Here is a 230,686-nt window from a genome sequence, read left to right on the forward strand (position 1 = left end):
TGTCGATGGCTGGCGCGTCGAGGCGGTGGGAGCCTATTTTGCCTTCGTGCGCCATCCCTTTGGCGGCACATCTTCTGTGACGGTGGCCGAGCGCCTTGCGAAGTCGCTCGGCATTGTCACATTGCCGGGCGTCTTCTTCGGTGAAGGACAGGAAGCCTTTCTGCGTTTTGCCTTTGCCAATGCCGATGTGGCGGGCATTGAGGCCACGGGAGCCCGTCTGCCGCGCCTACGGCTTTGATTCCCATAACAGTTCCAGCAGCTCTTCCAATGCCTGCGAAACCCCACACAATTGGTGGCGCGGAGCATTGATACAAACCTGTAACATTACTGTCATATGAATGTAATATAGAGCGCGTAGACGGCTACTGACGCTAATCGTCATAGGCTTTTTACAACAGGAGCTGCTGCTCATGAACAAGATGATTTCCTCGACCGCGGCGCTGGCCATTGCTGCCGTTCTGTCGGTTTCCGCTGCCCAAGCGCGCGATCAGATTCAGGTTGCCGGTTCCTCGACCGTGCTGCCTTACGCAAAGATCGTCGCTGAAACCTTCGGCGAAACCTTCCCGAACTTCAAGACGCCGGTTGTTGAATCGGGCGGTTCGGGCGCAGGTATCAAGGAATTCTGCAAGGGCGTCGGTGAAAACACCATCGATATTGCCAATGCATCGCGCGCCATGAAGGACACGGAACTGAAGTCTTGCGTCGACGCTGGCGTCAAGGACGTTCAAGAAGTGCGCTTCGGTTATGACGGCATCGTATTCGCGACCGACGCTAAGGGTCCGGATTGGAAGCTGAAGCCGGAAGACGTCTACAAGGCTCTGGCCGCCAAGGTTGTTGTCGACGGCAAGCTGGTCGACAATCCAAACACCAAGTGGAACCAGGTCAACCCGAACCTGCCGGATTGGGACATTGCTGCCTACATCCCGGGCGAAAAGCACGGTACCCGTGAAGTTTTCGAAGAAAAGGTTCTGGCTGACGGCTGCAAGCACTCGGGCGCTCTGGACGAAATCAAGAAGGCCGGTCTCGACGACAAGGCTGCCGCTTCGGCCTGTATCGCAGTTCGCAAGGACGGCAAGGCTGTCGACATCGACGGCGACTATGCTGAAACGCTGGCTCGCATCGACTCCAACAAGACCGGCGTTGGCGTTTTCGGCCTCTATTTCTACGAAAACAACGCTGACAAGCTGAAGGTTGCGACTGTCAACGACATCACGCCGTCGGCTGCAACCGTTGCTTCGGGTGAATATCCGGTTTCGCGCCCGCTGTTCTTCTACGTGAAGAAGGCTCACCTCGGCGTCGTTCCGGGCCTCAAGGAATATGTTGATTTCTTCCTGAACGATCAGATGATCGGTCCTGACGGCCCGCTCGCTGAATACGGTCTGGTTCCGGCTCCGGATGCAGAGCGTGAAGCACAGCGCGCTGCCTTCACCGACGGCAAGACGATGGCTGCAAAGTAAGACTAAAACTGTGGAACGCGGGGATGAAACCTCCCCGCGTTCTTCTCCTTTCGCGCCATTCTAATATGACAGGCGCAATCGCGCGGAACCGACAGTCTGGTCATAGGGGTCATGTCTTTGTCGTTTCGCATTTTTCAGGGCAACCGGGGAAATTGAATGTCCTTCTTTCTGGTTCTCGTTAGCGTCATTGCAATCGGGTTAGTCGGCTTCTTTATCGGCCGTCAGCGCGCCGTTGCACTGGACAAAGCGCAGCCTGTCGCGACCCAAGGTTCTGGTCAGGGTTCGACGGCCGAGAAAATGCATTCCCGCCCGCATTATCATGGCTGGTGGGTTTTCCTCGTTTCTGCATTGCCTGCAGTTCTGTTTCTTGCGGTCTGGGCTATCGGAGCGTCCGTCTATCTCGATCACAGCGCCTCCTCACGACTGCCCGATGCGGTCGAGGGTGGTTCCTATACCAATCGCAGCCTTCAGCTCGGTATGGTGCGCGGTCTCGCCAACGGTCTAGAACGCCTGACGCCGGCGGAGCTGGAAAGCTTCCCATCCACTTATCAGGATGCGCGCACGGTTCTCGGCAACAAGGGCGTGGCTCTCGCAACTGAGGGCCAGGACTTTATGGTGCCCATCGCCCTCTATCTGAAGAAGGCGACGGACCTGACACACACAATCGGTGCCGCCGTGGCGCTGGTCATTGCCGTTGCCGGTTTGATTTTCGGTCTCTCCACGATCAACCGCCGCATGCGCGCCCGCAACAATGTCGAGCGCATCGTGCTGTGGGGGCTGATCGCCGCATCCGGTATCGCTATTCTGACGACCATCGGCATCATCTGCTCGATGCTGTTCCAGACGATCAGCTTCTTTCAGGCTGTTTCCCCTTGGGACTTCTTCTTCGGTACGGTCTGGGATCCGCGCTTTGCCGCTGCCGGTTCCGGTGGCGAAACGGGCCAGTTCGGTCTGATCCCGCTTCTGGCCGGTACGCTCTATATCGCGCTGGTCGCGATGCTGTTCGCGGTTCCGGTTGGCCTGTTCGCCGCCATCTACATGGCCGAATATGCCTCGCCGCGCGTGCGCACGGTGGTCAAGCCGGTGCTGGAGCTTCTGGCCGGTATTCCAAGTATCGTCTACGGCTTCTTCGCCCTTGTGACGGTCGGCCCGTTCCTGCGTGACCTTTCTGCCGCGATAGCGGGTGGTCAAGGCTTCATCATGGCGCAGAGCGTTCTGACAGCCGGTCTCGTCATGGGCGTGATGCTCATTCCTTTCGTGTCGTCGCTCTCCGACGACATCATCACCGCCGTTCCGCGTACGCTGCGCGACGGCTCGCTCGGTCTTGGCGCAACCCGCTCCGAAACCGTCAAGCGCGTTGTCCTGCCAGCGGCACTGCCGGGCATTGTCGGCGCACTTCTGATGACAGCCTCACGCGCCATCGGCGAAACCATGATCGTGGTTCTGGCGGCAGGTGTTGCGGCACGTATCAATATCAATCCATTCGACGCGATGACCACCATTACGGTGAAAATCGTCAACCAGCTGACCGGCGATCTTGAGTTCAACTCGCCGCAGACGCTGGTTGCCTTTGCGCTCGGCATCACGCTTTTCGTCCTGACGCTGATCATGAACATCTTTGCGCTGCACATCGTGCGCAAGTACCGGGAGCAGTACGAATAATGACCGATACGACCTTCAACGCAAGCGGCGCGGTTTCTGCAAAGCCGGTGCGCCGCGATATCGGGCTCAAGCGCCGCTATGCTGCCGAACGCCGCTTCCGCCTCTATGGCATTGCTGCAATCTCGATTGGCGTGTTCTTCCTCTGCGCGCTGCTGTTCTCGGTTTTCTCCAAGGGCTATACCGCCTTCTGGCAGACGACGCTTTACCTGCCGGTCAAGCTTGAGGCGCAGGTGATCGATCCGGGCAACAAGCGCGCGACTGATCCGAATGTGCTGATCACGGCGAACTATCCGCTTCTGGTGCGCAACGCTCTGGCTGAAAAGCTCGGCGTGTCGCCCACGGACCGTCCGGCCATGCGCGATCTCGGTCGCTTCTATTCGGACGGCGTGCGCATTCAGCTTCGCCAGATGGTGATGGACAATCCGTCGCTCATCGGCACGACGCAGACCGTTCCGGTTCTGGCTGGCGCAGACATCGATTCCGCCTTCAAGGGGCAGATCGACCTGACTGTGCCTGAAACGAGCCGCAAGGTTTCCGACCGTCAGGTCGGCTGGATGAAGACGCTTTCGGAAGAAGGCGTCATGAAGGAAGCCTTCAATACCGGCCTCTTCACCTATGGCGCATCGAGCCGCCCGGAAACATCCGGTCTCGGTGTGGCGCTGGTCGGTTCTCTTTATATGATGCTGATCGTGCTGGGTCTGGCTCTGCCTATTGGTGTCGCCGCATCGATCTATCTGGAAGAGTTCGCCAAGAAGAACCGCTGGACCGATATGATCGAGGTGAACATCAACAACCTCGCAGCCGTGCCGTCCATCGTGTTCGGTCTGTTGGGTCTGGCAGTTTTCGTCAACTTCTTCGGCCTGCCGCGTTCGGCTTCGCTGGTCGGCGGTTTGGTGCTAACGCTGATGACGCTGCCGACGATCATTATCGCAACGCGCGCCGCATTGCGCGCCGTGCCGCCATCGATCCGCGCCGCGGCGCTCGGTCTCGGCGCTTCCAAGACGCAGATGGTTTTCCATCACGTCCTGCCGCTTGCCGCACCCGGCATTCTGACGGGCACCATCATCGGGCTTGCCCATGCGCTCGGTGAAACCGCTCCGCTTCTGCTGATCGGTATGGTGGCCTTCGTGGCGGATGTTCCGTCGACCCCGATGGAACCCGCGACCGCTTTGCCTGTCCAGATCTATATGTGGGCCAATGAAGCAGAACGCGCCTTTGTGGAACGCACGTCCGGCGCTATCATCGTCCTGCTTCTGTTTCTGGCCGTGATGAACATTGCAGCAATCATTCTGCGCCGCCGGTTCGAGCGCCGCTGGTAAACGGGAGTCGAAGCTATGAACTTGATGACAGAACGTACTCTCGAGAAAGCCGTAGGAGAAAAGATGAACGCCAACGCCAGTTCCGTAAAGATGCGCGGCGACAAGGTTTGCGTATTCTATGGTGAGAAGCAGGCTCTTTTCGACGTCAATCTGGATGTTCCGGAAAAGATGGTGACGGCGCTGATCGGTCCTTCCGGCTGCGGCAAGTCGACATTCCTTCGCTCGCTCAACCGCATGAACGACACGATTGAAGGTTGCCGCATCGGTGGCAAGATCACCCTCGACAATGAGGATATCTACGATCCGAAGATCGATGTGGTGGAACTGCGTGCCCGTGTCGGCATGGTGTTCCAGAAGCCGAACCCGTTCCCGAAGACGATCTACGAGAACGTGGCTTACGGCCCGCGCATTCACGGTCTGGCCCGCTCCAAGACTGATCTTGAAGAAATTGTCGTGACGAGCCTTCAGAAGGCCAGCCTGTTCGAGGAAGTGAAGGATCGCCTTCACGATGCGGGAACGGGTCTTTCCGGTGGTCAGCAGCAGCGCCTGTGCATTGCACGTGCGATTGCGGTCAGCCCGGAAGTCATTCTGATGGACGAACCTTGCTCGGCGCTCGATCCGATTGCTACCGCAAAGGTGGAAGAGCTGATCGACGAACTGCGCCAGAACTACACGATCGTCATCGTCACCCACTCTATGCAGCAGGCGGCCCGCGTTTCGCAGCGCACCGCCATGTTCCATCTCGGCAATCTGGTCGAAGTGGGCGACACGGAAACGATGTTCACTGCGCCGACCGAAAAGCGCACGCAGGACTACATCACCGGACGCTTTGGCTAACAAACTGGGGCAGGGGACAAGCCTCCCTTGCCCGCGGACTGCGCTAGCAAAAACAGAAGTGCGGCTTCCCCGCAATTTATATTACGAGGTCTACCATGCCGTCTCAGCATACCGTTCGTTCCTACGATGAGGAACTGAAGTTTCTCACCCACAAGATCGCCGAAATGGGCGGACATGCGGAACGTATGGTCGAACAGTCGGTCGCCGCTATCGTCAATGCGGACAACGCCCTTGCCCAGCGCGTCATTTCAGACGACCTGATCCTGGACGCCAGCGAACGCGAAATCGACGACAAGGCCGTGATGATCATCGCCAAGCGTCAGCCGATGGCTGTCGATCTGCGCGAGATTATCGGTTCGATCCGCATCTCCGCCGATCTGGAGCGCGTTGGCGATCTGGGCAAGAACATTGCCAAGCGCGTTGCCGCCGTTTCGGAGTCCCGCCAGCCGGTCAAGCTCTATCGCGGTCTTGAAACCCTGGCCGAACTGGCGCTGACCCAGCTCAAGGACGTGCTCGACGCCTATGCGTCGCGCTCGGTGCAGCAGATCAATATCGTGCGTGATCGCGATGATGAGATCGACGCCATGTACACCTCGCTGTTCCGCGAGCTGCTCACCTATATGATGGAAGATCCGCGCAATATTTCGGCCTGCACGCATCTTCTGTTCTGCGCCAAGAATATCGAGCGCATCGGCGACCATGCGACCAACATCGCGGAAACCGTCTATTACATCGTGACCGGCCTGCAGATGCCTGCCGAACGACCGAAAGAAGACCTGAGCCACGGCATTGTCGTGGATGAGGCACGCAAGCCCTGAGTAAGCGCTGCGTTTGGAGCACATCAGGACGGCTTTGCCGAAAGGTGCTCCAAATGCGGTGGAGAATGAGTGAATAGCGCGGCGGCACGCGGTCGATAGGGGGACGTGTATCTTCCGCTCGCCGGATTTTAATAGGGAATATTGGATGTCACAGGTACCCAAAATCGCTGTGGTGGAAGACGAAGAAGCGCTGAGCGTTCTGCTGCGCTACAATCTTGAGGCCGAAGGCTATCAGGTGGATACGATGCTACGCGGCGACGAGGCTGAAATCGCGCTGCGCGAGAACGTACCGGATCTTCTCATCCTCGATTGGATGCTTCCTGGCGTATCCGGCATCGAATTGTGCCGCCGTCTGCGCCAGTGGCCGGAGACGGAACGTTTGCCGGTCATCATGCTGACCGCCCGCGGTGAGGAAAGCGAACGCGTTCGCGGCTTGAGCGTCGGCGCCGACGATTACGTGGTGAAGCCGTTCTCGACCCCTGAGCTTCTGGCCCGCGTCAAGGCCATGCTGCGCCGCGCTAATCCAAGCCTGCTGTCGCATGTGCTGAAGGTGGGCGATCTGGTGCTCGACCGCCAGCAGCATCGCGTTTACCGCAAGGAAAAGGAAGTCCGTCTTGGACCGACGGAGTTCCGTTTGCTCGAATATTTCATGATGTCGCCGGGCCGCGTTTTTTCGCGCAGCCAGCTTCTCGATGGTGTCTGGGGACCGGACATCTATGTCGATGATCGCACTGTCGACGTCCATGTCGGACGCCTGCGCAAGGCTATCAACTTGGGTCGCGCGCTTGATCCGATCCGCACGGTACGCGGCGCCGGTTATTCTTTCGGCTGATCGAACTTTAATAAAAACTGCTCTTTGAGCCCGTCTTTCGGGACCGAAAGGCGGGCTCGATCACTTTTGGCCGTGCCCGTTTTGCCAGTTGCCTGCGCCACCCGATTCGGCCAGATGAGGCGCTGAAAAGGCCTAAAATGGCCGATCTCACGGAATGTTACGCATCTTGCATCAAAGTTGAAGGAACCGGCGCAGGACTTGCTAAAACAGTTACGCCGCAGATTTTCCCAATCGGATGAAGCAAGATATATCAAAATTTTACAGCAGTTGCGAATTAAGGCAGCGATGTGGCCTGTATTGCGGAACTATCATTTCCATCAAATCAAAGGTTTATCTCTTTTCTGTAGGTTCATTAAGAAACTATTAATAGTTTTGAATGGTTTGTGAGGGCAATTACGCTCATGATTCGGGTTTCATTTGTGGCCGTTTCGATGGTTTCAGCAATTTCGGAATTTGACCCATTGCCTTTTTTTGGCCTAAAAATTCCAAAACCTTGAAGAAGACGAGCGACGGCAGGTTGTTTGATTTTTGATCTTCGCCTGCTTTGACTTGCACCGCAGCTAGACCCGTACTGGTCATTATTGGCCTTCGGATCGACTGCTTCAGTTAAGGGTCCTGAATATGAGACTGAGCCGTTGACGCGCGCTGGTAATTGGAAGCTGCCTGTATTGGCAGGACTGCTCGTAGCGCCCTTCGTAGTGACGGGCTGCACGACGACCGGCACCACAGCCAAGACTGAGAAGACGGCGGCCGCAAGCCACGTCAAGTCGGTTAACGGCGTCAAGACCTATACCTACACGGCGAAGGACAAGGAGTGCCTTGAGCGCGCAATGTTCTTCGAATCGAATCGTTCCAGCCCTGATGGTCTGATGGCCGTTGGTACGGTCGTCATGAACCGCCTCGCATCGGGCCGTTATCCGGATACGATTTGTGGCGTTGTCGGTCAGAAGAACCAGTTTGCACCAGGCGTTCTCAGCCGCAGGATGGAATCGGGCAAGCTGCCCGACGTTCAGGCTGCTGCTGACGCCGTGCTAAAGGGCCAGCGCCATCCGAAGCTGAAGAACGCCATGTTCTTCCACACGGCTGGTCTGTCATTCCCGTATAACAACATGCATTACGTGCTGGTTGCCGGTGGTAATTCTTTCTACGAGAAGCGCAATCGCGACGGCTCGTTGCAGAACCCGGTGCCGCAGGAGCCATACAATCTGGCTCTCGCCTATTCGCCGCAGTCGCCATCCACGCCGCAAGATCCGTCTTATGACGTAACGCTGCCGCAGGCCGGTCCAGTGCCGGAAGCAGCGCCCACCGTACAGGTTGCGCTGGCGGATGCCGCAAAGATGGAAACCTCTATACGGGGCAGCGGCCTTGGTCCGCAGGCACGTGGCAATCGGCTCTCGCACCAGAATGGCATAGCGACAGCACAGGTACAGCCACAGATTCAGCAGGTCGCGTCCTACCAGCCGCAATTCGATACGTCGGCCCCTGCAAGCCAGCCGCAAACGCTCGGCTATGCTGCGGCAGACCAAAAGCAGGCCGATGCAATCGGCGCGCTGCTTCTGTCGCAGGATCGTCCAGAAACGCCTCTATAAGTTGATTTAAACAGCTTCGGTGCGGGCTGATCTTTTCGATTGGCCCGCATTTTTCATTTGAGCCCCGCAATCTGCCGCAATTAGCGGGGGCGAACCACGACCGGACGATAGATCGGCTGATAGAGCATGATTGGCCGGTCGTAAAAATCGACGCGGTTCTCCCAGGCGCGGCGATCTGCGCGGCGGTCGAGATCGAGACGCATCAGGCAATTGGCAAATGCTTCGGTCTGCGGCTTGAACCCATAGCCCCGGCAGGTCCGTTCATCGGCAGCGCGGCGCTCTTCCGGTGTCATGGTGACACAACCGGCCAGCAGGCCTGCAAGTCCCAATAATACAAGCGCTTTCGTGTTCATTCTCTTTGCTTTCCATATTGCTGACCGCAGTATCCAGTATAGACCATATCCTGAAAAGAACGTGGTTTAATTGCGCCATCTGATAAACTGGCGGCGAGTGTACAGAAGTGATTCTTTCATGACGCCCCCTTTCTCGAGGGAGGCGCTTTCGCATCAAAGAGGTCCGCAGCCCATGGCTCACGATATGCAAAATCCCGTCATCGATCCGGTAAAGCTCGAACGTCTGGCTGAAGTGGCCGTCCGCGTCGGCCTGCAATTGCGCGAGGGGCAAGATCTGATCATCACGGCGCCTGTTGTTGCCTTGCCGCTGGTTCGACTGATTGCCAAACATGCCTATAAGGCGGGCGCGGGTCTGGTGACGCCGTTCTTCGCCGATGATCAGATTGCACTGGCTCGCTATGAAAATGCGCCGGATGCAAGCTTCGACCGTGCTTCGACCTGGCTTTATGAGGGCATGGCCAAGGCTTATTCCGAAGGTGCGGCGCGTCTGGCGATTGCTGCCGACAATCCGATGCTTCTGTCCAGCCAGGACGCCGCCAAGGTCTCGCGCGCCAATCGCGCCAACTCCAAAGCCTATCAGCCAGCGCTGGAAAAGATCGCCGGTTTCGACATCAACTGGAACATCGTTTCCTATCCGAATGCGGCATGGGCGCAGCTCATGTTCCCGAATGAGCCGGAAGAGGTGGCGACCCGCAAGCTGGCGGAGGCCATCTTCGCCGCTTCGCGTGTGGATGTCGAAGATCCGATTGGCGCGTGGGCTGCGCATAATGCAGCACTTCGCACCCGCACACGCTTTCTGAACGGCAAGGCCTATAGCGCCCTGAACTTCAAGGGGCCGGGCACGGATCTGACCGTTGGGCTTGCAGACGGCCACGAGTGGCACGGCGGCGCATCGACCGCCAAGAACGGCATTACCTGCAATCCGAATATTCCGACGGAAGAGGTTTTCACCACGCCGCATGCATTGCGTGTCGATGGCTATGTCGCCAGCACCAAGCCGCTCTCGCATCAGGGCACGCTGATCGAAAACATCGCAGTGCGTTTCGAGGCGGGCCGTATCGTCGAAGCCAAGGCGACCCGCGGCGAAGAAGTGCTGTCGAAAGTGCTTGATACGGATGAAGGCGCGCGCAGGCTGGGTGAAGTGGCGCTGGTGCCGCATTCCTCGCCAATCTCGCAAAGCGGCCTCTTGTTCTACAACACGCTCTTCGATGAAAATGCGGCGAGCCATATCGCGCTTGGCCAGTGCTATTCCAAGTGCTTCATCGACGGGGCCAAGCTGACGCCCGAACAGATCAAGGCGCAGGGCGGCAATTCCAGCCTCATCCATATCGACTGGATGATCGGTTCCGGTGAAATCGATGTCGACGGCATCAAGCCCGATGGCAGCCGCGAGCCGGTGATGCGTCGCGGCGAATGGGCCAGCTAAGAGCTGGCTAGCAGAAATTGAAAAGGCCGGGATTTTTCCCGGCCTTTTGTTTGACTGTTTGAGGGTAAGCCTCAGTTCTTTTCCTGCACATGGGCTTCGAGGAACCAAAGCGCCTTGTCCAGCGAGCGTGATGCGGCGGTGAAAATATCCGCCGTGTTGTCGTCGCCCGCTTCGTCCGAATCCTTGATCGATTTGCGCAGCAGGTTGGCGACATCGCCATAGCGCTCGATCAGTGCGCCCAGATGGTCGTGAACCGCATAAATATCGGTCGGATAAGGCTTCAGTTTCGTGTCCTTCACGACGATCTGCGATGTGCCATAGGCGGTGCCGCCGAGCTGAACCGCACGTTCTGCAATCGTGTCGACATGATCGTCGAGTTCGGTCCTGAAACCGTCGAGCATTTCGTGCACTGCGATAAATTGCGGGCCCTTGAGGTTCCAATGCGCCTGCTTGGTGATCAGCGCAAGATCGATGGTCGCAGCCAGATTTTCATTCAACAGCGCGATCATGGTCGTCTTGGTATTGGAAGGAAGATCGTTGCGGGTTGCATGCGTCGACTTATTGGACATTTTATCCTCATATCCTTTGCACAATCAGGCGCGAGCGATTGGCCAGCTCGCAGCGATTGGGGAAATCGCCAGCGTGGGGGCGGTCGAAAGGACGCACAAACGGCACCGTCAAATCTGTAAAAGGCCCGTATTGCAGCAAAACTTGCTGTTGCAAAGGCAACAACAAGACCTTCCCGCACCCGGCGAGATAACGCCTGCCGGGGGATTTTGTTCCGCAGGAAATGCCGAAAATTGCAAGCACCGCTGCGCGTTGACAATGATTTGGTATCAGCTTCGTCACGGTTAGACTTGTCGCGGGGCCAATTCTCATTTACCCGGAAGTGCATGAAGATACTCGCCCTTGATACCGCCGCTTCCTATTGCGCCGCAGCCGTCTACGACGCTGACGGTGATGTCGTTCTCGCTCAGGTCAGCGAGAATATCGGCAAGGGGCATGCGGAAGTGCTGATGGATTATGTCGGGCGCGCGTTGGCAGAAGCAGGCGTCGCGATAAAAGACATCGACCGTGTGGCGGTAAACATCGGCCCCGGTTCTTTCACGGGCGTTCGCATCGGTGTTTCGGCGGCGCGCGGTTTTGCACTGGCGCTCAAGTGTCCGTCGATTGGCGTCACGACATTCGAGGCGCTGGCTGAAGAGACGCTTGCACAAGTGCCGGGCAAGCCGGTGACAATCCTGCTCGACGCGCATCGCGGCGAGATTTATGCGCAGACATTCGACGCCAATGGCGCTGCCCTGTCCAAGCCATCGGTTCTGTCGCGGGAAGAAGCGGAAGCTTTTGCAGGCAATGCGCCCCTCGAAACCGTACTGGCCGGATCGGCAGCACGATCAATCAACGAGGCTTTGGGTGACAAGTTTGCGCTCGGTCCCGTCGAACCGACCGCTGCTATTGCCACTTTCGCCCGTCTGGCAGCCACGCGCACACCCGGTGATGCGCCGAAGCCGCTTTATATGCGTGGCCCAGATGCCAAGCCGCAAGTTGGGTTTGCATTGCCACGCAGGCAGGCCGGAGAATAGCCGATGATGGGCTTGCCATTCGGTCGCTTCGGACGCCGACAGGTTTCAGTGGAAGCGCTCAGCGCGCAGGACAGTCATGCGATCCAGCGCATTCATGCTGTTGCCTTTCATCATGGCTGGAGTTCTGACGATTTCCGCTCGCTGATCGCGCAGGATACGGTTTTCGGCTTTGTCGCCCGTGCGCAAGGCAAGCCCAATGACGCCTGCGGCTTCGTGCTGGCGCGGCTGGTGGCCGGTGAGGCGGAAATCCTCACCATCGCGGTTTCTCGCGATGTGCAGCGGCAGGGTGTCGGTCGCGCGCTGATGGATGCGGTGTTGCGCTATCTCTATCAGGAACGGGCGGAAACGCTGTTTCTTGAAGTCGATGAAGCCAATATCGCTGCGCAGGCGTTGTATCGGCGTCTCGGGTTCCAGAAAGTCGGCGATCGTCCGGCCTATTACGAAACCGCCAATGGACGCTCGGCAGCGCTCGTTCTGCGGCGCGATCTGAAGAGACCGCAATGATCGGCGCGATCCGGGTCTTTCTCGTTCTCGCGGCCATGGTCATGCTGAGCCTGTCGCTGATCCCGGTCCAGTATGTGTTTCTCAAGCTCAAAAACGGTTGGAAACGCAGCCTGCCCAACACGTTCCACCGCATGATTGCGCGGCTGTTCGGCTTTCGGGTGCGCACAGTTGGCGAAATGCATCGCGGTCGCCCGTTGTTGCTGGTCGCCAATCATACGTCGTGGAGCGATATTGTTGTTTTGTCCTCGGTCGGGCAGGTGTCCTTTATCGCCAAGTCAGAGGTGCGCAACTGGCCGATTTTCGGCATGTTCGCTGTTCTGCAGCGGACTGTTTTTGTCGAGCGCGAGCGGCGCGGCAAAACCGGCGAACAAACGTCAGAAATTGCGACACGGATGAGCGAGGGAGATGCGATGGTGCTGTTTCCCGAAGGCACGACATCCGATGGCAATCGGGTCTTGCCGTTCAAGACCGCACTTTTCGGCGCAGCCCATGCGGCGATCAAGGAAGCCGGTGTGCCGGAAGTGCTGGTCCAGCCGGTCGCCATTGCCTATACCGGCGTGCATGGCATGGCCATGGGGCGTTACTTTCGCCCGATTGCATCCTGGCCGGGTGATGTCGAGCTAATGCCGCATCTGAAAGGCATCCTGCGCGAAGGCGCTATCGATGTTGAAATCCGCTTCGGCGAGCCGATGGTTGTCACGGCGGCGACAGACCGCAAGATGCTGGCTCGCACCATGGAAGGCCGGGTGAGGGCGCTTCTGCAAAGTGCTCTTCTGGGGCGCGAGATTGCCGACGATTAGTGCGCGGCTTTGCGCTCGAAAATGCGAAAGCGAAAAAGCCGATCAGTTTGTCACCTTCCAATGCGGCGACAAAAGCTGTAGATAGCCCCGCATGAGCGAAAACATCACCGATATTGTGCCAGCGGCAGAACACGCCGATACGCGTCCAAATGCACGCAAGGTTTTTGTCAAAACCTATGGCTGCCAGATGAATGTGTATGACAGCCAGCGCATGGCCGACAGCCTTGCAGCGGAAGGCTATGTCGCGACCGATACGCCGGACGATGCCGATCTGGTGCTGCTGAACACCTGCCATATTCGCGAAAAGGCGTCGGAGAAGCTCTATTCTGCGTTGGGACGCTTGCGCAAGATGAAGGACGCGCGCGAAGCCAACGGCAAGGAACTGACCATCGGCGTTGCTGGCTGCGTGGCGCAAGCTGAAGGACATGAAATTCTGCGCCGTGCGCCGAATGTCGATCTGGTGATTGGACCGCAGACCTATCACCGCCTGCCCAATGCGCTGGCGCGCGTTCGGGGCGGCGAAAAGGTTGTAGAGACTGAATATGCGCTTGAAGACAAATTCGAGCATCTGCCGTCGCCGAAACGTGAAGAAACCCGCAAGCGCGGCGTTTCCGCTTTCCTGACGGTGCAGGAAGGTTGCGACAAGTTCTGCACCTTCTGCGTGGTGCCTTATACGCGCGGTTCGGAAGTCTCGCGCAGCGTCAGGCAGATCGTGGCGGAAGCTGAACGCCTCGCCGATAGCGGTGTGCGCGAACTGACCCTGCTCGGCCAGAACGTCAATGCCTGGCATGGCGAGGGCGACGATGGCCGCGAATGGGGGCTGGGCGAATTGCTGTTCCGCCTCGCCCGCATTCCGGGCGTGGCGCGCCTGCGTTACACGACCAGCCATCCGCGCGATATGGATGACAGTTTGATCGCTGCCCATCGCGACCTGCGCCAGCTGATGCCTTATCTGCATCTGCCGGTACAGTCCGGCTCGGACCGTATTCTCAAGGCGATGAACCGCCGTCACAAGGCGGACGAATATCGACGTCTTATCGAGCGCATCCGTGAGGTGCGCCCGGATATGGCGCTGTCGGGCGATTTTATCGTCGGCTTCCCCGGCGAAACCGATCAGGATTTCGAGGACACGATGCAGCTCGTGCGCGACGTCAATTACGCGCAGGCCTATTCGTTCAAATATTCGCCGCGTCCCGGCACACCCGGCGCAGATCTGTCCGATCATGTGGAAGAAGCGGTGAAGGATGAGCGCCTTCAGCGCTTGCAGGCTTTGCTGTCAGAGCAGCAATATGCGTTCCAGGAATCCATGATCGGTCGCGAGATGGACGTGCTGTTGGAAAAGCCCGGTCGTCAGGCGGGGCAGATGGTGGGACGTTCGCCCTGGCTCCTCCCGGTGATCATCGATGACAACAATGATCAGGTCGGCGAAATTATTCATGTGAAAATCACCTCCACTGGGACCAATAGCCTTATTGCGCAAAAACTGGCGTGAAGGCATGATACCGTTCAGGCAGATGTTTCGGCGCTTGAGTCTCGCGCCGATAATCCTGTCGGGCCGATGATCCCGTCGGAACTGTGATTGCAATGCGTGAACTCTTGAGGAGATACGGTTGAGCGCCACGGAAAAGCTGAGACCTGCCAAGCCAACCACTCTAACGCAAAAAAGCCCGACTACCGGGGCCTCGGATATGGCCCATATCGTGCTCACTTTCGAGAACAACCGCCTGGCCAGTGCGCTTTACGGTCAGTTCGACGAAAATCTGGCACGTATCGAGCAAAAACTCGGTGTCGATGTTCGCTCCAAGGGCAACCAACTCTCGATCCGGGGCGAACCAACCGCGACCGAACAGGCGCGCCGCACGCTCGATCATCTTTATGAAACCGTGCAGAAAGGTCATGAACTGACGGCATCGGATGTCGATGGCGCCTTGCGCATGGCCATTGCGGCTGATGATCAGCTGGATCTGCCGACGATGGAAAACAAGGGCAAGCTATCCGCCGCCCAGATTTCCACGCGCAAGAAGACGATCTTCGCGCGCACGCCGACACAGGACGCCTATATGCGGGCGCTCGACCGTTCCGAACTGGTGTTCGGTGTCGGTCCCGCCGGTACGGGCAAAACCTATCTGGCCGTCGCCCACGCAGCCATGCTGCTGGAACGCGGTCTGGTGGAGCGGATCATCCTTTCCCGCCCGGCTGTTGAAGCGGGTGAGCGCCTGGGCTTTCTGCCGGGTGACATGAAGGAAAAGGTCGATCCCTACCTGCGACCGCTCTATGACGCGCTTTACGACATGATGCCCGCCGACAAGGTCGAGCGTGCTATCACTGCAGGCGTCATTGAAATCGCGCCGCTGGCCTTCATGCGCGGGCGCACGCTGGCCCATTCGGCAGTCATTCTCGATGAAGCGCAGAACACGACATCCATGCAGATGAAAATGTTCCTGACGCGTCTTGGTGAAGGATCGCGGATGATCGTGACGGGCGATCCAAGCCAGATCGATCTTCCACCCGGTCAGAAATCCGGGCTTGTCGAAGCGCTTCGCGTGCTGGACGATGTGGAAAGCGTCATCAAGGTGCGGTTCACCCAGAAAGACGTGGTGCGGCATCCGCTGGTGGCGGCAATCGTCAACGCCTATGACCGCGATGCCAAAACGCATGTCCAGCAGCCGGTTCGTCCGGAATAGGGGCCAAGGACTTGTAATTGGTCGTCAGAATGACGATCTAAAAAAATGCTGTCTGCCTTTTTGGGGCAGACGGCTTTCGAACAACTGAAAGGACGAAGCGGCTTGCTGTCAGGGGAAGCCGCCGCAGAACGTGTCAGACAACGCGATCCATATCGATATAACGATCGAAGCCGGCAGCTGGCCGGATGAAACAACACTTGAAGGACTTGTCAGAAAGTCTGTCGAGGCAGCATGGGCCAATCTTGGCCTCAAGGATGCCGACAGCGAATTGAGCGTCGTCTTCACCGACGATGCGTCCATTCAGGAGCTGAACGCCGAATGGCGCGGCAAGGACAAGCCTACCAATGTGTTGTCGTTTCCTGCTTTTCCGGTCAAGGCCGGTGCGCAGCCGGGGCCGATGTTGGGCGACATCGTCATCGCTCGCGAAACCGTAGAGCGTGAAGCGGTTGAAGAAGACAAACCTCTCGACCACCACCTCTCACACCTTGTCGTGCATGGATTCCTGCATCTTTTGGGATACGATCATGAAACCGACGAGGAAGCTGAGGAAATGGAGCACCGTGAGCGCGAAATTCTTCATGCTATTGCCATCCCCGACCCTTATGCTGTATCCGAAGAGACCATTAACAACGATTGACCATGGCTGATCAAACCTCACAACCTCCGTCCGCTGGCGAGAATCGCAGCGAGACCCAAGACGCCGAAGGGCAAAGTACGCAGCGGCCTGTGGCGGCCGAAAAGCGCTCCCTTCTGTCGAATATTTTCCCTTTCATCCGCTCGCGACAGCAATCTTCCTTGCGTGAAGATTTGGCCGATGCCTTGTCGAGTACGACGAGCGAACAGGATTCTGCATTCTCGCCCGAAGAAAAGGCGATGCTGCACAACATCCTGCGCCTGCGTGAAATCCGCGTCGAAGACGTTATGATTCCGCGTGCGGATGTCGAGGCGGTGGAAATTTCCACGCCGCTCTGGGAAGTGCTGGAACTCTTCGAGGAATCCGGTCACTCCCGTATGCCGGTCTATGCCGAAACGCTGGATGATCCGCGCGGAATGATCCATATTCGCGATGTTCTGAATTTCATCACGCGTCAGGCGCGCCAGAAAACGCGCCGCCGCACGACGGCTAAGACGCCTGCTGCGGCAACGCCGCCGAAATTCGATATGAGCCGCATCGATCTCACCAAGACGATTGGCGAGCTTAACCTCATGCGCAAGGTGCTGTTCGTGCCGCCGTCGATGATGGCAAGCGGCCTGATGGCCCGTATGCAGGCAACCCATATTCAGATGGCGCTGGTCATCGACGAATATGGCGGCACCGATGGTCTTGTTTCGCTGGAAGACATCGTCGAAATGGTTGTCGGCGATATTGAAGACGAGCATGACGACGAAGAAATCATGATCGCCGAGGAAGCCGATGGCGTATTCGTCGTCGACGCGCGCGCTGATCTGGACGAATTTGCCGCAAAGATTGGCCCCTCTTTCGAGGTGGGCGAACATGGCGAGGATGTTGACACGGTCGGCGGCCTGATATTCTCGGTTCTTGGCCGGATTCCCGTCCGTGGTGAGGTCGTGCAGGCCGTGCCGGGCTATGAATTCCATGTGCTCGAAGTTGATCCGCGCCGCGTGAAGAAGGTGCGCATTGTGCCGCTTTCCGCTGCCGACCGCCGCAGGCAGCAGCGCGCTGTCGTCACCACCAAGCCTGAAGAGCAGTCACCGGCCACGGCCGAAGACGCTGAAACCTTCAAAGAGGCCTGATGATCGAAAGGCTTGCGGGCAGGATCATTCTTTCTAGCGGCTGGCGTCGTGCGCTGGCCGCTTTTTTGAGTGGCGCCTTTGCGACACTGACCCAGCCGCCTTTCGATCTCTTCATTGCCGGGTTTGTTTCCTTCCCGATCCTCGTCTGGCTGATCGACGGCGCTTTGGCGCGCGCCGATGCTGGTCCGATCCGTCGCGTTCTGCCCGCGGCAATAGTCGGCTGGTGGTTCGGTTTCGGTTATTTCGTCTCCGGCCTCTGGTGGATCGGCACGGCTCTTCTGGTCGATGCAGACCAGTTTGCCTGGGCCCTGCCGCTGGCGGTTTTGGGCCTGCCTGCCTTTCTGGCGATTTTCTACGCCTTCGCGACCTTGGTTGCGCGCATCTTTTGGTCCGACGGGTTAGGACGTATTTTCGCGCTCGCTTTTGGTTTTGCGCTTGCGGAATGGCTGCGTACGTTCCTGCTGACCGGTTTTCCGTGGAACGCTATCGGTTATGCGGCCATGCCGGTGCCGGTGTTGATGCAGTCGGTCGCCGTGGTTGGCCTTGTCGGCATGAGCGCGTTGGCTGCGTTCATTTTTGCGTCGCCCGCATTGCTGATCGGTGGACGTTTGGCAAAGAGCGGTATCGTTCTGGCCATTCTTCTGACCGCAGCCCATGTCGGCTTTGGCGTGTGGACCCTGTCGCATGCGCCCGCCATCGGTGATGAGAAGGGCACGGTCAATATCCGCATCGTACAGCCTTCCATCGCGCAAAGCCTGAAATGGGACAATGCCGAACGCCGCTCGATCTTCGACAAGCTGATTGCGCTGACGGCGGAAGCACCCGCGGACGGCAAGCCGAAGCCTGATGTCGTCATATGGCCCGAAACTGCGGTGCCGTATATTCTGACATCGACGCCGGAAGCTCTGGCGCAAATCGGCACTACATTGCAGGACGGTCAGGTCCTGTTGACTGGCGCTGTGCGTGAGGAGAAGGCGGCGGGCAATGGCGAGCCGCGTTATTATAATTCCATCTACACGATCAATGACCGGGGCGAGATTACGGATGCCGCCGACAAGGTGCATCTTGTTCCATTCGGCGAATATCTGCCTTTTGAAAGCTTTCTCCGTGGTCTTGGACTTCAGGAAGTGGTCGAAATGCCGGGCGGCTTTACCGCCGGTTCCTCGCGGCGTCTTTTGAACGTCAAGCCAGGCCAGTCTTTTTTGCCGCTTATCTGCTACGAAGCCATTTTCCCGGACGAACTCGGTTTTTCGGGCTCGCAGGCCGGTACGCCCAATGCCATCGTCAATGTTACGAATGACGCCTGGTATGGCGACACGCCGGGGCCTTACCAGCATTTCAGGCAGGCGCAGGTTCGTGCAGTGGAGCAGGGCTTGCCGCTGGTCCGTGCAGCGAATAACGGCCTTTCGGCGGTAACGGATTCCTACGGTCGAATCACTGAAGGTCTTGCGCTGGATGTCGTCGGGGTGGTGGATGCTTCCCTACCGTCAGCTCGTGCCCCATTTTGGGGCACTGCCCCCGGATCGAAACAGACGATATCGATCCTGTTAACCTTACTCTTTGTCAACGCAGCTTTCAGGGTGTCATTCCGTAGGCGTTTTCATTGACACGGCAATTTTGTTAAGATGTTATACCGGCGCGGTGACGGTTCCCACGTGCGAAATCGTGCGAAGCTCGTCAGACTACCTCCCACAACGTGGTGTTATCCCTGTTCAGATGAACAGTACATGAATGAAAGCTCGCAGCCGCGAGGAGTGACAGCTGTATGATTGAGAATAAAAAGAAGCCCAACCCAATCGACGTACATGTCGGCAGCCGCATTCGTCTTCGCCGCAACATGCTGGGCCTCAGTCAGGAAAAGCTCGGCGAGAATCTGGGCATCACGTTTCAGCAGATTCAAAAATATGAGAAGGGCACCAATCGCGTCGGCGCCAGCCGCCTTCAGGCGATCTCTGCCATTCTCAACGTTCCGGTTTCCTTTTTCTTTGAAGACGCACCGGGATCGAACCCTGCCGGTCAGGAAGGTTTTGCGGAAGACAATGAAGCAACCTATGTGGTCGATTTCCTGAATTCCAACGAAGGCGTTCAGCTCACCCGCGCGTTCACGAAGATTTCAGATCCGAAAGTGCGCCGGAAAATCATCGATCTGGTGAAGTCGCTCGCAGCAGACGCCGAGTAAGCTATCCGCTGTTATACCCTGCATTTCGGCGGTTTATGCGCCTTTTTCCCCTTTTGACGTAGGTTTCGCGGCCTTGGGAATGAATTTTTCTGGCTGCGCCCCGTCGCGATACGAAAATGCATTGACGGTTTGATCCTAACTTCGCTAACACTTTGACGCGCCCGGAAAGTTCCGGGCGCTACTGTGTTTCCTAGGCGGAGATGTTCTCCGTTGGATTTTCAAGAGGGGTTACCCGTGTCGCGCAGTTCTTATCTCTTCACCAGCGAATCTGTGTCTGAAGGACACCCGGACAAGGTTTGCGACCGCATCTCCGATGAAATCGTCGACATGATCTACAAGGAAGCCCGCCGCACCGGCGTGGATCCGTGGTCTGTCCGTGTTGCCTGCGAAACGCTTGCCACCACCAATCGCGTGGTGATTGCCGGCGAAGTCCGCGTACCGGAGACTTTCCTGAAGAAGAACAAGGACGGTTCGATCGCCAAGGATGCCGCTGGCCATCCGCTGATCAATCCTGCCCGCTTCCGTTCGGCAGCGCGCAAGGCGATCCGCGAAATCGGCTACGAACAGGACGGCTTTCACTGGAAGACGGTGAAGATCGACGTACTTCTGCATCCGCAGTCTGCCGATATCGCACAGGGCGTGGACAATGCTGCCGACCGTCAGGGCGAAGAAGGTGCTGGCGATCAGGGTATCATGTTTGGCTATGCCTGCCGCGAAACCCCGGATCTGATGCCTGCCCCGATCTATTACTCGCATAAGATTCTCGAAAAGCTGTCCGAAGCACGCCATAAGGGCGAAGGCGATGCGGGCAAGCTTGGCCCGGACGCCAAGAGCCAGGTTACGGTGCGTTACGAAAACGGCAAGGCTGCCGAAGTCACGCAGATCGTGCTCTCGACGCAGCATCTGGATGCCAGCTGGGATTCCAAGAAGGTTCGCTCGGTTGTCGAGCCTTATATCCGTGATGCGCTGGGCGAGCTGCCGATTGCAACCACCTGCAACTGGTACATCAACCCGACCGGCAAATTCGTCATTGGTGGCCCGGACGGCGACGCAGGCCTGACGGGTCGCAAGATCATCGTCGACACTTACGGCGGTGCGGCTCCCCATGGCGGCGGCGCATTCTCCGGCAAGGACACGACCAAGGTCGACCGTTCAGCTGCTTATGCTGCGCGTTATCTCGCCAAGAATGTCGTGGCGGCTAATCTTGCCGACCGCTGCACGATCCAGCTTTCCTACGCCATCGGCGTTGCACAGCCGCTTTCGGTCTATGTCGATCTGCACGGGACGGGCAAGGTTGCTGAAGCCGCTGTTGAAGACGCGCTGCGTGAAGTGATGGACCTTTCGCCAACCGGTATCCGCAAGCATCTCGACCTCAACAAACCGATCTATGCCAAGACCTCGTCTTATGGTCACTTCGGCCGTAAGCCGGGCCGTGACGGTTCCTTCTCCTGGGAGAAGACCGACCTCACCAAGGCGTTGAAGGCATCTGTCGCTTAAATCTTGGAGCGTTGTGCGTCCTTTTGGGCGTACAACGAGACCAAAAGTTGCATCACAGATCGCTTGGCGTTATGTGTCCGGGAAAATTTCAGAGAGCGCGATTTCAAATCGCGCTCTCTGTTTGTGTTGTTAAGCTGCATTTTGCAGGCCGACGGATAGAACATGACCGAAGAAACCCATCCTCTACGCGGTGCCGGAAACTTTTTTGGCCGTCGTCACGGCAAGCCGTTGCGCAGCCATCAGCGGAACCTGTTCGAGGAGCTGCTGCCCGAGCTGAAGATCGACCTCGCCAAGCCTGCCCCACAGGATCTGCGCGCGCTGTTCCCCATCGCGGCGGACGCCGTGCGCATGGAAATCGGCTTTGGCGGCGGCGAACATCTGCATCATGAAACGGGCCGCTATCCGCAGACGGGTTTCATCGGCGTCGAGCCTTTCGTCAACGGCATGGCCAAGATGCTGGCGGCGCTCGATCAGGAGCCGCGTCCCAACATGCGGCTTTACGATGAAGACGCGACGGCGGTTCTCGACTGGCTGCCAGATGCCTCTTTGTCCGGTATCGACCTGTTTTATCCTGACCCATGGCACAAGCGTCGCCACTGGAAGCGCCGTTTTGTCAGCGATGCCAATCTGGATCGCTTCGCCCGCGTTTTGAAACCCGGCGCGAAATTCCGCTTCGCTTCGGATATCGAGCATTACGTGAACTGGACGCTACAGCATTGCCGCCGTCACGATGCGTTCGACTGGCAGGCGGAAGGACCGTCGGACTGGAACGACGCCTATGAAGGCTGGCCGGGCACGCGTTATGAGGCCAAGGCCTTCCGCGAGGGCCGCAAGGCTGCCTATCTGACATTTATCCGACGTTGAATTTCATCACGGAAGCGGGACTTGAAAAAATCCGCTTCCGCTGGTATATAACTCTCAAATTCTTGGTCGAACGAACAAGAGTGGGTCCGTCCGGTCCCGCTCTTTTTTGTTACTTAGACCCAGGAAATAGAGGTTTTTCGACCCCTTTGAGAGGTTTAGAGTTGACGGAACAGGTTCAGGCAAACGAAGCAGAGACGCCGGAAGTGGCTGTGGATGAGCGCATCATTCGCGAAACGGGCATCGATGCGAAAGTGGCAGGCATTATTGAGCCGGTGCTCAATACGCTGGGCTATCGTCTTGTGCGCGTGCGTCTTTCCGGTCTCAACGGCCAGACCTTGCAGATCATGGCCGAACGTCCCGACGGCACGATGACGGTCGACGATTGCGAGCTGGTCAGCCGCACTGTCGCGCCGGTGCTCGATGTCGAAGACCCGATCAGCGGCAAGTATCATCTGGAAGTCTCGTCACCGGGCATCGACCGTCCGCTGGTGCGCAAGTCGGATTTCGCCGATTGGGCAGGCCATATTGCCAAGGTGGAAACCTCGATCGTGCATGAAGGCCGCAAGAAATTCCGCGGTCGTATCGTGCTGGGCGATGCCGAGACAGTCGTGATCGAAAGCGATCAGGTGTCTTACGGCAACGAACCGGTCGTGCGCATTCCCTTCGACGTGATTTCGGATGCGCGTCTGGTCCTGACCGACGATCTGATCCGCGATGCACTGCGCAAGGACAAGGCCCTTCGCGAAGGCCGCATCCCCGGAGACGATCTGGGCGATGCGCCGGAAGAAGCGACGACAGAAGATACGGCTGAAGAGAAATAAGCCGACGAAACAAGTTTCAGGCATTCGGCGCAAGGAGAAGCCGGGTGCGACACCAAGGAGAGACCTATGGCAGTCAGTGCTAACAGGCTGGAGCTTCTGCAGATCGCCGATGCGGTCGCACGCGAGAAGTCGATTGACCGCGAGATCGTTCTTGCGGCCATGGCCGATGCGATCCAGAAGGCAGCGCGTTCGCGTTATGGTCAGGAAAGCAACATCCGCGCCGACATCAATGCGAAGTCCGGCGAGATCAAGCTTCAGCGTCTGCTCGAAGTGGTCGAGAATGTCGAAGACTACGCCACGCAGATTTCGCTGTTCACCGCACGTGACCGCAACCCGGATGCGCAGATTGGCGACTTCATCGCTGATCAGCTGCCGCCGATGGATTTCGGCCGTATCGCTGCCCAGTCGGCCAAGCAGGTTATCGTGCAGAAAGTGCGCGAAGCCGAGCGCGACCGCCAGTATGACGAATACAAGGATCGCGTTGGCGAAATCGTCAACGGCACCGTGAAGCGCGTCGAATACGGCAATGTGATCGTCGATCTGGGTCGTGGCGAAGCCATCGTGCGCCGTGACGAACTGATCCCGCGTGAAGCCTTCCGTTATGGCGACCGTATCCGCGCCTATGTTTACGACGTGCGCCGTGAACAGCGTGGCCCGCAGATTTTCCTGTCGCGCACCCATCCGCAGTTCATGGCGAAGCTCTTCACCATGGAAGTGCCGGAAATCTATGACGGCATTATCGAGATCAAGTCGGTAGCCCGTGATCCGGGTTCGCGCGCCAAGATCGCCGTTGTTTCGCGCGATGCGTCCATCGATCCGGTCGGCGCCTGCGTTGGTATGCGCGGTTCGCGTGTTCAGGCTGTTGTTGCCGAACTTCAGGGCGAAAAGATCGACATCATTCCGTGGTCGCCGGATGCGGCTTCCTTCATCGTCAACGCGCTTCAGCCTGCTGAAGTTGCCAAGGTTGTTCTCGATGAAGATGCGGAACGTATTGAAGTTGTCGTCCCGAATGACCAACTATCACTAGCGATCGGTCGTCGCGGCCAGAATGTCCGCCTCGCATCGCAGCTCACCGGTTGGGACATCGACATTCTGACGGAGGACGAAGAGTCCGAACGTCGTCAGAAGGAATTCACCGAGCGTTCGAACCTGTTCATGGAAGCCCTCGACGTCGACGAAATGGTCGGTCAGGTTCTTGCTTCCGAAGGCTTCGCCTCGATTGAAGAACTGGCTTATGTCGAGCCGGGTGAAATTGCATCCATCGATGGTTTCGATGACGATACGGCTTCTGAAATCCAGCAGCGTGCTCGTGAATATCTGGATCGCCTCGAAGGTGAACTGGATGCTCGCCGCAAGGAACTGGGCGTCGAAGACGAACTTCGCGAATTGCCGAACCTGACGACCGCCATGCTGGTTGCTGTCGGTGAAGACGGCGTGAAGTCGATCGAAGACTTTGCCGGTTACGCTGTCGATGACCTCGTCGGCTGGCGTGAGCGCAAGGATGGCGACACCGTCACCCATAGCGGCATTCTCTCGTCCTTCGATGTTTCGCGCGTCGATGCCGAACAGATGATCCTGACTGCCCGCCTCAAGGCTGGCTGGATCACGGAAGAAGAGCTTGCAGCCGCCGCTCAGGAAGAAGCCGAAGCGGAAGTCGATGCTGAAGCCGGTGAAGAAGAAGCTGCTTCGTAAGAAGCGCTGAGAAGTTCTGGGGCCGCACGGGTTCTTACGTCTGAAGCAATTCAGGAGTAAGCTGTGCGGCTCCAACAATTGATGTGATGCCGAAAACGGGTCTCATTTACCGGATTCGGTAAGGCAGATCGGCTTTCAGTGGGCTTTCCGCGACGTTTCGGGTTGTGGCGAGGCCCCGGCTCTGGTACAGCGCCACGCGTTGCGTTTGATATGTCGGGTGGGGTGTCAAACTGCCTGATTTGAGAACAAAGCGGCGGAAGCGTTGCCAGTTTTGAAGTTGAGTACAAGTCCGTATATGGCAGAGCGGGAGTTTGCGTGGAGCAGGATATGAATGACAGAACCTGTATCGTCACGCGCGAAAGCGGTTCTGCCGATGACATGATCCGCTTCGTTGCAGGGCCAGACGGTTCCGTTGTGCCGGACTTGAAAAGAAACCTGCCGGGCAGGGGATGCTGGGTGAAAGCCGAGCGCCGTCTGGTGGATGAGGCGATCAAGCGCAAGCTTTTTGCGCGGGCGCTGAAGGAAGGCGTGAAGCCGCAGGACGATCTTGGCGCGCTGGTTGACCAGCTGCTGACAAAATCCGCCCTTGGCAGTCTGGCTTTGGCTCGCAAGGCCGGTGCTGTGGTGACGGGGTCGACTAAGGTCGATCAGGCGATCCGCACGGGCACTGCCGCCATGGTATTGCATGCGAAGGAAGCCGCAGCCGATGGCGTGCGCAAGCTCGATCAGGCCCGGCGCGCCGTGGTGCATCTCGACGGTCCCGAAATCCCTGCCTTCACCCTTTTTACGGGAGAAGAAATGGATTTGGCATTTGGGGGCGGAAATGTGATACATGCAGCCGTGCTTGAAGGAAAGGCGGCTGTCGGGTTCGTAAAGCGGGCGCAATTGCTGCATCGCTATCGCGGTGAAAGCGCAACGGATTCGAATTAGAGCGTAATCTTGCCGAGGCTGGCAGGCCTCATACCGGATTATGCGTTGAGTGGATGACTGGAGCATTATCCAACCCGACTGGGTCGCGTTGGATAATGCTCGAGTAGAGCGGCCGGAGCCGCGAAGGAAACGGAACGTAATGAGCGATAACACAAACGACGACAAGACGCTGGGCGTCACCCCCAAGAAGACCCTGACCATGAAGCGGCCAGGCGTTGAGCAGAGCACCGTGCGCCAGAATTTCAGCCACGGCCGCACCAAGGCTGTCGTCGTTGAAACCAAGAAGCGCAAGTTCTCACGGCCAGACGACAAGCCGGAAGTGGAAGCAGCGGCTCCCAAGCCTGTTGTAGCCGCTCCTGCTGCGCCGACGCCGCAGCCGAAGGCACCGGCAGCACCAGCTGCTGCTGCTCCGGTAGCGAAGCCGCATGTCGCGCAGCAACAGCAGCGCCCCGTGCAGCAGCGTCCCAACCAGCAGGCACCGCGTCCGCGCCCGACCGATCGCTCCGGCATGGTGCTGAACACGCTGTCGCGCTCCGAAATGGACGCACGCCGCCGCGCGCTCGAAGAAGCGCAGGTGCGTGAAGTCGAAGAACGCGCGCGTGCCGTCGAAGACGCCAAGCGCCGCGCCGAAGAAGATGCACGCCGCGCCAAGGAGCGTGAAGAATCCGCACGCCGTCAGGCCGAGGAAGAAGCACGCCTCAAGGCTGAAGCCGAAGCGCGGCGCAAGGCCGAGGAAGAAGCTGCCAAGCGTGTTCCTCAGCCGGAAGCACGTGGCGAGCAGCGCACCGAGCGTCCTGAACGCCGCGACGATTCGCGTGGCGCACCGCAGGGCAATCGTCCGCAGCACGCTGGCCGTCCGCAGCAGGGCAATCGCCCGCAGTCGGGTGCACCGCGTCCGGCGCCGTCGCTTGCAGAAGCCGCTCCCGGACCGGGCAAGCCGCTCCCGCAGAGCCAGCTTCGCAGGCCTGGACAGTCCGGCGATGATGATGATCGTCGTGGCAGCAGCCCAACCGCTGCTCGTCGTGGCACGCCCGCCAAGCCGGACGCTCGCGCCCCGAAGGTGGTCAAGACCGAAGACGATCGCCGTCGTGGCAAGCTGACGATCTCCAGCAATCTGGAAGACGAAGGTCGTTCGCGTTCGCTGTCGGCCATGCGTCGCCGTCAGGAAAAGTTCAAGCGTTCGCAGATGCAGGAAACCCGCGAGAAAATCTCTCGCGAAGTGACCGTGCCTGAAACCATCACGCTTCAGGAACTCGCACAGCGTATGACCGAGCGTTCGGTCGATATCATCAAGTACCTGATGAAACAGGGCCAGATGATGAAGCCGGGCGACGTGATTGATGCCGATATGGCGCAGCTGATTGCTGAAGAATTCGGCCACACCGTCAAGCGCGTTGCGGAATCGGACGTTGAAGAAGGTATCTTTGACGTTGCGGACGATCAGGCCGCACTGGTTTCGCGTCCTCCGGTCGTGACCATCATGGGTCACGTCGACCACGGCAAGACGTCGCTTCTCGATGCGATCCGTCACGCCAACGTGGTGTCGGGCGAAGCCGGTGGTATCACCCAGCATATCGGTGCTTATCAGGTCGAACAGAACGGCCAGAAGATCACCTTCATCGATACGCCGGGCCACGCCGCCTTTACCGCAATGCGTGCCCGTGGCGCGCAGGCGACCGACATCGCCATTCTGGTGGTTGCCGCCGACGACAGCGTGATGCCGCAGACGATTGAATCGATCAACCATGCCAAGGCGGCTGGTGTTCCGATCATCGTTGCGATCAACAAGATCGACAAGCCATCTGCCGATCCGCAGAAGGTTCGTACTGCCCTGCTGCAGCACGATGTCTTCGTGGAATCGATGGGCGGTGAAGTGCTCGACGTCGAAGTGTCGGCCAAGAACAAGATCAACCTCGACAAGCTGCTTGAAGCAGTTCTGTTGCAGGCTGAAATCCTTGATCTCAAGGCAGATCCGAAGCGTACGGCTGAAGGCGTTGTCATTGAAGCCCAGCTTGATCGTGGCCGTGGTTCGGTCGCAACCGTTCTGGTTCAGAAGGGTACGCTGCATCCGGGCGATATTATCGCTGCTGGTAACGAATGGGGCCGCGTGCGCGCTCTGGTCAACGACCGTGGCGAACACGTCAAGGAAGCAGGACCTGCAATGCCGGTTGAAGTCCTTGGTCTCCAGGGTACGCCGCAGGCAGGCGATCGCTTCGCAGTTGTTGCCAACGAAGCCAAGGCTCGTGAAATTGCTGATTATCGCCAGCGCCTTGCTCGCGATAAGGCTGTTGCCCGTCAGACTGGTCAGCGCGGCTCGCTTGAGCAGATGATGAGCCAGCTTCAGGTGAATGGCTTGAAGGAATTCCCGCTCGTCATCAAGGGTGACGTGCAGGGTTCGGTCGAAGCAATCATTACGGCTCTCGACAAGCTCGGCACCGACGAAGTGCGTGCACGCATCGTCCATTCGGGCGCAGGCGGTATCACGGAAAGCGACGTGTCGCTGGCCGAAGCCTCCAACGCAGCAATCATCGGCTTCAACGTTCGTGCCAACAAGCAGGCGCGCGACGCTGCCGAACAGCAGGGCACTGAAATCCGCTACTACAACATCATCTACGATCTGATCGAAGATGTGAAAGCAGCGATGTCGGGTCTTCTGTCGCCAGAACGCCGTGAAACCTTCATCGGTAATGCTGAGATTCTCGAAGTCTTCAACATCACCAAGGTTGGTAAGGTTGCCGGTTGCCGTGTTATCGACGGCAAGGTCGAACGTGGTGCAGGCGTTCGCCTCATCCGCGACAACGTGGTTATCCACGAAGGCAAGCTCAAGACGCTCAAGCGCTTCAAGGACGAAGTGCAGGAAGTGCCGATGGGCCAGGAATGCGGTATGGCGTTCGAAAACTACGACGACATTCGCGCAGGCGACACGATCGAAGCGTTCCGCGTCGAACATATTACGCGCACGCTCTAACAACTACGTGCCGGATCGCCCGACATGGGCGGTCCGGCTTTTTATTGCCCGGTTCCGAGGGTCTGACTCCCATCTGAATTGTGGTAAGTTACGCCCATAATTTTCAAGTCATGCGGTCGGACGGTCTGAGAGACTGGACGCCGGTTGATGGCTGTTTATCGAGGATATAGCTATGGCACGTTCTCCGGACCCAAAAGGCTCAGGCGGCCTTTCGCAGCGCCAGCTTCGCGTTGGCGAACAGGTGCGCCACGCATTGGCGCAATTGCTCCAGCGCGGTGAAATCCGTGACGATCTGATCGAGCGTACTGTCATTTCCGTTTCGGAAGTGCGCATGTCGCCTGATCTCAAGATCGCTACCTGTTTCATTATGCCGCTTGGCAATGTTGATCCGCAATCCATCGTCAAGGCATTGGCAGCAAACGCGAAATTCATTCGCGGCCGCATGGCGCCGGTCCTTGGCCAGATGAAATACATGCCGGAGTTCCGCTTCCGCTCCGACACGAGTTTCGACAATTTTTCGAAGATCGACGCCCTTCTGCGTTCGCCGGAAGTGGCGCGTGATCTTTCGCATGACGATGAAGACGCCGGCGAGGATAAAACCTCCCGCAATGGAGACGAATAAAGCATGGCAAGACGGGGTAAGAAAAAAGGCCGTCCGGTTTCCGGTTGGGTTATTTTCGACAAGCCGAAAGGTATGGGATCGACCGAAGCGGTCTCGAAGATTAAGTGGCTGTTCAACGCCGAGAAGGCCGGCCATGCCGGTACGCTCGACCCGCTCGCATCCGGCATGCTGCCGATTGCTCTGGGTGAAGCCACCAAGACCGTGCCTTATGTCATGGACGGAACCAAGGTTTATCGTTTCACGGTGACCTGGGGCGAAGAACGTTCGACCGACGATCTTGAAGGTCAGGCGACCAAGACCTCTGACAAGCGCCCGTCGCGTGAAGACGTCGAAGCCCTGTTGCCAAACTATACCGGCCTCATCTCGCAGATTCCGCCGCAGTTCTCCGCCATCAAGATCGACGGCGAACGCGCCTATGATCTCGCCCGCGAAGGCGAAACGGTCGAGATTCCGGCGCGCGAAGTCGAAATTGATCGTCTGGAGATTGTCGAATTCCACGACGACAACCGCACGTCATTCGAAGTTGAATGCTCCAAGGGCACCTATGTGCGCTCGCTGGCGCGCGATATGGGCCGCGATCTTGGTTGCTTCGGCCATATTTCCGAACTGCGCCGCATCGAAGTCGCTCCGTTCACGGAAGAAGATTTCGTCACGCTGACAGAACTGGAAGCCGTCTGGCCGCCACTGCCGCCGAAGGACGAGGATGGCAACGTGGTCGAAACTGCGCCGCGCCGCGATTTTTCCGGCCTCGACGCTCTGGTGATCGATACGGGCGCAGCACTCGACTGCCTGCCGCAGATTCCGCTGACCGACGAACAGGCGCAGCGTGTTCGCCTCGGCAATCCGGTTATCCTGCGTGGCCGCGATGCCCCGCTGGAAGCCGATGAAGCCTGTGTCACAGCGCGCGGAAAGCTGCTCGCCATCGGCTATATCGAGCATGGTCAGTTCAAGCCGAAGCGTGTTTTCACGGCTAACTAAAAAGTCTTCGCAATTGCCGGGGCATATTTGATGCTGGCATTCTTGCCGTTTTTGCACTATATGCCCCATCAGCGATCATGCAGAAATGCAGATCAGATCGTGTAAGTTGGCCCGCGCTGGACGACATCCCGGCCTGGGCGTCTGTTTTTCCTCTCATCAAGAAAGGGTTTACGATGTCGATTACTGCTGAGCGTAAGCAAGCACTTATCAAGGAATACGCCACCAAGGAAGGTGACACCGGTTCTCCTGAAGTTCAGGTTGCCGTTCTTTCCGAGCGTATCGCCAACCTCACCGAACACTTCAAGGGCCACAAGAATGACAATCATTCGCGTCGCGGCCTTCTGAAGCTGGTTTCGCAGCGCCGTCGTCTTCTTGACTATGTCAAGGGCGTGGACGCAGCGCGCTACCAGGCGCTGATCGGCCGTCTCGGCCTGCGCCGCTAACGGTAAATCGGGCGACGTCACAAGCGTCGCCCGTTTGATTTGAGCATTCTGAGGAAGAGCGGATAGCCGCTTTCCAAAAGAGAATGCGAGAGTATCGGGCGAATGCCCACTGGCATGAGACGGCGCACAAGGTGCATTCCGTCATGCCGATGACGAGCCATAAGGCTCATGACCTGGACCAGTCATGGGGCAGGATTGCAGGTAGTTCGGCGGGTATGATCCCAAAAGTTGCAGACTTTTCGGATGAGAGGATACCCGGGACAAGTATGATCCCGAAAAGTGGGAACCGGTTTTCGGGATCATACTATCAAGCTGAGCTTCCCGTTGTCTTGCCCGTGGCCTGTCCGCCAACCCGGGAGATGCCTTAGCGCTTTGCGCGGCGTCTCCATATGAGGACAAGATATGTTCAATACCCACAAAGTGGAAATCGAATGGGGCGGTCGTCCGCTCACGCTCGAAACCGGCAAGATCGCCCGTCAGGCTGACGGCGCTGTTCTGGCAACCTATGGCGAAACCGTCGTTCTGGCGACTGTCGTTTCTGCCAAGGAACCAAAGCCGGGTCAGGATTTCTTCCCGCTGACTGTCAACTATCAGGAAAAGACCTACGCTGCCGGCAAGATCCCGGGCGGTTTCTTCAAGCGTGAAGGTCGTCCGAGCGAAAACGAAACCCTCGTTTCGCGCCTGATCGACCGCCCGATCCGTCCGCTCTTCGTTGATGGCTACAAGAACGACACGCAGGTTGTTCTGACCGTTGTTCAGCACGACCTCGAAAACAACCCCGACGTTCTGTCGATGGTTGCAGCTTCCGCAGCACTGACCATTTCCGGCGTTCCTTTCATGGGCCCGATCGGCGGCGCGCGCGTTGGCTACATCAACGGCGAATATGTTCTGAACCCGAATATCGACGAAATGCCGGAATCGAAGCTCGATCTGGTTGTTGCCGGTACTGCCGACGCAGTGCTGATGGTTGAATCGGAAGCACAGGAACTTTCCGAAGAAGTCATGCTCGGCGCCGTTGTTTTCGGCCAGAAGGGCTTCCAGCCGGTAATCGATGCGATTATCAAGCTCGCTGAAGTTGCTGCCAAGGAACCACGTGATTTCCAGCCGGAAGATCTGTCGGACCTCGAAGCCAAGATGCTGGCCGTTGTCGAAGGCGACCTGCGCGACGCTTACAAGATCACCGAAAAGCAGGCTCGTTACGTTGCTGTTGACGCCGCAAAGGCCAAGGCGAAGGCTCACTTCTTCCCTGAAGGCGTTGAAGAGCCGGAAATGTCGCCTGAGCAGTTCGCGACCATTTTCAAGCATCTGCAGGCCAAGATCGTTCGCTGGAACATTCTGGACACTGGCAGCCGCATTGATGGCCGCGACCTGAAAACCGTTCGCGCAATCGTTTCGGAAGTTGGCCTTCTGCCGCGCACCCACGGCTCGGCGCTGTTCACCCGCGGTGAAACGCAGGCAATCGTTGTTGCCACGCTCGGCACCGGCGAAGACGAACAGATGATCGATTCTCTGACCGGTACGTACAAAGAATCCTTCATGCTGCATTACAACTTCCCGCCATACTCGGTCGGTGAAACGGGTCGTATGGGTTCGCCAGGCCGTCGTGAAGTTGGTCATGGCAAGCTCGCATGGCGCGCTATCCACCCGATGCTGCCTGCTGCCGACCAGTTCCCTTACACGATCCGTTCGGTTTCCGAGATCACCGAATCCAACGGTTCGTCCTCGATGGCGACTGTTTGCGGCACCTCGCTGGCTCTGATGGACGCAGGCGTTCCGCTTGCACGTCCGGTTGCCGGTATCGCCATGGGTCTGATCAAGGAAGGCGACCGTTATGCTGTTCTTTCCGATATCCTCGGCGACGAAGATCACCTCGGCGACATGGACTTCAAGGTAGCCGGTACTGATAACGGCATCACCGCACTTCAGATGGACATCAAGATCGACGGTATCACCGAAGAGATCATGAAGGTCGCTTTGGAACAGGCCAAGGGCGGTCGCGTTCACATTCTCGGCGAAATGGCGAAGGCTCTGTCCACGTCGCGTGAAGAACTCGGCGAATTCGCTCCGCGCATCGAAGTGATGAACATTCCGACCGACAAGATCCGTGATGTTATCGGTTCGGGCGGCAAGGTCATCCGCGAAATCGTGGAAAAGACCGGCGCCAAGATCAACATCGAAGACGACGGCACGGTGAAGATCGCTTCGTCGAACGGCAAGGAAATCGAAGCCGCCAAGAAGTGGATCCACTCGATTGTTGCTGAGCCGGAAGTCGGCGAAATCTACGAAGGTACGGTCGTCAAGACCGCTGACTTCGGCGCTTTCGTAAACTTCTTCGGCCCGCGTGACGGCCTGGTTCACATCTCGCAGCTCGCTTCTGACCGCGTTGCCAAGACCACCGATGTGGTCAAGGAAGGCCAGAAGGTCTGGGTCAAGCTCATGGGCTTCGACGAACGCGGCAAGGTTCGCCTGTCGATGAAGGTCGTCGATCAGGAAACCGGCAAGGAAGTTGCCCAGGAAAAGAAGGCAGAAGCAGACGCTGAATAAGCTTTGCATCTTCTTTGAAATCGAAAAGCGCGCCTCTGGGCGCGCTTTTTTGTTGTTTCACGGTATTGAACGGTGTCGCGCGGCCTTTTCCGATGCGATCTTGCGGGGTAAAGAACGATCATGATGACACCGGCACAGAAAACACTTTTCCTTCCCTTCGAGCAGGGCATTCTCGATATGCCCGAAGAGGGGCAATCCTTTCTCGCTTGCGGCCTTTCCGCCGACCGGCTCCTCGACCCGGAATGGAAAGAGGTTCTGACTTGCCTGCAGCCATGGCGTCCCGATTTTCTGGCGCTCGGCAAGGAAGGCTTTCGTGCAGAGCCGAGATTGACCACAGAGAGCCGTTTTGACGGCGGGCTACTTCTGCTCGGAAAACACCGTGGACGCAACGAGGCGTGGTTCTCCGAGCTTCTGGCGCGTGTTCAGCCCGGCGGGTGGATTGTCGTCTGCGGTGAGAAGAAGCTCGGTGTCGATAGTTTCCGCAAATGGGTGGGCAATATCGCAGAAATCAGCGACCGCATGTCCAAGAACCACGCCGTCTCGTTCTGGCTTCAGCGTCCCGCCGATCTGGATGATGATTTCATCGCCGCTCTGCGCCCTCTCGAAAGTGCAATCGACGATGTGTTCCGCACGGAACCGGGCATGTTCTCGCATGGTGCCATCGACAAGGGCTCGGCGCTGCTGGTGCCGCATATGGAAAAGATCGTGTTCGGCAATGTTGCGGATTTTGGCGCGGGCTGGGGCTATCTCGCCGCGCAGAGCCTGAAATATGCCGACCGTCTCAAGTCCATCGATCTGTTCGAGGCAGATTACGAGGCGCTGGAGGCTGCGCGCGGCAATCTGGAGCGTCTGGGCGCGTCAGTGCCAATTTCATTCAACTGGTTTGATATTACCAGTGAGAAGGTGACCGGTATCTACGACACGGTCATCATGAACCCGCCATTCCACGAAGGGCGCGTGACCGATGTTTCGCTTGGCCAGAGCTTCATCTCGGCGGCGGCGTCGCGCCTGAAGCCCGGCGGACGCCTGCTGATGGTCGCCAACCGGCAACTGCCTTATGAGGTGACGCTCAAGGGGCTGTTCAAGTCGGTGACGACACTGGAAGAAGCAGACGGGTTCAAAATCTTCGATGCGAAGAAGTGAAACAAAAAAGCCGCCCCGAAGGGCGGCTTTTTTAATTCCGAAATACTTAGAGCGGTTCCGTTTAATATGGAAACGCGGAGCCGCTCTATCTATTTATTTTTACGCATTATCCTACGCAAAACCGCTACGCACTTTTGCTGGAAATGCTCTATTCGCCGCGTTCGGCGTCAGAGCTTTTCAGCTCTTCCAGTGTCGGCATCGAAACGATGTTGTAGCCTGAATCCACATAATGGACTTCGCCGGTCACGCCGCTCGACAGGTCGGACAGCAGATAGACAGCCGATTTACCCACATCGTCGATATCGACGGTGCGGCGCAGCGGAGAATTGCGGCGCTGATAGCTGAAGATCGCGCGTGCATCGCCGATGCCTGCACCAGCCAGCGTGCGCACCGGGCCAGCCGAAATGGCGTTGACGCGGATGCCCTGCGGGCCGTAATCGGCAGCCAGATAGCGAACCATGGCTTCCAGAGCCGCCTTGGCAACACCCATGACATTGTAATTCGGGATGGTACGGGTGGAGCCGCCATAGGTCAGCGTCAGGATCGAGCCGCCGTCCTTCATGAGCTTTTCGGCGCGCTGTGCCATTTCCGTGAAGGAGTAGGCGGAAATCACCATGGTCCGGCTGAAATTATCGCGCGTGGTGACGTCTGCGTAACGGCCCTTCAGTTCGGTCTTGTCGGAAAAACCGATGGCGTGAACGATGAAATCGAGCTTGCCCCACTTCTTCTCGATCTCGGCAAAAACCGCGTCGACCGTTGCAATGTCTTCAACATCGCAAGGCAGGACGAGGTCAGAGCCGACCTGCTCAGCCAGCGGCTTCACGCGCTTGCCCAGCGCATCGCCCTGATAGGTGAAAGCCAGTTCTGCACCCTGTGCGGCGAGTTGCTTCGAGATGCCCCATGCCAGAGAATGATTATTCGCGACCCCCATGATGAGGCCGCGTTTTCCTTGCATCAAACCTTCCATATTCCCCTCTCCCTCAGCTCTGGTAGCGCTGGAAAACCAGCGTCGCATTGGTGCCGCCAAACCCGAAGGAGTTGGAGAGCACGGTATTGAGCTGAGCATTATCGATGCGCTTGCGGACGATAGGCATGTCCGCGAAGGCAGGGTCCAATTCTTCGATATGCGCGCTTTCGCAAATGAAATTGTTGTGCATCATCAAAAGCGAATAGATCGCTTCCTGCACGCCCGTTGCGCCTAGCGAATGGCCGGTCAGCGACTTGGTCGCGGCAATTGGCGGGCAGGCGTCGCCCGAGCCGAACACCTGACGGATAGCGTCGATTTCCGGCGCATCGCCAGCAGGCGTCGAGGTCGCGTGCGGGTTGATGTAGTCGATCTTGGTCTTGACGGTCGAAAGCGCCATCTTCATGCAGCGGATCGCGCCTTCACCGGACGGTGCGACCATGTCGTAGCCGTCGGAAGTTGCGCCATAGCCGACGATTTCGCCGTAGATCTTTGCGCCGCGCGCAAGCGCGGTTTCGAGGTCTTCCAGCACCAGAACACCGGCGCCGCCTGCAATCACGAAGCCGTCGCGATTCTTGTCATAGGCGCGCGATGCAGTGGCAGGCGTGTCGTTATATTTCGTCGCCATCGCGCCCATGGCGTCGAACAGCACCGAAAGCGTCCAGTCGAGATCTTCGCAGCCGCCCGCAAACATGCGGTCCTGCTTGCCATACTGGATCATCTCGAACGCATTGCCAATGCAATGGTTGGATGTCGCGCAGGCCGACGAGATCGAATAATTGATGCCCTTGATCTTGAAGAAGGTCGCCAGCGTCGCAGATGCCGTGGAGCTCATGGCTTTCGGCACAGCAAATGGACCAACGCGCTTCGGGCCCTTTTCACGGGTGATGTCAGCGGAATCAACGATGGTGCGGGTCGAAGGACCGCCCGAACCCATGATGATGCCGGTACGGTCGTTGGAGACTTCGTCGTCCGAAAGACCTGCATCGGCGATCGCCTGATCCATGGCGATGTGATTCCAGGCCGTGCCGCGACCGTGGAAGCGCATGGCGCGACGGTCCACGAGGGATTCGACATCGATTTTCGGAGCGCCGTGCACCTGGCAGCGGAAACCCAGTTCGGCATATTCTTCCGCGCGCGAGATGCCGGATTTGGCTTCGCGCAGCGAGGCCGTCACCTCTTCGGTGTTGTTGCCAATCGAGGATACGATCCCCATACCCGTTACGACCACACGCCGCATCGCGTTCTCCTTTACACCCTTGCTCGTCGAGCGGCAGTCGATTGGGTCAGGACTGCCTCGTCGCCGTTACATAGGTGCGATCTTCGCATGTTTTGAGCGCGGCCGCATGAAAACTGTTCATTTTTTTGCCGTCGCGCCCGTGAATGATGGTGAATTCAGGCGATGTTTAAGCGTCGCCGTCCTTTGAAAGGCCGACACGCAGATCGGTGGCCTTGTAGATCACTTCGCCATCGGCCTTGAGCCAGCCATCGGCGGTGCCGAGCACGAGACGTCCGCGCATGACGCGCTTGAAGTCGATGCCATATTCGAGAAGCTTGGTGTGCGGGCGCACCATGCCCTTGAATTTCACTTCGCCGGTCGAAAGCGCCATGCCGCGACCCGGTTCACCGAGCCAGCCAAGGAAGAAGCCGGTCAGCTGCCACATGCCGTCGAGGCCGAGACAGCCCGGCATGATCGGGTTGCCCTGGAAATGGCACGGGAAATACCAGTCATCGGGGCGCACGTCGTATTCGGCGCGGATGTAGCCCTTGCCGAACTCGCCGCCGGTTTCGGAAATATCGGTGATGCGGTGCACCATCAGCATTGGTGGCAGGGGAAGCTGGGCATTGCCGGGGCCGAACATCTCGCCGCGCCCGCAGCTGAGGAGTTCTTCATACCCGTAGCTTGATTTCTGTTCTGCCATTTCGCCTCCCTTGAGGTTTATTCGATATCGGCCAGCAATCCGGCCCGGTTGTCATTTGGAACGGTTTTAGCGCAAACGCCCAAACCGCTCTATCTCTTTCTGGTCGTCAAGTCGGAACACCCCTATCACAGACTGGTTCCCGTACAAAACCTTAGCGACCATAAAAATATGCAATGGATTTTCCCGAAAAAACGGGCAAACTCCAAGCCTATTGATACTTATTTCGCAACGGCATATATCAATGTCAGTATGCAATGGGCAACAGCCCGTTCAATCTTTGACGAATTTGCTACAAGCTTGTAACGGAACCAACGGTGAATATGCAGTCTACACATACCCACTCGACGGTCTCTATGGAAGAACGGCTCCGCGATGCAGGCCTGCGTCCGACGCGCCAGCGTGTTGCGCTTGCGAGCATGATCTTTGCGCAAGGCGATCGCCACCTGTCCGCTGAAGACCTCCACGAACAGGCGGTCATGGCCGATGTGCCGGTGTCTCTTGCCACCGTTTACAACACATTGCACCAGTTCACGGAAGCCGGAATGCTGCGCATCATCGCGGTGGAAGGCTCCAAGACCTATTTCGACACCAATATTTCGGACCATCAGCACTTCTTCCTCGAAGGGGAAAATGTTGTGTTCGATATTCCGCATGGCGAGCGTGGTCAGCCAACCGTCGCCAACATGCCGGACGCGCCGGAAGGCATGGAAATCGTCAATGTCGATATTATCGTCCGCCTTCGTCGCAAGACGCAGTAAGGGATTGATCCTTAAACGGTTTTGAGAAAGCGGCTTCGGCCGCTTTTTTGTTAGCTGCCACAAAGTTCTTGCCAGAATGATGAAAAACGGCTTGAATAAAACGGTTCCGAAACAATCCTTTGCTTGCAGGATAACGGATGCCGGTAGAGTTGAAGCCGATACAGGCGCTGACATTGTTGAAGACCCTGTCGCTGGGGCAGGTGCGCGATGAGATGCCCGATCTTACGACGCGGCAGACAGCTATTCTTCTGACGATCTATCTGGAGCCGCCGCCGCATACGGTGCGCGGGCTTGCGGCAAAACTGGATGTCACGAAGCCGGTGATCACCCGCGCCCTCGATACGATGGGCGCGCTGGACCTTCTATCCCGTCATCGTGATGAAAAAGACCGGCGAAATGTGCTAGTTAAGAGGACAGTCGCCGGTGCGCTTTATGTTGAACGACTGGGCGATCTGGTGATCGCCAAAGCCAGAGAGTTACCTTTATGAGTGTCCGCCAATGAGTCTCAATGTGACCACGCTCGACCGCCGCCTCAATGCCTATCGCGCCGATCTCGCTGATGAGCGGCTGACCGACAAGGTGGACGCTGCCCGCTTTATAGCCGGAACCGAGATGCAGGTGACCGCGCCGGTCGTGGATTTGCGCAGCGAACCGCGTCCCGACAGCGGACCCCAGACACAGATCATTTATGGCGACACGGTGCGCGTCTTCGAGGAAATGGACGGCTGGTGCTGGGTGCAGGCCGAACGTGACGGCTATACGGGCTATGTCTCGGCCTCATTCATCGAGAAACCGCGGGGCGAGGCCACGCATATGGTCATCGTGCCGCGAACCTTTGTCTATCCCGGATCGGATTTGCGCTTCCCGCATACGCAGGCGCTGTCGCTCGGCTCTCGCGTGCGGATCGTTGGTTCGGCTGAAACGCGCGGCACCCAATATGCGGTGCTGGAAAGCGGCGAGGCGATGATCGCAAGCCATCTTGCGCCTATCGGGCAACACGCCACGGATTATGTGGCAGTGGCGGAAACGCTGCTGCACACGCCGTATCTGTGGGGCGGCACGTCGGGCTTCGGCATCGATTGCTCCGGTCTCGTGCAGCTTTCCATGTGGGTGGCTGGCCGCAAGGTTCTGCGTGATTCCGACATGCAGCAGAATGCACTGGGCACGGTTCTGGAGCCGAATGCGGATTATTCCAATCTCCAGCGCGGTGATCTTGTGTTCTGGAAGGGGCATGTCGCGATCTGTGCTTCGCCCGACATGCTGATCCATGCCAGCGGCCACACCATGACGGTGACGCTGGAACCGTTGCAGGATGCGATCAAGCGCATCGCTTATCTTTACGATCTGCCGACGCTGATCCGCAGACCCTGATTGCGCTGTAAATGCTTTAGAGCGCATCCCGAAAAGTGTGAAACGGTTTTCGGAAAAGATGCGCGTTAAAACAAAGAATTAGAGCGCCGATCTGATTCAATCAGATCGAAACGCGCTCTAAACAGGTCCATGAAAGGTCGGGCCGATGACGGGAAACAGGATATTTCAGAGTGCAGGCTTCGTGGCCGTGGTGCTTGGTCTTGCTGTTCTCATCCCTTCAGCGGTGTCGTCCGAAAGGATAGCGCGCGTGACCATTCCCGCTTCGCCTGCTGCCTTTGCCGAGGTCAACGGTATCGAAATGTATTACCGGATCGTCGGCAAGGGGCCGCCGATCCTGCTGGTGCCGGGCGGTCTCTCCGACCAACACGTCTGGGACGCGCAATTGCCGATCCTGGCCCGTCATCATACGGTAATCGTTGCTGACAGTCGCGGGCAGGGACGCTCGACCCGCACCGACGAACCGCTCACTTACGGCCTGATGGCTGACGACTATGTGGCGCTGCTCGATTTCCTGCATATCGACAAGGTCGATCTGGTTGGCTGGAGCGATGGCGGTATTATCGGGCTGGATATCGCCATGCGATACCCTGAGCGGTTGAAGAGCCTTTTCGCGCAGGCTGCCAATGTCACGCCGGAGGGCAATACCGGCTATATCGAGGCGCGGGCCGAGGGACGCCCGATCCCTGAGCTTCGCCATTACGAAAGCATCGACAAGGAAATTCACGCGCTTTGGGCGAATGAGCCGAACTATACCGATGAAGATCTGTCACAGATCGCCGTGCGTACGGCCATTGTGATCGGCGATCACGATACGGCCATCACGCGGGAACATACGGAATTCATCGCCAGCCAGATTCCCGGTGCCGAACTGATTATCCTGCCTGATTCCGGCCATGGCGTGCCGGTGGAAAATCCCCGGCTTTACGCTCACACGGTCCTGAAATTCATCGATGGAAAAACGAACAGCCGAATTTAAACCCGATTGGGAAGAACCCTGTCCGGCGTCCGGTGCCCGTCGACGAAGGCCTTGATATTGATGATGACCTTGTCGCCCATATCGATGCGGCCTTCAATCGTGGCGGAGCCCATATGCGGCAGCAGCACGACCTTGCCCTTTTCCGCAAGTGCCAGCAGGCGCGGATTGACGGCTGGTTCGTTCTCGAACACGTCCAGTCCCGCACCGGCGATCCGGCCTTGCTCAATCAGATCGATCAGGGCGTTTTCATCGATGATCTGACCGCGCGCCGTATTGACCAGATAGGCCGTCGGCTGCATCAGCGCGATGCGACGGGCTGATAGCAGGTGAAATGTTGCGGGCGTTGAAGGGCAATTGACCGAGATAATGTCCATGCGGGCCAGCATCTGGTCGAGGCTGTCCCAATAGGTCGCTTCCAGCTCTTCCTCAACCTGCGGGCTGACGCGCTTACGATTGTGATAATGGATCGACAGGCCGAAAGCTTTGGCGCGGCGAGCAACGGCGGTTCCGATGCGCCCCATGCCGACGATGCCGAGGCGCTTGCCCCAGATGCGCCGTCCGAGCATCCATGTCGGCGACCAGCCCGGCCATTTGCCGTCGCGCTCGTTGAGCACATTCGCGCCTTCAACGAGGCGGCGTGGTGCCGAAAGCAGCAGCGCCAGCGTCATATCGGCTGTATCTTCGGTCAGGACATTGGGCGTATTGGTCACGGTGATGCCGCGCTTTGCGGCTGCTGCGACATCGATATTGTCGACGCCATTGCCGAAATTGGCGATCAGCTTGAGATTGGGTCCGGCTTGCTCGATGGCGGCAGCGTCGATCACATCCGTGATGCAAGGCACAAGAACATCAGCTTCCTTTAGCGCGGCGATGATTTCCGGCTGGCTCATACGGTGATCGTCTATGTTGAGACGTGCATCGAACAGTTCCCGCATTCGGGTTTCCACCGGGTCCGGCAGTTTTCTCGTAAGAACGACCAGCGGCTTCTTTTTGTTCGACATCTCCACCCCGTTTTTTGAGCCTGTTTCCGGGCAAACTTATATGCTGAAGCTTCATGTTGAGACCTCCTTAACCAAGAAGGCGCAATATGGGATATTGCTTCGGCTGCTCATCTCTATCAAGGCGGCGGGGCAAAGACAAAGAAAAACAGGACCGATAAACAAGACGGTCACGATGCCGGGCAGCCTCTGCTGTTTTACGCTTCCGCTGAAGGCATGGTCGTCTTGGGTTAAGAACAGGACGGCGAGAGGCGCAGTTGAATAGAGTACTTCCCCAAAGGTTTTTGGCTGAGAGCATGTCGGTAAAGCGCCTTCTCATGGCCTTTGCGGCTTGTCTGGCGCTCCTGTTCGTGGCGATGCCGACCAGTGCGAACGCAGCCGAAACCGAAGGCGCGAATGGCACGGCGACAGGCGCCAGCGGTCTACCTGTGCCGCGCTTCGTCAGCCTCAAGCCGGCACGCGTTAATCTGCGCATCGGCCCGGGGCGCGACTATCCGGTGTCGTGGCTGTTCATGAAGTCGGGGCTGCCGGTCGAGATCATTCAGGAATATGACAATTGGCGGCGCATCCGCGACGCTGACGGCACGGAAGGCTGGGTCTACCAGTCGCTTCTGTCCGGCAAGCGCACCGCGATCACCGCGCCTTGGTTGAAGAACGACAAGAGCAAGATGATCACCATGCGCCGCGATGCCAACGATACGGCGGCTGTCGCCGCCGATATCGAGCCGGGTGTCGTCGGCACTGTGCGCCAGTGCACTGGCCAGTGGTGCCGTATGGATGTCAGCGGCGTGCGCGGCTGGATCAGACAGTCCGACCTGTGGGGTGTGTATCCCGGCGAAGTTTTCGATTGATCACGACAGTTGCATTCTTCGTGATGCCGGACTGCAAAGAGCAATTTGTCTGCGTTCCGGTGCTCACGTACGTTGAAGTAAGCTCCGCTCCGGTACTCGAAAATCACTCTTTTCGCCACGGCCTGACGAATTTGCAACTGTGGTGATAACCCGCGGACTTATTATTTCCCGTATTTTTCCTTGAGCAGCAGGTAGAGCGCACGGATGGCCTGCGCTTCACCGCCGACCGGCGAAGCTGGCTTTTCCACCGGCACCCAGCCGAAAATATCGAAATGCACGTGCGCCTTTGCCTTTTCGACAAAACGGCTGAGGAACAATGCCGCCGTCACCGCTCCGGCAAAACCGTCCGTGGTGACATTGTTTATGTCAGCAATGCGTGACGACAGTTTCTGCGCATAGGGCTGCCAGAGCGGCAAGCGCCAGAGCGGATCGGCAGTTTCCTCGGCCTTGACGGCGATGGCTTCGGCCAAGGTGTCATCATGCGTGAAAAATGGCGGCAGGTCCGGGCCAAGCGCCACACGCGCAGCACCAGTCAGGGTCGCCATGTCGATCAGCAGTTCCGGCTCTTCCTCGTCGGCCAATGCCAGAGCATCGGCCAGCACCAGTCTGCCCTCGGCGTCCGTATTGCCGATTTCGACGGTCAATCCCTTGCGGCTTTGCAGCACGTCGCCCGGGCGGAAGGCATTGCCGGCAATCGAATTCTCGACCGCCGGGATCAGTACGCGCAGCCGCACCGGCAGCTTTGCGTCCATGATGATGGAGGCAAGGCCGAGCACGTTGGCCGCACCGCCCATATCCTTTTTCATGAGCAGCATGCCGCTTGCGGGCTTGATGTCGAGACCGCCCGTATCGAAGCAGACACCCTTGCCAACCAGCGTGACTTTCGGATGACTTTCCTTGCCCCACGTCATGTCGATCAGACGTGGTGCAATCGCTCCGGCACGCCCGACGGCGTGAATCATCGGGAAGTTTCGTTCGAGAAGCGTGCTTCCCTGCGTGACGCTGATTTCCGCTTTATGCTCGGTTGCCAGTGCGCGTGCGGCGTTTTCCAGCGCGTCGGGGCCCATGTCATTGGTCGGCGTGTTGATCAGATCGCGCGTGAGCGTCACCGCAGCCGCGATGCGCTTCGTCTCGGCTTCATCGACGCCATCCGGTAAAGCGAGGCGGATTGTTTTGCCATTCGCCTTGCGGTAGCGCGTAAAATTATAGCCGCCCATCAGGAAGGCGAGCGCCGCCAGCCCGGCATCGTCGCCAGCGTTTTCGAAATGCCAGTCACCTCCCGGCAGGCTGCGCGCGAGCTTACCGGCAAGCAGCTGCGACTGGCCGCCCTTGATGCCGTCACCAATGCCGAACAGAGCGCCGGAGATGGCGCCGTCCGGTCCCGGCAGAACCAGAACCTTGCCCGCTTCACCGTCGAAATCATGGGCTTTGGCCCAGGCGACAGCGTGGGCCGGAAGCGTGTTCTCTTCCAGCTGTCCCTTTTTCGTAAACCAGATTGGACGGCTTTGTTCCGACTTTTGGGCAATGATTTCGACAGACATGGCACTCTTTCTCATCAAGGCAGTTTGGGCTCATCAAGGCAGCTTTGAAAACAGATAGAACGCTTCGCCCCGTTTGGAAACAGGCACATTCAGGGCTTGTTAACCAATCATTAGGGTTAACGGATTATTGATGAAGGAGAAATCGGGCTTGAGGGGCTGGGGCATTCGGTGTGCAATGTCCGGCCGCATATGGAGGCGGGATGCTCAACTTGGGGTTAATGGGCGGCGCTGGTTTCCGCCTTGGCGTGGCTTCTGTCCTTTCAGCGCTCGTCCTCACCGGCTGCAATACGGTGGACCGCACCACGACAGGTTCGGTGAGACGGGTCGAAACCGCCGCCACTTTCGATCACATGAACGACACGCAGCTTGCCGCAATGGCGGGCCGTCTCGGCGCGCAATATGAGCGCAATCCCAAGGACCGTGGCACCGCGCTCAATTATGCCAGCGCCTTGACCCGTCTGGGGCGCAACGATCAGGCTCTCGCCGTCATGCGCGCGCTGGTCATCAGCTATCCGAAGGATCAGCAGGTTCTCGCCGCCTATGGCAAGGCGCTTGCCGGTGCCGGTCAGTTTGACACCGCGCTCGATGCGATCCGCCGCGCACAGGATCCGGCCTATCCGGACTGGAAACTCGTATCCGCCGAAGGCGCTATTCTCGACCAGATGGGCAACCGCGATCAGGCCCGCGCCATGTATCAAAAGGCGCTGCAGATCAAGCCGGGCGAGCCATCGATCCTTTCCAATATGGGCATGTCCTATCTTCTGGCCGGTGATTCCAAGACGGCGGAAAACTATTTCCGTCAGGCGTCTGTTCTACCCGGAGCGGACAGCCGCGTGCGTCAGAATCTGGCGCTGTCGGTTGGTCTGCAGGGTCGCTTTCAGGAAGCTGAAACGATTGCCGCACAGGAGCTTTCGCCGCAGCAGGCCAAAGCCAACACGGATTATCTGCGCTCCATGCTGGCGCAGCAGAATTCCTGGAACATGCTCAAGGATAAGCCCAAGGGCTGATACGAGAACCGCATTCTTCGCGCCAGCCTTTCTTGGTCGGCGGATCAGTGTCCGCCGAACAGTCCGCCCTGTGCGGAAATCTGGATGAAGGCCGGGCCGAGAATGACGATGAACAGCACCGGCAGGAAAAACACGATCATCGGCACGGTGAGTTTCGGCGGCAGGGCTGCCGCTTTCTTTTCCGCCTCCAGCATACGCAGATCACGGCTTTCCTGAGAAAGTGTGCGAAGCGCCTGCGACACCGGCGTGCCGTAGCGCTCTGCCTGAATGAGCGCCTGCGAAACCGATTTCACCTGATCGACGCCGGTGCGGATGGCCAGATTGTCATAAGCCTGACGCCGTTCAGGCAGAAATGACAGTTCCGCATTGGTGAGCATCAGTTCCTCGGCCAGTTCCACCGATTGGATGCCGATTTCGTCGGCCACCTTGCGAAAGGCTGCTTCGACGGACATGCCGGATTCCACGCAGATCAGCATCAGGTCCAGCGCATCAGGCCAGGCGCGGCGGATAGACTGCTTGCGTTTGGCAGCCTTGTTGGAAACGTAGAGGTTCGGCGCATAGAACCCGGCATAACCGGCGATAATGCAGACCAGAAGCCTGACAAGGAAAGAGTGGTCCGGCATATTGCCGAGCACGAAGATGTAAAAGGCAGCCAGCGTCATTGCGCCGAAAGGCAGCACAAAGCGCATGAACAGGAAGATGTTGAGCGGGTTTTGCCCACGAAAACCGGCGGTTCTAAGCGCGGCGATTGTCTTGTCGTCTGCCAGCGCCTTTTTCAGATCGAGCCTTTCAACAAAGTCGCGAATACCCTGCTTTTGCTGATGCCGCAGGCTGTTGCGCCGGTCGCTTTCCGATGCCAGCCGGGCGCGTTCGCGAGACCGGATCGCCTCGCGTTCAGTGGCAACCGACTTCATACGCGATTTCAGTATGCTGGTGCTCAGTATCGGCATCAGAACCGTGACGAGGGCCGCGAAAACCGCAATGGTGATCAGCATGGCGATCAGGAACTGCGGGTCGGTCAGTTTTTCAGTGAGGTGAGAAAACATGGTCTGCGCCTCACATATCGAAATTGATCATGTTCTTCATGATGAAGATGCCGGTGGCCATCAGAACGGCGGCGATGCCGAGTAGCATATGGCCGGTCGATGAGGTGAAAAGCAGCGTCATATATTGTGGGCTGGTCAGATAGACGAGCACCATGACGATAAGCGGTAACGCGCCGATAATGGCTGCGGAGGCCTTCGCTTCCATGGAAAGCGCGTTGACCTTCGCCTTCATCTTCTTGCGGTCACGCAGCACTTTGGACAGATTGTTCAGCGCTTCCGAAAGATTGCCGCCAGCCTGAGATTGAATCTGGATCACGATGGCGAAGAAATTGGTTTCAGGGCACGGCATGCTGTCGGGCATTTTGCCAACAGCTTCCGGTATCGACAGACCCATCTGCTGGGCTTCGACGACCTTCTTGAACTCAGCCTTGACCGGTTCCAGCGCTTCGCTGGCAATGAGGCGCAGCCCGTCATTGAGCGGTAGACCGGCCCGCGTCGCGCGGACAATGACATCAAGTGCGTTTGGAAATTCTTCAAGAAACTTCTTCAAGCGACGCTTGCGCTTCTGCAGTACGAACCAGCGGGGCAGGCCGAAGAAACAGGCAATCGCAATGCCGGGCAGGAGCAGAAGCGGAAGGCCGAAGATAAAGCCGATCAGGATTCCGACAAACGCCGTTACGCCTGAATAGATATAGAACTGGCGCAGCGTAATGCTCAGTCCCGCCTGCGTCAGCATGATGCGCAGCGGTGGGTATTTCTGATTCTTTTCGCGCTGTTTCTGCCGTGCTTCAAGATCCTTGATATTGTCCTGCAACAGCTTGCGGCGCTTCTGAATATCGTTGTTTTTGTCGCGTTCGCTGCGGGTGACGCTGCGTTCGGCATAGTTGCGCACGGTTTCCAGTCGTCGCGAGGCAGGATCCTTGCTGGCCAGCCGGTCGTAAAACAACACATAAGCGAGCGCGGCACAGGCGACCACCGCCAGAAGAATGAAAATCAGAATACTGACGGGTGAGGCGGTCATCAGTCGATGCTCTCCATACTGTCGAGGACGGAGGCGAGGCGGCTGTCTTCATTATAGTAGCGGGCCCGGTCCCAGAAAGCCGGACGACCAATACCGGTTGAGCTGTGCGTGCCGAGAATACGGCCGGACGCATCCTCGCCCTTGATGTCGTAAAGCATCAGATCCTGGGTGATGATGACGTCGCCTTCCAGTCCCACAACTTCCGTTACATGGGTGATGCGGCGCGAACCATCGCGCAGGCGCGCCGCCTGAATGATGATATCGATAGAGTTGACCAGAATTTCGCGCACAGTCTTCTGCGGCAGCGTATAACCGCCCATGGCGATCATGGCTTCCATGCGGCTCAGGCATTCACGCGGGCTGTTGGAGTGGATTGTGCCCATCGAACCGTCATGTCCGGTATTCATGGCCTGCAACAAGTCGAACACTTCCGGTCCGCGCACTTCGCCGACGATGATTCGTTCAGGCCGCATACGCAGGCAGTTCTTGACCAGATCGCGCATGGTCACTTCGCCTTCCCCTTCCAGATTGGGCGGGCGGGTTTCAAGGCGCACGACATGCGGCTGCTGCAATTGCAGTTCGGCGGAATCTTCGCAGGTGATGATGCGTTCGTGCGTGTCGATATAGCGGGTAAGGCAGTTCAACAGCGTGGTTTTGCCGGAACCCGTACCGCCGGAAATGATGACATTGCAGCGCACGCGGCTGATGATCTGCAACAATTCCGCACCGGCATTGGAGATCGCGCCGAAGCGTACCAGCTGGTCGAGCGTCAGCTTGTCCTTGCGGAATTTACGAATGGTCAGTGTCGGGCCATCGAGCGACAGCGGCGACGCGATGACGTTGACGCGCGAACCGTCCGGCAGGCGCGCATCGCAGATCGGGCTCGATTCGTCGACGCGTCTGCCGACCTGACTGACGATGCGCTGGCAGATATTGAGAAGCTGCTGGTTGTCGCGAAAACGAATCCCCGTTTCCTGCACCATACCGTCGACTTCGATATAGGTACGGCGCGAGCCGTTGACCATGATATCGGCAATGTCGTCGCGGGCGAGCAAAGGCTCCAGCGGGCCATAACCCAGAACGTCGTTGCAAATGTCGTCGAGCAGTTCTTCCTGCTCGGCAATGGACATGACGAAATTCTTGATCGCAATGATATCATTGACGATATCGCGGATTTCTTCGCGCGCCGTATCTGGCGCCATGCGCGAAAGCTGCGACAGGTCGATTGTATCAATCAGCGCCGAAAAGACCTGCGCCTTGGTGTCGTAATAGCCTTCGTTCTTTTCGCGCCCGCTGCTTGGCGGTGTAGATGGTCTGGCAGGTGTGTTTGGAACAGCGGCCTGCATGCGGGACGGCTGAACGGGCTCCGTGCGCTGTACAGGCTGAGGCGCAATTGCTTTCGCAACGCTGCTGTCCTGTTTGCTTCCTGATTCGTTGCCTCTTTTGCCGAACATGATTTTCCGCCGTTACTTCGTCTTGCGCGCGAATTTGCCCAAAAGACCGGAGATGCCATTCTTCTTGCGCGGCTGGACATCCGCCCGTCCCGTCAGCACATGCGCGATATGTGTAATCGTTGCAGAAACCGGGCTTTCAGGACTGGTTTCGGCGATCATGCGCCCGGTATTGGCGGCATTCCCGAAAAGCTGCGGTTCAAATTCGATAGCCGCAATCGGATCGATGCCGAGCGGTTCGGAAAAATCCAACAGCGCGATTTCCGGGCGTTTCGGAACCCCGACCTGATTGAGCACCAGATGCGGCTTCAGATCGTTGGGTCGCAGTTGTGCCAGCGTATCGAGCAGGTTCTTTGTATTGCGCAGATTGGCGAGATCTGGCGCAGCCACGATCACCACTTCATCCGCCCGCATCAATGTGGTGCGGGTCCAGCCGTTCCAGCCATGCGCCAGATCGAGAACGATCAGCGGCGAGGTGCGCTGGGCAACATCGATGATTTCAGAGAACGCATCCTCCTGAAAGTCGAAGGTGCGCTCCAGACTGGAGGGCGCGGCAAGAATCGAGAGATGTTCGCCATATTGCACCAGCAGGCGGTCGAGATAGACCTCGTCAACGCGTTCAGGAGAAAACACGGCGTCGGCGATGCCGAGCGTCGGGTCCTGATCGAAATTGATGTTGGCCGTGCCGAACGGCAGATCCATATCGGCGAGAACCACATCGTGCCGGAACAGATGCGAGATCGACCAGGCGACATTATGGGCGATGGTCGACGCGCCGACACCGCCCTTCGCGCCGATAAAGGCGATGGAGCGTCCAAGCGGCTCGGCACCCGGATCGAGAAAGATCGACGAGACGATGGCGAGCACATCGGCCAGCGAAACCGGCGCCACAATATATTCCGAAACGCCGCGGCGCAGCAATTCGCGATAGAGCCAGACCTCGTTGGAATGCCCGACGACAAGCACCTTGGAACCCGGGTCACAGACTTCCGACAGGCGCTGGAGTTCATCGAGCAGAACATTCGGTTCCGACGACGATTCGACGATAATCAGATTGGGCGTTGAAGCCGTCTGATAAAAGTCGATTGCGGCCTCGATGCCGCCCGGCGAGACTTTCAGATGGGTCTTGGCCATGCGCCGGTCGTTGCCGGCGCGCTCGATGGGAATGGCGACGCTTTCATTTTCACAAAAGGCCTGGATGGAGATGCGCGGAATCGGCCGCACATTCTCCAGCATGATCGGCGCGCGATGTTCGGCAATGTCGTTGCCGTTTTCCTGTTCGAAGGCGATATCTGTCATGGCGCCCTCTTAATAGTTTGCCTGTTCGCTGCGGGATTCCTTCCAATTATCCGTCCGCGCAGGCGACATCTTCGTGTAGCCCTGAGTGCCATTGAGGCGTTGTACTGTGCGATCGGAATCGATTGGCGAGGAGGCGCGCGGTCCCAGAAGATCGGCAGGATTTGCGACCTGAGCTGCGAGATTGTTCTGCGATGCGCAACCGAAATTGGCGTAATGCTTGTTTTCAGGCGTGGTCGCGATATCGTCCGGCCAGCGTCCGCAAGGCGTCGTACCCGCCGTCATCGCATAATAGCTGATGCGGATCGGCGCTGCGGCATCCGGCGATGAAACCGGATAGTTTTCAATGGCGATGTTGGTCTGCTTTACGCCACCTTTGCGCAACGCGGTCGCGACTTCTGTGCTTAACCGATAGGCCGCGGCCTGATTGGGCGCTCCAGCAGGAACAAGCACATAGACCATGCCCGAACCCTTGTAGCGGTAGTTGGCGACCGCGCTCTCGATGATGCCGCGCTGCATGGTGTTTAGCCGGCTATCGGCGCTGCCGACCGGAATGTCCGTCACCTGCTCGCGCTCGGCAATCGTAATGGGATGATTGGTGCGGTAATCGTCTGGCAATGCGCCGACGGTCACATGCTGCCGGTTGGCGCAACCGGCCAGAAGAGCGACCGACAGGACCAGCAAAGCTGGCGTGATGGGAACTCTGTTGCCCCGAATTGTCATACCCGTTTCCCCGCTCATTTGTAGATATACCCGACAACACCGTTGTAACGGCCGGGCGGCAGCTTGGTCTCCATCGTTCCGTAAACGCGGTTGACCTTGCCGAGAATGTAACCTGCGCCATCGCTGGCCGGATTGAGATTGTCGTCAGGACGCGCAAGCGCCTGCCGCGCCACCGGGCGAGCGAGATAAGGCGTCACGATGACGACCAGCTCGGATTCGTTGCGGATGAAGTCCTTGCTGCGGAACAGTGCGCCGAGGACGGGAATCTTGGTGAGGCCCGGAAAGCCGGAAACCGACTGGCGCACTTCATCGCGGATAAGGCCGCCGATCATCATCGAACCGCCCGATGGCAGCTCCACCGTGGTGTCCGCCACGCGTTTGCGCAGCGACAGAATGCTCGCGCCGAGGCCATCTGCCTGAGTGGTCGACGTTGAACCTTCTGTTGTGGGTTCTGACACTGATGTTCTGATCTTCAGACTGATGCGACCCGGCCCGAGCACCACCGGCATGAACTCCAGTCCGATGCCATAATTGATCTTGGCCAGCTGGTTGGTGCGCTTGCCATCGTCATCATAGGTCACGCTATTGATGACGTTAAACTCGCCGCCCACATTGAATGCAGCTTTTTCGCCGGAAATCGCAGTCAGCGTCGGTTCAGCCAGCGTCTTCATGACGCCTGCTGTTTCCATCGCGCGCAGATAGGCAGAGAAATTGCTGGTCGCCAGTCCAAAGCCCGTATTTGACAAGGTCTCGCCAATGGCTCCGGGCAGGCTTTCTGAAATGCCGCCATAAGAGATGCCATTGCTGGTCCCGCTGCCGGTCATATTGACGCCGAGCTGCTTCATGACGTTACGGCTGACTTCGGCAACGGTCACTTTCAGTGTGACCTGATCTTCACCGACAATGGTCAGCATGTTGACGATAGCGCTGGCGCGACGACCTCTGTCGGGATTGTCGATTGCAACGCCGCCACCATCGGTCGGAGCCGAAGCGGTGGATGTGTATTGGCCGGTCGTTGCTTCACCGCCGGTCACGAAAAGGCCTGCAAGCTTTGCGGCTTGTGCCGAATCCTGCGGTGTCTGTACTGAACCGGTCAAAACGACGTTGTCGTTGATCAGTTCGACCCGGATATCCGAGCCCGGAATGAGACGTTTCAATTGTGCCGAGAGACTGCTGACATCGCGCTCGATTGCGATATCGATGGAAGCGATCTGTTCGCCATTCGCCCCGAAGACGAAGATATTTGTCTGTCCGACCTGCTTGCCGAACAGATAGATGCGACGCGATGTACGTGTGACAGCATCCGCGACCGATGGATTGGAAACGAGGACGTCATAGGCGTCCTGCGGCAGATCCAGAATAATCGATTTGTTGAGGCCGAGACTGATCTGCTGGGCGCGGCCCTGCGTGCCGACCTTGACGATGCCGCCAGCCGCCATGGCAGGCGCGTCGAGGAAGGGCTGCGCTGCAAGCGCTAGGCTTGCGGCTACGAGAGCGGATTTGGTCCAATACGGGCGCACGCGTTTTCCCTGTCTCATGAGCGCGGTCCTACTTCTATAATGCTGCCGGACTTGATGACCTTGACCGTTCCGCTGTGCGTCGGCGAGGAAACCAGATAGTCGGCTTGCTTGATGTCCTTGTCTTCGGCGTCGTGCATGGATCGCAGCGCCAGTGTCAGCCGATCCGCCATCTGCTGGGCGACGGTGATGATTTCCGCCTGATTGGGCGTCAGTTCCAGTGTCGCTGTCTGGCCGACCATGACCTTGCGGCCTTGTTCGTCTTCCTGAATCGTCTGGTCGATGGCGAGTACACGCACATTTTGCAGCACGGTTTCGGTCGTGAAAGGCGCAATGGACGTGCTGCCCGCATTGTCCGGCTTGCGCCGCGTCATGATGACGTCGACAAAATCATTGGGCAGGATAAAGCCGCCAGCCGAGCTTTCGGCATTGATCTGGGTTGCAACCGCGCGCATGCCGGGCGGCAGGATCGATGACAGGAAGCTTTGTCCCGGTCCGATCAGCTTCACCTTGCGAATGGGTTCGCCGGGAAAGAGTTGCAGCCTGACGGTTGCACCATTCAACTGGCTGATGGCATCCGGTTCACTGGTACGGGTTATGTAGCCATCGGATATTGCTTCCTTCGGCCATGATTGCCAGCGCATCTGCGAGGTCAGTTCCGCACCGACGCCGAGATTTTCCGTGGCGACAAGCACTTCTTCCAGCTGGATTTGTGGGGTCTCGGGCGCAACCACGACGGGTGCCGGCGGCGGAGCCGCCAGATTCATGGCGATATAGCCCGCACCGCCAGCAGCGATAACGGCTACTCCCAGAATGAGCAGACGAGCTGATTTCATGATGTGCCCCGTGCAAGTCCCCACGTCCGAACGACGTGTTCCAAAATTGCACCGGCAATCGTGTAATTATGGTTAATATAATCTTATTCGTATTAAGAAATATAAGTTCCGCAGGGCAATTCATTGCCGGTTATCATGCGGGAGCGAACAAAATTGACTGAATTGACTGGCCAACAGGCGAAAGCGGATAACTCCACAGACCGGCGGCACCCAAAGCAATCCCATAAGGAATCCCGACATCCTTGCGCGACAAGCGTTCCAGAAAGACATAGCGATCCGCATAGACCGGGCGCGGCATCAGGCGGTATAGAATGATGAGAAGCGTGAGAACGCCGCCAAGGATGGAGAACTTGAGGACATAGTCCGCGAGGCCGGGATTGAAGCCGAACCACAGCGTCGTTGCGGCAATCATTTTTGCATCGCCGCCGCCCATTGTCCGCAGGCAGAAAAGCAGGAAAGTGATGCCGAGCATCAGCACGCCAGCCAGCACATGCCAGCCGTAATCCGCAAGCGAAAGACCGGAAAACGGTGCGAGAATGAGGAAACCTGCGGCGAGGCCAATTGAAACCCGGTTGCGAATGGTCATCGACAGCAGATCGGTGATCATGGCCGAGACCATCGCCGCCACGAAAATCGCCGTCATCAGCGCCGCTATGACCATCAAAGCCCCCCCGATAGAGTCTCGTTGCCGATTATTGACCGTTCGTCGCGTTCTGGACGCTTGTGGCAACGGAGTCGAATTTTTTGCCGACACTACCGGCCATGAGCGCTACGCCACTGATGATTGCGATAGAAACCAGCGTGCCGATCAGCGCATATTCAATCGCTGTGGAACCGGCCCGGTTCTTCAAAAAACGCGTCATCAACGTCGGCATTGCACGCTCCTTCGCCTCTCCGAAAACGGCTGCCCCTGGAATGGCCGTTATCAAATTCGGATGGCTGAAGCATAATCGGCAGGCATTGTAGGCCCCTTAACAATCAGGGTTAATGAAGCGTTGTTTTGTAATTAACATCTCTGACACCCAGGGCGCATCAATCCTGCCGGTGACTTAATGGTTCTTTCACCAATCCTCTTCATTATTTGCTAGGCATATTACGGGGGTCGTAGAGTGGTGCGTCGGTTTTTCTCTTCGAACAAGTTGCGGAAGGCATTTGTCCTGGCAGCGATAGTACTGTCTTCAGCCGGAATTCAGACCGCGCATGCGGAAGAATATATCAAGCTGGAAACAAGTCGGGCGCGTATCCTTCGTCTGGCCCGCCCCGCCGACACGGTGGTGATCGGCAATCCAGCCATCGCGGATGCGGTTGTTCAGGATTCCCAGACCATCGTATTGACCGGCAAGGATTTTGGCGTGACCAACATCGTTGTCATGGACAAGCAGGGTGAGCCGATCATCGACCGGGAACTCGTCGTCTCCAGCAATGGTCGGGGTACAACGCGCGTCTACCGTCGGGCCGAGGTTCAGACACTGTCCTGCACGCCTTATTGCGAAAAGGCTTCGACCAAGATCGGCGACGATAAATAAGAGACCTCGCTAAAATCCCGCATTTGCCGTTAATACTCTTTCAGGTTGTCCTGATGTATTCATGCGCCATGTTTTAAACCGGCAGGTTTTGGGTGGGGCATGACATTCAAGGATTCCCGTCAGGATAGGCGTGGAGAAGAACGAACGTGGCTATGCGCTGCCTTTCGACGCTTGCGGCTGTTTGGTTTGGCGCGTGAAGGCGCAACCGCAATCGAGTTCACGCTTCTCTTCATTCCGTTCCTCATCATCGTCTTTTCGACCATCGAAACAGGCATGAATTTCACGGCCCGACAGGTGTTGTGGAACGCGACGCAAAACGTCGCGCGCCAGATCCAGACCGGACAGGTCAGGGGAAGCGATCTTACGCAGACCAAGATCCAGACCATGTTGTGCGATCAGATCCAGTTCATGGTGAAGACCGGCTGCGAGGGCCTGACGTTCAATCTTGGCACCTATTCCGGCTTTTCCACGGTACCGACCACTGGCATTCTGTCCGCCGATGGCGATCTTACGCGCACCGGCATCAGCGGCACCAACGGCACCTCGACCATCAACCAGCTCAATGTGCTCTATCGCTGGCCGGTTCTGACCAACATTCTCTATCTGACCGACAGTGCTGATGCGAAACGCGGCACCATGCCGTTGTTTTCCACGCTGACATGGCAGAACGAGCCGTTTCCCAATTGACGACGAATATCGGGTTGCGGCCCGGACTGGACCCATATCGCCATGCGAACAGCATCATTCCGGTTGTTGAGACAATTTCTGCGTGACAGGCGCGGGGTCAGTGCAGTTGAGTTCGCGCTGATCGCTCCTGTCTTGCTCCTGATTTATCTGGGTTCCACCGATCTTGCGGATGGTCTCGACGTCAACAAGAAGGTTTCGCGATCGGCAAGCAGCCTTGCCGATCTGGTCACGCGCCAGATATCGGTTTCGGCTGCCGATATCGACGATATGTTCGCCATCGGCAACACATCGCTGCTGCCTTATCGCCGGACGAACCCGAAAATCAGAATAACGGCGCTGAAAGTCACCAAGGCACAGTCGTCGAGCACCTATACTGTGACGGTGGACTGGTCACGCGCGAATGTTACCAACTTCGCCGCTGTGGCTGGGAGCAAAGGGGACCTTCCTGCGGCGCTTATCGCGACCGACGCCTATTTTATCAAGGTCGATGTGCAGCTTGATTATAAGCCGCTTAACTCGTGGATCTCGACCAGCATTCCCATGAGCGAGACCTATTACCTCTCCCCACGCTATACCAACAGCATCCCCTGCAGCGGGTGCTGACACCGTCTTTCACGTCTCCCCCTTGGCAATAAGGGCAAAACCCAACATATAAGGGGAAAGGCCAGACCGGCCCCTTCAGGATTTGCTTTCAATGCCAGAATTGCCAGAGGTAGAAACCGTTCGTCGCGGCTTACAGCCCTTCATGGAAGGCGCAACCATCAACAAGGTCGATCAGAACAGGCCCGATCTGCGTTTTCCCTTCCCGGAGCGTTTTGTCCAGCGTCTGACGGGGCATCGGATTGAGGAGCTCGGTCGCCGTGCGAAATATCTGACGCTTCATCTCGATGACGGTCTTTCCATCATCAGCCACCTTGGCATGTCCGGTTCGTTTCGCATCGAGGCCGATGATGGTGCAGACACACCCGGCCAGTTCCATCACGAGCGATCAAAGAACAGCGTCCATGACCATGTGGTGTTTCATCTGTCGCGCCCCGGTGGTTCGGGCGCGCGCATCATCTATAATGATCCGCGCCGTTTCGGCTTCATGCTGTTTGCGGAAAAAGGTGCGCTTGATACGCATCCGTTTTTGAGCAACCTCGGTATCGAGCCCACTGGCAATCTTCTGTCGGGGGCGATACTGGCGGAGTTGTTTGAGGGGCGGCGGACGCCGCTCAAGGCAGCGCTTCTCGATCAACGGCTGATAGCCGGTCTCGGCAATATCTATGTCTGCGAGGCTCTGTGGCGTTCCGGCCTGTCGCCCATGCGAGCAGCAGGCGCCGTGGCGGGTGATGCGGCGCTTATGGAACGCCTAGCCAGCGATATCCGTACGGTGATTGCCGAGGCCATTGCGGCGGGCGGATCGAGCCTGCGCGATTACATTCAGGCTGACGGAGCGCTTGGCTATTTCCAGCATTCCTTCTCGGTCTATGGCCGGGAAGGGGAGCCTTGCCGTAACCCGGCCTGCAATGGCGTGGTGGAGCGTGCAGTACAGGCAGGCCGTTCGACGTTTTTCTGTGCCTCCTGCCAGACATAGGACCTTGCCAAACGGGGATGGCCGGTCCACCTTGCCGCCCGGAAATTGAAGCTGTCATGGTATCGGCCTTATATGGGCCTGAATCCGATGGCGAGCCTGATGAAGGAGGAGCAGAATTCCATGGCTTATGAAACGATCATCGTCGAGACGCGCGGCAATGTCGGACTTATCCGCCTCAATCGCCCGCAGGCGCTTAATGCGCTCAATAGCGGTGTGCTCAATGATCTGACGGATGCGCTAGCGATCTTCGATGCTGACGACAAAATCGGCGCCGTGGTGCTGACCGGTTCGGAAAAGGCTTTTGCTGCGGGCGCCGACATCAAGGAAATGCAGTCGATCGATTTCGTCGACGCCTATCTGCAGGATATGTTCGCCGACTGGCAGAAGGTGGATCGCACGCGCAAGCCGATCATTGCTGCGGTGTCGGGCTATGCGCTGGGCGGCGGATGCGAGCTTGCCATGATGTGCGACTTCATCATTGCGGGCAGCAACGCCAAGTTCGGCCAGCCGGAAATTACGCTCGGCGTCATTCCGGGTATGGGCGGCTCGCAGCGCCTGACCCGTTTCGTCGGCAAGTCGAAGGCCATGGATATGTGCCTGACCGGACGCATGATGGATGCGGCGGAAGCCGAGCGCTCGGGTCTCGTTTCGCGTGTCGTGGAGCCGGAAGTCCTGCTGGAAGAAGCCCTGAAGGCTGCAGAGCGCATCGCGTCCTTCTCGCGTCCCTCGGTCCTGATGGCCAAGGAAGCGGTAAACCGCACCTACGAAATGACCTTGAGCGAAGGGCTGCGCTATGAGCGCCGTCTGTTCCATTCGCTTTTTGCAACGGAAGACCAGAAGGAAGGCATGGCGGCATTCGTCGACAAGCGCACGCCATCCTTCAAGAATCGATAAGACGGACAGCGTTTCGGGCGGCGGTTGCCGCTGCCCGATGCGACATGAGGGCTGGATGAAGGCTGGTTTGGAGGGCTGAAAGGCCCGCGCGCAGGCGCAAAACCGGCTTTTTGATTGATAGTCGCGGCAGAATCCTCGTTGACGTGAGGGCAAAGCTGATCTATAAGCCCGCCACGGATCGGCGGCCACCCGGGATTTCAAGGGATTTCGGCTGCCCTAGAGGTTTTGTGCCCGGTGGTTTAAGCCCCTGGCTAGCTGACAGAAAAAGAGAGGCATTTATGGCCAATACTCCTTCGGCCAAGAAGGCAGTGCGCAAGATCGCTGCCCGCACCGAAATCAACAAGTCGCGCCGCTCGCGCGTTCGTACATTCATGCGCAAGCTGGAAGACGCTCTTCTGAGCGGCGACAAGCAGGCTGCGGAAGTCGCATTCAAGGCTGCTGAGCCTGAACTGATGCGCTCCGTCACCAAGGGCGTGATGCACAAGAACACTGCTGCTCGTAAGGTGTCTCGCCTTGCCAAGCGCGTGAAGGCACTCAACGCCTAATTATTGCCTATTTTTATAAGCAAGTTCTGAAACCCGGCTCATTGTTAGCCGGGTTTTCTTTTTTTCAGGCTTCTGACAGGTTTCTGCTCAATGTGTGGTCGCAATTTTTTCGCATATTTTTCAATGTGAAGAGGCAAGTTTACGAGGTTTCAGAAAGTAATGGCTGGGTAATTTTCGACTGTAATTTCAATCATTTGCGTAACTTTTGACGGAGTTATCCACAGGGGTCCGATGGGACTCGGAAGGCCGTTTGAGTCAAGCAGATTTTTAAAATTTATTTTTCAGGCGGAACAGATCAGGACCATCTAATTTGACCACGTAGAAAACACATTGAATCCAAAGGCGTTAATTCGCTGGCGTCCGATTCCCTGTCTGTTGCACCACCCCATGCAAGGGGTTTCATGAAAAAAAACTGGCAATCCTAGGCTTGCTCTTTACGGCGGGCCTTCGCTAAAGTCAGGTCATCAAGAGGGGTGGGCCACCGGCCCGGAGTTAGCGCTAATTGCTGTCGAATGTCAGCGTGGATGTTGAATCCGCGGGCGCTATTTTCTGGTCTCAAAGGTCCTCTTTCTTTCGGGTGATTGCTTATCATTCAATAACCGGGCCATTAACTGGCCATTAACCGGAAAGTCGTTTTGGACAGATGGCGGGCAATTGAGTGGTTGTCGTGGAAGGGGTTCCGGGCAATCAGCCTTCGGTGAACAGTTGTATGAGTCGTTCGCGGGTAACCGGAAAGGAGTATTTCGGTTCGGGACCTGTCGGGTCCGATTGAGTTTGTGTTTGGCCCGAATGTTGCGGGCCTGAGTGTATAAGTGAGTACCGCCGGCGTTGAAGGACGACAGATCCGGAACGACGAGCTGGAAAAAATGACAAGCGCTGGAAAATGGCGCGTACGAATGTGAAGGCAGGCGAGACGATGGCAATGACGAGCGGCAAGGCGACGGCAACGATGGGTGATGATACACATGCGAACCGTATCCATGGATCTTCTGCTACCGGAAATGACAAGAGCCTGACGAACATGGACGCTGCAGTCAGCGAAGAGGCTTTCGAGCGCCTTACGGCAAAGCTGAAAGCCCGTGTGGGCAGCGAAATCTATTCGAGCTGGTTCGGCCGGTTGAAACTTGACGATATTTCCAAGAGCATTGTGCGTCTGTCGGTTCCGACCGCTTTCCTGCGCTCCTGGATCAACAATCATTATTCCGAACTCCTGACCGAACTCTGGCAGGAAGAAAACGCCCAGATCCTGAAGGTCGAAGTCGTGGTGCGCGGCATGAACCGCGTGGTTCGCAGCGCGGCGCCCGCAGAAACGACGGAATCGGCTGAAGCCAAGCCTGTCGTGGCTCCACGCGAAAAGATGATGTTTCCGGTCGGCCAGTCCTTTGCCGGTCAGCATATCGGCGACAAGCGCGGCTCCGCCGTGGTCGCAGAATCAGCTGCCGCTTCGGGTTCGGTTCTCGGTTCGCCGCTTGATCCGCGCTATACGTTCGACAGCTTTGTTGATGGTGCATCGAATCGTGTGGCGCTTGCCGCAGCCCGCACCATTGCGGAAGCCGGTTCCAGCGCCGTGCGTTTCAACCCGCTTTTCATTCATGCATCGGTCGGCCTCGGCAAGACGCATCTTCTTCAGGCCATTGCAGCCGCAGCGCTGCAGCGCCAGGAAAAGGCCCGCGTCGTTTATCTGACCGCTGAATATTTCATGTGGCGCTTTGCGACCGCTATCCGGGACAACAATGCGCTTTCCTTTAAGGAACAGCTGCGCGACATCGACCTTCTGGTCATCGATGACATGCAGTTCCTGCAGGGCAAGTCCATTCAGCACGAATTCTGCCATCTGCTGAACACGCTGCTCGACAGCGCCAAGCAGGTCGTTGTTGCCGCTGACCGTGCACCGTCGGAACTGGAATCGCTCGACGTTCGCGTCCGCTCGCGTCTTCAGGGCGGTGTTGCACTCGAAGTGGCCGCACCGGATTACGACATGCGCGTTGAAATGCTGCGCCGTCGTCTGAACACGGCACAGGTTGAAGATCCGAGCCTCAACATTGGCGACGAGATTCTCTCGCATGTCGCCCGCACCGTCACCGGATCGGGTCGCGAGCTGGAAGGCGCTTTCAACCAGCTTCTGTTCCGCCAGTCCTTCGAGCCGAATCTGTCGATCGACCGCGTGGACGAACTGCTCGGCCATCTGACCCGTGCGGGTGAGCCGAAGCGCATCCGCATTGAGGAAATCCAGCGCATCGTAGCGCGCCATTACAATGTTTCGAAGCAGGATCTGCTCTCGAATCGTCGTACCCGCACCATCGTGAAGCCACGTCAGGTGGCGATGTATCTCGCCAAGATGATGACGCCGCGCTCACTGCCGGAAATTGGCCGTCGCTTTGGCGGACGCGATCATACGACCGTGCTGCATGCCGTGCGCAAGATCGAAGACCTAGTCGGAGCCGACACCAAGCTGGCACAGGAGCTGGAACTTCTGAAGCGTCTTATCAACGATCAGGCTGCCTGATAACGAAGCTTCCCCGCTATCAAGAGCGGTTATCAACAAAAAGCCCGGGCCCTGTCGCATTACGACACGGCGCGGGCTTGCTTTTCTCCTTAAAAATCTGCCACTTTAACGGACCTTTCTGGCGTCTTTGGCGCCTTACCGACGAGGGCCGCTGCCCGTCAGATGCAAGCGCCCTTGTCCTAGCGAGCGAGTGCGTTTGAACATGCGTGTTACCCTAGAGCGATCGAACCTTCTCAAATCTCTCAACCACGTCCACCGCGTCGTGGAGCGTCGCAACACGATTCCGATTCTGTCGAACGTGCTTTTGCAGGCTGAAGGCGCGAGCCTTGCCCTCAAGGCGACCGACCTCGACCTCGAAGTGAACGAAGCAACCGCCGCCATGGTCGAGCAGGCGGGCGCGACGACGGTCCCGGCGCATCTGCTCTACGATATCGTGCGCAAGCTGCCCGATGGCGCGGAAGTCATGCTGTCCACCAATCCGGATGGCGGCTCCATGTCGGTTATTTCCGGCAAGTCGTCCTTCCGCCTCCAGTGCCTGCCGCAGTCGGATTTCCCGGAACTGACGGCCGGATCCTTCACCCATTCCTTCCGCATCGAAGCGCAGGCGCTGAAGCGCCTTATCGACCGCACCCAGTTTGCGATCTCGACGGAAGAAACCCGCTATTATCTGAACGGCATCTACTTCCATGCCATTGAAAGCGACGGCGCTTTGAAGCTGCGCGCTGTGGCGACCGACGGTCACCGTCTGGCCCGCGCCGAACTGGAAGCGCCGTCCGGTACGGAAGGCATGCCGGGCATTATCATTCCGCGCAAGACGGTTGCCGAACTGCAAAAGCTGGTCGATACGCCTGATGTGGTGGCAACGGTGGAACTATCGGATGCCAAGATCCGCTTCACGGTCGGCTCGGTGGTGCTCACCTCCAAGCTCATTGATGGCACCTTCCCGGATTACCAGCGCGTCATTCCATCCGGCAATGACAAGAAGCTCACTATCGGGCGTCAAGAATTTGCCGCTTCCGTCGATCGTGTTTCGACCATTTCGAGCGAGCGTGGCCGTGCGGTCAAGCTTTCCATCGCCGATGGCCAGCTGACGCTGACGGTCAACAATCCCGATTCGGGCAGTGCCACGGACGAGCTGGCAGCGGATTATGATTCCGATCCGCTGGATATCGGCTTCAACTCCAAATATCTGCTCGACATCACCAGCCAGCTTTCAGGCTCGGATGCTGTCTTCATGCTGGCCGATGCCGGTTCGCCGACACTGGTGCGCGACACCGGCGACGAAGATGTGCTTTACGTCCTGATGCCGATGCGCGTCTAGGGCTGGGATATTTCGACTCTGGCGGCTTGCAAATGGCGTGATTTTTCGCTTCCGGTGCTCATGTACTTTACGTACATTGCGCTCCGGTTCTCAAATCCCACCATTTTCGGCACACCATAGCCAAAATCTCGACAGCACCGGCATCTCGCTGGAAGAGGCCTCTCAAAGAACCCGATTGTGGATATAAAAGACCCTATAGTGAGCCGCCCCGACCGGGTTTCGGTCCGGCGGCTTAAATTGACTGATTTCCGCAATTATGCGGAACTCTCGCTGCCGCTTGGCCCCGGCCATGTGGTGCTGACGGGCGAGAACGGGTCGGGCAAGACCAATCTCATCGAAGCGCTTTCCTTTCTGTCGCCTGGGCGCGGCCTTCGACGCGCCTCCTATGACGATGTAGCGCGAACAGTCGCGCATGACGGTTTCGCCATCCACGCAGCGCTGGATTGCATGATCTACGGTGAAGCCGAAATCGGCACCGGAACTGCGGGCGGCGGAGAAGGCGGGCGCAAGGTTCGTATCAACGGCGTTGCGGCCTCTGGTGATGAGCTGCTCGATTATGCGCGCATCCTCTGGGTTGTTCCCTCCATGGACGGGCTTTTCACCGGAGGGGCGTCGGACCGGAGGCGTTTCCTCGACCGCATGGTCCTCGCCATCGATACCGGGCACGGCAAGCGTGTTCTCGATTATGAAAAGGCCATGCGCAGCCGCAACCGACTGCTCAGCGAAGGCAATAATGACGACCGTTGGCTTGATGCCATCGAGAGCCAGATGGCCGAGCTTGGCACCGCCATTGCCGCAGCGCGGGCGGAAGCCATGCGGCTGATCGCGGCCATGATCGAACGGTTGCCAGCAGAAGGTCCTTTTCCGAAGGCGGATTGTTTTCTGGAAGGCTCGCTGGAACAACGGATCGGCGTGGAAGCGGCGCTCGATCTGGAAGAGGATTTCCGACGCACCCTGCGCGACGGGCGGATCCGGGATCGCGCGGCAGGCCGCACGCTTGAAGGACCGCACCGCACCGATCTCATCGTGCAGCATAGGCCGAAAGCCATGCCTGCGGCCCTGTGCTCGACCGGCGAGCAGAAGGCGCTGCTCATCGGTCTTATCCTGGCCCATGCGCGCCTGACGGGCGAATTGTCCGGCATGGCCCCGATTCTCCTTCTGGACGAAATCGCCGCGCATCTCGATTCGGGCCGCCGAACAGCCTTGTTCGGCATTCTCGATGATCTTGGCGGACAGGCGTTCATGACCGGCACCGACAGGGCGCTGTTCGATACGCTTGGCGGCGATGCGCAGTTTTTCAGTGTTGCAGGCGGCGTTCTCACCAAGAGCTAAATTATCCGCTGACAGCATGATCGCGGAGGCATATGTTGGCCATCATGAATGCACCATCCAGACCATTTTCGTCCGAAGAACTTGAACGCTATGCGCGCCATATCGTGCTGCCGGAAGTTGGCGGCCCGGGCCAGCAGAAGCTGAAGGCAGCCCGCATATTGGTTGTCGGCGCGGGTGGTCTCGGCGCGCCCGTGCTGCAATATCTGGCGGCTGCGGGTGTCGGGACGCTTGGCATCGTCGATGACGATACGGTTTCGCTGTCCAATCTCCAGCGACAGGTCATCCACGACACCGAAAGCGTCGGTCAGGAGAAGGTTGAGAGCGCGCGAAACGCCATTGCGCGTATCAATCCGCATGTGACGGTCGAAGGCCATTCTCTGCGCCTCAATGCTGACAATGCCGAAGCGCTGATTGCCGCTTACGATGTGATCGTCGATGGCTCCGACAATTTTACAACGCGCTATGTGCTGGCGGATACGGCAGCAAAGGTCGGGCGGCCGCTGGTGACCGGCGCGATGGGCCGTTTTGATGGCACGGTGACAGTGCTGATGCCCTATCTGACCGGACCAGACGGAACACCAAATCCCTCCTATCGCGATCTCTTCCCGGAAGCACCGCCGCCGGGAACTGTCCCCACCTGTGCGGAGGCGGGCGTGCTGGGCGTGCTGCCGGGCGTGATCGGCAGCTTGCAGGCGATGGAGGTGATCAAGCTCGTCACCGGTATCGGCGAACCGCTGGTCGGTCGCTTGCTGCTCTATAACGCGCTGAATGTCCGTTTTGAGACCATTCGCTACAAGGCGCGTACGCCCAAATGACCACGCTCCGGATTGTGGCCATCAATCAGGATTTCGCCCGCTGGGACGAGCTTCTGAACCTCATCCGCGACAGCTTTGCCTATATGGACGGCGTGATTGATCCGCCGTCTTCCGCGCATCTTCTGACTGCGGAAGGACTGAAACAAAAGGCCGGGGAAGAGATCGGCTTTGCAGCCCTGATTGGCGTAGAACTGGTGGGCTGCGTTTTCATCAAGGAAAGAAGCGACAGCTTCTATCTCGGCAAGCTTGCCGTCGCGTCCGCCTTCGAGGGACAGGGAATCGCTCGCGTCCTGATGCAGCGTGCGGAGGCTGAAACTATCGCGAAGGGCAAGCCGGCGATTGAATTGCAGGTGCGTATCGAACTGACGCGCAATCGGGCGGTGTTTGAAAAGCTCGGTTATTGCAAGATCGGGGAAACGGCGCATCCCGGCTATACGCGAACGACTTCCATCACCATGCGCAAGGAGATCGTGCTGGGATAGGAGACGACCGGCAGCATGTAGCTGCCGATCCTCTAGGCCGAAACGTCAATATTGCGTATTGCGGTCGACGATGTGCTCCAGCGTGCCATTGCGCTCGAAGGCTTCAATCTGCCGGATGATCTGCGGCACCAGGGCCGTTGCTGACGAGCTTGCCGCTGCATGCGGCGTGATCGTCACTCTCGGATGGTCCCAGAGCGCGCTTGTGGTCGGCAGCGGTTCCTGATTGAACACGTCGAGCGATGCTGCCGAAAGCAGCCCACGGTCGAGCGCCGCCAGAATATCAGCTTCGTTCTGCAAGCCGCCGCGACCGGCATTGATCAGGACCGGCGCGCCGAATGGTCCGTCGCTTTTCAGCTGCGCGAACATCGACTTGGACAGGATGCCTTTGGTGTCTGGCGTCAGCGGCAGCAGGCAGACAAAAATATCGGCAGTCTTGAGGAACGCGCCAAAGCCATCGCGACCGTGATAGGTTTTCACGCCAGCGATTTCGTGCTGACGGCGGCTCCATCCGGTCACGTTGAAACCCAGCGCTTTCAGCTTTTCAGCCGCATCGCGGCCCAGCACGCCAAGTCCCATAATGCCGACCGTCACCTCATGGGCGGCAGGCTGGCGGCGATCTTCATGCCAGACATGGTTCTGCTGCTGCTTGCGATAGCGCGATCCTAGACGGTGATGATCCAGCACCTGCCAGACCACATATTCGGTCATGCGCATGGTCAGATCGTCGGAGATGATGCGCACCAGCGGCACATCGGGAATGCGGTCATCGCGGAACACGTGGTCCACGCCAGCGCCAAGCGAGAAAATGACTTTCAGGTTGGGCAGATTGGCGAGCGATCCGGGCTTCTGCTTCCATACGAGAGCGTATTTGACGGAAGGATCATTCTCGGCGCGCTCGGTCACCACGGGGCGATCGGGCGCATTGTCCTTGAATGTCTTCAGCCAGATTTCCGGGTCCCAATCGGTGATCGCCAGAAGAATATTGCCCTTATCATTATTGGTCATTGCCTCACTCCTCCCTCGGTCGCCTCCATATGGAAGGCCGCCGCCATCAACGCCTTGGTATAGTCGGTCTTTGGATTGGCGAAGACATCCTTCGCCGTACCATACTCAACCGCCTTGCCGTTGCGCATCACCAGCACATCATTGGCCAGTGCCCGCACCACTTTGAGATCGTGGCTAATGAAAAGATAAGCGAGATCATGCTTCTTCTGCAATCCACGCAAAAGATCGACCACTTGCGCCTGCACGCTCATGTCGAGCGCCGAGGTCGGCTCGTCCAGCATGACGAAGCGGGGATTCAGCACCATGGCGCGCGCAATGGCGATGCGCTGGCGCTGGCCGCCGGAAAATTCATGCGGATAGCGGAAGCGGGTTTCGGGGTCGAGGTTCACTTCCTGCAGCGCTGCCACGACACGCGCATCGCGATCATCGGCGGAGAGTTTTGGCTCATGCACCAGCAAGCCTTCGGCAATGATATCTGCAATGGTCATGCGCGGAGAAAGCGAGCCGAACGGGTCCTGAAACACGATCTGCATTTCACGGCGCAGCGGGCGCATTTCCTTGAAGCTGAACTTGGCGATATCGCGGCCTTCAAAGCGAATATCACCCTTGGATGAAATCATCCGCGAAAGGGCGAGACCAAGCGTGGTCTTGCCGGACCCTGATTCGCCGACGACACCGAGCGTCTGACCGGCACGCAGATTGACATCAATGCCGTCCACCGCCTTCACATGGTCGACGGTTTTGCGCATGAAGCCCTTCTTGATCGGGAACCAGACGCGGATATCCTTGCCTTCCATCACCGTTTTTGCTGCCGGGTCGGCAGCGGGCGGCTCGCCCTTCGGTTCGGCAGCAAGCAGATGCTTGGTATAGGGATGCTGCGGATTGTCGAAGATTTCCCTGGTCGGTCCAGCTTCGACGATCTTGCCTTTGCTCATCACGCAGACCTTGTCGGCGATCTTGCGCACGATGCCGAGATCGTGGGTGATGAACAGCATCGACATGCCTTGCGCGGCCTTCAGCTCGGCCAACAGCTTCAATATCTGCGCCTGCACGGTCACATCGAGCGCTGTGGTCGGTTCATCAGCAATCAGCAGTTTTGGCTTGTTGGCCAGCGCCATGGCAATCATCACGCGCTGGCGTTGCCCACCCGAAAGCTGATGCGGGAAGGCCGACAGGCGCTTTTCCGGCTCGCGAATGCCAACCTCGTTCAGAAGCTCCAGCGTGCGCGCCCGCGCCTGAGCATCGCCCATGCCCTGATGCACACGCAGGATTTCGCCGACCTGCCGCTCGACGCTATGCAGCGGGTTGAGCGAGGTCATCGGTTCCTGAAAGATCATGGCGATGTCGTTGCCGCGCACGCGCCGCAATTCCGGTTCGGAGGCCTTCATCAAGTCCTTGCCGTTGAAAAGTATTTCACCGGAAGGGTGGCTTGCCGCCGGATAGGGCAGGAGTTTCAGCACAGACAAGGCGGAAACGGACTTGCCCGAGCCGGATTCGCCGACCAGAGCCACGGTCTCGCCTTCGGCAATGTCGAAGGACACGCGGTCGACGGAAATGCGCTCTTCGCCATTCTGGCGGAATGCCACCGACAATTCGCGGACGGACAGCAGAGTTTTGTTGCCTGATTCGGACAGGGATCCGCTCATTGACCCACTCATTGAAATGCCTTTCGCGGATCGAATGCGTCGCGTGTCGCCTCGCCGATGAAGATCAGGAGGGACAGCATGACCGAGATGACCACGAAGCCGGTAATGCCGAGCCACGGTGCCTGAAGGTTGTTCTTGCCCTGCGCCAGAAGTTCGCCGAGCGAGGCGGAGCCGGGTGGCAGGCCGAAGCCGAGGAAGTCGAGCGAGGTGAGCGTGGTGATCGAGCCATTCAGGATGAACGGCAGGAAGGTCAGAGTAGCCACCATGGCATTGGGCAGAAGGTGACGCCACATGATGGTGCCGTTCTTCACGCCGAGCGCGCGCGCCGCATTCACATATTCGAAGTTGCGGGCACGCAGAAATTCAGCGCGCACAACGCCGACGAATGCCACCCATGAGAAGAGAAGCATGATGCCGAGCAGCACCCAGAAGCCCGGCGGCAGGATCGCCGCTATGATCAGCAACAGATAAAGCACGGGGATCGACGACCAGATTTCGATGACGCGCTGGAAGATCAGATCGACCCAGCCGCCGAAATAGCCCTGAACCGCGCCTGCCGTCACGCCGATGATGGCTGAGAAGAAGGTGAGGGTCAGACCGAACAGCACCGAAATGCGGAAGCCGTAAAGCGCGCGCGCAAAGACGTCCCGTGCCTGATCGTCGGTGCCGAGCAGGTTAAAATTGCCGAAACGGCAATTGGGATCACTGACACCTTGCGCATAGCGCTGGCAGCGCTCCTCGGCGGAAAAGAGCCAGAAGGGCTTTGAAGGTGCGGCCTCCGGGATTTCGTTATTCACGGTGTTGTAGGAATAGCGAATGGGCGGCCAGATCGCCCAGCCATTATTGGCGATTTCTTCCTGTATCACCGGATCGCGATAATCGGTCACGGCATAGAAGCCGCCGAATTTCTCTTCCGGATAATCCACAAAGACCGGCGTCAGCAACTCGCCCTTGTAGGAAACGAGAATGGGGCGATCATTGGCGATAAATTCGGAGCCAAGCGCTGCAATGAGCAGAAACAGGAAAACCCACAGCGACCAGTAACCGCGCTTGTTGGCCTTGAAATTCTGCCAGCGGCGGCGGTTCAGCGGTGATAGCCATGGCCTTTTCACTGGCTTGACGGCGGGGGTGAGGGCGGCGTCTGTCATCACACGTCCCTCCGGTCGAAATCAATGCGCGGATCGATCCACGTATAGGTCAGATCGGACAGAAGGCCGACAAGCAGTCCGATCAGCGAGAAGATGAAGAGATTGGCGAACACAACCGGATAATCGCGGTTGATGACCGACTGGTAGCCGAGCAGGCCAAGACCGTCGAGCGAGAAGATGGTTTCAATCAAAAGCGAGCCAGTGAAGAAAGCAGAGATGAAAGCGCCCGGAAAGCCGGCGATGACGATCAGCATGGCGTTGCGGAAGACGTGGCGATAAAGCACCTGATTCTCGGTAAGGCCCTTGGCGCGCGCCGTCGTCACATATTGCTTGCGGATTTCTTCGAGAAACGAGTTTTTCGTCAGAAGCGTTGTCGTGGCGAAGGCCGAAAGCACCAGCGCTGTGACCGGCAGAACCATGTGCCAGAGATAGTCGCCGATTTTGCCCCAGAACGACATCTGCGCGAAATCAGGCGAGGTGAGACCACGCAGCGGGAACCAGTCGAAGAACGAACCGCCCGCAAAAAGCACGATCAGCAGGATGGCGAACAGGAAGCTTGGGATAGCGTAACCGACAATGATGACCGCGCTGGTCCAAGTGTCGAAGCGCGTGCCTTCCTTGATCGCCTTGCGAATGCCGAGCGGGATCGAGATCATGTAGGACAGAAACGTCAGCCACAGGCCGAGCGAGATCGAAACCGGCATCTTTTCCTTGATGAGATCGATCACGCTGATATCGCGGAAATAGCTGCGTCCGAAATCGAAGCGCAGATAGTTCCACAGCATCTGGCCGAAACGCTCCAGCGGCGGCTTGTCGAAGCCGAACTGCTTTTCCAGATCGGCGATGAATTGCGGGTCCAGTCCCTGTGCACCGCGATATTTCGAGTTTACCGAGCCGCTATCGACAGCGCTCTGGCCGAAGTCGCCGCCACCGCCGGAAAGGCGATCCAGCGCATCGCCGCCCTGACCGGAAAGCTGCGCGATCACGCGCTCGACCGGACCGCCGGGAGCGAACTGAACAACGGCGAAGGAAATAGCCATGATGCCGAAGATGGTCGGGATCATTAAGATCAAGCGGCGGAGGATATAAGCGCCCATCAGCTTGGCTCTCTCGTTAGATCCGGGTTTCTCTTATGGCTTACCAACAGCTTTTGCCTTTTCTTCTTCTATCCACCACAGCGTCTCAACCGGAAAGCCATAATCGGGCTTCGGTTCCTTGAAACCGAACCGGTCCCAATAGGCCACGAGATGATTCGCTGTTGTCCAATTTGGAATCCAGTCGCGCCGGATACGCAAGTACCGATCCAGCACTCTGATCGTAGCGACAAGATCGTCCCGGGTCGAAACCTTTCCGGCATCGTTGATCAGGGCGTCGATCACCGGATCGTCCGTGCCGGGCAGATTATAGCTTCCCGGCGTCTTGGCCGCTTGCGAACCGAACATGCTGGCAAGCGATTCACTGGTCGGGGTCGCGCCAAACAGCATGGCGATGCCAACCATGTCGAACTGGAAATCCTGCATCCGCGCTTGGTATTGGCTGGCATCCACCAGCCGCAAGGTTGCATCAATGCCGATGGCCCGCAGTTTCTGAATGAACGGATTGTAGACGCGGGTGAAGGCTTCGGAGTCGCTGAGGATTTCGAGCCCGAATTTTGAACCGTCCTTGTCGTGGAACTGGCCGTTGCGCCGCTCGAAACCAGCTTCTTCCAACAGCTTGATGGCGCGCCCGAACTGCGCACGGTCGCGGCCCGTTCCATCCGAAACCGGCATGGTGACAGCCTCGCCGAAAACGATATCGGGAAGCTTGCCGCGATAGCGCTCCAGCACCTTCAGCTCATTCGGGGAGGGCAGGCCCCTGGCCTGAAACTCCGAACCGTTGAAGCTCGACTGCGAACGCTCATAGGTATTGAAAAAGAGGGTCTCGTTGGTCCATTCAAAATCGAAACAGAGACTGATCGCCTCCCGCACGCGGGGGTCGCGAAAACGCTCGCGGCGCTGGTTTAGCGCCCAGGCCTGCATCAGCGGGCTTTTCTCTTTCGGGAAGGTGCGCTTGATAACTTTCTTCTCTTGAATGGCCGGGAAGTCATATCCCGTCGCCCAGTTCTTCGACACGCTTTCCGAACGGAAATCGATATCGCCTTTCTTGAAGGCCTCGAATTCCGGCTGGCGGTCGCGGAAGAATTCTATGTGGATGCGGTCGAAATGGCTGGAGCCGCGCCGGACCGGAAGATCCTTGGCCCAGTAATCCTCAACGCGATCATATTCGATGAATTGACCGGCGGCAAAATTGCCGACCTTGTAAGCGCCGGAACCGAGTACCGGTTCCATGGTTGTCGCTTCGAAATTGCGATTTTTGAACCAGTTTTCCGACAGGATCGGTAGCACCACCGCATCGAGAATGGCATTGGGGCCGCGATCCGCCGCAAAGCGCAGGAGAATATCGTTTTTTCCGGTCAGTTCCGCCTTTTCCAGTCCAGCGAGCGACTGGCGTATGATCGGATGGCCCTTTTCCTTCAGCACCGTATAGGTAAACAGCACGTCCTTTGCCGTGATGGGCGAACCGTCGTGAAAGCGCGCTTCCTTGCGCAGCTTGAAGGTGCAGGACTGACGGTCTTTCGACAGTGTGACGCTTTCCGCGATCAGCCCGTAGACGGAATCCGGCTCATCGAGAGCCGGGACCATCAGGCTGTCATAGGTCAGTTCCATGCGCGGAGGCGCATCGCCTTTGAAGGTAAAAGTGCTGAGCGTGTTAAAAGTCAGCGTGTTCTGATTCCAGGTCCAGCTTGCCGGGGCGAATCTGAATGTACCGCCTTTGGGCGCATCCGGATTGGTATAGTCGAAATGGGTGAAATCGCTGCCATATTTCAGTTCGCCAAAGGCCGACAGGCCGTGCAGGGCTTTGCCGGTCGGCACTTCCGCAAAGGCGGTCGCTACAACGCTCTGGCCCGGCAGGCAGGCCGCAATTGCGGCGCTGCCTGAGACCCCCAGAAAATGGCGGCGGTTCATGCGAAGCATCGTCATTCTTCGCGCCTCTTATTCGCCGCCGGTCTTCAGCTTGGCTTCTTTCGCAGGATCAATCCACCACGAGAATGGATCGATGCCCATATAATCCGGCTGCTTTTCCGGCATGCCGAACTTGTTCCAATAGGCCACATTAAGGTGGTCGGAATACCATTGCGGAATAACGTAATAGTTCCACAAAAGCGCTCGGTCGAGCGCATGGCTTGCGGCAACGAGTTCATCGCGGTCCTTGGCATAGACCACGCGGTCGATCAGCTTGTCGATTGCCTCGCTTTTGATGCCGGCATAATTACGGCTGCCTTTGAAATCGGCGGCCTTGGAGCCCCACATATCGCGCTGTTCATTGCCTGGCGAGCCGCTCTGCGGGATGACAGAGGTGATGACGTCATAGTCGAAATCATTGACGCGCGCCTGATATTGCGCGGTATCGACAATACGCACCGTCGCATTGATCCCGATCTTGCGCAGGCTCGCCGCGAATGGGTTGTAGATGCGTTCGTCCGTCGGGTCCTTGCCCAGAAATTCGATGGTGAACGGATTACCCTTAGCATCGACCAGCTTGTTGCCCTGCAATGTCCATCCCGCTTCCGAAAACAGCTTCAAGGCCGTGCGCAGATTATCGCGGGTCGCCTGCGGTGTATCGTAAACAGGCAGCTTGAACTCCTTGGTCAGGGCATCTGCGGGCAGGGAATCCTTGACCGTTTCAAGAATGGCTTGTTCTGCCGGGGTCGGCGGTCCGCTCAGCTGCAATTCGTTGCCGGCGAAATAGCTGTTGATGCGGCTATACTGATTGAAGAACAGAAGACGGTTCATGGATTCGAAATCGAACGCATAAGTCAGCGCTTCGCGGACTTTCGGATCCTTGAACTTGTCGCGGCGCATATTCAGGAAATAGCCCTGCATGCGACCGACGGCGTTATACGGGAAGGACTTTTTGATAACGTCGCCGCGCTGAACAGCGGGGAAATTATACTGCTCCGCCCAGCGCTGAGCGCGGTTTTCGTTGCGATAATCGTATTGGCCGCCCTTCTTGAAGGCTTCCCAGGTCGCGTCTTCATTGAAGTAATATTCGTAGACGACGCGGTCAAAATTGTTGCGGCCGACATTCACGGCAACGTCCTTGCCCCAGTAATCGTCGACGCGCGCCCAGGTGATCGAGCGTCCCGGCGAAATACTGTCGATCTTGTAGGCGGACGAACCCAGCGGAATTTCCAGCGTCGGGCGGGTGATGTCGCGTTGTTTACCCTGCGCGTCCTTACCTTCCCACCAATGTTGCGGCAGCACTGCAAGCTGGCCCATGATCTGCGGCAATTCGCGGTTGCCCTTTTGGCTGAAGTTGAACTTCACCTCATGGTCGCCGGTCTTTTCCGCACTTTCCACGTCGCCATAATATTTGTTGTACATGGGCGACTGCTTCTTCAGCACATTGAAGGACCAGATCACGTCTTCGACGGTGATAGGCTGGCCGTCATGCCATTTGGCGTTGGGATTGAGCTTGAATTTTACCCAGGAATAATCGTCGGGATACTGCAGGGCTTCGGCAATAAGCGGATATTGGGTCGATCCCTGATCCAGCGAATCCGTCATCAGCGTATCGTAGAGCATGCCGCCGCCGAAATCCGACAGGCCTGCTGCGGGAACGCCCTGCACGACAAACGGATTGAGGCTGTCGAAGGTGCCGACCGACACCTGATTGAGCGTACCGCCCTTCGGCGCATCGGCGTTCACATAGTCATAATGCTTGAAGTCAGCCGGATATTTGGGCTCGCCGAGCAGGCTGGAAGAGGCGCGCCATTTGGGTTCCGCATCGGCCGCGTGGCCTGACGATATTGTGCTTGCAAGCATGGCAACCGCAAATGCACCCGCCCAAAACGCTTTCATCCAGTCTCTCCGTTTCTGCTTCGGATCATCTGAATGAGTCTTATGGGTTTTTACGGAGGAAGAAAGGCGTCGGAACAATAAATTTTATTGGTAATATGAAAAAGCCCGGTCAAAACCGGGCTTTTCGATAGATTTTACAGTGCTTAGTTTGCCGGTGCGGCTGGCTTTTCGCCTTCCTTGGCCGGCGCTGCATCCGCAGGCTTGGCGTCGCCGCCAGCCGGTGCAGCATCTGCCGTTGGCAGCGGAGCCGGGCTATCCGAAAGCGTGCGCAGATAGGCAATCAGGTCGGCGCGCTCATTGTCCTTCTTGTCACCCGCAAAGCCCATGGCTGTGCCCTTGATGAAACCCTTAGGCGACGTCAGGAACTTGTTGAGGTGCTCGTAGTCCCACTTGTTGCCGCCTGCGCCAAATTCCTTCATGGCGGACGAATAGCCGAAGCCTTCGACGGAAGCAGCCGGGCGGTTCAGCACATCCCAGAGATGCGGACCGACCTTGTTCGCGCCGCCCTTTTCGCCCGTATGGCAGGCCTGACAGCGCTTGAAAACTGTTTCGCCGCGCGTTGGATCAGCGGATTGTAGCAATGTTGCGATAGAAACTTCTTCCTTGGCCGGTGCAGCTCCCCCTTCACCGGTCGCAGCTTCCGCTGCCTCGATTGCAAAGCCGGGCTTCTCCGGTGCAGGCGAGTGAAACAGCGCATCGGACAGGATGCCCGTCGTCATGACAACGAAAACTGTTGCCAGAAAAGCCATGATAAACTTGTTAGTCCGCGTTGAATTCATCGCCGGTCAGCGCTCCCTCTACCAAAACGCTCTCCCCGAGAACGCTCTCCTCAGCCGACATGCGCACCTCATATGAGGTTGCAATTCTCTCCGCGGCATCGGGCGGAAACTAGGTCTTTTACCAGGGCGATGCAACACCTATAAGGGTAACCAGACCCGTGACTTTTTGACACTTTTGCAGCATTTACAGTGCGGATAAAACTCCTCAAAGGACGGTTGCGATCCGGCGAGACAACAAGAGGCGAGCATGCTTCAGACCCTAAAGACCCTGACACTTATTCCGGCAAGACTGGCCGCTACGCGCCTGCCGAACAAGCCATTGGCCGATATTTGTGGCAAGCCGATGATCGTGCATGTGGCCGACCGGGCTGCTGCCGCGAAGCTTGGGCGCGCTGTTGTTGCGACCGATAGTGAGGAAATTTTTGCAGCCGTTACTGCTCATGGCCATGAAGCCGTCATGACGCGCAGCGATCACGAATCGGGTTCGGACCGCATCTATGAAGCATTGCTGAAGCTCGATCCGGCTGGTGAGATTGATGCCGTGGTCAATGTGCAGGGTGACCTGCCGACGATCGATCCCGATATCATCCGTCGCGCATTGCTGCCGCTCGAAGATGGCCCGGCTGATATCGCGACGCTTGGCGTCGAGATCGAGGAAGAATCGGAAAAGACCAATCCGAGCGTGGTGAAGATCGTCGGCTCGCCGCTGGCTGGCAGTTCGCGTCTGCGCGCGCTTTATTTTACCCGTGCCACCGCACCTTATGGCGAAGGCCCGCTCTATCATCATATCGGCCTTTATGCCTATCGCCGTTCGGCGCTGGAAAAATTCGTGAAGCTCGGGCCGTCGCCGCTCGAAAAGCGCGAAAAGCTTGAGCAATTGCGCGCTTTGGAAGCCAGCATGCGCATCGATGTCGAAGTGGTGAGAACGGTGCCGCTGGGCGTCGATACGCCAGCCGACCTTGACCGCGCCCGACTTCTTGTCGCAAAGGGTCTTTGACAAGTTTAACAACCAGGAAAGCCCCGCGAGTGAGGGGCGTTTGAGAAAGTACGACGACGATGAAAACCAACCGGATTTCTTTTCAGGGTGAAGCGGGTGCCAATTCCGATACGGCGTCGCGCAACATGTTTCCCGGTATGGAGCCTTTGCCGTGTCCAACTTTTGAAGACGCCTTCAACGCGGTCGAAACCGGCGCTGCCGATCTGGCGATGATTCCGATTGAAAACACGCTGGCTGGCCGCGTTGCGGATATTCATTATCTGCTGCCATTGGCCGACATGCATATTGTGGGCGAATATTTCCTGCCCATCCATTTTCAGCTGATGGTGCTTCCGGGCGTCAAGCGCGAGGAAATCAAGACGGTACACAGCCATATCCATGCGCTGGGCCAGTGCCGCAAGGTTATCCGCCAGAACGGCTGGAAGCCGGTCATCGCTGGCGACACGGCGGGTGCTGCACGCCTCGTTGCCGACACACAGGACCGTTCGATGGCAGCCCTTGCGCCGCGTCTGGCCGCCGATCTCTACGGTCTCGATATTCTCGAAGAAAATGTCGAGGATTCGGAAGACAATGTGACCCGCTTCGTCGTTCTGTCGAAGGAAAAGCAATGGGCCCCGCGCCCGGAAAACGGCGAACGCATCATGACGACTTTTGTCTTCCGTGTGCGCAACGTTCCGGCAGCGCTATATAAGGCGATGGGCGGTTTTGCCACCAACGGCGTCAATATGACCAAGCTTGAAAGCTATCAGATCGGCGGGCGTTTCATCGCCACACAGTTCTACGCCGATATTGAAGGGCACCCGGAAGACCGCAACGTGCAGCTTGCTTTGGAAGAACTCGAATTCTTCTCCAAGGAAGTGCGCATTCTGGGCGTCTATAAGGGAAGCGATATTCGCGGCACGCAGTTGTTGGCTGCCGAGTAGTTCAGAAAATATCGGGCGGAATCAGTTTTCCGCCCATGCCTTGATCAGATGGGTTGCGATGGCGCCGGATGGCGGCACCCGCAGCCCATTTTCATGTGTACCCGCCAGCATGCTGCGGACTTCCTGCTTGTCGAACCAGCGCCCGTCTTCCAGCTCCGAACGGTCGATGGTGAAGTCGTCGGACAGCACTTCGGCATGACAGCCGATCATCAGCGAATAGGGGAACGGCCAGGGCTGGCTGGCGTGATAGCCGACGCGACCAATGGCGAGGCCCATTTCCTCCTGGCTTTCACGACGAACTGCCGCTTCGATGGTTTCGCCATGTTCGATGAACCCGGCAAGGCAGGAATAGGAACCGGCAGCAAAATGCGGGCTGCGCGCCAGAATGCATTTGTCACCGCGCACCGGCAGCATGATCGCCACCGGATCGGTGCGCGGAAAATGCTCTGCCCCGCAATTCGGGCATTGGCGCTTGGCACCACCGGCCCGCATTTCGGTCTTTGTGCCGCAACGTCCGCAGAAACGATGGTTGTTGTGCCATGCCGTCAGTGCTGCTGCCTGCGCCAGCGCACCCAGCAGATCGGCTGAAACCAGCCCTTCCATGTAGATGCTGCGGTAGTCCTGTGCACGGAACGGCGCCTCCAGAGTTTCAGGATCAATCGGCGCCATCAAAGCGACGAGCGGTGCACCGTCCTGCAATCCCAGAAACACCGGCTCGTGCAGATCGGGCGCAAAATCCCTGGCTTCGCTGAAGCGGAAGAGCGCACGCGGCGTCTTCTCATCGGTGTAATCGAGCAGCAGCTTGTTGCCCCCCAGCACCATGACGCGGGTTTCGGGCAGTTCCAGCGCAGTGAAGGCCGAATCGTCCTGACGTTTTTCGGACTGGCGGTCGATGCGGTTGCCGCCAAAGCCGACAAGGCGGCTCGGTTCGATTTCCGGCAGATCGTAAAGGCGAAAGGTCATTGGTTTTCTCAAGCTGGTACGGGTGTATCGAGCGTTTGGCGGGAATCCACGTTCCGTTTCAGGGCAAACCAATACAGGGCTTTATTTCAAAAATCCATGAAGGGGTGACCGTGGCTCGTTCAATCAAATTGTCTTGTTTGCGACATTGGCCAGTGACAGACAGTCAGAATTAATCAGCGTTTAATATTTTTCTTAGTGCGAGAATTGTCACGTATTAATAAGTAATTGTTACAGTTTCTTTTATATATGATTTAAATAATAATTGGCGCAAATGTAATAATCATGTTTTTTTCTAAAAATAGAAGGATAAATTATATGAAATGTATGATAACATACCAAGATGGAGATACGGAATATTCTCTTTCAATAAGAGGTCCTGCAAGGAATATCAAGTTTGTTGAGACGTCTCAGTTAGATGCTAGCATTGATCGATACATATGGATAATCGATTTTTGTGATCAAGATGATATTGGTCTTCCTACTATAACTAGCTCTGGGGTTGATTGCTGGTTTAAAACTCAAGATGAAGATCCATTATTACTAATTTTTGACGAAATATTGGTCAATACATATAATGTTGTTCTTATAGACGGGAGAAAATACTGTTCAAGTTTACTTGCAAGGGGTTTGGAGGACACTTACACATTTATCGCGAAGGGACCCGTAAAAAATGGAAAGCTTGATGTCTACATCAAGCGTACAGACAAGGAGTGGTATGCATGGCCTCAACGCGCTGTCTTGCGTCAGCTTTTTTGGTCTATTGAAAAATCCCTTGTGTTGGATTCGGGATATGTACTGACTCTAACAGAAGTCATCGAATGATAATCTGAGTGGTCGGCAATGTATCATTGTCGTCATGCTGAACCGATCTTGATGCTGCGGCGAGTCAATGCGCTCGCCGTAAAAAGCGTTACAGCGCCGCGCGAATGTCGGCGATCAGCTTGCGGGCGTCTTTTTCGTCATAGGTCTCACGCGTGCCATGGCCCCAGACGGGGCCGGGCCATCCGGCATCGCCCTCGTTGCGGGCGATGACATGCAGATGAAGCTGGCGGACGATATTGCCCAGCGCACCGGTGTTGATCTTCTGGCATTCGGTCACAGTTTTCAGCGCCTGCGCCACCAGTCCGGCCTCGAAGGTCAGGATTGTCTGGTCGAGTGGCGTCAGATCGTGAATTTCGGAGAGATCGGCCCTGCGCGGCACGAGGATAAGCCACGGCCAGCGGCGGTCGTTCATCAGTCGCAACTCGCAAAGGCCGAGCACGGCGACGGAAAAAGTGTCGGCATCAAGCCGTTTATCGAGTTCGAACTGTGTCATAAGCTGATTCCTACCAGTTTTTTTCGTTCTGCGCTTGCTTTTTGCGCTGCGATTGACGATATGCAGCGTGGGAGGTTGGTGGTGGACGAGCCACTCGCCAACCGGGTCAGGTCCGGAAGGAAGCAGCCCTAACGAGCCAGGCACGGGTCGCCGTGCCAGCCTCCCACCCTTTTCTCATTCGCCATTTTTTCTGGCTATCTGGCGGCTTTTGATGGCCCTGTTGATGGACAGTGTCCGTTGTTGACGTCACTCATAGGTCCGGTCCAAACTGGCGGTCGAGAAAAAAGCGTAACAGGAAGAACGGAAGGGTCGCCATGGATACGAAATCCGCTGGCATAGCTGCCGATGGGGCCTATCGCGTTCTCGCCCGCAAATATCGTCCGCAGAATTTCAACGATCTCGTCGGCCAGGAGCCGATGGTGCGCACGCTCAAAAATGCTTTTGAGACCGGGCGCATTGCGCAGGCCTGGATGCTCACCGGCGTTCGCGGTGTTGGCAAGACGACGACGGCGCGCATTCTGGCGCGGGCGCTCAACTACAAGACCGATACTGTCGATCAGCCGACAATTGACCTCTCCGTGCCCGGCGAGCATTGCCAGGCGATTATGGAAGGCCGCCATGTCGATGTGATCGAGATGGACGCCGCCTCGCACACCGGTATTGACGATATTCGCGAGATCATCGAACAGGTGCGCTATCGTCCGGTCTCGGCGCGCTACAAAGTCTACATCATTGACGAAGTGCACATGCTGTCCAATCAGGCCTTCAACGGCCTGTTGAAGACGCTTGAAGAACCGCCGCCGCATGTGAAATTCATTTTCGCCACCACCGAAATCCGCAAGGTGCCGATCACGGTTCTGTCGCGCTGCCAGCGCTTTGACCTGCGCCGTATCGAATCGGGCACGCTGGCGCAGCATCTGCGCCGCATTGCGGAAGCCGAGCAGATCGAAGTCGACGACGCGTCGCTTGCCATGATCGCTCGCGCCGGTGAAGGCTCCGCCCGCGATTCGTTATCGATCTTCGATCAGGCCATCGCACATGGCGCTGGTCAGGTCAGCGCGGAAGCCGTGCGCTCCATGCTGGGGCTTGCCGACCGCGCCCGGATCATCGATCTCTTCGAAATGCTGATGCGCGGCGATGTGGCTGCCGCTCTTACCGAGTTTCGCGCGCAATATGACGTCGGTGCCGACCCTTCGGTGGTGCTGACTGATCTGGCGGACTTCAATCATCTGGTGACGCGCCTGCGCTTCACGCCTGATGTGGCGGAAGATGTGTCGCTGTCGGAAGATGAACGCGTGCGCGGCCGCGATTTTGCGCAGAAACTGTCAGTGCGCGTATTGTCTCGCACCTGGCAGATGCTGCTCAAGGGCATTTCGGAAGTGGATACGGCAACCCGTCCGGTACAGGCTGCCGAAATGTTGCTGATCCGTCTGGCGCATGCCGCCGATCTGCCGACGCTGGACGAAGCGTTGCGCGGCCTCGAAAACGGTTCCGTTTCCGCAGGGCGTTCGCAGCCTTCGGGGAATCCACGGTCGGGTGGCAATGGCGCGCCAGAAGCACGTTTCGCCACCGATGCCGTCGGTTCGGCCTCCATGGCATCCGCCTCGGGCGGACCGGCCGCGGCCATGCGCATCGTGGAAACGGCTGCGCAACCGGTTCAGCCGCCTGCTCCGCAGCCCATTGCCGAGAGTGCGCCACAGCCTTCCGTGCCGGTCAACAGCCTGAACGACATTGTTGCGATGGCCGACAAGCATCGCAACATGCAGTTCAAGATTCTGGTCAAGAACTGTGTGCGTCTGGCGTCCATCGCTCCGGGGCGTCTGGAAATCGGTCTGACCGACGATGCGCCGAAATCGCTGCCGAGCGAGATCGCGCAATATCTTTTGAACTGGACCGGCATTCGCTGGGTGGTGACTGTGGCGCGCGATGTTGCGAGCCAGACCGTTGCCGAAGCGGAAACGGAGCGTCGCGACAATCTTGTGACCGACGCTCGCGCCGATCCGGATGTGGCAGCCATTCTCGCAGCCTTTCCGGGCGCGAAAATCACCGACGTGCGCATAGCCGTGGCGGAACAGAACGATGACGAGGACATTGACCTCGACGCCGTTGCTGAAGTGCCCGGCGTGCCGTCTGAAGACGACTGAATTATCGAAGACTATGGAGTAAACCCATGCGTGACATGATGGGCATGATGAAGCAGGCGAAGGAATTGCAGGCCAAGATGAAGGCCATGCAGGACGAAATCGCCAATCTTGAAGCCACAGCCTCTTCTGGCGGCGGTCTGGTGACGATCACTTTGTCGGGCAAGGGCACCTTGTCGGCACTGAAGATCGATCCGTCGCTGGCCAAGGAAGACGAGGTGGAAATCCTCGAAGACCTGATCATCGCGGCGCATAACGATGCCAAGGCAAAACTGGAAGCTGTAATGGCTGAGAAGACACAGTCGCTGACGGCGGGTCTTCCGATTCCTCCCGGTTTCAAGCTGCCGTTTTAAGACAGTAGGGGAGTAGGGAAGTAGGGAAGTATGTTTGGTCGGCTGATTGCCGCCATGTCGCATATTCCCTCATTCCTTCCCCCTACTCACTTATTCCCCTGTTCCGTTACTCCCTTAGGCATATGTCCAAACGAATCGCCGGTCCTGAAATCGAACGTCTGATCCAGCTTCTGGCCCGCGTACCGGGTCTGGGGCCGCGTTCGGCGCGCCGTGCGGCGCTTCATCTCATCAAGAAGAAAGAAGCGCTTCTGGTGCCGCTGGGCGGCGCCATGCAGGAAGCTGCCGAGAAAGTGCGCATCTGTTCGTGCTGCGGTAATGTCGACACGTCCGATCCCTGCACCATTTGCACGGACGAGCGACGTGACCCCACCACGCTGATCGTGGTGGAAGACGTGTCCGATCTCTGGGCGCTGGAGCGGGCGGGCACGATGAACGTGCGCTACCATGTTCTGGGCGGTCGCCTGTCGCCGCTGGATGGCATTGGTCCCGACGATCTCAACATCAAGGGGCTGGTGGAGCGTGTGGCAACCGGTGAGATCAAGGAAGTGATTCTCGCGGTCAATGCGACCGTCGAAGGTCAGACCACCGCCCATTACATTACCGATCAATTGGCAAATTTCGAGGTCCGCGTCACACGTCTCGCTCATGGTGTGCCGGTGGGCGGCGAACTCGATTATCTGGACGAAGGCACGCTGGCTGCCGCCTTGCGAGCACGAACCACCCTTTAGTTATTCGGGAGAAAAACATGGCAGCAAGCCGTTGGAAGCATGCTTTGAAAACTGCTCTGGGTCTTGCCGTCATTCTTGCTGTTTCTCCTGCCGTCGCAGCTCCCTCCAAGGCGCAGGTCGAAGGTCAGTATCGCAACTGGATCGAGCGGGATCTCTGGCCGGAAGCAAAGGCGGCGGGTGTTTCCCGCGCCGTCTTTGATCAGGCTTTTGCGGGCGTGACGATCAACTGGAAATTGCCCGATCTGGTCATCCCCGGTGAAAAACCGTCGACTCCGAAAGAGCAGAAACAGGCAGAGTTCGGCGCACCTGGCAAGTATTTCAATGCCAAAACCATGGCGTCGGTCACGAGCGGCGGTCAGGCGCGTTATGGCCAATATGCCAGCCTTCTGAAACGCATCGAGCAGAAATATGGTGTTCCGGGCCCGATCATCGTTGCGATATGGGGCCGTGAATCCGGTTTCGGCACGGTCAAGATTCCCTACAATGTGTTTGAAGTTCTCGGCACAAAAGCCTTTATGGCGACACGCAAGGACATGTTCCGCAAGGAGCTGATCGCTGCGCTCGAAATCGCGTCCAAAGGCTATATCGACGAAAGCGCCATGAAAAGCTCCTGGGCTGGCGCGCTTGGACAGCCGCAATTTATGCCGACTTCCTATCTCAAACATGCTGTCGATTTCGATGGCGACGGCAAGCGCGACATCTGGAATTCCGTGCCGGATACGCTGGCTTCTATCGCCAATTACCTGAATCTGCACGGCTGGCAGAAAGGGCGTGACTGGGGTTTCGAGGTCAATGTCCCGCAGAGCGTGTCGTGTTCGCTGGAGGGCCCGGATCAGGGCAAACCGATTGCAGAATGGTCCAAGCTTGGTATCACCCGCGTCAATGGCAAGGCATTTCCCGCTGGTGAAATGAAGGGCGAAAGCTTTTTGCTCATGCCTGCCGGCCGCTTCGGCCCGGCCTTCATCGTGAGCCAGAATTTCTACGTGCTCAAGGACTATAATATGAGCGATCTCTACGCGCTCTTCATCGGCCATGTCGGCGACCGCGTTGCTTATGGTGCGGGTGATTTCCAGCAGTCATGGGGCAATGTCGGCACGATGTATCGCTCGGATATCGGTGCGATGCAGAAGCGCTTGCAGGCGCAAGGTTATGACGTCGGCAAGCCGGACGGATTACCTGGCTTCAAGACGCGCCGCTCGATTGGCCTGTGGCAGGCAAAGAACGGCATGGCTTCGACCTGTTTCCCGCAGCCTGAACTGTTGCGTCAGATACGCTGACTGGAATCAGTGACAAGCACATCTGCAAAGGCCTGAAGCGCTTTTGTTCTGTAACGGTCATTGTGCAATAGCATGAGAAACTGACGTTGCGGCAGGATGAAGTCTGCTTTGACAAGCGTTCCGGCGGCGAGATGCGGCGCGGCCACCAATTCTGATATGGCGGTGACATAATCGCCAGAGCGAACGGCTGAACAAATCGCCTCATTGGACGGCAGTTCCAGCGCCACATTCAACCGCGCGGGGTTATAGCCGTTAGCGCGCATGGCATCTTCGAAAACACTACGTGTGCCAGATCCCTGTTCGCGCAAAATCCATTTTCCTTCGAACAAACGGTCCCAAGAGAGGCGGCCCGCGCCGCTCCACGGGTGGTCCGGACGCGTAACCAGAATAAGCTGATCAGTCGCCACCTTGCTGACGGAAAGTGCTGGTGCCTGCACTGAACCTTCCACCAGACCGATATCGCCTGCGCCCTCCTGCGTCGCTTCAGTCACGCTTTCCGTATTGCCCAGTGTCAGGCGCACCTCGATCATCGGGTAGGCGCTGTGAAACTGCGCCAGAAAGGGCGGCAACCAGTAGCTTGCGATGGTCTGGCTGGCGTGGATCGAGAGAATGCCACGCTTGCCGCCACCGAATTCAGACAGCATACGTTCGGCAGAACGCGCGCGCGCCAGCGTCGCACGTGCTTCATCCAGAAACAGACGACCGTCGCCGGTCAGTTCGATGCGACGTCCGATACGGTTGAACAGTGTCGCGCCATAACGCTCTTCCAAAGTGCGGATCGCGGAACTGACTGCCGAAGGCGTCAGATGCAGCGCCTCGGAGGCGCGAGTCAGATGTTCTCGTTCCGCCACTTCAATGAAAATACGCAGTTGTTCCAGTGTCATAGCTCATACCATTCGATTGTATAGAATGATTTATGCCATATAATGAAATGGATTGAACAGGGAAAATAAGACATTAAATCGGAATGGAATTCTCTTTCGATATGAAATGCCGATAATGACATACTCAAAAATCCAGAACATCCTCCCCGGACTTGCACTTAGCATCGGCGTCGCGGCAGCGGCCATCGGTCTTGAGAAGATCGAGGCCCATTACGCTGGCAGGGCATGGCTTGAAGCGTTGGTGATTGCCATTCTGCTCGGCACGATGGTGCGCACGTTCCTGCGTCCCGGCAAGCAGTTCAGCAAAGGCATCGGCTTTTCGGCAAAGATGATTCTGGAAATCGCCGTGGTGCTTCTTGGCGCATCAATCAGCGTCAGCGCGGTGATCGCGGCAGGTTCCGGCCTTATTCTTGGCATTGCCTGTGTCGTGGTGGTGGCGATAGCCTTGAGCTATGGTATCGGGCGACTGCTGAAGCTGCCGCATCGCATGGCGGTGCTGGTGGCCTGCGGCAATTCGATTTGCGGCAACTCGGCCATTGCGGCAACAGCGCCGGTCATCGGGGCTGAAAGCGAGGATGTTGCCGCCTCCATCGCTTTCACGGCAATTCTTGGTGTGGTCGTGGTGTTGTGCCTACCGCTGCTGGTGCCGCTTCTTGGCTTGTCCCATACTCAGTATGGCGTGCTTGCAGGCTTGACGGTCTATGCCGTGCCGCAGGTGCTGGCCGCGACGGCTCCCGTTGCGACGATTAGTGTGCAACTCGGCACGCTGGTCAAGCTGGTGCGGGTGCTGATGCTCGGTCCGGTTATTCTGGCTCTGGCTGTCCTCGCGGGCAATAAGGACGCAGGCGCAAAGCCGGGCTTTTTCCAATTAGTGCCGTGGTTCATCCTAGGCTTTCTTGCAATGATGGCGTTGCACTCACTGCATCTTATTCCGGAAACATTGCTGCCCGGTATTCAATATGCCTCGACGCTGCTCACCATCATTTCGATGGCCGCGCTTGGTCTTGGTGTTGATGTCCGCTCTGTAGCGCAGGCTGGCGGGCGCGTGACGCTGACGGCGGTTCTTTCGCTCTTATCGCTTGGCATCATCAGTCTGGGACTGATTCATATGCTCGGGGTCATGTGAGTTTGCGACGCAAAAGATAGCCCTGCCGCAGTAAAATTGGCAGGGCATCTTCTAATGCGATTACAGTTTGTTGATGAATTAGAATTTGTAGGCCACACCAAGGCGGATATCGTTGGTGGTTAGTTTTTGCTGGAGGGTCGTGCTGGCCATGCCTGTATCCAGATCGCGCTTACGAAAATCGGTATAGCGATATTCCAGGCGCAAAATGACATTGTCGGTTGCCGCATAATCGACACCGCCGCCAATCGTCCAGCCAGTCTGTGTTTTCTTTTGCGTCAGCGATCTTTGTGACGATGGATTTGTCGACGTCACAGAAAGCGTATCCTTGATACTACCGAAAGCCACGCCGCCAGCGATATAGGGCATGAAGCGATTAATCGCATAACCTATGCGGGGACGTATGGCGCCCGACCACTGTAGGTCCGTTTTGACCGAGGCAGTTGTGGTCGGATCGCTCCCAATGCCGGTTCTATTGATTTCAGCACCTGAAAAGTCACCATCTATGCCCAGAATGACATTGTTCCCGACGTCAAAATTATATCCTGCATAGATGCCTCCTAAAAAGCCCCTGGGGCGCAAATCGCCAATCATCGGCGAAAATTTGGTCTTCCCAAATCCGTAGCCAACTTGGCCTCCGATATAGCCGCCACTCCAATTGAATGAGCTTAAGATAGGCATTGGTTCAGGCTCGACGATAACATCGGCGGCATTGGCGTGAGCAGCCACAATTGTCATTATGCCAGCAATGCCTGTAAGAATTTTTATATTCATTGATATCTCCTAAAATATTACGTTAAAGCGGAAAGTCCTTTGGTATTTATTCTTTTATTTATGTATAAATAAAAGGTCAATTTGATGATAAATATTTAAAAATGAATAATGTAATAATTGTTTATTATTATGATTTTGTTTTATGTTATTATATAATTTGATTTATAAATAATTATTAAGGTATAAAATGCTTTCGTCGGTTTTTTTATTTGTGTTGCGGAAATGTATCTAAGTTATTTATATTTACTTAGCATTTATCTAAAGCGCGCATTGCGTGTACAGCATTTTGCCAGCGTTGGTTTGTTCGCATGTGCAGCATTAGAGCCGCTTCAAAACTGGTAAGGCAGTTTTCGCAGGTCGATATTCGATTGGATAACTTATCAGGCAGATCGTTGTGGAGTGTGGTTTCCCAAGGGTGGGGCAGTGCTACAGATGGTCCAGATACTTTGGGAAAGTTATCGCTTCTCCGAAACTTGCGCCTACATCGCAAACGTCCGCTTCTTTGATGATTTCGCCGCACAGCACAGCGCATTTTCGGGAAATAACCAGGCAGGCGCTTTTATGCGTTTTCACCGCGCACTATCGTCATGGCGAAGGCAGGTGCGTTTATCACGCGATGAAGCTCCGCGCTCCGCATCATCAGTCTGGGACTGATCCATATGCTGGGGGTATGTGACGGAAACAGCCCCGCCTCGGTGCGAGGACAGGGCTGTTTCCTGATGCAGATCAGATGTTCAATCAGAACTTATAAGCGATGCCGAGACGAACATCGTTGGTTGACAGCTTTCCGCTGGCGTTGACGCTGGTATCGCCGACGTTGAAGTTGCGCTTGCCAAAATCGGTGTAGCGGTATTCAAGGCGCATAATAACATTGTCGGTTACGGCGTAGTCCGCACCGCCGCCAATGGTCCAGCCGGTCTGTATTTTAGATTGGGACACAACCTTTTCACCCTGGAAATGCGCCCCGTCCTTTATATTGCCGAAAGCTGCACCGCCCGCGATGTAGGGCATAAAACGGTCAAGCGCGTAGCCGACACGCGCACGCGCCGCGCCGGACCACTGCAATTGCGTTTTGAAACTGGTGGGCTCATCGCCTCCTGTGGAGCCTGCCCTCTTGATCGCCGAACCGGCGAAATCACCATCGACACCGAGGATCAGGTTGGTTCCCGTATCAAAATTGTAACCGGCATAAATGCCTCCGAGGAAGCCATTCGAGCTGATTCCGTTTAATGCCGCTTTTTCCTCTTCTGACCGTGCCGAAAACTTGGAACTTCCCCAACCATAGCCGACCTGTCCGCCGACATAAGCGCCGCCCCAGTTGAAAGGAGTAGCAATGGGAACTGCCGGTGCGACAGGCGCCTCCGGAACAATGATATCTGTAGCATGAGCACTCGTGGCCATCAGAGCAAAAATGCCAGACGCAATCATGGAAATTCTTGTACCCAAAATATTTCTCCTAAATATAACAAAGCAAGTATAAGCAACAGCCGCAGATAAAACGAATATAATGAAGAGTCAATTTAATTTAAGAACTAATTAAAATAAAACAATTGCGTATAATATTGAAAAACAAAAAGAAAAAGCCCGCTATAAAGCGGGCTTTTCCATGTTTGCAAGAAGGGAGAAAAGATTAGTTCTTTTCCTGCTTCTTCAGAGCGGCACCGAGGATGTCGCCGAGCGAAGCGCCGGAGTCGGTCGAACCGTACTGAGCGACAGCTTCTTTTTCTTCAGCGATTTCGAGCGCCTTGATCGAGACCTGCAGCTTGCGGGTCTTCTTGTCGAAAGCGATGACGCGAGCGTCAACCTTCTGACCGACCGTGAAGCGTTCCGGACGCTGTTCTTCGCGATCACGCGAAAGATCCGAACGGCGGATGAAGCTATCCAGGTCGTGATCGACCAGGCGAACTTCGAGGCCACCATCGGTAACAGCAGTCACTTCGCAGGTTACAACGGCGTTCTTGCGCAGTTCGCCCGAAGCTGCTGCTTCGCCGACCTTGTCGCCGGAAAGCTGCTTGATGCCAAGCGAGATGCGTTCCTTGTCGATGTCGACGTCGAGAACGACAGCCTTGACCACTTCGCCCTTGTTGTACTCTTCGATAACCTGTTCGCCTGGACGGTTCCAGTCGAGATCGGAGAGGTGAACCATGCCGTCAACGTCGCCGTCGAGACCAATGAACAGGCCGAATTCGGTCTTGTTCTTGACTTCGCCTTCAACAACGGTGCCGGTCGGGTACTTCTGAGCGAAGGTCGTCCACGGATTGTCGAGGGTCTGCTTGAGGCCGAGCGAGATACGGCGCTTGACCGGATCAACTTCGAGCACAACGACTTCGACTTCCTGAGTGGTGGAGAGAATCTTGCCCGGATGGACATTCTTCTTGGTCCACGACATTTCGGAAACGTGGATGAGGCCTTCGATGCCCGGCTCGATTTCCACGAATGCACCGTAGTCGGTGATGTTCGTGACAGTGCCGGTGATCTTTTTGCCGATCGGGTACTTCGCGCCGATGCCATCCCAAGGATCGCTCTCGAGCTGCTTCATGCCGAGCGAGATACGATGGGTTTCCTGGTTGATGCGGATGATCTGCACCTTGACCGTCTGGCCGATGGTGAGGATTTCCGACGGATGGTTGACGCGGCGCCATGCCATGTCGGTAACGTGCAGGAGACCGTCGATGCCGCCGAGGTCAACGAACGCACCATAATCGGTGATGTTTTTGACGACGCCTTCAACGACCTGACCTTCTTCAAGGTTCTGGACGATTTCCGAACGCTGTTCCGCACGGCTCTCTTCAAGAACGGTACGACGCGAGACAACGATGTTGCCACGACGCTTGTCCATCTTGAGGATTTCGAACGGCTGCGGGACGTGCATGAGCGGGGTGACGTCGCGGATCGGACGGATGTCGACCTGCGAACGCGGCAGGAAGGCAACAGCGCCGTCGAGGTCGACGGTGAAACCACCCTTGACCTGATTGAAGATCACGCCGTCGACGCGCTCGCCATTGGCGAACTTCTGCTCGAGCTTGACCCAGCTTTCTTCACGACGTGCTTTTTCGCGCGAGAGAACAGCTTCGCCGAGAGCGTTTTCGATACGCTCGACGTAAACTTCAACTTCATCGCCCGGCTTCAGCGTGCCGTCTTTGCCCTTTGCGCCGAATTCCTTCAGCGGTACGCGGCCTTCGACCTTCAGACCGGCGTCGATGATCGCCATGTCCTTTTCGATGGCGACGATGCGGCCCTTGACGACATAGCCTTCAGCAAGATCGTTTTGCGCGAAGGATTCTGCCAGCAGGGACTCGAAATCTGCGCGGGAGGGGTTGGATTGAGACATATATACTCCTGATGCATCCGGAAAATTCATCGGATGCGGCGCCGGGGGTTCGTGTTGTACACTGTCCGACCTCGGCTCCGTCTTTGCAGACAACCGGCGCGTGGAACGCGAAGTCAGACTATTCATTATTCGGCACGACCTTTCTCGAAAACCGTTTTACAGCTTTCGAGGCCATGTTCTATCAGAGCAGCCTATATAGGGCCGATCTGGCATTTTTCCAGCATTTCCGGGGCAAATTCAGCTCAAAGAGCCGTAAAAAGCCTGATCATCATGCCTTGTGACGCGCGAGAGCCTCGTCGATGAGGTTTTTCGCCGCCAGAAATGCCGCTTCTATACTCATTTCGCTTGTATCAAGCAAGTGCGCGTCTTCAGCAGGGCGCAGCGGAGAATCAGTACGGTTGGTGTCACGTTCGTCACGCTTCTTCAGATCGGCGAGAATTTCGCCAAGATCGGCAGTGCCGCCCTTCGAAACGATCTCGTCAAAACGCCGCTCGGCCCGCACTTCCGGCGAGGCGGTGACGAACAGTTTTATCTCCGCCTTGGGGCAGACCACGGTACCGATATCTCGACCGTCGAGAACACTGGCCGGAAGGGCTGCCGCAAAATGGCGCTGGGCTTCGACAAGCGCACGTCGCACGGCCGGCATGACCGCAACCTTGGAGGCGGCCTCGCCGATATCATGTGCGGACAGGATGGTCTTGTCCATTTCGCGCAGATCGAGATGACGCGCGGCATCGGCGGCCAGCAATTCATCGTCGAGCGGCAGGTTCTTGTCGAGAAGCGCCTTGGCGACTGCACGATAGGTCAGCCCGGTGTCGAGATGCGGTATGCCGTAATGCGTGGCGATGCGCCGGGCAAGGGTTCCCTTGCCCGAGGCTGCCGGTCCGTCGATGGCGACGATGAATGGCTTCATTCGGCTTCGCTCGGCTCGATCTTCGCGCCCATTCCCGTCATGAGGTCCATGAATTCGGGGAAGGAGGTCGCAATCATCGTGCTGTCGTCGACTGTCACAGGCTTTTCGGAAGCGAGACCCATAACGAGGAAGCTCATCGCGATACGGTGATCGAGATGTGTCGCGACGACACCGCCGCCGAGCCCCTTGCCGTCAGGGCGTCCGCGAACGGTCAGCGACATCTCGCCTTCCGTGCAATCGACACCATTGACTTCAAGGCCGCGAGCAACGGCCGCCAGACGATCCGATTCCTTGACGCGCAGCTCATCGAGCCCATCCATCACCGTTTCGCCTTCAGCAAAACTCGCGGCGATGGCCAGCACCGGATATTCGTCAATCATCGAAGGCGCGCGTTCCGGCGGAACGGTGACGCCTTTCAGTCTGGACGATTTCACGCGCAGATCGGCGACATCTTCACCGCCGGCAAGGCGTTCATTGAAGACTTCAATATCCGCGCCCATTTCCTGCAAGGTGAGGATCAGGCCCGTGCGGGTCGGATTCATCAAAACATTGCGGATGGTGACGTCCGAACCTTCGACCAGCAGCGCCGCTACCAGCGGGAACGCCGTCGAGGACGGATCGCCCGGAACATCGATGGTCTGGCCGATCAGCTTGCCCTGTCCGGTGATGCGAATATGGCGCACGCCGTCCTTATCGGTTTCGACGGTCAGGTCAGCGCCAAAGCCTTGCAGCATCTTTTCGGTATGGTCGCGGGTCATGACCGGCTCGATAACCGTCGTGACGCCCGGCGTGTTGAGACCGGCCAGCAGTACTGCCGATTTCACCTGCGCGGACGCCATCGGCACGCGATAGGTGATCGGATTGGCAACGCTCGGTCCAACAAGGGTCAGCGGCATGCGGTCGCCATCGGTCGACTTCACCTGTACGCCCATCTGGCGCAGCGGGTCGAGCACGCGGCCCATCGGGCGGCGTGAAAGGGAAGCGTCGCCGATAAAGGCGGTGGTCATGTCATAGGTGCCGACGAGGCCCATGGTCAGGCGCGCACCGGTGCCGGCATTGCCAAAGTCGAGCGGGGCTTCCGGTTCGAGCAGGCAGCCATTGCCGACGCCGTTGATGATCCAGACGTCGCCGTCTTTCTCGATCTTGGCGCCCATCGCCTGCATGGCGCGACCGGTATTGATGACGTCTTCACCTTCAAGCAGGCCGGTGATGCGGGTTTCGCCCGATGCCAGGCCGCCGAACATGAAGGAGCGGTGAGAAATGGACTTGTCGCCCGGAATGCGAATTTCGCCGGCCAGTGCCTCCGAGCGGCGGGCGACTGCAGGTTTCGGGGAAGCGGAATGGGACATGGATTTTTCACTGTCGCATTTTTGGCGCGAACACGCGCCGGGATTGAGAGATAAGCGGGGCTTCACTAGCATAGTAATAGTGAGCGGTCATCCGCGAATACGCCGCTGATAGGCTGTCGGACACGCCTATAAGAAAGAGTCTGCGTTATTCGGAGTCTTTCGCTTTGACAAATGCGCCAAATTGCGTTTATGCACCGAACAACACAGTTAAGGCGCGCACCACCCACTTTTCTCGCTATGCAACCGGCTCCGGGGTATATTAAGAACCATAGTGGTGGCCTGAGAAGCTCAGCAGGCGCGTTTTTGAAATGAATTTATGCCCCCCTTATAAAAGTGGCCACGCGCCACGGGCGTAACGGGAATAAAACTCACGAGGCTCAACGTGGCAAAAGCTGAACTTGGTACCAAGCGCATCGACCCGGAAACGGGCAAGAAGTTTTACGATCTGAATCGCGATCCGATCGTTTCGCCTTACACCGGCATCTCCTATCCGCGTTCCTATTTCGACGCGAATGCAGAAGCCCGCGTCGTTGAAGAGGAAGCCGAAGAGGAAGAACTGGATACGGCAATGGAAAAGCCGGATTTCGTTTCTCTCGAGGATGCCGACGACGAAGCAAAGGGCAGCGGCGACGATCTGCCGGATATGGGCGACGACGACGATGACGTCGATCTGGGTGACGACGATGACGACACCTTCCTTGAAGAAGAGGAAGACGAGGACGACGATATGTCGGGTATCCTCGGCGGTGGCGTCGGCGGCGACGACGAAGAAGGCTGATCCTTCGGGAATCGCTTCGAATTTTTGGAATTGCAGAAAGGGCAGCCCAGCGGGCTGCCCTTCTTTTTTGGCGTGGAAGTGGACGCTTTCCACAACCTCCGGCGGCGGATACGGTCATTCGGCAAATTATTTTCGCAGATGTGAAAAGAGTTGCGATTTAGCTCTTGATCTTCTGGCAAACGCCATTTAATAAGCCGCCACACCGGGCAGCAAGTTCTGCCTGGCCCACCTCGAAAGAGGTCTGATGGGGCCATAGCTCAGCTGGGAGAGCGCCTGCATGGCATGCAGGAGGTCAGCGGTTCGATCCCGCTTGGCTCCACCAAATTCCCCCTTGAATGAACAATCCGCTATTTCTTTCCGCCAGCGAAAGTCCTGATGGTCGCGCTGTAATTTTCGTTCAATTTTTGCCCGCAAGTTCAATTCATGCTCGACTTTATCGCGGAAGCATATACTGACATATATGTTCGAGTATTTTCGCGATGTCATTCAAATGAAGCGGCTTCCAGATTTCGACGGTCTTCGATTTTTATTGTGTGTGGGAATCGCGATTTTCCATTATTCTTTTCGGATGCCCATCCGGAACGATGGGATACATTCGGTTATATTAACGTTTACTTATTTTACCGATGTCTTTTTCATCCTGTCTGGATTGTTCCTTGCATTGCGCTCAAATTATGATTGGAATTCCGTCCGTTACGTATCTTTCGTTGGCAAACGGCTTGCGCGGATTTATCCGTTGCACGTGGCCGCCTTTTCCTGCTTCGCCCTGATGTCGATCCTTGCGGCGACAGGGCTGTTTCACCCATCGATACCGCCAAACATGAATTGGCGTGACGGGCTGGCTCAATTGCTGCTCGTGCATAACTGGGGGTTGGGAAAGAGCTTTTCCTATAATTATGTCAGCTGGTCTCTTAGCGCCTTGTTACTGATGTATCTGTGCTTCCCGCTGTTCGACAGGCTCTGCAAGCGTTTTGGCGATGGGATGCTTGTTCTGGTCGCTGTGGCTCTGCTTGGCGGTGAATATGTGGCGCGGGTTTTGGACACGCCCTCACTGACCCGGGTGCAATTTGCCGATCTTGGTGTTTTCCGCGTCTTGCCGTCCTTTCTATTCGGCATGTGGCTGGCGCGGCAGAAGCATGCCAATCTGCCGAAGACCTTTATCAAGCTTGCTCTGGCGGCCTGTCTGGTAATCTTCCTGTTTTATCATCCGAAAAGCGGAATACCGGACACCCCAACGCTTGAAGGGCCGTGGCGGCTCGTCTTTCTCTATTTCAGCGTCTATGTGCTTTTCGCCGCCAGTCGCCAGAATCTCTACACGCCGCTGCAATGGAGCGGCTTTGTGAAGATGTCGCGCTACAGTTTCGGCATTTTCATTCTTCACCCACTGGTCGGCGTGGTATTTTTCAAGCTGGTTCCTGACGGCTGGGGGCAAACGACCATAAGCGCAATTGTGCTGATGAGCTTGGCTGTCCTGGCCAGTATCGTTACTGCTGTCGTTGCATGGAATATGTTTGAAAATCCGATCCATCGCTGGGCGGTGCGGCGCATCGATATGTGGGCGGACAATAGAACGAAAACACAAGAGTGATGCGCTGACACGACGCATGAGTCTGAAAAGCATGGACCTGTCGGGAAGTCTATTTTAGAAAACTCTGACGACGCAGCCCGCGACCGGCTATGGCTGCGTCTGTTTCAGGGAGGAATGATGAGCACCGAGGCAGTTTCCACGCAGTTTTCGCAGGATCATCCGTTATGGCAGCCAGATGCGCAGCGCATCGCAGCCAGCACGCTGGAGCAATTTCGCATTCGCGCTGAACAGCGCACCGGCCTTGATCTGTCGGATTATGCGGCATTGCATCGTTGGTCGGTGGAAGATCGCGCGGGATTCTGGACGCTCATCTGGGATTTCTGTGGCGTTATCGGTGAGCGCGGCCAAACGGCTCTTGTCGACAAGGGACACATGCGCGAGGCGAAATTCTTCCCCGAAGCGCGTCTCAATTTCGCAGAGAATCTTCTCCGTCAGCAGGGGCATGAAGACGCCATTGTGTTTCGCGGCGAGGACAAGGTCGAGCGCCGCCTGAGCTGGAATGATCTTCACGCGCTGGTTTCAAAGCTCCAGCAATTCATGCTGTCGGAAGGTGTTGAACCCGGCGACCGCGTTGCGGGCATGATGCCCAATATGCCGGAAGCGGTTGCGCTAATGCTGGCTGCAAGCTCCATCGGTGCCGTCTGGTCGTCGTGTTCGCCGGATTTCGGCGTGCAGGGCGTGCTCGACCGTTTCGGCCAGATCGAGCCAAAACTGTTCTTTGCCTGCGATGGCTATTGGTACAATGGCAAACGCATCGACGTGGCCGACAAGGTTGCGCAGGTCACGGCAAAGCTGCCGGGACTGCGAAAGTCAGTGATCGTGTCCTATCTGGACGAAGCGGAAGCCGTCGCGCAGAAAGCCGAAAAGGGCATTGCGCTTGACGAAGCACTGAGCGCCTTTGCCGCCAAACCGGTGGAATTCACACGTCTGCCTTTCGATCACCCGATCTATATTCTGTTTTCTTCCGGCACGACCGGCATTCCAAAATGTATCGTGCACCGCGCCGGTGGGGTGCTGCTGCAGCATCTGAAGGAACAGCAGCTCCATGCGGATATCCGCGAGGGCGACAAGTTCTTCTATTTCACCACATGCGGCTGGATGATGTGGAACTGGCTTGCCTCAGGCATCGGTTCAGGAGCCACATTGCTGCTCTATGACGGTTCACCTTTCTATCCCGATGGCAATGTGCTGTTCGACTATGCCGCTGCCGAAGGCATGACCTATTTCGGCACGTCGGCGAAATTTATCGACGCCGTGTTGAAAGCCGGTCTGAAGCCGGGTGAAACACACGATCTTTCGGCACTGCGTACAGTATCGTCCACCGGCTCGCCCTTGTCGCCGGAGGGGTTTGCCTTCGTTTATGACGCGATCAAGCCGGATGTGCATCTTGCATCCATTTCTGGCGGAACGGATATCGTGTCCTGCTTCGTGCTGGGCGTGCCGACGGAACCTGTTTGGCTGGGCGAAATTCAGGGCGCGGGACTCGGCATGGCGGTCGATGTCTGGAACGATGACGGTCAGCCGGTGCGCATGCAGAAAGGCGAACTGGTCTGCACGAAGGCGTTTCCATGCATGCCGCTGCAATTCTGGAACGATCCGGACGGTGCGAAATATCAGGCAGCCTATTTCGAGCGCTTCGACAATATCTGGTGTCACGGCGATTTTGCCGAATGGACCGAGCATGACGGCATCGTCATCCATGGTCGTTCGGACGCAACGCTGAACCCCGGCGGCGTGCGTATCGGCACGGCGGAAATCTATAATCAGGTCGAGCAGATGCCGGAGATCGCCGAGGCGCTCTGCATCGGTCAGGACTGGGACAAGGATGTCCGGGTTGTGCTCTTCGTGCGGCTTGCCCAAGGTGTGACGCTTGATGACGATCTGAAGGCGCGGATCAAGACCAAGATCCGCACCGGCGCGACACCGCGCCATGTTCCGGCAAAGATCGTTGCGGTTGCGGATATTCCGCGCACCAAATCTGGCAAGATCGTCGAGCTTGCCGTTCGCGATATCGTGCATGGTCGCGACGTGAAAAACCGCGAGGCGCTGGCCAATCCGGAAGCACTCGAGCTTTATCGCGACATTGCCGAGCTTCAAGAGGATTGATCTGATCAACCTCCAACTGCTTGGAATTGCCGGATAACATGCGCAATAAAATTGCGTTATCCGGCAATAAATAGCCACAGAACGCCGCGTAAAGCCATTGCCTATTTGGCCGCCACGGGACACTCTGACCGGATATGGAGCATTTCCAGCAAAAGTGCGTAGCGGTTTTGCGCAGGACAATGCGTCATAAAAATATCTGTCTTTCGAAAGGCGGATACCGGGCAGAACTTGTGGAGGACGAGTATGTTTGCTTCGGGCATGAATTTCGGTCTTGGCGAGGAGATCGAAGCCCTTCGTGATACTGTGCGCCGTTTCGCTGAAAGCCGCATTGCGCCGCTTGCCGCCGAAACCGACCGCAATAACGCATTTCCCATGCATCTGTGGCGTGAACTGGGTGAGCTGGGCGTGCTCGGCATCACCGCGCCGGAAGAATATGGCGGCGCGGGTCTGGGTTATCTTGCCCATTGCGTGGCCATGGAAGAGATCAGCCGCGCTTCGGCCTCGATTGGCCTCAGCTACGGGGCCCATTCCAATCTCTGCGTCAATCAGCTCAAGCGCAACGGTTCGCCCGAACAGCGCGCGAAATATCTCCCAAAGCTCATTTCCGGCGAACATGTCGGCGCGCTCGCCATGTCTGAGCCGGGGGCCGGTTCCGACGTTGTTTCGATGAAGCTTCGCGCCGAAAAGCGGGGCGACAGATATGTGCTGAACGGCAACAAAATGTGGATCACCAATGGCCCGGATGCGGATGTGCTGGTGGTCTATGCCAAGACCGATCCGGCGGCTGGCTCGCGCGGGATGAGCGCCTTCATCGTAGAAAAAGGCTTTGCAGGTTTTTCGACCGCGCAAAAGCTCGACAAGCTCGGCATGCGCGGCTCCAACACCTGCGAGCTGGTGTTCGAAAATTGCGAAGTTCCAGCTGAAAATCTGCTGGGCGAGGTCGGCAAGGGCGTCAATGTGCTGATGTCCGGTCTCGACTATGAGCGCGTGGTGCTGGCGGGCGGTCCGCTCGGCATCATGGCGGCCTGTCTCGATGTCGTGGTGCCATATGTGCATGAGCGCAAGCAGTTCGATCAGCCGATTGGCGAGTTCCAGTTGATGCAGGGCAAGCTTGCCGACATGTATGTGATCTTCAACGCCTCGCGTGCTTATACTTATGCCGTGGCGGCGGCCTGCGACCGGGGCGAGACGACGCGCAAGGATGCGGCTGGCTGCATTCTCTATACGGCGGAAAATGCGACCCAGATGGCGTTGCAGGCAATCCAGTCGCTGGGCGGTAACGGCTATATCAATGATTATCCGACCGGGCGTCTGCTGCGCGACGCCAAGCTTTACGAAATCGGTGCAGGCACTTCGGAAATCCGGCGTATGCTGATCGGACGGGAATTGTTTCAGGAGACCCGTTAATGCCGGTTCTGAAATCCGAGATATCGACGCGCGGCACTACCTATCAGGCCAACCGCAAAGCCATGCTTGAGGCCATCGAGATCGTGGCCGAGGCGTCTCGCCTTGCCATTGATGGCGGCGGTGAGAAAGCGCGCGAACGTCACGTTTCTCGCGGCAAGCTGCTTCCCCGTGATCGCGTTGCGCAATTGCTGGATCCGGGATCGCCATTTCTGGAAGTCGGATTGACGGCGGGGCACGGCATGTATGGCGGCGCGGCTCCGTCCGGCGGCATCATCACCGGCATCGGGCGCGTTTCGGGCCGCGAATGTATGATCGTCTGCAACGATGCGACGGTGAAGGGTGGCACCTATTATCCCGTGACCGTGAAAAAGCATCTGCGGGCGCAGGAGATCGCGGGCGAGAATCGCTTGCCTTGTATCTATCTGGTTGATTCCGGCGGGGCCAATCTTCCCAATCAGGACGAGGTATTCCCGGATCGCGACCATTTCGGGCGCATCTTTTATAATCAGGCGCAGATGTCGGCAGCGGGCATTCCGCAGGTCGCGGTGGTCATGGGGTCATGCACCGCAGGCGGCGCTTATGTGCCTGCCATGAGCGACGAGACGGTGATCGTGCGCAATCAGGGCACGATCTTTCTGGCAGGTCCGCCACTTGTCAAGGCCGCAACCGGCGAAGTGGTGACGGCGGAAGATCTCGGCGGCGGCGACGTGCATACAAGGCTCTCCGGCGTGGCCGATCATCTGGCCAATGACGACGCCCATGCCTTGCAGATCGCGCGCGCCATCGCGGCCAATCTCAACAGTGAAAAATGCTCCTTTATCCCCAAGGGCGAGGGTGCTGCTCCGCTTTACGATCCGGAAGAGCTGCTCGGCGTGGTTTCTGCCGATACGCGCATTCCCTATGATGTGCGCGAAGTGATCGCGCGGTTGGTCGATGGCTCGGATTTCGATGAGTTCAAGGCGCGATACGGCGCTACGCTGGTTTGCGGCTTTGCCAGCATTTACGGCATGCCGGTCGGGATTATCGCCAATAATGGCGTGCTGTTTTCCGAAGCGGCCACCAAGGGCGCGCATTTCATCGAGCTTTGCTGCCAGCGCAATATTCCGCTGGTGTTTCTGCAAAATATCACCGGCTTCATGGTCGGGCGCAAATATGAGGCCGAAGGCATCGCCAAGCACGGCGCCAAGCTGGTGACGGCGGTGGCGACGGCCAATGTGCCGAAGCTCACCATGCTGATTGGCGCATCCTATGGCGCGGGCAATTACGGCATGGCGGGGCGGGCCTATTCGCCGCGCTTCCTGTGGACCTGGCCGAACAGCCGCATTGCGGTGATGGGCGGTGAACAGGCGGCGGGCGTGCTGGCAACCGTCAAGCGCGACGGGATCGAACGCACCGGCGGAACATGGTCGGCGGAAGAGGAAGCGGAGTTTAAGCGCCCGACACTCGAAATGTTCGAGCGCCAGAGCCACCCGCTTTATGCCTCTGCGCGACTTTGGGACGATGGTGTCATCGATCCGCGCAAGTGCCGCGAAGTGCTGGGACTGTCGCTTTCCGCAATGCTGAACGCGCCGGTCGAGCCGACGCGTTTCGGCTTGTTCAGAATGTAGGGAGGTAATCAGATGTTTGGGAAAATACTGATTGCCAATCGCGGGGAAATTGCCTGCCGGGTCATGCGCACGGCGCGTGAATTCGGTATCGCCACTGTGGCGATCTATTCGGATGCGGACGCCAATGCGCTGCATGTGGAAATGGCCGACGAGGCCGTCCGCGTCGGCCCGGCGCTTTCGGCGCAAAGCTATCTCAATATTGAGGCGATCATCAAAGCCGCACTGGAAACCGGTGCCGAGGCAATTCATCCGGGCTATGGCTTTCTCTCGGAAAATGCCGGATTTGTCGACGCCGTCGAGGCGGCGGGTCTCACCTTCATAGGCCCATCGGCGAAAGCCATCCGCGCCATGGGGCTGAAGGATGCCGCCAAGGCGTTGATGGAAAAGGCCGGTGTGCCGGTCGTTCCGGGCTATCACGGCGACAATCAGGATGGCGCTTTCCTTAAAAGTGAGGCGGACCGGATCGGTTATCCCGTGCTGATCAAGGCACGCGCAGGCGGCGGCGGCAAGGGCATGCGTCGTGTCGATCAGGCGGCGGATTTTGCGGCGGCGCTGGACAGTGCGCGTCGCGAGGCCGAAGCGTCGTTCGGTGACAGCGCCGTGCTGGTGGAAAAATACATGACCAAGCCGCGCCATATCGAGGTGCAGGTTTTTGGCGATAATCACGGCAATGCGGTGCATCTTTTCGAGCGCGATTGTTCGCTGCAACGTCGCCACCAGAAGGTGATCGAAGAAGCGCCAGCGCCCGGCATGACGCCGGACATGCGCGCTGCCATGGGTGAAGCGGCGGTGAAGGCAGCCTTGGCCATCGGCTATTCCGGCGCAGGCACGGTGGAATTCATTGCCGATGTGTCAGAAGGGCTGCGACCGGACCGGTTCTTCTTCATGGAAATGAACACGCGCTTGCAGGTGGAACATCCGGTGACGGAGGCGATCACCGGTCTCGATCTGGTCGAGTGGCAATTGCGCGTTGCGTCGGGCGAAACCTTGCCGAAGCGGCAGGATGAGCTTGCCATCCATGGCTGGGCCTTCGAGGCTCGTCTTTATGCCGAGGACCCGGCCCGTGACTTTCTGCCTGCGACTGGCAAGCTTGCACTCTTCGCTCCGCCGGAACAGGCGCGCACCGATTCCGGCGTGCGGTCTGGCGATACGATCACACCGTTCTACGATCCGATGATCGCTAAGATCATCGTCCATGGCCGTAATCGCGACGAAGCGCTGAACCGGCTGGATGCGGCGCTAAGCAAAACCCGCATTGCCGGTCTTGTCACCAATCGCCAGTTTTTGTCGGCGCTCTGCAAGCTGGATGCTTTTCGCAGCGGCGATGTCGATACCGGGCTGATTGCGCGGGAAGCGGGGCATTTGTTTGCCCAAGAGCCGCCTTCGGAAATCACTTTTGCACTGGCGGCATTGACGGCGCTCGACCTTCTTGATGCGCCGTTGCACGATGATCCATGGTCGAGTCTGCGCGGCTTTCGTCTGTGGGGCGATGCATCGCGGTCGGTCACGCTGGATCATCAGGGTGATCGCCGGGCGATCCGCTTCACGATCAATGAACAAGGGCATTTCGGCTTCGACTTCGGCCTGGTCGAAATCCGCAATCACGAAAACGGTGTGGTTCGGTTCAACCTGGATGGCCGCGTGTCGCAAGCATCCGCTGTTCGGATCGGGCAGGATGTGACCGTGCAGTTCGACGGACGCGACACCATATTTCATCATGTGCTGTCTGCCGGGGCGGAAGATGATCTCGCCACCGAAAGCCGCATTCTGGCGCCGATGCCGGGGCTGGTTCGGCTTGTATCCGCCGTGGAGGGGGCAAGCGTCGCCAAAGGCGATCCGCTGGTGACGATGGAGGCGATGAAGATGGAACTGTCACTGACCGCGCCGCGCGACGGCAAGGTTGCGACGGTGACGGTCGCAGCAGGCGATCAGATCAATGAAGGCGCGCTGCTTGTCGAATTGGAGGAAGAACATGGCTGACCATGTCGAAATCGTTGAAATGGCGGCACGTGACGGGCTGCAAAATGAGAAGCGCTTTGTGCCGACGGCTGACAAGATCGCGCTGATCGACCGCCTGTCCGGTTGCGGTTATGCCCGCATCGAGGCGACGAGTTTCGTCAGCCCGAAATGGGTGCCGCAACTGGCCGATGCGGCAGAGGTGATGGCGGGCATTCGTCGCGCCGACAGTGTGCGCTATTCGGTGCTCGTACCGAACATGAAGGGCTATGAGGCCGCGGCAGCAGCCAATGTCGATGAAGTCGCGGTTTTCATTTCCGCTTCGGAAGGCTTTTCGAAAGCCAATATCAACTGCACGATTGCCGAGAGCACTGAACGTCTGTCGCCGGTTATCGGTGCTGCGATCAATGACGGCCTGGCCATTCGCGGCTATGTCAGCTGCGTCGTCGAATGCCCCTATGACGGGCCGACCGCGCCGCAGGCCGTTGCCGATGTCACCGAGCAACTCTTCTCGCTCGGTTGCCATGAGGTGAGCCTTGGCGACACGATTGGGCGCGGTACGCCGGACAAGGTCGCGGCCATGCTGGATGCGGTGCTGGCCATTGCGCCTGCGCATAGTCTGGCGGGCCATTATCACGACACGGGCGGTCGTGCGCTCGACAATATCCGTGTCAGTCTGGAAAAGGGCTTGCGGGTTTTCGATGCGTCGGTCGGCGGTCTGGGTGGATGCCCGTTTGCGCCGGGCGCCAAGGGCAATGTCGATACCGTTTCCGTTGTCGAAATGCTGCATGAAATGGGTTTTGAAACCGGGCTTGATCTGGATAAGCTGCGGTCGGCGGCATTGTTCGCGCAGGCACTGCGTCAGGATAAAGCTGCATGAGCGATTTTGAGACCATCGGTGTTTCAATTGACGCACGCGGCGTTGCAACGCTGACGCTGAACCGGCCTGAGCAGCATAATGTGCTGTCCGGCCTGATGATCGATGAACTGACCACCGCGACGCTGCACCTCACCGATAATGCGGCGGTCAGGATTGTTGTTCTGACCGGCGCAGGCAAAAGCTTTTGTGCGGGCGGCGATCTGGGCTGGATGCGGGCGCAGGTAAATGCCAGTCGCGCGCAACGGATTGAAGAAGCGCGCAAGCTCGCTTTGATGCTGAAGGCGCTCCGCGATCTGCCAAAGCCGCTGATCGGGCGCGTCAACGGTCAGGCCTATGGCGGCGGTATCGGCCTTATCAGCGTTTGTGATGCCGCCATCGGCGTCGCTGGCGCGCGCTTCGGGTTGACCGAGACAAAGCTCGGCCTGATACCTGCAACCATCAGCCCCTATGTCGTGGCGCGCATCGGGCAGGCGAATGCCCTGCGCACATTTACCTCTGCCAGATTGTTCGACACGCAGGAGGCAATGCGCATCGGCCTGCTGCATGATGTAGTCGAACCCGAACAGCTGGACGCGACAGTGGAAGCGGAAATCAAACCGTATTTTTCCACCGCACCGGCAGCGGTTGCGGCGTCGAAACGGCTCGTTCACGCGCTGGTCGCGCCGATTGACGAAGCCGTCATCGATATGACGCTGACCCGTCTTGCAGACACTTGGGAAACACCGGAGGCCGCGGAAGGGATCGCGGCCTTTTTTGCGAAACAATCACCATCATGGAAGGGAGGGAACGCATAAAAGGGAGGAGCCGATTTTCGTTGTAATTGTGGGTACTTGGCCCCTTGCAATCGAAAGCCGGAAATGCATTCTTAGCACATCACGAAAGCGGCTCCCGTTTTGGAGCAGTTTTCCGAAACCGCCGAGGCTGTTTTGGATAATATTATGGCTCCAGTCCCTTTTTGGGTGCGGTGCGGCGCGCTTTTGGATCGACCCTTTGAAATCGTAAGATGAAACAAAAGGGAGGGCCCGGTCATTCGCCAGCTTATCAGCGTGGAGAATTGGCCGGATGGGTTGCCATCATGGGTTAGATGAGGGCGCGTCCCCGGACGGCGCCCCACCAAAGGAGAAAAAGAATGAACCTGAAACTTCTGTCCAGCGTAGCTTTCGCAGCTACACTCGGTTTTGCCAGCGCCGCTTATGCGGACATCACCATTGGCGTTGTTGCACCGCTGACGGGTCCGGTTGCCGCTTTCGGCGATCAGGTGAAGAAGGGCGCAGAAACCGCTGCCGAAGTCATCAACAAGGCTGGCGGCATCAAGGGCGAGAAAATCGTTCTGAAGTTCGCCGACGATGCCGGTGAGCCGAAGCAGGGCGTTTCCGCCGCCAACCAGATTGTCGGCGACGGCATCAAGTTTGTTGTTGGTCCTGTCACGACCGGCGTTGCCATTCCAGTATCCGACGTTTTCTCGGAAAACGGCGTTCTGATGGTCACCCCGACCGCTACCGGCCCGGACCTGACCGCACGCAAGCTGGAAAACGTGTTCCGCACCTGCGGCCGTGACGACCAGCAGGCTGAAGTCATGGCTGATTTTGTCCTGAAGACCATGAAGGACAAGAAGGTCGCCGTGATCCACGACAAGGGCGCTTACGGCAAGGGTCTGGCCGACGCTTTCAAGGCTGCGATCAACAAGGGCGGCATTACGGAAGTTCATTACGACTCCGTCACGCCGGGCGACAAGGATTTCAGCGCACTGGTTACCAAGCTGAAGTCGGCAGGCGCAGAAGTCGTTTACTTCGGCGGCTACCATGCTGAAGGCGGTCTGCTGTCGCGTCAGCTGCATGACGCTGGCATGCAGGCACTGGTTCTCGGCGGAGAAGGCCTGTCCAACACCGAATATTGGGCAATCGGCGGCACCAACGCGCAGGGCACGCTGTTCACCAACGCCAAGGACGCCACGAAGAACCCGGCTTCCAAGGACGCTATCGAAGCGCTTAAGGCCAAGGGCATTCCGGCTGAAGCCTTCACCATGAACGCCTATGCTGCTGTTGAAGTCATCAAGGCTGGCATCGAAAGCGCCGGTTCGGCTGATGATTCGGCTGCCGTTGCCAAGGCTCTCCATGACGGCAAGCCGATCGAAACCGCAATCGGCACGCTGACCTATGGCGAAAACGGCGACCTTAGCTCGCCGAGCTTCGACATCTTCAAGTGGGATGACGGCAAGATCGTCGGCCTCGAATAAGACTTTATCGAGCAAATAAGAAAACGCCGGGCTTGTCCCGGCGTTTTTGTATTCAGAATCTGGTTAAACGGCGAACCGTCAGGAATCGGGAAATCCGAGCGCCGGTTCCAGCTCTTCGAAAGTGTCTTCCATCGCGTGGGTTGGGCTACCCGGAAAACCGAAATGCCCATAGGCAATCGACATCTGCTGTTCCGCCTTGCGTTCACCGCCCTTGGAGACGGCTGCTATATAAAGCGCCGCAGCAAGACCTGTGCGATCCGAACCTGACTTGCAATGAATGAGGATCGGCTTTTCTGCACTCTGCATCAGCGCAATCAATTCCCGCGCGCGCTGGGGCGTCAGTCGTTTGCTGGCCGACATTTCAAAATCAACATGCTGGATGCCAAGAGCATCGGAGGTTTCGACTTCCTTGTCGTACCAGGGAGAGCCGGTTTCGGGGCCGCGCAGATTGATGATGGTCTTGATACCATAGGCCTTTTGCAGCGCCGCAATTCGCGCCGGATCGGGCTGATTTGAGCGGTAGGCCTGTCCCGGCACTATCGTGTGGACATTGCCGTTATACTGGATCGTATAGAGATAACCGCCCAACAGACTTGCGCTCGCCAAAGCAGCGAGGCCACCAAGTTTGGTGCTGTTGAACGACCAACGGGCGTATGTTTTGAAAAAAGTCATGTGAACGCTTTAAAAGAGTTATATGAAATAAATACCATCGCCAGTTTTTGCTTGGATTTGTCGAAACATAGAGTAAGAATGAGACTTATTCTTGTTCGGTCTGACTATATTCTGACCGTTTTTAAAGCGTGCATTTCATAATTCATATTGGGCGACGGCGATAAGTCGTCAGGGGTAAATATTAGCGTCAGTTGCGTGGTGTCGGTCAAAGTTGCGTAAGGTTTCCGTGGCTTAAGCCTCGGTTAACCATAAGTGTCTAGTCTGAAATCATGATGAGCTGGGGCAGATAGCGGAGCAGGTTTATGCAGCGCTACAGATTTGACGATAAAATGATTCTGACGGAAGCGATTGTCGAGCTTCTCAACCGTGGTGTTGAGCGCGATGATCTTGATCTGGTCTTGAGCCGGATTGGTCCGGTCGATCTCGACTTGATGCATCAGTGTCTGGTCGAGGTTTGGAACTATAATCATCCGGAATATGCCGAAACGGCGATGGCGGCCTGATATCACGCGGCTTGCCTCGGCAGGTGATTTTCTACCTGATGGTAGAAATCTCCGGGATGTCACAAACTTGAAACGGAGAGGGCCTATATCTACCTCCGTATCGGGAATTCACTTGGGAAGACGACCGCGGATGAACCGGCGTCAACTCAGGTGAAAGCGGAAGGTCGGGTTCATCCCGGCCTTTTTCGTTTTTGAGCATTCTTGTCGTTGGCCTTTTTGCTTTTCCGTCCGGTGCAAACTGGCGTAAGAAACACTGTTTCCAAACAACGGTGAACCTCATGATACGCCACATCGTTCTTATCAAGTTCAAGCCGGAACTCGACGGCGCAGCCATTGATCAGGCGCTGGCTTCGGTCGTTGCTCTCAAGGGCAAGATCGACGGCATCATTTCTGTCGCGGCTGGCACCAACAACAGCCCCGAAGGGCTGGAAAAAGGCCTTCGCCACGGCTTTGTGGTGGATTTTACTGATGCTGCGGCACGCGATGCCTATCTCCCGCATCCAGAACACGTGAAGGTTGGCACAGGTCTCGTCGAAGCTGCCGAAGGCGGTCTTGATGGCATTCTGGTCTTCGATTACGAAATCTAATACTGCTTGTTACAGCCCGGCATTACGAAGAATGCAACTGTAGTGCTGAGCGATCTACAACAATAGACCGCCCACGCCCATGCGGGACAGGTCTGTTGAGCTGAGGTCCATGCCTGCCATCAGGCGGTCGAGCACCCAGTCGAGGCTGTTTTCCCGCATGCTGCGGGCGGACCCGGGCGCGGCGACGATATATTTTTCGTCGCGCTTTCCCAACACAAGCAGATTGCCGGGGTCGACCGGCATGCCAACGCGCAAAATTTGTCCGCCACTTTGCAGGATCGAGCGCGGCACGATGTCGGTGGCGTCGGCAACTGCCGATGCACTGAAAATCACGAGGATATCGCAGCTGTTGCTCAGGTCCGCTATGGCGTCGCCAAGCGCTTCCGTCTCGTGGGCGACGCGCTTTTCGGCGATCAATGTGCCGCCGTTGCGCGCCGCGCGTTTTTCCATCAGCTCACGCGTCTTGTCGAGTACGGTCTCGCGGATCGAGGGGAGGCGCGACTGGATCAGGCCGATACGCAGCGGACGAAACGCCTTGACCTCCATCGCCCGGTCTCCAAGGAGCAAAGGGCATATGTCGTCGATCAGACTTTTCGGTACGGCAAAGGGAATGATCTTGACGGTCGCGACCATCTGGCCGGCTTCCACACGCATATGATTGCGGATGGTCGCAAGAGAAATGCGCGCATCATGCGCATTGACGGCGTCGATCCGGGACGCATCGACGCAAAAGACACCATCTTCACTGGCGAACAGGTTGATCCGTCCGGTGGTCGCTGCGCCGGTACGGATCGTGCAGGAGGCGAGTGTGGCCCCGATTGCCTGTGCGGCTTCGTCTTCGCCGATATCGCCCGGTTCGAAACGGGCAGCGAGAACGCTTGTGAGACCCGCTTGTTGCAAGGCTGCGCAATAATCGCTGTTCAGCACCGTCCCCTTGCGCAGGACGAGCGCACCTGCCGTTACCGCATAGGCGAGTACGGCGCCTTCGGCTTCATCGAGCGGCAAGTCTGCGAAAATCATGGGGCCCCTTTCTCACTATCCAGATTGTCTTAGTCGGGGCTTGGCGACTTCACAATGTTGTTTGTTGTCTCGCCGCAGGGTGGAAAAGCCGGGTTTTATCCATTGGTCGTACTTGCACGCGGGGAGAAGAGCGGTTAATTCACCGCCGCGTCGGTGCTGCAGGGGTTCCATTCCCCGCGATCAGACGCTTGCGGAGATGCCTGTTTCCGCCAATTGGAGTCCGTTTTGCGGGGTTTTGACCGCGACATTACGATCCAGCACAAATCTCGCCAGACAGGTGACAAACGGAATTATTCGATATAACGGTACTTTTGGAATTTTCAGAATTTACCGAAAACTGAAAAACGACATACGTGCCGGATTTGACGCTTGCGACATGATGAACCTCTGCGGTTCCTCTGTCAGGGCAGCCTGGAAGGGATTTCAGGTTCAAAACCACACTGACGACGAAATCGCTCTGGTGCGATCTGAAGAACTGAGACGCCTGACCGCAATCATCCGCGGCAGCGGGTTTCAGATTTTCAGATCGCATCGGTGCAGGATGGAAAGACAAATGAAACTCGGCACCCCTCGGACGATCGCTTCGTTCGCCGTACTGGCCCTGACTGCGTTTCTTGCCGGCTGCGAGAACCAGGTTCTTCTTTCTCCAAAGGGAGAGGTCGGCGTGGCAGAACGCGATCTCATCCTTTTTGCGACCGGCCTCATGCTGCTCGTCGTGCTGCCCGTCATCTTCATGACGCTGTTCTTCGCCTGGAAGTACCGCGCCACGAATGAAAAGGCGGATTACCAGCCCGACTGGCACCACTCGACGAAGATCGAACTGGGCGTCTGGCTCGTCCCTCTGGCGATCATCGTGGTTCTCGGCTCGGTTACCTGGATCAGCACGCATAAGCTTGATCCGTACCGCCCGCTGGAATCCAGCGTGAAGCCGATCAATGTCGAAGTGGTCGCGCTCGACTGGAAATGGCTTTTCATCTATCCCGATCTGGGCGTCGCCAGCGTCAATGAAATGGCCATGCCCGTCGATGTTCCGGTCAACTTCAAGCTGACCTCCAGCAACATCATGAACTCCTTCTTCATTCCGGCCTTGGGCAGCATGGTCTACACCATGCCGAGCATGCAGACGAAGCTGCATCTCGTCGCCAACCATGAAGGCGAGTTCGACGGTATTTCCGCCAATTACAGCGGTCAGGGCTTTGCCCAGATGCGCTTCAAGGCGCATTCCTACAATCAGGCCGACTTCGACAAATGGGTTGCCGACGTGAAGGCCAAGGGCGAAGAACTGGGCCGTGATCGCTATGCATCGCTGGTTCAGCCGAGCGAAAAGCATGCGGTGCAATTCTTCACCTATAATGACCAGACGCTGTTCCACGACATCGTGAACCGCTGCTGGGACGGCAAGTCCGTCTGCATGGATGACGAAATGCACCGTCAGCAGATGATCCGCGAAGCACGCGCAAACCTGCGCAAGTCTTCGCCTGTCGATTTCAGCCAGTGGGCGAGCGACATCATCTGTGCAGTCGCGCCGCAGCGTCTGTCGCAGCTCGAAAACTGATCTGCCTTTGCGCCGTGATCTCGCCTGAGGTCGCGGCCATTCGCATTCAATCTTTTGTTTCACGCGGTTCCGGAATGAAAGCCGTCACTGGCTTTACCGGAATTGCTCCAATCGAAGCGTGATAAAAATGTTCGGAAAACTTACGCTGGAAGCGATCCCGTACCACGAGCCGATCATCATGGTCACATTGACCGCGGTGGCTGGCGGTGCGCTCGCTATTCTGGCAGCCATCACCTACTACGGAAAATGGGTCCCGCTCTGGAAAGACTGGCTGACGTCGGTCGATCACAAGCGTATCGGCATCATGTACATCATTCTGGCTTTCGTGATGCTGTTCCGCGGCTTCTCGGACGCCGTGATGATGCGTGCGCAGCAGGCTCTTGCCTCGGGCGCGAATGAAGGCTTTCTCCCGCCGCATCACTACGACCAGGTCTTCACTGCTCATGGCGTGATCATGATCTTCTTCGTGGCGATGCCTTTCGTCGTCGGTCTGATGAACTTTGCTGTTCCGCTTCAGATCGGTGCACGCGACGTTGCTTTCCCGTACCTCAACTCGCTGAGCTTCTGGCTCACGGTCGCCGGTGCGGTTCTGATCAACCTCTCGCTCGGTATCGGCGAATTCGCCAAGACCGGCTGGCTTGCTTATCCGCCGCTGTCCGGCAAGGAATTCAGCCCGGATGTCGGCGTGGATTACTATATCTGGGCCTTGCAGATTTCCGGTATGGGTACGCTGCTTTCCGGCGTCAACCTGATCACCACGATCATCAAGATGCGCGCGCCCGGCATGGGCATGATGCAGGTTCCGGTCTTCACCTGGACCGCGCTCTGCTCGAACGTGCTGATCGTCGCGGCCTTCCCGATCCTCACCGTCACGCTGGCCCTGCTTTCGCTGGACCGTTATCTGGATTTCCACTTCTTCACCAATGATGCTGGTGGCAATCCGATGATGTATGTGAACCTGATCTGGATCTGGGGTCACCCGGAAGTCTACATCCTCATCCTGCCTGCTTTCGGTGTCTTTTCCGAAATCATCGCGACCTTCTCCGGCAAGCGTCTCTTCGGCTACAAGTCGATGGTCTACGCAACCGTTGCCATCACGGTCCTGTCGTTCCTCGTCTGGGTGCACCACTTCTTCACCATGGGTGGCGGTGCCAACGTCAATGCCTTCTTCGGCGTGGCGACGATGATCATCTCGATCCCGACAGGGGCGAAGGTCTTCAACTGGCTGTTCACGATGTATAAGGGCCGCGTCCGCATGGAAACGCCGGTTCTGTGGACCATCGGCTTCATGTGCACCTTCGTGGTTGGCGGTATGACGGGCGTTCTGCTTGCTGTTCCGCCTGCGGATTTCGTGCTGCACAACTCGGTGTTCCTGATCGCCCACTTCCACAATGTGATCATCTCGGGCGTGCTGTTCGGCTGCTTCGCCGGTCTCGTCTACTGGTGGCCGAAGGCTTTCGGCTTCAAGCTGAACGAACGTCTGGGCCGCAACGCGTTCTGGTGCTGGCTGGTCGGCTTCATCATGGCCTTCATGCCGCTCTACGTACTCGGCCTGATGGGCATGACCCGTCGTCTGAACCACACCGAAAATCCGGCATGGCACATCTATCTGATCATCGCCGCCGTCGGCGTTGCCATCATCATGTGCGGTATCGTGTTCCAGGTTCTGCAGATCGCCGTTTCGATCCGTGACCGCGAAAAGCTGCGCGACAACAATGGCGACAGCTGGGGTACGGGCCGTACGCTGGAATGGTCGCTGGCTTCGCCGCCTGCATTCTACAACTTCGCTGAAGTGCCGCATGTCCGCGATCACGACAGCTGGTGGGATATGAAGCAGAACGGTTATGTGCGCCGCACGGAAAAGTTCGCCCGCATTCACATGCCGAAGAACACCGGTACCGGCTTCATCATCGGTATCATGACCATTCCGCTTGGTTTCGCTCTGATCTGGCATATCTGGTGGCTGGCGATTGCTTCTGCCGTGGGTGTGCTGGCCGTTGCGATCTTCCACTCGTTCAACAATGACAGAGACTATTACGTCTCGGCCGAAGAAGTGCAGAGCGTCGAAGACCTTCGCACCCGGCAACTGACGGCTCAGGAGGCTTGATCCATGAGCGCTAGCATTTCAACTGCTGGTCCATTCAAGGGCGGCAACGAGCATCCTGCTCACGAGGACCATCACGATGCAGGGTCGACCACGCTGGTCGGCTTCTGGATCTACCTGATGAGCGACTGCGTCCTGTTCTCGGGCCTGTTTGCAACCTACGCCGTTCTGGCGCACCAGTTCGCGGGCGGCCCGACCGGCCGTGAACTCTTCGATCTGCAGTTTGTGTTGACTGAAACCATGCTGCTGCTGGTGTCGTCGCTGACCTACGGTCTGGCGACGCTCTCCATGTACAAGAAGAACCGTGCAGGCGTGCTGTTCTGGCTGGGCGTAACGTTCCTGCTGGGCGCTGCGTTCCTCGTGATGGAAGTCTATGAATTCCATCACCTGATCCTCGAAGATGCCGGTCCGAGCCGCAGCGCGTTCCTTTCGGCCTTCTTTGCGCTGGTCGGAACCCACGGTCTTCACATCACGTCCGGCCTGATCTGGATTCTGGTGCTTTCCGCCCAGCTTCTGCGTGACGGTCTGACGGAAAAGAACCAGACGCGCGTGATGTGCCTTAGCCTCTTCTGGCACTTCCTGGACATCATCTGGATTGGCGTCTTTACCCTTGTCTATCTGCTGGGTGTACTGTGATGAGTTCTGCACACGAAACACACGATCATGCCGCGCATGGCAGCCTGAAGTCCTATCTGATCGGCTTCGTGCTGGCGGTTATTCTCACCGTCGTTCCATTCCTTCTGGCGATGAACGGCTATTTCACGCCTGCCACGACTGCGGCCGTTGTTCTCGGCATCGCAGTCGTCCAGATTCTGGTGCATCTGGTTTACTTCCTGCACCTCGATCCGAAGTCGGAAGGTGGCTGGAATATTCTGGCGCTCATCTTCACGGTCATCATTCTGGCCATCGTGCTTGCAGGCTCCATCTGGGTCATGCATCACCTCGATACCAATATGATGCCGATGTACATGTCGCCTGATGATGTGCGCAACCTGCCTTAAATAGTTCGCGCCTGGCGGGGTTGGTCTTTGACATGTCCCCGCTGAGCTACCGTTTCTCCCGTGCGCCGGACCTTGGTCCGCGCACGGTTTGAATCGCGGCTTTATCCTCCCTCTCTCCCCCCAAAGCCGCGTGGCGCTCCGGTTCCCTCCGGAGCGCCTTCCTTTTTTAAAACCTCTTCAAATTTTGCATTTTCCAGCGCGAGCTATGTGTCTCTTGCGACCAAGCGTTGCGTAAAGCTGTGGTAACGTTAACACTCCTTTGACTGAATCCGTTCATATCTAGAGACTAATCTTTAGGTTGTTGCTTGGCCCCCCGGCCTCCCTATGGTAATCCCTAAATCGTCCTGGGTGGGGAATAAACGGGACGCTGCCAGGCGACCGCAAAGACAGGAACCGGACAGTAGCGCGTATGATTTGGAGTAACAGGACGATACAGGGAAAAGGCATCGCCATGCTTTTGCTGGCGGCTCATTTTTCCTCCTTTACAGTGTCGCCCGCTTTGGCGTTTGAGCTTTTTGGCGTCCGTCTTTGGGGCGAAGACAAGAAAACCGATCCAGATATCATCGATCCGAAGACCTATGAGGTCGAGGTTGCCACAACCGGTAATCGCAAAAATGCGGATGGCACCGAAGCCGATCTGAAATCAGTCGTCGAAGGTGCATCCGGTCTGGTTACAGATGCGGACAAGCCCGCGTCGGGTTCTGCTGGTCTGCTTGCCAAGGCGCGCGGTGATTATCGGCGTATTCTGGCGGCCCTTTATGGCGAAGGCCGCTATGGTGGCACGATCTCGATTCTGGTCGATGGCCGCGAAGCGAACGATATTCCGCCGGATGCCGATATTCCCAACAATGCGAAAGTGGCGATCTCGGTCGATCCGGGTCCGCAATTCCTGTTTTCGCGCACCGCCATTTCCAATATCGCCCCGCCTGCCACGGACAAGCGCGATATCGTGCAATCGCCCGAGGATGCAGGTTTTGCGCCCGGTAAGGTGGCGCGGTCTGGGACAATCATCAAGGCCGAGCGTCTTGCCGTAGAGGCATGGCGGCAGCAAGGCTATCCCAAGGCGCGGGTGACCGGCGAGGATGTGGTCGCCGACCATGATGGCAATACGGTTGCCGCCGATGTTTCGCTCGATCCGGGCCGCAAGGCGCATTACGGTCCGGTCAGCGTGGTTGGCACCGCACGTATGGACCCGCAATTCGTCGCCTGGATGACGGGACTGACACCCGATAAGGAATATGACCCCGACGACATCGAAAAGGCCAAGAAGCGTCTTGGCCGCATGGAAGTGTTCCGTGCGATGAGTTTCGAGGAAGCGGAAACCATTGAGCCGGACGGCAGCCTGCCGATGACGCTCAATGTGCAGGAGCGTAAGCCCCGCCGTTTCGGCTTCGGTGCGGAATATTCGACCATCGACGGCTTTGGTGTCACCGGCTACTGGATGCACCGCAATCTGTTCGGCAAGGGCGAAAACCTGCGTTTCGACGCCAAGGTCAGCGGTATCGGCGGGTCGCAGGATAATTCGTTCAGCCCGCAAAACTATTCCTATCTTCTTGGCGGTACGTTCAAGAAGCCGGGCGTTTATACGCCTGATACGGATTTCGTTTTGTCGCTTGATGCCAAGCGCGAAGTGCTGGACGCCTATACCGAGACGTCGATCAACGGCAAGACCGGTTTCACGCAGATATTCAGCGATGAACTGTCGGGCGCGATCTATGCCAAGGCAAGTCAGGGCCGCTACACGGATTATCCTTTCGGTCCCCGCGACTTCACGACTGCGGGTCTGGAAGGCAGTGTGCTTTACGACAGCCGCAACAACAAACCGGACCCGAGTTCGGGTTTTTATCTGGAAGGCAATATCCAGCCCTTCTACGAATTCCATTATGGCAATTTCGCCACCCGCTTCACCGCAGAAGGCCGCACCTATTACGGCATCGGCGCAAAGGATCGCGTGGTTCTGGCGGGGCGCGTGAAGGTGGGGTCGATCGTTGGCGCTTCCATCGAAGACCTGCCGCCGAGCCTGTCGTTCCTTGCGGGCGGTGGTGGCTCGGTGCGCGGCTATGCTTATCGCAATATCGGCGTCGATGCCGGAAACGGCAACATTGTCGGCGGTCGGTCGCTGGTGGAGGCTTCGGGCGAAGTGCGCACCCGCATTACCGATTCCATCGGTGCAGTCGCCTTTGTCGATGCGGGTTATGTCGGCGAAAAATCGTTCCCGGATTTCTCCGAACAAATGCGCGTGGGTGCGGGTGGCGGTCTGCGCTATCTGACCGGCCTCGGGCCGATCCGCCTCGACGTCGCCATACCGCTTAACCGCCGCTCGGGTGATCCGAGCTATGCATTCTACGTGGGCATAGGACAGGCGTTTTGACCAGATTTATCGCAGTTTTCCTTTTCCTGATTCTCGCCGCTGTGGCCGCCGTGCTGGCCATACCAGGCGCATGGGTTACGCTTGTCGGCGTGGATACGCAGACCACGGCATCGATTGTCGCGCCCGCACAGGCGCAGGATCAGAGCCAGAGCACGCAGCAGGCCGAAGCGTCTGAAAGCAACGAAGAGCAAAAGTCCTATTTCCTGTCTTTCGTTGAAAGCCAGCTCTCCGCGCCGAACCGCCGCATTTCACTGTCGGGCATCAGCGGTGTTCTGTCGTCGGAAGCTTCCATCGGCTCGATCACCATTGCCGACCGTGAAGGCGTCTGGCTGCGCATTGAAAATGCAAAGCTGAACTGGAGCCGCACCGCGTTGCTGCTCGGTCGCCTCAGCATCCAGTCACTGAGCGCGGAACGGATCGATATCGCCCGCAAACCGCTGCCGGACAACAGCCTGCCGTCGCCGGAATCGTCAAGCTTCAGCCTGCCCGAACTGCCGATTTCCATCAGTCTCGATCAGCTCGACGTGGCGCGCCTGCATTTCGGACCGGAGATTTTCGGCCTCGAATCGGAAGTCTCTGCAACCGGCAGTCTTTCGCTTGCCGACGGCTCGCTCAATTCGACCTTCGACATCAAGCGCCTTGACGGCCCGGGCGGCAGTTTTGCCCTGCGCGCGGCCTATGCCAATGCCGATCAGAAGGTCGATCTTGATCTGAAAGTTGCCGAACCGGCCAATGGCATCGTGGCCAACCTGCTCAATATTGATGGCCGCCCGCCCGTTGATCTCACTTTGACGGGCGCTGGCCCGCTCGATGAATTGAAGGTGGATCTGGCGCTCGACACCAATGGCAGCCGCACGCTGACCGGCGCATTCACGCTCAACCGTCAGGGCGAAGCGCCCAATGGCGGACGTGTTTTTGCCGCCCGTTTCAATGGGCCGATTGCTGTTCTGGTGCCGCCGGTTTTCCGCGACTTCTTCGGTGCTGAAACCGTGCTTTCCGCCGATGGCTTCCTGAAGGATGCGGGCGGGTTCCGTCTTGACGATCTGGCGCTGACAAGCGCCGCATTGAAGCTGAAGGCCGCTGCCGAATCCGGCAATGATCATTTTCTGAACAAGCTCAGCATCGACGCGTCGATTGCCGATGAAAGCAAAGGCCGCGTCCTGCTGCCGGTCAAGGGCGCCGAAACCTATATCGACAATGCGCGGTTTCAGGTTTCCTACGGCGACCGTCCGACCAATGACTGGACGGGCAAGCTCGCCGTCAATGGCTTGAAGAATGCAACCATTTCCGCCTCCAGCGTAGCGCTGGATATGGGCGGCGTTGCCGAAAACCTTAACGATGCCGCAAACCGCCACATCACTTTCAAGGTGACTGGCGGCATGGATGGCATTTCGTCACCGCGCGCGGAATTGGCCGAAGCATTGGGCACCAAGATTGCGCTTCTCATCGATGGCGGCTGGCGCGCCGGTTCTCCAGTGGAGCTTGCACAGGCCAATATCGAAGGCAACGGGCTCAGCCTCGATCTCAAGGGCAATATTGACGACTTCGTCTTCAATGGCGATATCGCCGCCAAGGTCGCAAGCCTTGCGCCGTTCGGCGCGTTGGCTGACAAGGAACTGGCTGGCAGTATCGACGTCAAGGCCAAGGGTACGGTTCGTCCGATCAGCGGCGCATTCTATCTCGACCTTGACGGCACGGCGCAGAACATGCGCACGGGCACTGAGGCGATCGATAATATTCTCGACGGCGAAGTGCGTCTGGCTGGTGCAGTCGGTCGTAGCGCCGAAGGTTTCTCTGCCCGTGACTTCCGGATCGGCAATGCGCTGACCGAAATCACGGCCAATGGCTCTTTCGCATCGGACAAGGCGAATTTTGATTTCGGCGTGATGCTGTCCGATCTGAAGCTGGTTTCGAAACAGGCCTCCGGTCGCATGACGATCAAGGGCAGTGCGCGCGGCGACGACAAGTTGATCGCGCTTGCGCTGCGCGCCGATGCGCCGCAGGGCACACTGGCTGGCCGCAAGCTTGCCGATGCGGGTCTTGATTTCAACGCCATGCTCGACGGCAACGCCACCACGGGCGCAGCTTTGTCGGGCAAACTGGCGGGCAATGCCTTCCTCAACGGTGAGCGCATCGAACTTGGCACGCTGATCGACATCGTCAATGACGAGAAGCGCCTGACCAATCTCCTGTTCAATGCTGGCGGGGCGCATCTCTCCGGCAATGTCACGCAGACTCCTAAGGGCTTGCTCAATGGCGCGCTGAAGCTCGACGCGCCGGATATCTCCACTGCCGCCGCGCTGTTTCTTGCTGAAGCAACCGGTGCTGCCAATGCCGATATAGCGCTGCAAGCCGATGGCGACCGTCAGAATGCGACCGTCTCTGCCGACGCCAAGAGCGTGAAGGTCAATGGCAACCATATTGCGTCTGCCAATATTGCGCTGACCGCGCAGGATCTGTTTGGCGTGCCGGTCGTGGACGGTAATGCTGCCGCGCGCGATATCATGGTGGGAACATTCGGCATCGACACTTTTGACGCCAAGGCCAATGCTACCGGCACCAAGACCGATTTCAGCGCCAATACGAAGCTCAAGATCGGCACGGTGGCCAATGCCGCCGGTTCGCTTGAGCCGAAAGATGGCGGTTTTGAGCTGGGCCTCGCATCCGCTGATGTAACGCAGGGCGCACTGCGCGCCAATCTGGCTGCGCCGGCAAATATCGTCATGAAGGGCAGCGAGATTTCCTTTGGCGATATCGTCATCAACACCGGCGCCAATGGCACCGAAGGTCAGGTCAAGCTCAACGGCTCTGTCGATGAAAAGCTTGATCTGTCGGTGGCGCTGTCCAATCTACCGCTGGCGCTTGCCAACACCTTCAAGCCGGACCTCGGCCTTGGCGGCACTGTCAACGGCACGGCGCGTCTGACTGGCTCCCGCGAAGCGCCCAATGTCGCTTTCGATATGACGGCGCGTGGCGTGACAGCAGCGGAACTCAAGAAACAGGGCATTGCCGCGCTGAATGCCGACGCCAAGGGCACCTCTGCCAATGACCGGCTCAACATCGACGCCCGGGTCACCGGGGGTGCAGCAAGCGGCAATGGTATCGACGTCACAGCGAAAGGCGGCGTGCCGCTCGGCAAGGGCGATCTTGCTGTCGACGTGACGCTGGCCAATCTGCCGCTCGGTATTCTCAACGGCGCTGTCAAGGGGCAGGACCTCGCAGGTAACGTCACCGGCACGGCGCGCGTGACAGGCCCGCTGACCAATCCTGCCGCGACCTTCAATCTCAAGGGCTCCGGTCTTGCTGCCAAGCCGCTGCGCGACAACGGCCTTGCCCCGCTCAGCTTGCAGGCAGCAGGCAGCTATGCCGCCAAGGCAGTCGATATCTCATCGCTGACGGTGGACGGTCCGCAAGGCCTCAATGTCACGGCGAGCGGCAAGGTGCCGTTCTCCGGTCAGGGGCTCGGCGTTAACGTCAACGGCAACATCCCGCTGGCGCTTGCCAATCGCTTCCTGGCGGATCGCGGTGCGCAGGCCAGTGGTACACTGACGCTGACCGCAAGTGTTTCCGGTGGTTTCGATCGTCCGCAATTGCGCGGCATGTTCTCCACCAGCAGCGCGACTTTCATCGATCCAGAAACCAATGTCCGTGTGAATAACATCAACATCATGGGCAGCATGGACGGCGAAACCATCACGCTGCGGCAGGTCAATGCTGCATTTGGCAGCGGCGGTTCCGTGTCGGCAAGCGGCACGATCTCCACCAATGCGGCGGCGAATTTCCCAGCTGATATCAATATCAAGCTCGACCGCGCACGTTATGCCGATGGCAAGCTGGTCGTCGCAACGGTCAATGGCGGCATTACGATCACAGGACCGCTGGCGGGCGATATGCTGATCGGCGGCCGCATCGATGTGGAACGTGCGGAAATCTCGGTTCCTGAAAATCTCGGCGGCGGCGCAACCTATGTGCCCGTCGAGCACAAGAATACGCCGAAGAATGTCGCGAAGACGCTGGAACGCGCCAAGGTCGAAACCCGCAAGGGCAAGGCCAAGTCGGTGGCGCGGACAAATTCCGCCGGACCGCGCCTCGATGTCGTCGTTAATGCGCCGAACCAGATATTCGTACGCGGTCGTGGTCTCGATACGGAACTGGGCGGTCGCGTGCGGCTCACCGGACCGGTCAGCGATATCAAGCCAGTCGGTTCCTTTGACCTGATCCGTGGTCGTATTGGCATTCTCGGCCAGCGCATCACCTTCGATGAAGGCCATGTCACGCTGGTCGGCGATCTCAATCCGCAGCTCAATTTCGTGGCCAGTTCGGAAGGCAATGAAATCACAGCTATCGTAACGGTCACGGGTACGGTCGATAATCTCAACATCGTCTTCTCCTCGTCGCCCGAACTGCCGCAGGATGAAGTGCTGGCGCAGCTGATCTTCAAGCGCTCCATCAGCGAATTGTCGGCATTCCAGATCGCACAGCTCGCGGCGGCTGCAGCGGAACTTGCTGGCGGTCCCGGCGGGAATTCGCTTATGAACAAGCTGCGTGCCGGAACCGGGCTGGACGATCTTGACGTCGTGACCGACAGCAACGGACAGACTGCCGTTCGCGCCGGGCGCTATATCCGCGACAATATCTATCTCGGTGTGGAAGCGGGTTCTGGCGGCTCGACCAAGGGAACCGTCAATCTCGATATCACGCGAAACCTCAAAGCGAAGGGTGCGCTTGGTGCAGAGGGCGATTCCAGCGGCGGTATCTTCTACGAAAAAGACTACTGATCGTTCTCATGATTTGACTGAAAAGCCGGGCGTTTCGTCCGGTTTTTTCTTTTCAAATGCTGCATCCCTCGGTTGAAATTTCGCGCTTGTGCTATTCTTTTCTAAGTATCGAAGCGCTTAGTTTAACGGTTCCTCAACCATAAGACTGCAAATTACGGTTAATACCGAGCGGCATGATGCCTGCTCCCTGTCACCTGTGTTTTGGGCGTTTTGCATGTCAAAGTTGAGTGATGATCTGAGCCGCCGCCGTTTTCTGCTTGGCACCGGGGCCGTCGTTCTGAGTGGTGTTGCAGGCTGCTCGCAGACGATGGACATGTCTGCCTTCCAGGTAGATACGATGTCGACGGGCGGCATCTCGCCGATGCGTCCGCAGATCAGTGTCGACCGCGCCATCACGACGCCGGATGTCATGTATGCATCTGTGCAGGAGGGGCCCTATGCGCTGCCTGCCATTCCTTATGACAAAGTGCCGAAGCAATTCCGCCGCCAGATCGTACCGGATCCGACCGGTCAGGCGCCGGGCACCATCGTCGTCAGCCTGAAAGACCATTACCTCTATTATGTTCTGCCGGGCGGCGAAGCGCTACGCTATGGCGTCGGCATCGGCAAGGCGGGCTTTGAATGGCAGGGCCGCGCCAATGTGCAATACAAGAAGCAGTGGCCGCGCTGGACGCCGCCACCGGAAATGATCCAGCGCAAGCCGGAACTCGAAAAATACCGCAATGGTCAGGAGCCGGGTCCGCAGAACCCGCTCGGCGCACGCGCGCTTTATATTTTCCAGAATGGTCGCGACACCGGCTATCGTATCCATGGCTCGCCGGAATGGTGGTCCATCGGACAGTCCATGTCGTCCGGCTGTATCCGCCTGATGAATCAGGACATTATCGACCTGTATAATCGCGTACAGGGGCAGGCGCCGATTGTCGTCGGCTAACCGGCCCGTCGAGATATATGCTTAAACAAAAGGCCGTCAGAGACGGCCTTTTTTGTATTCTATTCGTAGCGGACTGACTTTGGCATTGCTTCGCCAAGCCTGACGAAATGACGGAACTCGGCGCGCAATGTGTCGGCAGAAGCCATATGAATCTGCTTCTGTGGCGCGAAGTCGTTTTGCGCAATCTGGGTGGATACGCCCGGCATGACAAATGCTGCTGCGGTCAGTACGAGGGCAGCGGCAATGCCGAGGCGTCGTTCGGTTCTGGCCTGCATTTCTATCTCCTTGCGCCGCGTCGCGACGACTTAAAAATCAGAATCGTTATTATTCACAAAGGGTTCGACTTGTTCAGATCAGTGAAAAGTCGCGCGATGCGTAATGTTCAAAGCGGTGTCGATGGCGTGAATCGGTATTGGCAGCAAAGTCTGGCCGAAATCGGCCAAAGCTTCGGCAAAATTGCTTGCCGCGGCTGCCACATCGTCGCAGCGCCGTTTGCAGGCAATGGCTTCAAGACACGTGTCGAGCAACAGAGCGTCCTGATTATGCAGGCCGGAAATCAGCCCCAATGTCAGGCATTCCTCGCGGCAGACATGATGCGAGTCGAACGGGAAAGCGCGCAACTGGCAGCTTGCACAATGACGCAGCACGCGGATGAAGTGCGAAAGCTCGCCGACAGCGCGCTTTGCCTCCGATGGTCCGAGCACTTCCGAATAGAGACCCCAGGTCATCTCCCACGGGATGATCGAGCCAGTCTCGAAACCCGCAGTCCAGCGACGATAACCTTCCAGCACCAGTTTTTCCGGCAGGCGGTCGAAATAGCCTGCGGTATTGGCGCCGTTCAGCTGCGATATACGCATATTCATGTGCGCCTCCACGATAAAATATCGGAAGATGCATTCGAGGCAAAAGACTTGCCCTGTTTGCGCTGAACGGGACGTTCCGTTTCACCGCGAATATTGCAGTATCCGGTCGGCAAGAGACTGAGCTGCCAGGGCAGGCCGTCGATATTTGCGGACCGGCATTCGCCGAGACCAACCATTGGGTCCTCCAATCGAACGGGTTCAAGGCCCAGACATCAAAGGTGCGCAGGATTGCGCGAAGGGTATAAAAGCCGCAAATTGATCTGGAGTCAATTAGTCAACTTTTAAAAAGCTTAGATATTTCAATACTGTAGAATTATTCTAGACTAGAATAGTCATGTTTACAGCATTTGAATGATTACGCAACCGCTGTGGGGGAGCAGCGGTTGCGGCAAACGGGCGCAATGCCGGTGGAGGGGGGAGAGAAGCACTGCGCCCCATGCTCCGGGAATTAGTGACCGGAATGCTCGCCCATCTGGCCATTCTGGGCCGTGACGGGGAAGTTGATCTCGACCTTGCCAGCCTTTTCGAATTCGAGCGTGACTGGCACGGTTTCACCTTCGGTGTAAGGCTTTTCCGGCTGGATGAACATGAGGTGATAACCGCCGGACTTCAGTTCGACGGTTTCGCCCGCAGGCACGTCGAGACCGCCATCAAGCTTGCGCATCTTCATCACGTTGTTTTCCATGCTCATTTCATGGACTTCCACGCGCTTCACGCCTGTAGTCGTGACCGATACGAGCTTGTCGGCATCCTTGCCGGCATTGGCGATGGTCAGGAAACCGCCAGCCACCTTGGCGCCGGGCACCATGGCGCGAACCGAAGGTGACGTGATGGTGAGGTCACCGAGTTTCACCGGCTCGGCTGCATGACTGCCGTGCGCGTCACCATGGTCACCATGGCCGCCGTGGCCTGCATGCTCGTCAGAGCCGGTCGCGGCCAGCACGAGAAGCTGCGGTGCGGGGTATTCGAGTTCGTGCGGGTTCTGTCCGTCCTTGGCAATCTCTGTCCAGGCGACGGAGGCGTCGCTACCGCAGACCTGCGTTACCGGGAAAGACAGCGTGGTGTCCTTGTCGAACTTGGCCAACTGGCCGACGACGGTGAACTCGTCATAGAACTCGCCCGGCAGATTGCCCGCGGTGAAGCGCACTTCCTTGACGCCGGAGGTGACATCCTTGCCATGCACTTTGTAGGTCTTGGCATAATCACCCTTGGTGGTTTCGATTTTCCAGCCAGCCTTGGCTTGCGGCTGCGCGGCGATAAAGCCTTCCGGAAGCTCCACTTTCACTTCAGTTGTGGCCTTGCCGTCGCAGCCATGTGGAATGCGGAACGTGGCCTTGTAGAAGCTGCCAGCCTTGGCTTCGCTCTGGTCGAGCGACGAATGGGCGTTGGCCATGCCAGCGGAAATGCAAAGGGCTGCCAGCGAAATTGCGGACGCAAAAAGACGATAGTTTTTCATATTGAATTACCTGAATAGTCGTGAGGAAGACGCGCCAGCTTTTTGTCAGGCGCATTCGTTCAAACGGGACGTGTTCAGGCGAGAGGCGGTGCTTGCGGCGGTGCCGAAGGCGGATAGACAGCACGGCGTAAAACCGGCTGTGGCGGCACAACGCCATCGGCCATCGCGATATGCGGCGACGGGCCGGTCGAGCTGTCAGGCGTTGGGCACAGGAAACCTGAGGCGATACGGCAGGCCTCGCAGCTTTCGCTGCTCAGATGCTTGTCATGGCCGTGATGATCCTGATTTTCACCCTGATCGCTGATGCAGATGACAGGATAGGTTCCATCAGGCAGCTGGTATTGCGCCAGCTGAAAACTGTCGAGAGCATTCAGGTCGACGGGCTTATGCGCGAATGCCACGAGCATCAAAGCCAATACGCTCAACAGGCGTATTGCAAGACTGCTCCGAAACTGGCGCGCGCTGAACTTCAACCTACGGCATCTCCCTGTGTCGCAGAGCCTATCTAGTCTAAACGCTGCATCTTTGCCAAGCGCCAAACGAAACCGGCGCGAATTGGTCGCGCCGGTTCTGCTTGCTGCGGTCAGGGGAGAATGTTTGCTGTCTGACTAGATCGTCCGCTTTTTCATCTGCTCCGCAATGTAGTCCGCCTGACGGATGGCAAGCGCCACAATGGTCAGGGTTGGATTTTCGGCAGCGCCGCTTGTGAACTGGCTACCGTCCGACACGAACAGGTTCTTGATGTCATGTGTCTGCCCATGCTTGTTCACCACGCCGTCCTTCGGCTTATCGCTCATGCGATTTGTGCCGAGATTATGCGTTGAAGGGTAGGGCGGCGTCGGGAAGGTACGAACGGCCCCCACCGCTTCATAGAGCGCCTTGCCCTGCGCATAGGCATGCGTGCGCATCGCAACATCGTTGGGATGATCGCTATAATGCACATCCGGCACAGGCAGGCCGTGCTCGTCTTTCACATCCTTGCTCAATGTGATGCGGTTGTTCTCCTGCGGCATGTCCTCGCCGACGATCCAGAGGCCTGCCATATTGACGTAATCATCCAGCGCTGAGGTAAAGCTGCGGCCCCAGCCGCCCGGATTGAGGAACGCCGCCATGAAGGGAAGCCCGAGCGAAATGGTCTCCATTTCATAACCGCCGACAAAGCCGCGCTTCGGATCGTGGATCGCTTCGTCGCGGATGATGCCAGCCATGGTCGTGCCGCGATACATGTGAACCGGCTTTTCAAACGAGGCGTAAACCGAGCCGGTCGTGTGGCGCATGTAATTGCGCCCGACCTGCCCCGATGAATTGGCAAGTCCGTCCGGAAATTTGGATGAAGCCGAGTTGAGCAACAGGCGTGGGCTTTCGATCGAATTGCCCGCAACGCAGACAACGCGCGCTTTTTGCAGATGCTGCTTGCCGTCCTTGTCGGCATAGAGCACGCCCGTCACCTTGCCAGCCGCATCGTGCTCGATTTTCAGCGCAGTGGATTCAGGACGGACTTCCAGCTTGCCGGTCTCTTCGCCCTTTGGAATTTCGGTGTAAAGCGTCGACCATTTCGCGCCCCATTTGCAGCCTTGGAAGCAGAAGCCGGTCTGCTGACAGCCCATGCGGTCATCGCGTGGCGCGGAATTAATGGCCATGCGACCGGTATGGCATTCCTTGTAGCCGAGCTTGTCGGCACCGGCTTTCATCACCTTGAAATTGTTGTTGCCGGGCAGGCCTTCAATACCGTTGGTGCGCGTCACGCCCATCTTGTCCTCGGCCTTGGTATAATAAGGCTCCAGATCGGCAAGGGTGATCGGCCAGTCGAGCAGGTTTGCGCCTTCCAACTTGCCGTAATTGGTCAGCGTGTGGAATTCGTGTTCCTGAAAACGCAACGATGCGCCAGCCCAGTGAGTGGTGGTGCCGCCCACTGCCTTGACGATCCATGCGGGCAGATTCGGGAAGTCCTTCGCAACCCGCCAGTCACCTGATGTGGTGCGCTTGTCCAGCCAGGCAAGCTGCGCGAAGCTGTCCCATTCTTCATTGATGAAATCTTCGAATTCGTGGCGCTTTCCGGCTTCCAGAATAACGACGTCGATGCCTTTTTGCGCCAGCTCGTTGCCGAGCGTGCCGCCGCCAGCACCGGAACCGATGATGACGACGACCTTGTCGTCCTTGAGATCATATGGAGCAGCCATGGTTTCCTCCCAATGCTTCGCCGTTTCCGCAAAGCGCATGGCGCTTGCCGGACGGTGATGCCGCTGTGAAATTGGTTCGGTTGAGCTTGATCCGGCTCTTTTGTTTTTACGCATTATCCTACGCAAAACCGCTACGCACTTTTGCTGGAAATGCTCTAAAGCCACTCGATATCGTCGAAGCCGCGCTTGATGTAACCGCCCTTGGAATAGGACTCGCCTTCGTAGCCGAAGAGCGGCCAGATATCCTTCTGGTTATAAAGGCCGGTCACAAGTCCGCTGCGCACCTTCTGGAAGAAGGGGCTTTCTTCGATATCGTGCAGGATCGCCACGCGCTCTTCCTCCCAGCCCAGACCCAGATATCCTCCGGCTCCGGCCCGTTTGTTCAGATCGGCAACACCGTCCTCGATCAGCTTTTTCAGCGTTTCATCCTTGGCGGAATCCGCGTCATAGGGTTTGATGGCAATGGCGTAAAACCGGTCGGGAAGCTTGTCATGCGGATAGATATCGCGTGCGAGCTGGATCAGCGTCGCCATGGTCTCGGGCTTGAGCGTCGTTGTTTCAAGCGCCCATGCAAATTGCGGGCAGATAACGGCATTGCCGCTGATGACCAGCATGGCCCCAAGGCTCAGGCCCGCACCGCGCTTCAAGAGGTCGCGGCGGGAGAGCTTCTTCTTTTCGTGGGTGGAAAGACCGTCGAAAACGGTTGTCATTCGGTTCTCCTCCTTTGCTTGCCCATCCGGAATGGATGGACTGGCTGCGCGCCCCCGGCGAATTGTCGCCACCGGGAACGCTGGCGTCTGTCGTGGCCGCTCCTCTCGGCCATGACAGACGATACTGGCGCCGGGCGGCTTACCGGTAACGGCCGCCGCGCTGCAGAATTTCGATCTTGTAGCCGTCCGGGTCTTCGGCAAAGAAGAAACGGGCAAGCTGCACGCCGTTATTCTTGAAATCGACAAGCTTGCCGACCTTGAAGCCAAGCGCGGTGAAGCGCGCATGTTCGGCGTCGACATCGTCCACGACCACAGCAAGATGACCGTAACCGTCGCCCAGATTGTAGGGTTCGGTGCGGCCCTTGTTGACGGTCAGCTCGACTTCGAAGTCGGCTTCTGCATTGCGCAGATAAATCAGCGTGAATGTTTCGAAATCAATGCGTTCTGCAATGTCGAGCTTGAAGGCTTGGTGGTAGAAGGAAACGGATTTTTCCTCGTCGAGAACGCGGATCATCGAATGAATGGCTTTAGCCACAAGTGACTCCTATTTCTTGCATGTCATTTTTGGCAGCGCTTCAGCAAAAGCGGCTTGCGATTGTCTCACTGGTTGTCGATTATGAAAGAAAAAACGACGGCGTGGTGGCAATCGGCTACCACAGCGCAGTTCGTGCTCTCGAGGGAGCGCTTTTCAATCTGGAAACAGATCGGCGCTCTGAAGTTTATTTCTGCGCACATCTTTTCCGAAAACCGTTTCACACTTTTCGGGATGTGCTCTGTAATGGAGGAACCCATGTGCAAGGTTTTCGCCGAGCAGGACCCGGAAGGCTACCGGCAGATCAATCGCTCCGTGCGCATTGGCGGGCATTCCACCAGCATTCAGCTGGAGGCGACATTCTGGCGTCTGCTGGATGAAATCGCAGCCAGCCAGAATCTGACCACGCCGCGCTTCATCTCGACACTCTATGATGAAGCACTGGAGGCCAATGGCGCGATCCCGAATTTCGCCTCCATGCTGCGCACCACCTGCGCGCTTTATCTCATGGGACATCGCCCCGAATCTGCCGTCTGCGAGGAAGCGGCCTGAATGAGGTATTGGCCTCTTGGTGAAATGGGAATAGGGGAGTAGGGAAATAGGGCAGTAGGGCAGTAGGGCAATATGTTTTATACATACTCACTTACTCCCCTATTCCCTTACTGCCTTCACTAAAGGAATCGAAATGGCAAGCGTAACGCGCGAACAGGTTCTGGAGCGGCTGAAGACCGTGACGGGACCGGACTTCGAAAGCGATGTTGTGTCGCTCGGACTGGTATCGGATATCTTTATTGCCGACGGCAAGGTCTTCTTCTCCATCACGGTTCCGGCGGAACGCGCAGACGGGCTGGAACCCATGCGGGTTGCAGCGGAAAAGGCCGTGAAGGAAATCCCCGGCGTTTCCGGCGCACTGGTCACGCTGACAGCGGAAAAGCGAGGCGGTCGCACCAGCGACGACGCTCCGCCGCCGCCAAAGCCGCAACCACGCCCTGCTGCTGCCGCACCTGCGCAGCATCGCCATCCCTCGCCACCGCAACGTGCGGCGCAAAAGCCCGGTATTCCGGGCGTCGGCGCGATCATCGCTGTCGCATCGGGCAAGGGCGGCGTTGGCAAGTCCACCACAGCGGTCAATCTGGCGCTCGGTCTGCAGGCCAATGGCTTGAAGGTCGGCATTCTCGATGCCGATATTTACGGCCCGTCCATGCCGCGTCTTCTGGGCCTTACCGGTCGTCCGGAAACGATTGAAGGCCGCATCCTGAAGCCGATGGAAAATTACGGCCTCAAGGTCATGTCCATGGGCTTCATGGTCGATGAGGAAACGCCGATGATCTGGCGCGGGCCGATGGTCATGTCGGCGCTGACGCAGATGCTGCGCGAAGTGGCTTGGGGCGAGCTGGATGTTCTCGTCGTCGACATGCCTCCGGGCACCGGCGATGCGCAATTGACGATGGCGCAACAGGTGCCGCTCGCTGGCGCGGTTGTCGTTTCGACGCCACAGGATCTGGCGCTGATCGATGCGCGCAAGGGCTTGTCCATGTTCCGCAAGGTGGATGTGCCGTTGCTCGGCATCGTCGAGAATATGAGCTACTTCATCGCACCGGATACCGGCAAGCGCTACGATATTTTCGGTCACGGCGGCGCGCGCAGGGAGGCCGAGCGCCTCAATGTGCCGTTCCTCGGCGAAGTGCCGCTGCATATGGATATCCGCGCGCATTCGGATAATGGCACGCCGGTCACGGTGGTCGAGCCGGACAGCGAACACGCGAAAATCTACCGCGATATCGCCTCCAAGGTCTGGGAAAACATGAAGGGCGGCAACGGCGCTGGCAGGCCAGCCCCGGCGATTGTCTTCGATTAAGGGGGTAGGGGAGTAAGGCAGTAGGGGAATAAGTGAAGAGAGCGCTTGAACAAGGTTTCGGCCTTACTAGCCTATTCCCCTATTCCCCTATTCCCCTATTCCCCTATTCCCCTATTCCCCTATTCCCCTATTCCCCTATTCCCCTATTCCCCTAACTGATCACGTGACCACCGACGGAGCGTCACGTCCGCTGCGCTTTTTCACCTCGGCGATCTGTTCCGCTGCGTCGATCAGCGCTGAAAGCGTTTCCTGCGTATCGAGATTGTGCTTGGCGGTATCCGCTTCATAGCGTTCGATATAGATGCGGATCGTCGCGCCTGAAGTGCCGGTGCCCGACAAGCGAAGCACGACGCGCCCGCCATCGGGGAAATAGATGCGGATGCCCTGATGCTCGCTCACCGAATGGTCGACCGGGTCATGATAGGCGAAGTCGTCGGCTTTCTCGATCTTCAGACCGTTGATCGTGGTGCCCGGCAGGCTCGAAAGCTTGCCGCGCAGGTCGGCCACCAGCTTGTTCGCGATATCCGAATCGACCGCTTCATAGTCGTGGCGGGTGTAATAATTGCGCCCGAAGCGCGCCCAATGTTCCTCGACAATGGCCTTCACGCTTTCCTTGCGAACGGCCAGAATATTCAGCCAGAGCAGCACGGCCCACAGGCCGTCCTTCTCACGCACATGGTCGGAGCCGGTGCCGGAGCTTTCTTCGCCGCAGATCGTGACCTTGCCATTGTCCAGCAGATTGCCGAAGAACTTCCAGCCGGTTGGCGTTTCATACATGCCGATGCCGAGCTTTTCCGCGACACGGTCGGCGGCGGCGCTGGTCGGCATGGAACGCGCAATGCCCTTGATGCCGCCCTTATATCCGGGCGCCAGATGCGCATTGGCGGCGAGCATGGCGAGCGAATCGGAAGGGGTGACGAAAATGCCGCGCCCAATGATCAGGTTGCGGTCGCCATCGCCGTCGGAGGCTGCACCGAAATCGGGGGCGTTGTCCGACATCAGCAGATCGTAGAGATCTTTTGCATAGACGAGGTTCGGATCGGGGTGATGCCCGCCGAAATCCGGCAGCGGAACGAAATTGACGACGCTGCCATCCGGCGCACCGAGCCGGCGCTCGAAAATTTCCTTGGCGTAAGGACCGGTCACGGCATGCATGGCGTCGAATTTGAGCCCAAAGCCACCCTTGATCATGGCGCGGATGGCGTCAAAATCGAACAGGGTTTCCATCAGTTCGGCATAGTCGGTCACCGGATCGAAAATGACGATCTCGGTGTCACCCAGCCTGGTGCTGCCAAGTTTGTCGATGTCGACATCGGCTACCTCGGCGATCTTGTACTGATCAATCACCTTGGAACGGGCGAAAATCGCATCAGTGATCTTTTCCGGTGCCGGGCCGCCATTGCCTATATTGTATTTGATGCCGAAATCTTCCTTCGGGCCGCCGGGATTATGGCTGGCGGAGAGTATCATGCCGCCGAAGGCCTTGTATTTGCGGATCATGTTGGACGCGGCCGGTGTCGAGAGAATGCCGCCCTGACCAACCATGATGCGACCGAAGCCGTTGGCAACCGCGATCTTGATGAGCTTCTGGATCACTTCACGATTATAGAAGCGTCCGTCGCCGCCAACCACCAGCGTCTTGCCTTCAAATCCTTCCAGCACATCGAAAACCGACTGGATGAAGTTTTCGGCATAGTTGGGCTGCTGGAAAACAGGAACCTTCTTGCGCAGGCCTGAAGTGCCCGGTTGCTGGTCCTGAAAAGGTTTGGTCGCGATCGTCTTGACGGTCATATCTTTCCCGTTCGATTCAATGAATTAAGCAGTCAATGTGTTGCCATTTGCGGTCATTGCAAGACAACATAGATCAAACTTATTGTTTGAAAATAACAAAGCGTGTGTTTGTGACGCGAATTTCGCGAGGGACACAGGCAACCCCCGTTTGAAACGCAAGCCAGGGTTGTCGCACATCATTTGGCGTTTGAAGTCAAACTTGGCTTTTAAGAGTGAAACGTGTGCTTGATTGTGAAGAGGGAAGGGCTAAATCGTACGAAATATCGTAAACGATGGGGCTTCTTATAATAGCTATTCACTCGATAGCTGGTTTGGTGGGCCACAACAGAACTTTAGTATTTGTTGGAAAAAATTGCATCACCCATAAATAGGCTGGTGACACCCGTCATGGCCCCAACCATTTCGTTTCCGCTTAGTCCGAAATCTGTTCTGATGCCAGCAATCTCGACCTCCTTCCGCACTTGATGCAGAATATCCATACCGTCTAACCCAAGGGTTCGTGCAAGGTAATAATCCGCCATCATTCCGTGGCAGATGCCGTGAGAAGAGCGTATTTCACCAAGCCGCGCAGTTACGATGGCCATATCGGAGTCATAGGTTTCGGCGGGTATATATGGGCGGCAATGCAATCTTGAGTAGCCGATGCCGACTGTACCATGGCACCAGGATGTGCTGTAGACGTTGTCTTTTCCAATACGGGGCCATCCCAGCTCTGTGCGGTATCTGGTCTCTCGCTCAAGATTGCGCAATATGACTGAAAGCGCCTCATCATCTTCTTGCTGGAAATAGGTCATGTACTCAGCAAGTACCGCCGACACGCCCGCCGTTCCGTGAGCAAAGCCCAGTGACGTGGTTTGGTCGTCAACCAGAGATCCGGCTTTGCGTTTCAAGAGATTGAATGAAAAATCAGCTAGCCTGGCGATTTTCTCTGCAATTGGATAATCGCGGAACTGTTGGTGTAGCCTCAGCAACATGCTTAAAGTGCCCCCAATGCCGCTCACAAACTCGATCTGCTCGTAATGCTCCACTGTCTCTGTTAGCAAGCAATAAGAAATTTTACTCAGTTCACGATCAATAATAGGCAGAAGCTTGATCAGGCGCGCATTGTTTATGACACCGAGGCTCCACAGAGTTCCCGCCGTGCCGCTCAATGCACCGAGTTCAGCCGAAGACGTGTCTTGGAGCTGTTCGATAGTCTGGTCGGAAATCCTGCCAGCGAATTCCGTGAAACGGGGACAAGACAAACGCTGACCGGTAATATGGAAGGCCAAAGCAATGCCGGAAATGCCTTGATAAAGGTCAATTCCACTCAAACCCGCATGAATTATATCGTCTTTTATGTGGATTGTACGCCAATTGATTTTTTCGTCGATCATCAGCGCGCAGTCCATAACCTTGCTCATTGCAAAATAAGCCAGTTTATCGATCCATTGCTCGGTGGATACCGCCTCTTGCGCTTCATCTTCATAAATTGTTTTTCTCGCGACCCATTTCTCCCCTTTCCTCAAGCGATAAACGAGGAATGCCTGCTCGGCGTCCTCCATGACCTGTTGGATAAAGGCAGGTGTTAGTCGCGAGAACTGGCTCTCGAGTTTTTGCCGGGGCGATTGATGAATGATCGTTGGGAGCTTCTCTCCAAATCCATTGAGCAGAACAGAAGAATCGAACGGCATAGAAAAATAAGGAACGTCGCCGCGAGTCAGTTCTAGTAGCTCTGACTCCATAATATTTGTATCCCGGCTCGGATCGCAAAGAGCGAGCAGCTCTTGCGCTGCACTATCCTTTTTCAAAGAACTGGGATGGCCGCAATTATATAGTATCTTTGTATATTCTTCTGTTGATTGCTTGATGATGCGAATAGGAGCGCGACCAATATTGTCCCGTATAGCCCGGAGAACCTCGTCTCGGTTCTCGTGGACGAAAATTAGGGTTTCCCGTATCCCGTAAAGGATATCGCTCTCGTGTTGAATAAAATCGACTACATTTCCATTGAAGATAACTTGGCTTTGGTATTCCCCTGTATGTAGTTTTCTCCGTTCCATTTTAAGGGAGGAAACGCGTTTTTGGGGATTCACCAGAATGTCGATATTCGTTTGAACGTTCGATTGGGCGCTCAATGCGCTTATTTCCAGTTCATCATACAACGTCTCTGTGGGCAAAAGCAGCGAGCTGTACAGGTGATTATTCGTTGGATTGTGTCGTTCTGATTCCAAGGTACATGAGAAAAGCGTCTCCAGGTCGACAAGGATCGGATATTCGCCACAGGCGATGATGTTTTCCATATGAAGGTCGGTCGAGGAACAGAGATGAGCGAGCGCTATTAATGAACCATAGCGGCGATAAAAGTTTTTCACTTGTTCCGCAGTTTGGCATTCCTTCGGAACAATCGCTTCAGCCCAGCCGTAGTTTCCCTTGTTGATTGCACGCGGGAGAACATGATCAATTGGTGAGTGCTTGTTCCACCATGCAATGAAGTTGTAGTAGCCTTCATCTATGGCGATACTACGCGGTTTATAATAAAGTAAACGGCTGCGGCCTTCCTCATTTATGTACTCAAGCCGCGCGGTTTGCTGCATCCCTCGGTGAGGGTCGCCTATCATACGGATATCATTAATTCTCGTAATTGCATTATCGCTATGGAAATACTTCGCGGCCACGTTCAGATCCGTCTCGATACGGTCCATGAACTGTTGCAAAGAAATCGAAAAAATACTTATCTCTTGCTGCCACGTCGACCATAGTCTGGGATATTTTTCGCAAAGCGCCGACAAATTTTCTTGCTTGCAAACCTCTCGGATAAAAAATGCAAACCGGACGTTCTCTGTGTCCCCTTGCAGTAATCCGTCTTCGTCTGCAAAGTTCATCTCCAGTATCAGTACCCTTTCCCATTTTCTTTTGAATATTGGGAATAACGCTTCTTCCGCGATTTTACCGAATAATTTATTAGATATAATTTTATTATCAATCTCTTTGATTTTTAGAATAATTCCGTCAGTGATATTTTTGTATACGTAATAAAACACGTCATCTTTTATACATTTGCAGTTCATTTGAATACTTCAATAATATAGTTTAAATAATTTGTGTGCATTGGGCCCTATCTGCGGGCCCAATGCATACATTATAATATAAATATTAAATGCAAACTTGGTAGCAGCATGTGCAGAAGCTTGTGTAGTGGTTTGATTTTGTTGGATTGACTTTTGTCGTCGTTCCAACGATTTTATCGACTTTGTCGCTGTGGAATTTCTTAGAGATCATCTTTATTCTCCAAAAATACAGGTTGGTTTTAATTTCAATATAAAGCTGTAGTGTTTTAATTTTTGCCATCAATAATTATAGATTCTGATGGCTTTATAATTAAAGCATAAAATTATTAATCCGTTTATCCCAAATAATAAAGAATTTTATTCCATTTTAATTGGGGTGGATGAAATACGGGGCGTGTGAGTTCTTTCAGGCGACGTCAGGATTCTATACAAAATGCAATTTTTGAGTTTGTGGGCGCTAGCCTGCATCCTTGAACAGCACACTCTGGTCGAACAGATAGCGGTTGGAAAGCGGCAGGCTTGCGGCACCCATGGCCTTGGCGTGGACGCCGACCTTGCCCTCGATGATTTCCGGCGCACTGAGCCCCTGAAGATCGAGGCGGGAAAGTTCGGCCCGCGTCGCTTCGACAATGCGATGGCGAACGCCTTCCGGTAGCCATCCATCGATAATGGCTGCAGGGAAATCGATGATCGATGCTGCCGCAACCGCCGCATGGGCAAGCCCGCGTGCGGCGAGTGCAATCCAGGCATCCAGTGGTTCGCCGAAATTGTGCCAGCTTTCGGGGGAAAGCCAGAGATCGTCGGACGAAATATTCTGCTCCTGCAACAGCCGCTCCAGCACGAAAAGAGAGGCGGTATCGATCAGCTGCAATGTCGCGCGGCCGTCTTCGGCGCTGCGCATGCGCATCGGCATGGAACCAAGCGCACCGGCATTGCCCGTCCGGCCCGGATAGAGCGTATTGTTCAGCACCACGCCGCCGCCAATGAACGAGCCGATGAAGAAATAGACGAAATCGGTGAATTCCGGCCCGCGCCCGAAGGTCAGTTCCGCGCCACAGGCCGCCGTGCCGTCATTCTGGAGAAACACCGGGAACGGAAAGACTGCGCCGAAATCGTCGACGAGATCGGCATCGAGCCACGCATTCATGTCGGCAGCGGGCGCACCCACTTCCTCGACCCAGTTCCACAGCTCGAAAGGCAACGCGATGCCGAGACCCGCAATGCGATCGCGCTTGTCCGGATCGAGTGCGGCGGTGAAAGCGGCAATGCTGTCAAAGGCGAAACGACGAATTTCGTCGGGCACCGGCCAGCGATAGGTGATGTGCCTGCGTTCACGGATCGCGCCCAGAAAATCCATCAATATGATTTCCGCGCTGCGTCGTCCGATCTTGAGGCCGAAGGAGAAAACGCCGTCGGCTGCAAGCCGCATCGGCATGGAAGGCTGGCCGACGCGTCCGCGCACGCGCTCGCCTTGGGTGATCAACCCATCTTTCTCCAGCGCGCGAATGATGACGGAAACGGTCTGTGCCGAAAGGCCGGTCAGGCGCGCAATATCGGCTCGGGCCAGTGCGCCATGCCTGCGAACGAGCGCCAGAACCAGCCGCTCATTATAGGCGCGCACGCCGATCTGGTTGGAACCGCGATTGATGTTCGCGCCCGGTTCGGCAAATTTCTGCATGGCAGGGCCGGGCGAACCTGCCGGTCCGTCCCTCGGCTCGGAAACGTCCTGTTCCGGATGATGCCTGACCATTCTCTCTCCCAGATGCCGTGCATATGGCACGGCGAGGTTCCTAACCCATTCATCGCAGGAGAAAAAGCCCTCTTCTTTGGGATATGAAATAAAAACAAAAGCTTATGCGGCAAGATGCTCGCCCTTTTGAGGGCGGCCTCCAGCCTCCCATGGCTCTCTCCTCCGGGGCCGAGAGTGACACAGCACATTAATAAATCAAGTGGATTTATTAATTGACTCTGTTTCAAAGCCGTGTTTTCCTCATTGCATGCCGGGGGAAAAGGACCGGTTACTTTCTGGGAGGAGTTCATGAAGAAGACAGTTCTGTCGGCGGCCTTTGCTGCCTTCGCGCTTGGTGTTGCCGCAATGCCTGCGCATGCCGCCGATGTCGGCGCGTGCCTCATTACCAAGACCGACACCAATCCCTTTTTCGTCAAGATGAAAGAAGGCGCTGTCGCCAAGGCCAAGGAGCTGGGCGTCAACCTCAAGACCTATGCGGGCAAGATCGACGGCGATTCCGAAAGTCAGGTTGCGGCGGTCGAAACCTGCATCGCCGATGGCGCCAAGGGCATTCTCATCACGGCTTCCGACACCAAGGGCATCGTGCCGACGCTGCAAAAGGCGCGTGACGCTGGTCTTCTGATCATCGCGCTCGACACGCCGCTGGAACCGGCAGATGCGGCAGATGCGACCTTTGCGACCGATAATTTTATGGCGGGTGAACTGGTCGGCAAATGGGCTGCGTCAACGCTTGGCGACAAGGCCAAGGACGCGCGCGTCGCCTTCCTCAACCTGACCGCGTCGCAGCCAAGCGTCGACGTGTTGCGCGATCAGGGCTTTGATGTCGGTTTCGGTATCGACCCGAAGGACAAGAGCAAGCTTGGCGATGAGGACGATCCGCGCATTGCCGGTCGCGATCTGACCGATGGCAATGAAGAAGGCGGTCGTCGCGCCATGGAAAACCTTCTCCAGAAGGACCCGACGATCAATGTCGTGCACACGATCAACGAACCTGCCGCTGCTGGCGCTTATGAAGCGCTGAAGGCAGTGGGGCGTGAGAAGGACGTGCTGATTGTTTCCATCGACGGCGGCTGCCCCGGCGTGAAGAACGTTGCGGCTGGCGTGATCGGCGCAACCTCGCAGCAATATCCGTTGCAGATGGCGTCGCTCGGCATCGAGGCGATCAAGAAGTTTGCCGATACCGGCGAAAAGCCAAAGCCGACCGAAGGCAAAACCTTCGTCGATACGGGCGTGACACTCGTCACCGACAAGCCTGTCGATGGTGTTCCGTCGATCGATACCAAGACGGCGCTCGGCAAGTGCTGGGGTTGATCCGTCGTTGAAACGTCGGGAAATGCCGGCCTGGCGGGTCTTTGCACTACAGTTGCAAATTCGTCAGGCCGTGGCGAAACGAGTGATTTTCGAGCACCGGAGCGGAGCGTACTTTTGGGTACGTGAGCACCGGAGCACAGGAAATTGCTCGTTGCAGACCGGCATCACGAAGAATGCAACTGTAGTGTCAGATTTGCCGGACAGTTCTGCGGGCGAGAGCAGGAGACAATCATGAGTGAGCCACAGGCGGCTTCCGCTGCACAAAAACCGTCGATCCAGGCGTTTGAAACAACCCTGTCGCAAAGCGCATCCGACGTCGCCTCCTTCGATTCAGGCGATCGGTCGACCGTTTACCGCATCCGCCAGTTCCTGCATCACAATCCGGCAGCCGTGCCGCTGATCGTGCTGGTTCTGTCGCTGGTGGTGTTCGGCGTCACATTGGGCGGCAAATTCTTCTCCGCCTTTGCGCTTACGCTCATTCTCCAGCAGGTCGCCATCACCGGCATTATTGCCGTGGCACAAACGCTCGTCATCCTCACCGCCGGTATCGATCTTTCGGTCGGCGCGATCATGGTGCTGTCATCGGTGGTGATGGGCCAGTTCACTTTCCGCTATGGCCTGCCGGCCGAGCTTTCCATCGTGCTTGGCTTTGCAACCGGCGCGCTTTGCGGCTTCATCAACGGCTTTCTTGTCGCTTATGTCCGCCTGCCGCCCTTCATCGTCACGCTCGGCATGTGGCAGGTGATTCTGGCCACGAATTTTCTGTATTCAGCGAATGAAACCATCCGCGCGCAGGAAATCACTGCGCAAGCGCCTATCCTGCAATTTTTCGGCGAAAGCATTCGTGTCGGCGGCGCTGTGTTTACCTACGGCGTGATCGCCATGGTGCTACTGGTGTTGCTGCTCTGGTATGTGCTGAACCACACCGCCTGGGGTCGCCATGTCTATGCCATTGGCGATGATCCGGAGGCGGCAAAGCTCTCAGGTGTTTCGGTCAAGCCGATCCTGATGTCGGTCTATGTTCTGGCCGGTATCATCTGTGCTCTGGCCGGTTGGGCAATGATTGGTCGCCTCGGTTCCGTGTCACCGACCGCAGGCCAGTTCGCCAATATCGAATCCATCACAGCTGTGGTGATCGGCGGCATCTCGCTCTTCGGCGGGCGCGGCTCGATCCTCGGCACCATGTTCGGCGCGCTGATCGTCGGCGTGTTCTCGCTGGGCCTGCGTCTGTGGGGCACCGATCCGCAATGGACCTATCTCCTGATCGGCGTTCTCATCATCGCCGCTGTCGCCATCGACCAATGGATCAGAAAGGCTGCCGCATGACAAACTCGGCTACACCTGTTCTCTCGGCAAAGGGTCTGGTCAAGCGTTATGGGCGTGTTACCGCGCTCGACCATGCCGATTTCGATCTCTATCCTGGCGAAATCCTCGCCGTTATCGGTGACAATGGCGCGGGTAAATCATCGCTCATCAAGGCGCTGTCCGGCGCGATCAAGCCCGACGAAGGTGAAATCCAGCTCGACGGCAAGCCGGTCAGCTTCCATTCGCCGATGGAAGCCCGGCATGCCGGAATTGAGACGGTTTATCAGAACCTCGCTCTGTCGCCGGCGCTTTCCATTGCCGACAACCTGTTTCTCGGGCGGGAGATCCGCCGCAAGGGACCGCTCGGTTCGGTATTCCGTATGCTTGACCGAGGCGCGATGGAGAAAATCGCCCGCGACAAGCTGACGGAACTGGGCCTGATGACTATCCAGAATATCGGTCAGGCGGTGGAGACGCTATCCGGCGGGCAGCGTCAGGGTGTTGCGGTGGCGCGCGCAGCCGCTTTCGGGTCCAAGGTCGTGATCATGGATGAGCCGACGGCAGCGCTCGGCGTCAAGGAATCGCGCCGTGTGCTGGAACTGATTCAGGACGTCAAGGCGCGAGGCATGCCGATCGTGCTCATCTCGCATAACATGCCGCATGTGTTCGAAGTGGCCGACCGCATTCATATTCACCGGCTCGGACGCCGCCTGACGGTTATTGATCCGAAGGAATATTCTATGTCTGACGCCGTGGCGTTGATGACCGGCGCAATGCGACCGAAGGCCGAGGCCGCATAGTTTTCTTGAGTGGACCGCTCGAATCGGGACATCTGTCCGCACGACCACGAAACGGAAACCGGACATGACGCCTATCGAGCGCGAAGCCCTGCCTTCAGAAATTCTTGCGAGGCTTGCCAGGGATGACAGCCGGTTGATCGTCGCCATTGCCGGTCCTCCGGGTGCAGGCAAGTCCACCATCTCTGAACAACTGTGCGTCGCGCTTAACAAGGGTGAAAACGCGCCGTCCATCGTGGTGCCGATGGACGGGTTTCACCTCGATGACGTGATCCTCGATCAGCGCGGTTTGCGTAGTCGCAAAGGATCGCCACCGACTTTCGATTGCGCCGGGTTTGCGGCCCTGCTCGACCGGTTGAAACACGCGCGGGAGGAAGTGTTCATTCCTGTGTTCGACCGTTCACTGGAGCTTTCCCGCGCGGCGGCCTCGGTGGTCGGTCCCGAGCACCGCGTGCTTCTGGTGGAAGGCAATTATCTGCTGCTCGATCAGGAGCCATGGTCGAGACTGGCGCCGTTTTTCGACATGACGATCCGCCTTGATGTGCCTTTTCCGGTGCTGGAGCGCCGATTGATCGACCGCTGGCTCTCCTTTGGTTTCGATGAGGAAACGGCGCGCAGCCGCGCACTTTCCAACGACATTCCCAATGCCCGGCTCGTCGTGGAACAATCGCGCCAGGCGGATTTTGTCGTGGTCTCGGACGGGCGATAACGGGGAATTGCTGCTTTCAAGGGTTGCGAGGATGCGCTTGCGTCTGCATGATGGGGGCAATTCATAGTCACCTGCAATTTCCGATCGGAATAATCCCCAATGACCGATTATGTCTTCGCGCCACGCCCGCAGCCCTTTCTGCCCGTGAAGGGAACGGACGCGCTTTTTCCCGTGCATCGCATCTATTGCGTCGGTCAGAATTATGCCGATCACGCCATTGAAATGGGTGGTGATCCGACCCGCAATCCTCCGTTTTTCTTCCAGAAGAATCCGGACAATCTGGTGATCAATGGCGGCGATTTTCCCTATCCGCCCAAGACCGAGGATGTGCATCACGAGATCGAGCTGGTGATCGCATTGAAGAGTGGCGGCACCGACATTCCGGTCGAGCAGGCGCTGGATCACGTTTACGGCTATGCGGTCGGGATCGACATGACGCGGCGCGACCTGCAAGCGGTCGCTAAAAAGGCCGGTCGCCCTTGGGAAGTCGCCAAGGCTTTCGAACATTCCGCACCGTGCTCGGCCATTGCGCCTGTGTCAGATGTAGGCCATCCGCAATCGGCGTCGATTTCGCTGTCCATCAATGGTGAGACGCGCCAGTCCGGCGACCTTAACCAGATGATCTGGAAAGTGGCCGAAACGATTTCCTATCTTTCGTCGCTCTTTGAGCTGCAGCCGGGCGATCTTATATTCACAGGCACGCCCGCAGGCGTTGGTCCCGTGCAGCGCGGTGACCGTCTCGTGGGCAAGGTGGATGGTGTCGGCAGCCTGTCCGTAACGGTTGCCTGATTTTATTAAGCGCATCCCGAAAAGTGTGAAACGGTTTTCGGACAAGATGCGCGTTCTATCAAACAGTTAGAGCGCCGATCTGATCCAACCAGATCGAAACGCGCTCTAAGCGGAGGAGGCAGAATGAGCACCTATCTTCCCGATGATGTGCATGATGCTTTGGAGCGCGTCATCGCTGAGAAGCATCCGAATCTGAACCTGACAGAGGCCATAACGCTGATTTTGCGCAAGTGGCTGGTCCATGAAGGCTATCTGCCGACGGCGCCGGAACATGGCACGCCGCCGGAAGAACTGAATGCGACCAATGATGATTAGCGCGTCCAATATCACGCCGAAGCACCAGAGCCGGGGCGACAAGTGACGATGGCCAAGCATTCAAAGCAGGGGGCGGGCCGCAAGGCGGCGCTCGGCAAACGCCTTTTGATTCTCACGATTCTGGCCATTTTGCTGGTCATAGCACTTATCTGGATGAGCATTTATCTCTTCGATCCGAACGGGGGGCTGGACTTCGACGATCTTGGGATTTTTGCCTTGGATTTCAACGTGATAGATACAATGCTGCCGCGCATTCTTTGAGCGCGTTAATCCTTTTGTTACCATTTGAAATATTCATTTTGGCGCGCCCCCGACGTTTAGCGCTTCCGTTTTTCGTCTTTTGCGTGGTACAGAACTGTCATCGACCGAAAGAATATTGACTGCAACGGGCTTCCTGGAGGCCGTTAAGCCAAGAGGATCTGGATGGCATTCGAGGACATCAAGGCGGAAATTGCGCTGCTGTTTGAGCAAATGGTGAATCAGCCGCAGGACGCCCATGAAATCCGCGAAACGGTTCGCGAAAAGCTGAATGCGCTCCGTGCGAACGGTTTGCCGTTGCCTGACGATCTGGTCGAGCTTGAAAAACGCATCGAAAAAGATTTCGATTCCTGAGAACGGATCCAGCTATGCGTTTCGCGCTTTTTTCTTCTGCATCCGCTTCCCTTGCACGCAAGGGTGTCCTGCTTTTGGGCTGCGCCGTGGCGCTGAGCGCTTGCAATACCACCAATGATGGCAAGCCGGTCAAAACGGCTCTGATTTCTCCAGCCGATACCGCACCGCAGACGAGTGCAGCGGGTGCCGCTGTCGGCGCTACTGCTGCGCCGCAGGCTGTTGCTGGTACACCTGCCGCCGCCGCTGGTGCTGCGACGGTTCCGGGCGCTACGCCTGCCGCTGATGCGGCTGTCGGCACGACTGCTACGGCCATGGCTGCCGGTCCGGCTGCAACCGGCGGTGCTGCCGCTATTGCCGCAGCCACCGCAACGGACGGCACTGCCGTTCCCGGTGTGCCCGCAGCGGATGCAGAAGCAGTTGCTTCTGCCGAACCTGCCCTGCCAGCTGTCGTTCCCATTCCGGGAGAACGTGGTGTTTCGCAGCCGATGATGGCCTATGCTGGCGCACGCGCTGCGGCTTCGCCTGCCTCGGTTGCCGCCAATATGGCTTTTGAGACGCCGGAGCATGCGCCGAAAGATATCGACGCGCTGATTGCCAAATATTCCGTCGCTTATGATGTGCCTGAGCGGCTGGTGCGCCGGGTCGTGCATCGCGAGAGCCGCTTCAATCCTGGTGCGCGCAATGGACCTTATTGGGGTCTGATGCAGATCAGCCATCCGACGGCACGCGGCATGGGTTATAAAGGCGCGCCGAAGGGCTTGCTCGATGCCGAAACCAACCTGAAATATGCGGTTCGCTATCTGTCGGGCGCGTATAAGGTTGCGGGCGGCAATGAAAGCCAGGCCGTGCGTTACTATGCACGCGGCTATTATTACGACGCCAAGCGTCAGGGCATGCTGGAAGAAACCGGCATGGACGGCGGTTTCCGCAGTGGCCCGACGCGTGATGCCGCAGCTTCTATCGAGCCGGTTTCCCTGCCAAGCGGTTCTTCGGCCCCGTTGCCGGGTGTTGCGCCGATTCAGGCCTCTTACGCACCCGCACAATAAGCTTCTCCCGGCGGCGTTTGGTCGCCGGTTTAATTCCCGATATCGACTGACGCATCGGCCCAAAAATCGGAATCGATTTTTGGGCCGATGCGTTTAACTGTCATCTTGACGCTGCAGAGCAATGGCAGTTTGCTGTCTGAAGATCGGACAGGGCGAAGACTATGAAACTGCCAGATACAATCAAATGGCACTACGACAGGGCGGAGCTCTGGGCGGATGGGGTCATCCATGTGCTCGGCGTGGCGCTGGCCTTTGCTGGTGCAATCGCCATGCTGATCTATTTCCTGCCGAACAGTCCTGCGGCGACATCGATTTCCTCCAGTGTCTATCTGGCATGCCTTCTGGGTGCGCTCGGCATTTCGGCGGTCTATAATATCTGGCCGGTCTCGCCGACCAAATGGTTCCTGCGCCGGTTCGATCACTCGGCCATTTATCTGCTGATTGCCGGAACCTACACGCCTTTCGCGATGCATATGGGCGACCGCGCCGTGCCGCTTTTGCTCTTCGTATGGGGTGTGGCTTTTGTCGGCATCATGCTGAAGCTTTTTCTGCCCGGTCGTTTCGACCGGCTGTCGATCCTGCTTTATCTGGCGCTCGGATGGAGCGGCATGATGGTTTACGACACGATTGTGCAGTCGCTGCCGCCGACCGTGTTCTGGCTGATCGCAGCAGGCGGCATCGTTTACTCGCTGGGTGTGATCTTTCACGTCTGGCAGCGGTTGCGTTTCCAGAACGCTATCTGGCATGGCTTTGTCGTGGTCGGGGCGATGCTGCATTATTGTGCTGTGTTCTTCGTCGGCGCGTGGAACTGAAGCCCGCTCTATTTCGGTTCTGACGGTCTGCAAACGGCGCAGTTCTGCGCTTCCGGTGCTCATGTACCCTAAAGTACACTCCGCTCCGGTTCTCGAATTGCACCATTTTCGCCGTGTCATAACCAAAATAGCGAACGGGCTTCCGAGCGCGTAATTGTTCAATGGAAGTCTCGCGACTTCGGCATGATCCGCACATTTCTGGGGTGATGTGCCATTTGTGACGGCGCGACGAGGCGTTGCGCTTCGCGCCCGCTCAGATCCAGCAAGGCACCGGAGCGGTCCTCGATCTTGGCCGCCACCACATGCACCACGCCTTCCGGGCTTCGCTGGACGCGACCTTCGATGCGGACCAGACGCGCGCCCATCACCTCGCGACGAAATGCTTTCATGATCTTCGGCCAGACGACGATATTGGCGATGCCAGTCTCGTCTTCGATGGTGAGAAACACAACGCCCTTCGCGCTGCCGGGGCGCTGCCGCACCGTCACGATACCTGCCACCTTCATGCGGCGGCTATCGGTGCCTTCCTGCACGGCGCGACAGGTGGAAACGCCTTCCGCTGCCAGCCCCTCGCGCAAATATTGCAGCGGATGCCCTTTCAGCGAAAGCCGGGTCGTCTCGTAATCGGCAATGACATGTTCGGCGGCGGCCATTTCGGGCAGCTTCGTGCGCGGTTCTTCCGCCAGTTCGCTTGTGGCCGCAGCCCGAAACAGCGGCAAGGTCTCATCATTGGGCAGGCGGCGCACAGCCCAGAGTGCTGCACGACGGTCGATATCGAGCGAGCCGAAAGCATCCGCATCGGCGAGCGCGGTGAAAGCGCGCCGGTCGAGGCGCAGGCGGCGATGCATATCCTCAATGGTGCGATAAGGCTCATGCCGGTCGGCAAGCAGCAGCTTTGTGTCATCCTTGGAAAAGCCGTCGATCTGGCGGAAGCCAAGCCGTACAGCTGGATATGGTCCGGTAATGTCTTCCAGCAGATTATCCCACTGGCTGAAATTCACATCGACCGGCAGAACCGTCACGCCATGCTCACGCGCATCGCGCACGATCTGCGCTGGCGCATAAAAACCCATCGGCTGCGAGTTGAGCAGCGCGGCGGCAAAGACTTCCGGGTGGTGATGTTTGATCCATGCGGAAATATAGACCAGATGCGCAAAGCTTGCCGCATGGCTTTCCGGGAAACCATATTCACCGAAACCCTTGATCTGGTTGAAGCAATTCTCGGCGAAGGTCCGGTCATAGCCGCGTTTCACCATGCCGTCGATCATCTTTTCCTGCATGGTGTGGATGGTGCCCATCTTGCGGAAAGTCGCCATGGCGCGGCGCAGCTGGTTGGCTTCGTCGGGCGTGAACTTTGCCGCCTCGATGGCAATACGCATCGCCTGTTCCTGAAACAGCGGCACGCCTTTGGTCTTGTCCAATATCTGTTGCAGCTCGTCCGGCGGGCCATGCTCGGGGGCGGGCGACGGCAGGGTGCAAGGCTCCTCATTGTTTCGCCGTCTCAGATAAGGATGCACCATATCGCCCTGAATAGGACCGGGGCGCACAATGGCGACCTGGATGACCAGATCGTAGAACTTCTTCGGTTTCAGACGCGGCAGCATGTTCATCTGCGCGCGGCTTTCCACCTGAAACACGCCGAGCGAATCCCCCTTGCAGAGCATGTCATAGACGGCTTCATCTTTGCGCGGCAGATTGGCGAGGGTCATTTTTTGCCCGCCATAAAGCTGCGGCTTGTGCTGGTGAATGAGGTCGAAAGCCTTGCGAATGCAGGTCAGCATGCCGAGCGACAGCACATCCACTTTCATCAGCCCCACTTCATCAATGTCATCCTTGTCCCATTCGATGAAGTAGCGGTCTTCCATGGCCGCCGGGCCGATGGGCACAGTCTCGTCCAGACGGTCGCGTGTGAGCACAAAGCCCCCCACATGCTGCGACAGGTGGCGCGGAAAGCTGATCAGCTCTATGGCCAGTTCCACAGCGCGCCGGATGACTGGATTTTCCGGATCGAGGCCCGCCTGACGAATATGTTCTTTGTCGATGCCGCCGCCGGATATGCCCCAGACCGTATTGGCAAGCGCCGCCGTCACATCTTCGGTCAGTCCCAGCGCCTTGCCGACATCACGGATCGCACTGCGGGAACGATAGCTGATGACGGTCGCGACAATTGCCGCGCGATCGGTGGTGTAACGATTATAGACATATTGCATCACCTCCTCGCGCCGCTCATGCTCGAAATCGACGTCGATATCCGGCGGTTCCTGGCGCTCGGCGGAGATGAAACGCTCGAACAGCAGGTCCACTTCGGTCGGGTCCACACCGGTCACGCCAAGGCAAAAGCAGACGACGGAGTTGGCCGCCGAACCGCGCCCCTGACACAAGATGCCTTTGGATATAGCAAACTGAACAATGTCATGGACGGTCAGGAAATAGGCCGCATATTGCAGCTTTTCGATCAGCGCCAGTTCCTTGACGATCAGCCCCTTTACCTTTTCCGGAATAGTATCCGCGCCGTAATGTCGGGCAGCACCTTCCCAGGCCAGATCATGCAGGTGCTGTTGCGGCGTCTTTCCCGGCGGCACGGGCTCGTCGGGATAATCATATTTCAACTCATCGAGCTGGAAGGTGATGGGCGCGGTGAAATCGGCGGTCGCGGCAATCGCCTGCGAATAGGCGCGGAAAAGCCGGACCATTTCCCGCGCTGGCTTCAGATGACGCTCGGCGTTTTTTTTCAGCAGCCGCCCGGCGGCAAAAACCGTGCTGTGATGGCGGGTCGCCGTCAGCACATCCTGAAGCGCACGGCGGTCGGGGTGGTGATAGAGCACATCATTGGTGGCGAGAAGCGGCACGCCCGCGTCTGCTGCAAAACGGGCGATGCGCTCGGCCCGGCGTCCATCATGTCCCTGATGCGGCATGGCCAGCGCCAGCCAGACGCAGCCTTGTGCCGCCGTGGCAATTTCCGACAGGCGCGCCGGAAAGTCAGGATCGTTGTCTTCCGGGGGCATGACGGCGATCTGAAACTGTCGGGCGCGAAACAACAGGTCGGCCCAGAGCAGATGGCATTCGCCCTTGATGGCAGCGCGCCTTTTGCCCTCGGTCAGGAGGCGGCACAATTGGCCATAAGCAGGCCGGTCGCGCGGATAGACGACCATATCCGGCGTGCCGTCGATGAAGGACAGGCGGCAGCCGATGAACAGCCGGAAGGTGCTTTTGTCGCGAAAATCCTTCCAGGCGGCATGCGCCCGCACCACCCCGGCCAGCGTGTTGCGATCGGCAATGCCGATGCCGGTCAGGCCAAGTTCATGGGCGCGTAACACCAGTTCCTGCGGATGCGATGCGCCGCACAGGAAGGAGAAATTGCTGGCGACAGCCATTTCATAATAAGCGGGGTTTTTGCCGATATGGGTCATAGCGCGGGTCATCAGGCAAACAACCCATGCAGAAACCAGCGTGGATGATTGGCGCCGTCATAAAGCCCTTCGCGGAAAATCCAGAAACGCTGGCCGTTCTCATCTTCCACCCGGTAATAATCGCGCAACTCCGGTACGTCATGGCCGATGGAAAGCCACCATTCCGGCTCGATCCGCTCCGGTCCTTCGGCAAGGCGAATATGATGGCGAACCCGCCGCCACAAGAAGAACGAGGGCGGGCTGTCAGGCACTTCCGCCACGCTTTCGATGGGCTGCGGCGGACGAAACAGTTTTATGGGACGCGCTGGCGGATCGCCGGCCAGAACCGGTCCGCTTTCATATTCGGTCTCGTTTGCGTGGCTGCCATGTAGGGCAGGGCGCAGGCCAAAAGCGCGCTCCGGCATATGCGTATCGCGCGCGAAGGGCACCAGCACGCGTTCCGGCCCCAGACGCGCCGAAAGCCGGTCGATCAGCTGGCTGAAACCGGCATCGTCTTCCTCATGCTGGTCCAGCCCGGTCTGGCGTTGTGCGACAGCGGCGCTGCGCAAGGCGGCAAGCCTGATCATGTCGAAACCGAATCCGGCATCTAGCGGATCGGTGAGAGCGTTGAGCCTTTCACGCGCAAGGCGCAGAAAAACCCTGTCGTCGCGCAGAGGCTGGCCGGTTTCGATATGGATATGGCGTATTGCGCCATCGACCCGGAAGAATGACGCTTCGATCAGAAGCGCACCTTTGCCTTCCGTTTCAAGCCGGGCGAACAGCTCCAGCGCCAGTTCCTGCAAGATGCGCTCCACCAGTTCCATGGCGGTCAGAGGCTCGGACAGGCGGCGTTCAGTCGTTGCAAGCGGCACCATGCGCAGCGGCGAGATCGGCGCGCGCTCTTGTCGTGTCAGGCGACCGAGACGGGTGGCTAGATCTGGGCCGAAGCGGGCGGTGAGTGCGGCACGCGGCAGCGCCATCACATCGCCGATCCGTTTCAGGCCTGCACGCTTGAGGCCGGTCTCGGCTGTATTGGCCAGTTCGAGTGCGGAAAGCGGCAGGCGCGGCAAAACGGCGTCGGCCTGCGCCTTGTCGAAGACGCCGCCTCTCGTGCCACGGGCGAGAAGCCGCGCAGCAAAGCTGTTATCGGCAATCGCCGCCTGTATGTGCAGACCGGCGCGCTCTATGCGCCGGATCACATCGGCATGCATGGCGGCCAATCCGCCGAACAGATGCGCGCAACCGGTAATGTCCAGCATCAGCCCGTGCGGCGGATCGAAGGCGACAAGCGGCGTATAGCGTTCGCACCAATGGGCCATGCTGTTGAGCAGGGCGGCATCGCTCTCCGGCTCGGCATTGGCCACATCAAGTCTTTCCACGCGCGCTCGCGCATCGGTCAGCGCCATGCCGGGATAAAGCCCGAGCTTGGCGGCCTTGACGTCGATGGCCGTCAGCCGCAGGGCATTGGCGGTGCGCTCGGTAATGACAAGCGGCAGTGCGTCGGGTGCTTGCCCGGAAGGTGCATCAGATCGCCCGGCGCGGTGCAGCCTGTCCGTTGGCAGGAACGGAAACCACAGCGCCATGAACGTCATGGAGGACGCCATGGATACCGGCGCTGCCGCTTCCTTCCCGTTCTCTGATGCCGAATTCAAGGGTTTCATTGTTCCATTCCATGATCCACTGGCCGCATGTGCCATGACGGTTACGCTCCAGAACGGCCAGGAAAGCCGGTTTTCCGGGCGCATTGGCTCCGCTGGAGCGCGAAGGTGCAGGGGCCACACGCCATCGGCTGACGGCAGCGCTTTGCACGCCGGTGCGATGACTTCGAAGCAGGATGACCGGCAGTTGCGCTGTCTCCGCTGCCAGCAGCAGACGGCGCGAGGCCGTCAGGTCGAGGCATTTCGGCTGGCCGGTCATCGAGGCAACGATGCCGGAAACGAGATGCGAAGCCTTGCCGCCGGTTCCTGCTTCCAGCACATCATTGGCCGCCTTCAGTACATCCTGCGCATTCGGACAGCGCACGATCAGCAGCCGGTGCGGATCGATGCCGAAAGCATGCAATCCCGGCGGGTAGAGCCCCCCATATTCGCTTGTCGCCGTTTCCTCCTCGATCCAGATGATCGGTCGCTGCTTTTGTGTAGCTCGCAATGCCATGGCGAGCGCAAAGCCCGTTGCCGCCATATGTGCACCGGGATTTTCAGCGAAAACCTCATGCAAGGCATCGCCAGCAAGTCCATGCGGAAAGGCTGCGTCCGCCGCCGCGTGGCCCAGTGCGAAGCTGTTTGTGCTCCCGAAACCGGCACTTGTATCGCCAGCAAAGTTTCCTTGCGGATCGTTGCCTTCAATGGCGGTAACCATGCGCCGCAACGTCGCGATGTCGATGCCGCTCACGTCGAAATTCCCGTAATCTGTCTGTGTTTGATTGCGCGGTTCCGGAGGCAAGCCTGCCTGCCGGTTTTACCGAAGTCGCTTTCGTTCTCTATTTGTTCTAGTATTGAATCGACTCTGAAAAGAGTCAAGCAGGGAAACGTTCGATCCCTGTGGGCACGTCGGATTCTTCATAGAAAAGAAAATTCAGGACAAAGAAAAACGCCCTCCAATGAGGGAGGGCGTTTCATATTCTCAATAGTGGGTCTGCTTATTTGCGGTCGCGTGCAGCCAGCGTGCGCAGGCGCAGTGCGTTGAGCTTGATGAAGCCCGCTGCATCCTTCTGGTCGTAAGCGCCCTGATCGTCTTCGAAGGTGACGAGCTTGTCGGAATAAAGCGACTTGTCCGATTCGCGGCCGATCACCATCACATTGCCCTTGTAGAGCTTGAGAGTGACTTCGCCTTCGACGTTTTTCTGGCTGAGATCGATTGCGGCCTGAAGCATTTCGCGTTCCGGCGAGAACCAGAAGCCGTAATAGATCAGCTCCGCATAGCGAGGCATCAGCTCATCCTTGAGATGAGCAGCACCTCGGTCGAGCGTGATCGATTCGATGGCGCGGTGAGCTGCCAGCAGGATCGTGCCGCCCGGCGTTTCGTAGACGCCACGCGACTTCATGCCGACGAAGCGGTTTTCCACGAGGTCGAGACGACCGATGCCGTTGTCACGGCCATATTCATTGAGCTTGGCAAGAAGCGTAGCAGGCGAAAGACGCTCGCCATTGATCGAAACGGCGTCGCCCTTTTCAAAGCCGATCTTGATGATCGTTGCCTTGTCGGGTGCTGCTTCCGGCGAAATGGTGCGCATATGCACATATTCTGGAGCTTCCAGTGCCGGATCTTCCAGAACCTTGCCCTCGGACGAGGAGTGCAGCAGGTTGGCGTCGACGGAGAACGGCGCTTCGCCCTTCTTGTCCTTCGCAACCGGAATCTGGTGCTGTTCGGCGAATTCGAGCAGATGCGTGCGGCTCTTGAACGACCAGTCGCGCCATGGAGCGATGATCTTTATGTCCGGGTTCAGCGCATAAGCGGAAAGCTCGAAGCGAACCTGATCGTTGCCCTTACCGGTCGCGCCATGCGCAATGGCGTCGGCGCCGGTCTTCTTGGCGATCTCGATAAGGTGCTTGGAAATCAGTGGACGGGCAATCGACGTGCCGAGCAGATAAACGCCTTCATAGACGGCATTGGCGCGGAACATCGGGAAAACGAAATCGCGCACGAATTCTTCGCGCACATCCTCAATGAAGATTTCCTTGATTCCCAGCATTTCCGCTTTCTTGCGTGCCGGTTCAAGTTCTTCGCCCTGACCCAGATCGGCGGTGAAAGTCACGACTTCCGCGCCGAGCTCCGTCTGAAGCCATTTCAGGATGATCGAGGTGTCGAGACCGCCCGAATAGGCGAGTACGACCTTCTTAACGTCTTTCCACTTGCTCATAGTCAACTTCCGATACGATGGATGCCCCATTGTCCGCTCGGGAAGAGCATCCGCAGGGCTTGGGAATTGGATGTTGCTGTCCTTTTATCAGTTGCTAAGCCACGTGCAAGCAGGATGGCTGCGACTTATCGAAAAGACCAGAGAATCCAGTAGCGGCGAGATTTGATTCGCGTTAGAGCATTTCCAGCAAAAGTGCGAAGCGGTTTTGCGTCGGATAATGCTCAAAACAAACCGAATAGAGCGGTTCCGACGATTCTGTCAGAACAGAAACCGCTCTATTTTGCCGCGAATTTTCGGAGCTACGCGCATGTCATTCCTGACAAACCTGACCTTCATTCCCGAATGGACTATTTTCGTCCAGTTCGCGATTGCAACCGCTATTCTTTCCATCACACCCGGCCCGGACATGACATTGTTCGTCGGGCGCGCCTTGTCCGAAGGCAAGGCGGCCGGTTTCGCCTGCATGGCGGGCGCAAATACCGGCATCGTCATCCATACGACCATGGTGGCGCTGGGGCTTTCGGCGCTGATTATCGCGTCTCCGGCTGCTTTCACTGTGCTGAAGGTGGTGGGGGCGGGCTATCTCGTCTGGCTCGCCGTACAGGCAATCCGCAAGGGCTCGGCGTTCTCGCCGGAAAAGAACGGCGGTAAAAAGCACACGCTGGTTCAGAACTGGGCGACCGGGCTTGGCATTAATCTGCTCAACCCGAAGATCATTCTGTTCAACATGACCTTCCTGCCGCAGTTCGTCTCCGTTACTGACCCGCATGCGATGGGCAAACTGTTCTTCCTCGGCCTGTCTTTCATTCCGCTGGCGCTGCCCTTTACCGTGCCAATGGTCGTCGCAGCCGACAGGTTTGCGGGCCTTCTGAAGAAGAACCCGACAGTGACGCGCATCGTGGATTGGTTGTTTGCCGGCGTGTTTTCGGCTTTCGCGCTGAAAATCATCACCGCGCAGGCGAAATGAGCTTTATGCCTTGAATTACCCTGCCGGGCGGTCGGAAAGCCGTCCGGCATTGCGGCCTGCAATCAGCCAGTAGATGAAGCCGCCTACAATGCCCGCGCCCACGAAGGCGGCAATCCAGAGCGGCATTTCCGGCCACTCGTCGGATCCGCGAAATGGAATGCTGCTTCCAGCGGTTCCAAGACCGATGATGGCTCCCACAACGCAATAAAATACCGACGAGCGATAGCCGCGCGCTTCGGCGAGCAGAATGACGATAGCGGCAGGCAGAAAACTGATGCCGCCCGCCAGCATGGCTACAACGATACCGCCGACGAAAACGCTGCTCCAGAAACTGGTCGTCGCCCAAAGCGTGGCGGCTTCCATATTGCCGGCGCCGGCCATCATGGCGAAATCGTCCATCAGCGCATCAACGCCGATGCTGCGAAACAGGATGGCAGCCAGAAACCAGCCGGTTGCCAGAAGGCCGCAGCAATAGCCAAAGAGAATAACGACGAAGCGCATTATGTAGTCGAAAGTATCGTTCACGTGCGCTCGCTTGTTCCGTTTATTCGCCGTGTCCGGCGATCATCATGGCTTCCAGCGCAAGGCGTTCGCTCTTGCGCATACGTTCGGATTCCGACTTCAACTGGCCGCAGGCAGCAAGAATGTCGCGACCGCGCGGGGTGCGGATCGGCGAGGCATAACCGGCAGCGTTGACGTAATCGGCAAAACGTTCGATCTGCTCCCAGTCCGAGCACTGGTAGTTGGTGCCGGGCCACGGGTTGAACGGAATGAGATTGATCTTGGCCGGAATGCCCTGCAACAGCTTCACCAGAAGCTTTGCATCTTCAAGGCTGTCATTGATGTCTTTCAGCATCACATATTCGAACGTGATGCGCTTGGCATTCGACAGGCCGGGATATTCGCGGCAGGCCTTGACCAGCTGTTCCAGCGGATACTTCTTGTTGATGGGCACGAGGATGTCGCGCAACTCGTCGCGCACGGCGTGCAGCGAAATGGCGAGCATCACCCCGATCTCATCGCCGGTGCGGTAGATTTCCGGCACGACGCCCGAGGTCGAAAGCGTGATGCGACGCTTGGAAAGCGACAGGCCGTCGCCATCGGAAGCGATGATCAGGGCCTTCTTCACTTCCTCGAAATTATAGAGCGGCTCGCCCATGCCCATCATCACGATATTGGTGATCTTGCGGCCTTCGGCAGGCACCATGGCGCCGTCGGGAGTATCCTTGTCCGGGAAGTCGCCGAGCCGGTCGCGGGCGGTCAGAAGCTGCGCCAGAATTTCTTCCGATGTCAGATTGCGCACCAGCTTCTGCGTGCCGGTATGGCAAAACGAGCAGGTGAGCGTGCAGCCGACCTGGCTGGAAACGCACAGCGTGCCGCGACCTTCTTCGGGAATATAGACGCTTTCGATCTCGACCGGGCGACCTGCACCGCGCGGCGGAAAGCGGAACAGCCACTTGCGGGTGCCGTCCTGCGAAATCTGTTCTTCGACCACTTCCGGGCGCGCAATGGTGAAATGCTGCGCCAGCATGGCGCGCAGGTCCTTGGAAATATTGCGCATGTCGGCGAAATCTGAAACGCCGCGTACATAAAGCCAGTGCCAGAGCTGGCTGATGCGCATCTTCACCTGACGCTCCGGCACACCGGCCTTGATGAGCGCTTCGGCCATCTCCTCGCGCGACATGCCGATGAGCGACGGCTTTGCTTCCAGATTGGCGCGCACATGGCGGGCAAGCTGGTCGCGCGTATCATCAATGGTAAGGTCGAACGAAATAGACATCTGTTTTCAACTGTTAAGGGGCGACCGCGATGACGCGCGCCGATCAATTTGGGCCCGATTGCCGTGATTGCAAGGAGTATATATGGGCTCTGTCATCAGCATATGCGAGCCTTGTTCCGCGCGCTCTTAGCATAGAATACGGCGTCCGTCATCCCGTTCGATCATCCCGGCTGTCATGCAAGATTGGCGGAACTGACACAAAAGAAAAAAGCCGGAGCAAAGGCTCCGGCTCTGAAAAACAGTCCTTATTCGACGAAACGTCGCTTACTTGCAGTTCTGGATCGCGGCAAGAGCTGCCGAAACACCCTTCAGCGAATAGGTGTAATTGGTCTTGGTGCCGCGCTTCGACTGGGCCTCGACCTTGAGATCCTGACCGGACTTCATGGCTGCGATGAGCTTCGGCTCTTCAGCGGCATTTTCCATCCAGCCTGACTTGCCGTTCACGAACATGGTGAAACGGTTGCTGCCGACGCTGACGGTAACCTTGGCATTGGGGTTCAGGTCATAACCCGCCATGAACTGCGGCTCGAACGAGATGTTCTGGCCCGGCTTCTGGCTGATCAGGAAGAAATTGTCGCCGTGGTCGACCGAGGCCGGAGCCTTCACAGTCGGGACGGAGAGGACATAGCAAACCTTGCCGTTGCCCGCCTTGTAGCTATAGGCGCCCCAGGCGTCGAACTGTTTAATCTGGGTCGGTGTCTGGGCGAGGGCCGAGCCCGCCATTGCAATTGTAAACACCGAAGCCGCGACGATCGATTTTCCAAGCATGGTCTTTTACCGGTTCTCTTTCGTTTGCTTCAAACTCGAATATCGGGATGCCGCCGTTCTACACGCCGCCCCGCTCAGTTGCCGATTAAAGTGCCTTAATCTGGGTTACCAAACGGTGAAGTTTTGAAAGAAAACTTGAACGAGCAAGGGCTGATCGCCACCCCAGGCTCCACATCAATGCAAAGAAAGCGGCTGGAATATGACAGGAGGGGAGTAGGGCAGTAGGGGAATAAGGGAATAGGGGATAAAGGGGGGAAGCTACGGCTTCACAATTAAGTGTCTGGTCCGAAAGTCGCCATTCGCGCTGCAAATGACGACAAATGCACTCCGGCTCGCCGCCTGCTTTAAGGGCTTGTACGGTTTCAGGATTGTGAGAGCTTACTCCCTTACTCCCTTACTCCCTTACTCCCTTACTCCCTCAGCCTCTTCCAGCGCCTGACGCGCCGCCAACCGATGCGCAGGCGTAATATGCGTGCGCACGGCGGTCAGGGCTGCCATCAGCACGGCGACATCGTCAGTAAAGCCGATGCCGACCAGCATGTCGGGGATAATGTCGAAGGGCAGCACGAAATAGGCAAGCGCCGCCATTAGGGTCATGCGCACGCGTGTCGGTGTCTTCTGGTCGAGGGCGCAATAATAGGCGGCCACTACTTCATCCATGAAGGGCACCATCCGACCGGCGCGGCGCACGGCCTTCCAGAAACCTTGCTTCACCCGTTCGCTGCGTTTCTTGAAATCGCTTTCGCTGCCGGGTTCAAGGATTTCACCAATTTTGACGCTATCCATCGTCGAGCAAACTCCTGTCAGTCAGATCGCGGCGTATGAGGGGCCGAAAATGACATGATCGAAAATGGGGGGTAACGCCCCGGTTTTCAAGTTTTTGCCCGTTCAGGGCAGGGAGCATCCTGCAAGAACCATCAGCTACAACCTCTATCCCAAATCACCGGATTATAGGTCCGGCCAGCCCAAGGTCAGTTTTGGGTCTGGGTCAGCTTCTTGACCTGATTGAATGGAGACTGTTCATGCATCTTACCGGCTATGGCGAGAACTTTGTCCGTGCTGACCGGACAAGTCAGTTCTATCGCGGAAACCAGCTCGCATCGGCGCAGGATTTGAGCGACCACATCACCGTCGATGTGAAAGACAATGTTTGCTACGATGCAACGGCCTATATGCGCTTTCTTTTGGGGGCAGGCATTTCCGAACATACCTTGCGCGGAACCTCCGGGCAGAACTGGATTCCGCTGTTGAATTTCCGCGCCGGAGAGCAATGGAACGGCTATTCCGCCATCACCTATGGCCGCGCCATCGGGTTCTACGATGTCAGGGCCGGGCATATTTTCCACTCGGCCATTGCTGTCGGCGATGTCTTTATCCGAAGCATCAATGGCGGCGCACTTGGCCAGAACTGGGGCGAGCGCATCGATCTGACCAAAGCCCTGCCCTATTCATGCCGGAACCGCGATGGCAGCTTCACTTACCAGAAGAAGACCATCATGGTTTATATTTCAAAGGTTTAGGCGATGATCATCACGGTCAGGCAATCGCATTCATCTTGCGCGCCATTTTGACATCCAGCTCTGTAATGCCATTCTCGCTGTGGGTCGCGAGTGTGATATCGACACGGTTATAGACATTGAACCATTCGGGATGATGGTCGAGTTTTTCGGCATAAAGTGCCGCCCGTGTCATAAAGCCGAAGGCGGTGTTGAAGTCCTTGAACTTGAAGCTCTTGGTGATCGCCTCGCGATCCTCCACCTTCTGCCAGCCCTCCAGTTCGGCCAGCGCCTGTTTCAGTTCGTCTGCAGTCAGCCGGTTGCGTGCCATCGTCTTTCGCCTATGTTGCGGTTCTTGAACTAACTTATCATGAGCGCGAGGGTTCCGTGACCATAGAGAAACCGACCAGCATTCTTTTCATCTGCGCAGGCAATATCTGCCGTTCACCGCTTGCTGAGGGCGTGATGGGACATGTTCTTGAAGCGCGTGGCATCCGCAATGTGCTGATCGATTCGGCAGGGACGAACGGTTATCATACGGGAGAAGAACCCGACGAACGGTCCATCAGCGTTGCGTCCCGTCATGGTCTCGACATCAGCGCACAACGATGCCGCCAGCTGATCGCCGCCGATTTCAGCCGCTTCGACCTGATCCTTGGGATGGACCGCTACAATATGCGGATGATCGCGCAACGACAGCCTGCAAATGCAAGCGCGCATGTTGGGCTGTTCACGGAGATTGCAGAGGGAAAGGCAGTTGAGATCCCCGATCCCTATTATGGCGGAACCGGGGATTTCGAGCTGGTTTACCGGATGGTTCTGGCGTCTTCGAAAGCGCTGGCCGACCAGTTCTGGCGGGCGGACGCCACCAAAGGCCAGGCTTCTTCAACAATGTAAGGTCCGCCGCCCACGGAATCGCGCGACGACATCAGCACGAAGCGACCCACCTTGAAGGATGGCGTCGCGAAATTGCCGCGTGAGGAGAGGTAACGCACGACATCGTCGATGCGAGCGTTGCGAAGCCGCGCAAGCGTCACATGGGGTGTGAATTTGCGAGGGTCGGCGGGAATGTGAAACCGCTGGCAGATGCGTTCGATTTCCGCCTGCAATGCGTTGAGTTCAGGCGACGGGGATACGCCCGCATAAATGCTGTGCGGCTTTTTGGAGCCGAACGCATTGACACCCGACAGGTTGAGCATGAATTCGGGTCGCCGCACACGATCGAGCGCATTGGCAACCTCGTCGGCCACATGGCCTTCCACATCTCCGATAAAACGCAACGTTATGTGGTAGTTTTCGACATCAATCCAGCGTGCGCCGGGGAGACCGCCTCGCAATAATGACAGCGAGAGCGCAGCATCGCGCGGGATTTCGAGGGCAGTGAAAAGACGCGGCATAAGGCATCCTCCTCGAAGCGTTCTGTGTCAGAGCGCTATGCGTCGTGGACGCATAAAGGACACTCTAACCTAGAGAGTCAAAACATCGTACCTGTCAGAAATCGATTCGGCTAAGTCGATGCATTTGTAGCGAATCATCGTTTGAGTCCCGGAGCAAGCTGTTTATGTGCCTCACGGGTTTCAGCCTCCCGATGTCCCCTTGTTTTGTACGTCGGACAGGCTTTTTTCGATAGTAGGCATAAAGTTTGCCACCATTGCTTCGACACCTTTTTCATTGGGGTGCATTCCATCCTCGAGCAGAAGATCCTTCTTGGTTGCTACGCCGTCGAGGAAAAACGGGTAGAGCGGCACGCCATATTTCTGCGCCAGCTTCGGATAAATGGGGTTGAACTTGGCGGCATAGTCCTTGCCCATATTGGGTGGGGCGATCATGCCTGCCAGAATGACGGAAATGCCACGCTCTTTGAGACGCGCCAGCATATCGTCGAGATTCTTTTCCGTGATGTCGGGCTGGATGCCGCGCAACGCATCGTTGGCGCCGAGTTCAAGAATGACGAGATCGGTTCCATCGGGGATGGACCAGTCGATGCGCGACAGGCCGCCCGTGGTCGTATCGCCCGACACGCCTGCATTCTCGATCGAGACCTCGACGCCCTTGTCGTTCAGCGCTTTTTCAAGCTGCTGCGGAAAGGCGGCGTTGACGGGCAGGAGATAGCCGGCCATCAGGCTGTCACCGAAGCCGACAACTTTGACTTGCGAAAGCTGTTCGGTCGGCAGAGCGTCTTCAAGACCCGTCGGGTCTTCCTGTGCCGGCTCCTGCTGGGCATAGACGCTGCCAGCAAAAACCGATCCGAGGATCGCAAAAATCGAGAGCCATGCCGGAATTGAGAGTTTGAAACGCATCGTTGGCAACCCATATTCGATAAAAGGGTGAGCGACAGCTCACGTGATTTATTCAAGTGTTGGCGCAACATAAGTTCAAATTTGTGGCGCGCCCTTCAGTTCTACTGATTCATATAGGAAGAAAACCGCGTGACGGAACAGGCTGTTGGCCCGATTATCGAACTTGAGAATGTTCATCTGACGCTTGGCCATGCTGCATCATCGGTGCATGTGCTGAAGGGGGTCTCCCTCAATATTGCCAGCGGCCAGTCCGTGGGCATTGTCGGTCCCTCCGGTTCGGGCAAATCTACACTTCTTATGGTTTTGGCCGGGTTGGAGCATGTCGATAACGGAACTGTGAATATTGCGGGCGAGACGATCAGTCAGATGAGCGAGGATCAGGCTGCCGCTTTTCGTGGGGCCAATATCGGCATCGTGTTCCAGTCGTTTCACCTGATTCCCAATATGACCGCGCTGGAAAATGTGGCGGTTCCGCTGGAACTGGCCGGGCGCCGCGATGCATTCGAAGTTGCGGAACGCGAGTTGAAGGCCGTTGGGCTTGGCGAACGGCTGACGCATTATCCGTCCGAACTGTCCGGCGGCGAGCAGCAGCGCGTGGCGATAGCACGCGCGCTTGCGCCGTCGCCGAAAATTCTGATCGCCGACGAGCCGACCGGTAATCTCGACACCACGACGGGGCGGCAGATTGCCGATCTGCTCTTCGCTAAACAGCGCGAAAACGGGTTGACCATGGTGCTCGTTACCCACGATCCGTCGCTGGCTGCGCGTTGCGACCGCGAGATTCCCGTCCGTTCCGGTCGCATCGAAGAACCTGCCAAGGGTGGTGCGGTGCTTGAGAAACTGGTGGCTGGCGCATGAGATCTGCGACGTCGCTTTCGCTGGCACTCCGCTTTGCACTGCGCGAAATGCGCGGCGGGCTTGCCGGGTTCTATATTTTTCTGGCCTGTATCGCGCTTGGCGTGGCGGCCATTGGCGGCGTCAATTCCGTGGCGCGGTCGGTCAGCACCGGCATTGCGTCGGAAGGACAGAGCATTCTTGGCGGGGATGTCAGTTTTGCGCTCAATCAGCGCGAAGCAACGGCGGAAGAGCGCGCTTTCATCGAAAAGCAGGGCAGGATGGCCGAAAGCGCGACAATGCGCTCCATGGCCCGCATGCCGGATGGTTCCGACCAGTCGCTGGTCGAGGTGAAAGCGGTCGATGCTGCCTATCCGCTCTATGGCACGTTGAAGGTCACGCCGGAGCAGTCGCTGGCCGATATGACGGCTGTCAAAGGCGATGTTTACGGCGCTGCGGTCTCCCAGGATTTTCTCAATCGCATGGGGCTGTCGCTCGGTGCAAAGGTGCTGCTCGGTTCGCAAGTATTCGAATTGCGCGGTGTGATCGAAAGCGAGCCGGATCTTCTTTCGTCCGGCTTCAATTTTGCACCACGTTTTCTGGTTTCGCTTGATGGCTTGCGGGCGTCGGGTCTGATCCAGCCCGGTAGCCTTGTTGACCATGTCTATAAGGTCGCACTTCCCAATGGCGCGCCGGATTCGGCAATTGCCGAAGTCAGACGTCTGGCGACCGCCGATTTTCCGGATGCAGGGTGGAATATCCGCTCCCGCGCCAATGCCGCTCCGGCGCTGAGCGCTAATATCGAGCGCTTTTCGCAGTTCCTCACGCTGGTAGGCCTGACGGCTTTGATCGTCGGCGGTGTCGGTGTTGCCAATGCGGTGCGCGCCTATCTCGATGGCAAGCGCGGTGTGATCGCGACGTTCAAGTCGCTTGGCGCGCCTGCGCGCTTTGCGGTTCTGGTCTATCTGGTGCAGATCATGGTGATCGGCCTGATCGGTATTGTGCTTGGGCTCATTCTGGCGGCGATTATTCCGTTTGCTGCTGGAATAGTGCTGGCCAATTATCTGCCGGTCGCCGGTGGCGGCGGTTTCTTTCCCGGCGCGCTGGCGCTTGCCGCCGTCTTCGGCCTGATCACTACGCTCGCCTTTGCGATCATTCCGCTCGGTCGCGCCCGCGATATTCCGGCGACGGCCCTGTTCCGCGAGCAGGGCTTTGAGCAGCGTGGCCTGCCGCCGCTGCTTTATCTCGGTCTTGCGGTTCTGCTGATTGCGGCTCTGGCCGCCCTGGCGCTTTATGTGGCCTATGACCGGCGCATTGCGGCGATTTTCATCGTCTCGGCCATTGCCGCTTTCGGCGTGCTGCGGCTTGTGGCCGATGGCATACGCTGGCTTGCCCGCCGCGCACCGCGTGTACGCTCGACGGCGCTTCGGCTTGCAGTCGGTAATATTCACCGCCCCGGCGCGCTGACCCCTTCGGTGGTGCTTTCGCTCGGCCTCGGCCTCACGCTGATGGTGGCGATTGCGCTGATCGATGGCAATCTGCGCCGACAGGTCACGGAGAATATTCCCGCGCAGGCGCCGGACTTCTTTTTCGTCGATATCCAGAACCGCGACATTGGCGATTTCACCAAGCTGGTGAGCGGCATCGTGCCAGACGGCAAGCTCACCTCCGGCCCGATGTTGCGCGGGCGTATCGTAGCTTTCAACGGAACCAATGTGCGCGACATGACCATTCCGCCCGAGGCGGCCTGGGTTCTGCGCGGTGATCGCGGTATTACATTTGCCGACAAGGTGCCCGATAATTCGACGCTGAGCGAGGGCGAATGGTGGCCTGCCGATTATAGCGGTGAGCCGCTGGTCTCTTTCTCCGAACGGGAAGGCAAGGAGCTGGGCCTGAAGCTTGGAGACAAGGTGACGGTCAATGTGCTGGGCCGCAACATCACCGCAAAGATCGCGAGCTTCCGGCAGGTGCAGTGGGAAACACTGGCGATGAATTTCGTCATGGTGTTTTCGCCCAACACCTTTGCCGGTGCGCCAGCGACATGGCTTGCAACGCTCACCATTCCGGACAGCCAGAAAAACCTTGCGCCCGATGTGCTCCGACAAGTCACCAAGACATGGCCCGCTGTCACGACGGTCAGCGTGACCGATGCGCTCAATGTCGCCAATGATCTCATCAGCCAGCTGGCGACGGCCATTCGCGCTGCGGCGTCCATCGCGCTTGCCGCTTCGGTTCTGGTGCTGGGCGGGGCGCTGGCTGCGGGCAACCGCGCCCGGGTGCACGATGCTGTCGTCCTGAAGACACTTGGGGCCACACGCGGCACGCTGATTGCAGCCTATGTGCTGGAATATATGCTGCTCGGTCTCGCAACCGCGCTTTTTGCGCTTGCCGCCGGCAGTGCGGCTGGCTGGTATGTCGTGGTTGAAATCATGAAGCTTAAGGCGAGCTTCCTGCCCGATGTCGCGCTGATGACCGTGGCGGTTGCGCTGGTGCTGACGGTCGGCTTCGGATTGGCCGGTACATGGCGCGTACTGGGCCAGAAGCCTGCACAAGTGCTCCGGACGATATGAGCGATTTGTAATGTGGAGGGTTCAAAAAGCATAAGCCATTGGATCGTATGGAGAATGCGGTTCGGTTTTTCACTGTGCCCCTCGCGTTTTTTTACAGGCGGTACTTGTACGTGAGGGCCATAATCCCCATAATGTCAGGCAGGCATGCTGGAGTCCCGCCAGCGGCGCCTGGCGGCGGCTCGCCGGAATGAGCGCCCCGACACCGGACGGGACATGGCAAGAGGATTTAAGTCATGGCTGACTTTCGCAATATTCAGGCGCAGCAGAGGCCCGTAGGCGGCACTCGCGCCGATGCAGGCATCGATCAGGGTCTGCGCAGCTATATGCTGGGCGTCTATAACATGATGGCTATCGGCCTGGCCGTTACCGGCCTTGCTGCATTCGCCGTTGCGGCACTCGCAACGACGACGGACCCGTCCGCAGCCGTCGCGCAGCTTGCTAACGGCAAGATGCTCACGGGCCTTGGCGTCGCGCTCTACACCTCGCCGCTGCGCTGGGTGGTGATGCTTGCGCCGCTGGCGGCAGTGTTCTTCCTGAGCTTCCGCATCGAACGTCTTTCGGTCTCGACCGCTAACGCCGTCTTCTGGGGCTATGCAGCTCTCGTCGGCCTGTCGCTGTCGTCGATCTTCCTGGTCTTCACCGGCCAGAGCATCGTTCGCACCTTCTTCGTGACCGCCGCGTCCTTCGGCGCGCTGTCGCTCTACGGCTACACGACCAAGCGTGACCTGTCCGCTATGGGCTCGTTCCTGATCATGGGCCTGTTCGGCCTGATCCTGGCTTCGGTCGTCAACATCTTCCTCGGCTCTTCGGCATTGCAGTTTGCAATCTCGGTGATCGGTGTTCTGATCTTCGCAGGCCTCACCGCCTACGACACGCAGTCGATCAAGGAAATGTATTACGAAGGCGATGCTTCGGATACGCAGGGCCGCAAGGTCGTGATGGGCGCGCTGCGTCTCTACCTCGACTTCATCAACATGTTCACCTTCCTGCTGCAGTTCATGGGTAACCGTAACTAATCAGCAGAAGAAGCTGGAATGCGAAAGGGCAGCGGAAACGCTGCCCTTTTTGCTTTTGTCCAGTCGTTAGATGATGCATGCTGGAGTGTGTAAAAACATCTCTCCGGTTCTGTCTCATGCCTGTCGTTCGCGATTTTCGTCCCACCGATATCGACGCCATCACTGCGATCTATACCGAAGCCGTGCTGAACGGTTCGGGTTCCTACGAGGTAGAGCCGCCGTCGCGCGAAGATCTGCGCCAGCGCTTTGAGGGCTTCGTCGAACAGGGTTTCCCAATTCTGATTGCGGAAGAGAACAGTGTGGTTCTGGGCTATGCCTATGCCAGCTATTTCCGCACCAGACCGGCCTATCGCTGGCTTGCGGAGGATTCGATCTATATCGCGCCAGAGGCCAAGAATAAGGGCGTCGGCAAGCTTCTCCTGCGCGAGCTGATCGAACGGGCAACGGCACTGGGTTTTCGGCAGCTATTGGCCGTCATCGGCGATGGTGAGAACAATATTGGTTCCGTGCGGTTGCATGAAAGCCTTGGCTTCCAGCATTGTGGACGGATTGAGGGTTCAGGCTTCAAGCACGGGCGCTGGCTGGATACGGTGCTGATGCAGCTGTCACTCAATGGCGGGCGCACGCTTGAACCGGGCAAAATGCCACTATCCTCATCCTGAGCGCGTCGACGGGTCAGGCCTCGACGAGTTTCAGGCTCTTGTCGAAAACGCGCAGCACACGTTCCAGCTCATGGCCGCGCTTCATGATCAGCCCGCTTGCTGCAATGACCGCGTAAGCGCCCTGCTTTTGAGCCAGTTTGGGATTCTTCTCGATGCGGAACAGCGGAACCTCGCTGGCGCGCCGGAAGATGGAAAAGACGGCCCGGTCACTCAAATGGTCGATGGCGTAGTCACGCCATGCACCGGCGGCGACCATGCGGCCATAGATGTTCAGGATCTTGCCCAGTTCGTGCCGGTCGAAACTGATGGTGGAGGGGGTCGATCTGGCGCGGTCGAGTGAAACGACCTTTGGCGACGCGGACGCGTTGGACGAGGATGATGAATCCTCACTTGCTGCGCTTGAAATATCCATGTCCTTCCTTTCAGCCCTGTGGGTGGCGAAGCGGCAGGCGCGTCTTCGCCGCAACGAAACGCATGACAGTAGGGTGATGCTTTTGTGAAACAAATTCAAGTGCGAGCGGTGGTCTGGCTGTTCAATTGACCGGGATATCCCTCATAAAACGCCAGATTCGGTGCCTGTCTGATCGTGCATTAGCTGTTCACGAAAAACGAAAGTCTGTCTGTAATGGTGATCGGCGAACACATTTTCGCCTTGTCAGCTTCGCATTCCAGCCTGATTATGGCTTCAGCATCCACGTGTTGCCTGAGACGGTTCGGTTCGGGTATGTCCGACCCCAAGCCCCCCGCCCAAAGGACTGCCCGAGCCGAACCAACCTTCTTCGTCCGACCGAACCGCAACACCGATCAGTCTTCCAGACCCGCCGAGACTGAAGCACTTTCCAAAAAGCAATAAACAGCTTCGACATCCGACAATGCTGCCGGATTTAAACACTATGGTTTGTGCTGAAACAGCCGCGGTCAGAGGCCGACAGGCGCTTTTTCCTTGAACATGGCCGCGCCATGGATACGCCCGAGTGAATTGTCGTCCCGGGTTTCCTGCAGAATGACCGCGCAACCGGAAACATCCTTCCGCTTCAGTTCGGAAGCGGGGAGTTCGATTTTCAGCGCCTTGCCGTCCCACATGCCGATCGTGTTGATCTCGCTCACCGTGTTTCGGTAGGTGATATCCTGACCGGCATTCTCGCCTTCGGTGATCGGTATGGTCACCGCATCGCGGAAATAGAACAGAACCACATGCACCGGTGATTTCGGCTTTTCGCCAGCACCGATTTCGATGGACAGACGGCCATCGTCGAGACGGTTGATCGCAACCGGCACAGTCAGCTTGTCGGCTGCGATCTGTGCATTGATGGCGCCTGCATCGCGACCGTTGACCTCCGCGCGGCCATTGATGATGGCCTGCGGCGTATAGATCATGCGTGCGTTGAAGGAATTGCGATAGGCATTCTGCCGGTCGGTATTATCCTGGGTGGCAAGTGTGTCGCGCCACCCCATATAATCCCAGTAATTGACGTGGAACGACAGCGCTAGCACGCTCGGATCATCGGCGAATTTGGCAAAATTGTCGTCAGCCTTCGGGCAGGATTTGCAGCCCTGACTGGTGAAAAGCTCGATAACGGCGGTCTTCTTTGGCGCATCTTGCGCTAAAGCAGAGCCTTGCATGGAGACACAGCCGGTGAAAGCCAGCCCAAGAACGGCGCATACGTTGCGCCAGGCCGGCAGGGAATCGCCGGTCAGCCAAGTGGCTGTTCCATAAAAAGAGGGCTGCACGGTCACTTTAGTTTCATCCTGCACTAATTGATGATGTCATCTATTATGTAGGAATTACCCCGATCAATGGGAATTCACGTTGCGGTGAGATTCCGGGGCAAGTGTGCTCTATTTGCGTCATATAGATCCCGAAATTTCGAGATCCGGGCGCGAAACTCGAGAAAATGAGAGTTTCGGCAAGGAAAACGCTGGAACATGAAAAAGCCGCCGGGTTGCTCCGGCGGCTTTTTGTTTCAATCGAGTGCCGATTAAGCGGCGAGATCGCGCAGAACGGTCTGCAGGATGCCGCCGTTCTTCATGTAGTCCAGCTCGTCCAGCGTATCGATGCGGCAGATGAGCGGAACCTTCTTCACCGAGCCGTCGGCATAGGTGATGGAAGCGTCGACCTTCTGACGCGGGCGAACATCGGCAAGACCTTCAATGGTGACGATTTCGTCGCCCTTGAGGCCGAGCGTCTGCCAGCTGGTGCCTTCCTCGAAGACGAAAGGCACAATGCCCATGCCGACGAGGTTGGAGCGGTGGATACGCTCGAAGGACTGTGCGATCACGGCCTTGACGCCGAGCAGGTTGGTGCCCTTGGCAGCCCAGTCACGCGAAGAACCGTTACCGTATTCGACGCCTGCGAAGACGACGAGCGGCACACCCTCGGCCTTGTACTGCATGGCAGCATCATAGATCGAGGTTTCTTCCTTCGACGGGTAGTGGATGGTGTAGCCGCCTTCACGTCCGTTTTCGCCCAGCATGTGGTTGCGAATACGGATGTTTGCGAAGGTGCCGCGCATCATCACTTCATGGTTGCCGCGACGCGTGCCGTACTGGTTGAAGTCGGCAATACCAACGCCATGGTCGATGAGGTATTTGCCAGCAGGCGACTGAGCCTTGATGGAACCGGCAGGCGAAATATGGTCGGTCGTGATCTTGTCGCCGAAGAGACCAAGAATACGAGCGCCCTTGACGTCGCCGATCGTGCCAGCCGACTTGCCCATGCCAACAAAGTAAGGCGGGTTCTGTACATAGGTCGAGTTGTCGTCCCATGCATAGGTCTGGCCAGCAGGAACCTGAACGGCCTGCCAGTTGGAGTCGCCCTTGAACACATCCGCATATTTCTCCGAGAAGATCTTGCGGGTGACGTTCTTGGCGATGAACTCCTGGATTTCCTTCGAGGAAGGCCAGATGTCGCGCAGGAATACCGGGTTACCGTTCTGGTCTTCGCCGAGCGGCTCCTTGGTCAGGTCCTTGGTGACCGTACCGGCAAGAGCGTGGGCGACGACGAGCGGCGGCGAAGCAAGGTAGTTTGCCTGCACGTCCGGCGAGACGCGGCCTTCGAAGTTACGGTTGCCGGACAGAACGGCAGCCGCGATCAGGCCCTTTTCGTTGATCGTCTTGGAGATCGGCGCAGGCAGCGGGCCGGAGTTGCCGATGCAGGTCGTGCAGCCGAAGCCGACGAGGTTGAAGCCGAGTGCATCGAGATCCTTCTGGAGACCAGCGGATTCGAGATAGGCGGCAACGACCTGAGAGCCGGGAGCAAGCGACGTCTTCACCCAAGGCTTGGTCTTGAGGCCCTTGGCAACCGCGTTGCGGGCCAGCAGACCGGCAGCAATCAGCACGCTCGGGTTCGAAGTGTTGGTGCAGGACGTGATAGCGGCAATCACCACATCGCCATGGCCAAGGTCGAAGTCTTCGCCTTCAACGGCATAACGCGTGGTCTGGCCGGTGGTCTTCTTGTACTCGTTTTCCAGCGAGGTTGCGAAACCGGAGCCGATGTTTTCCAGCGGAATGCGGCCTTCCGGACGCTTGGGACCGGCCATCGACGGAACGACATCGGCCATGTCAAGCTCGAGAATGTCGGTGAAGACCGGATCGGCTGCACCCTTGTCGCGCCACATGCCCTGCGCACGGCAGTAAGCTTCAACCAACTCGATGCGATGTTCATCGCGACCGGTGGTGTTCATGTAGTTCAGGGTTTCGCTGTCAACCGGGAAGAAGCCGCAGGTTGCGCCATATTCCGGGCCCATGTTTGCAATGGTTGCACGGTCGGCCAGCGTCATGTTTTCGAGGCCTTCGCCGAAGAACTCGACGAACTTGCCCACAACGCCCTTCTTGCGCAGCATCTGCGTGACGGTGAGCACGAGGTCGGTCGCCGTGACGCCTTCCTTGACCTTGCCGGTCAGGCGGAAGCCGATGACTTCCGGCAGGAGCATGGAAACCGGCTGGCCGAGCATGGCTGCTTCAGCTTCGATGCCGCCCACGCCCCAGCCCAGAACGCCAAGGCCGTTGACCATGGTGGTGTGGCTGTCGGTGCCGACGCAGGTGTCGGGATAGGCAACGGTTTCGCCGTCTTCTTCCTTGGTCCAGACTGCCTGGGCCAGATATTCGAGGTTCACCTGATGGCAGATGCCGGTGCCAGGAGGAACAACGCGGAAGTTCTGGAACGCCTGCTGGCCCCACTTCAGGAAGCGGTAGCGCTCGCCGTTGCGCTGATATTCGAGGTCCACGTTGGCCTTAAAGGCGCTTGGATTGCCGAATTCGTCAACGATGACCGAGTGATCGATAACCAGATCTACGGGCACGAGCGGGTTGATCTTTTCCGGGTCGCCGCCGAGCGCCTTGAGGCCGTCGCGCATGGCTGCAAGGTCAACAACGGCTGGAACGCCGGTGAAGTCCTGCATGAGAACGCGGGCTGGGCGGTAGGCGATTTCTGCGCCGGCTTTGCCGCGGTCGGCAAGCCACTTGGCGACGGCTTCGATGTCCGACTTCTTGACGGAGCGGTCATCCTCGAAGCGAAGCAGGTTTTCAAGAAGAACCTTCATGGAGAAAGGAAGCTTGGAAACACCCTCGAGGCCGTTCTTTTCGGCTTCGGTCAGGCTGTAATAGACATAGTCTTTACCACCTACGGTGAGGGTCTTGCGGCATTTGAAGCTGTCAATGTGTGACACTGCATTCGTCCTTATGCTACTGGCCGGAAAACCAGGACGAACGCCTAGGCTAGCGTTTCAAGGACGCGCCAAGGTGCGGGTGCAGTCATTTCCGCTGTCCGTCCCGAAGCCTGGGTCCTTACGGGCGCCAGGTGTTAGAGATCGGCCAAAAATGGTTTCCACGCCGACCGCTGGCGTGGTAGCCCTCATATAGAGAGTTTCCTAAAACGATTCCAGACTGAATTTCGTGAATTCGCCTGCTTGCGGCGAAATGTTGCGATCCTCCCGGTTGTTTCATCGAGCTGGGAAGCGGTTGGTTTTTGAGGAGAGAAAATGCGGCTGAAGGCCGAAAATCTGGGTGGCGAGCGGGGCGGCGAGACGGTCTTCTCCAACCTTTCTTTCACGCTCGATAGCGGGGAGGCGCTGGTGGTCACCGGCCCGAACGGGTCAGGCAAATCCACCTTGCTGCGGATCATTTGCGGCTTGCTCGCGCCCGAAGAGGGGCGGATCGAACTGACCGAAGGCGACGCATCGCTGCCAGTGCAGGCAGCCTGTCATTATCTCGGTCACCAGAACGCGATGAAACCGGCCTTGAGCGTGCGCGAGAATCTTTTGTTCTGGCAGCGGTTTAATGGTCAGGACGTCACTGCGCCGCTGCTTGAGGTCGATGAGGCGCTGGAAGCCGTCAATCTGCCCGGCGTTGAACATCTGCCCTTCGGCTATCTCTCCACCGGTCAAAAGCGCCGTGTCTCCATTGCCAAGCTTCTTGTCAGCTATCGTCCGCTATGGATTGTCGATGAACCGACGGCAGGTCTCGACAAGGCATCCGAAGCCCGCTTTGCCGGGCTGATGCACGACCATCTGCAACAGGGCGGCATGATCATTGCCGCCACGCATATTCCGCTCGGGCTGGAAGGTGCGAACACGCTCGATATGGCCAGCTTCTCGCACGAGGCCTTTTGATGCTGGCGCTGTTCCTTCGCGACATGCGCTTGAGTTTTCGCGCGGGCGGCGGTGCGCTGGTCGGCATATTGTTCTTTCTCGCCGTCATTTCGGTGATGCCATTCGGCGTCGGCCCGGACCTCAACCTGCTGGCACGGATCGGCCCTGCCATGTTGTGGATCGGCGCCTTGCTGGCGACGCTTTTGGGGCTTGACCGGCTGTTTCAGGTCGACCGCGACGATGGCTCGCTCGATCTTCTGCTGATCGGCTCTGACCGGCATATGCTGGCGCTCACGGTGCTGGTCAAATGCATTGCCCATTGGGCGTCGAGCGTGTTGCCGCTGGTGATCGCGTCGCCCATGCTCGGCCTTTTCATGAATATGGATGCAGCAGCCATCGGTGCTACGACCCTGACGCTTCTGGTCGGCACGCCCGCCATAGCCTTTGTTGGTGCAGTGGGGGCGGCGCTGGCGGTGGCCTTGCCGCGCGGCGGACTGCTTGTTTCCGTCATCGTGCTGCCGCTTACCATTCCGGTTCTCATTTTTGGTGTATCTGCTTCTTATGGAGCGACGGTAGACAACGCCCCCTTTCTGGCGCCATTTCTGGTTTTGTCCGCGCTGACGCTGTTTTTCGCGGTGCTGGGGCCGCTGGCCGCGAGCGCTGCGCTCAAGAATTCGGCGGATTGAACATGATCCCGAAAAGTGGGAACCGGTTTTCGGTGGTCATCATGTTCGGCGGATTGACGCAGTTGATTACGGTCAATTGAACGGCATAAGGGGGGAGGTTAAGTATAGGTCATGACGAAAGACGCTGTGAAAACCGCAAGCTGGCTCGATATGGCCAACCCCACCCGCTTCCTCGCCTTTGCGGGCAAGGTTTTGCCGTGGCTGTCGGCGTTTGCCGTTCTGTTTCTTGTTGGCGGTCTCGCCATGGTCTTCCTGTCGCCCGACGATTACCAGCAGGGCCTCACGGTCCGCATCATGTATATCCATGTGCCTTTCGCATGGCTTTCCATGATGTGCTATTCGATCATGGCGGTGTCGGCACTGGGAACGCTGGTCTGGCGGCACCCGCTGGCCGATGTCTCGATCCGGGCCGCCGCGCCGCTCGGTGCCGTGTTCACGGCTCTGGCGCTGGCCACGGGTTCTCTCTGGGGCAAACCCATGTGGGGCACATGGTGGGTTTGGGACGCGCGCCTGACCTCGGTTTTTGTGCTGTTCCTGATGTATCTTGGCATTATCGCACTGTCGCGCGCCTTCGCCGATCCAGCCAAGAGCGCCAAGCCGGTGGCGGTGCTGACACTGGTCGGCTTCATCAATATTCCAATCATCAAATTCTCGGTCGACTGGTGGAACACGCTGCACCAGCCAGCGTCGGTTTTCCGTATGGGCGGGCCGACCATCGATGCGTCCATGCTGCGCCCGTTGTTCGTGATGGCGATTGGTTTCACGCTGCTGTTCTTTGCGCTGCATATGATGGCGATGCGCAACGAAATCTGGCGTCGCCGCGTGGCTTCGATGAAGAAGCTGGCCGCCCGCAACGCGGACCGCAAACGCGGCAAACAAATGCAGGAAGAGGGCGCGGTATGAGCAATCATCTCGGCTTCGTCGTGGCCGCTTATGGCATCACAATCGTGGCGCTGATCCTGACCGTCGGCTGGATATTCATCGATCAGCGTATCCAGAAAAACGAGCTGAAGCGGCTTGAGGCGCAGGGCGTGCGCCGCCGTTCCTCGAAACCAGCCGGATCGCACCAATGAGCGAGGCGACGCAAAAGTCCGCTGCGCCGAAAAAGCGCGCCACATGGGTGGCGCTTCTGCCTCTGCTGGTTTTTGTGGGGCTTGCCGCCGTCTTTGCCGTGCAGCTTTTGTCCGGCAAGGATAGCTCGGCCATTCCATCCGCTTTGATCGGCAAGCAAGCGCCACAAACCAATCTCCCGGCGGTCGAAGGTCTGATGCGCGACGGCGTTCCGGTGCCCGGCCTCAACAGCGAAGACTTCAAGGGCAAGCTGACACTGGTGAATGTCTGGGGATCATGGTGCGTTCCCTGCCGTCAGGAGCATCCGCTTTTGATGGAAATCGCCAAGGATAGCCGCATCCGTCTGGTGGGCCTTAACTACAAGGATCAGCCCGAAAACGCCCGCCGTTTTCTGGGCGATCTCGGCAATCCCTTTGCCGCCGTCGGCGCCGACCGCGTGGGGCGCTCAGCCATCGAATGGGGCGTCTACGGCGTGCCGGAAACCTTCCTCGTCGGCCCGGATGGCAAGATAATCTACAAGCATGTCGGACCGTTTACGCCGGAGTCGGTGCGGGATGATCTGATGCCAGCTGTGGCCAAAGCGCTTCACTAGCGCGTGACACGCGTTTTCTTAGTGTTAAAGTAGGTGTGTAACACTTTACGAAAGATTACGCATTGGGGGATGTATGGGGTGGCGAAGTGTCGTTCGTTCGATAGAGCGAGCCGCGAAACAGGCAAAGCGCGAAGATGTTCGGCGGAAAAAACAAGCTCACAAAAATCAGATGTTTGCACTATCTGCTGAGGCAGTGTCTGATCTTGAAGACTACTTCACGAAGTTAGTCTCGTTTCACAAGACTTGTGCTTTAACAGTTAATTGGGCCGACCATCAACTACCTCAAGCGCCCAAATTATCTTCTGAGTACGAGCAAAAAGTATTTAAGGCAGCTAAGGAAATTGAAAATTTTCGGCCCGGAGCTTTCGACTTCTTTTTTGGGGGCACCCAGCGCCGACTTAATAGATTAAATAATGCTCACATTCATGCTCTATCGGAATATGAGCGAGCACAACAAACTTTTAATCAAGAGCACGAGGATTGGAGTAAGCTTGCTTCCTTTATAGGAGATGTTTTCAACGGAAAAGTGGCTGCGCTTAAACAGAAATTATTTGATGCCCAAGAAATATTTAAAAATGCCTCAATAGGAACGCAAATTCAATTTGAGATAAAAGACAGTTTTGTTCACGCTGTCCCTACTCTTCATGGGCTTGAGCATTTACCAAAAATTCGACGCAAACAGTTAGCAAGCGGCCGGCTTTCTGAAACCCGCATGCCAGAATCTCAATTTAATGAATTATATCAAGATTATGTATGTAGTGCTGCTTTTCGTATAGCTCTTGATGTATTTAATACGGTTCCGATAGCGTCAGTTTTGATTACTTGCGAGATACCTTTGCTCAATAAGCAGACAGGATATGTTGAAAACACGCCCATCTTGTCAGTGCATGTTTTTCGGACCACGTTAGAACGAATGAACATGGATCGCATTGACCCATCTGACGCTTTGAGCAATTTCAATCATGTTATGAAATTCAAAAAAAGTAGAGGCTTCGAAAGAATCGAGCCTCTACAAATACTGTAGTTAAGATACTTTCTCAGCGGCATAAATATAGCCGTTGAGACATCAAAACTATCAATCCGGCAGTTTGCGAACAGCGCCTTTGGCGGCGCTGGTCGCCATTGAAGCATAAGCCTTCAGTGCAGTGGAAATCTTGCGCTTGCGCTCTTCAAGCGGCTTCCAGCCTGTTGCTTCCTGCTCGGCGCGGCGTTCGGCCAGTGTCGCATCGTCCACGGCGAGGTGGATCTTGCGGTTCGGAATGTCGATATCGATGATATCGCCTTCGCGCACCAGACCGATCGTGCCGCCTTCGGCTGCTTCCGGCGAAACGTGGCCGATGGAGAGGCCCGACGAACCGCCCGAGAAGCGACCATCGGTGATCAGTGCGCAGGCCTTGCCCAGACCCTTCGACTTCAGATAGCTGGTCGGGTAGAGCATTTCCTGCATGCCAGGACCGCCACGCGGGCCTTCATAGCGGATCAACACAATGTCGCCAGCCTTGATCTTGCCGTTCAGGATGCCAAGCACGGCTGAATCCTGACTTTCGAAGATGCGCGCCGGGCCGGAGAACTTCAGGATGGAATCATCCACGCCTGCCGTCTTCACGATGCAGCCGTCTTCCGCCAGATTGCCGTAAAGCACGGCCAGACCGCCATCCTGACTGAACGCATGTTCCTTGGAGCGGATGACGCCCTTTTCGCGGTCGGTATCGACGCTGTCGAAGCGACGTTCCTGACTGAAAGCCACCTGCGTCGGCACGCCGCCGGGCGCAGCCGAGTAGAACTTGTGCACCATTTCGCTGTTGGTGCGGGTCACGTCCCAATGATCCAGCGCCTTGGCAACCGACTGGCTGTGCACGGTCGGCAGATCGGTGTTGATCAGGCCCGCTTTGTCGAGCTGGCCGAGAATGCCCATGATGCCGCCTGCACGGTGCACATCTTCCATATGAACCGTGTTGTTGGCAGGCGCGACCTTGCAGAGCACCGGCACGCGGCGCGACAGACGGTCGATATCGGCCATGGTGAAATCGATTTCGGCTTCCTGCGCGGCAGCGAGAAGATGCAGAACCGTGTTGGTCGAGCCGCCCATGGCGATGTCGAGCGTCATGGCGTTTTCAAAGGCTGAGAAGCTTGCAATCGAGCGCGGCAGCACGGTTTCGTCGTCCTGCTCGTAATAACGGCGGGCGAGATCGACGACCAGATGACCAGCTTCCACGAAGAGGCGCTTGCGGTCGGCATGGGTTGCGAGCGTCGAGCCATTGCCCGGCAGCGACAGGCCGAGTGCTTCGGTCAGGCAGTTCATCGAGTTCGCGGTGAACATGCCCGAGCACGAACCGCAGGTCGGGCAGGCGGAACGTTCAATCGCCTTGACCTGTTCGTCGGTATAGTGATCGTCCGCGGCAGCAACCATGGCGTCGACGAGATCAAGCTTCTTGACCTGATCGTCCCAGATAACCTTGCCTGCTTCCATTGGTCCGCCCGAAACGAACACGACCGGGATATTGAGGCGCAATGCGGCCATCAGCATGCCGGGGGTGATCTTGTCGCAATTGGAAATGCAGACCATCGCATCGGCGCAATGGGCATTGACCATATATTCGACCGAGTCGGCGATGAGTTCGCGCGACGGCAGCGAATAGAGCATGCCGTCATGGCCCATGGCGATGCCGTCATCGACCGCGATGGTGTTGAATTCCTTGGCCACGCCGCCAGCGCTTTCGATTTCGCGCGCGACGAGCTGGCCGAGATCCTTGAGGTGAACGTGGCCCGGCACGAACTGCGTGAACGAGTTCACCACAGCAATAATCGGCTTGCCGAAATCCTCATCCTTCATGCCGGTGGCGCGCCATAGGCCGCGCGCACCCGCCATATTGCGGCCGTGGGTGGTTGTTCGCGAACGATAAGGAGGCATTTTCTGACCTTTTAGGAATTAAACCGGAGCGATTTCATCCGAACCGCCCCATCCATTGATAGTAACCCGTTTCCTGTCACAAAACCGTATCACGCTTTTGCTGGAAACATTCTAACTTCATTGCCGATATGACAGAACCCCTTACGACAGGCAAAGCGCAAATTGCCCCATATTGCCAGCGGCGGGGCCGTTTGCAGGTTTGCAGATAACGAGAAGGGTTCCGGCGTGCGACAGCTTTCGCAGGCACAGGCAACCTCAATCTAGCAGATTATTGTTATAATGCAAAAGAATTAAGGCTTAAAACGTAATGAAGTTGCTTGAGCTCAGTTTGCGGCCATTGCCATGGCGGTATCAAGCAGGGCGTTCGCCGTCTTCATACGCTGTTCCGCATCGGCGCGAAACTCCGGCGGCAGGCGGTCTGGATGGTTGCTGGCAGCAAAAGTCCGGCGCAGGCGCTGTAGTTCCGTGCGCTTCAGTCCGGAGTGAAGATCAAGCTCGCGCCTTATAGCATCCGGTGACTGGTTTTGCATGCGCGCTGCGATTTCACGCCGCTCGGACTCAAGCTGCGTTTCACGCCGTTCGCTGTCCGTGCTTTTTTCCTCAAGATCAAAGAGGGGAGCAAGATCGACTTCCGGGCGCGATGGCGCGACACGATCGCCAAACCCTGCGGAGAAGACCGCCGATGCGAGATTGATCTGTGGCCGGATGACGGTTTCTTCCTGACCGGAGCTTGCTTCGGCTTCTTTCAGGACAGTTGCAAAATCCGGGAAGGCCTGCCGCATCGGTGTCAGCGCACCGCAGCGACTGAAAGGGCCGTGGCCAATGTGCGGGTAAGTATTGTGGGCGGGATCGGCTTCTGGAAAACCGGCACTTCGGGATAGCGCGCCGCCAACTCAGCTGGCAGTCCGCCGCCGGTATGGATGACGACGAATCTGTTGCGGCTTTTCAGCCAGTCGAGAATGGGCTCGACATTGCCGTCGGCCAGATTCACGTCGAGGATGGCGGCGTCGACTTCGTTTCGGCTGATGAGATCCATGGCCTGCCGGACAGTGCCGACCGGACCGACAACCGTCCCGTTCGCATCTTCCACAGTCGCGGCAACGTCGAGAGCGACGAAAATTTCGTCCTCCACAACCAGTATGCGCCGCTGTTCAAGATCGTTCATCACTGTCTTTCACCTCTACGGGAGCCCACTTTGCGAGGCCCGCGCTTCCATTCAGAAAATGCGCGAGCACTAAGGGTGGTTCCCTTCGCTGCATGATAATTCACTTATGGTGAATCAAATCTTTACTGCAGAAAGAGGTCCCGAAGACAATCAGCCGATGTTTAGCCGATACTCAAAACGCTGTGAACGTCAGCGTGGTCAGAGAGCGCACGATATTGGGAATGTTGAGCACGTTCTCGTTGATGAATTTGCCGATATCGTGCTCCTCGGTGACGTAGATTTTTGCCAGCAGGTCGAATTCGCCGCTGGTCGAATAAAGCTCGGACACGATCTCGCGCTGAAAGAGAGTGTCGGCAACCTCATAGGTTTTGCCGGGAGCGCACTGCAGTTGCAGGAAAACGGGCTTCATGTCTCTACCTTTCGCATCGATGGCGGCGTTCGAGGTTTCAAACACGGTCGGGCGGACGAAATCAAGAGCCATTGCGGAATGAAGGCTGCTCACCCGCCGCAAATCCTGTTCGAAACCCGACCGATGGCACGGCCAAAAGCTGTGGTCAAAATGAGCATTGGGTCATAATTGCTCTGGTAATATATCAATTTCAGGTGATGATCGGCTTTGCGCCCCAAATCGCTGTTATAGTCCCGCGCGCCGCGTCGAGGAACAATTCTCACCATACACCGATGCATTTGCGAGGAGTATCCGAAGGTCTCATGAAATTTATGTTTGTTCTGTCCCCGGCTTTTGCCGTCGCTTGCCTTGTTTCTCTGGTTTCGATGGCCTTGCCAGCTTCCGCAATGAATGCTTCCGAAAAAGCGCAGCTCGAAAAGCTCGACCCAGATACCCGCCTGGAGCAGCGTTGCGATGTGGAAGCCATGGAGCGGATAACCCGCGAACAGAATAAATTCTCGGTCGACAAGGTGCTGGCCTATGCTTTTTCCGATCCGGTGACGCAGAAGAATTCCATCGACGCAGAGGGTGCGGCATTTCGCAGCCGGGAGCGCTGGTACAAGCTCGCCTTCACCTGCAAGACCGATGATGAGCACATCAATATCACTTCGTTCAAATATGATATTGGCGATGAAGTCCCCGCAGACCAGTGGGACAAGCACTATCTGGTGCCGTGATCAGGCTCGGCTTCCTTTTACTCTAGCGGATTTTCATTTGAATGACTGATCTCGCCTGTTGTGGGCGGGGCAGGCGTGCGCTTGGCTAGTATTCCGAATTTCTTGAGCCCGAACTTATGGGATTGCCTGCCTGCGCGATGTGTGGTCTCACTGTATTAATTATTGCTAAACTTATAATAATAATCGGTTTTCTGGATATGACGCTTAATCTCACCGTTGCATTCATCGTTGTCGGCTTGCTGCTTCACTATTTCAAATGCCGCAAGCTTGGCCTTTTTTCTATTGCTATCGGCATTATTCTTTATGGCGCGATCGCATCGGCAATTCTGCCCGATTATCTGATGAACCGCTTGCAGTCGCCCTATTCATCGGCGCTGCAATCGCCAATCGAAGACAATACCGCCTTTGTCGTTTTCGGCATGGGCACGCAGACGGTCACCGAGCGTGGTAAGAAAGTGGTTGAGCCGCTTGCCTTTTCGTATGGGCCGATCCTTGCTGCTGCGGGCATGAACCATCAGTGTGTAGAGAGTGCTTTGAAATGCACCTTCATTGTCAGCGGCGCGGATGTGGCTGGGACGGGTGTAACCGAGGCGGCATCGATTGCCGGGCAGTTGGTGAAGGCCGGGATCGATCCCGCTTCAATCCTGTTGGACGAGAAGAGCCGGAATAGCTGGCAGAACGCAAAGAACACCGCAGCAATCCTGCGCGCGATCAAGCCTGCGAAAATCGTGCTGCTGCAGGCGGCGCCGATCATAAAGCGTGACCTGCTGTATCTGGCACATTTCGGCGCGACGCCCGAGCCGGTCGCAGCCGGTTATCTGACGGCGGCGCATACCAATATGTCTTCGGCTGGCCTCTATTTTCTGATCACCGATCTGGCGCTGCATGAGGCCATCGGCATCTGGCGCTACGACTTTTACAACTATATTGGTTGGAACGAGCCGAAACAGCCGCCTCTTGTATTGAACGCAGCTTCGGCGATGATTCCCGCGCCCGCCCGGTGAGTTAATGATGCTACGTCCGGCGTGTTTCGATAGGGTGCCGGAAAAAATATCCCCGAAATATCCTCAAAAGGGAGTAGATTTTTCGAAGCCGTTTTAAATTTCGGTGAGGTTGTGGCATCCTGTCGTCAAAGACCTCTGATACTGTCCTGACCAATGGATACTCGAGGGATAACCCGTGGGGGGACCCAAAGGAAACAATGGAGGCGGTCGTGAAATTATCGAAACTTTCACTCACTTTGGCGGCATTGGTGGCAGCGGCGTCGCTGGCCGGAACCGTTCAGGCAAGCCATGCGGATCAGACGCTTCTGAATGTGTCCTACGATCCGACGCGTGAACTGTACAAGGATTACAATGCGGCCTTTGCGGCGCATTGGAAAAAGGAAACCGGCGAAACGGTTACCATCCGTGCATCGCATGGCGGTTCGGGCGCACAGGCCCGTTCGGTGATCGATGGCGTCAAAGCCGATGTGGTGACGCTGGCGCTCGAAAGCGATATCGACGCGATTGCGGAGCGCACGGGCAAGATCGACAAGGAATGGCGCAAGCGCCTGCCGAACAATTCGTCGCCCTATACGTCGACCATCGTTTTTCTGGTGCGCAAGGGTAACCCCAAGGCCATCAAGGATTGGGGCGATCTAGTGAAGGATGGCGTGGAAGTCATCACGCCGAACCCGAAGACCTCCGGCGGTGCACGCTGGAACTATCTTGCCGCTTGGGCCTGGGCCTATAAGCAGTATGGCGGCGACGAACAGAAGATCAAGGATTACATCGCTGACCTGTTCCGCCATGTGCCAGTGCTCGATACCGGTGCGCGTGGTGCGACGACCAGCTTCGTGCAGCGTCAGCTTGGCGATGTGCTGCTGGCCTGGGAAAATGAAGCCTATCTCTCGGTTGCCGAATTTGGTGAAGACGCTTTCGATATCGTCGTGCCGCCGCAATCGATTCTGGCTGAACCGCCGGTCGCGGTCGTTGACAAGAACGCCGAGGAAAACGGCACCACCAAGCTGGCGCAGGCCTATCTCGAATATCTCTATTCGCCGGAAGGTCAGGCCATTGCAGCCAAGCATTTCTACCGCCCGTCGAAGCCAGATCTGATCCCGGCTGACCAGCAGCGCAAACTTCCCGACTTGACGCTGGTGACCATCGATGATCCGATTTTCGGCGGTTGGGCCAAGGCGCAGCCTTACCATTTCGGTGACGGAGGCACGTTCGACCAGATCTACAAGCCTGGCAAATAAGAGGCAGCCATTTCGGGGAGCCGCGACAGACGCGGCTTTCCGTTTAATGCGCAGATAAAGCACAGTCAGCCCGCATGAATCGGAGCTGATATTTGCAGCCACTGAAAAAGGGAACAAAACAAAAGCATGTCTTCGCTCCCTGCACGGGCCAGAGCAGGGTTTCACTTTCGCAAGCCGAGCGTCATTCCAGGTTTCGGACTGACGTTCGGTTTCAGTGTTGCCTATCTCACCCTTCTCATTCTCATCCCGCTGGCAGCTCTCGTGCTGCGCTCCACGGATGTCGGCTTCGCCGGTTTTTGGCGGCTCATCACCGATCAACGCACGCTGAAGGCGCTAGAAACCAGCTTCGGAACGGCATTTATCGCCGCGCTGGTCAATGTTGTGTTCGGCGTCATTCTGGCCTGGGTCCTGACCCGTTATCGCTTTCCGGGTCGCCGTTTCATCGACGCCATTGTCGATATTCCGTTTGCGCTGCCGACGGCGGTTGCCGGTATTGCGCTGGCCGCCATCTATGCGCCGAACGGCTGGATCGGCAGCCTGTTTGCGCCCTTCGGCATTCGCATCGCGTTTACGCGCCTCGGCATCGTGATCGCGCTGATCTTCATCGGCCTGCCATTCGTCGTGCGCACTGTGCAGCCGATCATGGAAGAAATCAGCCGTGAAGTTGAAGAGGCAGCGGCGACGCTTGGCGCCTCGCGTTTCCAGACCATCTGGCGCGTGCTTCTGCCGAGCCTTCAGCCCGCCATTCTGACCGGCTTCGCGCTCGCCTTTGCGCGCGGCGTGGGTGAATATGGCTCTGTCATCTTCATTGCGGGCAACACGCCCTATGTGTCGGAAATTGCGCCGCTGCTGATCGTGGTCAAGCTGGAGGAGTTTGACTACGCCGGTGCGACAGCGCTGGCCACCATCATGCTGGTGCTATCCTTCGCGATGCTCTTGCTCATCAATCTCATTCAGGCGCGATCAAGAAAGAAATACGGCTATGGCGAATGAAAAAAAGCGCACTAGTCGCACTGGCCGCGCCAGTCAGAGCGCCGTGACGGAAAGCCTGCCGACGCGCATCATCCTGATTGGGCTTGCGCTGGCGTTTCTGGCTCTCTTCTTGATCCTGCCGGTGGTTGCAGTCTTTGTGGAAGCTTTCCGCAAAGGTCCCACGGCCTATGTCGAGGCCTTGCTGGAGCCGGACGCCTGGTCGGCAATCAGGCTTACTTTGACTGTCGCGGCAATCGCCGTGCCGCTCAATCTGGTTTTCGGCGTTGCCGCGGCATGGGCAATTGCCAAGTTCGAGTTCAAGGGCAAGGCGCTCTTGACCACACTGATCGACCTGCCGTTTTCGGTGTCGCCGGTGATTTCCGGTCTGGTCTTCGTGCTGCTGTTCTCCAGCCACAGCCTGCTCGGGCCGTGGCTGGAGCAACATGGTATCCAGATACTCTTCGCAGTGCCCGGCATCGTGCTGGCGACGGTTTTCGTGACGTTTCCGTTTGTGGCGCGTGAACTGATCCCGCTGATGCAGGAGCAGGGAACCGGTGATGAAGAAGCGGCGATTTCGCTTGGCGCCAATGGCTGGCAGGCATTTCGCTATGTCACGCTGCCGAATATCAAATGGGGCCTTCTCTATGGCGTTCTGCTCTGTAATGCGCGTGCCATGGGCGAGTTCGGCGCCGTATCGGTGGTATCGGGCCGCATTCGCGGTCTCACCAATACGATGCCTTTGCATGTGGAAATTCTCTATAACGAGTATAACTTCGTCGCGGCATTCGCGGTGGCCTCGCTTCTGGCCCTGCTGGCGCTTCTGACGCTGGCGATCAAGACAATTCTCGAACTGCGCTACAGTGATGAGCTGGCGGGCAGCAACGGGCACTGAAAACAATCTGGGATGCTGATCCCGTGCGCTTGAACGCGCTTGAAAGAACGATGGCCGCGAAGCGGCAGGGGAAAGGATTGGGAATGGAAGTTCGTGTTGCCGATGTGCGTAAAGAGTTCGCCCGTTTTCCGGCTTTGCATAATGTGTCGCTGGATATCCGTTCTGGCGAACTGATCGCGCTGCTCGGCCCTTCCGGTTCGGGCAAGACGACGCTGTTGCGTTTGATCGCCGGACTGGAAACACCGACCGAAGGTACGATTTTCTTCGGTGAGGAAGACGCCTCGCAGAAGAGCGTGCAGGAGCGCAATGTCGGATTTGTCTTCCAGCATTATGCGCTGTTCCGGCATATGACGGTTGCGGACAATATCGGTTTCGGCCTCAAGGTTCGTCCGGGTTCGACTCGTCCGGCCACCGGTGAAATCCGCCGTCGCGCACTGGAACTGCTTGATCTGGTGCAGTTGCAGGGGCTTGAAAAGCGCTATCCCGCCCAGCTTTCGGGTGGCCAGCGCCAGCGCGTCGCGCTTGCCCGCGCCATGGCCATCGAGCCGAAAGTCTTGCTACTTGACGAGCCTTTCGGCGCGCTTGACGCTCTGGTGCGCAAGGAATTGCGCCGCTGGCTGCGTGAGATTCACGACAAGACCGGCCACACCACTGTTTTCGTCACGCATGATCAGGATGAGGCACTGGAACTGGCCGACCGCGTTGTGGTCATGAGCCAGGGACGCATCGAACAGATCGGCACGCCGGATGAGGTCTATGACGATCCGAACTCGCCTTTCGTCTATGGATTTATCGGCGAGTCCAGCACGCTTCCGGTGCGGGTCGAGAATGGCGAAGTCTGGCTGACGGATCGCAATATCGGCCTCACCGCCGAGGGTGCTGCAAGCGGCGAAGCGCAGCTCTATTTCCGCCCGCATGATGTCGAACTGCTCGACGGTTGCGGCGGCTGCATCGCAGGCACGGTGGTGGCAAGCCGTCGCTCCGGCGGTAAGCGGCGCGTGGAGCTTGAAGTGGGTGGTGCGCGGGAGCGCATCGAGATCGAAATTCCGGCTGAACACCCGGCTGCGGAGAAAAGCCGCATCGCCTTTCGCCCGCGCTACTGGAAGTTGTTTCCGGCGGGCGGACCCGAAAAGGCATCGGCGGGAACTTCGGCAAAAATCGACGCCTGAATCGCGGTTTCTGATCCGATAAACAGACAAAAGGCGGCTGTCGCGCGGTGATTCTCGCGCGACAGCCGCTTTTTTCGTTCTGTCGGGGGTGAGCGCCGACGGACGTGTAAATTTTCTGCTCGCTTACTCAGGGTGGTATTATTTTAAATTTCAATATGTTAGGATTGCAAAAGGCCACGATTTTCATAACGCAACATTACTGTTCGGAAAGAATTGTGCGTTGCGATTTAAACGGTTTGAATATCAGCACAATGCGCCGTCGCATTTTGGCCAAAAGCGGGCGACATGCAGGGAACCGATCAAGGATACTGTCGTTTCCCTAAACTGAATCGAATTTAGTATCCACCGCCGCAGATTACTCATTTCCTTCGGAAAGGCTGTTAAGGCAGATGCCGGAATTGTCTTCTTCGCACTCCAATTCAACCTCAACCGAGAATACATCGTCAAAGCCACCCAAAGCGAATAGTCCGATGGAGCCGAAATCCACCGGGCAGGGCGGTTTTGATCAGATTCCGCCGGAACAGCCATCGCCGATACGCGCTCTCTACAAGACAGAAGATGAGCTGCGTGTTCTGGCAAGCACCGTCGCCCGCGGGGAGAATATCCCGCTGCCGGGCTATCTGGCGTTTCCGTTCGATCAGCGTCTGTCCGAAAACGGCAAGCTGATCCTGCACGCTTATCGCGCGTCTGACGCTGCGTCGCGTGCGGGTGAGACCATCACGCCTGCTGCGCAATGGCTGCTCGATAATCATTATCAGATCGACAAGAATGTCCAGCAGGCCCGCCGCGATCTGCCGCGTCGCTTCATTCGCCAGTTGCCGCCCTATAAGGCGGTTGAAGGCATGCCGCGCATTTTCGCGCTCGCCTGGCTTTATGTCGCTCATACGGACAGCAATTTTTCGCTGAAAACCCTGACGGCTATCGTTCAGGGCTTTCAGGAGGTCGAGCCGCTCAAGATCGGCGAATTGTGGGCGCTGCCGTCCGCCGTTCGCTATTTCCTGATCGAGAATGCGCGCCGTCTGGCGTTGCGCGTTGACCGCGCCCGCGACATGCGCAATCTCGCCAACACGGCTGCCGACCGCATCGTCGTTGCCGATGGTGCGGAGCTGGATTCCGTTCTGGCGCAATATGCGCAGGCCGCGCGCGACAGCACTTTTGCCACGCATCTTCTCTATCGTCTGCGTTCTGCATCCACCGACACCACGGCGGCTGCAAGCTGGCTGGAGCGGATTCTGGAGCAGGAAGGCAGCAACCCGGAAGACGCCATCGTCGAAGAACATGCGCGCCAGTCCACTGGCGGCGTGACGATGGGCAACATCATCCGCAGCCTGAAATCCATCGATGACGTGGATTGGGAAACCTGGTTCGAAACCGTCAACGAGGTCGATGCGATTCTGCGCGATCACAGCGATTTCGAACTTCTCGATTTCCGCTCGCGCAACGCCTATCGCGTGACGATTGAAAAGCTCGCCCGCTATTCGGATATGAGCGAAATCGACATCACCTGGGCAGCGCTCATGCTTGCCGAAGAAGGACAGCGCGCCGAGCAGGCAGGCCATCCGCAAGCCGAAGGCAAGGGCTCCATCGCCTATTATCTGTCCGGCGACGGTCGCAGTGAGCTGGAGAAAGTCTGCGGTTACAAGGCGCCGTTTGGCGTCAAGGCACTGCGCTTTTATCGCGGGCTTGGACTTCTCGGGCTGTTCATCCCGACGGCGATCTTCACGATCCTCATTCTGCTGCTCGTCAATTACTGCATGAGCCGCGCCGGTCTTTCGACCGATCTGCGCACGCTGTTCACGTTGCTGGCGATTTTCCCGGCAATGGATGCGTCCTATTCGCTGTTCAATGCGCTGGTGCCGTGGTTTGTGCAGCCGACGCGCCTGATCGGTTTCGAATATAAGGAAGGTCTGCCTGAAGAGGCGCGCACGCTTGTCGCTGTGCCGACCTTCATCACCTCGCGTGATTCCATCGACGAGCAGATTCGCAATCTGGAAGTCCATTATCTCACCAATCCGCGTGGCGAGATTTATTTCGCGCTGGTCAGCGACTGGGTGGATGCGAAGCAGGAAATCTCCTCTGCGGATATGGAAATCTACGAATATGCGCGTGAGGAAATCGCCAAGCTCAACGAGCATTATACGGGCGGCGACCAGCCGCGCTTCTTCCTCATGCATCGTCGTCGCCTGTTCAACGACAAGCAGAACTGCTGGATGGGCTGGGAGCGCAAGCGCGGCAAGCTGCATGAGCTGAACCTGCTTCTGCGTGGCGATCAGGATACGAGCTTCTTCCCGCCGGACGAGCGGCTGCCGAAAGAAATCAAATATGTGATGACGCTGGACGCCGATACGCGTCTGACGCCGGAATCCGTTACCAATCTGGCCGGAAAGCTCAGCCATCCGCTGAACCGTCCGGTCATCGACGAAAAGACCGGCAAGGTCGTTCGCGGTTATGGCATCTTGCAGCCGCGCGTCACGCCGTCGCTGACCACCGGCGACGAAGCGTCGTTCCTGCAGCGCGTCTTCTCGGTCAATCGCGGCATCGATCCTTATGTCTTCGCGGTTTCCGACACCTATCAGGATCTGCTCGGCGAAGGCACCTTCACCGGCAAGGGTCTCTACGACATCGACGCCTTTGAGGCAGCGCTGAAGGATCGCGTGCCGGAAAACACGCTTCTCAGCCACGATCTTCTCGAAGGCGGCTATGCCCGCGCGGCTCTGGTCAGCGACGTGGAAGTCGTGGAAGATTATCCGACCGGCTATAATGTCGACGTGTCGCGCCACCATCGCTGGGCGCGTGGCGACTGGCAGCTTCTGCCATGGCTGTTCTCCACCAATCGCGGCGTCAGCGCCACGACCCGCTGGAAGATGGTCGACAATCTGCGCCGTTCGCTGAACCCGATCCTGTGGCTTCTCGCCGCCGTGGTCGGCTGGAGTGTGCTGCCGCTTGGTGCGGCTGCCGTCTGGCAGGGCTTCCTGATCGTCAGCATGTTTGTGGCGCCGACGTTCGGCATCGTCACCAATCTGATCCCGGTGAATATGGATTATTCGCTGAAGGGCCATGCGCAATCGGTTCTGACCGATATCGCGCTCGGCACGGCGGATGTGGCGCTGCGCACCACCTTCATCGCGCATTCGGCTTTCCTGATGGCTGATGCCATTGCGCGCACGGTCTATCGTCTGTTCGTTTCGCGCCGTAATCTTCTGGAATGGCGCACAGCCGCTCAGGCCAAGACGTCACCGGACACGCTGCTGTTCTATTTCCAGCTCATGTGGCCAGCCATGGCCATTGCGGGTCTGGCGATCCTGTTTCCGCTTGCTGCCGAAAGCCATGCCGCGCTGATTGCAGCACCTTTTGCGGTAATCTGGTTCGTCTCGCCGCTGATCGCATGGCTCGTCAGCCGTTCGGCCAAGCCGCAGGATACGCTTGAGGTTCTGTCATCCGACAAGTCGGATCTGCGCCGTTATGCGCGCCGGACCTGGCGTTATTTCGCCGAGTTTGCGAACGACGAAAACCATCATCTGCCGCCGGACAATTTCCAGGAAGACCCGCTGCCGGTGCTGGCGCAGCGCACTTCGCCGACCAATATCGGCGTCTATCTTCTGTCGATTGTCGCAGCCCGCGATTTCGGCTGGATTGGCTTTGACGAAACGGTCCAGCGTGTCGAGGCGACTGTCGATACGCTGGAAAAGATGGAGAAGTATCAGGGCCATCTCTATAACTGGTACGAAACCAACACGCTGACCCCGATGCGCCCGCTCTATGTTTCGGCGGTCGATAGCGGCAATCTCGCCGGCCATCTGGTGACGCTGTCTTCGGCGCTCGAAGAATGGGCTGAAGCACCGTCCGTCTATGTCCAGGGCGATCTCGACGGCATCCTTGATGTCAACGACATCCTTGAGGAAACCATCGCGAATATCCCGGACGATCGCCGCATCCTGCGTCCGCTGCGCCGTCGTCTGGAAGAACGTACCGCCAATTTCCGCCGCGCCGTGCGCACCATCAAGGAAGAGCCGGAAACAGCATCCTTCCGCACGATCAACCTGTCGCTTTTCGCCAATGACATCGTGCGTCTGATGGAAGAACTCGACAGCGAGATCGAGACGCCCGCCAGCGGTGAGGCCAAGGAATGGGCGCGTATTCTGGTCGATACCTGTCAGGCGCATACCGATGACGCCATGGGCGAACGCGATACCGACGCGTTGCGCGAGCGCCTGCGCGATCTCGCAACACGTTCGCGTCAGCTAGCGTTCGATATGCAATTCGGCTTCCTTGAGCGCAAAGAGCGTCGCCTTCTGTCGATCGGTTTCCGCGTGCAGGAAAACGAACTGGATGAAAGCTGCTACGATCTTCTGGCATCCGAAGCGCGTCTGGCGAGCCTGTTCGCCATCGCCAAGGGCGACGTGCCGGTCGAGCATTGGTTCAAGCTTGGCCGTCTTCTGGTGCCGGTGGGCTGGAAGGGCGCTCTGCTCTCCTGGTCCGGCTCGATGTTCGAATATCTGATGCCGCCGCTGGTCATGTCCGAGCCGCTCGGTTCGCTGCTCGACCAGACGAATAAGCTTGTCGTGCAGCGCCAGATCGATTATGCGACCTCGCGCGGTCTGCCATGGGGCATTTCGGAAGCGGCGTTCAATGCGCGTGACGCGCATATGAACTACCAATATTCCAATTTCGGCGTGCCTAACCTGGGTCTCCAGCGCGGCCTGTCGCGCAATGCAGTTATCGCGCCTTATGCGAGCCTGCTCGCATCGCAATATCAGCCAGCGGCTGCCGTCGCCAACCTTAAGCGTCTGGCCAAGCTTGGCGCGCTGGGCCGCTATGGCTTCCACGATTCCGTGGACTTCACCCCGTCGCGTGTTCGCGAAGGCGAAACCTGTGCGGTCGTGAAGAACTATTATGCCCACCACCATGGCATGGCGATCATCGCGGTCAACAATGTGATCTTCGAAGGCCGTATGCGTGAGCGTTTCCACTCCGATCCGGTGATCGAAGCTGCCGAACTCCTGTTGCAGGAAAAGGCGCCGCGCGAAATCCCGATGATCTACGCCAAGACGGAAAATCCGATGCGCGTGGATTCGGGTGGTTTCGACGATGCGCCGATGCGCATCATCGACAAGCCGTTCAAGGCGCCGCGCACCACGCATATGATGTCGAACGGCCAATATGCGCTGATGGTCACGGCCAATGGTTCCGGCTACAGCCGCTGGCACAATTGGGACATCACCCGTTTCCACGCCGATGCGTCGGAAGACCTTCAGGGGTCGTTCCTGTTCCTTCGCGATATGGAAAGCGGCTATTGGTGGTCGGCGACCGGCGAACCGGTGCGCAATCCGGACGAAGAAACCAAGACAGTCTTCACCGAAGACAAGGCGGAATTCTACAAGACCGCCGGTGACATCAAGACCGTCATGGAAGTGATCGTCTCGTCGGAATATGACGGTGAGGGCCGCAGGCTCGACATCATCAATACGTCTGCGCGTGACCGCATCATCGAAGTTACCTCCTATGAGGAACTGGTGCTGACCGACAAGGACAGCGATGCCGCCCATCCGGCCTTTGCCAAGATGTTCGTCGAAACCGAAATCGCCGATAACGGTTCGACCATCTATGCCAAGCGCCGCAAGCGCGCGCCGTCCGATCCGGATATCCATGTGGCGCATTTCGTCACCGATCTGACCGGCGCTGTCCGTGAAACCGAGGTCGAAACCGACCGTCGCGCCTTCATCGGTCGTGGCCGCAGCCTGCGCGATGCCATTGCGTTTGAACCGGGTGCGAAATTCACCGGCAGCCAGGGCTGCGTGCTCGATCCGATTGCATCGGTGCGCACTCGCGTCCGCGTTCCGGCGCACAAGAAGGTGAGCCTTGTTTTCTGGACCTTCGCCGGTGGCAGCCGCGATGCGGTGGAACATGCCGTGGCGATGCATCGTCATCCGGAAAGCTTTGCCCGAGAGTTCTCACTGTCGTGGACCAGCTCGCAGGTACAGCTCTACCATATCGGCATCAAGCCGGCGGAAGCTGCCGATTATCAGAAGGTCGCGGCCTATCTGCTCTATCCGGAACGGACCTTGCGCCAGCCGCCGGAAACCATCGCCAGCGGTCTCGGCAAACAGTCCGATCTGTGGCCGATGTCTATTTCCGGCGATTATCCGATCTTCGCTCTGCGGATTGACAATGAAGCCGATCTCGAAGTGTTGCGTGGCGTGTTGCGCGCGCAGGAATATTGGCGCTCGAAGGGCCTCACCGTTGATGTGGTGGCGGTCAACGAACGTGCCTTCTCCTATGCGCAGGATACCCAACGCGCTATCGACTGGATCGTGGAAGGTTTCCGCGCCCGGGGTGGTGGCCAGCCACACATCTTCGCGGTGCGCCGCGACCAGATGAGCGACGAAAGCTACAACACGCTTCTGGCTTCGGCACGCATCGTCATGCATGCGCAGAACGGCTCGCTTGCCGAGCAGCTGCGCCGCAGCGAGGAAATCACGGTGGATCTGGCCGCGCGCGACGCCAAGTCGGCAACGACCGGTCAGGCTGCGGTTCAGGGTCTCGGGGCTGCTGGTCTTGCACCCGCCGTTATCGAGCGCGGGTCCGGCAGCACGGAAGAACGCCGTCCGGTCGTCAAGCCGAAGGTCACCAATCGTCCGGCCCCAATGGGCGACGATCTCCAGTTCTGGAACGGCTATGGTGGTTTTGCAGAAGACGGCAGTTATGTTGTGCGGGTCAATGGCCTGACCAACACGCCGCATCCGTGGATCAACGTCATTTCCAATCCGTCCTTCGGTTTCCATGTCTCGGCGGAAGGTTCGGCCTTCACCTGGGCTGGCAACAGCCGCGACTATCAGTTGACCCCATGGGCCAACGATCCGGTCACCAACCGTCCGGGCGAGGCGATCTATCTCCTCGACCGCGAAACAGGCCGCACCTTCGCGCCAACGTCGAATGTGCTGCGTGACGAGGCGGTGACCTATGAAGCGCGCCACAGCCATGGCTACAGCACCTTTGCGGCGCAGCATGGTGAACTGGCGCTGGAACTGACCCATATCGTCGATGCTGACAAGCCGGTGCGCCTGTCACGCCTGACGGTCACCAACAAGGGCCGCTCCAAGCGCAAGCTGCGCGCCTATGGTTATGTCGAATGGGTGCTCGGCAATGCCCGCGCCAAGAACGTGCCGTTCATCGTGCCGTCGCATGATGACGAACTGGGCGCGCTCTTCGCAGGCAATCCGTACCATCCGGACAAGTCTGGCCAGATCGCCTTCTTTGCGGCGACTGAAAAGCCGCAATCGGTGACTGCCGATCGCAGCGAGTTCATCGGCACCACCGGTTCGGTGGACAGGCCGGAAGTCGTGCTTGCAGGCAAGGCACTGTCCAATACAGTGGAAGCCGGACGCGATCCGTGCGCGGCGCTGGCGCTCGACGTTGAAGTCGGACCGGGCGAAAGCCGTGAACTGGTGTTCCTGCTCGGCAATGCTGCCGATCAGGCGCAGGCGAAGAAGCTGATCTCCGACACCCGCAGCGCGTCTTTCGAAGACAAGCTGCAGGCGGCGAAGAACCAGTGGGAAACGCTCTTCAACCGCGTGCAGGTGAAGACGCCCGACCCATCATTCGACCTTCTGGTCAATGGCTGGCTGCCTTATCAGGCGATTGCCTGCCGTATCTGGGCACGCGCCGCCTTCTATCAGGCCAGCGGTGCCTTCGGCTTCCGCGACCAGTTGCAGGACACGCTGTCGCTGCTGCTCATTGATCCGACGCTCGCCCGCGCGCAGATCCTCAATGCGGCATCGCGTCAGTTCCCTGAAGGCGATGTCCAGCATTGGTGGCTGCCTGCCACGGGTGCCGGTGTGCGCACGCTGATTTCGGACGATGTGGTCTGGCTCGGCTATGGCACGTCGCTTTATGTCGAGACGACGGGCGACCGTTCTATCCTCGATGAAAAGCTGCCCTTCCTTGTCGGGCGCAAGCTGGAAGAAGGCGAACATGATGCCTTCTATGAGCCGGAAATCTCCAAGGACACGGTGAGCCTTTATGAGCATTGCGCGCTGGCGCTCGACCTCGCGGTTGATCGCACCGGCCAGCATGGTCTGCCGCTGATCCTCGGCGGCGACTGGAACGACGGCATGAACCTTGTCGGCGTGAAGGGACAAGGCGAAAGCGTGTGGCTCGGCTGGTTCCTGGCCTATACGCTGCGTCAGTTCATCCCGATTGCCGAGGCGCGCAAGGACAAGACGCGCGTCGACATCTGGAAAGCGCATCTGGAAAGCCTGACGGCTGCTCTGGATCGCGACGGCTGGGATGGCGAGTGGTATCGCCGCGGTTTCTACGACAACGGCGCGCCGCTTGGCTCAAAAGACAGCGACGAATGCCAGATCGACGCCATTGCGCAGTCCTGGAGCGTTTTGTCCGGCGTTGCCGATCCGAAGCGCGCCGAACAGGCGATGGCTTCGCTCGAAAAGCGTCTGCTGGATGATGAGGGCGAATTGCTTCGCCTCTTCACGCCGCCTTTCGACAAGACCGTGCAGGAGCCGGGTTACATCAAGGGCTATCCGCCCGGCGTTCGCGAGAATGGCGGTCAGTATACCCATGGCGCAACATGGGCCATTCTGGCGCTGGCCCGCATGGGCAAGGCGGCGGAAGCCTGGCATCTGTTCTCACTGATCAGCCCGGTCAATCATGGCCGCAACCCGGATGTCTATCGTGTCGAACCTTACGTGATCGCAGCCGACATCTATTCCGTCGAGCCGCGGCGCGGACAGGGCGGCTGGACCTGGTATACAGGCTCGGCTGGCTGGTTCTACCGCGTGGCGACCGAGGGCATCCTCGGCGTGACAAAGCGCGGCGACAGGCTGCATCTCGATCCGGCGTTGCCGCCGGAATGGGATGGCTATGAAGCCGAACTTCGCTTCGGCGAGGCGCTCTATCGGGTCAAGGTTGTCGCTGGTGCCAAGGACAAGACGATCAAGCTCAACGGTCGCAAGGTCGGCAAACCGGATGAAGGCGTGCCGATCAAGCCGGATGGCGAACACGAAATTGTGGTAGAGCTTCCCAAACAGAAGTGAACCGATTAAAAAGGCGGGTGAAAACCCGCCTTTTGCACGACTCAGGGCTTATTCTTGAGCATTATCCTACGCAAAACCGCTACGCACTTTTGCTGGAAATGCTCTAAGTAGATCCAGATGCCTGTGCCATCGGATACTTGTTATTTTCTGGAGGCCGTCATGGCCAGAACTGATATCGCGCGCCGTGTCTATAACCACGCCTGGAAGCTCGATCCGATTATCCGCAGCCTGCTGGATACGGATTTCTACAAGCTTCTGATGCTCCAGATGATCTGGGGTCTCTACCCCAAGGTGGACGCGACCTTCTCGCTCATCAACCGCACGACCTCGGTGCGGCTTGCCGACGAGATCGACGAAGGCGAGCTGCGCGCACAGCTTGATCATGCGCGCACGCTGCGCTTTTCCAAGAAGGAAATGATCTGGCTGGCGGGTAATACATTCTATGGCCGCAAGCAGATTTTCCAGCCTGAATTTTTGGCATGGCTGCATGATTTCCAGCTGCCGGAATATGAGCTTCGTCGCAAGGACGGGCAGTATGAGCTGCATTTCCATGGGCCGTGGTCTCACACTTCCATGTGGGAAATTCCAGCACTTGCCATCATCAATGAGTTGCGTTCGCGCGCGGCGATGAAGAATCTCGGGCCGTTCTCGCTCGATGTGCTCTATGCCCGCGCCAAGGCCAAGATGTGGAGCAAGGTGGAGCGCTTGCGCCTGTTGCCCGACCTGAAAATTTCGGATTTCGGCACCCGCCGCCGCCATTCTTTCCTGTGGCAGCGCTGGTGCGTCGAGGCGCTGAAGGAAGGCATTGGCGGTTCCTTCACCGGCACCAGCAACGTGCTTCTGGCCATGGATACCGACCTTGAAGCGCTCGGCACCAATGCGCATGAATTGCCGATGGTGCTGGCGGCACTCGCCAAAACCGATGAGGAACTACGCAGCGCCCCTTACCGCGTGTTGCAGGACTGGAATCGTTACTATGGCGGCAATCTGCTGATCGTCCTGCCGGATGCCTTCGGCACTGCGGCCTTTCTGCGTAATGCGCCGGACTGGGTTGCTGACTGGACAGGTTTCCGTCCCGACAGCGCCCCGCCCGTCGAAGGCGGCGAGCGCATCATCGAATGGTGGAAGTCACGCGGCAAAGATCCGCGTGAAAAGCTGCTTATTTTCTCCGATGCGCTGGATGTCGATACGATCGAAGATACCTATCGTCACTTCGAAGGCCGTGTGCGTATGAGCTTCGGCTGGGGCACCAACCTCACCAATGATTTCATGGGTTGTGCGCCGAAAAACATCGAAGGGCTGAACGCCATTTCGCTGGTCTGTAAGGTAACGGATGCCAATGGCCATCCGGCGGTCAAGCTTTCCGACAATCCGCAGAAAGCGACAGGCGATCCGAAGGAAGTGGCGCGTTATCTCAAATTCTTCGGCAATGAAGAGAGGGTGGAGCAGCTCGTCAGGGTGTGACGGGCTGCTCAACCTGTCTATTCCATCAGTCGTGCTGTGCCGGACAGCCGGATCGATCCGCCGCGTTCCGTGCCGATCTCGGCGCGAATATGCGATGGGCTTCCCATGTCCTCGCCCTGAAACACTTCGATCTCGCCGCCATGCGGCCAGCCGATATCACGCAGATAGGCGGCAAAGGCCGCCGTGGAAGCGCCCGTTGCCGGGTCTTCATAGACGCCGCCGGCTGCAAACGGATTGCGGCTGTGGAAGCGCTGCGGCGTTTCCGAATGGATGAGCAGGATGGTCGTCCAGCCCTGCCGTTTCATCATCACACGCCCACGCGCCAGATCATAATGCATCGAGGCCAGCTTCTCGCGTGAGCGCAGCGGTAGCAATATGTGGTCTGCGCCTGCATGGATCAACGCGGGCGGAATGCCCGGCGCAAGATCGTCCTTGTCGTAACTGAACAGCGACAGAGCCTGTTCCACCTCGACTTCGGCGGCTGCACGGTTGCGCGTCGGCGGTGATTGCAGGCTGGCGGCGAACAGCTCACCTTCCTTGCGACCGTCAACGCTGATGGTGCTGCCATTGAGCTTCAGATTGAAATGTCCGTCGCCCATGCGCATGGCCAGCGCTGCACCGAGAGCAATGGTGGCATGGCCGCAGAACGGCACTTCCATTTCGGGCGCGAAATAGCGTACGCGCCAGCTTTCGCCATCCGGCATGGCGAAAGCTGTTTCAGAAAAGCCAACCTCCTTGGCAATTTTCTGCATTTCCTCTGGAGAGGGAAGGCGGTCCGCAATCAGCACGCCTGCTGGGTTGCCGCCCTGATTGCCTTGCGAGAAGGCTGCGATGCGCAAGACGTCCACTGATTTGTCCTTCGCCATATTCGATTCTCTCCCACCCACTCTCTATAGAAGGCGCGAATTGAGTCGGGTCAATGGCGTAGGTTAGAAGGTGCTGTCTTATCTGTAGATGACGGAATCAATCGCGCATTTCTGTGGCCCAGGGCGGGTTCGCACCTGCGCGGGAAACGGTGACTGCCGCAGCCCGAACACCAAGCGCGACAGCGGAATGAATCTGGTCTTCGTTGAGATTCTCGATGGCGGCCTTGTTGAGCAGGCCCTGATTGTGCAGGCTCACCAGAATGCCCGCATTGACGGTATCGCCCGCACCGACCGTGTCCACCACATCAACCTTGACGCCGGGCACACGCACCGTTGCACCGGCCGTATAGGCATCGGCGCCATGAGCGCCCTTTGTGATGACGATCAGCTTTGGACCGAGTTTCAGCCATTCGGCGGCGATTTCATCATGACTGCCATGTTCGCCAAACCAGTTGAGATCTTCGTCCGACAGCTTCACGATATCCGCCAGCGCGATCATGCGCTTCATGCGGGCCAGATGCTTCTCGCGGTCGGTGATGAAACCGGCACGGATATTGGGATCGAGGAACATGACCCGCTTTGGCGCTTCACGGGTCATCAGCGCTTCATAGACGCTGCCGCACGGCTCGGAAATCAGGCTGATGCAGCCAAACAGCATGGCGTCGATGCTGTCATCCACGAAAGGCATATCGCTTTCGGAAAGCATGCGGCCAGCCGTATTCTCATCGTAGAAAGCATAGCGCGCCTGACCGTCCACAAGGCGGACGAAGGCAAGCGTTGTCGGGCGATCCGAAATGGCGGCAAAGGAATAATCGACGTTGGAGCGCGCCAGTGTGTCACGCAGCACTTCGCCGAAGAAATCGGAGGAAATGCCGGAGAAGAAGCCGGTCGGCACGCCAAGCCGCCCAAGCGCTATGGCCGAGTTGAAAACCGAACCGCCCGCAAAAGGCACAAAGGCCGTTTCGCCGGTCGCGGTTTCGCGTGGCAGCATGTCGATCAGGGCTTCACCGCAACAAAGGATCATGGCTCGGTCTACTGTTGAATTGGATTTTAAATCGATTAAAGCGAACTAAACAAAAAGCGCGGTGTTTTTCAACAGCCGCGCTTGGTATTTTTGTCAGACGTGCTGGCCGCCATTGATATGTATTTCCGATCCAGTGACATAGGACGAAGCCTCGGTGCACAGGAAGTAGATGGTTTCCGCGACTTCCGAGGTTTTGCCGAGGCGGCGCATGGGCAATTGTTCGACCAGCTTTTCCGTGCCCGGCGACAGGATCGCTGTGTCGATTTCGCCCGGCGCAATGGCGTTGACGCGGATGCCATAGGGACCGAAATCCGAAGCCATTTCGCGGGTCAGCGAGGAAAGCGCCGCTTTGGACGTAGCATAGGCGGTGCCCGCAAAGGGGTGAACGCGACTGCCGGCAATCGAGGTCACGTTGACGACGGAGCCCTGTGCTACTTCGAGTTCCTTGAACAGACCGCGCGCCAGCATGATCGGGGCCATGAAATTGACCTGAAACACGTCGCGCCATACGGCCATCGGCGTTTCGATCGAATTCAGGCGGCGTCCACCATCGGCTTTCGGCGAAATGCCCGCATTGTTGACGAGCGCATGCAGTTTGCTGCCATTGGCCTCCAGGCGACGGCGGATTTCGGCAATTGCTTTGCCGACATCTTCCTGATCAGCCAGATCGACCTTGATATGGTCTTCCGGTCCGGCGGGCCATGGGCAATTATCGGAAAAATCCTGCCGCGAGCAGGTAATCACGCGCCAGCCCGCGCGTGAAAAACGCTTGACGGTCGCATGGCCGATACCGCGGCTGGCGCCGGTCAGAACCAGCGTCTTGCGCTCTTCGTCAACCTTCGGGCCTTCGGACTGGGACGCATCTGTTCTGGTCATTTGGGTCATAGGAAAACCTCGCTCTCAAATCTTGAATAGACCATGCCGCTCAAGATTTCGAGGGGAATTAGCAACTGCGCGTGGAAGGTGCTTCACTTGATCGCGACCGGGGGAGCGAATTGTCATCCGCTCCCCTGGTTCTCGCCAATCCTTACTGCGAATTGCCCATGATGATATCGAGCAGCGTGGTGGAGCCGCCCTGCCGTTGCTGCGGCTGTTGGGCTGGCTGCTGCATCGGCTGGCCGCCGACATCGCCGGGCGGCATCGGGCGGTAGGTGTCATCATATCCGCCGGATGCATTGCCCTGTGGGCCGGGTGCATTCACGGGATACGGGGCCTCTTGCGGCGACGCCTGCTGAATGTCGCCGCGCATGGTGGTCTCAGGTGCGGGCGGCCAGTAGCCATCGTCGCCGTTTCCAGCCATCGGCTGATCGCCATAACCGCCCTGTGGCATCATGTTGGGATCATAAGGCGCATTCGGGTCCATGCCGTCGCTGCCGCCGGGAACGACATTCTGGATGTCGTAATGGCCGGGCAGCTCTGCGATGGGCACACCCTTATGCGCTACCTGCATGAAGCTCTTCCAGGCGGCAACCGGCAAGGTCGAACCGAAGACGCGTTTCATGCCCTTGCCGTCGTCATTGCCGAACCAGACGCCGGTGGTCAGATTATACGTGTAGCCGACGAACCATGCATCGCGGAAATTCTGGCTGGTTCCGGTTTTGCCTGCTGCGGGCCAGCCGCCAAAGGCTGCCTTGCGCGCCGTGCCATCTTCGACGGTGCGGCGCAGCATGGCATTCATCATGCCGACATTGCGCTCGTCGATGACGCGGGGACCGATGGCGTCGTCCTTTTGATAAAGCACTTTGCCGTCGGAATCCGTGACCTTGGTGATGAAATAGACCGGCGCGCGATAGCCGCCATTGGCGAAGGGCACATAGGCATCGGCCAGTTCGAGAAGGGTCACTTCCGAGGTGCCAAGCGCCAGCGAGGCATTCGGGTCAAGCTTCGACTGCACGCCGAGGCGATGCGCCGTATCGACCACGGTTTGTGGGCCGACTTCCATCACGAGCTGGGCAGAAACCGAGTTGAGCGAGTGCGACAGCGCGGTCGCCAGCGTCACTTCACCCATATATTTGCCGTTGTCGTTGCTGGGCGTCCACTTGCCGATCCGCACCGGCGCATCATTGCGCACCGAATCCGGTGTGCGCCCCTGTTCCAGCGCCGAAAGATAGACGAACGGCTTGAAGGAGGATGCAGGCTGGCGGCGCGCATCCGTCACGCGGTCAAACTGGCTGGCGGCATAGTCCACGCCACCCACCATGGCGCGCACCGCGCCGGTGCCGTCGATGGAAACGAGTGCGCCCTGGCTGACATTCATCTTCTTCCCGTTCTGGGAAATCTGATCCTTGATTGCCTCTTCACCGGCTGATTGCAGGCCGAGATCAATGGTCGTCTCAACCGTGATATCGGTCTTCGCCTCGCCGATCAGCGCTGGTAATGCAGCCACGACCTTGTCGGCGACATAGTTTTCCGAGCCCTGCCAGAAGGACGGCGCGCGCGTCGGCGGTTCGCTTTCGGCGATGGCCACCTGCTTGTCGTCGATCATGCCTTCTTCGCGCATCGCGCCCAGCACCAGCTTGGCGCGGGCGGCGGCAGCTTCGGGATCGCGGGCAGGCGACAGGCGGGATGGCGCTTTCAGAAGACCAGCCAGCGTGGCCGCTTCCATCAGGTTCACATCCTTGGCCGATTTGCTGAAATAGCGTCGCGAAGCCGCATCGACGCCATAGGCGCCCGAGCCGAGATAGACCCGGTTCAGATACATCTCCAGAATCTGGTCCTTGGTGTATTTATGCTCAAGCCACAAAGCGAGCATCACTTCCTGAACCTTGCGCTCCAGCGTGCGGTCAGGCGACAGGAACAGATTCTTGGCCAACTGCTGGGTCAGCGTGGAACCGCCCTGAACGGCACGACCGGAAACAACATTGGTCACGACCGCGCGGGCAAGGCCGATGGGGTCAATGCCGAAATGCGAGTAGAAGCGCCGGTCTTCGATGGCCACAACGGCCTTGGGAATGAAGGCCGACATTTCGTGCAGGCCTATCGCTTCGCCGCCGGTGGTGCCGCGATTGGCAATCAGCTTTCCGCCCACATCGACAATGCGCACATTCGGCGGCCTGTCGGGGATTTCCCAATCCGTCGTCGGCGGCATTTTGGCGGCAAAATAGACGAGAACACCGGCAAGGCCGATGCCGCCCCACAGGCCAAGGACGAAGCACCAGTAGATCGCGCGCCGCAGAAAGCCGAAGAAACCGCGCGGCTTCGCCTTGCCGCGGCGTGCTGCACGCGGTTCGCGATCCCGGGACGGTGTCCGTTTGCGTTGCTGCGAGCGCGCCATACGCTCCTCCTCATCGACATGGAAATCGTCCTCGTCTGTCCTTTTCTTTTCGTTGCCGAAAGAAGGGTCGATGCGTCCGTTCCTGTCGTCTCGCGATGCCATATTCTGCCTAAGTCGCCCACCTGCGCGCCGGTTCGTCATGCATGCGAACCGGTCATTTTCCAAAAATATTTCTGCATTGCCGTCATGTCGTCGGCGAATGCGAACAAGGGTCTACCCGGTGCAGGGTAAATGCGGCGGTTTAAAGGGACGTAAATCGCCTGTTAATAAAAAGCCCGCCATGAGGCGGGCTTTATCAAATTGTCGACGGATTATTCGCCGCGTGGCTTCTTGCTGTAGCCGCCTTCGGATTTCCGTGGGCCCTTCTTGAAGCCGTCGCCGCGAGGCTTGTCACCCCAGGACTTCTCGCCACGCGGCTTGTCGCCCCACGATTTTTCACCATAAGGCTTTTCACCACGAGGTTTGTCGCCCCAAGGCTTGTCTCCGCGCGGCTTGTCGCCCCACGACTTTTCGCCATAAGACTTTTCACCACGCGGCTTGAAGCTCTTGCTTTCGCGGCGTCCGGCATCTTCGCCAGCACCGGCAACTGCAGGACGGATCACCAGACCCTTTTCGCCCGTGCCGCGCTCGGCAACAGACTGACGGAATTCTTCGGCCTTCGACGCGGCGATTTCAAAACGGGTTTCGCCGTCGAGAATCTTAATCGAACCGACATCGCGCTTCGATACGTCGCCTGCCTTGCAGATCAGCGGCAGCAGCCACTTCGGATCGGCGCGGTGCTTGCGACCAGCCGAAACCGAGAACCAAACACCGTCGAAATGCGCATTGCGGTCGAAGCGTTCGCCCGGCTCGCCGCGCTCTCCGCGATCAAAACGGTCGTTACGCTCGAAACGGTCGCCACGGTCCGCACGTTCGCGTGGCTTCTTGCCGCCAACCGGGTGAACCGGTGCGTCCGACACTTCTTCAGGTGCTGGCGCCAGCGACAATTCGCGATTGAGATAGGCGGCAGCCAGCTGTTCCGGCGTATAGCGCTCCAGAAGCGCTTTCAGCACGTCCTGATGTTCTTCCTCAACCGGTTGGCCGAAGGCCTCGGAATTGAGAATACGTTCGTTGTTCTTGGCCTGAACGGCGGCAATGCTTGGTGCAGGAATGGTCTGCGCATCAAGCTTTGCCATATGCAGAAGGCGCTCTGCGGAACGGCGGCGCGAGAACGGCACGACCAGCACGCAGGTGCCCTTGCGACCGGCGCGGCCGGTACGGCCCGAACGGTGCAGCATGGTTTCAGGATTGTTTGGCAGATCGGCATGGATAACCAGATCGAGATTCGGCAGATCGATACCGCGTGCGGCAACGTCGGTCGCCACGCAAACGCGGGCGCGACCGTCGCGCATGGCCTGAAGCGCGTTGTTGCGCTCGGCCTGGCTCAGTTCACCCGACAGCGCCACCACGGCAAAGCCGCGATTGGAGAGGCGGCTTGCCATATGCTTCACTGCTTCACGGGTCGAGCAGAAGATGATCGAGTTCTGTGAATCATAATAAAGCAGCGTGTTGATGATCGCGTGGTCGCGCTCATGCGGCGGAACCGGCATGGCGACATAATCGATGTCGGCGTGCTGGCTGGTTTCGCTCTGCACGGTGAGGCGCAGTGCATTGTTCTGGAAACGCTTGGCCAGCTGGGCGATGGGCTTCGGCACGGTTGCCGAGAACATCAGCGTGCGGCGGTCTTCCGGTGCTTCACCGAGGATGAATTCGAGGTCTTCGCGGAAGCCCATATCGAGCATTTCGTCGGCTTCGTCGAGCACGACGACACGCAGTTGCGACATGTCCAGCGCGGAGCGGGTGATATGGTCGCGCAGGCGGCCCGGCGTACCAACGACGATATGGCTGCCGCGTTCAAGCGCGCGGCGCTCGGTGCGGATATCCATGCCGCCAACGCAGGATGCGATGCGCGCGCCGGTATCGGCATAAAGCCATTCCAGCTCGCGGCGCACCTGAAGCGCCAGTTCGCGCGTCGGCGCAATGATCATGGCAAGCGGTGCACCCGCTTCGCCAAAGCGAAGCTCGTCTTCCAGAATGGTGTTGGCCATGGAGAGGCCGAAGGCAACGGTCTTGCCGGAGCCGGTCTGGGCGGAAACGAGAAGGTCGGAATCAAGGGTTTCAGGCGCCAGCACGGCGTTCTGAACGGCGGTGAGGGTATTATAACCGCGAGCGGCAAGAGCTCCGGACAGGGCCGGAGCGATGGTTTCGGGCAGAGACATGGACAACTTTCACAAAAGCTTCACAAGTCGCAAACCCATTGGCCGTAAACCTAACGTTTACGGCTCCCCTGGCGACCACCGAAGCAACAGAATTGCCGCTTCCCTATAGGGTTAAGATCGTCAGGTCAACCGGGCGAGGCCTTAATGGGCCTCATCCCAGTTATGCGCTGCACGCGCATCAACATGCAGCGGAACAGTGAGAGACACCGCCGGAAGGGCCGCATTCTCCATGATATGGCGCACCAGCGGAATGGTTTTTTCCACTTCATTTTCAGGCACTTCGAAGATCAATTCATCGTGCACCTGCAACAACATGCGGGCTGCGAGCTTCTCGTTTTCAAGTGCATCTTCCATGCGAATCATGGCGCGGCGGATAATATCTGCCGCCGAACCCTGAATGGGCGCATTGATCGCGGCGCGCTCGTTGAAGGCACGGACCTGCGGGTTGGAGGCGCGAATATCGGGATAATGGGCGCGGCGTCCGAAAATGGTTTCGACGTAGCCATGCTCACGCGCGAAAGCCTTGGTGGCTTCCATATAATCCTTGATGCCGGGGAACCGCTCGAAATAGGTGCGGATATATTGCCCGGCTTCCTCACGCGGGATGGAAAGCTGGTTGGCGAGGCCGAAGGCGGAAATGCCGTAGATGATGCCGAAATTGATCGCCTTGGCCCGGCGACGCACTTCCGACGGCATGTCTTCCACTGGCACGCCGAACATTTCCGATGCGGTCATGGCATGAATATCGACGCCGTCGGCGAAAGCCTGCTTTAATTGCGCAATATCGGCCACATGGGCCAGCACACGCAATTCGATCTGGCTGTAATCGGCGGAGATCAGCTTGTTACCCGGTTCCGCGATGAAGGCCGTCCGGATCTTACGGCCTTCGGCGGTGCGCACCGGAATGTTCTGCAGGTTCGGCTCGGATGAGGAGAGGCGACCCGTCGAGGTGGACGCCATTGCATAGGATGTATGGACGCGCTTGGTCTGTGGATGGATAAAGCCGGGCAGCGCATCCGTATAGGTGGATTTCAGCTTGGTCAGCTGACGCCAGTCGACAATCTTGCGCGGCAGCGGATGGCCTTCGGCGGCCAGATCTTCGAGCACCTGTGCCGAGGTGGACCATTGGCCGGTCTTGGTTTTGGAAGCGCCGGGCAGGCCCATCTTGCCGAACAGAATATCGCCAAGCTGCTTGGGCGAGCCGATGGTGAATTTCTCACCGGCCAGTTCGTAGATTTCATCTTCGTAACCGGCGGCAGCCTGCGCCAGATCGCCGGACAGGCGCGACAGAACCTGACGGTCCACGGAAATGCCGCGCTCTTCCATGCGCGCCAGCACATCGACCAATGGGCGTTCGAGCCGTTCATAGACGGACATCAGACCCTCTGCCGCCAGACGCGGCTTCAGGACTTGCCACAGGCGCAGCGTCACATCGGCATCTTCGGCTGCGTAAGCCGTCGCACGGTCGATATCGACCATGTCGAAGGTCACGGCGCTTTTTCCGCTGCCCGCAACATCCTTGTAGGCGATTGGCGTATGGCCAAGCCAGCGCTCCGAAAGCGGGTCCATGCCATGGCTGCCCGTGCCAGCGTCGAGCACATAGGAAATCAGCATCGTGTCGTCGAAGGACACGGTGTTGACGCCGTGACGGCGCATGACCAGCCAGTCATATTTCATGTTCTGCGCGATCTTGAGCACGGAGGCATCCTCAAGAACGGCCTTCAGCGCTTCAAGCGCCTGACCGAGCGGTATCTGCCCCTCGACCATGCCGCCGCCGAGCAGATCACCCTGACCGGATTTGTGCTGAAGCGGAATATAGGCCGCCTTGGATGTACCGTTATGGCCGGGGATCGCCAACGAGAAGCCAACGAGTTCGGCCTGCATCGGATCAAGCGAATTGGTTTCCGTGTCGAAAGCCACGAGGCCGGTCTCGACAGCCTCGGCCAGCCAGAGCTTCAACGTGGCGATATCGCGAATGCAGGTATAGGCACTGGTGTCGATCTTCTGTGCCGTGGCTTCTGCGGCGCGCTTATCGGCCAGTGCTTTCGGCGTGTAGCCATCGACAGCCGGGACAGCCGCAGCTGGTGCAGCGGCGTCAGTGCCGGTTGCAGCCGTATCCGCAGCCTTGGCTGGCACATCGACATCGGGACCATGCGCATCCGCGCCCCATTCGGTTTCGACATGGCACGGCTCAACGGCCGAAGCATCCGTATCGGTCGCTTCGGCAACGCGCCGCGTCAGTGAGTTGAACTCCATGGCCTTGAGGAAGCCGATCAGCTTCGGACCATTTTGTGGTTCGAGAACCAGAGCGTCCAGATCGACATCCAGCGGCACATCGGTCTTGAGCGTGACCAGCTCGCGCGAAATCTTGGTCTGGTCTGCGAAGGCGATAATGTTTTCGCGGCGCTTGTTCTGCTTGATTTCCGAGGCGCGGGCCAGAAGCGTGTCGAGATCGCCGAATTCTTCCAGCAATTGCGCTGCCGTCTTGGGACCGATGCCCGGGATGCCCGGCACATTATCCGTGCTGTCGCCGGTCAGCGATTGCAGGTCGATCATCTTTTCCGGCGGTACGCCCCATTTTTCGATCACTTCCGGGATCGAAATCTGCTTGTCCTTCATGCTGTCATACATGGACACATTTGGCGTCACGAGCTGCATCAGGTCTTTGTCGGAGGAGACGATGGTGACATCGCCGCCCGCTTGCTCGGCAAGGCGCGCATAAGTCGCGATCAGGTCATCGGCTTCGAAACCGGCCTTTTCGACACAAGGCAGGTTGAAGGCGCGGGTCGCCTGACGGATAAGGCCGAATTGCGGAACAAGGTCTTCTGGCGGTGCTGTGCGATTGGCTTTGTATTCAGGATAAAGCTCGTTGCGGAACGTCTTCGACGAATAGTCGAAAATCACCGCGAAATGGGTCGGCACCACGCCGACATCGGTGTTGCGCGCATCTTTCAGCAGCTTCCACAACATGTTGCAGAAGCCCGATACAGCGCCCACCGGCAAGCCGTCGGTCTTGCGGGTCAGCGGGGGAAGGGCGTGATAGGCGCGGAAAATATAACCCGAGCCGTCAACGAGAAAGAGATGATCGCCTTTTTTCATGGCTTCTTTTTATCCTTCCGCACTTTCGGACGCAAAACCGTTTCGCATTTTTGCTGAATTGTTCCGGGATCAAGAGGCCAGGAACTGGAGGCCAAGAACTAAAGGAAAGCAGTCGCAAAGGGAACCTGCTCCGTGTCAGGAGAAACAATGATCCACGCGAAAGAAATCCATCACGGTAAGATAACGAGTTTGTTACAGATTTGTAATCTTCCGTGCCCTTGAATAGCCACGATTGAAAACCAAATTTTAGTCATCGACAGTTCGTCGGTCGCCGGTTTTCTGACCCGTCCCCCGTTGGATGCCGGATGCTAGCGGCAGCCTCATTCCCCTCTCCGGGCTGCCGCTTTGAGTGTAGTGATATGGCCGCTGTGGTATCCCCTCACCGCAGCGGCCAAATCATATCCGGGGCATCTTTTCCCTCATGCTTTCGGACAGTTTTTCTCGGGCGAGAAATCCCGGCTGCCATCCGGTTTGAACACTTTCGGGTTCGGATCGTAGAAGGGGCCGATAACCAGCGGTTCCGCCGGTAATATGGACTGGTCCTCACTAGAAACGACGGTGGTTGCAAGTGTCTGCAACAGGTCTCCATTCTTTGCGGTCACGCGAATGGAAACATCATAGGGCTTGTCCTTCACGATGCAGTGCAAAGGCCCGGTCTCCAGCGAAAGCTGGTCCTGATTGGGAAAGACTTTCCGGTCGATCATGACTGGTGCGCCCTGTGTGGGATTGTCAAAGGCTGCAGTAACCGTCGCTCCTTCTTCCACCGGGCCGATCTTGCGCAGCGTGACCAGAAAGGTCGCGCGGGCGATGCGATAATTGAAGACCACGAGCCGTCCCGAAATCTCGTAAGGTCCGGTCGTCTTTTCACGCTGGCATGCTGCCAGCAGCGGAAAAGCGAGCGCGATTGCGACGAGCGGTTTCACATCTCCACCTCCCGATTGCGATAATAGTGGCGGCTGGCCTTGGCCCGGTTGCCGCAGACAGTCATGTCACACCAGACGCGACTGCGATTGCGGCTCTGATCGAGGAAAAGCCAGCCGCAATTGGCGCAGATTTTCAGGCGATCTGCATCGGCTCCCGACTGGCACTTCGCCATCAGCCGGAGTGCGGAATGTGCTGCAGCCTGCTCCAGCGCCATGGGTGATGTGGTCTGGCGCAGCACATCGGCTATGCATTCGAGAAGATCGGCCAGCAGCCGGTCATCCGCTTGCTCGCGAACGAACGCGCGAAAATAGCTGTCGACGGCTTCTCGCAAGGACAGAAAACGGCGCAGATTTTCCGGCTCGACCGGGGCAAGCGGCAAAGGCAGGCCTTTCTCCGCGCAGAACGTTGCCGCTGCGTGCGCAAAGCTTTTCAGATTAGCCGGCTCGGCAAAACGATCCACGCTGCGCGCCGCGTCGCCGCGCAGGATAACGCTATTGGCTATATCCAGCGCCAATGCGCCGCCGGAAAAACGATGCGGTGTCCAGGAAAAGCTCATAGCGCATTATAACTGGTAAAATTGATTTTGACAGTTATAATCTGACCAGTATAGCGAGGGCGTATCCATGGCCTACCTCTTGCAGCAATTCGCCAATGCGGTGCCGCTGGCGGCAACCTATGCCATGCTGGCATTCGGCTATGCGCTGAGCTTCGCCGTCCTGAAGCGCGCAGATATCAGCTATGGCGCGCTGGTGGCCTTTTCCGGCCAGCTTCTTCTCATCTTCACGGCGTTTGGCTGGAGCAGGCTCTGGCTGGTTCTGCCTGCCGCGATTGGCATCGGTATAGCCGGGGCGCTGTTTTACACGCTTGCTGCCGGAGCGGTGATTGCGGGTCTCGTCATGCGACCGCTCAGTCGGGCGTCGCCCAATATGGCAATGGTGGCGGCACTGGGCGTGGCCGTGGTGTTGATGGAAAGCGTTCGTCTTGCCGCCGGATCGCGAAACCTCTGGCTGCCGCCCTTGTTGCAGGACAGGGTCACCTTCTGGGGGGAGGGCGACAAGGCGGTCGTGCTGACCACGATGCAGATCATCAACACGCTTGTGATGGCTTCCATTGTGCTGATCGGCAGCTTCGCCTTGCAGCGCACCCGTTTTGGCCGCAACTGGCGTGCGGTCCGCGACGATGTGCTGGCGGCTCAGCTTTGCGGGGTCAATGCAGGGCGGGTCTTCCTTGCCGCCTATATGGGCGCGGTGCTGATTGCCGCCCTGTCCGGTATTTTGATGACCGCCTATTACGGCACGATGAGTTCCGGCGATGGGCTGTTGCTTGGCCTCAAGATATTGATGATTGGCGCTGTGGGCGGCTATTTCTCACCGCTTGCTTCGGCAGGCGGTGCGGCCCTGCTGGCATTTGTCGAAACATTCTGGACAGCCTTCGCGCCGCTGGTCTGGCGCGAACCGGCAATATTCGCATTGCTGGTCTTTCTCCTGAGCGTCAGCCGTCGTGAAAGTCTTTCACCCTGACAAAGGCCTTCAATTTGCGGTAATCACTCGCGAATTGGGTTTCCAGCGGGGAACGCTGGTTGTAGTGTGCCGTCAGTTTACGTTACGACTCGTCAGGAAATTTTCATGTCCCCGGAAACGTCTAAGCAATCGCTCGACAAAGTACTCAGCCACCTCGACGCCAATCTTGATAACAGCCTCGGACGCCTGTTCGAACTGCTGCGGATCAAGTCGATTTCGACCGACCCGGCTTACAAGGCCGATTGCCGCAAGGCTGCGGAATGGCTCGTGACCGATCTGAAGTCGATTGGCTTTGACGCCAGCGTGCGCGACACGCCGGGCCATCCGATGGTGGTTGCGCATCATGACGGCGCAACGCCCGATGCGCCACATGTGCTCTTCTACGGTCATTATGATGTGCAGCCGGTCGACCCGCTCAACCTGTGGGAAAACGATCCCTTCGATCCTGCGATCAAGGATGTGGGCAACGGTCGCAAGATCCTGACCGGTCGCGGCACGTCCGACGACAAGGGCCAGTTGATGACCTTTGTGGAAGCCTGCCGCGCTTATAAGGCGATCAATGGCAATCTGCCCGTCAAGGTGACGCTGCTGTTCGAAGGCGAGGAAGAATCCGGTTCACCGTCGCTGAAGCCGTTCCTCGATGCAAACAAGGCGGAACTGAAGGCCGATGTGGCGCTGGTCTGCGACACGTCCATGTGGGACACGGAAACCCCTGCCATCAGCGTCGGGCTGCGCGGTCTGGTTGGCGAGGAAATCGTCATCAAGGCTGCCGACCGCGATCTGCATTCGGGCTTTTTCGGTGGTGCTGCGGCCAATCCGATCCATATTCTCAGCAAGATTCTGGCCGACCTGCACGACGAAACCGGACGCGTCACCGTTCCGGGCTTCTATGAAGGCGTCGAAGAAACCCCGTCGCAAATCCTGCAATCCTGGGAAGGTCTCGGTCGCACGGCGGAGAACTTCCTCGGTCCTATCGGTCTTTCCATTCCGTCCGGCGAAAAGGGCCGCAGCGTTTTGGAACTGACCTGGGCGCGCCCGACGGCGGAAGTGAACGGCATTATCGGCGGTTACACCGGCGAAGGCTTCAAGACCGTTATCGCAGCGCAAGCCTCGGCAAAGGTCTCGTTCCGTCTCGTCCACAAACAGGACCCGGCAAAAATCCGCGAAGCCTTCCGCGCTTTCGTGCAGGAACGTCTTCCAGCCGATTGCTCGGTGGAGTTCCACCCGCATGGCGGTTCGCCTGCAATCCAGCTGCCTTATGATTCACCGCTGGTTTCCAAGGCCAAGGACGCTCTGTCCGACGAATGGCCGAAGCCAGCCGTGTTGATCGCCATGGGCGGCTCGATCCCGATTGTCGGCGATTTCGACACGTTCCTCGGCATGGAATCGCTTCTCGTCGGCTTCGGTCTCGAAGATGACCGCATCCATTCGCCCAACGAAAAATACGAGCTGAATTCCTTCCACAAAGGTCAACGCTCTTGGGCTCGCATTATGGCGGCGATCGCCGCCAAGTAAGGCCCGCATTACGGCGGCAATTGCCGCGAAACAAGGACAACTGAATGACCATCCGTTTTCATAAAAACGATCTGCCGAACCTCGATCACTATCAGGTGGATGCGGTCGCCATCGATACCGAGACGCTGGGGCTGAACCCGCATCGCGACCGGCTCTGCGTGGTGCAGATTTCACCGGGCGACGGCACGGCAGACGTGATCCAGATTGAAGCCGGCCAGAAGAAGGCTCCCAATCTGGTCAAGCTTCTGAAAGATCGCTCGATCACCAAGATCTTCCATTTCGGCCGGTTCGATCTGGCGGTGCTGGCCCATGCTTTCGGCACCATGCCGCAGCCGGTCTTCTGCACCAAGATCGCATCGAAACTCACCCGCACCTATACGGACCGTCACGGTCTCAAGGAACTGTGCAACGAGCTTCTGGATGTTTCGATCTCCAAGCAGCAGCAGTCATCCGACTGGGCTGCGGAAATCCTCTCGCAGGCGCAGCTCGAATATGCCGCTTCCGACGTGCTCTATCTGCATCGCCTGAAGGCTGTTCTGGAACAGCGTCTAGAGCGTGATGGCCGCGCGAAACAGGCTGAAGCCTGCTTCAAGTTCCTGCCAACCCGTTCGGAACTTGATCTGATGGGCTGGCCGGAAGAGGATATTTTCGCGCATAGCTAAGGCTTGGTGCGAATATTGTGTCCCATCAAACGGCGGCTGTGGCCGCCGTTTTCCTTTGCGGCGCCTGATCAATGTAAGCCCATGCCGGGCGGCGGAACAGAAACTGCCCATAGCCGGTCCATTGAATAAGACCATAAAGAATGACTGGCCCGATCACGCCGGATGCGGTGGTCAAAAGCGATACCGTGCCGATATCGATGAAACCAAGTTTCAGCAGCACCGTGCGTGCAATGGCCATCGGCAGGAAGAAGGCCAGATAGATCACAATCGAATGCGCGCCGAGCCAGCTCAGGGCGCGATGCAGCCAGTTTCGCGCGGGCATCAGGCTTAAGAGCGAGGAGATCGAAATGATCGCCAGCGCGCCGACCAGTCCCAGCAGAAGTGAAATGACGGGCAGATCGCTGACAGCGCCGCGTCCGTTCAAAAGATCGCTGGCGGGAGCGATCAGCGATGCGAGGCTTTCCGGCACCGGCATGAAAACAAGCTTGTATTCGACAAGGGCCCAGACGAGCAGCCCCGCAACGCCGACGAGCGGGCGCTGGCGCAGCCAGTCGGCGATCTTGAAGATGGCCGGTGCAAAGGCATAGCCTGCGAAGAAATAAACGAAACGCGAGCAGAATTCGTCAATCATCACCCAGCCCGTATGCACGGGCAGGATTTCCAGCACGGCCAGCACCGTAAAGGTCACGCCCACCGGCACACGCTTCAAAAGCCGCGTCGCAACAAAGAAGACAGGCAGGATATAGATGAACCACAGTGTCCCGAACGGCTCAAGGAAAGCCATGAGATAGGCCTGCACCACGCCCGCAATACCGGCTTCACTGGCAATGCCTGGCGCCTTGAAAGCAAACTGGATGGTGAGCCACAGAATGTAGAAATAGAGGAAGTGTACGACCTTGCGGTCGAGATAGCGCCGCCATGGCCGGTCGATGACAAGGCTGAGAAACAGCCCTGAAATCATGAAGAAATCCGGCATGCGAAATGGTTTTGCGAAGGCGACCACATAATGCATCCAGCCTTCTGCGCCGGCTGCCTTCTCGACACCCAGTGTCGAATGCATCATGACAACGAAGATAATACAGATGCCCTTGGCAATATCGACCCAGTCGATCCGTTCGCTGCCGCTCGCTATCCGCATATCTGTCTCCCACCCAATTAAGCCCGGCTTTCTATAGCCTGATTAGCGCGCGATTAATATAGCGTGCAGGTCTCGCGGCCTTTCTGGCGGATATTGCCCGTTTTTTAACTATAAGACGGGGTTTCACGGCTTCGTGTACGGCATTTTGCAGATTTCTCTTGCTGTGGCCCTGCTGCTACAGACTTTCGTGAGCAATTGCTTATATTAGGGTCAAGCTTGGTTCAGTAAATTTCCTTCAGGAGGTTCATTATGAAGCTCAAGGCGCTTCTTCTCGCATCCACCGTCGCCCTCGTTGCTGCCACCGGCGCAAAGGCTGCTGACGCGGTTATCGAACAAGAGCCAGCACCCGTTGTCGTTGCTCCGACATTCACCTGGAACGGCGCTTACATCGGTGGCCAGGTTGGCTACGGCTGGGGCAAGGCCGACTTCAGCGGTGACGTTTTCACCAATGACAGCGTGAAGCCAGATGGTTTCCTCGGCGGTCTCTATGCCGGTTACAACTTCGATCTGGGCAACAATGTTGTTCTCGGTATCGACGGTGACATCACGTATAACGACCTGTCGAAGGGTATCCGCGTTTTTGACGGCGACCTCGAGGTTGGTTCGTTTGAAAACAAGCTGCGCTGGTCGGGTGCCGTTCGTGCCCGCGCTGGCTACGCATTTGACCGCTTCCTGCCTTACATCGCTGGCGGTGTGGCATTCGGCGATGTCAAGAACAGCGGCTCGATCGATGGCATCGGCTTCTCTGAAAGCAAGACGCTTACGGGTTGGACCGTTGGTGGCGGTGTGGACTATGCCGCAACCGACAATCTGATCGTCCGTCTTGAATATCGCTACACCGATTACGGCGATAAGAACATCGACTTCGGTGGCCTGAGCGTCAAGAACGACTTCAAGACCAACGAAGTTCGTCTGGGCGTTGCCTACAAGTTCTGATCCTTCATTGAAGGATTGCATGAGAAAGGCCCCGCAATGCGGGGCCTTTCTTTTTGTCGCTGCTAATCCGCCGGTTCCCAAATAGCGGACAAATAAAAAGGCCTCTGCGAACAGAGGCCTTTTTGTAACGGCGCAGAACTGGATCAGACGTCCAGATTGGCAACGCTCAGCGCGTTTTCCTGAATGAACTCGCGGCGCGGTTCCACTTCGTCGCCCATCAGGCGCGAGAAGAGCGAGTCCGCGTCGGTCGCATCGGTCACCTTGACCTGCAAGAGCGAACGCACATTCGGGTCCAGCGTGGTTTCCCAAAGCTGCTCGGCGTTCATTTCGCCCAAGCCTTTGTAACGCTGCAGCGTCAGACCCTTGCGGCCGGTGGCGAAAATGGCGTCAAGCAGCGCCATCGGACCGGACAGCGTGTCCGACTTGTCCTTGCGGCGCAGCACTGGCGGCTCGCCGAAAGTCTCGGCAATGCGGCCTGCCACGCGGTCGATCTGGCGGGCATCGGCAGAGCCGAGCAGCGCCATGTCGAGAATGGCAGCGTCCTTGACGCCGCGCACCATGCGCTCGAAACGGTAGCCACCGTCCTCCATGACATGGCCGGTCCAGCCGCGCTCGGTCTCTTCCGAAATCATGTCTAGGCGCGTTGCAACCGTATCGGCGGAGCGCTGTGCTGTTGCATTGTCCTTCGACGCATCGGGGTTGAGCAGACCGGCAATGGCCGCCTGTTCCACGACGCGACGGTCATAGCGCGTATGCAGCCCATGCAGAAGCTGGCGCAGCGTCCGCGCATCGTCGACGACTGCGCGCAGATCAGGGCCGGCGCGCACTTCACCGCTCGCCATTTCAAGGGCTGCTTCTTCGAGACCCGTCTCGATGAGGAAGTCTTCGAAGGCGGCTTCGTTCTTGATGTATTGCGAGGACTTACCGCGCGACACCTTATAAAGCGGCGGCTGCGCGATATAGATATGGCCGCGCTCGATCAGTTCCGGCATCTGGCGGAAGAAGAAAGTGAGCAACAGTGTGCGAATATGCGCACCGTCGACGTCAGCATCGGTCATGATGATGATCTTGTGGTAGCGCAGCTTGTCGGCGTTGAAGCCGTGCGTCTCATCCTTGCCGATCGACGTGCCAAGCGCCGTGATCAGCGTGCCCACCTGATCGGAAGACAACATGCGGTCGAAGCGGACGCGTTCCACGTTCAGGATCTTGCCGCGCAGCGGCAGGATCGCCTGGTTCTGGCGCGAACGACCGCTTTTCGCGGAGCCGCCTGCCGAGTCACCTTCGACGATGAAGATTTCAGACTTGGCCGGATCGCGTTCCTGACAATCGGCAAGCTTGCCCGGCAGCGAGGTCACGCTAAGCGTGCTCTTGCGGGTGATGTCGCGGGCCTTGCGCGCAGCTTCACGAGCAGCGGCGGCCTGAATGACCTTCTCGACCACCGCCTTGCCCTGCGCCGGATGCTCTTCGAGCCAGATCGACAGCGCTTCGTTGACGAGGCTTTCGACCACCGGGCGCACTTCCGACGAAACCAGCTTGTCCTTGGTCTGCGAGGAGAACTTCGGGTCCGGCACCTTGACGGAAAGCACGGCGGTTAGGCCTTCGCGGCAATCGTCGCCGGTCAGCTGAACCTTTTCCTTCTTGGTCATGCCCGACGCATCCGCATAGCCCGTGACCTGACGGGTCAGCGCGCCGCGGAAACCGGCCAGATGGGTGCCGCCATCGCGCTGCGGAATGTTGTTGGTGAAGCACAGCACCTTTTCGTGGTAGGAATCGTTCCACCACATGGCGACTTCCACCGTCATGCCGTCTTTTTCGCTGCGGATATAAACCGGCTCGTCGATCAGCGGCTTCTTGCTTTGATCGATATATTTCACAAATTCGACCAGGCCGCCGTCATAATGCAGCTCATGTTCCTTGGCGTCGGCATGACGGTTATCCGTCAGCTTGATGCGCACGCCGGAATTGAGGAAGGCCAGCTCGCGCAGGCGACGCTCCAGCGTGTCAAAGTCGAACTCGACCATGCTGAAGGTTTCCGTCGAGGGCAGGAAGGTCACGGAAGTACCGGTTTCGCCATCGGCCACGTCGCCCGTCACCGCCAGCGGCGCATCGGCGACGCCGTGGGTAAAGCTCATCTCATGAACTTTGCCATAGCGGCGGATCTTCAGCTTCAGCCAGACCGAAAGCGCATTGACCACCGAAACGCCCACGCCGTGCAAACCGCCGGAAACCTTGTAGGAGTTCTGGTCGAACTTGCCGCCCGCATGGAGCTGGGTCATGATGACTTCGGCAGCCGAAACGCCTTCTTCCTTGTGGATGTCGGTCGGAATGCCGCGACCATTATCGGTCACGGTGCAGGAGCCGTCGGCATTGAGCGTCACGGTGACGAGCGTGGCATGGCCTGCCAGCGCTTCGTCGATGGCGTTGTCCACGACTTCATAAACCATGTGATGCAGGCCGGAGCCGTCATCCGTGTCACCGATATACATGCCCGGACGCTTGCGAACGGCATCCAGACCTTTCAGAACACGAATGGAATCCGCGCCATATTCGGCGGGGGCTTCGGAATTCATCTCGGGCGTCTCGCTCATGAAAATCTTTCGAAAACGTGCTGCGACTGCAGCCTTGAAGCCTGCTGCAATTGCAGCATCAAAAATACTGTCGAATCACACGACAAACATGGCTTTAATATAGGCGCTAACGGCATATTTTCCAAATTTCACGCGCAAATTTACCGGGGATTCCGGTCGTTTGAGCGCATCTCTGCTGCATATCGCGAAACGGACTGCGGATCGGCTTCTGGAAGCGCCACAATTACCCCTTATATGTCATAAAACAACGGTATTTGGAGCGCCCGATGGAAACTGCGACGATGATGCGGGAAGCACTTGAACCCTTTGTGCCGCCAGCGCCGCGTCCGCGCGAAAAGCCGGTCGGTCGTTTCGAGATGATGCGTGTTGTTTACAAGAACCCGCTCGAGCTGTGGGGTGAACCATCCTACAATGAACGGTGGATTTCCGTCAGCTGGTTCGGCCTCAAGACCATCATCGCCAACGATCCCGGATTGATCCGCCACGTGCTGGTGGATAATGCCGCCAATTATCCGATGTCCGCCATCCGCCAGCGTGTGCTGCGTCCGCTGTTGCGCGACGGTCTCCTGACGGCTGAGGGGCAGGTGTGGAAGCGCTCGCGCAAGGCCATGGCGCCGGTTTTCACGCCGCGTCATATCGGCGGCTTTGCGGAAGCGATGCGCGACCGTTCGCGCCTGTTTGTGGAGCGCTACAAGACCAGCGGCATGATCACCGATGTCGCGCATGACATGACGCTTCTGACCTATGACATTCTGGCCGAAACGTTGTTTTCCGGTGAGATCGCGGGCGATCCCAATGACTTTGCGCGCCAGATCGACAAGCTGTTCGAAACCATGGGCCGCGTTGATCCCTTTGACCTTCTGGGCCTGCCCGACTGGTTGCCACGTCTCACACGTCTGCGCGGCCAGCAGTCGCTGGGCTTTTTTCGCGCGCTTGTCTCCGACACGATTGCCATGCGCAAGGCACGCATGGACAAGGGCGAGGCGGTGCCGAGCGATTTCCTGACGCTGCTTCTGCGTGCCGAAGGCCCGGAGGGGCTTAGCCGCGCCGAGATCGAAGACAACATCATCACCTTCATTGGCGCTGGCCACGAAACGACGGCGCGGGCGCTTGGCTGGACGCTCTATCTGCTCGCCAAGGCCCCCGAGGAGCGCGAGCGTGTCGAAGCCGAAATCGACGCTTTCTTCGAAAAGGGCGGACGCGATCTGCCGCCGCATGAGTGGCTGGCCAACCTGCCTTTCACGCGTGCGGCTTTCGAAGAGGCGATGCGCCTTTATCCGCCTGCGCCGTCGATCAATCGCGAGGCGGCGGAAAATGATCGCTATGGCGATCTGGAAATACCGAAGGGCGCAACCGTTCTGGTCATGCCATGGGTGATCCATCGTCACCGGCTCTATTGGGATCAGCCGGATGCTTTCATGCCGCAGCGTTTCTGGCCGGAAAACCGCGACCGGCTCGACCGTTTCCAGTATCTGCCATTCGGGGCTGGCGCACGCGTCTGCATCGGGGCGAGTTTTGCCTTGCAAGAGGCGGTGATTGCGCTGGCGACCCTGCTCGACGGCCATCGTTTCGATGTGCTGGAAACGACAAAGCCGTGGCCGGTGCAAAAGCTCACCACACAGCCGCAGGGCGGTCTGCCCATGAAGGTGATGAAGCGATAGCAAAAAGCCCGGCCAAGCCGGGCTTTTTCGTTATTGTCAAAGGCGCGCCGCATGCCAGCGCAGATGGTCGTCCATGAATGTCGAAATGAAGAAATAGGAATGATCGTAGCCCTCGCGCATATTGAGCGTGAGCGGAATGCCAGCCTTCTTGCAGGCCTCTTCCAGCAGCCACGGGCGCAGGCCGTCATTCAGGAAACCGTCCGCGGTGCCCTGATCAACGAGAAACGCCGGAAACTTGTAGCCGTCCTCGATCAGCAGTGAGGCATCATATGGACGCCATGCGCGCTCTTCCGCCCCGAGATATTTTTCCAGTGCTGGCTTCGACCAACCGGCAGTCGAGGGCTGCACGATGGGGGCGAAAGCCGAGGCCGATTTGAATCGGTCGGGATTTTTCAGCGCAATCGTCAGCGCGCCATGGCCGCCCATGGAATGGCCGGTAATGGCCTGCCGCGCCATATCGAGCGGAAATTCAGCGGCAACCAGTTCGGTCAGTTCCTGCGTGATATAGCTATACATCTGGTAGTTCTTTGCGAAGGGCTCTTGCGTCGCGTCGACATAAAAGCCTGCACCCTTGCCGAACTGCCAGTTGTCCGGCTCATCCGGAACGTCATCACCGCGCGGGCTCGTATCGGGGCAAATAACGGCAATTCCCAGGTCTGCGGCCAATTGCCGATATTCGCCTTTGTCCATCACGTTTTGATGTGTGCAGGTCAGTCCGGACAGATACCAGAGCACCGGCACCCGTCCGTTTGCAGCCTGTGGCGGCAGGAAGACGGCAAAGGTCATGTCGCACTGGGTGGTTTCGCTTTTGTGCCGATAGACGCCTTGCGTTCCGCCAAAGCACTTCGCAGTCGAAATCGTTTCCAGGGTCGTTGTCATAAGAGTTCCAGTTCCTGATTTTGCGCGCAGATTGGGCAACATCAGCTGCCGAGCGCTACGGCGGCATTGACTGCTGCCGCGACGAGAATGGTGTTGAAGAAATAGGATACGACGCTGTGCATCAGCGTCAGCCGCCGCATGGCGGTGGTGGTGACGCCCGTATCGGATGTTTGCGCGGTCATGCCGATGACATAGGCGTAATAGGCGAAGTCCCAACCCGATGGTTCCGGCGTGCCGGGAAAGTCGAAGCCGCCGCGATAGCGGCTGGCATGGCTGCTGTCGTCGCCGGCCGGATCGCGGGGCTGCCAATAGGCATGGGCGTAATGAATAGCCGTCAGCATGTGAATGGTTGCCCAGCCGAGCGGCACTGACGCAAGTGTGGTCACCAGCGTGAAACTGTCGGCCTGCGGGTGCCTGTTGACCACGATGAACAGCGACACAACTGCCACGATGACAGTTGCGAAAGTCACCAGAAAGATGATCCAGGCCGGCTCATCGGTGCTGGCTGCATGTTTTTTCAGGAATGCCGCCGTGAGCTTCGGCATGACCGTCAAAGTCAGCGCCAGATAAAGCACGAAGAATGTGTTTGCGCCGATGACCGGCGCAAGCGGGCTTTTCAGAAGCCAGGAGACGATAAAGGCTGCTGCGCCGCCGATAGCCGCGAGATAGAAGGACATATGGCGGCGCAGCAGGAACATCAGTTGCTCTTTCTTTGCGGTTGCAGCCGCATGTCGACATGCGGGATGCCGTCTTCCAGATATTCGTCCGATATCGCTTCAAAACCAAACGAGCCATAGAATTTCTGCAAATGGCTCTGGCCGCCCAGCTCGATGGCGATGCCGGGAAAGCGCTCTTCCGAAAAGGCAATCGCTTCCTGCATCAGCCTTCGGCCGAGCTGGTAGCCCCGATAATCCGGGGCTACGACCACACGCCCGATCTTGGCGGGTTTGCCTTCGCTTTCCGGCGGCAGAACCCGCAATGCAGCTGCAAGTTCTTCACCATCAAGAATGCGGAGGTGGAACGCGCCAATGTCCTTGCCGTCGATTTCGGAATAGGGGCATTCCTGCTCCACCACGAAAATATCCACGCGCAATTTCAGCAGCGCATAAAGTGCGCGCGGGGTAAAATCGTCCAGCTCGTCCCAACGGGATATCAGCGTCTTTTCGCTCATCAGTAGACAATCACCGAACGGATTGACTTGCCTTCATGCATCAGGTCGAAGGCCGTGTTGATTTCATCCAACGGCATGGTGTGGGTGATCAGATCGTCAATGTTGATCTTGCCGTCCATGTACCAGTCGACGATCTTCGGCACATCGGTGCGACCGCGCGCACCGCCGAAGGCTGAGCCTTTCCAGACGCGGCCCGTGACCAGCTGGAACGGACGCGTGGCGATTTCCTTGCCTGCTTCGGCAACACCGATAACGATGGATTCACCCCAGCCGCGATGGCAGCATTCCAGTGCCTGACGCATGACATCGGTGTTGCCGGTGGCGTCGAAGGAATAGTCCGCGCCGCCATCGGTCAGGTCCTGAATGGCCTGAACTACCTTGTCATTGCCCACTTCACGCGGATTGATGAAGTCGGTCATGCCGAACTTTTTCGCCATTTCGACCTTGGCGGGGTTGATATCGACGCCGATGATCTTGTCCGCGCCGACCATGCGTGCGCCCTGAATGACATTGAGGCCGATGCCGCCGAGGCCGAACACTACGACATTCGAGCCCGGACGAACCTTTGCCGTATAGATCACTGCACCGATGCCGGTGGTAACGCCGCAGCCGATATAGCAGATCTTGTCGAATGGCGCGTCTTCACGCACCTTGGCGACCGCGATTTCCGGCAGAACGGTGAAGTTCGAGAAGGTCGAGCAGCCCATATAATGGAACACTTCGCCGCCATCGCAGGAAAAGCGCGTGGTCTTGTCCGGCATCAGGCCCTGACCCTGGGTCGCGCGGATCGAGGTGCAGAGGTTCGAGCGCTGCGACAGGCAGGTTTTGCACTGGCGGCATTCCGGCGTATAAAGCGGGATGACATGGTCGCCCGGCTTGACGGAGGTCACGCCTGCGCCGACTTCACGCACGATGCCCGCACCTTCATGGCCAAGAATGGCCGGGAACTTGCCTTCGGAATCGAGGCCAGACAGCGTATAGGCGTCGGTGTGGCAGACGCCGGTCGCCATGATTTCGACCAGCACTTCGCCAGCCCGTGGTCCGCCAATTTCGACGGTTTCGATGGTGAGAGGCTTCTTTGCCTCCCAGGCAACGGCTGCACGTGATTTCATGACGATGTTCCCTTCCAGTTGAACAGTAGAGCATTTCCAGCAAAAGTGCGAAACGGCTTTTGCATAGGGAAATACGTAAAAACAAACACTTGGCGCTCTATTTCAGATAGGTGCGCAAAATTTGCATGACTTGATCGATCTCGGCATCCGGGTCTGTTGCGACATCCCGCACGATGGTCTCACGCGCTTGCCCGAATGTCTCGCGGAAGTGACTTTCCAGAACTTCCGCCATCAGGCCATTGGCCGCACCGCGCAAAGCCGCAATCTGCTGCAGCAGCGCCGCGCATTCCGTGCCCGCTTCCACGGCGCGTTCCAGCGCTTCCGCCTGTCCACGGATACGGCGAAGGCGGGTCAGAGCACGCTTTTTGTCTTCCGGTGAATGCGGCATGAAACCTCTCGATCTTGCGGAAAACTATATACTATGGGGGAGTATGTCAATTGCTCCTGAATTGGCATTTGCAAGAATGGTTTTCTCTGCAGTCGGTATGGTCTGGATTTTAAGCCTCAAGCCTTAGATGCAGCAGCGGATAAGGGCGTCCCTGATCATCGGTTTCCGAGCGACCTGTCTCGACAAAGCCCATATGGCGATAAAAGCCCACGCCTTGTGCATTTTGCTCGTTCACATCAACAGTCAGCGCGCCACGTTGTTTGGCGTGGGCAATCATATATTTGCCAATGCCTTTGCCACGCTGGTCGGGCGAAATAAACAAGCTGTCGATATTGTTCTCGGTCATTCCCATGAAGCCGACCGGCTTGCCATTGTGTTCAATGACATCGACTTCCACATTCGGCAGATATTGCTCACCGACCAGCTTTTCGAGTTCATTGAAATCCTCGCGGCTTAGAAAGTCATGCGTTGCCAGTACGCTGGCTCGCCAGATTTCAGTGAGGGCCGGGGCATCAGCCGGAATAGATTTTCGGATATGGATCATGTGTGTTCCTGGTAGATTAGGTGCGAAAGAACAGTCTTCTACCACTTTACCAGTTCGGACTTGAAGAAGCTGAGTCCGCTTTTCTGCCAAACCTTTCCATGCGCCGGAAGCACGGTGCTCTGTCTGGACCAAGGGCTGTTGGAGATAGTGCTCCACCCCTTTTGCGCCATGCCGGGCAAGCGCGGCAGTATCAGAAAGGTCAAATCATCGAAACTCCTGATCGTTTCACACCAGATCGCCGCGCCCACGCCTGCGATATGCGCGCCTTTGCCCCCGCCTGGCAGAGATTTTCCGGGGTTCCAGTCGTAATATTCCTTGATGGTCTGGGGTTGATAAGCGCGCATCCCAAGACGTGCTTTCAGTGCGTTTTGTTCGGCCTGAACGGAGGCCTCCTTATAGGGAACGTCCAGATAGCTATGGGCAAAGGGCGTGAGCAGGATAGGAAGCTCCAGCTCCATTGCGCGCTTCATATCATTGATGCTTTGCTCGACGTTTTTCACGACAAGTTTTTGCAGTTCGATTGCCTGTTGAGAGCCCATCTGGGTTCCCAGTTGCATATTCGCATATCTCAGATCGGTGGAAATCCAGTGCTGAACGACGATATCGCGGTCGAGGCCAGCCCGCATGGTTTCCTGACAGGCTAGCGGCATTTTCCCCGCCAGCAGCGCCGCCTTATGCTGATGCCGGACGAATTTCGTATAAAGCGCCTCCGGCATGCCGAAGGCTTCGTCGCCGCCAATATCGAGCCATCGACCCGGAAATACGTCCGTCAGATAGGCGATGATCTCGTCATAGACCTTGAAGCTCTCGGGCAGATCGGGATTGAGCCATGCACGATGCTGCACCACGCCCGGCATCAGTTCGAAGCGCTGGACGTTGCTGCCCATGGCCAGTTCCGGGTGAAGCCTGATCAGCGCTGCCGCGTGGCCCGGCGCATCGGAAGATGGAATGACGGTGATATGACGCGCCTGCGCGTAGGCGACAATTTCCTTCAGATCGGCGCGGCTATAGATGGGGTCGTCATTCGGCTGCTTGCCTTCCGGTCGGGCAGCTTCAATGCGCCATGCTTCGTCATCGGTGAGATGCAGATCGAGCGCGTTGAACTTGTAGAACGCAATCAGATCGATGACCGTCTTGATCTCGTCCGTGGTGAAATAATGCCGGGCAACATCGAGATGGAAACTGCGCCATTTGAAATGCGGACCATCCACGATGCGGACGGAAGGAATTTCGATGGCGCTGGCATTCTGTTGCGGCGCGGTGATGATTATCTGCAAAAGCGTGGTCAGGCCCATGGCGAGCCCTTGCGCACTTTGCGCCTTGATGACGACGCCCGTTTTGTCGGCGCGCAGAAAATAGCGCTCATCCAGATCATCATGATCGGCTGGCGACAGGCCTGTTGACTGGGGAACATCCCCGATTTCCGGCGTCGGGCCGATTTCGAGATGAATGGCGCCCTTGGGCGAATTCGCACTGGAGCACCGCGCGCTTTTGATTTTTATTTCCGAGAAGGGGCGTAATGCTTCTGTGAAAATACGAATATTGTTTTCAATGACGGGATCGTCATAGGTGATCCTTGCGCCGCTTTCGATGCGGAATTTTCCGCCCAAATTCCTGATCCTGTGCGGGGTCGGGATGAGAGGAATGGCTGCATCCGCGTCTTTCGCCGCTGCGTTTGTGAGGCCCGGTAAACTTGATGCTGCAAGTATGGAGAGAACAAGTCTTTTTAAAAGTTCTCTTTTACTAATATTCATCATAATTTGTTCCCGGAGAAATTTTATTATTTTAAAAATTTGCATGGATTTATAAATAAAATATATCGCAATATTTTTGTCTCGTCTTGTTTCGCCGACACCTGATCGGGAGGGGCGGCAAGCCAGTTCCACCGGGTTTCGAATATGGATAATGGCCAGCACTTGTGTGATAAGCACAAACGCTGCTGCCCTGATTGACGGATATTCTTTTGACGCGCCTGCCCGATCTTCCCGTAACGCGCATTCTGCCTCAACTGGATGAGGCATTGAACGTCCATGCAAGCGCGGTGCTTGTTGCGCCGCCGGGCGCAGGCAAGACGACGCTGGTGCCGATCCACATGCTGGATGCGCAGTGGCGCGGCGATGGCATGATCGTGCTTCTGGAACCGCGGCGTCTTGCCGCCCGCGCTGCCGCGCGCCGCATGGCGCAGCTTCTGGGCGATGAGCCGGGCGAAACTGTCGGTTACCGGATGCGTCTGGAAAGCAAGGTCTCGGGGAAAACGAAAATCCTCGTCGTCACCGAGGGTGTCTTTGCGCGGATGATCCTTGACGATCCCGACCTCAAGGGCGTGGCGGCAGTGCTGTTCGACGAGTTTCACGAGCGCAGTCTTGATGCGGATTTCGGGCTGGTGCTGGCGCTCGATGTGCAGGCGGCCTTGCGCGACGATCTGAAAATTTTGGTCATGTCGGCAACGCTCGACGGTGCGCGTGTAGCGGCACTTCTGGGCGACGCGCCGGTGATTGAAAGCGAGGGCCGGGCTTTCCCGGTCGATATTCGTTATCGGGAAAGAAAAGCCGACGAACGCGTGGAAGACGCCATGGCGCGTAACATTCGCGATGCGTTGGCCGACGAGACAGGCAGTATTCTGGCTTTCCTGCCGGGGCAGGGCGAGATCGAGCGCACGGTGCGCCTTCTGGAAGATCGCGTGCCAGCCCATGTGATGCTCGCGCCGCTTTATGGCGCGATGGAAGGCCGCGATCAGGATGCGGCGATCAAGCCGGCACCAGAAGGCAAGCGCAAGGTGGTTCTGGCGACCTCGATTGCCGAAACCTCCATCACGATTGACGGCGTGCGCGTGGTGATCGACAGCGGGCTTGCCCGTCTGCCGAAATATGAACCGGCCACCGGCCTGACGCGGCTGGAAACCGTGCGCACATCCCGCGCAAGTGCCGATCAGCGGGCGGGCCGCGCTGGGCGAACGGAGCCGGGTATCGCCATTCGTCTCTGGCATCAGGGACAGACGGCATCACTGCCAGCCTTTTCGCCGCCCGAGATTCTGGAGGCCGATCTGTCCGGCCTCGTCCTCGACAGCGCTGCGTGGGGCGTGACCGATCCGGCGACGCTTGCCTTTCTCGATGCACCTCCGAAACCGGCGCTGAACGAAGCCCGCACCTTGTTGCGGCGGCTTGGCGCGCTGGATGAGGCCGGGCGTCTGACCCCCGATGGCGAAGCCATGCGTCAGCTCGCCTTGCCGGCACGTCTTGCGCATATGGTGGCCGAGGCGGGCAAGCGCGGCGAAGCCTCAAAGGCTGCCGAACTGGCAGTGATTTTGACGGAGCGTGGGCTTGGCGGCAACGAAACCGATCTCGACACGCGTTTTTCGCGCTTTCGCAATGATCGTTCGGACCGCGCCCAAAGGGCCAAGGGGCTGGCAAAGCGTCTTGCGGCCAATGTGCCCAATCAGGGTATGCCCGCCGGATCTAGCATCGGGCGTATGCTGATCGACGCCTATCCCGACCGGATTGCCAGAGCGCGTGGCCAGACCGGGCAGTTTCTTCTGGCCAATGGTCGCGGCGGAGAGGTGGATAGCGCGATAAGCCTCAGCCGTGCGCCCTGGCTTGTCGTAGCGGACATGTCGGGCAAGGCAGGCCGCGCGCGGGTTCTTTCGGCTGCCGAAGTTTCGGAGGCGGAAATCCGGTCTGCCCTTGGCGACCGGATTGAGAGCGGGCGTCAGGTTGTCTACGATCCTGAAAAGAACGCGCTCAGGGCGCGTGAAGCCGTGCGCATCGGCGCCATCGCCCTTTCGGAAAAGCCGTTGGCCGCGCCATCGGGCAGCGCTGCCGATGAGGGCGTGATCGCTGCGGTTCGCGAGCATGGGCTTGGCATTCTGCCCTGGGGCAAGGAAGCCGATATTCTGCGCCGCCGTCTTGGCTGGCTTTATCGCGGGCTTGGCGATCCATGGCCATCCATGGACGATGAGCATTTGCTGGAGACGCTGGAAGACTGGCTGCTGCCCTTCCTGACCGGCGAGGCGCAACTCGACCGCATTCCGGGTCATGTGTTGAAAAACGGCCTGATGAGCCTCGTGCCCTTCGATCTCCAGCGCAGCGTGGATCAACTTGCGCCAACGCATTTCACCGTGCCGACCGGCTCACATATTCCGATCCGCTACGATGCCGAAGAGCCGGTGCTCGCGGTGCGCGTGCAGGAATTGTTCGGTCTGGGTCAGCATCCGTCCATCGCCAATGGCAAGGTGCCATTGTTGCTGGAACTGCTGTCGCCTGCCCATCGCCCTATCCAGATCACCCGCGATCTGCCGGGTTTCTGGAAAGGATCATGGGCCGACGTCCGGTCCGACATGCGTGGGCGCTATCCAAAACATGTCTGGCCGGAAGACCCGGCCAATGCGGAAGCAACGCGCCGGGCAAAGCCACGCGGAACGTAGAGCATTTCCAGCAAAAGACGCGTTAACCACCTGCGACCGGATAACGCAGTTCCGCTTGCATTCCTGTCTTCGCTTGCCCCATAAGGGGCAGGATAGAGGGACAGCAGACTATGCACGCAGAATTCGAGAATCGCGCTTCCAATCTTTCGCGTCGTCCGCGATTGACCACGCTGGTTCGCGTGCGCTGGCTTGCCATCGCCGGGCAGACCGCTGCCGTCATGCTGGTGGCGCTTTATCTGCAATTTCCTTTTGCAGTCGGTATTTGTTTTGCACTGATTGCCTGCTCGGCCTGGCTCAATCTCTATCTGGCCTTTCGATTCCCGACCAATCATCGGCTGAACCCGGAAGCGGCAAGCCTCGTGCTGGCCTTCGATATTCTGCAACTGGCGGGTCTGCTTTATCTCACCGGCGGGCTGCAAAACCCCTTCGTCATCCTGATGATCGTGCCGGTCATCATTTCCGCCACCTCGCTTTCGGCCCGGCATACCCTGACGCTGGCTTTGCTGGTGGTGGCCTGTACGTCTGTGCTTTCGGTGCGGCATGAACCGCTGCCATGGTATCCGGGCGAAGAGCTGAACCTGCCTTTCCTGTTTGTGATCGGCATCTGGTGCGCCATCACATCGGCGCTGGGCTTTACCGGCGTCTATGCCTATCGCATTGCAGAAGAAGCGCGCCAGCTCGGCGATGCACTGAGCGCTGCGGAACTCATTCTCCAACGCGAACAGCACCTGACGGCTCTGGATGGTCTCGCCGCCGCTGCCGCCCATGAGCTGGGAACGCCGCTTGCCACCATCGCGCTGGTGGTAAAGGAAATGCAGCGGTCCTACGCCAAAAATCCTGTCGATACGGGTCTTGGGGAAGACATTGCGCTGTTGCATTCGCAGACCCAGCGCTGCCGTGAAATCCTGCAAAGACTGACCAGCTTGTCCTCGGAAAACGAGGAGCACATGTCGCGTCTGCCATTGTCCTCGCTGATCGAGGAGGTGATTGCACCGCACCGCAATTTCGGTGTGATTATCGATGTGCAGAAAGTGGAAGGGCCAAAGCCGGAGCCAGTCACGCGGCGCAATCCCGGCCTGCTTTATGGTCTCGGCAATCTGGTGGAAAACGCGGTCGACTTCGCACGCGGCAATGTCAGCGTCACCTGGGGCTGGACGGACAATCAGGTCAGCGTGACCATTCAGGACGATGGCGAAGGCTTCAAGCCGGAAGTCCTAGACCGCATTGGCGAGCCCTATATGACCAGCCGCGACAACACCCGCCATGGCGGAGGGCTTGGCCTCGGGCTGTTCATCGCGAAAACTTTGCTGGAGCGTTCTGGCGCACAGATTGCTTTCCGTAATCGAAGCAATCCGGGGCAGGGGGCCGAAGTCAAAGTGGTTTGGCCGCGTTCAACCTTCACGAGGGTATGAGCCAAAACCTGTTTTCAAATTTGTTTTTGCTCAACTTCTTGTGTTGTCTTTTAGAATTATTAATCAAATACAATGATTTATAGTCTCGCGCGAAATTCAGGGCCGTAGAAATTGCTTCAACGATTCAATGGCTATTTGACTTTTTGACGCAGGGGTATCAATAAGGGATCAAAAATACAGGCAGGAAGCACCCGATGGACGACTTGAAGCAGGAAGACAGCGAAGCCATAGGCAACGACCCCACCCTTCTTCTGGTTGATGACGACAAACCTTTCTTGCAACGTCTGGCCCGCGCCATGGAGAGCCGGGGCTTCCAGGTGACCACAGCGGAATCGGTTGAAGAAGGCATCTCCGCCGCCAAGGCAGCAGCACCCGCCTATGCCGTGGTGGATATGCGGCTGGGAGACGGTAACGGTCTCGACGTCATCGAAGCCATTCGCCTGCGCCGTTCCGATACGCGCGCTATCGTCCTCACCGGTTACGGCAATATCGCGACCGCCGTGAATGCGGTGAAGCTCGGCGCCATTGATTATCTGTCGAAGCCAGCTGATGCCGATGAAGTCTTCGCCGCTCTGACCCGCCGTCCGGGCGAGAAGGTCGCGCCGCCGGAAAACCCGATGTCCGCCGATCGTGTCCGCTGGGAGCATATCCAGCGCGTCTACGAAATGTGTGAGCGCAATGTTTCCGAAACCGCACGCCGCCTCAACATGCATCGCCGCACCTTGCAGCGTATTCTCGCCAAGCGCGCCCCGCGCTGAGCATGACGGGAAGCAATCCGGCTTTTGGCGGCTTGTACTGAAAGTTTAGTAGTTTCTTAACTTAGTGAAAAATCCAGTAAAGCCATGTGGTTTTGCTGGATTTTTTTATATATCGCAAATTTTAAGGTATTTCCACTGCATTCTGATTCATTCCTAGGGAATTAATCTAAAGTTGAATATAAAAATCTATAATAATAAGGCACCTAGGGCCATTCGGAGGAGAATACTGCGCTTTTAGAGCCGCAGGCCCAATTCTCTTGTGCCCGAATGCGCTATCTAACATTCAAGGCAACACATGACTGCTCATATTGATGCATCTTCAAGCGCGGCCGCTCGTCGGCGTGCGCTTATCGCCAGTTTGACTGGCAGTTCTATCGAATGGTTCGATTATTTTCTCTACGGCACTGCAGCCGCACTTGTTTTCAACAAGCTGTTCTTTCCCAATTTCGACCCCGTCGTCGGGTTGATGCTGTCTTATCTGTCGTTTTCGCTGACTTTCTTCATCCGTCCGCTGGGCGGCGTGATTTTCGCGCATATCGGTGATCGCATCGGTCGCAAGAAGACGCTGGTCATCACGCTGTCGCTGATGGGTGGCGCAACCGTTCTCATCGGCTTGCTGCCGACCTATGAGCATATCGGCGTATGGGCGCCCATTCTGCTGATCCTGCTGCGCATGGTGCAGGGTCTCGGCATTGGCGGCGAATGGGGTGGCGCTCTGTTGCTGGCTTATGAATACGCGCCTGCCAACCGCAAGGGCTTCTTCGGTAGCGTTCCGCAGGTCGGTGTGACCATCGGCATGTTGCTGGCCACGCTTTCGGTCAGCCTGATGGTCACCCTGCCCGATGAATCCTTTATGGCCTGGGGCTGGCGCGTTCCCTTCGTGCTGAGTGCTGGTCTGGTTTTCCTTGGCCTTTGGATCCGTAACGGTCTCGATGAAACGCCGGAATTCAAGCAGGCGAAGGAAAGCGGCAATGTCGCCAAGATGCCGCTTGTTGAAACGCTCCAGAACCATTGGCGCGAAGTGCTGATCGCTGCTGGCCTGAAGGTCGTGGAAACCGCACCGTTCTATATCTTCTCCACCTTTGTGGTGAGCTATGCGGTGAGCACGCTCGGCTTCGACAAGAGCGCTGCGCTGAACGCAGTGATGATCGGTGCGCTGGTCGCTTCGGTTTTGATCCCAACCATGGGTCTCGTTTCCGACTATGTGGGCCGCAAGACGGTCTATGTCGTTGGCTGCGTGCTGCTCGGCCTGTTCATCATTCCCTACTTCATGCTGCTCGATACAAAGACCGTCTGGGGCCTGACGCTGGCAACGGTCATCAGCTTCGGCGTTCTCTGGTCGCCGATCACTGCCGTTCTGGGCACGCTGTCGTCGGAAATCTTTGCCACCAAGGTGCGCTATACCGGCATCACGCTCGGCTACCAGCTGGGTGCTGCGCTGGCTGGCGGTACCGCTCCGCTGATCGCCACCTGGCTGCTCGCCAAATATGAAGGCAGCTGGCATGCAGTCGCGGTCTATCTGTTGGTGACGGTGCTGATTTCTCTGGTCGCCATCATTGCAATCAGCCGCAGCCGTTCGCGGCAGTAAGCGCCTCCGCTAAAGCATTGAAAAGCGGGGAAACCACATCGGTTTCCCCGCTTTTGTTTGTTTAAAAATCACCGCCCGGCATTTCCAGTCCGGAAAGCTCCGCATAGGTCAGGCGTGCCGCGCCTGCGCGGGCAAAGCGGAGCATCAGCGCCTTGCGTGTAGCGCCTGCCAGCTTGTGTTCGGGCGCATCGCGCAATATTTCTGCGCCATAGCCGTCCGAGAGAATGAAGCCGCATTCCTCTGGAAATATCTCGCGGGGCACTGCCGGATGGGTGGCGAAAAACAGCCGGTCGCAATAGTCGCGATATTCCGGCCATTTGCGGTCGGCCTTCCAGTCCTCGATCGACGATTTGATCTCGACAATCCAGATTTCACCCTTGCGGCTGACCGCAATCAGATCGGCGCGGCGGCCGGATGCGAGCGGCAGTTCGGGCAAGGTTGCAAGCCCCATATCCAGAAACAGGCGCTGCACGCCACGGCGCACAAGCATAGCGTTTTCCGATTGTCGTCCGTCGGACAGGGGATGGGTCTGGTTGGGAATCACGATGGGCATGGCCGCATTTTGCGTGCGGTTGCAGGGCGAAACAACTGAAAACATACGCTTCTTTATGGCGTTTGTTGAGTATTCGCGGGTGAAACAAGGCCAAAAAAGGCAAAAAAATGGCCTAATAAAGAACTTTTCAATTTACGGTTAACGCACAGTTAACAATACTGCCGCATCTTCAAGCATGAATGGGCGATTCGCTCTTTTTGACGGCACAATAGATTCTACCTTGGGGGAATGCATGAATTCTCGCGTCCTTAAACTGACGACGGCGCTTTTTCTGGCAGGTGCACTTGCTGGCTGCTCTACTGTCGGCGGAACGTTCTACACGGCCTCATACTCGTCGGTTACCGATGCTGGCTATGTTGTTCCGGCCATTCCGAGCGAAAAGATACCATCGCAGTATCGTCGCCAGATCGTGAAGTATCAGACCGATGAGGCCCCCGGCACGATCATCGTCGATACCCCCGAGAAGTTCCTCTATTACGTTATGCCGGACGGCAAGGCGATGCGCTATGGCATCGGCGTCGGACGCGAAGGCTTCGGCTGGTCGGGCACCGCCCGCGTCGCCATGAAGCGCGAATGGCCGACCTGGACGCCGCCATCTGAAATGATCAAGCGTCAGCCGGAACTGGCAAAGTTCCGCAATGGCATGGATCCGGGCCTCAAGAACCCGCTCGGCGCGCGTGCGCTTTATCTGTTCAACAAGGGTGGTGATACCGGCTATCGCCTGCATGGGACGCCGGAATGGTGGACCATCGGCAAGGCCATGTCGTCGGGCTGCATCCGCCTGATGAATCAGGATATCATTGATCTTTATGATCGTGCCCAACAGGGCGCAAAGGTCATTGTGAAGCAGTAAATGATACAATATCGGCGATACACGACATTAAAGTGGTGATCGTGTATCGCCGAAATTATTCTTAAATAACTTAAAGTTTATTTTCAGAGCAATGTAGTTCGCATTTTTATAAAGCGGACTTGAAACATTGACGAATTTATACTTTTTCTGTGGCGTCGCAATCGCCATAGTTTGGTCCATGATAAGTGCCGTGATATCGTTTTTACTTAATATACGATATGCCTCAAGCCCCGCTATCGGCGGTGTCTGGATTGCTCCTGCAGCGACGTTCCATAAAAAAACGCCGGACTGATGATCCGGCGTCTTTCCTGAGTTTTCAGTTTTGAGATCGATCAGATTTGTTCGACCTGCTGGACTTCCGGTACGAAGTGACGGAGCAGGTTCTGAATGCCGTGCTTCAGCGTCGCGGTCGACGACGGGCAGCCGGAACATGCGCCCTTCATATTGAGGAACACGGTGCCATTTTCGAAGCCACGGAAGGTGATGTCGCCGCCATCCTGCGCAACGGCAGGGCGAACGCGGGTTTCAATCAGTTCCTTGATGGTTTCGACGATCTCGGTATCGGCTTCATCGAAGAATTCTTCGTCGCCATGCGCGGCGGCGGCATCTGCATTGGCATTGCCAGCCATTGCCGAAGCGCCCGACATGAAATGTTCCATGATCGTGCCGAGGATCGCAGGCTTCAGGTGCTGCCATTCACCATCGTCCTTGGTGACGGTGATGAAGTCATAACCGAAGAAAACGCCGGTGACGCCAGGAACGGCGAACAGCTTGGCCGCCAGCGGCGACGTGTTGCCTGCGGATGAAGCATCGCGGAAATCAGCGGTGCCTTCCGGCATGACCACCTTGCCGGGCAGAAACTTCAGGGTCGCCGGATTGGGCGTTGTTTCAGTCTGGATGAACATGCCAGTTCTCCGCTTTCAATTTTGGAACTGTTCTAATAATAGCGAAATCGCGCGGATACAAGGGCTGCCGCTCTCAGGCGCGTTTCAGTTACTATCAATATAGGGTGATTAGGTCACCGCATCAATGTCATCGTCGGTCAACCCTGCGGGAACCACGGTGACGGGGATCGGAAACTGGGCGCGGCCAGCGAGCGATTGAACGAGAGGGCCAGGGCCTTCCTTGCCTGAACCGGCGGCGAGAACCAGAATAGCGATATCCTGATCCTCCTCGATCAGGTGGAGTAACTCTTCAGCTGTCTGGCCTTCACGGATGCTCAGTTCGGGTTCGATGCCCTGATCTTCGCGCACAACAGCGGCGAATTTTTCCAACGCGGACCGTGCTCGATCCTGCGCTTCGGACCGCATGATTTCGCCGACGCCCAAAATTTGCTGGAAATCGGAGTCATCGATAACGAAAAGCAGAATAAGCGAGCCGCTCGTGTTTTTGGCACGGCGAGCGGCATAGGCGACGGCGCGCCCGCATTCAGGCGTTTCGTCGATGACGGCTAAAAATTTGCGTCGGTGACCGGATTCCCGGCTTAGTCGTTTTGATACCATGGCCGCAATTTGCCATCAGGATTGGCCGCCCGCAAGCCAGCATTGTTTGCTGTGACCGTAAACGACAGGCGTTTTTCAAAAAGATAAGGGCGACCGCAAAAAAGCGGTCGCCCTTATTGTCGGAATTGAAAATCAGTTCTGCAACCAGCCGATGATGTCGCGCACATCGCGCATGGTCTTCTCGGCGAGAACGCCTGCGCGCTCGCCGCCATCACGCAGAACGCTGTCGATATGGGTCGGATCGGCCACCAGACGGCGCATTTCGTGGGTGATCGGCGAAAGCTTGGTCACGGCCAGTTCAGCCAATGCCGCCTTGAATTCCGAGAACTGACGTCCGCCGAACTCGCCAAGGATATCTTCCTTCGACTGCGAAGCGAGAGCCGCATAGATGCCAACCAGATTGTCTGCTTCCGGGCGACCGGACAGACCGTCCAGTTCCGACGGCAGGCCATCAGAATCGGTCTTGGCCTTGCGGATCTTCTTGGTGATCGTGTCTTCGTCATCGATCAGATTGATGCGTGACAGGTCAGACGGATCGGATTTCGACATTTTCTTGGTGCCGTCGCGCAGCGACATGATGCGCATGGCCGGGCCTGAAATCATCGGTTCGGTCAGCGGGAAGAAGCCCGAAACCTTCTCGTCGCCCACCTGCATATCCACGCCGATACCAAGCGATGCGATGCGGTCGGAATAGTCATTGTTGAATTTTTGGGCGATATCGCGCGTCAGTTCGAGATGCTGCTTCTGGTCTTCGCCAACCGGCACGGCGGTCGCGCGATAGAGCAGAATGTCGGCAGCCATCAGGCTCGGATAGGCAAAGAGGCCCAGCGAAGCATTTTCGCGGTCCTTGCCGGCCTTATCCTTGAACTGCGTCATGCGGCTCATCCAGCCGATGCGCGCAATGCAGTTGAACACCCAGGCGAGTTCCGCATGCTGCATGACGCGGCTCTGGTTGAAGACGATGCTCTTCTTCGGATCGATGCCCGAAGCCAGAAACGCCGCCGTCACTTCACGGGTGGATTGCAGCAGTTCAGCCGGATCGGGCGAAACGGTCAGCGCGTGCATGTCCACGACGCAATAGATGCATTCTTCGGTCTTCTGGACCTCTACCCACCGCTTGATCGCCCCCAGATAATTGCCGAGGTGAAGATTTCCGGTCGGTTGGACGCCGGAGAAGATAAGCGGTTTGAACGTGCTCATGATAAAATCCTGATGTTGGCCTTCGCCGGTGGAGAGCGAAGGAATTTTTGAACCCAGGTCTTTTCGCAGAGGCACAATCGCCTTTCAAGGACAATTATGCGTCACTCTCGGGCTCTTTCTTGACTGCGCCGCGTTTGACATTGCGACGGATCATGCCGGTATTTGCACCGCCGAGACCGAAGGCGAGGCCGAAATAAACGATCATCGCGGCAATCACCATGGCGCAGACCGTACCGGCCCGAACCGCAAAGGGAGCGGCGGAAGAAAGCTCATAGGCGAAATGGCCGATGGCATAATGAATGCCGAATGCCATTACACCTGCCGCAATCAACAGGCGCGGAATGCGGGTGAGAAGTGGAATATCCTGCCCCCAATGGCCACGCTTCACCAGCGTTGCAAACAGCAGAACGGCATTGACCCAGCCAGCCACGATTTCTGCCGTGGCGATGCCGGTCGGGCCGAGGCGCGGGAACAGCGTGACCGCAAGCGAGACATTCACGGCAACGGAAATGGCCGCGAAGATCATCGGCGTGCGCGTATCCTCGCGGGCGAAAAAGCCCGGAATGAACGCCTTGATCAGCACGAAAGCGGGCAGGCCGAGACCGTAAATCGCCAGAATGTTGGATACGACGATTGTGGAATCCGGGCTGAATTTGCCGCGTTCGAACAAAAGCCGCACGATGGGTTCCGACATGACGAGAAGCGCTGCTGCTGCGGGAAGCGTAAGAAACAGCGTGAACTCGACCGAGCGGTTCTGCAGGTTCGAGGCTTCCTTCATGTGGCCGCCGCGCAAGGCGCGTGACAGTTCCGGCAGCAGCACAGTGGCAACCGCAATGCCCACCACGCCCAGCGGCAGCTGATAGATGCGGTCGGCATAGACCAGCGAGGAAACAGCGCCTTCCATGCCGGAAGCGATATTGGTGTTGATGAGCAGGTTGATCTGCGTGATGCCGCCAGTGATCGCGGCAGGCAGCGCCAGCACCAGAAGCCGCTTGACGTTGGCAGTCAGGCGCGGACGGCGGAAGCCGATCTTGATGCCCGCATTGCGCACGGCGAGCCAGACGATGGCAAGCTGCACCAGACCTGCCGCCATGACGCCCCAGGACAGGCCATAGCCGACGGCCAGCGCGTCATAGCCACGCCACCAGGCAAGCGCCAGCACGCCGATAAGGATGATGTTGAGGAAGACCGGCGCAATCGCCGCCGCAAAATAGCGGTGCAGCGAATTGAGCATGCCGCCCATCATCGCCGCCAGCGACATGCAGGCGAGATAGGGGAACATGATGGTGGCGAGCCGCACCGTGTTGTCGAACTTGACCGGATCGTCCATGAAGCCCGGCGCAATCACGGTGCGCACGATGAACGGCATCGAAAGTTCCATCACGATGGTGATGAACAGCAGCACCGTGAACAAAACGCCGAACACTTCTTCGGAGAAGCGGCGGGCGCCGTCCATACCGTTCTTTTCGATTTCTTTGGCGAAAAGCGGCACGAAGGCCGAGTTGAACGCGCCTTCGGCGAAAAGCCTGCGGAACGTGTTTGGAAAACGGAATGCTGCGTTGAAAGCATCGGCCACCGGGCCGGTGCCGAGCGCCGCCGCCATGAACATCTCGCGTGTAAAGCCGAATATGCGGCTCATCAGCGTGCCGGATGCCACTGTGGCGAACTTTTTGACCAGACTCATGCTTTTGAGAAACCTAACTTATGCTGCAGCCTGTGACGAGCGGCCATTGGCCTTGCTGCCGTTTTCGCCGCTGAGCAGTGCAAGAACCTTGCGCCGGATATTGCCCTGGCGGGTGGCGTTGGAAATCTTGTGACCCACGAGGTCCGTTACATAAAAACTGTCGATGACCTTTTCGCCGAAGGTCGTGATATGCGCCGAAGCAATATCCAGAGACAGGTCAGAAATAAGGCCGGTCAGTTCCGACAACAGGCCGGGGCGGTCCAGACCTTCCACTTCGATGACCGAGAACTTGTTCGAAAGCGTGTTGTTGATCTCGACACGCGGCTCCACAGTGAAGGCTTTGGCGTTCTTTTTCGGCTTGGTGCGCTTGGCCAGCACATCGGGCAGGTGCGCCTTGCCGGAAAGCACGTCTTCAATCACCTTGCCCACCCGCTCGGCGCGGCGGCGCTCGTCTTCGTCCAGATCGAATTCTCGGCTGATCAGGATCGTATCGAGCGCACGTCCGTCACCGGTGGTGAAGATTTGCGCATCGACAATGTTGCCGCCGGCGGCAGCACAAGCGCCGGTGATGATCGACAAGAGGCGCGGATGATCGGGCGCCAGAACGGTGATTTCCGTCACGGCCTCGAAGCTCTGCGGCTTGGCCATGGTGGCAAGCGCGCGGCCTTCCCGGTCGGCTTCGCGGATGAAATGCGCATGGCGCACCTGATCGTCGAGGCTGACGGTCAGGAAGTAGTTGATGTAATGCAGGCCAAGATAGGCGTCCCGCTCTGCAGCTGGCCAGTCGGAAAGCTTTTCGGCCAGCGCTTCACGGGCCTGCCGGTCGCGGTCGGCGCGTGAAAGTTCGGAGAAGCCGCCGGTCAGTACCAGTTCGGTTTCATAGAAAAGCGTGCGCAGAAGCTGGCCCTTCCAGCCGTTCCAGACACCAGGGCCGACCGCCTTGATATCGCAGACGGTCAGGATCAGCAGCAGCTTCAGCCGTTCCATGGTCTGCACCGTATCGCCAAAGTCGATGATGGTCTTGCGGTCGTTGAGATCGCGCGACTGGGCCACCATGCTCATGGTCAGATGCTCGCGCACCAGCCATTCCACGGTTTCCGTCTCGGAAGGGGTGAGGCCGAAGCGCGGGCAAAGCCTACGGGCTATGCGGGCACCGGCAATCGAATGATCTTCCGGGCGGCCCTTGGCGATATCATGCAGGAGAAGCGCCACATAAAGCAGGTTGCGGTCGCGCTTGATCGTGGTGATCAGATGGTTGGAAAGCGGATGCTCGTTTTCCAGTTCGCCATGTTCGATTTCCGACAGAACGGCAATGCAGCGCAGCAGATGTTCGTCCACCGTATAGTGGTGATACATATTGAACTGCATCATGGCGACAATCTTGCCGAAATCCGGAATGAACTTGCCCAGCACGCCGGATTCGTTCATGCGGCGCAGGATCAGTTCGGGATTGCGCGGCGATGTGAGGACGTCGAGGAAAAGCTTGTTGGCTTCGGGATTCTCACGCAGATCGGCATTGATGAGTTTCAGCGAGCGGGTGAGCTGCTGCATCGCTTCCGGGTGAAATTCCAGCCCATGCTTGTCGGCTAGCTGGAAGATGCGGATGATATTGACCGGGTCTTCCGAAAACACGTCGGGGCGCGCCGTGTTGATACGATGGTTTTCGGAGACGAAATAGCCATCGGTCGAAAGCTTGCGCTTGCGGCGCGAAAAGGTGAGGAAAATGCGGTTGAAGCCCGGCACATGTTTGGCCTGCTGTTCCTCGAGTGCGGCGCAGATGATGCGGGTCAGGTCGCCCACATCCTTCG

At 57.6% G+C, this 230,686-nt stretch carries 201 protein-coding genes, 1 tRNA gene and 1 other RNA gene (2 of these 203 running past the window's edge); 117 read left to right on the top strand and 86 right to left on the bottom strand.

What is annotated here, in order from left to right:
• The 7 genes from FHW03_RS01325 to phoB all read left to right on the top strand — a co-directional run.
• Positions 1-238 carry the 3' end of an aminotransferase gene (locus tag FHW03_RS01325; RefSeq protein ID WP_182519409.1) on the top strand. It extends 932 nt beyond the left edge of the window, so 238 of the gene's 1,170 nt are visible here — the last part of the coding sequence; the start codon falls outside the window, past its left edge; its stop codon occupies positions 236-238.
• Positions 239-410: 172 nt separating this feature from the next.
• Positions 411-1,457 (top strand): PstS family phosphate ABC transporter substrate-binding protein, encoded by a 1,047-nt coding sequence (locus FHW03_RS01330; RefSeq protein WP_078337697.1) that lies wholly within the window; start codon positions 411-413, stop codon positions 1,455-1,457.
• A gap of 156 nt (positions 1,458-1,613) precedes the next feature.
• Complete coding sequence (gene pstC, locus FHW03_RS01335) at positions 1,614-3,119, top strand: phosphate ABC transporter permease subunit PstC (RefSeq protein WP_182519017.1); 1,506 nt, start codon at positions 1,614-1,616, stop codon at positions 3,117-3,119.
• A complete protein-coding gene (gene pstA / locus FHW03_RS01340; protein WP_182519018.1) occupies positions 3,119-4,438 on the top strand; it encodes a phosphate ABC transporter permease PstA in 1,320 nt (439 codons plus the stop codon). Before pstC ends, pstA begins: the two co-directional genes overlap by 1 nt.
• A gap of 63 nt (positions 4,439-4,501) precedes the next feature.
• A complete protein-coding gene (gene pstB / locus FHW03_RS01345; protein WP_377513859.1) occupies positions 4,502-5,275 on the top strand; it encodes a phosphate ABC transporter ATP-binding protein PstB in 774 nt (257 codons plus the stop codon).
• Between the two features lie 95 nt (positions 5,276-5,370).
• Positions 5,371-6,093, top strand: a complete 723-nt coding sequence (gene phoU, locus FHW03_RS01350) for a phosphate signaling complex protein PhoU (RefSeq protein ID WP_182519020.1) — start codon at positions 5,371-5,373, stop codon at positions 6,091-6,093.
• A 145-nt stretch (positions 6,094-6,238) separates the two neighbouring features.
• Positions 6,239-6,925, top strand: coding sequence for a phosphate regulon transcriptional regulator PhoB (phoB, locus tag FHW03_RS01355; RefSeq protein ID WP_078337701.1), 687 nt, complete (start codon positions 6,239-6,241; stop codon positions 6,923-6,925).
• Positions 6,926-7,324: 399 nt separating this feature from the next.
• Here the strand turns inward: phoB and FHW03_RS01360 are convergent, their stop codons facing one another.
• Complete coding sequence (locus FHW03_RS01360; RefSeq protein WP_182519436.1) at positions 7,325-7,504, bottom strand: hypothetical protein; 180 nt, start codon at positions 7,502-7,504, stop codon at positions 7,325-7,327.
• A gap of 56 nt (positions 7,505-7,560) precedes the next feature.
• On the opposite strand from FHW03_RS01360, the gene FHW03_RS01365 reads away from it, so the two are divergent.
• Positions 7,561-8,514, top strand: coding sequence for a cell wall hydrolase (locus FHW03_RS01365; RefSeq protein ID WP_182519021.1), 954 nt, complete (start codon positions 7,561-7,563; stop codon positions 8,512-8,514).
• A gap of 80 nt (positions 8,515-8,594) precedes the next feature.
• Here the strand turns inward: FHW03_RS01365 and FHW03_RS01370 are convergent, their stop codons facing one another.
• Positions 8,595-8,867 carry a hypothetical protein gene (locus FHW03_RS01370; RefSeq protein ID WP_182519022.1) on the bottom strand — a complete coding sequence of 91 codons (273 nt, stop codon included), beginning with the start codon at positions 8,865-8,867 and terminating at the stop codon, positions 8,595-8,597.
• Between the two features lie 172 nt (positions 8,868-9,039).
• Here FHW03_RS01370 and FHW03_RS01375 point away from each other — a divergent pair, with 172 nt between their 5' ends.
• Positions 9,040-10,293 carry an aminopeptidase gene (locus tag FHW03_RS01375; protein ID WP_113533750.1) on the top strand — a complete coding sequence of 418 codons (1,254 nt, stop codon included), beginning with the start codon at positions 9,040-9,042 and terminating at the stop codon, positions 10,291-10,293.
• 71 nt (positions 10,294-10,364) lie between these two features.
• On the opposite strand, the gene dps is transcribed toward FHW03_RS01375, so the two are convergent.
• Positions 10,365-10,862, bottom strand: a complete 498-nt coding sequence (dps, locus tag FHW03_RS01380) for a DNA starvation/stationary phase protection protein Dps (protein WP_138784045.1) — start codon at positions 10,860-10,862, stop codon at positions 10,365-10,367.
• A gap of 7 nt (positions 10,863-10,869) precedes the next feature.
• Positions 10,870-11,142 (bottom strand): hypothetical protein, encoded by a 273-nt coding sequence (locus tag FHW03_RS01385; protein ID WP_182519023.1) that lies wholly within the window; start codon positions 11,140-11,142, stop codon positions 10,870-10,872.
• Positions 11,143-11,186: 44 nt separating this feature from the next.
• Between FHW03_RS01385 and tsaB the strand changes: the two genes are divergently transcribed.
• The 20 genes from tsaB (at position 11,187) to FHW03_RS01485 (ending at position 34,300) form a co-directional block, all read left to right on the top strand.
• A complete protein-coding gene (tsaB, locus tag FHW03_RS01390) occupies positions 11,187-11,876 on the top strand; it encodes a tRNA (adenosine(37)-N6)-threonylcarbamoyltransferase complex dimerization subunit type 1 TsaB (RefSeq protein WP_182519024.1) in 690 nt (229 codons plus the stop codon).
• 3 nt (positions 11,877-11,879) lie between these two features.
• Positions 11,880-12,380 (top strand): ribosomal protein S18-alanine N-acetyltransferase, encoded by a 501-nt coding sequence (gene rimI / locus FHW03_RS01395; RefSeq protein ID WP_182519025.1) that lies wholly within the window; start codon positions 11,880-11,882, stop codon positions 12,378-12,380.
• Positions 12,377-13,180, top strand: a complete 804-nt coding sequence (locus FHW03_RS01400) for a lysophospholipid acyltransferase family protein (RefSeq protein WP_182519026.1) — start codon at positions 12,377-12,379, stop codon at positions 13,178-13,180. Before rimI ends, FHW03_RS01400 begins: the two co-directional genes overlap by 4 nt.
• Before the next feature lie 91 nt (positions 13,181-13,271).
• Positions 13,272-14,672: a tRNA (N6-isopentenyl adenosine(37)-C2)-methylthiotransferase MiaB gene (gene miaB, locus FHW03_RS01405; protein WP_182519027.1), complete on the top strand. Its 1,401-nt coding sequence runs from the start codon at positions 13,272-13,274 to the stop codon at positions 14,670-14,672.
• Between the two features lie 118 nt (positions 14,673-14,790).
• The gene (locus FHW03_RS01410; RefSeq protein WP_171058692.1) at positions 14,791-15,864 is read left to right on the top strand and encodes a PhoH family protein; all 1,074 of its coding nucleotides are present in this window, start codon (positions 14,791-14,793) and stop codon (positions 15,862-15,864) included.
• A gap of 130 nt (positions 15,865-15,994) precedes the next feature.
• Complete coding sequence (gene ybeY / locus FHW03_RS01415) at positions 15,995-16,501, top strand: rRNA maturation RNase YbeY (RefSeq protein WP_182519028.1); 507 nt, start codon at positions 15,995-15,997, stop codon at positions 16,499-16,501.
• Between the two features lie 2 nt (positions 16,502-16,503).
• On the top strand, positions 16,504-17,619 hold the full coding sequence (locus FHW03_RS01420) for a hemolysin family protein (RefSeq protein ID WP_182519029.1): 1,116 nt from the start codon (positions 16,504-16,506) through the stop codon (positions 17,617-17,619).
• Complete coding sequence (lnt, locus tag FHW03_RS01425) at positions 17,619-19,226, top strand: apolipoprotein N-acyltransferase (protein WP_182519030.1); 1,608 nt, start codon at positions 17,619-17,621, stop codon at positions 19,224-19,226. The genes FHW03_RS01420 and lnt overlap by 1 nt, the downstream gene beginning before the upstream one ends.
• A gap of 158 nt (positions 19,227-19,384) precedes the next feature.
• Positions 19,385-19,798, top strand: coding sequence for a helix-turn-helix domain-containing protein (locus FHW03_RS01430; RefSeq protein ID WP_182519031.1), 414 nt, complete (start codon positions 19,385-19,387; stop codon positions 19,796-19,798).
• A gap of 234 nt (positions 19,799-20,032) precedes the next feature.
• The gene (gene metK / locus FHW03_RS01435) at positions 20,033-21,295 is read left to right on the top strand and encodes a methionine adenosyltransferase (protein WP_182519032.1); all 1,263 of its coding nucleotides are present in this window, start codon (positions 20,033-20,035) and stop codon (positions 21,293-21,295) included.
• A gap of 162 nt (positions 21,296-21,457) precedes the next feature.
• Positions 21,458-22,159: a tRNA (guanine(46)-N(7))-methyltransferase TrmB gene (locus tag FHW03_RS01440; RefSeq protein WP_182519033.1), complete on the top strand. Its 702-nt coding sequence runs from the start codon at positions 21,458-21,460 to the stop codon at positions 22,157-22,159.
• A gap of 161 nt (positions 22,160-22,320) precedes the next feature.
• Entirely contained in the window at positions 22,321-22,980 is a 660-nt protein-coding gene (gene rimP / locus FHW03_RS01445; protein ID WP_182519034.1) for a ribosome maturation factor RimP, read from the top strand.
• Positions 22,981-23,046: 66 nt separating this feature from the next.
• On the top strand, positions 23,047-24,672 hold the full coding sequence (gene nusA, locus FHW03_RS01450; RefSeq protein WP_182519035.1) for a transcription termination factor NusA: 1,626 nt from the start codon (positions 23,047-23,049) through the stop codon (positions 24,670-24,672).
• Between the two features lie 327 nt (positions 24,673-24,999).
• A complete protein-coding gene (locus FHW03_RS01455; protein ID WP_182519036.1) occupies positions 25,000-25,602 on the top strand; it encodes an RNA-binding protein in 603 nt (200 codons plus the stop codon).
• Positions 25,603-25,741: 139 nt separating this feature from the next.
• Positions 25,742-28,570, top strand: coding sequence for a translation initiation factor IF-2 (gene infB, locus FHW03_RS01460; protein ID WP_182519037.1), 2,829 nt, complete (start codon positions 25,742-25,744; stop codon positions 28,568-28,570).
• Positions 28,571-28,742: 172 nt separating this feature from the next.
• Positions 28,743-29,192: a 30S ribosome-binding factor RbfA gene (gene rbfA / locus FHW03_RS01465; RefSeq protein WP_182519038.1), complete on the top strand. Its 450-nt coding sequence runs from the start codon at positions 28,743-28,745 to the stop codon at positions 29,190-29,192.
• Positions 29,193-29,195: 3 nt separating this feature from the next.
• A complete protein-coding gene (gene truB, locus FHW03_RS01470) occupies positions 29,196-30,170 on the top strand; it encodes a tRNA pseudouridine(55) synthase TruB (RefSeq protein WP_182519039.1) in 975 nt (324 codons plus the stop codon).
• Between the two features lie 173 nt (positions 30,171-30,343).
• A complete protein-coding gene (rpsO, locus tag FHW03_RS01475) occupies positions 30,344-30,613 on the top strand; it encodes a 30S ribosomal protein S15 (RefSeq protein WP_078337732.1) in 270 nt (89 codons plus the stop codon).
• Positions 30,614-31,015: 402 nt separating this feature from the next.
• Positions 31,016-33,157 (top strand): polyribonucleotide nucleotidyltransferase, encoded by a 2,142-nt coding sequence (gene pnp / locus FHW03_RS01480; protein WP_182519040.1) that lies wholly within the window; start codon positions 31,016-31,018, stop codon positions 33,155-33,157.
• Between the two features lie 120 nt (positions 33,158-33,277).
• Positions 33,278-34,300, top strand: a complete 1,023-nt coding sequence (locus FHW03_RS01485; protein ID WP_182519041.1) for a class I SAM-dependent methyltransferase — start codon at positions 33,278-33,280, stop codon at positions 34,298-34,300.
• 148 nt (positions 34,301-34,448) lie between these two features.
• Here the strand turns inward: FHW03_RS01485 and fabI are convergent, their stop codons facing one another.
• The 3 genes from fabI to fabA form a co-directional block, all read right to left on the bottom strand.
• Entirely contained in the window at positions 34,449-35,267 is an 819-nt protein-coding gene (gene fabI / locus FHW03_RS01490) for an enoyl-ACP reductase FabI (RefSeq protein ID WP_078337735.1), read from the bottom strand.
• A 13-nt stretch (positions 35,268-35,280) separates the two neighbouring features.
• On the bottom strand, positions 35,281-36,504 hold the full coding sequence (gene fabB / locus FHW03_RS01495; RefSeq protein WP_182519042.1) for a beta-ketoacyl-ACP synthase I: 1,224 nt from the start codon (positions 36,502-36,504) through the stop codon (positions 35,281-35,283).
• A gap of 166 nt (positions 36,505-36,670) precedes the next feature.
• Positions 36,671-37,186 (bottom strand): 3-hydroxyacyl-[acyl-carrier-protein] dehydratase FabA, encoded by a 516-nt coding sequence (gene fabA, locus FHW03_RS01500; RefSeq protein WP_182519043.1) that lies wholly within the window; start codon positions 37,184-37,186, stop codon positions 36,671-36,673.
• A 320-nt stretch (positions 37,187-37,506) separates the two neighbouring features.
• Here fabA and irrA point away from each other — a divergent pair, with 320 nt between their 5' ends.
• From irrA to FHW03_RS01520, 4 genes are all read left to right on the top strand, one after another.
• Positions 37,507-37,944, top strand: coding sequence for an iron response transcriptional regulator IrrA (gene irrA, locus FHW03_RS01505; RefSeq protein WP_138784028.1), 438 nt, complete (start codon positions 37,507-37,509; stop codon positions 37,942-37,944).
• Positions 37,945-38,081: 137 nt separating this feature from the next.
• The gene (locus tag FHW03_RS01510; protein WP_182519044.1) at positions 38,082-38,432 is read left to right on the top strand and encodes a MarR family winged helix-turn-helix transcriptional regulator; all 351 of its coding nucleotides are present in this window, start codon (positions 38,082-38,084) and stop codon (positions 38,430-38,432) included.
• 10 nt (positions 38,433-38,442) lie between these two features.
• Positions 38,443-39,315, top strand: coding sequence for an NlpC/P60 family protein (locus FHW03_RS01515; protein ID WP_182519045.1), 873 nt, complete (start codon positions 38,443-38,445; stop codon positions 39,313-39,315).
• 145 nt (positions 39,316-39,460) lie between these two features.
• On the top strand, positions 39,461-40,291 hold the full coding sequence (locus FHW03_RS01520) for an alpha/beta fold hydrolase (RefSeq protein WP_182519046.1): 831 nt from the start codon (positions 39,461-39,463) through the stop codon (positions 40,289-40,291).
• Here the strand turns inward: FHW03_RS01520 and FHW03_RS01525 are convergent.
• A complete protein-coding gene (locus FHW03_RS01525; RefSeq protein WP_078337743.1) occupies positions 40,288-41,292 on the bottom strand; it encodes a D-glycerate dehydrogenase in 1,005 nt (334 codons plus the stop codon). The genes FHW03_RS01520 and FHW03_RS01525 overlap by 4 nt on opposite strands.
• A 353-nt stretch (positions 41,293-41,645) precedes the next feature.
• On the opposite strand from FHW03_RS01525, the gene FHW03_RS01530 reads away from it, so the two are divergent.
• Complete coding sequence (locus tag FHW03_RS01530; protein ID WP_377514037.1) at positions 41,646-42,140, top strand: SH3 domain-containing protein; 495 nt, start codon at positions 41,646-41,648, stop codon at positions 42,138-42,140.
• Positions 42,141-42,301: 161 nt separating this feature from the next.
• Here the strand turns inward: FHW03_RS01530 and FHW03_RS01535 are convergent, their stop codons facing one another.
• Positions 42,302-43,681, bottom strand: coding sequence for a leucyl aminopeptidase family protein (locus tag FHW03_RS01535; RefSeq protein ID WP_182519047.1), 1,380 nt, complete (start codon positions 43,679-43,681; stop codon positions 42,302-42,304).
• A 200-nt stretch (positions 43,682-43,881) separates the two neighbouring features.
• On the opposite strand from FHW03_RS01535, the gene FHW03_RS01540 reads away from it, so the two are divergent.
• A complete protein-coding gene (locus FHW03_RS01540) occupies positions 43,882-44,688 on the top strand; it encodes a tetratricopeptide repeat protein (RefSeq protein ID WP_182519048.1) in 807 nt (268 codons plus the stop codon).
• Positions 44,689-44,732: 44 nt separating this feature from the next.
• Here the strand turns inward: FHW03_RS01540 and FHW03_RS01545 are convergent, their stop codons facing one another.
• The 9 genes from FHW03_RS01545 to FHW03_RS01585 all read right to left on the bottom strand — a co-directional run bounded on the left by FHW03_RS01545 (position 44,733) and on the right by FHW03_RS01585 (position 53,453).
• On the bottom strand, positions 44,733-45,734 hold the full coding sequence (locus tag FHW03_RS01545) for a type II secretion system F family protein (protein WP_182519049.1): 1,002 nt from the start codon (positions 45,732-45,734) through the stop codon (positions 44,733-44,735).
• A 10-nt stretch (positions 45,735-45,744) separates the two neighbouring features.
• Entirely contained in the window at positions 45,745-46,755 is a 1,011-nt protein-coding gene (locus tag FHW03_RS01550; RefSeq protein WP_182519050.1) for a type II secretion system F family protein, read from the bottom strand.
• Positions 46,755-48,209, bottom strand: coding sequence for a CpaF family protein (locus FHW03_RS01555; RefSeq protein ID WP_182519051.1), 1,455 nt, complete (start codon positions 48,207-48,209; stop codon positions 46,755-46,757). The genes FHW03_RS01550 and FHW03_RS01555 overlap by 1 nt, the downstream gene beginning before the upstream one ends.
• A 12-nt stretch (positions 48,210-48,221) precedes the next feature.
• Complete coding sequence (locus FHW03_RS01560) at positions 48,222-49,505, bottom strand: CpaE family protein (protein ID WP_182519052.1); 1,284 nt, start codon at positions 49,503-49,505, stop codon at positions 48,222-48,224.
• 9 nt (positions 49,506-49,514) lie between these two features.
• A complete protein-coding gene (locus FHW03_RS01565; protein WP_182519053.1) occupies positions 49,515-50,225 on the bottom strand; it encodes a CpaD family pilus assembly protein in 711 nt (236 codons plus the stop codon).
• A 14-nt stretch (positions 50,226-50,239) separates the two neighbouring features.
• Positions 50,240-51,763, bottom strand: a complete 1,524-nt coding sequence (locus tag FHW03_RS01570; protein WP_182519054.1) for a type II and III secretion system protein family protein — start codon at positions 51,761-51,763, stop codon at positions 50,240-50,242.
• Positions 51,760-52,578, bottom strand: coding sequence for a Flp pilus assembly protein CpaB (gene cpaB / locus FHW03_RS01575; RefSeq protein ID WP_182519055.1), 819 nt, complete (start codon positions 52,576-52,578; stop codon positions 51,760-51,762). The genes FHW03_RS01570 and cpaB overlap by 4 nt, the downstream gene beginning before the upstream one ends.
• 133 nt (positions 52,579-52,711) lie before the next feature.
• Positions 52,712-53,239: a prepilin peptidase gene (locus FHW03_RS01580; protein ID WP_182519056.1), complete on the bottom strand. Its 528-nt coding sequence runs from the start codon at positions 53,237-53,239 to the stop codon at positions 52,712-52,714.
• A 31-nt stretch (positions 53,240-53,270) separates the two neighbouring features.
• A complete protein-coding gene (locus tag FHW03_RS01585; RefSeq protein WP_182519057.1) occupies positions 53,271-53,453 on the bottom strand; it encodes a Flp family type IVb pilin in 183 nt (60 codons plus the stop codon).
• A gap of 264 nt (positions 53,454-53,717) precedes the next feature.
• On the opposite strand from FHW03_RS01585, the gene FHW03_RS01590 reads away from it, so the two are divergent.
• The 11 genes from FHW03_RS01590 to FHW03_RS01640 all read left to right on the top strand — a co-directional run bounded on the left by FHW03_RS01590 (position 53,718) and on the right by FHW03_RS01640 (position 64,262).
• Positions 53,718-54,104, top strand: coding sequence for a pilus assembly protein N-terminal domain-containing protein (locus tag FHW03_RS01590; protein ID WP_182519411.1), 387 nt, complete (start codon positions 53,718-53,720; stop codon positions 54,102-54,104).
• A gap of 99 nt (positions 54,105-54,203) precedes the next feature.
• Positions 54,204-54,791: a TadE/TadG family type IV pilus assembly protein gene (locus FHW03_RS01595; RefSeq protein WP_182519058.1), complete on the top strand. Its 588-nt coding sequence runs from the start codon at positions 54,204-54,206 to the stop codon at positions 54,789-54,791.
• A 42-nt stretch (positions 54,792-54,833) separates the two neighbouring features.
• Positions 54,834-55,394, top strand: coding sequence for a TadE/TadG family type IV pilus assembly protein (locus FHW03_RS01600; RefSeq protein WP_182519059.1), 561 nt, complete (start codon positions 54,834-54,836; stop codon positions 55,392-55,394).
• Positions 55,395-55,485: 91 nt separating this feature from the next.
• Complete coding sequence (mutM, locus tag FHW03_RS01605; protein ID WP_182519060.1) at positions 55,486-56,367, top strand: bifunctional DNA-formamidopyrimidine glycosylase/DNA-(apurinic or apyrimidinic site) lyase; 882 nt, start codon at positions 55,486-55,488, stop codon at positions 56,365-56,367.
• 120 nt (positions 56,368-56,487) lie between these two features.
• Positions 56,488-57,261, top strand: a complete 774-nt coding sequence (locus FHW03_RS01610; RefSeq protein ID WP_182519061.1) for an enoyl-CoA hydratase — start codon at positions 56,488-56,490, stop codon at positions 57,259-57,261.
• Positions 57,262-57,539: 278 nt separating this feature from the next.
• On the top strand, positions 57,540-57,806 hold the full coding sequence (rpsT, locus tag FHW03_RS01615; protein ID WP_182519062.1) for a 30S ribosomal protein S20: 267 nt from the start codon (positions 57,540-57,542) through the stop codon (positions 57,804-57,806).
• 883 nt (positions 57,807-58,689) lie between these two features.
• The gene (gene dnaA, locus FHW03_RS01620) at positions 58,690-60,312 is read left to right on the top strand and encodes a chromosomal replication initiator protein DnaA (protein ID WP_182519063.1); all 1,623 of its coding nucleotides are present in this window, start codon (positions 58,690-58,692) and stop codon (positions 60,310-60,312) included.
• A gap of 202 nt (positions 60,313-60,514) precedes the next feature.
• Positions 60,515-61,633 carry a DNA polymerase III subunit beta gene (dnaN, locus tag FHW03_RS01625; protein WP_182519064.1) on the top strand — a complete coding sequence of 373 codons (1,119 nt, stop codon included), beginning with the start codon at positions 60,515-60,517 and terminating at the stop codon, positions 61,631-61,633.
• A 177-nt stretch (positions 61,634-61,810) separates the two neighbouring features.
• Positions 61,811-62,965, top strand: coding sequence for a DNA replication/repair protein RecF (recF, locus tag FHW03_RS01630; protein WP_182519065.1), 1,155 nt, complete (start codon positions 61,811-61,813; stop codon positions 62,963-62,965).
• A gap of 32 nt (positions 62,966-62,997) precedes the next feature.
• Positions 62,998-63,780 carry a molybdopterin-synthase adenylyltransferase MoeB gene (locus FHW03_RS01635; protein WP_182519066.1) on the top strand — a complete coding sequence of 261 codons (783 nt, stop codon included), beginning with the start codon at positions 62,998-63,000 and terminating at the stop codon, positions 63,778-63,780.
• Positions 63,777-64,262, top strand: a complete 486-nt coding sequence (locus tag FHW03_RS01640; protein ID WP_182519067.1) for a GNAT family N-acetyltransferase — start codon at positions 63,777-63,779, stop codon at positions 64,260-64,262. The genes FHW03_RS01635 and FHW03_RS01640 overlap by 4 nt, the downstream gene beginning before the upstream one ends.
• Before the next feature lie 45 nt (positions 64,263-64,307).
• On the opposite strand, the gene FHW03_RS01645 is transcribed toward FHW03_RS01640, so the two are convergent.
• The 7 genes from FHW03_RS01645 to FHW03_RS01675 form a co-directional block, all read right to left on the bottom strand.
• Positions 64,308-65,267 carry a glyoxylate/hydroxypyruvate reductase A gene (locus FHW03_RS01645; protein ID WP_182519068.1) on the bottom strand — a complete coding sequence of 320 codons (960 nt, stop codon included), beginning with the start codon at positions 65,265-65,267 and terminating at the stop codon, positions 64,308-64,310.
• Entirely contained in the window at positions 65,264-66,925 is a 1,662-nt protein-coding gene (locus tag FHW03_RS01650) for an ABC transporter ATP-binding protein (RefSeq protein ID WP_182519069.1), read from the bottom strand. The genes FHW03_RS01645 and FHW03_RS01650 overlap by 4 nt, the downstream gene beginning before the upstream one ends.
• Positions 66,922-68,061 carry an ABC transporter permease gene (locus FHW03_RS01655; RefSeq protein ID WP_182519070.1) on the bottom strand — a complete coding sequence of 380 codons (1,140 nt, stop codon included), beginning with the start codon at positions 68,059-68,061 and terminating at the stop codon, positions 66,922-66,924. The genes FHW03_RS01650 and FHW03_RS01655 overlap by 4 nt, the downstream gene beginning before the upstream one ends.
• Entirely contained in the window at positions 68,061-69,158 is a 1,098-nt protein-coding gene (locus tag FHW03_RS01660; RefSeq protein ID WP_078337766.1) for a microcin C ABC transporter permease YejB, read from the bottom strand. Before FHW03_RS01660 ends, FHW03_RS01655 begins: the two co-directional genes overlap by 1 nt.
• 33 nt (positions 69,159-69,191) lie before the next feature.
• A complete protein-coding gene (locus tag FHW03_RS01665) occupies positions 69,192-71,081 on the bottom strand; it encodes an extracellular solute-binding protein (RefSeq protein ID WP_182519071.1) in 1,890 nt (629 codons plus the stop codon).
• A 12-nt stretch (positions 71,082-71,093) separates the two neighbouring features.
• The gene (locus tag FHW03_RS01670) at positions 71,094-72,962 is read right to left on the bottom strand and encodes an extracellular solute-binding protein (protein WP_182519072.1); all 1,869 of its coding nucleotides are present in this window, start codon (positions 72,960-72,962) and stop codon (positions 71,094-71,096) included.
• A 143-nt stretch (positions 72,963-73,105) separates the two neighbouring features.
• Complete coding sequence (locus tag FHW03_RS01675; RefSeq protein WP_182519073.1) at positions 73,106-73,741, bottom strand: cytochrome c family protein; 636 nt, start codon at positions 73,739-73,741, stop codon at positions 73,106-73,108.
• 247 nt (positions 73,742-73,988) lie between these two features.
• Between FHW03_RS01675 and FHW03_RS01680 the strand changes: the two genes are divergently transcribed.
• On the top strand, positions 73,989-74,738 hold the full coding sequence (locus tag FHW03_RS01680) for a 3-deoxy-manno-octulosonate cytidylyltransferase (RefSeq protein ID WP_182519074.1): 750 nt from the start codon (positions 73,989-73,991) through the stop codon (positions 74,736-74,738).
• A gap of 59 nt (positions 74,739-74,797) precedes the next feature.
• Positions 74,798-75,661 carry a prephenate dehydratase gene (locus FHW03_RS01685; RefSeq protein WP_182519075.1) on the top strand — a complete coding sequence of 288 codons (864 nt, stop codon included), beginning with the start codon at positions 74,798-74,800 and terminating at the stop codon, positions 75,659-75,661.
• Between the two features lie 21 nt (positions 75,662-75,682).
• On the opposite strand, the gene nudC is transcribed toward FHW03_RS01685, so the two are convergent.
• Entirely contained in the window at positions 75,683-76,624 is a 942-nt protein-coding gene (gene nudC, locus FHW03_RS01690; protein WP_182519076.1) for an NAD(+) diphosphatase, read from the bottom strand.
• A gap of 315 nt (positions 76,625-76,939) precedes the next feature.
• Here nudC and FHW03_RS01695 point away from each other — a divergent pair, with 315 nt between their 5' ends.
• Positions 76,940-77,446, top strand: a complete 507-nt coding sequence (locus FHW03_RS01695) for a hypothetical protein (RefSeq protein WP_182519077.1) — start codon at positions 76,940-76,942, stop codon at positions 77,444-77,446.
• 88 nt (positions 77,447-77,534) lie between these two features.
• Here the strand turns inward: FHW03_RS01695 and FHW03_RS01700 are convergent, their stop codons facing one another.
• Entirely contained in the window at positions 77,535-77,939 is a 405-nt protein-coding gene (locus FHW03_RS01700; protein ID WP_182519078.1) for an HIT family protein, read from the bottom strand.
• A gap of 70 nt (positions 77,940-78,009) precedes the next feature.
• On the opposite strand from FHW03_RS01700, the gene ffs reads away from it, so the two are divergent.
• The 5 genes from ffs to FHW03_RS01725 all read left to right on the top strand — a co-directional run bounded on the left by ffs (position 78,010) and on the right by FHW03_RS01725 (position 82,438).
• An RNA gene (gene ffs, locus FHW03_RS01705) (signal recognition particle sRNA small type) lies at positions 78,010-78,106 on the top strand.
• 147 nt (positions 78,107-78,253) lie between these two features.
• Entirely contained in the window at positions 78,254-80,083 is a 1,830-nt protein-coding gene (locus tag FHW03_RS01710; protein ID WP_182519079.1) for a DNA polymerase III subunit gamma/tau, read from the top strand.
• Between the two features lie 26 nt (positions 80,084-80,109).
• Positions 80,110-80,433, top strand: coding sequence for a YbaB/EbfC family nucleoid-associated protein (locus tag FHW03_RS01715; RefSeq protein ID WP_078337775.1), 324 nt, complete (start codon positions 80,110-80,112; stop codon positions 80,431-80,433).
• Between the two features lie 122 nt (positions 80,434-80,555).
• Positions 80,556-81,161, top strand: coding sequence for a recombination mediator RecR (recR, locus tag FHW03_RS01720; RefSeq protein ID WP_078337776.1), 606 nt, complete (start codon positions 80,556-80,558; stop codon positions 81,159-81,161).
• A 17-nt stretch (positions 81,162-81,178) separates the two neighbouring features.
• A complete protein-coding gene (locus FHW03_RS01725) occupies positions 81,179-82,438 on the top strand; it encodes a lytic murein transglycosylase (protein ID WP_182519080.1) in 1,260 nt (419 codons plus the stop codon).
• On the opposite strand, the gene FHW03_RS01730 is transcribed toward FHW03_RS01725, so the two are convergent.
• Entirely contained in the window at positions 82,426-83,322 is an 897-nt protein-coding gene (locus tag FHW03_RS01730; protein WP_182519081.1) for a LysR family transcriptional regulator, read from the bottom strand. The two genes, FHW03_RS01725 and FHW03_RS01730, sit on opposite strands and share 13 nt — an antisense overlap.
• 106 nt (positions 83,323-83,428) lie before the next feature.
• Here FHW03_RS01730 and FHW03_RS01735 point away from each other — a divergent pair, with 106 nt between their 5' ends.
• Positions 83,429-84,448, top strand: coding sequence for a YeiH family protein (locus FHW03_RS01735; protein ID WP_182519082.1), 1,020 nt, complete (start codon positions 83,429-83,431; stop codon positions 84,446-84,448).
• A 78-nt stretch (positions 84,449-84,526) separates the two neighbouring features.
• Here the strand turns inward: FHW03_RS01735 and FHW03_RS01740 are convergent, their stop codons facing one another.
• The 5 genes from FHW03_RS01740 to aroA all read right to left on the bottom strand — a co-directional run bounded on the left by FHW03_RS01740 (position 84,527) and on the right by aroA (position 90,812).
• Positions 84,527-85,219, bottom strand: coding sequence for an outer membrane protein (locus FHW03_RS01740; protein WP_182519083.1), 693 nt, complete (start codon positions 85,217-85,219; stop codon positions 84,527-84,529).
• 738 nt (positions 85,220-85,957) lie between these two features.
• On the bottom strand, positions 85,958-86,647 hold the full coding sequence (locus FHW03_RS01745) for an outer membrane protein (protein ID WP_182519084.1): 690 nt from the start codon (positions 86,645-86,647) through the stop codon (positions 85,958-85,960).
• Between the two features lie 202 nt (positions 86,648-86,849).
• A complete protein-coding gene (gene rpsA / locus FHW03_RS01750; protein ID WP_109368076.1) occupies positions 86,850-88,550 on the bottom strand; it encodes a 30S ribosomal protein S1 in 1,701 nt (566 codons plus the stop codon).
• 268 nt (positions 88,551-88,818) lie between these two features.
• On the bottom strand, positions 88,819-89,463 hold the full coding sequence (cmk, locus tag FHW03_RS01755) for a (d)CMP kinase (protein ID WP_182519085.1): 645 nt from the start codon (positions 89,461-89,463) through the stop codon (positions 88,819-88,821).
• Positions 89,460-90,812 carry a 3-phosphoshikimate 1-carboxyvinyltransferase gene (gene aroA, locus FHW03_RS01760; protein WP_182519086.1) on the bottom strand — a complete coding sequence of 451 codons (1,353 nt, stop codon included), beginning with the start codon at positions 90,810-90,812 and terminating at the stop codon, positions 89,460-89,462. The genes cmk and aroA overlap by 4 nt, the downstream gene beginning before the upstream one ends.
• Positions 90,813-91,194: 382 nt before the next feature.
• Here aroA and FHW03_RS01765 point away from each other — a divergent pair, with 382 nt between their 5' ends.
• From FHW03_RS01765 to FHW03_RS01810, 10 genes are all read left to right on the top strand, one after another.
• Positions 91,195-91,590: a TIGR02300 family protein gene (locus tag FHW03_RS01765; RefSeq protein WP_182519087.1), complete on the top strand. Its 396-nt coding sequence runs from the start codon at positions 91,195-91,197 to the stop codon at positions 91,588-91,590.
• Between the two features lie 246 nt (positions 91,591-91,836).
• A tRNA-Ala gene (locus FHW03_RS01770) sits at positions 91,837-91,912 on the top strand.
• Between the two features lie 168 nt (positions 91,913-92,080).
• The gene (locus FHW03_RS01775; RefSeq protein ID WP_182519088.1) at positions 92,081-93,178 is read left to right on the top strand and encodes an acyltransferase; all 1,098 of its coding nucleotides are present in this window, start codon (positions 92,081-92,083) and stop codon (positions 93,176-93,178) included.
• A gap of 117 nt (positions 93,179-93,295) precedes the next feature.
• Positions 93,296-95,284: an acetoacetate--CoA ligase gene (locus FHW03_RS01780; RefSeq protein ID WP_182519412.1), complete on the top strand. Its 1,989-nt coding sequence runs from the start codon at positions 93,296-93,298 to the stop codon at positions 95,282-95,284.
• Between the two features lie 258 nt (positions 95,285-95,542).
• Positions 95,543-96,691, top strand: coding sequence for an isovaleryl-CoA dehydrogenase (locus FHW03_RS01785; protein WP_182519413.1), 1,149 nt, complete (start codon positions 95,543-95,545; stop codon positions 96,689-96,691).
• The gene (locus FHW03_RS01790; RefSeq protein WP_182519089.1) at positions 96,691-98,298 is read left to right on the top strand and encodes a carboxyl transferase domain-containing protein; all 1,608 of its coding nucleotides are present in this window, start codon (positions 96,691-96,693) and stop codon (positions 98,296-98,298) included. Before FHW03_RS01785 ends, FHW03_RS01790 begins: the two co-directional genes overlap by 1 nt.
• 12 nt (positions 98,299-98,310) lie before the next feature.
• The gene (locus FHW03_RS01795; RefSeq protein ID WP_182519090.1) at positions 98,311-100,278 is read left to right on the top strand and encodes an acetyl/propionyl/methylcrotonyl-CoA carboxylase subunit alpha; all 1,968 of its coding nucleotides are present in this window, start codon (positions 98,311-98,313) and stop codon (positions 100,276-100,278) included.
• Entirely contained in the window at positions 100,271-101,134 is an 864-nt protein-coding gene (locus tag FHW03_RS01800; RefSeq protein ID WP_182519091.1) for a hydroxymethylglutaryl-CoA lyase, read from the top strand. The genes FHW03_RS01795 and FHW03_RS01800 overlap by 8 nt, the downstream gene beginning before the upstream one ends.
• Positions 101,131-101,928, top strand: coding sequence for a crotonase/enoyl-CoA hydratase family protein (locus FHW03_RS01805; protein ID WP_182519092.1), 798 nt, complete (start codon positions 101,131-101,133; stop codon positions 101,926-101,928). Before FHW03_RS01800 ends, FHW03_RS01805 begins: the two co-directional genes overlap by 4 nt.
• A 335-nt stretch (positions 101,929-102,263) precedes the next feature.
• Positions 102,264-103,370 carry a branched-chain amino acid ABC transporter substrate-binding protein gene (locus tag FHW03_RS01810; protein ID WP_078337790.1) on the top strand — a complete coding sequence of 369 codons (1,107 nt, stop codon included), beginning with the start codon at positions 102,264-102,266 and terminating at the stop codon, positions 103,368-103,370.
• Between the two features lie 78 nt (positions 103,371-103,448).
• Here FHW03_RS01810 and FHW03_RS01815 read toward each other — a convergent pair whose 3' ends face one another.
• Positions 103,449-104,042, bottom strand: a complete 594-nt coding sequence (locus FHW03_RS01815) for a dual specificity protein phosphatase family protein (RefSeq protein ID WP_182519093.1) — start codon at positions 104,040-104,042, stop codon at positions 103,449-103,451.
• Between the two features lie 302 nt (positions 104,043-104,344).
• Here FHW03_RS01815 and FHW03_RS01820 point away from each other — a divergent pair, with 302 nt between their 5' ends.
• Positions 104,345-104,545 (top strand): hypothetical protein, encoded by a 201-nt coding sequence (locus FHW03_RS01820; protein WP_182519094.1) that lies wholly within the window; start codon positions 104,345-104,347, stop codon positions 104,543-104,545.
• Positions 104,546-104,823: 278 nt separating this feature from the next.
• Positions 104,824-105,132: a Dabb family protein gene (locus tag FHW03_RS01825; RefSeq protein WP_182519095.1), complete on the top strand. Its 309-nt coding sequence runs from the start codon at positions 104,824-104,826 to the stop codon at positions 105,130-105,132.
• Between the two features lie 54 nt (positions 105,133-105,186).
• On the opposite strand, the gene FHW03_RS01830 is transcribed toward FHW03_RS01825, so the two are convergent.
• Positions 105,187-106,152, bottom strand: a complete 966-nt coding sequence (locus FHW03_RS01830; RefSeq protein ID WP_182519096.1) for a molybdopterin-binding protein — start codon at positions 106,150-106,152, stop codon at positions 105,187-105,189.
• 553 nt (positions 106,153-106,705) lie between these two features.
• On the opposite strand from FHW03_RS01830, the gene cyoA reads away from it, so the two are divergent.
• The 7 genes from cyoA to FHW03_RS01865 all read left to right on the top strand — a co-directional run bounded on the left by cyoA (position 106,706) and on the right by FHW03_RS01865 (position 118,895).
• The gene (gene cyoA / locus FHW03_RS01835) at positions 106,706-107,707 is read left to right on the top strand and encodes a ubiquinol oxidase subunit II (RefSeq protein WP_182519097.1); all 1,002 of its coding nucleotides are present in this window, start codon (positions 106,706-106,708) and stop codon (positions 107,705-107,707) included.
• A gap of 127 nt (positions 107,708-107,834) precedes the next feature.
• Positions 107,835-109,814 carry a cytochrome o ubiquinol oxidase subunit I gene (gene cyoB, locus FHW03_RS01840; protein WP_182519098.1) on the top strand — a complete coding sequence of 660 codons (1,980 nt, stop codon included), beginning with the start codon at positions 107,835-107,837 and terminating at the stop codon, positions 109,812-109,814.
• Between the two features lie 3 nt (positions 109,815-109,817).
• Positions 109,818-110,447 (top strand): cytochrome o ubiquinol oxidase subunit III, encoded by a 630-nt coding sequence (gene cyoC / locus FHW03_RS01845; protein ID WP_078337796.1) that lies wholly within the window; start codon positions 109,818-109,820, stop codon positions 110,445-110,447.
• On the top strand, positions 110,447-110,812 hold the full coding sequence (cyoD, locus tag FHW03_RS01850) for a cytochrome o ubiquinol oxidase subunit IV (RefSeq protein ID WP_138783976.1): 366 nt from the start codon (positions 110,447-110,449) through the stop codon (positions 110,810-110,812). Before cyoC ends, cyoD begins: the two co-directional genes overlap by 1 nt.
• Positions 110,813-111,263: 451 nt before the next feature.
• Positions 111,264-113,183 carry an autotransporter assembly complex family protein gene (locus FHW03_RS01855; protein WP_182519099.1) on the top strand — a complete coding sequence of 640 codons (1,920 nt, stop codon included), beginning with the start codon at positions 111,264-111,266 and terminating at the stop codon, positions 113,181-113,183.
• A gap of 89 nt (positions 113,184-113,272) precedes the next feature.
• Positions 113,273-117,961 carry a translocation/assembly module TamB domain-containing protein gene (locus FHW03_RS01860; RefSeq protein WP_377514040.1) on the top strand — a complete coding sequence of 1,563 codons (4,689 nt, stop codon included), beginning with the start codon at positions 113,273-113,275 and terminating at the stop codon, positions 117,959-117,961.
• Positions 117,962-118,175: 214 nt separating this feature from the next.
• The gene (locus FHW03_RS01865) at positions 118,176-118,895 is read left to right on the top strand and encodes a L,D-transpeptidase (RefSeq protein ID WP_078337800.1); all 720 of its coding nucleotides are present in this window, start codon (positions 118,176-118,178) and stop codon (positions 118,893-118,895) included.
• A gap of 59 nt (positions 118,896-118,954) precedes the next feature.
• On the opposite strand, the gene FHW03_RS01870 is transcribed toward FHW03_RS01865, so the two are convergent.
• The 7 genes from FHW03_RS01870 to FHW03_RS01900 form a co-directional block, all read right to left on the bottom strand.
• Positions 118,955-119,170, bottom strand: coding sequence for a hypothetical protein (locus FHW03_RS01870; protein WP_182519100.1), 216 nt, complete (start codon positions 119,168-119,170; stop codon positions 118,955-118,957).
• Positions 119,171-119,248: 78 nt separating this feature from the next.
• Positions 119,249-119,758: a hypothetical protein gene (locus tag FHW03_RS01875; RefSeq protein ID WP_171058689.1), complete on the bottom strand. Its 510-nt coding sequence runs from the start codon at positions 119,756-119,758 to the stop codon at positions 119,249-119,251.
• Between the two features lie 448 nt (positions 119,759-120,206).
• Positions 120,207-121,214, bottom strand: coding sequence for a DUF1775 domain-containing protein (locus tag FHW03_RS01880; RefSeq protein WP_182519101.1), 1,008 nt, complete (start codon positions 121,212-121,214; stop codon positions 120,207-120,209).
• 74 nt (positions 121,215-121,288) lie between these two features.
• Entirely contained in the window at positions 121,289-121,687 is a 399-nt protein-coding gene (locus FHW03_RS01885) for a hypothetical protein (protein ID WP_182519102.1), read from the bottom strand.
• A gap of 135 nt (positions 121,688-121,822) precedes the next feature.
• Complete coding sequence (locus FHW03_RS01890) at positions 121,823-123,394, bottom strand: GMC family oxidoreductase (RefSeq protein WP_182519103.1); 1,572 nt, start codon at positions 123,392-123,394, stop codon at positions 121,823-121,825.
• A gap of 155 nt (positions 123,395-123,549) precedes the next feature.
• Positions 123,550-124,104 (bottom strand): gluconate 2-dehydrogenase subunit 3 family protein, encoded by a 555-nt coding sequence (locus FHW03_RS01895; RefSeq protein ID WP_182519104.1) that lies wholly within the window; start codon positions 124,102-124,104, stop codon positions 123,550-123,552.
• A gap of 139 nt (positions 124,105-124,243) precedes the next feature.
• Entirely contained in the window at positions 124,244-124,639 is a 396-nt protein-coding gene (locus tag FHW03_RS01900; RefSeq protein ID WP_182519105.1) for a VOC family protein, read from the bottom strand.
• A 255-nt stretch (positions 124,640-124,894) separates the two neighbouring features.
• Here FHW03_RS01900 and FHW03_RS01905 point away from each other — a divergent pair, with 255 nt between their 5' ends.
• Together FHW03_RS01905 and apbC are read left to right on the top strand one after the other, a co-directional pair.
• A complete protein-coding gene (locus FHW03_RS01905) occupies positions 124,895-125,188 on the top strand; it encodes a ribbon-helix-helix domain-containing protein (protein WP_182519106.1) in 294 nt (97 codons plus the stop codon).
• A 133-nt stretch (positions 125,189-125,321) separates the two neighbouring features.
• Positions 125,322-126,494, top strand: a complete 1,173-nt coding sequence (gene apbC / locus FHW03_RS01910; RefSeq protein ID WP_182519107.1) for an iron-sulfur cluster carrier protein ApbC — start codon at positions 125,322-125,324, stop codon at positions 126,492-126,494.
• Between the two features lie 159 nt (positions 126,495-126,653).
• Here the strand turns inward: apbC and FHW03_RS01915 are convergent, their stop codons facing one another.
• The 3 genes from FHW03_RS01915 to FHW03_RS01925 all read right to left on the bottom strand — a co-directional run bounded on the left by FHW03_RS01915 (position 126,654) and on the right by FHW03_RS01925 (position 133,085).
• On the bottom strand, positions 126,654-128,285 hold the full coding sequence (locus tag FHW03_RS01915; RefSeq protein ID WP_182519108.1) for an alpha-D-glucose phosphate-specific phosphoglucomutase: 1,632 nt from the start codon (positions 128,283-128,285) through the stop codon (positions 126,654-126,656).
• 332 nt (positions 128,286-128,617) lie between these two features.
• Positions 128,618-131,308, bottom strand: a complete 2,691-nt coding sequence (locus FHW03_RS01920; protein WP_182519109.1) for a type 2 lanthipeptide synthetase LanM family protein — start codon at positions 131,306-131,308, stop codon at positions 128,618-128,620.
• 484 nt (positions 131,309-131,792) lie between these two features.
• Complete coding sequence (locus tag FHW03_RS01925; RefSeq protein WP_182519110.1) at positions 131,793-133,085, bottom strand: ROK family transcriptional regulator; 1,293 nt, start codon at positions 133,083-133,085, stop codon at positions 131,793-131,795.
• Between the two features lie 288 nt (positions 133,086-133,373).
• Here FHW03_RS01925 and FHW03_RS01930 point away from each other — a divergent pair, with 288 nt between their 5' ends.
• The 10 genes from FHW03_RS01930 (at position 133,374) to FHW03_RS01975 (ending at position 140,781) form a co-directional block, all read left to right on the top strand.
• On the top strand, positions 133,374-134,396 hold the full coding sequence (locus FHW03_RS01930) for a sugar ABC transporter substrate-binding protein (RefSeq protein ID WP_182519111.1): 1,023 nt from the start codon (positions 133,374-133,376) through the stop codon (positions 134,394-134,396).
• Between the two features lie 231 nt (positions 134,397-134,627).
• Positions 134,628-135,722: an ABC transporter permease gene (locus tag FHW03_RS01935; protein ID WP_182519112.1), complete on the top strand. Its 1,095-nt coding sequence runs from the start codon at positions 134,628-134,630 to the stop codon at positions 135,720-135,722.
• Positions 135,719-136,501: an ATP-binding cassette domain-containing protein gene (locus FHW03_RS01940; RefSeq protein ID WP_078339948.1), complete on the top strand. Its 783-nt coding sequence runs from the start codon at positions 135,719-135,721 to the stop codon at positions 136,499-136,501. The genes FHW03_RS01935 and FHW03_RS01940 overlap by 4 nt, the downstream gene beginning before the upstream one ends.
• A 64-nt stretch (positions 136,502-136,565) precedes the next feature.
• Positions 136,566-137,207 carry a nucleoside/nucleotide kinase family protein gene (locus tag FHW03_RS01945; protein ID WP_182519113.1) on the top strand — a complete coding sequence of 214 codons (642 nt, stop codon included), beginning with the start codon at positions 136,566-136,568 and terminating at the stop codon, positions 137,205-137,207.
• A 99-nt stretch (positions 137,208-137,306) separates the two neighbouring features.
• On the top strand, positions 137,307-137,996 hold the full coding sequence (locus FHW03_RS01950) for a fumarylacetoacetate hydrolase family protein (RefSeq protein ID WP_182519114.1): 690 nt from the start codon (positions 137,307-137,309) through the stop codon (positions 137,994-137,996).
• A 123-nt stretch (positions 137,997-138,119) separates the two neighbouring features.
• Positions 138,120-138,311 carry a hypothetical protein gene (locus FHW03_RS01955; RefSeq protein ID WP_182519115.1) on the top strand — a complete coding sequence of 64 codons (192 nt, stop codon included), beginning with the start codon at positions 138,120-138,122 and terminating at the stop codon, positions 138,309-138,311.
• 48 nt (positions 138,312-138,359) lie between these two features.
• Positions 138,360-138,572 carry a hypothetical protein gene (locus FHW03_RS01960; protein WP_078339952.1) on the top strand — a complete coding sequence of 71 codons (213 nt, stop codon included), beginning with the start codon at positions 138,360-138,362 and terminating at the stop codon, positions 138,570-138,572.
• Between the two features lie 162 nt (positions 138,573-138,734).
• Complete coding sequence (locus FHW03_RS01965) at positions 138,735-138,923, top strand: hypothetical protein (RefSeq protein ID WP_078339953.1); 189 nt, start codon at positions 138,735-138,737, stop codon at positions 138,921-138,923.
• 14 nt (positions 138,924-138,937) lie between these two features.
• Positions 138,938-139,969 carry a lytic transglycosylase domain-containing protein gene (locus FHW03_RS01970; protein ID WP_182519116.1) on the top strand — a complete coding sequence of 344 codons (1,032 nt, stop codon included), beginning with the start codon at positions 138,938-138,940 and terminating at the stop codon, positions 139,967-139,969.
• 161 nt (positions 139,970-140,130) lie between these two features.
• Positions 140,131-140,781: a hemolysin III family protein gene (locus FHW03_RS01975; RefSeq protein WP_182519117.1), complete on the top strand. Its 651-nt coding sequence runs from the start codon at positions 140,131-140,133 to the stop codon at positions 140,779-140,781.
• A 158-nt stretch (positions 140,782-140,939) separates the two neighbouring features.
• On the opposite strand, the gene FHW03_RS01980 is transcribed toward FHW03_RS01975, so the two are convergent.
• The 4 genes from FHW03_RS01980 to FHW03_RS01995 form a co-directional block, all read right to left on the bottom strand.
• Complete coding sequence (locus tag FHW03_RS01980; protein ID WP_377513895.1) at positions 140,940-144,203, bottom strand: error-prone DNA polymerase; 3,264 nt, start codon at positions 144,201-144,203, stop codon at positions 140,940-140,942.
• On the bottom strand, positions 144,203-145,654 hold the full coding sequence (locus FHW03_RS01985; RefSeq protein ID WP_182519416.1) for a DNA polymerase Y family protein: 1,452 nt from the start codon (positions 145,652-145,654) through the stop codon (positions 144,203-144,205). The genes FHW03_RS01980 and FHW03_RS01985 overlap by 1 nt, the downstream gene beginning before the upstream one ends.
• Before the next feature lie 40 nt (positions 145,655-145,694).
• Positions 145,695-146,561 carry a hypothetical protein gene (locus FHW03_RS01990; protein ID WP_182519118.1) on the bottom strand — a complete coding sequence of 289 codons (867 nt, stop codon included), beginning with the start codon at positions 146,559-146,561 and terminating at the stop codon, positions 145,695-145,697.
• Positions 146,562-146,808: 247 nt separating this feature from the next.
• Complete coding sequence (locus tag FHW03_RS01995) at positions 146,809-148,029, bottom strand: argininosuccinate synthase (protein ID WP_182519119.1); 1,221 nt, start codon at positions 148,027-148,029, stop codon at positions 146,809-146,811.
• Between the two features lie 307 nt (positions 148,030-148,336).
• Here FHW03_RS01995 and FHW03_RS02000 point away from each other — a divergent pair, with 307 nt between their 5' ends.
• Positions 148,337-148,996 carry a LysE family translocator gene (locus FHW03_RS02000; RefSeq protein ID WP_182519120.1) on the top strand — a complete coding sequence of 220 codons (660 nt, stop codon included), beginning with the start codon at positions 148,337-148,339 and terminating at the stop codon, positions 148,994-148,996.
• Positions 148,997-149,011: 15 nt separating this feature from the next.
• Here FHW03_RS02000 and FHW03_RS02005 read toward each other — a convergent pair whose 3' ends face one another.
• The 4 genes from FHW03_RS02005 to FHW03_RS02020 form a co-directional block, all read right to left on the bottom strand.
• Entirely contained in the window at positions 149,012-149,521 is a 510-nt protein-coding gene (locus FHW03_RS02005) for a hypothetical protein (protein WP_182519121.1), read from the bottom strand.
• Between the two features lie 19 nt (positions 149,522-149,540).
• Positions 149,541-150,776 carry a 23S rRNA (adenine(2503)-C(2))-methyltransferase RlmN gene (gene rlmN, locus FHW03_RS02010; RefSeq protein WP_078341295.1) on the bottom strand — a complete coding sequence of 412 codons (1,236 nt, stop codon included), beginning with the start codon at positions 150,774-150,776 and terminating at the stop codon, positions 149,541-149,543.
• 264 nt (positions 150,777-151,040) lie between these two features.
• On the bottom strand, positions 151,041-151,544 hold the full coding sequence (locus FHW03_RS02015) for an invasion associated locus B family protein (protein ID WP_113533733.1): 504 nt from the start codon (positions 151,542-151,544) through the stop codon (positions 151,041-151,043).
• Between the two features lie 402 nt (positions 151,545-151,946).
• Positions 151,947-152,330 carry a YkvA family protein gene (locus FHW03_RS02020; protein ID WP_078339700.1) on the bottom strand — a complete coding sequence of 128 codons (384 nt, stop codon included), beginning with the start codon at positions 152,328-152,330 and terminating at the stop codon, positions 151,947-151,949.
• Positions 152,331-152,566: 236 nt separating this feature from the next.
• Here FHW03_RS02020 and FHW03_RS02025 point away from each other — a divergent pair, with 236 nt between their 5' ends.
• A complete protein-coding gene (locus tag FHW03_RS02025; RefSeq protein WP_182519122.1) occupies positions 152,567-153,064 on the top strand; it encodes a hypothetical protein in 498 nt (165 codons plus the stop codon).
• Positions 153,065-153,080: 16 nt separating this feature from the next.
• Here FHW03_RS02025 and FHW03_RS02030 read toward each other — a convergent pair whose 3' ends face one another.
• Complete coding sequence (locus FHW03_RS02030) at positions 153,081-153,371, bottom strand: 4a-hydroxytetrahydrobiopterin dehydratase (protein WP_182519123.1); 291 nt, start codon at positions 153,369-153,371, stop codon at positions 153,081-153,083.
• A 56-nt stretch (positions 153,372-153,427) separates the two neighbouring features.
• Between FHW03_RS02030 and FHW03_RS02035 the strand changes: the two genes are divergently transcribed.
• Entirely contained in the window at positions 153,428-153,937 is a 510-nt protein-coding gene (locus FHW03_RS02035) for a low molecular weight protein-tyrosine-phosphatase (RefSeq protein WP_182519124.1), read from the top strand.
• Here FHW03_RS02035 and thpR read toward each other — a convergent pair.
• Both thpR and FHW03_RS02045 read right to left on the bottom strand, forming a co-directional pair.
• Positions 153,847-154,437 (bottom strand): RNA 2',3'-cyclic phosphodiesterase, encoded by a 591-nt coding sequence (gene thpR, locus FHW03_RS02040; protein ID WP_182519125.1) that lies wholly within the window; start codon positions 154,435-154,437, stop codon positions 153,847-153,849. The genes FHW03_RS02035 and thpR overlap by 91 nt on opposite strands.
• Before the next feature lie 180 nt (positions 154,438-154,617).
• Complete coding sequence (locus FHW03_RS02045) at positions 154,618-155,340, bottom strand: arylesterase (protein WP_182519126.1); 723 nt, start codon at positions 155,338-155,340, stop codon at positions 154,618-154,620.
• Positions 155,341-155,469: 129 nt separating this feature from the next.
• Between FHW03_RS02045 and FHW03_RS02050 the strand changes: the two genes are divergently transcribed.
• From FHW03_RS02050 to FHW03_RS02065, 4 genes are all read left to right on the top strand, one after another.
• Positions 155,470-156,198 (top strand): ABC transporter ATP-binding protein, encoded by a 729-nt coding sequence (locus FHW03_RS02050; RefSeq protein ID WP_182519127.1) that lies wholly within the window; start codon positions 155,470-155,472, stop codon positions 156,196-156,198.
• Positions 156,195-158,744 carry an ABC transporter permease gene (locus FHW03_RS02055; RefSeq protein WP_182519128.1) on the top strand — a complete coding sequence of 850 codons (2,550 nt, stop codon included), beginning with the start codon at positions 156,195-156,197 and terminating at the stop codon, positions 158,742-158,744. The genes FHW03_RS02050 and FHW03_RS02055 overlap by 4 nt, the downstream gene beginning before the upstream one ends.
• 233 nt (positions 158,745-158,977) lie before the next feature.
• Positions 158,978-159,760, top strand: coding sequence for a Bax inhibitor-1/YccA family protein (locus FHW03_RS02060; protein WP_182519129.1), 783 nt, complete (start codon positions 158,978-158,980; stop codon positions 159,758-159,760).
• Between the two features lie 116 nt (positions 159,761-159,876).
• Positions 159,877-160,422 carry a GNAT family N-acetyltransferase gene (locus tag FHW03_RS02065; protein WP_182519130.1) on the top strand — a complete coding sequence of 182 codons (546 nt, stop codon included), beginning with the start codon at positions 159,877-159,879 and terminating at the stop codon, positions 160,420-160,422.
• Positions 160,423-160,435: 13 nt separating this feature from the next.
• Here the strand turns inward: FHW03_RS02065 and FHW03_RS02070 are convergent, their stop codons facing one another.
• The 3 genes from FHW03_RS02070 to acnA all read right to left on the bottom strand — a co-directional run bounded on the left by FHW03_RS02070 (position 160,436) and on the right by acnA (position 165,089).
• On the bottom strand, positions 160,436-160,834 hold the full coding sequence (locus FHW03_RS02070) for a DUF2794 domain-containing protein (protein WP_182519131.1): 399 nt from the start codon (positions 160,832-160,834) through the stop codon (positions 160,436-160,438).
• 506 nt (positions 160,835-161,340) lie between these two features.
• Positions 161,341-162,045: a thioredoxin family protein gene (locus tag FHW03_RS02075; protein ID WP_182519417.1), complete on the bottom strand. Its 705-nt coding sequence runs from the start codon at positions 162,043-162,045 to the stop codon at positions 161,341-161,343.
• Between the two features lie 356 nt (positions 162,046-162,401).
• Positions 162,402-165,089, bottom strand: a complete 2,688-nt coding sequence (acnA, locus tag FHW03_RS02080) for an aconitate hydratase AcnA (RefSeq protein ID WP_182519132.1) — start codon at positions 165,087-165,089, stop codon at positions 162,402-162,404.
• A gap of 312 nt (positions 165,090-165,401) precedes the next feature.
• On the opposite strand from acnA, the gene ccmA reads away from it, so the two are divergent.
• From ccmA to FHW03_RS02110, 6 genes are all read left to right on the top strand, one after another.
• Complete coding sequence (gene ccmA, locus FHW03_RS02085) at positions 165,402-166,031, top strand: heme ABC exporter ATP-binding protein CcmA (RefSeq protein ID WP_182519133.1); 630 nt, start codon at positions 165,402-165,404, stop codon at positions 166,029-166,031.
• On the top strand, positions 166,031-166,696 hold the full coding sequence (gene ccmB / locus FHW03_RS02090) for a heme exporter protein CcmB (RefSeq protein ID WP_078339687.1): 666 nt from the start codon (positions 166,031-166,033) through the stop codon (positions 166,694-166,696). The genes ccmA and ccmB overlap by 1 nt, the downstream gene beginning before the upstream one ends.
• Positions 166,697-166,807: 111 nt before the next feature.
• Positions 166,808-167,599: a heme ABC transporter permease gene (locus FHW03_RS02095; protein WP_182519134.1), complete on the top strand. Its 792-nt coding sequence runs from the start codon at positions 166,808-166,810 to the stop codon at positions 167,597-167,599.
• Entirely contained in the window at positions 167,596-167,769 is a 174-nt protein-coding gene (gene ccmD, locus FHW03_RS02100) for a heme exporter protein CcmD (protein WP_182519135.1), read from the top strand. Before FHW03_RS02095 ends, ccmD begins: the two co-directional genes overlap by 4 nt.
• A complete protein-coding gene (locus FHW03_RS02105) occupies positions 167,766-168,359 on the top strand; it encodes a DsbE family thiol:disulfide interchange protein (protein ID WP_182519136.1) in 594 nt (197 codons plus the stop codon). The genes ccmD and FHW03_RS02105 overlap by 4 nt, the downstream gene beginning before the upstream one ends.
• Before the next feature lie 73 nt (positions 168,360-168,432).
• On the top strand, positions 168,433-169,383 hold the full coding sequence (locus FHW03_RS02110) for a hypothetical protein (protein WP_182519137.1): 951 nt from the start codon (positions 168,433-168,435) through the stop codon (positions 169,381-169,383).
• A 51-nt stretch (positions 169,384-169,434) separates the two neighbouring features.
• Here FHW03_RS02110 and ilvD read toward each other — a convergent pair whose 3' ends face one another.
• The 4 genes from ilvD to FHW03_RS02130 all read right to left on the bottom strand — a co-directional run bounded on the left by ilvD (position 169,435) and on the right by FHW03_RS02130 (position 172,844).
• A complete protein-coding gene (ilvD, locus tag FHW03_RS02115; RefSeq protein WP_182519138.1) occupies positions 169,435-171,270 on the bottom strand; it encodes a dihydroxy-acid dehydratase in 1,836 nt (611 codons plus the stop codon).
• 323 nt (positions 171,271-171,593) lie between these two features.
• Positions 171,594-172,052, bottom strand: coding sequence for a hypothetical protein (locus tag FHW03_RS02120; RefSeq protein ID WP_182519139.1), 459 nt, complete (start codon positions 172,050-172,052; stop codon positions 171,594-171,596).
• 5 nt (positions 172,053-172,057) lie between these two features.
• On the bottom strand, positions 172,058-172,435 hold the full coding sequence (locus tag FHW03_RS02125; protein WP_182519140.1) for a response regulator: 378 nt from the start codon (positions 172,433-172,435) through the stop codon (positions 172,058-172,060).
• A 172-nt stretch (positions 172,436-172,607) separates the two neighbouring features.
• Positions 172,608-172,844 (bottom strand): Lrp/AsnC ligand binding domain-containing protein, encoded by a 237-nt coding sequence (locus FHW03_RS02130; protein ID WP_182519418.1) that lies wholly within the window; start codon positions 172,842-172,844, stop codon positions 172,608-172,610.
• Between the two features lie 302 nt (positions 172,845-173,146).
• Here FHW03_RS02130 and FHW03_RS02135 point away from each other — a divergent pair, with 302 nt between their 5' ends.
• The 8 genes from FHW03_RS02135 (at position 173,147) to pncB (ending at position 189,349) form a co-directional block, all read left to right on the top strand.
• The gene (locus FHW03_RS02135; protein WP_182519141.1) at positions 173,147-173,560 is read left to right on the top strand and encodes a DUF930 domain-containing protein; all 414 of its coding nucleotides are present in this window, start codon (positions 173,147-173,149) and stop codon (positions 173,558-173,560) included.
• A gap of 197 nt (positions 173,561-173,757) precedes the next feature.
• Positions 173,758-174,564 carry a YdcF family protein gene (locus tag FHW03_RS02140; RefSeq protein ID WP_182519142.1) on the top strand — a complete coding sequence of 269 codons (807 nt, stop codon included), beginning with the start codon at positions 173,758-173,760 and terminating at the stop codon, positions 174,562-174,564.
• A 209-nt stretch (positions 174,565-174,773) separates the two neighbouring features.
• Complete coding sequence (locus tag FHW03_RS02145) at positions 174,774-175,802, top strand: sulfate ABC transporter substrate-binding protein (protein WP_078339708.1); 1,029 nt, start codon at positions 174,774-174,776, stop codon at positions 175,800-175,802.
• A gap of 126 nt (positions 175,803-175,928) precedes the next feature.
• Positions 175,929-176,795, top strand: coding sequence for a sulfate ABC transporter permease subunit CysT (gene cysT, locus FHW03_RS02150; protein ID WP_182519143.1), 867 nt, complete (start codon positions 175,929-175,931; stop codon positions 176,793-176,795).
• Positions 176,785-177,666 carry a sulfate ABC transporter permease subunit CysW gene (gene cysW / locus FHW03_RS02155; RefSeq protein WP_182519144.1) on the top strand — a complete coding sequence of 294 codons (882 nt, stop codon included), beginning with the start codon at positions 176,785-176,787 and terminating at the stop codon, positions 177,664-177,666. Before cysT ends, cysW begins: the two co-directional genes overlap by 11 nt.
• A gap of 83 nt (positions 177,667-177,749) precedes the next feature.
• The gene (locus FHW03_RS02160) at positions 177,750-178,835 is read left to right on the top strand and encodes a sulfate/molybdate ABC transporter ATP-binding protein (protein ID WP_182519145.1); all 1,086 of its coding nucleotides are present in this window, start codon (positions 177,750-177,752) and stop codon (positions 178,833-178,835) included.
• A gap of 389 nt (positions 178,836-179,224) precedes the next feature.
• Positions 179,225-187,885 carry a GH36-type glycosyl hydrolase domain-containing protein gene (locus tag FHW03_RS02165; protein ID WP_182519146.1) on the top strand — a complete coding sequence of 2,887 codons (8,661 nt, stop codon included), beginning with the start codon at positions 179,225-179,227 and terminating at the stop codon, positions 187,883-187,885.
• 159 nt (positions 187,886-188,044) lie between these two features.
• Positions 188,045-189,349: a nicotinate phosphoribosyltransferase gene (pncB, locus tag FHW03_RS02170; protein ID WP_138783929.1), complete on the top strand. Its 1,305-nt coding sequence runs from the start codon at positions 188,045-188,047 to the stop codon at positions 189,347-189,349.
• Between the two features lie 17 nt (positions 189,350-189,366).
• On the opposite strand, the gene FHW03_RS02175 is transcribed toward pncB, so the two are convergent.
• From FHW03_RS02175 to FHW03_RS02210, 8 genes are all read right to left on the bottom strand, one after another.
• The gene (locus FHW03_RS02175) at positions 189,367-190,197 is read right to left on the bottom strand and encodes a PhzF family phenazine biosynthesis protein (RefSeq protein WP_182519419.1); all 831 of its coding nucleotides are present in this window, start codon (positions 190,195-190,197) and stop codon (positions 189,367-189,369) included.
• Between the two features lie 115 nt (positions 190,198-190,312).
• Entirely contained in the window at positions 190,313-191,239 is a 927-nt protein-coding gene (locus FHW03_RS02180) for a carbohydrate kinase (RefSeq protein WP_182519147.1), read from the bottom strand.
• A 93-nt stretch (positions 191,240-191,332) separates the two neighbouring features.
• The gene (locus tag FHW03_RS02185; RefSeq protein WP_182519148.1) at positions 191,333-192,124 is read right to left on the bottom strand and encodes an SDR family NAD(P)-dependent oxidoreductase; all 792 of its coding nucleotides are present in this window, start codon (positions 192,122-192,124) and stop codon (positions 191,333-191,335) included.
• A gap of 142 nt (positions 192,125-192,266) precedes the next feature.
• The gene (locus FHW03_RS02190) at positions 192,267-194,615 is read right to left on the bottom strand and encodes a transglycosylase domain-containing protein (protein ID WP_182519149.1); all 2,349 of its coding nucleotides are present in this window, start codon (positions 194,613-194,615) and stop codon (positions 192,267-192,269) included.
• Between the two features lie 209 nt (positions 194,616-194,824).
• Complete coding sequence (locus tag FHW03_RS02195) at positions 194,825-196,771, bottom strand: DEAD/DEAH box helicase (protein WP_182519150.1); 1,947 nt, start codon at positions 196,769-196,771, stop codon at positions 194,825-194,827.
• Positions 196,772-196,912: 141 nt separating this feature from the next.
• Positions 196,913-199,870 (bottom strand): DNA polymerase I, encoded by a 2,958-nt coding sequence (gene polA, locus FHW03_RS02200; RefSeq protein ID WP_182519151.1) that lies wholly within the window; start codon positions 199,868-199,870, stop codon positions 196,913-196,915.
• A 419-nt stretch (positions 199,871-200,289) separates the two neighbouring features.
• A complete protein-coding gene (locus tag FHW03_RS02205) occupies positions 200,290-200,793 on the bottom strand; it encodes a hypothetical protein (RefSeq protein WP_182519152.1) in 504 nt (167 codons plus the stop codon).
• Complete coding sequence (locus tag FHW03_RS02210; protein ID WP_182519153.1) at positions 200,790-201,350, bottom strand: CGNR zinc finger domain-containing protein; 561 nt, start codon at positions 201,348-201,350, stop codon at positions 200,790-200,792. Before FHW03_RS02210 ends, FHW03_RS02205 begins: the two co-directional genes overlap by 4 nt.
• 67 nt (positions 201,351-201,417) lie before the next feature.
• Between FHW03_RS02210 and FHW03_RS02215 the strand changes: the two genes are divergently transcribed.
• The 3 genes from FHW03_RS02215 (at position 201,418) to FHW03_RS02225 (ending at position 204,491) form a co-directional block, all read left to right on the top strand.
• A complete protein-coding gene (locus tag FHW03_RS02215; RefSeq protein ID WP_182519154.1) occupies positions 201,418-202,314 on the top strand; it encodes a branched-chain amino acid ABC transporter permease in 897 nt (298 codons plus the stop codon).
• Between the two features lie 105 nt (positions 202,315-202,419).
• Entirely contained in the window at positions 202,420-203,829 is a 1,410-nt protein-coding gene (locus FHW03_RS02220) for a dipeptidase (RefSeq protein ID WP_182519155.1), read from the top strand.
• A 44-nt stretch (positions 203,830-203,873) separates the two neighbouring features.
• Positions 203,874-204,491 carry a ribonuclease D gene (locus FHW03_RS02225; protein WP_182519156.1) on the top strand — a complete coding sequence of 206 codons (618 nt, stop codon included), beginning with the start codon at positions 203,874-203,876 and terminating at the stop codon, positions 204,489-204,491.
• Positions 204,492-204,516: 25 nt separating this feature from the next.
• Here the strand turns inward: FHW03_RS02225 and FHW03_RS02230 are convergent, their stop codons facing one another.
• Entirely contained in the window at positions 204,517-205,629 is a 1,113-nt protein-coding gene (locus tag FHW03_RS02230; RefSeq protein ID WP_182519157.1) for an acyltransferase family protein, read from the bottom strand.
• A 249-nt stretch (positions 205,630-205,878) separates the two neighbouring features.
• Between FHW03_RS02230 and FHW03_RS02235 the strand changes: the two genes are divergently transcribed.
• Positions 205,879-206,565, top strand: a complete 687-nt coding sequence (locus FHW03_RS02235; protein ID WP_182519158.1) for an outer membrane protein — start codon at positions 205,879-205,881, stop codon at positions 206,563-206,565.
• A gap of 143 nt (positions 206,566-206,708) precedes the next feature.
• On the opposite strand, the gene gyrB is transcribed toward FHW03_RS02235, so the two are convergent.
• Entirely contained in the window at positions 206,709-209,153 is a 2,445-nt protein-coding gene (gene gyrB / locus FHW03_RS02240; RefSeq protein WP_182519159.1) for a DNA topoisomerase (ATP-hydrolyzing) subunit B, read from the bottom strand.
• A 266-nt stretch (positions 209,154-209,419) separates the two neighbouring features.
• Between gyrB and FHW03_RS02245 the strand changes: the two genes are divergently transcribed.
• Complete coding sequence (locus FHW03_RS02245; protein WP_182519160.1) at positions 209,420-210,814, top strand: cytochrome P450; 1,395 nt, start codon at positions 209,420-209,422, stop codon at positions 210,812-210,814.
• Positions 210,815-210,850: 36 nt separating this feature from the next.
• Here the strand turns inward: FHW03_RS02245 and fghA are convergent, their stop codons facing one another.
• The 7 genes from fghA to FHW03_RS02280 all read right to left on the bottom strand — a co-directional run bounded on the left by fghA (position 210,851) and on the right by FHW03_RS02280 (position 216,929).
• Positions 210,851-211,681 carry an S-formylglutathione hydrolase gene (fghA, locus tag FHW03_RS02250; RefSeq protein ID WP_182519420.1) on the bottom strand — a complete coding sequence of 277 codons (831 nt, stop codon included), beginning with the start codon at positions 211,679-211,681 and terminating at the stop codon, positions 210,851-210,853.
• Between the two features lie 53 nt (positions 211,682-211,734).
• Positions 211,735-212,391 carry a DUF1345 domain-containing protein gene (locus FHW03_RS02255; protein WP_182519161.1) on the bottom strand — a complete coding sequence of 219 codons (657 nt, stop codon included), beginning with the start codon at positions 212,389-212,391 and terminating at the stop codon, positions 211,735-211,737.
• A complete protein-coding gene (locus tag FHW03_RS02260; protein ID WP_182519162.1) occupies positions 212,391-212,864 on the bottom strand; it encodes a GNAT family N-acetyltransferase in 474 nt (157 codons plus the stop codon). Before FHW03_RS02260 ends, FHW03_RS02255 begins: the two co-directional genes overlap by 1 nt.
• The gene (locus FHW03_RS02265) at positions 212,864-213,976 is read right to left on the bottom strand and encodes an S-(hydroxymethyl)glutathione dehydrogenase/class III alcohol dehydrogenase (RefSeq protein ID WP_182519163.1); all 1,113 of its coding nucleotides are present in this window, start codon (positions 213,974-213,976) and stop codon (positions 212,864-212,866) included. Before FHW03_RS02265 ends, FHW03_RS02260 begins: the two co-directional genes overlap by 1 nt.
• Before the next feature lie 97 nt (positions 213,977-214,073).
• Positions 214,074-214,364 (bottom strand): metal/formaldehyde-sensitive transcriptional repressor, encoded by a 291-nt coding sequence (locus tag FHW03_RS02270; RefSeq protein ID WP_182519164.1) that lies wholly within the window; start codon positions 214,362-214,364, stop codon positions 214,074-214,076.
• A gap of 109 nt (positions 214,365-214,473) precedes the next feature.
• A complete protein-coding gene (locus tag FHW03_RS02275) occupies positions 214,474-214,908 on the bottom strand; it encodes an acetyltransferase (protein WP_182519165.1) in 435 nt (144 codons plus the stop codon).
• Positions 214,909-214,946: 38 nt separating this feature from the next.
• The gene (locus tag FHW03_RS02280; protein WP_377513915.1) at positions 214,947-216,929 is read right to left on the bottom strand and encodes a family 20 glycosylhydrolase; all 1,983 of its coding nucleotides are present in this window, start codon (positions 216,927-216,929) and stop codon (positions 214,947-214,949) included.
• On the opposite strand from FHW03_RS02280, the gene hrpB reads away from it, so the two are divergent.
• From hrpB to FHW03_RS02300, 4 genes are all read left to right on the top strand, one after another.
• Positions 216,872-219,328: an ATP-dependent helicase HrpB gene (gene hrpB, locus FHW03_RS02285; protein WP_182519167.1), complete on the top strand. Its 2,457-nt coding sequence runs from the start codon at positions 216,872-216,874 to the stop codon at positions 219,326-219,328. The genes FHW03_RS02280 and hrpB overlap by 58 nt on opposite strands.
• A 110-nt stretch (positions 219,329-219,438) precedes the next feature.
• Entirely contained in the window at positions 219,439-220,740 is a 1,302-nt protein-coding gene (locus FHW03_RS02290) for an ActS/PrrB/RegB family redox-sensitive histidine kinase (RefSeq protein ID WP_182519168.1), read from the top strand.
• A gap of 194 nt (positions 220,741-220,934) precedes the next feature.
• Complete coding sequence (gene regA, locus FHW03_RS02295; RefSeq protein WP_182519169.1) at positions 220,935-221,498, top strand: global response regulator transcription factor RegA; 564 nt, start codon at positions 220,935-220,937, stop codon at positions 221,496-221,498.
• 295 nt (positions 221,499-221,793) lie between these two features.
• Positions 221,794-223,086 carry an MFS transporter gene (locus FHW03_RS02300; RefSeq protein WP_182519170.1) on the top strand — a complete coding sequence of 431 codons (1,293 nt, stop codon included), beginning with the start codon at positions 221,794-221,796 and terminating at the stop codon, positions 223,084-223,086.
• A 61-nt stretch (positions 223,087-223,147) separates the two neighbouring features.
• Here FHW03_RS02300 and FHW03_RS02305 read toward each other — a convergent pair whose 3' ends face one another.
• A complete protein-coding gene (locus FHW03_RS02305; RefSeq protein WP_182519171.1) occupies positions 223,148-223,639 on the bottom strand; it encodes an MmcB family DNA repair protein in 492 nt (163 codons plus the stop codon).
• A 232-nt stretch (positions 223,640-223,871) separates the two neighbouring features.
• Here FHW03_RS02305 and FHW03_RS02310 point away from each other — a divergent pair, with 232 nt between their 5' ends.
• Positions 223,872-224,492, top strand: a complete 621-nt coding sequence (locus FHW03_RS02310) for a L,D-transpeptidase (protein WP_182519172.1) — start codon at positions 223,872-223,874, stop codon at positions 224,490-224,492.
• A 332-nt stretch (positions 224,493-224,824) separates the two neighbouring features.
• On the opposite strand, the gene FHW03_RS02315 is transcribed toward FHW03_RS02310, so the two are convergent.
• From FHW03_RS02315 to FHW03_RS02335, 5 genes are all read right to left on the bottom strand, one after another.
• Entirely contained in the window at positions 224,825-225,397 is a 573-nt protein-coding gene (locus tag FHW03_RS02315) for a NifU family protein (RefSeq protein ID WP_109368170.1), read from the bottom strand.
• A 108-nt stretch (positions 225,398-225,505) separates the two neighbouring features.
• Entirely contained in the window at positions 225,506-225,994 is a 489-nt protein-coding gene (locus FHW03_RS02320) for a universal stress protein (RefSeq protein ID WP_182519173.1), read from the bottom strand.
• Between the two features lie 132 nt (positions 225,995-226,126).
• Positions 226,127-227,194: a tryptophan--tRNA ligase gene (gene trpS, locus FHW03_RS02325; RefSeq protein WP_182519174.1), complete on the bottom strand. Its 1,068-nt coding sequence runs from the start codon at positions 227,192-227,194 to the stop codon at positions 226,127-226,129.
• Between the two features lie 94 nt (positions 227,195-227,288).
• Positions 227,289-228,878 (bottom strand): murein biosynthesis integral membrane protein MurJ, encoded by a 1,590-nt coding sequence (gene murJ / locus FHW03_RS02330; protein WP_182519175.1) that lies wholly within the window; start codon positions 228,876-228,878, stop codon positions 227,289-227,291.
• Between the two features lie 18 nt (positions 228,879-228,896).
• Positions 228,897-230,686 carry the 3' portion of a [protein-PII] uridylyltransferase gene (locus FHW03_RS02335; protein WP_182519176.1) on the bottom strand. It continues 1,015 nt past the right edge of the window, so the window shows 1,790 of its 2,805 coding nt (coding positions 1,016-2,805); its start codon lies beyond the right edge, outside the window; its stop codon occupies positions 228,897-228,899.

It is taken from the genome of Ochrobactrum sp. RH2CCR150 (genome assembly GCA_014138095.1).
In the GTDB taxonomy this organism is placed as follows: domain Bacteria; phylum Pseudomonadota; class Alphaproteobacteria; order Rhizobiales; family Rhizobiaceae; genus Brucella; species Brucella gambitense.

What these genes read in the sequence shown, in the direction of transcription:
- FHW03_RS01970 (WP_182519116.1), top strand. Translation starts at nt 138,938, where the DNA reads ATGCGTTTCGCGCTTTTTTCTTCTGCATCCGCTTCCCTTGCACGCAAG.
- ilvD (WP_182519138.1), bottom strand. Translation starts at nt 171,270, where the DNA reads ATGCCTCCTTATCGTTCGCGAACAACCACCCACGGCCGCAATATGGCG.
- pstA (WP_182519018.1), top strand. Translation starts at nt 3,119, where the DNA reads ATGACCGATACGACCTTCAACGCAAGCGGCGCGGTTTCTGCAAAGCCG.
- FHW03_RS01710 (WP_182519079.1), top strand. Translation starts at nt 78,254, where the DNA reads ATGGATACGAAATCCGCTGGCATAGCTGCCGATGGGGCCTATCGCGTT.
- nudC (WP_182519076.1), bottom strand. Translation starts at nt 76,624, where the DNA reads ATGACCTTTCGCCTTTACGATCTGCCGGAAATCGAACCGAGCCGCCTT.
- FHW03_RS01545 (WP_182519049.1), bottom strand. Translation starts at nt 45,734, where the DNA reads ATGTTTTCTCACCTCACTGAAAAACTGACCGACCCGCAGTTCCTGATC.
- FHW03_RS02120 (WP_182519139.1), bottom strand. Translation starts at nt 172,052, where the DNA reads ATGCGGCAGGCCTTCCCGGATTTTGCAACTGTCCTGAAAGAAGCCGAA.
- cyoD (WP_138783976.1), top strand. Translation starts at nt 110,447, where the DNA reads ATGAGTTCTGCACACGAAACACACGATCATGCCGCGCATGGCAGCCTG.
- FHW03_RS02310 (WP_182519172.1), top strand. Translation starts at nt 223,872, where the DNA reads ATGAATTCTCGCGTCCTTAAACTGACGACGGCGCTTTTTCTGGCAGGT.
- FHW03_RS01550 (WP_182519050.1), bottom strand. Translation starts at nt 46,755, where the DNA reads ATGACCGCCTCACCCGTCAGTATTCTGATTTTCATTCTTCTGGCGGTG.
- FHW03_RS02135 (WP_182519141.1), top strand. Translation starts at nt 173,147, where the DNA reads ATGAAATTTATGTTTGTTCTGTCCCCGGCTTTTGCCGTCGCTTGCCTT.
- FHW03_RS01915 (WP_182519108.1), bottom strand. Translation starts at nt 128,285, where the DNA reads ATGACCGTCAAGACGATCGCGACCAAACCTTTTCAGGACCAGCAACCG.
- FHW03_RS01565 (WP_182519053.1), bottom strand. Translation starts at nt 50,225, where the DNA reads ATGACAATTCGGGGCAACAGAGTTCCCATCACGCCAGCTTTGCTGGTC.
- fabI (WP_078337735.1), bottom strand. Translation starts at nt 35,267, where the DNA reads ATGGAAGGTTTGATGCAAGGAAAACGCGGCCTCATCATGGGGGTCGCG.
- cysT (WP_182519143.1), top strand. Translation starts at nt 175,929, where the DNA reads ATGTCTTCGCTCCCTGCACGGGCCAGAGCAGGGTTTCACTTTCGCAAG.
- FHW03_RS02015 (WP_113533733.1), bottom strand. Translation starts at nt 151,544, where the DNA reads ATGCTTGGAAAATCGATCGTCGCGGCTTCGGTGTTTACAATTGCAATG.
- FHW03_RS01890 (WP_182519103.1), bottom strand. Translation starts at nt 123,394, where the DNA reads ATGGCTGCTCCATATGATCTCAAGGACGACAAGGTCGTCGTCATCATC.
- FHW03_RS01930 (WP_182519111.1), top strand. Translation starts at nt 133,374, where the DNA reads ATGAAGAAGACAGTTCTGTCGGCGGCCTTTGCTGCCTTCGCGCTTGGT.
- FHW03_RS01935 (WP_182519112.1), top strand. Translation starts at nt 134,628, where the DNA reads ATGAGTGAGCCACAGGCGGCTTCCGCTGCACAAAAACCGTCGATCCAG.
- FHW03_RS01875 (WP_171058689.1), bottom strand. Translation starts at nt 119,758, where the DNA reads ATGAATATGCGTATATCGCAGCTGAACGGCGCCAATACCGCAGGCTAT.
- FHW03_RS01815 (WP_182519093.1), bottom strand. Translation starts at nt 104,042, where the DNA reads ATGACTTTTTTCAAAACATACGCCCGTTGGTCGTTCAACAGCACCAAA.
- cmk (WP_182519085.1), bottom strand. Translation starts at nt 89,463, where the DNA reads ATGAAGCCATTCATCGTCGCCATCGACGGACCGGCAGCCTCGGGCAAG.
- recR (WP_078337776.1), top strand. Translation starts at nt 80,556, where the DNA reads ATGTCCAAACGAATCGCCGGTCCTGAAATCGAACGTCTGATCCAGCTT.
- FHW03_RS01715 (WP_078337775.1), top strand. Translation starts at nt 80,110, where the DNA reads ATGCGTGACATGATGGGCATGATGAAGCAGGCGAAGGAATTGCAGGCC.
- fabB (WP_182519042.1), bottom strand. Translation starts at nt 36,504, where the DNA reads ATGCGGCGTGTGGTCGTAACGGGTATGGGGATCGTATCCTCGATTGGC.
- FHW03_RS02060 (WP_182519129.1), top strand. Translation starts at nt 158,978, where the DNA reads ATGGCTGACTTTCGCAATATTCAGGCGCAGCAGAGGCCCGTAGGCGGC.
- FHW03_RS01650 (WP_182519069.1), bottom strand. Translation starts at nt 66,925, where the DNA reads ATGAGTGGGTCAATGAGCGGATCCCTGTCCGAATCAGGCAACAAAACT.
- FHW03_RS01685 (WP_182519075.1), top strand. Translation starts at nt 74,798, where the DNA reads ATGAAAACCAACCGGATTTCTTTTCAGGGTGAAGCGGGTGCCAATTCC.
- FHW03_RS01780 (WP_182519412.1), top strand. Translation starts at nt 93,296, where the DNA reads ATGAGCACCGAGGCAGTTTCCACGCAGTTTTCGCAGGATCATCCGTTA.
- FHW03_RS01995 (WP_182519119.1), bottom strand. Translation starts at nt 148,029, where the DNA reads ATGAGCAAGTGGAAAGACGTTAAGAAGGTCGTACTCGCCTATTCGGGC.
- tsaB (WP_182519024.1), top strand. Translation starts at nt 11,187, where the DNA reads ATGAAGATACTCGCCCTTGATACCGCCGCTTCCTATTGCGCCGCAGCC.
- thpR (WP_182519125.1), bottom strand. Translation starts at nt 154,437, where the DNA reads ATGCCGCGTCTTTTCACTGCCCTCGAAATCCCGCGCGATGCTGCGCTC.
- FHW03_RS02280 (WP_377513915.1), bottom strand. Translation starts at nt 216,929, where the DNA reads ATGCCTCATCCAGTTGAGGCAGAATGCGCGTTACGGGAAGATCGGGCA.
- FHW03_RS01980 (WP_377513895.1), bottom strand. Translation starts at nt 144,203, where the DNA reads ATGACCCGCGCTATGACCCATATCGGCAAAAACCCCGCTTATTATGAA.
- FHW03_RS01975 (WP_182519117.1), top strand. Translation starts at nt 140,131, where the DNA reads ATGAAACTGCCAGATACAATCAAATGGCACTACGACAGGGCGGAGCTC.
- FHW03_RS02230 (WP_182519157.1), bottom strand. Translation starts at nt 205,629, where the DNA reads ATGCGGATAGCGAGCGGCAGCGAACGGATCGACTGGGTCGATATTGCC.
- rbfA (WP_182519038.1), top strand. Translation starts at nt 28,743, where the DNA reads ATGGCACGTTCTCCGGACCCAAAAGGCTCAGGCGGCCTTTCGCAGCGC.
- truB (WP_182519039.1), top strand. Translation starts at nt 29,196, where the DNA reads ATGGCAAGACGGGGTAAGAAAAAAGGCCGTCCGGTTTCCGGTTGGGTT.
- FHW03_RS02065 (WP_182519130.1), top strand. Translation starts at nt 159,877, where the DNA reads ATGCCTGTCGTTCGCGATTTTCGTCCCACCGATATCGACGCCATCACT.
- pncB (WP_138783929.1), top strand. Translation starts at nt 188,045, where the DNA reads ATGGCCAGAACTGATATCGCGCGCCGTGTCTATAACCACGCCTGGAAG.
- cysW (WP_182519144.1), top strand. Translation starts at nt 176,785, where the DNA reads ATGGCGAATGAAAAAAAGCGCACTAGTCGCACTGGCCGCGCCAGTCAG.
- FHW03_RS01370 (WP_182519022.1), bottom strand. Translation starts at nt 8,867, where the DNA reads ATGAACACGAAAGCGCTTGTATTATTGGGACTTGCAGGCCTGCTGGCC.
- FHW03_RS02245 (WP_182519160.1), top strand. Translation starts at nt 209,420, where the DNA reads ATGGAAACTGCGACGATGATGCGGGAAGCACTTGAACCCTTTGTGCCG.
- rimI (WP_182519025.1), top strand. Translation starts at nt 11,880, where the DNA reads ATGATGGGCTTGCCATTCGGTCGCTTCGGACGCCGACAGGTTTCAGTG.
- FHW03_RS01830 (WP_182519096.1), bottom strand. Translation starts at nt 106,152, where the DNA reads ATGATTTTCGCAGACTTGCCGCTCGATGAAGCCGAAGGCGCCGTACTC.
- FHW03_RS01670 (WP_182519072.1), bottom strand. Translation starts at nt 72,962, where the DNA reads ATGAAAGCGTTTTGGGCGGGTGCATTTGCGGTTGCCATGCTTGCAAGC.
- FHW03_RS02105 (WP_182519136.1), top strand. Translation starts at nt 167,766, where the DNA reads ATGAGCGAGGCGACGCAAAAGTCCGCTGCGCCGAAAAAGCGCGCCACA.
- FHW03_RS01585 (WP_182519057.1), bottom strand. Translation starts at nt 53,453, where the DNA reads ATGCCGACGTTGATGACGCGTTTTTTGAAGAACCGGGCCGGTTCCACA.
- FHW03_RS01870 (WP_182519100.1), bottom strand. Translation starts at nt 119,170, where the DNA reads ATGCAGGCCAGAACCGAACGACGCCTCGGCATTGCCGCTGCCCTCGTA.
- cyoB (WP_182519098.1), top strand. Translation starts at nt 107,835, where the DNA reads ATGTTCGGAAAACTTACGCTGGAAGCGATCCCGTACCACGAGCCGATC.
- FHW03_RS01400 (WP_182519026.1), top strand. Translation starts at nt 12,377, where the DNA reads ATGATCGGCGCGATCCGGGTCTTTCTCGTTCTCGCGGCCATGGTCATG.
- FHW03_RS01570 (WP_182519054.1), bottom strand. Translation starts at nt 51,763, where the DNA reads ATGAGACAGGGAAAACGCGTGCGCCCGTATTGGACCAAATCCGCTCTC.
- FHW03_RS02315 (WP_109368170.1), bottom strand. Translation starts at nt 225,397, where the DNA reads ATGTTCATCCAGACTGAAACAACGCCCAATCCGGCGACCCTGAAGTTT.
- phoU (WP_182519020.1), top strand. Translation starts at nt 5,371, where the DNA reads ATGCCGTCTCAGCATACCGTTCGTTCCTACGATGAGGAACTGAAGTTT.
- rpsO (WP_078337732.1), top strand. Translation starts at nt 30,344, where the DNA reads ATGTCGATTACTGCTGAGCGTAAGCAAGCACTTATCAAGGAATACGCC.
- FHW03_RS01600 (WP_182519059.1), top strand. Translation starts at nt 54,834, where the DNA reads ATGCGAACAGCATCATTCCGGTTGTTGAGACAATTTCTGCGTGACAGG.
- FHW03_RS02190 (WP_182519149.1), bottom strand. Translation starts at nt 194,615, where the DNA reads ATGGCATCGCGAGACGACAGGAACGGACGCATCGACCCTTCTTTCGGC.
- FHW03_RS01950 (WP_182519114.1), top strand. Translation starts at nt 137,307, where the DNA reads ATGACCGATTATGTCTTCGCGCCACGCCCGCAGCCCTTTCTGCCCGTG.
- FHW03_RS02045 (WP_182519126.1), bottom strand. Translation starts at nt 155,340, where the DNA reads ATGCGTTTCAAACTCTCAATTCCGGCATGGCTCTCGATTTTTGCGATC.
- nusA (WP_182519035.1), top strand. Translation starts at nt 23,047, where the DNA reads ATGGCAGTCAGTGCTAACAGGCTGGAGCTTCTGCAGATCGCCGATGCG.
- FHW03_RS02165 (WP_182519146.1), top strand. Translation starts at nt 179,225, where the DNA reads ATGCCGGAATTGTCTTCTTCGCACTCCAATTCAACCTCAACCGAGAAT.
- FHW03_RS01360 (WP_182519436.1), bottom strand. Translation starts at nt 7,504, where the DNA reads ATGACCAGTACGGGTCTAGCTGCGGTGCAAGTCAAAGCAGGCGAAGAT.
- trpS (WP_182519174.1), bottom strand. Translation starts at nt 227,194, where the DNA reads ATGAGCACGTTCAAACCGCTTATCTTCTCCGGCGTCCAACCGACCGGA.
- FHW03_RS01725 (WP_182519080.1), top strand. Translation starts at nt 81,179, where the DNA reads ATGGCAGCAAGCCGTTGGAAGCATGCTTTGAAAACTGCTCTGGGTCTT.
- FHW03_RS01560 (WP_182519052.1), bottom strand. Translation starts at nt 49,505, where the DNA reads ATGACAGATATCGCCTTCGAACAGGAAAACGGCAACGACATTGCCGAA.
- FHW03_RS01955 (WP_182519115.1), top strand. Translation starts at nt 138,120, where the DNA reads ATGAGCACCTATCTTCCCGATGATGTGCATGATGCTTTGGAGCGCGTC.
- FHW03_RS01945 (WP_182519113.1), top strand. Translation starts at nt 136,566, where the DNA reads ATGACGCCTATCGAGCGCGAAGCCCTGCCTTCAGAAATTCTTGCGAGG.
- FHW03_RS02020 (WP_078339700.1), bottom strand. Translation starts at nt 152,330, where the DNA reads ATGGATAGCGTCAAAATTGGTGAAATCCTTGAACCCGGCAGCGAAAGC.
- dnaA (WP_182519063.1), top strand. Translation starts at nt 58,690, where the DNA reads ATGGCGCGTACGAATGTGAAGGCAGGCGAGACGATGGCAATGACGAGC.
- FHW03_RS01795 (WP_182519090.1), top strand. Translation starts at nt 98,311, where the DNA reads ATGTTTGGGAAAATACTGATTGCCAATCGCGGGGAAATTGCCTGCCGG.
- mutM (WP_182519060.1), top strand. Translation starts at nt 55,486, where the DNA reads ATGCCAGAATTGCCAGAGGTAGAAACCGTTCGTCGCGGCTTACAGCCC.
- FHW03_RS01805 (WP_182519092.1), top strand. Translation starts at nt 101,131, where the DNA reads ATGAGCGATTTTGAGACCATCGGTGTTTCAATTGACGCACGCGGCGTT.
- FHW03_RS01695 (WP_182519077.1), top strand. Translation starts at nt 76,940, where the DNA reads ATGAAATGTATGATAACATACCAAGATGGAGATACGGAATATTCTCTT.
- FHW03_RS01960 (WP_078339952.1), top strand. Translation starts at nt 138,360, where the DNA reads ATGGCCAAGCATTCAAAGCAGGGGGCGGGCCGCAAGGCGGCGCTCGGC.
- FHW03_RS01820 (WP_182519094.1), top strand. Translation starts at nt 104,345, where the DNA reads ATGCAGCGCTACAGATTTGACGATAAAATGATTCTGACGGAAGCGATT.
- cyoC (WP_078337796.1), top strand. Translation starts at nt 109,818, where the DNA reads ATGAGCGCTAGCATTTCAACTGCTGGTCCATTCAAGGGCGGCAACGAG.
- FHW03_RS02260 (WP_182519162.1), bottom strand. Translation starts at nt 212,864, where the DNA reads ATGAGCGAAAAGACGCTGATATCCCGTTGGGACGAGCTGGACGATTTT.
- FHW03_RS02025 (WP_182519122.1), top strand. Translation starts at nt 152,567, where the DNA reads ATGCATCTTACCGGCTATGGCGAGAACTTTGTCCGTGCTGACCGGACA.
- FHW03_RS01440 (WP_182519033.1), top strand. Translation starts at nt 21,458, where the DNA reads ATGACCGAAGAAACCCATCCTCTACGCGGTGCCGGAAACTTTTTTGGC.
- ccmB (WP_078339687.1), top strand. Translation starts at nt 166,031, where the DNA reads ATGCTGGCGCTGTTCCTTCGCGACATGCGCTTGAGTTTTCGCGCGGGC.
- FHW03_RS02160 (WP_182519145.1), top strand. Translation starts at nt 177,750, where the DNA reads ATGGAAGTTCGTGTTGCCGATGTGCGTAAAGAGTTCGCCCGTTTTCCG.
- FHW03_RS01535 (WP_182519047.1), bottom strand. Translation starts at nt 43,681, where the DNA reads ATGTCTGTCGAAATCATTGCCCAAAAGTCGGAACAAAGCCGTCCAATC.
- FHW03_RS02220 (WP_182519155.1), top strand. Translation starts at nt 202,420, where the DNA reads ATGTCCCCGGAAACGTCTAAGCAATCGCTCGACAAAGTACTCAGCCAC.
- apbC (WP_182519107.1), top strand. Translation starts at nt 125,322, where the DNA reads ATGGCAAGCGTAACGCGCGAACAGGTTCTGGAGCGGCTGAAGACCGTG.
- FHW03_RS02225 (WP_182519156.1), top strand. Translation starts at nt 203,874, where the DNA reads ATGACCATCCGTTTTCATAAAAACGATCTGCCGAACCTCGATCACTAT.
- FHW03_RS01455 (WP_182519036.1), top strand. Translation starts at nt 25,000, where the DNA reads ATGAATGACAGAACCTGTATCGTCACGCGCGAAAGCGGTTCTGCCGAT.
- gyrB (WP_182519159.1), bottom strand. Translation starts at nt 209,153, where the DNA reads ATGAGCGAGACGCCCGAGATGAATTCCGAAGCCCCCGCCGAATATGGC.
- FHW03_RS02210 (WP_182519153.1), bottom strand. Translation starts at nt 201,350, where the DNA reads ATGAGCTTTTCCTGGACACCGCATCGTTTTTCCGGCGGCGCATTGGCG.
- FHW03_RS01965 (WP_078339953.1), top strand. Translation starts at nt 138,735, where the DNA reads ATGGCATTCGAGGACATCAAGGCGGAAATTGCGCTGCTGTTTGAGCAA.
- FHW03_RS01635 (WP_182519066.1), top strand. Translation starts at nt 62,998, where the DNA reads ATGTTGGCCATCATGAATGCACCATCCAGACCATTTTCGTCCGAAGAA.
- FHW03_RS01825 (WP_182519095.1), top strand. Translation starts at nt 104,824, where the DNA reads ATGATACGCCACATCGTTCTTATCAAGTTCAAGCCGGAACTCGACGGC.
- FHW03_RS01640 (WP_182519067.1), top strand. Translation starts at nt 63,777, where the DNA reads ATGACCACGCTCCGGATTGTGGCCATCAATCAGGATTTCGCCCGCTGG.
- FHW03_RS01895 (WP_182519104.1), bottom strand. Translation starts at nt 124,104, where the DNA reads ATGACAACCGTTTTCGACGGTCTTTCCACCCACGAAAAGAAGAAGCTC.
- FHW03_RS02195 (WP_182519150.1), bottom strand. Translation starts at nt 196,771, where the DNA reads ATGTCTCTGCCCGAAACCATCGCTCCGGCCCTGTCCGGAGCTCTTGCC.
- FHW03_RS02275 (WP_182519165.1), bottom strand. Translation starts at nt 214,908, where the DNA reads ATGATCCATATCCGAAAATCTATTCCGGCTGATGCCCCGGCCCTCACT.
- pnp (WP_182519040.1), top strand. Translation starts at nt 31,016, where the DNA reads ATGTTCAATACCCACAAAGTGGAAATCGAATGGGGCGGTCGTCCGCTC.
- FHW03_RS01420 (WP_182519029.1), top strand. Translation starts at nt 16,504, where the DNA reads ATGGCTGATCAAACCTCACAACCTCCGTCCGCTGGCGAGAATCGCAGC.
- FHW03_RS01700 (WP_182519078.1), bottom strand. Translation starts at nt 77,939, where the DNA reads ATGACACAGTTCGAACTCGATAAACGGCTTGATGCCGACACTTTTTCC.
- cyoA (WP_182519097.1), top strand. Translation starts at nt 106,706, where the DNA reads ATGAAACTCGGCACCCCTCGGACGATCGCTTCGTTCGCCGTACTGGCC.
- infB (WP_182519037.1), top strand. Translation starts at nt 25,742, where the DNA reads ATGAGCGATAACACAAACGACGACAAGACGCTGGGCGTCACCCCCAAG.
- FHW03_RS02290 (WP_182519168.1), top strand. Translation starts at nt 219,439, where the DNA reads ATGCACGCAGAATTCGAGAATCGCGCTTCCAATCTTTCGCGTCGTCCG.
- FHW03_RS01730 (WP_182519081.1), bottom strand. Translation starts at nt 83,322, where the DNA reads ATGACACTGGAACAACTGCGTATTTTCATTGAAGTGGCGGAACGAGAA.
- FHW03_RS01525 (WP_078337743.1), bottom strand. Translation starts at nt 41,292, where the DNA reads ATGTCGAACAAAAAGAAGCCGCTGGTCGTTCTTACGAGAAAACTGCCG.
- miaB (WP_182519027.1), top strand. Translation starts at nt 13,272, where the DNA reads ATGAGCGAAAACATCACCGATATTGTGCCAGCGGCAGAACACGCCGAT.
- aroA (WP_182519086.1), bottom strand. Translation starts at nt 90,812, where the DNA reads ATGTCCCATTCCGCTTCCCCGAAACCTGCAGTCGCCCGCCGCTCGGAG.
- FHW03_RS01735 (WP_182519082.1), top strand. Translation starts at nt 83,429, where the DNA reads ATGCCGATAATGACATACTCAAAAATCCAGAACATCCTCCCCGGACTT.
- FHW03_RS02075 (WP_182519417.1), bottom strand. Translation starts at nt 162,045, where the DNA reads ATGCAAGGCTCTGCTTTAGCGCAAGATGCGCCAAAGAAGACCGCCGTT.
- FHW03_RS02030 (WP_182519123.1), bottom strand. Translation starts at nt 153,371, where the DNA reads ATGGCACGCAACCGGCTGACTGCAGACGAACTGAAACAGGCGCTGGCC.
- FHW03_RS01790 (WP_182519089.1), top strand. Translation starts at nt 96,691, where the DNA reads ATGCCGGTTCTGAAATCCGAGATATCGACGCGCGGCACTACCTATCAG.
- FHW03_RS01540 (WP_182519048.1), top strand. Translation starts at nt 43,882, where the DNA reads ATGCTCAACTTGGGGTTAATGGGCGGCGCTGGTTTCCGCCTTGGCGTG.
- FHW03_RS01530 (WP_377514037.1), top strand. Translation starts at nt 41,646, where the DNA reads ATGCCGACCAGTGCGAACGCAGCCGAAACCGAAGGCGCGAATGGCACG.
- FHW03_RS01745 (WP_182519084.1), bottom strand. Translation starts at nt 86,647, where the DNA reads ATGATTGCGTCTGGCATTTTTGCTCTGATGGCCACGAGTGCTCATGCT.
- FHW03_RS02185 (WP_182519148.1), bottom strand. Translation starts at nt 192,124, where the DNA reads ATGACCCAAATGACCAGAACAGATGCGTCCCAGTCCGAAGGCCCGAAG.
- FHW03_RS01740 (WP_182519083.1), bottom strand. Translation starts at nt 85,219, where the DNA reads ATGAATATAAAAATTCTTACAGGCATTGCTGGCATAATGACAATTGTG.
- FHW03_RS01855 (WP_182519099.1), top strand. Translation starts at nt 111,264, where the DNA reads ATGCTTTTGCTGGCGGCTCATTTTTCCTCCTTTACAGTGTCGCCCGCT.
- FHW03_RS02320 (WP_182519173.1), bottom strand. Translation starts at nt 225,994, where the DNA reads ATGGTATCAAAACGACTAAGCCGGGAATCCGGTCACCGACGCAAATTT.
- FHW03_RS02180 (WP_182519147.1), bottom strand. Translation starts at nt 191,239, where the DNA reads ATGATCCTTTGTTGCGGTGAAGCCCTGATCGACATGCTGCCACGCGAA.
- FHW03_RS02140 (WP_182519142.1), top strand. Translation starts at nt 173,758, where the DNA reads ATGACGCTTAATCTCACCGTTGCATTCATCGTTGTCGGCTTGCTGCTT.
- FHW03_RS01485 (WP_182519041.1), top strand. Translation starts at nt 33,278, where the DNA reads ATGATGACACCGGCACAGAAAACACTTTTCCTTCCCTTCGAGCAGGGC.
- FHW03_RS01655 (WP_182519070.1), bottom strand. Translation starts at nt 68,061, where the DNA reads ATGACAGACGCCGCCCTCACCCCCGCCGTCAAGCCAGTGAAAAGGCCA.
- FHW03_RS01515 (WP_182519045.1), top strand. Translation starts at nt 38,443, where the DNA reads ATGAGTCTCAATGTGACCACGCTCGACCGCCGCCTCAATGCCTATCGC.
- pstC (WP_182519017.1), top strand. Translation starts at nt 1,614, where the DNA reads ATGTCCTTCTTTCTGGTTCTCGTTAGCGTCATTGCAATCGGGTTAGTC.
- FHW03_RS01520 (WP_182519046.1), top strand. Translation starts at nt 39,461, where the DNA reads ATGACGGGAAACAGGATATTTCAGAGTGCAGGCTTCGTGGCCGTGGTG.
- murJ (WP_182519175.1), bottom strand. Translation starts at nt 228,878, where the DNA reads ATGAGTCTGGTCAAAAAGTTCGCCACAGTGGCATCCGGCACGCTGATG.
- FHW03_RS02305 (WP_182519171.1), bottom strand. Translation starts at nt 223,639, where the DNA reads ATGCCCATCGTGATTCCCAACCAGACCCATCCCCTGTCCGACGGACGA.
- FHW03_RS02215 (WP_182519154.1), top strand. Translation starts at nt 201,418, where the DNA reads ATGGCCTACCTCTTGCAGCAATTCGCCAATGCGGTGCCGCTGGCGGCA.
- FHW03_RS02125 (WP_182519140.1), bottom strand. Translation starts at nt 172,435, where the DNA reads ATGAACGATCTTGAACAGCGGCGCATACTGGTTGTGGAGGACGAAATT.
- FHW03_RS02235 (WP_182519158.1), top strand. Translation starts at nt 205,879, where the DNA reads ATGAAGCTCAAGGCGCTTCTTCTCGCATCCACCGTCGCCCTCGTTGCT.
- lnt (WP_182519030.1), top strand. Translation starts at nt 17,619, where the DNA reads ATGATCGAAAGGCTTGCGGGCAGGATCATTCTTTCTAGCGGCTGGCGT.
- dnaN (WP_182519064.1), top strand. Translation starts at nt 60,515, where the DNA reads ATGCGTGTTACCCTAGAGCGATCGAACCTTCTCAAATCTCTCAACCAC.
- FHW03_RS02300 (WP_182519170.1), top strand. Translation starts at nt 221,794, where the DNA reads ATGACTGCTCATATTGATGCATCTTCAAGCGCGGCCGCTCGTCGGCGT.
- FHW03_RS01775 (WP_182519088.1), top strand. Translation starts at nt 92,081, where the DNA reads ATGAAGCGGCTTCCAGATTTCGACGGTCTTCGATTTTTATTGTGTGTG.
- FHW03_RS01940 (WP_078339948.1), top strand. Translation starts at nt 135,719, where the DNA reads ATGACAAACTCGGCTACACCTGTTCTCTCGGCAAAGGGTCTGGTCAAG.
- FHW03_RS01375 (WP_113533750.1), top strand. Translation starts at nt 9,040, where the DNA reads ATGGCTCACGATATGCAAAATCCCGTCATCGATCCGGTAAAGCTCGAA.
- regA (WP_182519169.1), top strand. Translation starts at nt 220,935, where the DNA reads ATGGACGACTTGAAGCAGGAAGACAGCGAAGCCATAGGCAACGACCCC.
- FHW03_RS01675 (WP_182519073.1), bottom strand. Translation starts at nt 73,741, where the DNA reads ATGAATTCAACGCGGACTAACAAGTTTATCATGGCTTTTCTGGCAACA.
- FHW03_RS02265 (WP_182519163.1), bottom strand. Translation starts at nt 213,976, where the DNA reads ATGAAATCACGTGCAGCCGTTGCCTGGGAGGCAAAGAAGCCTCTCACC.
- FHW03_RS01330 (WP_078337697.1), top strand. Translation starts at nt 411, where the DNA reads ATGAACAAGATGATTTCCTCGACCGCGGCGCTGGCCATTGCTGCCGTT.
- FHW03_RS02055 (WP_182519128.1), top strand. Translation starts at nt 156,195, where the DNA reads ATGAGATCTGCGACGTCGCTTTCGCTGGCACTCCGCTTTGCACTGCGC.
- irrA (WP_138784028.1), top strand. Translation starts at nt 37,507, where the DNA reads ATGCAGTCTACACATACCCACTCGACGGTCTCTATGGAAGAACGGCTC.
- FHW03_RS02270 (WP_182519164.1), bottom strand. Translation starts at nt 214,364, where the DNA reads ATGCCGCATTCACCGGAAGACAAAAAGCGTGCTCTGACCCGCCTTCGC.
- FHW03_RS02070 (WP_182519131.1), bottom strand. Translation starts at nt 160,834, where the DNA reads ATGGATATTTCAAGCGCAGCAAGTGAGGATTCATCATCCTCGTCCAAC.
- FHW03_RS01660 (WP_078337766.1), bottom strand. Translation starts at nt 69,158, where the DNA reads ATGGGCGCTTATATCCTCCGCCGCTTGATCTTAATGATCCCGACCATC.
- FHW03_RS01880 (WP_182519101.1), bottom strand. Translation starts at nt 121,214, where the DNA reads ATGAAAAACTATCGTCTTTTTGCGTCCGCAATTTCGCTGGCAGCCCTT.
- FHW03_RS01665 (WP_182519071.1), bottom strand. Translation starts at nt 71,081, where the DNA reads ATGACGATGCTTCGCATGAACCGCCGCCATTTTCTGGGGGTCTCAGGC.
- FHW03_RS01800 (WP_182519091.1), top strand. Translation starts at nt 100,271, where the DNA reads ATGGCTGACCATGTCGAAATCGTTGAAATGGCGGCACGTGACGGGCTG.
- ccmD (WP_182519135.1), top strand. Translation starts at nt 167,596, where the DNA reads ATGAGCAATCATCTCGGCTTCGTCGTGGCCGCTTATGGCATCACAATC.
- rpsA (WP_109368076.1), bottom strand. Translation starts at nt 88,550, where the DNA reads ATGTCTCAATCCAACCCCTCCCGCGCAGATTTCGAGTCCCTGCTGGCA.
- rlmN (WP_078341295.1), bottom strand. Translation starts at nt 150,776, where the DNA reads ATGTCTATTTCGTTCGACCTTACCATTGATGATACGCGCGACCAGCTT.
- dps (WP_138784045.1), bottom strand. Translation starts at nt 10,862, where the DNA reads ATGTCCAATAAGTCGACGCATGCAACCCGCAACGATCTTCCTTCCAAT.
- FHW03_RS01810 (WP_078337790.1), top strand. Translation starts at nt 102,264, where the DNA reads ATGAACCTGAAACTTCTGTCCAGCGTAGCTTTCGCAGCTACACTCGGT.
- FHW03_RS02095 (WP_182519134.1), top strand. Translation starts at nt 166,808, where the DNA reads ATGACGAAAGACGCTGTGAAAACCGCAAGCTGGCTCGATATGGCCAAC.
- FHW03_RS01430 (WP_182519031.1), top strand. Translation starts at nt 19,385, where the DNA reads ATGATTGAGAATAAAAAGAAGCCCAACCCAATCGACGTACATGTCGGC.
- FHW03_RS01555 (WP_182519051.1), bottom strand. Translation starts at nt 48,209, where the DNA reads ATGTTCGGCAAAAGAGGCAACGAATCAGGAAGCAAACAGGACAGCAGC.
- fabA (WP_182519043.1), bottom strand. Translation starts at nt 37,186, where the DNA reads ATGGCAGAACAGAAATCAAGCTACGGGTATGAAGAACTCCTCAGCTGC.
- pstB (WP_377513859.1), top strand. Translation starts at nt 4,502, where the DNA reads ATGAACGCCAACGCCAGTTCCGTAAAGATGCGCGGCGACAAGGTTTGC.
- FHW03_RS01905 (WP_182519106.1), top strand. Translation starts at nt 124,895, where the DNA reads ATGTGCAAGGTTTTCGCCGAGCAGGACCCGGAAGGCTACCGGCAGATC.
- FHW03_RS01865 (WP_078337800.1), top strand. Translation starts at nt 118,176, where the DNA reads ATGTCAAAGTTGAGTGATGATCTGAGCCGCCGCCGTTTTCTGCTTGGC.
- polA (WP_182519151.1), bottom strand. Translation starts at nt 199,870, where the DNA reads ATGAAAAAAGGCGATCATCTCTTTCTCGTTGACGGCTCGGGTTATATT.
- rpsT (WP_182519062.1), top strand. Translation starts at nt 57,540, where the DNA reads ATGGCCAATACTCCTTCGGCCAAGAAGGCAGTGCGCAAGATCGCTGCC.
- FHW03_RS02110 (WP_182519137.1), top strand. Translation starts at nt 168,433, where the DNA reads ATGGGGTGGCGAAGTGTCGTTCGTTCGATAGAGCGAGCCGCGAAACAG.
- FHW03_RS02255 (WP_182519161.1), bottom strand. Translation starts at nt 212,391, where the DNA reads ATGTTCCTGCTGCGCCGCCATATGTCCTTCTATCTCGCGGCTATCGGC.
- FHW03_RS01680 (WP_182519074.1), top strand. Translation starts at nt 73,989, where the DNA reads ATGCTTCAGACCCTAAAGACCCTGACACTTATTCCGGCAAGACTGGCC.
- FHW03_RS01785 (WP_182519413.1), top strand. Translation starts at nt 95,543, where the DNA reads ATGAATTTCGGTCTTGGCGAGGAGATCGAAGCCCTTCGTGATACTGTG.
- cpaB (WP_182519055.1), bottom strand. Translation starts at nt 52,578, where the DNA reads ATGAAATCAGCTCGTCTGCTCATTCTGGGAGTAGCCGTTATCGCTGCT.
- ccmA (WP_182519133.1), top strand. Translation starts at nt 165,402, where the DNA reads ATGCGGCTGAAGGCCGAAAATCTGGGTGGCGAGCGGGGCGGCGAGACG.
- FHW03_RS01510 (WP_182519044.1), top strand. Translation starts at nt 38,082, where the DNA reads ATGCCGGTAGAGTTGAAGCCGATACAGGCGCTGACATTGTTGAAGACC.
- FHW03_RS01580 (WP_182519056.1), bottom strand. Translation starts at nt 53,239, where the DNA reads ATGGTCATAGCGGCGCTGATGACGGCGATTTTCGTGGCGGCGATGGTC.
- FHW03_RS01595 (WP_182519058.1), top strand. Translation starts at nt 54,204, where the DNA reads ATGACATTCAAGGATTCCCGTCAGGATAGGCGTGGAGAAGAACGAACG.
- FHW03_RS02130 (WP_182519418.1), bottom strand. Translation starts at nt 172,844, where the DNA reads ATGAAGCCCGTTTTCCTGCAACTGCAGTGCGCTCCCGGCAAAACCTAT.
- FHW03_RS01610 (WP_182519061.1), top strand. Translation starts at nt 56,488, where the DNA reads ATGGCTTATGAAACGATCATCGTCGAGACGCGCGGCAATGTCGGACTT.
- phoB (WP_078337701.1), top strand. Translation starts at nt 6,239, where the DNA reads ATGTCACAGGTACCCAAAATCGCTGTGGTGGAAGACGAAGAAGCGCTG.
- FHW03_RS01925 (WP_182519110.1), bottom strand. Translation starts at nt 133,085, where the DNA reads ATGGTCAGGCATCATCCGGAACAGGACGTTTCCGAGCCGAGGGACGGA.
- FHW03_RS01645 (WP_182519068.1), bottom strand. Translation starts at nt 65,267, where the DNA reads ATGACCAATAATGATAAGGGCAATATTCTTCTGGCGATCACCGATTGG.
- FHW03_RS02000 (WP_182519120.1), top strand. Translation starts at nt 148,337, where the DNA reads ATGTCATTCCTGACAAACCTGACCTTCATTCCCGAATGGACTATTTTC.